Below are 230,686 nucleotides of genomic sequence, written 5' to 3' on the forward strand. Positions count from 1 at the left end.
GCAGTTCGTGGGCGGAGACGGCGGCGAAATCGCGTGCGGTCTCCAGTGCGGCGGCGGTTTCGGTCTGCGCCTGATCCACCCGTTGCAGCAGGGTGTTCACCGCCTCGGCGAGTTTTTCTGCCTCTCTGACTCCGGAGCCGTCGACCGGCGGCTGTGGATTGTCCGGATCGCGGTAGCCGCTGCGCGTGCCGACCTGTCGGGTGAGATCGACGATCGGGCGGACGGCACGGCCCGCGAGCAGCCAGCCGAGTGCGGCGGCGGTGGCGATCGCCAGTCCGGCTCCGGCGAGCACCCAGCGCTGTTGTTCGGCGGTGGTGCGTGCCGCCTCAGTCGATGGAATGCCAAGGGACACAACTCGTCCCGCCGGTTGGTTCTCGGTGGTGGTCAGCACACGGAACGGGGTGCCGTTCACGGTGACGGTATGCGATCCGATCGGCTGTTCGGGCAGGCGGATCGGTGTGCTCGCCACGATCGTGTTGTTGTCGCGGACCGTCACTGCCATGTCGTAGGTCGGACCGACCAGTCCGAGCACACCGACGGCCAAAACCGAATCGATGAGCACCAATCGCGACGCGATGGCCAACTGCTGGTCGGTCTGGGCCAGGTTGTTGCGCTCGATGGCCTGTGAGGAGATCACACCGATGATCGTGACGATGATGATCGCGCCGACCGCGGCGGCACCGGCCACCCGGGTGCGAAGGGAGAACGTGCGCCGCCGCCGTTTCCGGGAAGCCGGGAGCTGCGGCGTCATCGCCAACTCACTTGGGTGCTCGCAGCACGAATCCGACGCCGCGGACCGTGTGCAGCAGCCGCGGCGTGCCCTCGACCTCCAGCTTGCGCCGCAGGTATCCGACGAAGACATCGACCACATTGGTGTCGGCGGCGAAGTCGTAGCCCCACACCAATTCCAGTAGCCGCTCGCGGCTCAGCACCACGCCCACATTGCGGGCCAGGGTGGACAGCAGCTCGAATTCGCGCTTGGTGAGATCGATTTCGCGGCCGTTCAGCACTGCGCGGTATCCGGCGACATCGACCTCCAGCGGGCCGACCGTGATCGCGCCCGGCGTGGCGGCGGCCGGAACGTCCGAGCGGCGGCGCAGCAGTGCCTTGATCCGCGCCACCAATTCGGCGAGGACGAACGGCTTGGTCAGATAGTCGTCGGCGCCGGACTCCAGTCCAGAGATCCGGTCGTCGACGGAGGCGCGGGCGCTGAGCACACAGATCGGGACTTCATTGCCCAAGGCCCGAAGTGCCGTTACCACGCCCGCACCGTCGAGCAGCGGCATATTCATATCGAGCACCACCGCGTCGGGCACCTGCTCGGTCACGCTGCGCAGCGCTTCGGCGCCGTCGCGGGCGACCCGCACCTGGAAGCCGGACAGGCGCAGGCCGCGCTCGACCGACGCGAGCACGTCCTCGTCATCGTCGACGACAAGGACGGTCGGGTTAGAAGTCACGTCATCCATTGTGCCGCCACTCGGAAACGGAATCGGTTAGGCAACCGACTGATTTCGGAAGTGCATGGGTAACTCGTCGGGGACGGGCTGACCCATCTACCGCTTATCCGCCGGTCGCCGATGCTGCGTTCGTGGCACCTAGGTCTGGCGCCTGAATATCCGGGGAGGCGGGGGAGCGCTCAGTAGCTGTGGCAGGTTTCGGCCACGGTGCGGATGGTCTCGGCCAGCCCGGACGCACGCGGGTCGTTCTCGGCGTCCTGCGCGGCGCTCGGGTTCTCGTCGATGGCGGCCTGGAGTTCCGCGCGACGCTGTTCGACCGGCTGATCGAACTTGCGCTGCAGTTCGGCCTTCTGGGTCGGGTTCGCGTCGAGCATGGCCGCCAGCTGCGGTGCCTTGGCGTGCAGCGCCGCGTCGACCTGGGCGAAAGAGCAGTCGGAGGTCAGCAGCGGCCCGGCCAGCGTCATCGGATCCGCGGCTGCGATGGCCGGGGAGAGCAACACGGCCACACTGGCCATGCCGCCTGCGGCGAGAGCGGCGACGGCCGGGCGACTGTGGAAGAGCTTCATGGTGTGTGCCTCCAGATTTCGAGGGTCATGCTGCTTCGAGGGTGCTGTGGATCCAGCGCCCTAGACGCTATTGCCCCGCACTGGCGCATGTGTGAACTATCCCTGAGGATTCTCTAAGGAGTGAAACGCAATGCAATCGCAAAGTTATGACGGCACAATCGGATCGCCGTTGGGTGCAACGACTTCCGGGCCGGGCCCCTGCGGGCGGCTGGCCCGGATCTGGACCTCCAGTGCGGCGAGCACCGAAGCATCTTCGATGGTGGATGGCACTTCGTAATGATCGCCCGCGGTGATCTGGCGGATCGTCTTGCGCAGGATCTTGCCCGATCGGGTTTTGGGCAGCGCGGTGACGACGACAGCATCGTGCAGGGTGGCGATCGCGCCGATCTGCTCGCGCACCCGGGCGATCAGTTCGTCGCGCAGGCGGTCCGGATCGATCTCGACGCCGGACTTGAGCACCACGTAGGCGATCGGCCGCTGGCCCTTGAGTTCGTCGGGCAGGCCGATCACCGCGCATTCGGCGACGGCCTCGTGTCCGGCGATGGCGGCCTCGATGCTGCCCGCCGACAGCCGGTGTCCGGCCATATTGATCACATCGTCGCTGCGGCCGAGCACGTAGAGGTACCCGTCATCATCGAAGTATCCGGAGTCGCCGGTGAGGTAGTGGCCGGGAAACGCCGACATATAGGAGCGTTGGAAGCGGCCTTCGTCGCGCCATAGTCCGGTTAGTGTCCCTGGCGGTAGTGGCAGGCCGATGACGATATTGCCCTCGGTGCCCGGTGCGACCGGATTGCCCTCGGCATCGAGCACCCGCAGCCGGAAGCCGGGCACCGGCACCGACGCCGAACCCGCCTTGATCGGAAGTTGCTGCAGGCCGAGCAGATTCGCGCAGATCGGCCAGCCGGTCTCGGTCTGCCACCAGTGGTCGACCACCGGGCAGTCGGGCCGATCGGCGAGCAGGGTTTCGTTGGCCCACTCGTAGGTTGCCGGATCCAGGCGCTCACCGGCGCAGAACAATGCGCGCAGCGAGGACAGGTCGTGGCGGTGGGCGAGTGCGGCATCCGGATCGGCCTTGCGGATGGCGCGCAGCGCCGTCGGCGCGGTGAACAGCACCCGCACGTTGTGCTCGGCCACCACCCGCCAGAACGCGCCCGCATCCGGTGTCCCGACCGGTTTGCCTTCGTAGAGCAGCGTGGTCGCGCCGACCAACAGCGGCGCGTAGACGATGTACGAATGTCCGACGACCCAGCCGACATCCGAGGCGGCCCACATCACCTCGCCCGGACCGACGTCGTAGATATTGCGCATGGACCAGGACAGGGCGACCGCATGTCCGCCGTTGTCGCGGACCACGCCCTTGGGCTTCCCGGTGGTGCCGGAGGTGTAGAGGATATAGAGCGGATCGGTCGCGGCGACCGGAACCGGATCTGCGGGTTGCGCATCGCGCACCGCGTCTTCCCAATCGAGCCACTGCGCCGCGACGGTCTGTGTGGAACTCGGCAGTGAATCGGTGGCGGGCTGCGGCGCGGGGAAGTGGATGGTCGGAAATTGCGGCCGCTGCTTGACGATCACGTGCCGCGGCGCGCTCGTCTCGGCGAGGTCGAGGGCCTGCAACACGATCGGCGGGTAATCGATCGTTCGGCCCGGCTCCAGTCCGCCCGAGGCAGTGATGATCAACACAGGTTCGGCATCATCGATGCGGGCGGCCAACTCGGGTGCGGCGAAGCCGCCGAAGACCACCGAATGCACCGCGCCGATACGGGCGCAGGCCAGCATGGCGATTACGGCCTCGGGGATCATGGGCAGGTAGATGACCACGCGGTCACCCGCGGCGACACCCAAACGTGCCATCGCACCGGCGAACTCGGCAACCTCGGCGAGTAGTTCGGCGTAGGTGAAAACGCCTCTGGTGCCGGTCATAGCGGAGTCGTATATTAGGGCGGGCTGATCGGCCCGACTCGCTTCGTCCGGAGTGTCGCCGCCGTGCACATGCCGGTCGAGGGCGTTGAAGGAGGTATTGAGGCGAGCGTCCGGAAACCATCTGGCCATCGAGCGGGCCGTGGTGTCGACGATGTGGGTCGGCGGGGTCACCCAATCGATCGCCTCGGCCGCCTCGGCCCAGAACTCAGCGGGATCGACCAAGCTGGTCTGATAGACCGGCCGGTACGTCTGGTTCTCACTCAATCCCGTGACTCCCTAGCCTCGCCTCGATGCCCGCCTCGATAGATCAGCACGATTGTGGCAGACTTCACGCGACGCCCGGGTGGGTGCCGCGACCTCTGGTTTTGCCAATTATCGGCAGGTCAAGGCCCGTAACTACACTCAACGTCACCCAAGCTGTTATTGATCCGTTAGAATCTGATGTCACTTATTTGGGCCGTCGTAGACGCAATTTCTCGGCCAGCCGCAGTTCCTCGGCCAGCTCTGCCTGTCGAGCCAGCATGCGATTGTCTAGGTTCGCTGATGGCACGTGGTTGGGGCCAGTTTGGAAAGTGAGTGGGAGATGCGTGACGCCGCAAGGTCCGGCAGCAAACGCTGGGCGCTCGGCAACTGGGACCTGCGCTGGAAGGTTACGGCGGTCCTGGCCGTTCCGCTGGCAGTCGCGGTTGGGCTCGGCGTGTCCAGGATTACCACCGAGTTCGCCGACGCGAACCGACTGGACGCTGCCGCGAAGAACATCGAGACGATTCCCGCCGTCACCGCGCTGAGTGCGCAGACGGCGACGACCGCCGCTTCGCAGATGATTTCGATCATGCCGAACGTGTCGATCGTGTCGGACAAGAACCTGGCCGACCTCGACAAGGTCATCGCCGATGCCGAACAGTCGGGCGGCAAGCTCGACGGTGTTGCCGGTGCACGCGCGTCGCTGGACAGCATGATCACCCAGGCCAAGGCCATTCGTGCCCAGGGCAAGAACGTCACGACGCAGACACCGGCCGAAGTCATCGGGATGATCGACCAGGTCCGCAACGACAGTGTGCACATCGTCGAGACGACGGTCGGCCAGGTCAGCGACCAGGCCATCGAACAGTCGAAGCTGCGGCTGGTCGACTCGCTGAACACCCGTGCCGCACTGGTCGGTGAGGTCGCCGCATTCCCCGAGGTGCTGCGCGGTTCGGCGGCTGGCGTGCAGAACGCGATCACCGCGGCCAATACCGAGCGGGCGATGCTCAACGTGCTCGCCCACCGCTTTTCCGACGGCGACACCTCGATCGCCGATCTGCGGGCTGGTATCGATAACCGGATCTCGCTGCTGACCAGCCCGGAGGCGCAGTCCGGCAAGATCCCGGTCGGTGATCTGAAGAATTCGCTCACCGGCAGCCTCGATGTCTACGAGCGCGTGGTCAACAAGTCCACCAAGGACATCGACACGGCGATGAGTTCGCTGGTGTCCAACGCCAATACCGGCGCGTGGACCTATACCGCAGTCGTTATCGCGACCATTCTCGCCGCGCTTTTGCTCGCGGTGTTCGTCGCGCGCTCGATGATCGTGCCGCTGCACCGGCTGCGTCTGGCCGCGCTGCGTGTGGCCGAGAGCGATCTGCCACACGAGGTCGCCCAGCTGCGTAACGGCGCGTCCCCCGAGGATGTGCCGCTGGAGCCGATGCCGATCCGCAGCCACGAGGAAATCGGTCAGCTGGCCCGCGCCGTCGACGATATCCACGGCCAGGCGCTGCGTTTGGCCAGTGACCAGGCGCAGATGCGTGCCCAGGTCAACGACATGTTCGAAACCCTGGCCCGGCGCTCCAAGTCGCTCGTCGACCATCAGCTCAGTTTGATCGAGGCGATGGAGTACGACGAGAAGGATCCACGCCTGCTGGAAAACCTGTTCCGGCTGGACCATCTCGCGGCTCGTATGCGCCGTAACGGTGACAACCTGCTGATCCTCGCCGGTACCCGGCAGCGGCGCAGCAAGTCCGCGCCGGTCGAGATCGCGGACGTGCTGCGTGCGGCGATCTCCGAGGTCGAGGACTACGAGCGCGTGAAGCTCGGTGCGACACCGCGTGGTTCGCTGGTCGAGCCCGCCGCCTCGGATATGGCGCACCTGTTCGCCGAGCTATTGGACAACGCGCTACGCGCGTCGCCGCCGGAGACCGACGTGAAGTTCACCTTCGCGCAGGGACACGACCAGGGCATGCTCATCGAGGTCGCGGACCGCGGCATCGGTATGCCGCCGAGTGAAATGGCCGACATCAACCGGCGGCTCGAGCAGACCGCCGAACCGGGTCCGGACACCGCGCGGCACATGGGTCTTTTCGTGGTCGGCCGATTGGCCGAGCGCCACGGACTCACCGTGCGCCTGCGCCCGACCTTCGATACCGCACGGGACCCCGGCGTCACGGTCACCGTGCAGGTTCCGGCCAATCTGATCGTGCTCGGACAGGGCCAGACCACCGCGATGCCGCAGGCGGCACCGCAGGTCGCCGCTGGGGCTCCGCAACGGCCGTCGGCCGCGGCGTCGATGCAGACGCGTGCGATCACCAGGACGCCCGGTGGCAATGTCATGGTCACCGTCGATCCCGGTGTGAGCGGACCGATTCCGATGAGCAGTCCGGCACCGGCTGCGGGCAGCGGTCCGATTCCGTCGGCGGGCGGGCTGCCACAGCGTTCGCCCGGCTCGACCATGTCCTCGGGTGCCTCGGGGCTGCGTCAGGAACCGGCGCAACCGAATCCGACCCTGCGCCCATCGGCCGGACAGCCGCCGAGCGGTCCGCAGCGCGGCAAGCTCGCCGCGGCGAATCTGCCGAGACGCAATGTCACTCCCGGCGGTCCGCCGCCGAGTCGGCCAGGTGCCGAGCCGACGGTTTCCGGCGGTGGTCTGCCGCCTCGGAATCTGAATTCCGGTGGGCTGCCGCAGCGTCAGCCCGGCACGAATGGTGTGCCGGAGGGCGGTCAGCCGAGTGGCGGTCTGCCGCAGCGTCAGCCGGGCAGCAACGGTGCACCGCAGCGCGAGGGCGCGGGTGGTATGCCGCAGCGTGCGTCGGGGCTGAACGGTCTGCCGCAGCGCGAACCGGGTGCCGGTGGTGTGCCGCCGCGCGATACCGGGGCGAGCCTGCCGCAGCGTGATGCGTCGGGTGGACTCCCGCAGCGGGAGCCTGGTTCGACCGGACTGCCGCAACGGGATTCGGCCGCCGGTGGCCTGCCGCAGCGGGATTCGGCCGCCGGTGGCCTGCCGCAGCGGGATTCGGCCGCCGGAGGGCTGCCGCAGCGGGAGCCGGGTGCTACCGGTCTGCCGCAACGTCAGTCGCCTGCGAGCGGTCTGCCGCCGCGGGAAACGCCGAACGGTTTGCCGCAGCGTGAGAGCACGGGCGGTCTGCCACAGCGTGAGAGCGCTAGTGGTCTGCCGCAGCGTGATGCTTTGGGTGGTCTGCCGCAGCGCGAACCCACCGGTGGTCTGCCGCAGCGTGAGAGCACCGGTGGTCTGCCGCAGCGTGAGAGCGCCGGTGGTCCGCCGAAGCGTGATCCGTTGCGTGATCCGTTGAGCAGTCTGCCGCAGCGGGAAACCACGGGTGGTCTGCCACAGCGTGAGAGCACGGGCGGTTTGCCGCAGCGCGAAAGTGCCGGTGGCTTGCCGCAGCGTGAGAGCACCGGCGGTCTACCGCAACGGGATTCCGCATCGAATGGTCTGCCGCAACGTGAGTCCGGTCTGGCCGGTATCCCGCCGCGCGACACCGGTTCGGGCTTGCCGCAGCGGGATTCCGCTTCCGGTGGTCTGCCGCAGCGTGATGCGCTGGGTGGTTTGCCGCAGCGGGAAAGCACCGGTGGTTTGCCGCAGCGTGAGAGCACCGGTGGTCTGCCGAAGCGTGATCCGTTGCGTGATCCGTTGAGTAGTCTGCCGCAGCGGGAAAGCACGGGTGGTCTACCGCGGCGCGATTCGGCCTCGAACGGCCTGCCGCAGCGGGACACCGGTTCGGGCTTGCCGCAGCGGGATTCCGCTTCCGGTGGCCTCCCGCAGCGGGAGGCGGGTGCTACCGGTCTGCCGCAGCGTCAGTCGCCCGCGAACGGCCTGCCGCAGCGTCAGTCGGGTGCGCAGCCACCGAGCGGCCTGCCCCAGCGCGACGGTCTGCTACCTTCCCGCGACAGCCTGCCGCAGCGGGAGTCGGCTGCTACCGGCCTGCCCCAGCGCGATCCGGGAGCGACCGTACTGCCGCGCAAGGAAGTTCCGCCGGGTGTCGGTCTGCCGCGACGGGATCGTGGTGCGGCCCAGCCCGCGGCCAGCGGTGAGACACCCGCGATGTCCGAGAGCGGGGCGACGACCGCACCGCGCGATCCGGGCCGGCACAGCTTCAAGCCCGATCCGGAGAAGGCGGCATCGTTCTTCCAGACCAGGTTGCAGCCCGCGGCCGACTCTGATTCGGTGATGGGCGGGACACCGATCTTCGCCGAAATGATGTCGGCGTGGCTATCGGATCCCAACCAGGACCGGTCCCAAGTTGCTGCCTCCTTCGAATCACCCGGCGACGAGGGCTGGCAGGCGGCCCGCCGCGCCAGCGAGGCCCAGGCCGAAACAAAGACGGCCGCCGGGTTGCCTCAACGCAATCCGGGCGGGAGGCTGGTCCCCGGCGGTGTCACCGGCAACGCCGATCGCACGACGCGTCGCGATCCAGAAACGATCAGGTCCAGCTTGAGTCGTCACCAGCAGGGCGTCCGGGATGGCCGCGCAATGAAGGCAATGAACCTAACCGGAGATAAAGGAGACCGATGAACCCCGATCTAGGTGGTACGAATCGTCAGCTGGATTGGCTGGTTTCGAACTTCGCCAACGAGGTTCCTGGCGTAGCTCATGCCGTCCTGGTCTCGGCTGACGGCCTACTCATGGCGGCGAGCGCGCAGCTGCCGGTGGACCGTGCCGAACAGCTCTCGGCTGTTACCGCCGGACTGGCCAGCCTCTCGGTAGGCGTCTCGAATCTATTCGAAGGCGGCACCGTGCTGCAGTCGGTGGTCGAGATGGAGCACGGCTATCTGCTACTCATGGCAGTCGGCGACGGCTCGTATCTTGCGGTGCTGACGAATACTTCCTGCGATATCGGCCAGGTGGGCTACGAAATGGCCCTGTTGGTCGAGCGTGTTGGCCAGACGGTACAGGCCACGCCACGCGTCACGATGGGTTCCTGATGGTGGGATGGACATAGACGATCACCGCATGGGGAGCGCCGAGCCGAGTCTCGTTCGCCCGTACTCCTTGACTGCGGGCCGAACCAGGCCCGCGGTCGAGTTGGCGTTGGAGGCACTTGTCGCATCGCATCCGGTCGCCCTGGAGCGGCAGTTCGAACTGACCAACATCGAGACGTCCATCGTGGAGTTGTGCAGAGAATCGCCGTCCGTTGCTGAAGTAGCGGCGCGTTTGGGTATCCCCATCGGGGTGGCCCGCGTGCTCGTGGCCGACCTCATCGAGGCCGGGCATGTGCGAGTTTCGGCGACTTTGAAAGACGATTCCAGCGACGATGAACGTCGCGAGCTGATCGAAAGGGTTCTCAGTGGACTCCGGCGTATTTGATTCGACGGCACAGGTCGATACCCGCACCAGCAAACCGACTTCGGCAAAGATCGTGGTCGCTGGCGGCTTCGGTGTCGGTAAGACCACGTTGGTGGGTGCCGTCTCGGAGATTGTTCCGCTGCGCACCGAGGCGTTGGTGACCAATGCCAGTACCGGAATCGACAATCTGACCGGTATTCCGATGAAGTCGACCACCACGGTGGCGATGGACTTCGGCCGGATCAGCCTCGCCGACGATCTGGTGCTGTACCTGTTCGGTACGCCGGGCCAGTACCGCTTCTGGTTCATGTGGGACGACCTGATCCGCGGCGCCATCGGCGCCGTGGTGCTGGTCGACACCCGCAGGCTCGAGGACAGCTTCGCGGCCGTCGACTACTTCGAAGCGCGCAATCTACCGTTCCTGGTTGCGCTCAACGAATTCGACGACGCACCGAGGTATCCGATCGAGGACATCCGTCAGGCCCTCGCGGTGCCTGCGGATGTGCCGATCCTGTCCATCGACGCCCGTCGGCGCGAACCCGCCAAGCAGGCGCTGGTCTCGCTCACCGAGTACGCCCTACGCAAGGTCATGCAGGGCTACTGAGCGTTCGCGACTGTCGCGTCGGCCCCGAATCGAGTGGCTGAGCCTTACCCACCCCGCCGGCTCTGCTGGCTGCCATCCCCCTAGGCTCGCTCGGTGAGGATTTCGGCGCGGGAGTTGCTCGGGCAACTGCTCGACTCGGACTCGTTTATCAGCTGGGACCGGCCATCGGTGACGGTGGCCGTATCCCCGCGATACCGCGCGGATCTGCACAAGGCCGAGCTGGCGGCAGGTACAGATGAAGCGGTGCTGACCGGTGAAGGTCTGCTGCGTGGTCGACGCGTGGCCGTAATCGCCTGCGAATTCGGATTTCTGGCGGGTTCGATCGGGGTGGCCGCGGCCGAGCGCATCGTCTCGGCGGTCGAGCGCGCCACCGAACTCGGCCTGCCCCTGGTCGCGTCGCCGACCTCTGGCGGTACCAGAATGCAGGAGGGCACAATCGCTTTCGTGCAGATGGTGAAGATCGCGGGTGCGGTCGCGGTGCACAAGGCGGCCGGGCATCCGTATCTGGTCTATCTGCGCAATCCCACGATGGGCGGCGTCTTCGCGTCCTGGGGTTCGCTGGGGCATATCACCTTCGCCGAACCCGATGCACTCATCGGGTTTCTCGGTCCGCGCGTCTATAAGGCGTTGTACGGCAGGGATTTTCCGGAGGGTGTGCAGGTCGCGGAGAATCTGTACCGCAGCGGCGTGATCGATGGGGTGCTGCCCGTTTCGGTGTTCCGTCGGATCGCGCATCGTGCGTTGAGCGTGCTCAGCGGTGTGCCGGATCCTGTTGCGGCGGGACCTGGTTGGGCCGCGCCGGTGCGTAAGACCGCGAATGCGGCCGCGGATGTTCCGGCTTGGGAATCGGTTCAGATCTCGCGCCGCCCAGGTCGGCCCGGTATCCGTGACCTGCTACGCCATGTGACGCAACGGGTTCCGCTCAGCGGCACCGGGCAGGGCGAATCCGATCGCACCATGGTGCATGCGCTGGCCCGCTTTCGTGGACAGCCGTGCATTGTGTTCGGCCACGACCGCGCGGGTCAGCAGGGTGAACACACCATGGGCCCGGCTGCATTGCGCGAGGCCCGACGCAGTATGGCGCTGGCCCAGGAATTGCGGCTGCCGCTGGTGCTGGTGATCGACACGGTCGGTGCGGCACTGTCGAAGGAGGCCGAGGAGCGTGGGCTCGCCCCCGAAATCGCCCGCTGCATAGCCGATCTGGTAACTCTCGATACCCCGACCGTCTCGGTCCTGCTCGGTCAGGGCACCGGCGGCGGCGCATTGGCGCTGCTGCCGGCCGACCGCGTCCTGGCCGCTACCCACGGCTGGCTCGCGCCGCTGCCGCCGGAAGGGGCGAGCGCCATCGTCTACCGCGATACCGACCATGCCCCCGAGTTGGCCGACGCACAGGGCATCCGCGCCACAGACCTGCTCGCCGACGGTGTCGTCGACCGCATCGTCCCGGAATTTCCCGACGCCGCCGACGAACCGGTCGACTTCGCCCGCCGCATGGTCGCCGCCATCGCCGAAGAGCTCACCGGGCTGCGCGCCCGTCCGATCGACGAGATTCGTGCCTCCCGCCATACCCGCTATCGCCGCCTCGGCCGGCCCTGACGATCCCTGGTAACCAGTAGAAACGCGATCCCGTCCGGAAAACCGGTGGTCAACACACCAGGGGTTCTCGTTGACGACGCGGCGCGGCACTCCTACGGTCGGAATGTGACCTTCAGAAGCGAGACCAGCGCCATTCCCTCGATCGTGCTGAACGACGGGAACGTGATCCCGCAGCTCGGCTTCGGTGTGTTCCAAGTACCGCCGGAGGACGTCCAGCCGGTCGTTACCGCTGCGCTGGAGGCGGGCTATCGCAGCATCGATACCGCCGCGATCTACGGCAACGAGGAGGGCACCGGCCGCGCCATCCGGGAATCCGGGCTGCCGCGCGACGAGGTCTATCTCACCACCAAGCTGTGGAACTCCGACCAGGGCTACGACTCCACGCTGCGCGCATTCGACGCCAGCATGGCTCGGCTCGGCCTGGACTACCTCGATCTCTATCTCATCCACTGGCCGGTGGCGCAGGCCGATCGCTTCGTCGAGACCTTCAAGGCCTTGCAGACACTGAAGGCGGAGGGCCGGGTGCGTTCGATTGGTGTGTCGAACTTCACCGTCGCCGATCTGGAGCGGGTCATCGGCGAGACCGGCGAGATCCCGGCCGTGAACCAGGTCGAATTGCATCCCCGGCTCGCGCAGCGCGAGCTGCGCGCGTTCCACGATGCGAATGCCATTGCCACCGAGGCGTGGAGTCCGCTCGGGCAGGGCACTCTGCTCGATGATCACACCATCGTCTCCATCGCCGACGAGGTCGGTGGCACCCCCGCCCAGGTACTTATCCGCTGGCACCTCCAGCAGGGCATTGTCGTCATCCCGAAGTCGGTCACCCCGGCCCGCATCGCCGCCAACTTCGACGTCTTCGGTTTCGAACTCACCCGCGACCAGATGGACGCCATCAACGCACTCGACAAGGGCGCCCGCATCGGCCCCGATCCGACCACCTTCACGGCCGGGCTGCCCGCCTCCCCGAATACTTAGGCTCCCCAGCCTCCCCGATACTTCCTGTGCGCTACAGACGGCTAGATCAGATCGAGGTATCGCGTGAGCTCTTGGGCGGCGGCGCGCCCGGCTCTGTTGGCGCCGATGGTGCTCGCGGATGGGCCGTAGCCGATCAAGTGGATGCGCGGGTCGACGGCTACCTGGGTGGCGAGGCGGCCGGTCATGGTGATGCCGCCGCCCGGACCGCGCAGGCGTAGCGGGGCCAAATGGTCCAGTGCACTGCGGAATCCGGTCGCCCACAGGATCACGTCGGCGTGCTGGAACGAGCCGTCAGGCCAGCGCACCCCATCCGGTTCGATGCTCGCGAATATCGGATGCCGCTGCAGCGCACCGCGAGCTTGTGCGGCGCGCAGTCGATCGTCGAGCCGCAATCCGGTGACCGAAACCACAGAACCCGGCGGCAGACCGTGTCGCACACGATCCTCCACGATGGCGACGGCCGCGCGGCCGTGCTCCTCGGCGAACGGTGCGTCACGGAATACCGGCTCGCGTCGAGTCACCCAAGTGGTGGTGGTGACCTGCGAGATCTCGTCCAACAACTGAACGGCCGATACTCCGCCGCCGACCACCACGACATGCTTGCCCGCGAACTCGTCGGCGGTGCGGTAGTCGTGAGTGTGCAGTTGGCGTCCGGTGAAGGTCTCCGCACCCGGATAGTGCGGAATGAAGGGATGTTCCCAGGTGCCGGTGCCATTGATCAGGCCGTGCACCCGGATCGTGCCCGCGGTATCGGTCTCGACATTGAGCGTCGTGCCCCGCCCCGCCGCGAGATCCGGCCCTGCGGGACAAGGGCTTCCGTCGGTATTGCGGTCGCAGACCACGGTCACCGAGACCGGTCTGCGCACCCGCAGATCGAATCTCTTCTCGTACAACTCGTAATAGCGCGGCACCGCGGTGGCCGCGGGTACGGCGTCGGAATCGGGGGGCAATGTCTCGGCGAAGGACATGCCCGGGAGGTCGTGTACGCGATTGACGGTGGTCAGGGTGAGCGATGGCCACCGAAACTGCCAGGCCCCACCGGGTCCCGGTGCGTGATCGACGATGAGGAAGTCCCGTTCCGGGCGCAATCCGAGGCGCTGCAGGTGGTAACCGGCCGACAGCCCGGCCTGACCAGCACCGATCACCAGGATGGAGAAGTCTGTCGGCACAAACCGAGATCGTATCGGCTTGGTCGGTATGTTCCGCCACCTGTGGCAGAGTTGATGTAACCACTCGAACCGGTCAGTTGGGGAGGATGCATGCTCGACGTTAGCCGCGATGGCGATGTCGTCACTATCGAACTACAGCGCGAGGAGCGGCGTAACGCGCTGAACTTCGAACTCGTCACTGGGCTCCGCGAAGCAGTGTTGACCGCGGCCGAGGACGCCAGGGTGATTGTGCTCACCGGTCGGGGATCCTTCTTCAGCGCGGGCGCGGATCTGTCCGGGGTCTATGCGGAGGAATTCCTGACGGCCCTGCCCGACATGCTGCACACCATCGAATCCGTACCGGTCCCGGTGATCGCGGCGATCAACGGCGGTGCGCTCGGCGCCGGCGTGCAGATCGCGCTGGCCTCGGATCTGCGGGTCATGGGACCCGACGCCTATATCGCCATTCCAGCCGCCAAGCTCGGCATCACCGTCGACCGCTGGACCGTGCGGCGGCTGGCATCGCTGATCGGCGGTGGTCCGGCCCGGACCATGCTGCTCGGCGCGGAATCGGTATCGGCCGCCGATGCCTACTCCTTCGGCTTCGCCAACCGACTCGGCACGCTGGCCGACGCACAGGCCTGGGCCAAATCGATCGCCCAGCTGGCTCCGCTGTCGCTGCGGCATATGAAGTTGGAGCTCAACGATGACGGCACCCGGGATCCGGAGAGCACGCAGCAGCGTGCGGCGCTGGAGGCGGCGTGGACCAGTCAGGACGCCCAGGAGGGGCGGCTGGCCAGAGCAGAGAAGCGTGCGGCGAAATTCGTGGGGCGATAAATGAATCTGAAGAAGATAGTGGGCATTGCCGCCGGAGCACTCGGTGTCACCTGGGTGGTGCGTGCGGCCTGGGACATCCCTTCGGCTATCGGCGCCTCCATGAATGCCATTCAGCCCCACGCCACCGGCGCGGTGAGCTATCGCAATCGGCAGTTCCACAACACCGAGCCGAGCACCCAGTTCGTCTCGGGAGCCGCTCCGTCCCTGCTGATTTCGGCGCTGACCCGGCGTAATGCCGGTCGTCCGCGCAATGCCGTTCCGTTGGCGACACCCGACGTGCCGACCGAGGCCGCCGATCTCGCGGTCACCTGGTACGGGCACGCATCGGCGCTCATCGAGGTCGACGGGTACCGGATTCTCACCGATCCGGTTTGGAGCGAACGGGTTTCGCCGTCCGCGCTGGTCGGTCCGGCCCGGCTGCATCCGGTGCCGACGCCGCTGTCGGAACTGCCGCAGGTGGACGCGGTGCTGATCTCGCACGATCACTACGACCATCTGGACAAGGCGACGATCCGTCAGCTGGTGGTCGGACAGGCCGCACCCTTTCTGGTGCCGATCGGCATCGGTGCCCATCTGCGGCACTGGGGCGTGCCCGAACATCGCATCGTCGAATTGGATTGGGGTGGTTCGGTTTCCCTCGCCTCGCTGGGCCGTGAGCGCGACGGCACGGATCTGGTGCTCACCTGTACCGAGGCGCGGCACTTCTCCGGACGCGGCCTGGTGCGCAACACCACACTGTGGGCGTCCTGGTCCATCATCGGCCCGACGCGGCGGGTCTACTTCGGCGGTGATACCGGATACACCAAAGCTTTCGCGGAGGCAGGCGCCGCGCTCGGACCGTTCGATCTGACGCTTCTGCCGATCGGCGCCTACGACGAGGCCTGGCCGGACATCCACATGAACCCGGAGGAGGCGGTTCGCGCACATGCCGACCTCGGCGTCGGCGATCCGGGACACGGACTGCTGGTGCCCATCCACTGGGCGACCTTCAACCTGGCCTTCCACGGGTGGTCGGAGCCGGTACGCCGGATGGTCGCTGCGGCGCGGGCGGCCGGTACCGCGGTGGCGGTGCCGATGCCCGGCCAGCGCATCGACCCCAATGACCTGCCGAGTCGGGATTCCTGGTGGGAGGATATTGGGTGAATACCTAGGTTCGTCGACAGGAAGGAATGCAGGCATGAGTCTCGTGGACACCCTGAAAGGCCTCGTCGGCAAGGGTAAGGACGCGGCAGCCGAGAACGCCGACAAAATTCACGATGCGGTCGACAAGGCCGGTGGGTTCATCGACGAGAAGACCGGCCACAAATACTCCGACAAGATCGGCAAGGTGCAGGAGGCCGCCAAGAAGGCGGTGCCGTCGGACAAGTCGGCACCGAAGCCGCCGGCGGCCGCGCCGGAGGAGCCGCCTGTGCCACCCGCTCCCAAGCCCGGCCCCGAGCCCGAAGAGCCGGGACATCCGCAGGCTTGATCTGTGGCGGGGGCCGATATCTGTCGGTCCCCGCCCCTAAACTTCATTTATGGTGACCCGCCGGGAATTCGGTGGCAGCCCGGGCCGGCCGGGCATCGAGGTTGAGCTGAGCAACCTCGACAAGGTGCTGTATCCGGCGACCGGAACCACCAAGGGCGAGGTCATCGCGTACTACTCGGCCATCGCGCCCGCGATGCTTCCGCATATCGCCGGGCGACCGGTCACCCGGAAGCGCTGGCCCAATGGGGTCGACGAATCATCCTTCTTCGAAAAGAATCTCGCCGAGCACGCACCGTCGTGGCTGGAGCGTCACACCATCGAACATTCCGGCCGCAAGGTCGTCTATCCGGTCATCGATTCCGAGGCCGGACTGGCCTGGATCGGACAGCAGGCGGCGCTGGAAGTCCATGTGCCGCAATGGCGTTTCGACGGTGACAAGGTCGGCTACGCCACCCGGTTGGTCTTCGATCTGGATCCGGGGCCGGGTGCGGGACTGGCCGAATGCGCGCGGGTCGCGCTCGCGGTGCGCGAGATGGTCGAGGGCATCGGGCTGCATGCCTTCCCGGTTACCAGTGGTAGCAAGGGAATTCACATCTATGTGCCGCTGGATCAGGAGTTGAGTCCGGGCGGTGCGTCCACCGTGGCCAAGCAGGTGGCGACGAATCTCGAAAAGCTGCACCCGGATCTGGTCACCGCGACGATGGCGAAATCGGCGCGCGGCGGAAAGGTCTTCCTGGACTGGAGCCAGAACAATCCCTCCAAGACCACCATCGCACCGTATTCACTGCGCGGCCGCACCGAGCCGAATGCGGCCGCACCGCGCACCTGGGCCGAGCTGGAGAGCCGGAAAAAGCTGAGGCACTTGCGCTTCGACGAGGTACTCGCCCGCTGGCGCGATGACGGCGATCTGCTCGCCGAATTGGATCCGCCCAGTTCGAATAGCGATGCCCTGACGAAATATCGAGAGATGCGCGATGCCTCGGCGACCCCGGAACCGGTGCCGTCCGAAACGCCTACGCCCGGGGCGAATGATCGGTTCGTCGTCCAGGAACACCATGCGCGGCGGCTGCATTGGGACGTGCGGCTCGAACGCGACGGCGTGCTGGTGTCATGGGCCGTCCCGAAGGGGCCGCCGACCTCATCGGATCAGAACCGGCTCGCCGTGCACACCGAGGATCATCCGTTGGAGTATTTGGACTTCCACGGCGCGATACCAAAGGGGCAGTACGGCGCGGGAGAGATGACGATCTGGGATTCCGGCACATATGACACCGAGAAATGGCGCGAGGACGAGGTCATCGTCACCTTCCACGGCAAGCGACTGCGTGGTCGCTACGCGATGATCCGAACCAATGGCACCCAGTGGCTGATGCATCTCATGCGCGATCAGAATCCGGCCGAGGAAGAGGTGAACCGGGTGTCCAGTGGTCCGGTCGGCCCCGAGGCCGCGTTCATCGTGCCGAGACCGGCTGGGCCCGCGCCCTTTCCACGTGGGCTGCAACCGATGCTCGCCACCCACGGTGTGGTCGCCGATCTCGATGACGTCGAGTGGTGCTTCGAAACCAAATGGGACGGCTTCCGGCTGATCGCCGAAATAGATTCCGGGACACTGACTCTGCGCAGCCGAGCGGGCAATGTCGTGACCAAACGTTATCCGGGTATGGCGGTGCTGGCCGAGGAGTTGGCCGGACACAATGTGGTGCTCGACGGTGAGGCCGTGGTGTTCGACGATCACGGCGTCGCGAATGTCGGTCTGCTGCAGGCCGATGCGGCGCGCGCGGTCTTCGTCGCCTTCGATGTGCTGTATCTGGACGGGACCTCCCTTATCCGCAAAAGGTATTCGGATCGGCGTCGGGTACTGGAAGCGATCGCCGCCAACGCACCGTCACTGCGGGTGCCGCCGCGACTGGACGGCTCCGGCGCCGAAGCGCTGCGCTACAGCCAGGAACAGGGCCTGGAAGGTGTGGTCGCAAAGCGCAAGGATTCGGTGTATCTGCCAGGTAAGCGCGGACATTCGTGGGTCAAGCAGCGTAACTGGCGCACCCAGCGTGTCCTGATCGGCGGCTGGAGGCGCAGCGACGCTCGCAACTTCAAATCGCTGCTGGTCGGCATTCCGCACGAGGGCAGGCTGTATTACGTGGGGCGGGTAGGCACGGGGTTCAGCGAGCCGGTCATGCGGGATCTGGCCAAAAGGCTCGGCAAGTTGGAGCGGAGGACCACACCGTTCGACAACGACCTCACCGCCGAGGAACGCGAGGCCGCGGTGTGGGTGACCCCGAAACTCGGCGGCACCGTCCGCTTCATGAACTGGACCGAGACCGGGCGCCTCTGGCATCCGGCGTGGCTCGGCGAGATGTGACGGCGGTCGCTGATGGTTTGCCGGGTCATCGGGGAGTTCGCTCGGTATCGTGTGCTTGCGGTGTGTCGGCTCGAAAAATAGGAGTGCGCGGTGGATTTCAAGAACCTGGCGAACAAGGCGTTGGACCTGGCCCAGCAGAATGCGGACAAGGTGGATACGGCCATCGATAAGGTGGGCGATCTCGTCGACAAGCAGACCGACGGCAAGTTCGCGAGCCAGGTCGATGCCGCGCAGGACGCCGCCAAGAAGGCCATCAACAAGGACAGCTGAGTCGCCGACCCTTTCGAGCGACCTGCAAGCAGTCGCTACGGCGTGGCGGACCGGGCGTACCGATCCGCCATTCCCGCGGTCAGCTCTGTTCGCGGGCGAGCAGCGGAATGATGGTCGCGCTGTCGGTGACCATCGCGTGGCCCTGGAATTCGAAATCGTCGTGGGCGCGCGCCATTGCCTCCTTATCGCGGCCGCCGACGGCATCGCTGATGATCACCGGCACGAAGCCGAGATCGGTCGAATGGGTGACCGTCGGCGCGATGCCGATCTCCAGCGCGACACCCGCGATCGCGTATGCGCCGATGCCGAGATCGCGCAGCACCGCGGCCAATGGCGTGCCCTCGAATGCCGACATCGAGGTCTTGTCGAAGATCACCTCGTCCGCTGTCGGCCGCAGCTCCGGAACCAGTTCGAAGGCCGGGGTGTCGCGTTGCAGGATGAACTTCACGTCGTCGACATTGTCGACCTGCTGCCAGCTCATGGCCATTCGCAGCGCGAAGGTGCCACTCAGGCGGCGCGGCAGGAAGAAATGCCGCAGGAAGATGATCGGATAACCGCCTCGCCGTGCCGCTTCGACCACCCGCGCCACCCGCTCGATGATCTCCGGACCGTCCGGCAGTTGGGACAGCACACCGACCTGCATGTCGTAGACGATCACCGCCATGCGGTGCGGCGCACACACATCGGTGAGTCCTTCGGGAATGTCCAGTCCGTTGCCATGCCGCATGGTCAGCTCACTCCTGTTCGATTCCGATCACATTCGGGGTACGGTCCGACGGTGATTCGGTTGCGCGATAGCCACTTTCGAAGCGCGCCGCGGCGTGCTTCGCCCCAACTGTAACCATGTCGGAAATCGGACACGCACGGCGTCGCCGGTGCCCGCACATGCCCGTTGCTGGGGCTCTGATCAGGCAGTACGGTGGTGACATTCGAAGCCGGGCGAAGTCGGCGCCGACGCGTTCCCGGCGCACTGTGCGTCGCGCCGCGTCGGAACACTGGAGGCCGCGATGAAAATTTCATTTGCACCATTCGTCGGCGGGAACCGGAGATCCGGTGCGATATCGATCCTTATCGTTCTCGCGATCGTGGCGTTCGCATTCGTGCCCGTTGCCAGGGCTGTGCCGATGCCGGATCAGGACCCGTTCTACGTGGCACCGACCGATCTGGCTTCGCAGCCCGACGGTGCTGTGCTGCGGACGCGCTCGATCGCGTTGTACGGTCTTCCGCTTCCGGTTTCGGCATGGCAGGTGCAATACCGGACCAACGATACGAACGGGTCGCCGATCGCGGGTATGGCCACCGTTCTGGTGCCCAACTGGCCGTGGTTCGGTCCTGGCCAGCGGCCGCTGCTCTCATACCAGATCGCGGAGGACAGTCTCGCCACCCGGTGTGCGCCGTCGTACGCGCTGCGGGGCGGCTGGGATCTCGGCGGCGCGAATACCTATATCGATACACCGTTCATCGCCGAGGGTCTGCGCCGCGGCTGGGCGGTGGTGACAAGCGATTACGAGGGGCCGGACTCCCGATTCCTGGACGGCGTCAACTCCGGCCGTGCGGTGCTCGATGGCATCAGGGCGGCCCGCACGCTCGCACCCGACGGAGTCGGTCCGGCGAGCCCGATTGGGGCGTGGGGCTATTCGGGCGGTGCCTTCGCGACGCTGTGGGCGGCGCAGATACAACCGGAGTACGCGCCCGATATCCAGTTCGCTGGAATCACCTCGGGCGGGGTGCCCGCCGATTGGACAGCCATGGCCCATAGTGTCGATGGCACCGTGCAGGCGGGGCTGGCAATACTCACATTGATCGCGATCGCGAAGAACGAGCCGAATTCCGGTGTGCCGGACCTGCTCAACGAACGCGGTCGCATTGCCCTCGCCGAGGATGCCTCGGCCTGTGCTCCGGATCTGGTCTTCAAGTACTTCAATGCGCATGTGGACGATTTCGCGGCGGTGCCGGATGTGTTGTTCCATCCGGTATTTCGGGCCGCGACCGACCGCCAGGAGTTGGGCGGTAGCGCGCCGGTCATGCCGATGTACCTGTACCACAGCACAACCGACGATGTGATTCCGGTCGCGGGCTTCACCGATCTGGTCGGGCGATACTGCGCAGCGGGTGCCGATCTCACCTCCGTGCATTCGGCGCTGCCCGGACACAATGTGACCGCCATCGGTGAAGCGCCAGGTGCGATGGGGTTCCTTGCCGATCGCTTCGCGGGTGTCTCGATAGCCTCCGGCTGCCACGGCCGATAAACGAAAGATGCGGCGCGCTACGAGGATTCGCCGCGCGCCGCGTTCGGAGTGCTGGTTGCCGGTCCTACTTGACCGGTGCGTCCTGCCATTTGGTGGTGCCGGCCGGGGCGGTCAGGGTGCTGAACAGATCGATGCCCGCGATGATCAATGCCGGTCCGCCGACCACGAGGGTGCCGATGATGCCGCCGATACCCGCGCCCGCGAGGACGCTGGCGATGACGGTCGGCCCGCCGATGATGCCGGTGAGCCCGACCAGCGCGCCGATCACCGTGCCGAGAAAGCCGCCGATGGCGGTGGCAATCCCGAACTGGGACAGGAAGTTATCCTGCGCGCGCAGATTCTCCCGCGGCGACGCGATCGGTGTGGCCGCCTGCCGCGCCTGCGTGTAGTCCTTGACCGCGGTCAATTCCAGCACCCGGCCCGCGTCGCGGATCTCGTGCGGCATGGTGAACTCCAGACCGTCCTGCCGGAACGACAGTGGCAGCGTCACTACCGTATTGCCCGCGATGTCCTTGATATCCACGGTGTTCGCCGACATTTGGAAGGACCCGTTGGTCAGTGTGGTGACGATCTTGTCGTCCACCAGTTTTGCCTCGTACCCGATGTCGGGTACGGGCGCGGCATCCGGCTGTGCATAGGAGGTGCCCGCGCCGACCGCGACAGCGGCGACGATCGGCACGGCTGCCGCAGTGATCTTGCGGAGAATCATTCCGGTGGTCCAATCTTCATCAGGTTATGCAAGCCGTAGCAACGCTCCGCACACGAAAAATCCTCCCCCCCCGACGCTGTGCAGAGCCACGATGTGATCTAGAGAACGCACTCCGAGGACACAGTACCGTGTATAAAAGGTTTAGAGGAATGCTTTTCGGGGTATTCGATATTGCTCACATGACGAATCTTGTTATAGCTCTTCGCTATCCGATCAGGACCCCGGCTGCTGGAGGACATTGATCGCGCGGGCGATCACCAAGATCACCAGCACCAGTGAGATCGCCGACTGCAGCATCATCGTCGCCTTCGCCCACCGCGACATCGGCATCACGTCGGTCGGGCTGAACGCCGTCGCATTGGTGAACGCCAGATACAAATAGTCCAGGAACTGTGGCTCCCATTCGGGTTCGGTCAGGTCCGGACTCTGCATCTGCACGAACAGGAAGTCCGGCAACGGCTTTCGCGCATGCGCGCGGGCCGCGGGGCCGCCGCGATCGGACTCCCAGTACCAGAGTCCGAACACCACCACATTGGTCAACCAGACCGCACCGCCCGAGACGAGCAGTTGCACGGGATCGCTGAGGGTGCCGTTGATCAGTTGGAAGACCAGACGACCCGCCGAAACCGCGGTGGCCAGACTCAACAACCCGGTCAGCAGGAGGCCGCCGTTGCGCAGCCAGCGCTCTTCCCGGTTGAGTCGGAACGGATTCGCCGCCACCAGCACACCGAGCAACAAGACCTCGAGTACGGGCAGTACCAGCCAGGCGGGCTGCTGCCGGAGTTCCTTCGGCACGACCTGCAACACCACGATCACCAGCACGGCGAGCGTCGCGGCCCACCGCGATTCACCCTCCGTCTTGCGTTGCCAGGCAGGTACATCGTCGTCTTGGTCCGGCACAGGGGCCAGTATCGCCGATCAGGCGAGCAGATCGAGGACGACCGCGCCGAGGCAGACCGCGATGACAATCGTCAGGGCGATCGCGTCATTGCGTCCGGGGGCGCTCGGGCGGGCGGTGAGCTGGCCGGTGCCGCCGCGCGCGGAGATGGCCTCGCCCAGTTCGGTTGCCCGGCGGCTGGATACCGCCATCGCGGCGGTGAGGATATCGACGAGCGGATTATCGGCGGCGCGAGTGAGCAGGCCATCCTTCGGGCGCAGTCGGCGCGCCGCCCGCAGTACCCGGATTTCGTCCATCAGCAGCGGCAGTCCGCGCAAGGTCAGCGCGATGACCACGGCCCATTCGTCCACGGGCACGCGGAATCTGCGCAGTGGGGCGCCGAGTTTGGCCAGTGCGGGGGCGATATCGCCCATCGGGGTGGTCCAGGCGATCAGGAACGAGGAGGCCAGCAGGATCAGGCCGAAGACGGTGACATTGGTGTAGCGCAGCACGGATTCGCTGCCCACCGGCACATTGAGCAGAGCGCCGATGCCGATCGCCGCCCAGAACCACCACGGCAGGCGCGGCAGTGTGCTCAGCGGCAGTCGGGCCATCACCCCGATCGCGATCAGGAATACGACCATCAAGCCGAGTACCGGCCAGGACGGCAGGAACATCAGCACCACACTGATCAGGAACGCTCCGATAATCTTGGTTCCGGCCCAGAGGCTGTGCACCGGACTGGAAACCGGCACTTCGCGGAACAGCACCGTACTCATTACCGACCTCCGTTCCCGAGTCGCCAGGCCGGATCGCCTGGGCGCGTTCCCGGCATTGCCGTGCAGGAATCCAGCTGGTGTGCGGGCACATTCGCGGTATCGCGGATCGGATCGGTCTCCAGAATGCGTCCGGACTCGAGGTGTACGGTCCGGTCGCAGACCGCGGCCATATCGTGCACGTCATGTGAGATGACGATCAGGGTGAGGCCGGAATCGCGCAGGCGGGCAAGCAGTTCCACGATTTCGGCGCGACCGTGCGGATCCAATCCGGCCAGCGGTTCGTCGAGCACGACGACCGGCGCGTGGCTGGCCACAATGGCCGCGAGCACCACGCGCTTGGCTTGGCCGCCGCTGAGTTCCTCGATGGAGCGCGCGGCCAGTGCGCGATCCAGACCGACCGCATCCAGTGCGCGTCCGACCGCACCGGATCCGGTGGCACGTCCGCCCCAGTCCGCGATTTCGTCGCCGACCGTCTGCTTCTGCAGCTGTAGCCGGGAGTGCTGGAACGCCAATTCCACCCGGCCGATCTGCTTCGCGATCGGCTTACCGCCCAATTCGCAACGGCCGGAACTGGGTTCGATCAATCCGGCCATGATCCAGGCCAATGTCGATTTTCCGGATCCATTGCCGCCCACCACGAGTAGCGCCTCGCCGCGCCGCACTGTCAGGTCGACGCCGTGCAAAGCCGGTGCGGCCCACGGTGTTCCGTGGTTATAGGTGTGGCGGACCTCGCTCAGCTGCAGGATGGTTTCGCCCATCGGCCGACGCCGGATCTCGCCGGCCGGTCGCGGCCAGGCAGGCAGCCGTTCCACGGTCCGGCCACCGGCCAGATGCACCACCCGGTCGGCGGCGGCGGCATCGGCCTCGTGATGGGTTACCAGCACCACCGCCATCGGATGGCGTTTGGGCAGTTCGGCCAGGAGTGCGACGAGATCGCGGCGACCGTCCGGATCGATCATCGAGGTGGCCTCGTCGGCAATAAGCAGCGCGGGGCGGCGGGCCAATGCCGCAGCCACCGCCAGCCGCTGCTGCTGGCCGCCCGAAAGCGTCGCGGTCTCGCGATCGCCCATGCCGTCCAGGCCGACCTCGCGCAGCAGACCATCGATATCGACCGCGGCGGCGAGTTCGGTGGACAGACCCCACACCACATCGTCGGCGACGAGCACACCGAGCGTTTGACTCTCCGGCCGCTGCAGCACCAGCGCGGTGCCACCCAGATGGCCGAGGCCTGCGGCGCCCGGCCGGTCCACACTGCCGGTGGACGGCGGATGTCCCGCGAGCAGCCGGGTCAGTGTCGATTTGCCCGATCCGTTGTGGCCGACAATGGCCACGAATTCGCCGGTATCGACCGTGAGATCGATACCGGACAGCGCATCCACCGGCGCGCCCGGATAGCGGAAGCCGACCTCGCGCAGTCGCACCGGCAGCGGCGCGATCGCCCGGTCGTCGGGCTGTGCGTCGAGCCGGTCCCGACTGGGCAGCCAGGACAGCCGGTCGAGTACCGAGCCGAGTACGAACCAGGAGAACACCGCCGTCGCGACGATGCCCACCAGCACACCACCGCCGATCAGGAGCCACCACCAGCGGATCGCGGCGTCCGCGGCGTCGGCGACTCCGCGTCCGAGGGGTTCGAGCTGGGGCTGCCGCGCCGCCGTCCGCTCCAGGCCCTCCGCGGTGCTGCGGATGGTGTTGAACAGTAGATCCCGGGACCGGGACAGTACGAACAGCGATCCGACGGCGAAGGCCGCGAAGCCGAGACCGGCGATTACCGACAATCCGAGCACCGCGGGCAAGCTGCCGCGCCGACGTTTGACGATGCCGATAATGCCCGCGATGGTGGCCGAGCTGAGAATGCCGAATGCGGGCACGATGCCCGCCGCGACGAAGCAGACCAGCACGGCCGATCCGGTCGCGGTGATCAGGGCGCGCAGCCGATAGCGGTGCGCGATCATGGCCAGCGGCACCGCGGCGACCAGCTGCAGCGCCGCGGCGAACGGAATCAGCGCACCGACGGTGACCAGGCCGACGGTGGCACCGCCGAGTACCGCCCCCACCGCCAATTCGATCGGGCGCAGCGGTCCGCGCTCGGTGGGGCGGGCGGGCAGATCACTCACGGGGTCAAGTCTGCCAGGATCCTGTGGACAGTTCGTGTGGTCTTCCTGTGGAGACCGTGAGGTCATGACTGCGCCTCGCTGGCGCTCGGCTCCGTCATGACCTCGAAGAGGCTGTGTTGATTTGCTCGCTCTGCTCGCTAGACGACCCGGGTCAGCTCGTAATCGGCGGCCTTCAGCTTGCGGACCCGACGGCGATAGGCGAGCTGCGGACCCGGCCAGTTGTTCGTGATCCGGCCCGAAGCGGTGCGATACCAGCTGGAGCAGAAGTTCCACGGTGTGCGCTCGAGGCGCTGCTGAACCGCGGTATTGAATTGCGCCTCCGCCTCGGGACGCACCTCGAGCACGTGGCCGGGACGGTCGGCGAGCAGTTGGACGGCCTGGCGGATATAGCGGGCCTGCGATTCGATCATGTAGATGATCGAGCCGACGCCGAGATTGGTATTCGGTCCGTAGACCAGGAACAGATTGGGGAAGTCGGGCACGGTAATGCCGCAGTAGGCGTGCGCGCCGCCCTGCCAGGCATCGGAGAGCTTGCGGCCCGCGCGGCCGTAAATATTCATGGGCCAGAGGAATTCGGTGCCCTTGAACCCGGTGCCGTAGATGATCACCTCCGCCTCGTGCACCGTGCCGTCGGCGGTGCGCACGCCGTTCGGCACGATTTCGGTGATGGCGGTGGTCTCGACCTGCACATTCGGTTCGAGCAGAGCCGGGTAGTAGTTGTTGGAGAACAGGCCGCGCTTACAGCCGATCGGGTAGTCGGGGGTGAGCTTGGCGCGCAGTTCCGGATCCGGGACCTGTACTTCCAGATGTTTCGACGCGATTTTCGCGACCAGTCCTACGATCCACGGGAACTCGACAAGGCCGAGCGCGATGAATTCGGCGATGGCCCACCAGCCGAAGCGTTCGACGAGCAGGGCGCCGGGCAGCCGGGCGAAGAGTTTGTGCTGGACCGGGGTGTAGTCGGTATCGAATTTGGGCAGCACCCAGGCCGCTGTGCGCTGGAACAGGGTGAGGTGTTCGACCTGCGGCTGGATCTCCGGAATGTACTGGATGGCGCTGGCGCCGGTGCCGATGCAGGCGACGCGTTTACCGGCCAACTCGACGCCGTGATCCCATTCGGCGGAGTGGAACGCCTGACCGGTGAAGGTATCGATGCCAGGGATGTTCGGCAGGGCGGGCCGGGACAGTTGGCCGACCGCGGAGATGAGCACGTCGGCGGTTCGGGCCGTGCCGTCCTCGGTCCGTACGGTCCAGCGGCCGGAACTGTCGTCGAATTCGGCGTCGGTCACCTCGGCACCGAAATGGATCGCCTCCAGCAGGCGGTGCCGCTGGGCGACACCGCGCAGGTAGTCGTGGATCGCGGCCTGTCCGGAATACCGCTGCGGCCAGTCCGGCTTGGGCTCGTAGGAGAACGAGTACAGCGGCGACGGCACATCACAAGCTGCGCCGGGGTAGGTATTCTCCCGCCAGACCCCGCCGATGTCCGTGCCGCGCTCCAGGATAGCGATATCGTCGAAACCGTTGCGCCGCAATTCGATTGCCATCCCGACGCCGCCGAAACCGGCGCCGATGATGATGACCGAGGGCCGTTCGCCAGCTGTCATTTGTGGCACTCCTCACAGCACTGTAGATGAGTTCCACTCTAAGACTGCTGGTCGCGTATGGGGGCTGATCCTTTCGAGCGACCTGCAAGCAGTCGCTACGGGTGCTATCGAGATTTTCGGCCATAATGTCCGCTGTGGAGCGGGTACAGGATCCGGGCATCCGCGACTGGAACTTTCCGCGCGGCATCGCCAGCGTGGCACTTATGGTCGGCTATGCCGGTGAGCAGGGCGTGCCCGTCACGCGCATGCTCGCCGGAACCGGGCTGACCGAGGCCATGCTGCACGATCCGGACGCGCAGATCGACGCGCGCACCGAACTCGCCGTCATCCGCAATCTCGTCCGCGAACTCGCCGATATGCCCGCGCTCGGTGTCGAGATCGGTCGCCGGTATCGGATCACCACTTTCGGCATTTTCGGCTTCGCCTGCGTCAGCAGTCCGACGCTCGGTGAGGCGATCTCGTTCGCGCTGCGCTATCTGGAGCTGAGCTTCACCTTCTGCCTGCCCGTCGCGGAATGGGGGGAGGGCGAATTCATCGCGTGGGTGCACGACGAATCGATTCCGGTCGATGTGCGCCAGTTCCTGGTCGAACGCGATGTGACCGCCATGCATCAGGTCATGAGCGATCTGATCGGTAAACAGCTGCCGCTCACCAGGGCCGAATTCCGTTTTCCCGAGCCGACATACGTCGATCGGATCATGGCGGTCACCCAGGTGCAGCCCCGTTTCGGGCGGCCGCACAACCTGTTCACCATCGATCCGGCAATGCTGGAACAGCCACTGCCGCAGGCGAATGAGCACACCTGGGCCATGTGCCTCGCGCAATGCCGCGATCTGGTGGATCGACGCCGAGCCCGCACGGGTATCGCGGCCGAGGTGCGCGAACTCCTTGTGCCCGGCGGTGCGGACGGATTCGCGGCCCCGCGTGGAATCGACTCCGTCGCACGCGATCTCAATATGAGCACTCGCACCCTGCGCCGCCACCTCGATGCCGCGGGTACCAGCTACCGCGCGCTGCTGGACGAGGTGCGCCGCGCGCTCGCCGAGGAAATGCTCACCGCCACACCACTTTCGGTGAGCGATGTGGCCATCCGGCTCGGCTACGCCGAATCCTCCACCTTCATCTACGCCTTCAAGCGCTGGACCGGCGCGACACCGGCCGCCTACCGCCGCGAGCGGGCGGTGCGCCGCTAATGCGGCTGCACGCCGATCCGGCCGCCCATCGCAACGCTCCGGAAATGCGTTGTGATGCGGTGATTTTCGTCGATGACGTGCAGGGCGATGGCCGGATCCGGCGCGTAGTCCATCACGCGATGGGGGAGCTCGAGTTCCCACTCCCCGCCGAGTACAGAGGCGGTGCTCGGGGAGATCAGTAGCGGGCGGCCCGCGAAGGTGGTCGTGGCGGCGGAGTGCGCATGTCCGGTGATCACGCCGACAATGCGTTTGTCGGCGGCGACCACCTCGGCCAATTTTTCGGGCTCGGCCAGCGAGATCTCATCGATGACCGGACTGAACAGATGTGCGGGCGGATGGTGCAGCGCGAGGAGTACGGGCGCGTCGGCGGGTGCGGCGGCGAGTACGCCGCGCAGCCAGCCGTAGGTTTCCTCGGCGAGTCGGCCGCCGGATTCGCCGGGGACGCTCGAATCCAGCAGGGCCACGGTCAAATTGCCGATCCGGTGTGCGTGATTGATCGGCGCGGTCGACGCGGATTCGCCGAGCAGGATCGTGCGGAAGGCGGCGCGGTCGTCGTGATTACCGGGCAGGGCGTAGACGGGGATATCGGTGTCGAGTGCGCCGCGCGCCTCGGCATACTGCTCGGGCTTACCCGAATCGGTGATATCGCCGGTCACCAGAATGGCATCGGGCCTGCGTCGCAGATCGGCGAGATAGGCCATGACCCGCTCGACCCGTTCGGCATTGCGGGTGCCGAGATCGAAATGGGTATCGCTGACCTGAGCCACCAGGATCATCGGCGTTCGCTTTCTCTGGGGGATCGCTCCATTGCGTCAGAGGGTGTCGGCATCGTGTGCCGGCACGTCTACAGGCTAGATGACCTGCGGGTTCCGCGTCGCCATGAGGCTGGCCACCGGTAGAAGGCCGCCGGGTCGGAAGTGGTCGCACGCACACCGGGTCAGCTCGACGGGTCGACGACCGATGCCCACAGCGTCTGCAGTGACCGCAGGAACGACTTGCGATCGGCGGCTGGGAGCTGGGACAGCAGTCGGTTCTCCTGCTCCTGGATATCGCGTTGTGCCTGGTCGCGGGTGGTTCGACCGGCCGGGGTGAGCGAAATCAGGCGTGCGCGCCGGTCGGCCGGATCGAGGTCGCGCCGGATGAGGCCGCGCTGCTGGAGTTCGTCGAGTGTGCCGATGATGCGCGTCTTGTCCGCGCGGATCTTCTTGGCCAGCGCGGCCTGGGTGTAGACGGGTTCGTCGCCGAGTCCGAGCAGGACCACATAGCCCCACATGGTCAGGCCGTGCCGCTCGAGTATGGGCAGTTCCGCCATGGCGAGGGCGCGGCCGAGCGGCGCGATCATCGCGGCGAGGTCGGGACGCTTTTCCGGCATGGGTAGAAAATACCGCTTGGCTTATGATAAGCCTGAGCTTACGATAAGCAGATGCGTATAAATTTTGATATATCGAAAGGAAAGCGATGACCACCGATTCCGACACCGCCGCCGGGTTGCAGACCCTCAAATCACTGGGGACACAGGTCGATTTGATCGCCCTCAATGCCCAGGCGGTGCGCACCAGCATCGAAGTCGTTTCCCATCTGACCGCCGCCGATCTGACCAAGCCGACGCCGTGCGTGGGCTGGACGCTGCATGGGTTGCTGGCGCACATGATCACCCAGCACTACGGCTTCGCGGCCGCCTCCCGCGGCGAGGGCGATCTGTCGCTGTGGCGGCTGCGTCCGCTGGGCGATGACCCGGTCGCGGACTACCGTGCCGCCGCCGATCATGTGCTGGCTTCCTTCGCCGAGGACGGCGTGCTCGACCGGTCCTTCCCGCTGCCGGAGTTCACCCGCGCCTTCGAATTCTCCGGAGCCGAGGCGGTCAGCTTCCACTTCATCGACTACGTCGTGCACTCCTGGGATGTCGCCCGAACCCTCGGCCGCACAGTGCATTTCGACGACGACTTGCTTGCGGTCGCATTATCGGTGGCCGAGGTCGTCCCCGGCGGCCCGGCCCGGCTGGCCCCTGGCTCCGCCTTCGGGCCGGTCATCGCCTGGTCCGGTGACTCCGCGCTCGACGAGATCGTCGCCATCCTCGGGCGTTCCCCGAGTTGGCCTGCGTAGTCCTCGCCCGCTTTCGAGTGGTCACCGTGCACCAATTACTTTGCTGCGCATCGAATTCCCGGTCATTCCGGCGCGGAGGTGTGCTCGCCGGCAGCATCGCCACTGCGCCTCCGCTCCGGTGATCGCCGCTTGCAGAGGTCCCAATCGCGGCAACTGCGACACATCGGCTCCGGTGATGCCGCAGGTGATTTACCCTGTCGCGCACGGAGTTCCCGGTCACTCCGTGCGCGGCGCGCAAGGAACGTGAGCAGCGCTGGCATGGCCCGCGGAGGTTGCGGTCGGGTCGCGCCCGCGGCACATCCGGTCTGGTGATTCGCCGAGCGCGACATGGCCTGTCGCGCATGGAATAGCCGGGCTATTCGCGCGCGACGTTGGGCAGGGGCGAGGGCTATTCGGTTGATGGGGGCGGAGATTGGGCGGTGCGCAGGAGGTTGTCGGCGTGTCGGAGGAGGTCGGTGGCGTCGGGGGTGGGGTGGAGGGGGTGCCAGAAGTCGGGGGTTGGGGTTGCTCGGAGGGTGAGGGTCGGGGGTGTGCGCCAGGGGGCGGCGAGGGCGAGTTGCCAGGAGTGGAGGTAGGTGCGGTCGTATCGGGCGGATTTGTCGAATAGGGGGTCGCCGACGATGGGGTGCCCGATCCAGGCCAGGTGTACGCGGATCTGGTGGCGGCGGCCGGTGATCGGGCGCACGGCGAGCACGGCGTGGGTTTCCGTGCGAAGGACCGTTGTGAACTGGGTTGTCGACGGATAGTTCTTGGTGGCCAAGAGATCCGCGTCATCGACGAACCAGCGACCGGCCTGCTCGCGAATGGATTCGCGGGGCGCGGCGATTCGCACGCGGTTTTTGCGGCCGACGCTGAGCGGCAGTTCGATGACGCCGCGATCGGGCAGGCCGGACGACTCGACGATCGCCAGATAGGCCTTCTCGGCCGTCTGCTTATTGAACTGCCTGGTCAGCTGCCCGTGCGCGCCCAGCTCCTTGGCCAGCAGCACCAGTCCGGAGGTCACCTTGTCGATCCGGTGCACCGGATACAGCGTTTCCCCCACCGCTGCCGCCGCCTCGACGATATCGCTGTCGTGCCGCTCCCCGGTCACCGAAATCCCAGCGGGTTTGTTCAACGCCAGCACCGCCGCGTCCTCCTCGATAACGCAGCTCTCCCGCAACTCGGCCCACTCGAACTCCACCGGACGAGCTTAGAGCGCCGTTCACGCCACCCCGAACCCCAACGGAGCGAGTCTTACGAGCGAACCCGCAGCGCCGCAGGCGCTGCAATCAAACACGGCGCCGCAGGGTGTGCGGGCGCAGGCGGTTGAAGCCGCGGACGCGCACGCTGCGCAGATTGCGGATATCGAACTCCGGATTGCCGTCCAAGGCCGCGGCGGCGTCGTCATCGACGAGAACGGTGCCGGGTCGGGCGACGCCGGTGAGCCGGGAGGCGATATTGACCACCGAGCCGTACAGATCGCCGAAGCGTTGCAGCACCGGTCCGTATGCCACGGCGACCCGCAGCTCCGGCGTGCCGCCGACCATCATCGTGCTCTCCTGGATGGCGAGTGCGATGCGCGCCGCGTCCGAAGGATCCTCGGCCGCGAACATGACCTCGTCGCCGACATTCTTGATCACCCAGCCGCCGTTTTCGGTGATCGCGGCGGTGGTGGTGGATTCGAATGCCTCCAGCAGCATGGAGAGTTCGTCGGGGTGCAGATGCCTGGTGAGCCGGGTGTAGCCGACCATATCGGCGAAGCCGACCGCCAACTCGCGCACCGCCTCGCCCGCCGTGGTGCCCGGATCGAGGGAACGGGCCAGGGCCGCGGCGAGGTGGCGGCGCCACGCATAGGTATTGAGCTGTTCGAGCGTGGAGATGGCCGCCTCGGTGGCGGCGCGCGCGATTTCGGCCGGATCGGTGCCGGGCGCGGCGGCGGCCATCCGAGCGCTGATTTCGGCGAGCACCACATCGACCTGCCATTCGGCCAGTCGTGCCATGCCCTGGCCGAGGGTGCGTGCGGTCGCGGCCTGCTGACGGGAGTCCGCCGAGGCGAGCACGTTGAGTGCGCGGAAATTGCGCACCGCGGCGATATCGGCGTCGGCGTAGTCGACGGCGGCGTCGTCGAGACCGGCTGGGAAGCCGAGTGCCATCCACAGCCGCTTGGTCAGGTCGGTGGTGGTCCCGGATTGTTCGGCGACCTGGGTCCGGTTGTAGCGGCGCGGTCCGTCGAGCAGATACGACTCCACGACCGACTCGACCAGCTCGGATATCTCGGTGGGAACCATGATCGGTACCTTACGGGCCGGGCGGTCGCCCATGGCGCCAACGGACCAGGTGGCAGTCACCGCCACCGTTGCCGCGGCCCGGGACTGTGATCGGTCACAATCAGCTCAGGTGCAGCCACTGTCCGGTCGACGGCACGCCCTGGTCGTTCACGACGAACACCAGGTACCAGCCCGGCGGCGCGAGCGCCGGATTCGACGGCAGCGTGATGGTCACGGAATCCGGTGCGGCGCTGGTGAATTCGAGATCGATCAGGCGTTGCTCGTTATCGGAGAAGTGGGTGCACGCCCCAGGTCGGACGAGATTCACCTCGCGCAGGGCCGTAGTGGTAGTCGCGGTAACGGTCACGCCGTAGGCGACGGTGTCCGTCGCGAGCGCGAGTGGCGGTCGCTCGCCTTGGAAAAGGTAAGGCGGCCAATATGTTTCGATGCGCAATTCCTCGGTCTTGCGCGTCGTATGCCGAAGTTGTCCGATGATGTGGGTTACTGCTGCTGGTACGGCAGTAGGGATTCCCTGGACCAGGTGAGGGTGCCCGCGGCCAGATCGGCGATAACGGCGTCGAGCCAACGCAATTCGGCCTCGGTGACCGCGCGCTGGTACTCGTCTTCCAGCATCACCACCCTTGGCAGCTGCATCGCGGCGGCCTGTTTCGCATCGGCATCCATCTCGGCGAGCTTGGCGCGCACCGACTTTGCCCGCCGCTCCAATTCCGTGCGAGCGCCCTCGGGTCCGAGCAGCATCAGGAACGACAGCGCCGCAGGGAATTCCGGGTACTCGTTGCGTGGTTCGCCGATCATCTCGGCGAGCCAAGTCGCGCAGGTAGCGCGGCCGGCATCGGTGATCTCGTAGACGGTCCGCTCCGGATATTGCTGATCGCGGCCGGTTTCGCGGACTGTCACCAGTCCGGCCTCCTGCAGCCTGCCGATCGTCTTGTAGAGCGCGGCGCGCTGGGTGACATTGACGACCTTGTCCTTGCCCCATTCCTTGATCCGGCGCTGGATCGCATAGGGGTGCATCGGTTCCAGATGCAGGATGCCGAGCAGTGCCATCGCCAGAGGAGAGCGCTTGAACTGCGTCGATGCCGTCATACCGCCCATTCTAGTGGTGTCTCGACAACTAGAAACCTACGAACTAGTTGCAAAGAAACTAGTTCTTGTGCAACTATTGATTCATCAGCGGAAGCCGCCCGAAAGGATCGAAAAATGACCGCCAAGACCGCCGCCCGCATCCACGTCGACCACGAGACCACCAAGCGCCTCGGCAACTGGACCGACGCCGACACCTTCGACATCACCGCCCGCTACGGCAGCGTGGTGATCGACCTGCGTTCGCCGCAGATCACCGGTGAGATCGTTGTCCACGCCGATCTCGACCACGCCATGGTGAAACTGCTCGTCCCGGACGACGCCGTCATCGACCAGACCGAACTGCACTGGACCGGTCGCGGCCGGGTGAAGGATTTCGCGCGACCGCAGGAAGCCGCAGGTCGCGTCATCCGGCTCACCGGCACCAGCAACCGCAGTGAATTCCGGGTGCACCGTGCGGGTGTCGCCGTGCTGTCGGCAATGTTCTCGCGGGAGTTCTTCGAGGATGCGCGCCGCGCGCATCGCGACGGCACGCACCCGACCGTTGCCGACCCGGCCAATGCGCCGCGTTGATTCGCATCGGTTGCCGAAACCGCAGTGCCCCGACCATGAGGTTGGGGCACTTGGCATTTCAGGTTCCGTCGAGCCCGATCGTCAGATACTTCACGAAGAACTCGTTGTTCAGCGCATAGCGGGAACGCCGCCGCCGAATCAGGGCGATGGCGTCATCGACCGAATGCCCGAGATCCAGCAGCGTCTGCGCGACCACCAAACCCGAACGGTTGTATCCGTACTGGCAGCGCACCATGACGCTGCGTTCGGCACGAACCGCGGCGGCGGCGATCCCGGCCAACTCGCGCGCCGCCACCAGTTGCTCGGCGTGCAGCGCGGCGTCCGGAATGGCGAGGTGATGGTGTTCGACATCCGGTCCCGGACCGTGCCCCTCGGCCTGGAACAGACTGATCACCACATCGAATTCGGTCCCGACGATCACGGGCACCCGCACGCCCTCGACATTTCCGTAATGATGCCCACCCATCCACAGCTGTGGCACGATCTCGTTCCACGGCGCGTCCGCATCTGGTGTCTTCATCCTGGGCGGCCGGTCCCACTGCACCATCGTTGCCTCCCCGCGTTTCGGCCCAGCTTCCACGGTACCGCCGTCCTTGCCATGGCATTGGCTCGAGAAAACGCGCGGACGTTCTATTGGTATTCGTCGTGATACCGGTGATCGTTGCCATCGTGGTGTTGCGACGCAAACGTGCCGGGCAACCGTCGGACCCGGAAATGATCACCGGCAATGAAGGGCATCGCCATGTCGATGGATCCTGATCCACGGCGCACTCCCGATCTCGATCCGGGCGGCGGCGTCCCACCCGGATCGACCCCACCCGAGACGGCGCAGACCTCCGGTTTGTCCGCGCCCGAGCCGCGCACCAGCCGACACTTCCCGCCGACCGGAGTCGGCTTCATCGCCATGGCCGCGGTGCTGGCAATCCTGTTCATCGTGGTGGCGGTGTTGCTGGTGGTAACTCTGCTGATGTAGAACACGTTCTAGACAGATCTGGCATTCTGTCTTACTCTCGGATCATGACGACAGAGTTGTCTCACCGACCACATTTCGAATTGAGATCCGCGGAGACCTGGCGCGACCCGTGGCAGATGTATGCCGAACTGCGCGCGCACGACCCCGTGCATCACGTTGTGCCCCAGGATGATTCGGCGAGCGACTACTACGTCCTATCGCGCTATTCGGATGTGTACGCGGCGGCGCGGGATGTCGCGACCTTTTCGTCGGCGGGCGGCCTGACCGTCGACTACCGCGACCTCGGCGAGATCGGGCTGCCCGAACCGCGCCCGTTCGTCTTCACCGATCCGCCGGATCACACCAGCTTCCGCAAACAGGTAATGAAAGGTTTCACGCCGCGACAGGTGCGCTCGGTCGAACCGCAGGTGCGCGCGTTCGTCGTCGAGCGGTTGGAGCGGCTGCGGGCGGCGGGCGAGGGCGATATCGTCGTCGAACTTTTCAAGCCGCTGCCGAGCATGGTGGTCGCGCATTATCTCGGTGTGCCGGAACCGGATCGGCCGAAATTCGACGAGTGGACCGATCTCATCATGACTGCCTCCGCAGGCGGCAGTCCGCTCGATGCCCAGGAGGCCATCGGCGAATTGATGCAGTACTTCACCCATTTGATCGAACGCCGCCGCGCCGAACCCGCCGACGATACGATCTCGCATCTGGTGGCTTCCGGCCTCGGTGCTGATGGCGACTATGCGGGCATCATCTCGATTCTCGGCTTCGCCTTCACCATGATCACCGGCGGAAACGACACCACCACCGGCAATCTCGGCGGTGCGGTGCAATTGCTGACCGAGCGTCCGGATCAGCGGCGACTGCTGATCGAGAATCCGGCGCTCATTCCGGATGCGGTCGAGGAGTTCCTGCGGCTCACCTCGCCGGTGCAGGGTTTGGCGCGAACCATGGTGCGCGACATCGAGATTCACGACACCACCATTCCGGCCGGACGTCGCGTACTGCTGCTGTATGCCTCGGCGAACCGGGACGAACGCGAATTCGGTTCCAATGCAAGCGAACTCGATGTGCTGCGGCGGCCCAAACAGATCCTGACCTTCAGTCACGGCAACCATCACTGTCTCGGCGCGGCCGCCGCGCGCATGGTCGCGTGCGTCGCGCTGGAGGAGCTGCTTGTGCGCTGCCCGGATTTCGTCGTCGATATAGATCGTGTGCGTTATGCCCCTGGCAGTTATGTGCGCTGGCCGGATCGTGTGCCTTTCCGGGTGTCCCGATGATGGCCGTACCGGGTAGCGCGGGGGATTGGTTGCGCCCCAGGCGTGCCGATATCGCGGCCGAGCAGATCCTCGATGCGGCCGCGCAGCTGTTCGTCGAGCGCGGCGTCACGAATACCGGGATGGGTGATGTCGCGAAGGCTGCGGGCTGCTCGCGCGCCACCCTCTATCGCTATTTCCCGAACCGCCAAGTGCTGCGAATCGCGTTCGTGCACCGCGAGGCCCGTCGGGTCGGTGCCGCCGTCGCCGAGCGGACTCGCGTGATCACCGATCCGAGCGAGCGCATCGTCGCGGTCATGCTCGCATCGCTGCGCGAGGTCCGTGCCGACCCGACTCTGATCGCGTGGTTCACCGCGGGTGATGCGGGTATCGCCAATGAGATCGGTCAATCCTCCGAGGTCATCGAGGCCATTGCCACCGGGCTGCTGCCGCAGACCGCCGATCCGGACCGCTCCCGCCTGGCCCGCTGGTTGGCTCGTATCATCATGTCGCTGCTCACCGCGCCCGGTCGTGACGAGGCCGATGAGCGGGTCATGTTGGAGCAGTTCGTTGCGCCGGTAGTCATGGGTGCGTTCGCGAGTTGACGTCCCGCCTGCCCGACACGGCAGCGAACGGGGTTGGCTCGCACCCATGGCGGCCCATCGCGCCGAGGTGATCGTTCGCCGCGCAACTCAGCCCTTGACTTGGAGTGCACTCCAGATCGTAGCGTCGATGGCGAAATCGTCGACCAAGGAGGAAAGACTCGCATGATTCCGACCAGGAAGCTCGGCCAGTTGACCGTTGGTGCACAGGGGCTGGGCTGTATGGGCATGAGCCAGGCCTACGGCGTGCGCGATAACGACGACGAATCCATCGCCACCATCCACCGTGCGCTGGATCTGGGCGTGACGCTGCTCGACACCGCAAATGTCTACGGGCCGGAGACCAACGAGCGCCTGGTCGGCAAGGCCATCGCCGACCACCGCGATCGGGTTGTGCTCGCGACCAAATTCGGCATCGTGTGGGGCGAGGACGGGAGTATGGGTGCCCGTGGCGACGCCGCATACGTCAAGCAGAGCTGTGACGCTTCGCTGGCCCGGCTCGGTGTCGACCATATCGACCTCTACTACCAGCACCGCGTAGATCCGAATGTCCCGATCGAGGAGACCTGGGGCGCGCTGTCGGAGTTGGTGCAGGCGGGCAAGGTGCGCTACCTCGGCATCTCGGAGGCATCGGCGGCGACCATCCGCGGCGCGCACGCCGTCCATCCGGTGACCGCCCTGCAGAGTGAATGGTCGCTGTGGACAAGGGATATCGAGGCCGAAGTACTGCCGACCTGTCGTGAACTGGGCATCGGCATCGTGCCCTTCTCGCCGCTCGGCCGCGGCTTCCTGACCGGCGCGATCACTTCCACCGCTGATCTGCCCGCCGACGATTTGCGCCGCCGTCTACCGCGATTCGCCGAGGACAACCTCGACAGCAACCTCGCCATCGTCGCGGCGCTGCGCGAGCTGGCCGCCGAAAAGGGTATTACCGCAGGACAATTGGCGCTCGCCTGGGTGCAGAGCCGTGGCGACGATGTGGTTCCCATTCCGGGCACCAAGCGCCGCACCTACCTCGAGGAGAATGTCGCCGCCGCCGAGATCACCCTGACCGCAGACGACCTCGCCCGCATCGATGCCGCAGCACCCGCCACCGCATTCTCCGGCGCGCGCTATCCGGAACATCTCGCCAAGGCCGCCGGTCGCTGACTACTAGTCGGCCGAGCATTTCGGCGACGGTCAGTAGGGAATTGGCGAGTAGGGCAGCGTCAATACCCGCCCAGCGGGGTTCGAGCGCCAAGCCCATGCGCACCAAGGCCTCGGCGTGGTCGAGGATGATGGCGCGCGAATTGCGTAGTGCCTCACGATATTCCCTGGGCGCCCCACCCGGGTGGCGAGAATCAGCCGCCACCGGGTGGGATTCGCCGGGGCCGTACCGCCGAATGCCTCCACTGTCGCCGAGGCGGCCACAACTGGATCACTACCGCCTCACCTCCACCGGTTCATAGTGGCAGATCTTGTAACTTAAATGGAATCGGTTCGACCGCACGACTTTCGGTGTCGAGAACATACGTTCCCGTTGTATTCGGCGGGGGAAATTGCTACGGTGCGTTATATTTGCTGCGACAGTGTGCGGTGGCGGGGCGCCAACGCCGGTAGCTGCTCCTGACCTGTATGGATCGAGCATTAGAGGATCTGGCACGCGACGGAACGAGGCAAGTCGATGAGGCCGACGCCGACCGCGATCGGATACCTTCGTCAGGACGTGTCGGGCGATGCGATGGACTGGGACATTGCCCAGATCCGTAAGTTGGCAACGCGATACGGATATGACCTCGCCGAGATCGTGCGGCTGGAGGGTGCGGGCACGCATATTCTCGCGGCATTGCGCAAAGTAATCCGCGAGACGGAGGCGGAAGCGGTGATCATGCCGAATCTCGCACATTTGGACGATCGACCGGAAGAACTTGTGCGGGCGTGTGACGTTATCACCGTCAACCCGACCAATACCTATGCCCGACGGGCATATCCCGGGGAATGTGTGTGGGCTGATTAGCCTTGCGTCGGACGCGCCGTCTACGATCTTCGCGTTTGCTTGTCGTCAGCTGCTCCATCAGATCAGTTCGATCAAAGGAGAAGGTATTCGTCATGGCAATTTCCCGGAAGATCGCCACAGCTTCGGTCGCAGTCTCCGCACTCGCCGCCGCGTTGGTCGGCACCCAGCAGGCCGCGGCCGATCCGATTGCCGGCGGCTGCTCCGGCGGCCAATTCAGTTACAACACAAGCCCGCTCGGGATGTCGGTCGCGCCGACCACGGCCACATGGATCGCCAATCTCACCGGTTGCACGGGCGCACCCGCGTCCGAGGCCACGGTCAGCGGCACCTTCAGTGGAAACGGCAGCTGCAACGGTGCCGACGGTCAGATCGACGGCAAGGTCAACTGGTCCAACGGTGTGGTCAGCCGGATCAGCGGGCCGTGGCATGTGCCGGGTGGTGTCGCCAGGTCGATGTCCAACACCGTGACCATCACCGATGGCCCCGGTGCGGGTGGCCAACTGGTGGTCGAACAAGGTCCGATCGGCAATGCCGTGGCAATGGCGGGGTCGTGCATCGCGGGCAATCTCCGCAATGCCGACGTGCCGATCCTCGCGGTGCGTTTCAACTGAACCGATGAACAAATAACGGGTACCGGGCCGTGCGCCCGGTACCCGTTTCAAGCGGCTGGTCCACCGGCGCAAGTTCAGAAGCAGTAGGGGAACTTGCAGGTCGAGGGATCGTTCGGACCGAAGATAATGGCGATCAATCCATTGATGACGGTGTCAGCGACGCCCGATCCGGTGCTGATCGCCACCTCCTGTGCGGTAGCGGGCTGGTCGACGACGGCCACTTCGGCCGACGCCGTCGCGGGTGTGCTGATCAGGACACCGGCCGTAACCGCCAGCAGAACCTTCCGGATCATATTGCTACCTTTCGCTTTTCGGCTCATTGCACCATGCAGCCTAGTCAGGACGTCGAAGGCAGCAGTCCCCGCCAGTGGGTAAGAATTCTGGTCCTCACATGGCACGTCGACCGGTCGAGCGGCGAAATCTGTAGTGCCGCGTCGAGTCGCGTCGCGGACAGATGCGGGAGCGGTCGTGGTCGACGGAGCAGTTGGCCACGACGGTTTCGGCGGGTTCCGCACCGGTGCGATCGGTGGCATGGGGCAGGTGGATGACCCGCTGCCCGCAGACCTCGGCATGTGAGCGCTTGTGCCAGCCGAACGGCGTCAGATGGACCCGTTCGCCGCGTTCTTCCAGGCGTTCGGTGAGCTCGGAGAGCAAGTCCAATACATCGGCGATATGTGACAGCAGATCCAGTCCGGTTGCCGTACTGGATCGTTCGGCCGAGCTCGTCAACTGAGCGAATCCGCTGATGACGATGTATGCCGCGTCGGTTTCGGTGGCAATCCGCCGGACGATTTGCGTGGCCGCTGCTCCCAGCGCGAGATCGCCGCGTTCGACGCCGACCGTCAAGACGAGACAGTCGAAGAATAGTCTGGTCGCCCCGACCGCCGACGGCGCGAGTTCGACAGCGCACGCATTCGCCGTGGTGGGTGCGTATCGGAATGTGCGGCAGCGACTGGTGTGAATCCACATTATTGTCGGGCACCGCACAGGGTGTAACAGAACACGAACGGCTCCGTGCCGTCGTTGAACCAGCCATGAGCGGAGCCGTTCTGGATCACGCAGTCACCAGCGCGCAGCGGCACGTCGATTCCGTTGTCTGTCCGCATCCGGCCCTCGCCGGACAACACGACCACGAAATCGACCGTAGGGGTGGTATGTATTCCCGGCCGCGTCGTATCGAAGGTAGCCATCATCCCCGGCAGCTTCGCGTCCGCCTCGGCAATGGCTGCTTCCATGGCCGAGGCGGACACGTCCGCGGGCGGCTCATAGGACAGTCCAGCCGGGATGGTGATATAGCCGAAACGCAGCCCGCCAGGGCCTGGAAAGTACGTACCGGTCGCCGAGGTCGGCGCGGTGGTCACCGGCAGGGCGGGAACCGCGTCCAACTCCCACATGCGGTGCACGGTCGCCCCGGGTAGCAAGGCGATGGTGATCGGGGCGATGTTCGCGTCGGACAGGATCTGAGTTTCGCCGGAGTCGTTGTGGCCCATTACTACCCTGCGCATCGATACTCCTCACATTTCGCTCGCCGACTTGCCATGCTTCCTCCCATGGCAACACCAGACACGGTAGGAGCGGCGCGCGTGCCCCAGTTGTCGGTGGACGCAGGAAAAATGCCGCCACGCGCAGCGTTCGCCGGAGTACTTCGGTGGCCGGGTGTTCATGAACCGCCCTATCCTGTGCGCAACCACCTATGCGCTGCGTGTTCTCGGGTGCGGACAGATCAAACGTAGGAAGGTGATACGTGGATCACCGAGCCGTATTCGTCGAGTCGGCCACCACACGCACCGTCACACCTGATGAACGCGCGGACTACTGGGCCGAGCTGATCAACTCCTACCACCGGCGTTTCGGATACGCCTTCCAGCGTGGCGGTGACTTCCACGGTCGCACAACGCGGCACCGCACCGACAACTACCAGCTCGTCGGATGGGAATCCGACGCCGTGACCTACTACCGGACTGCTCGACATGTGCACCACGACTCCGACGACGACTATCGATTGCTGCTGCCCATCAGTGGCGAAATGGTCATCTTCCAGCACGACCAGCACGCATGTATCGCCCCCGGCGTCGCCGGTCTGGTGACCATCGACCAACCGCTGGCGTTCTCGCAGGGCGATGGCGCCCAAGGGCTGCTCATGACCATTCCGCGAGGACAGATCGATCATCGTCTCGGCGGCCAGACGCCACCGGCACGGCCGCTGGACCTCACCGCAGGACTTGGCCGGGTGGTCGGCGATCTCGCCACCGGGTTGTTCGCCGAGGGCGCCATCCTTACCAGCCCGCAGTTCGACGCCGTCGCCGAACGGCTGGTCGAGCTGCTGTGCATGCACATCGTCGGCGACTATCCCACCGCACCCAATCATCTCGACGACGTGGAATCGGCTATCCGCCAATACGTCCGCACCCACGTCGAGGATGCGAGCCTCACCGGCACCACCATCGCCCATGCCCTCGGCTGGTCCCTGCGCCAAATCCAGCTCGCACTCCAGCACGCCGGCACCACGCCGCGCGAACTCATCAAGGAAGAACGCCTGCGTCTCGCCTATCTGCGCCTGCGGAATCCGGCATATCGGCAGTGGAGCATCGCCGACATCGCCCTGGGACTCGGCTTCGGCTCGGCAAGCGCCTTCAGCACAGCCTTCCGTCAGCGCTTCGAAGCCAGTCCCCGCGACATCCGTCAGGGTTGATTTGCCCCCTGGGCAGCGTGGATCGGCGCCTCAGCACGTCAACGGGACATGGTCGGTCACCGCATGTGCGGCGACCGACCTCCGCTCCCGGTCGAGGACAATTCGGAGCATGCCATTGTGCCGCAACGTATTTGCTCACCTCGTCGCCATTTCACCCCTCGGTTTATTGGTCGGTGGCGCTCCCGCCTCGGCAGCACCTCCGGCTCGGGTCACCATCTCGGCCGAGTTCGCATCGCCCGAGCAGTTTTCGACTGATCCCGGTGGTGTGTCCGCAATCAGCTATGACCCGGCCGCTGTGCCTTTCGGCGGCCGGGTCACGGTCACCGAGGCACTCGACAAGTGGGGAGGCATGAGCGTGATGCTCGACCTCACCGGTGTGCGGCCACGCCAGACGTATCGCGCGTATGTGCATGTGAATTCATGCAGCGCCGATCCTTCGAGTGCAGGTGAGCGCCTGCGAAATGGTCCATCGCCCGACAGCTACGAGGCCAACGAGGTCTGGATCGACGACACCGCGCCGGCAGCGGCGTGCGTGACCATGCCGTTCCAGCGGCTCGGTGGTTGGTGAGCGGCGGCTACGTTGCGGACTGCTCGGCCGGTTCGGTGAGACCCCGGCCGAAAGCTTCGGCCGGGGTCTGCCGCGGACGGCGTCGCGATCAGCGGATCTCTCGGGTGAGTCGGGAAGACCACGGACACCAGAAGCAACCCGGTAGGAATGGGCCGCAAGCCTCGTCCAGGTGATCCTCGAGGTAGGTGATAGACGAGTCGCAGACCTCGATCGCCATGGTGAAGAAGGTGATCGTGTCGGGGTCGAGGTGGAAGCTCCAACCCGGGTTGTAGTCGACCTCTTGTTTCCTGATGCGTCCCATGACATGGATCGACATCTGCTCATCGCCGGCCAGGATCCGACGCGCTTCCTCGATGCGCTGCTCGTTATTGAGCCGGATGATGAATTCCTTGCCGGAGTAATCGGTGAATGCGAAGTCCGCCATGACATCTCCCTGCCAAAAGTAGTGGATGGGGGTCGCGCGCGGTTCTGCATCGATGCACTCAGCATCGTATCGGCGTGAGAGCGCTGTTGTATACGAAAATCTCTGTGCGACAAACAATTTCGACTGACAGCCGGTTTTCTACGTAGGTAACCTGGCCGAGGGGTCAGTTCCGACCCTGGTTAGCGGCGTTGTGGCCGTTGCTTCGAGAGGAAAGCTGGGCTCGGATCGATTTCCCGGCGAGAATCAACTCACGGATCGCGATAGCGCCCCGCGCGACGGGCGCGGCGACCCGGCCCTCAGCGTCGATCAGCACAGCCGACGGTGTACCGCGGACGCGATATCGCAGCGCTGCCTCGTTGCCCTGCTGCACCAGCGACGGGATCTCGCCCAGACCCTGTTCGGCACCCCAAACGGCCTGCTCATCGGCATCGCCGTTCCCGACGACGACCATGGTCATGGCCGTGCGCGCCCGCCACCGCGGCAGCTCACGGGCCAGCGCGGCGCACATCTCACAGCCCGGGTGCACGAACACCAGCAGCACTGCCCGGCCCCCCGAGAGCAGATCCGCGAGGTTCGTGCGGGCGCCCGCGACGTCGAGCAACTCGAACTCCGGCGCGACCGAGCCGACCGGCAAGCCCTCGGCCCCCAGCGTCGAGAGCGCCTGTTCGTCCAGCCGACGCCGCAGCGCGCCGACCTGACCGACCAGCCACCCCAGGACCCCGCACAGCAGCGCACCGAGCGCGAGCCCGGTCGCGGCATCGGCAGCCAGTTCGGCGGGCACCGAGGGACGGGCCAACGCGCCCCACAGCGCCACCGCCGCGAGCATCATCAGCACACCGTTGCGCACGATGCTGCGCGCGCCGATCGGCGTCGTACTCGCCGCGCCGAAGCATGAGCAGGAGGGACGCTTGCCCCGCCGCAACAAGCCGACCATGACCAACGTGAAGACCGTCAGCAGGAGCAGCGCGCCGACCGCCGCCGCGGCGGCAGTCCGCGACAGGACGACGCCGACCGCCAACACCGCCTCGGCGACCGGCAGCCCCCACGCCAAAGCGGGCACCCACCGCACCGGCACCTCGAACTCCCCAACCGCCTGCCGCGTACCGGCGCGATCGGCCAGTTTCCCCCAGGCCGACAACCCGAACACCACGGCGAGCGCCAACCGCGTAACCCACACCCCGTATTCGATCAGCATGGGCCGCACCCTCCCACATCAGCGGTTATTCGAATTCAGAATCGCCGGAAGAGTATTCGAGGTGTTGCGAAGGTCTACTCTTTTCCGGGCCGGTCGTGGGGTGCATCCCAGACTGTGCGGCTGGTTGCGGGCCGCCGACGATCATCGAGCCAGCTGCCGCCCGCGGCGCTGTCGGTGTTCGATCGGATGCTGCACGACGCGCCGCTGCCGCCATGGCCCGGTCGCAGCCTTGACGAGGTCGCATCGCAGCTCGACGGCGAATGCGCGTGGCTCGTCACGAACGGCGTTCTTCCCACCGACGTGGTCACGCGCAACCGCGAGATTGCCGAGGCTGCGCTCCGGCCGTGGACTCCGGTGTTCACGCACGGCGACCTGCAGGTCGCCCACGTGTTCGTCGACGGTGGCGAGATCACCGGCGTGCTCGATTGGTCCGAGGCGGGCCGGGGTGATGCCCTTTACGACCTCGCCACTACGACCTCGCCACCTTGACGCTCGGGCACGAGGAGCACCTCGGCGACGTCGTCACCGGATAAGGCACTCACGTCGACCTCGACGTGATCCGCGCGTGGTGGTCGTTGCGAAGCCTGCTGGGGGTCCGCTGGCTGGTCGAGCACGGCTTCGACCCGACCTCGCCGGGCTGCGAGGTCGACGTGCTGAGAACTCGGGCGATGCGAGACTAACGAGAACGAGACATCCGGTCATGCCGATTATGTGTTGTGAAGCTCGTATTATTTGCTTCCCCAACAGATTTCGTCACTTCTGACCTGCGTCGATTCGGCCTGATGTTTGCACCGGATGCAACAAAATTTCGCCGTTCTGCATCCTCGGATCCTCGGACTAATTCCGAGTCCCGGCACCAGCCGCGTTCACCGATTAGCGGCCAGCACTGCCGCGAAGCCTTCTTGCAGGTCCTTGACGAAATACTCGGGAACCTCCAGCGACGGGAAATGTCCCCCGGTTTCGGGCGACCTCCATCGGACGATCTGTCGGTACCGCTCCTGTGCCCAGGGGCGCGGACACTTCTCGACGTCGTGGGGATACATAGTGATTGCTGACGGGACGTCGACCCGAAGTTCGGGGTCGAGCGAGTTGTGGCTTTCGTAGTAGATGCGGGCCGCCGATGCGCCGGTCCGCGTCAGCCAGTACAGGGTGATGTTGTCAAGAATGCTGTCTCTGGAAATCGTCTCGAACGGGCTATCTTCGGTATCTGTCCACTCAGCGAACTTGTCGAGGATCCAGGCAAGCAGCCCGACCGGTGAGTCGACGAGCGAGTAGCCGATGGTCTGCGGTCGGGTCGCCTGCTGTTTCGCGTACGCCGCGCGGTGGCGCCAGAAATCGCGGGTTTCCTCGGTCCATTTGCGCTCGGCCGCCGTCAGCCCGTCCGTTGTCAACCCGGGCGGTGCCTGCGCGAAAGTTGTGTGGATGCCGAGAACGTGCGCCGGGAACCTGCCGCCGAGGACCGTGGTGATCACACCTCCCCAGTCGCCGCCGTGGGCTGCGAACTTGCTGTAGCCGAGCCTTCCCATCAGTTCCACCCATGCGGCCGCGATCTTTTCGGTTCCCCACCCGGTGGTGGCCGGCTTGTCGCTGTAACCAAAGCCCGGTAGCGATGGAACCACGACGTGGAACGCTGGCGTGTCTGCATCTTTCGGATCTGCCAGCTCGTCTACTACATCGATGAACCGAGCAATGCTGTCTGGCCAGCCGTGCGTCAAGATCAGAGGAGTGGCATCTGCACGCGCGGATCGGCGGTGCAGGAAGTGGATTCCCAGATCATCAATAGTCGTGCGGAACTGGCCGATCCGGTTGAGGCGCTCTTCGAACGACCGCCAGTTGTACCCGGCGCGCCAATAGTTCACGACATCGACGAGGTCGGCGAGAGGAACGCCCTGTTCCCATCGGCGAGGGTCGGGCGCGGCGCGATAGACCGTCTCAGCTTCCGGTAGCCGCGCCGCGGCCAGTCGCGCGCGCAGATCGTCGAGGTCAGCGTCAGGTGCGTGGGCTTCAAATGCTTGCACGTCGCTGGTTGTACGGGGCATGAGACCTCCTGGCTATCGCGGAACCGGCTACGACCTATCGTGAACCGGCTTAGACGGTTCTAACATGTCTCCATGCCAGCGTGCAACCCGCTAAGGTGGTTCCATGCGTGCTGGGTTCCCTGACTTTCGCCTCGGTAACGTGCTGGCGACCAGCTTCACGGGGACTCTGTCGGAGCGTCATGGCGACGCTGTGGAGCGCATTCCCACGCCGCAGCGACTCGTCGACTGGCTGGCAGTGAACGGCCTTGCCGTGGACTCCTGCACCACCGCCCAGCTCGAACTCGCTTGGGAACTGAGGGAATCAATTCACGCCGCCGCGACAGCGGCCGCGATCCAAGACGCTCTCCCCGCGTCTGCTGTCCAAGTCATCAATGACTGCAGCATTCGGGGTCGGGCCGCGGCTATCCTGACGCCCGACGGCAATCGCCAATGGCGACTTAGTTCGGCTTCCTGCGTGGAAGATGCCCTAGGCGTAATCGCCGCCGACGCGATCAGCATCATCGCAGGCGAACGAGACGGAAAATTGGCCTTGTGCGCATCGCCAACCTGCCGAGCCGCCTTCTTCGATACCAGTCAAAGTCGCACCCGCAAATGGTGTGACATGAACACGTGCGGGAATCGTCAGAAGAAAGCGCGCTTCAATGCCAACCAGCGCAAAAGCCCCACATCAGCAAAGTGATCGTTAACTTCGATACATCCAGTTGGGCCCCACGTCTGCGACATATCTGTCGCGTTGGGTGCCAAGGGGTACCTAGTTCGGTCCGGCTCAGGTCCGAGTGCGTGACCATTCGGCGGGCTCGGTTCGCTGGCCACCAGCCCGTGCGACCGTCGATTTCGGCACTCGCACCGGCTTGTACAGCAGTCGACGCGGATGACATCTGCGCTGACGGGACCGAGTTGGCGCGCGGATACCGATCGTGCCCGGCGGCCCAGATTGTCTCCATTGTCGGCGACTTGCGCACCTACAGTTCGAAGTACTGCTCACACCGGCGCGCGATTCCGCCAACCAATTCGACTTCGCACTCGTAGCGATGCTCGGACTGCTCGGGTTGCGGATCTTCGAGACCTGCAGTCCGACGGCGAGGAACACCGTGCTCGGACCAATCTCGACCGTCACCCGAATTACATCCTCGCCGCCTACATGGCCTCGGGCACATAACAACTCAACACGCGCACATGCCGAATACAGAGCTGTTCGCAGGGGCGTGTACAGGACCTCGGCTGCACCGATGAATTTCGGGTGGCTCCCTCGTCGTTTCCTCTGGATAGACCGAAAGACGGGAGTCCAGACGTGACCGACCTGCCGACGTGGCGAAATCGCCTGCGCCGCAGCGGCGAGGTCAGCGGCTTCGCGCCGCCGGCGACATCCACCGCATCCGCAACGTCGGCGACGAGACCGCCATCAGGCTGCACATCTACGGCACCGACACCACCCGCGTCGGGTCCTGAACACACACACGCCGCCGAACCCAGCGGCCGCCCCCGAAAGGAGATCATTATGGACGACACCGATCAGCGAGGCCCCCAACCCGGGCGCGGGACAATCCAGCGGATGGACAACATCGCCATCGTCGTCGACGACCTCGCGGCTGCTACGGCGTTCTTCGTCGCACTCGGACTGGAGCTGGAAGGCGAGGCGACAGTCGAGGGCAGCGCGGTGGATCGCCTCGTCGGGCTCGAGGGAGTCCGATCGGACATCGCGATGATGCGCACCCCGGACGGCCACGGACGGCTCGAGCTGACCAAGTACCAGACGCCGTCGACCCGAGACGGTGACCCGCGTGCTCCGGCGAACACGCTGGGCATGCATCGCATCATGTTCGCTGTCGAAGACATCGACGACATCCTCGACCGCTTGCGGCCACATGGAGCCGAACTCCTCGGCGAGCTGGTGCAGTACGAGAACAGCTACCGGCTCTGCTACCTCCGCGGCCCCGCAGGCATCCTCGTCGCGCTGGCCGAGCAGATCAAGTGACCGGTCGGTGAACGGCCCAGCGTCGGACGGGCACTGCGACTTACGCCGGACGACGGTGTACGCACATGCCGACGTTCGGAGACGCCGAACAGGCCACCGACCGAGGTCCCTGAAACGGCAAACAGCTCGTCGTGGTCGTGCTGACTTCTTGCGGCCAGCGAGGCGATCGTCTCGTCCAAGCCGTTGTAACGAGCGCATGCTATTGCCGCATACTTCGCTGACCGAAGCGGTCGGCGCGGGGCTTCGGAAGGTCAACGGACAGAGCGCCGTACGGCTGCCGAAAGTGCGCGCTCATGCCGAATATCGTGCCTTTTCGCGGGAGTAAATGGGGTCGAGCGGCGGGGTGTAGGCGATCTAGTATCGCCCGGTGGTGGATGTGGTGAACAGGCAGTGGGTGTTGGGGCGGCGGCCGGTAGGGGCGCTGCGGGACAAGGATTTCGAGTTGAGGACTGTGCCGGTGCCGGTTCCGGGGCCGGGGGAGGCCTTGATTCGGGTGCATTGGCTGGGGATCGATCCCACCCAGCGGGGCTGGCTCAATGAGGCTGACAACTATATTGACGCCGTGCCGGTCGGCGCAGTGATGCGTGGTAGTGGTGTCGGGCGGGTGGTGCGCTCGAACGATCCGGATTGTCCAGTGGGTAGCTGGGTCGCGGGAATGGTGGGGTGGCAGGACTATGTCGTCCGGTCGGCGGGCGGGTTGTTCGGGTTGAACGTGGTGCCCGACGGTGTGCCGCCTACGTCGATGCTGAGTCTGTTCGGAGCGCCGGGTTTGACCGCGTACTTCGGTATGACGGATATCGGCCGTCCCGAGCCCGGCCAGACGGTGCTGGTTTCGGCGGCGGCCGGTGTCACCGGGTCCATCGCGGGGCAGATCGCAAAGGTTTTGGGCTGCATGGTCATCGGTATCGCCGGCGGCCCGGATAAGTGCTCCTGGATCACCGAGCATGCGGGTCTGGATGCCGCCCTCGACTACAAACACGACGATATCGATGCCTGTTTGACCCGTCTTGCCCCCAACGGCGTCGACGTCTTCTTCGACGGTGTGGGCGGCCGTATCCTCGAGCATGGTTTGGCGCACCTGGCCCGTCGTGCGCGTGTCGTCCTGGCCGGGGCGATCTCTTCCGGGTACCAGGGCGCCGATCCGGCATGTGGGCCGCGGAACTATATGAGGCTGGCGCTGGACCGGGCGCGTATGGAAGGGTTCATCTTCCTCGATTACCTCGACCGTTTTCCGGAAGCCTTCATGGCATTGCGTGACTGGCAGGCCCAGGGAGCGATCGCTATTGCCGAGACCGTCAGCAGTGGACTGGAATCCGCGCCGAGCGCGTTGCGTGCCGTCTTCGAGGGTCGTAACCTCGGCAAGCAGCTGGTCAAGATCGCAGAGTCCTGACACATGACGGACACGAGATATGGATGCCTCCAGGTCTCCCGCATGTACTGATCAGCCGCATCCCGCGCTGACCGGACCGGCTGCCTGGCACCTCGGAAGATCAAGGGGCTGCGGACATCCGACTCCAGCCAGACGCACGCTGTTGCCGCTGAGCGCGTGATCGGTGGCGGTCGAGAGCACTGGAGGCAATAGAACCGAGACCGGTCCGCCCCAGCTCGTTCCGGCTGGGGCGGACCTGTGCCGGTTCCGCATCCGCGCTCAGACGGTCGCGACCGGAGCCGCAGCGGCGGTCTCGACGACCCGGCGACGCCGGCTCGGCGCCAGCAGGGTCGGGTGCTGCACGCACCAGGCCGCGATCGAGCAGATCAGCTCCTTCGCGCGGACGGCCTTCCGGCCCACGTCGACCTTCGAGGTCGGCTGATCCTCCTTGGTCACCTTCTGCACGATGGCATCGTGGCGGCCGAGGCTCATGCACTGGCCGTTGTAGCCGATCGGGGCATCGGGGACTTCACGTCCGGTCAGCCGGGCGGCAATAGCGTCGGCGCCCAGCCAGGCCATCGGGGAGGCGGTGGCGCAGCCCATGCGCAGCGTCTTGCCGCCCACTCCCGCGGCGTGCGCGGCATCGCCGACGGCGTACACGTGCGGGTGCGAGACCGAGCGCTGGGTGGCGTCGACGACGATCCGCCCGGCCTCGGAGACGGTGAGTGTGCTGGCGGCCGCGATCGGGTGCACGGCGAATCCCGCTGTCCAGACGGTCATTTGCGCGAGGATCTCCGCGCCCGACCGGGTGGCCACGCCACCTTCGGTGACCCGGGTGACGTCGGCGTGCTCGTGGACGGTGATGCCGAAGCGTTCGAACGCGCCGCGCAGGTGGCTCTGCGCCTTCTCGTCGAGCCAGTCGCCGACACCGCTGCGCGCGGCCATGGCGACCTTCAGATCCGGGCGCGCCTCCGCGATCTCGGTGGCGATCTCGATGCTGGTCAGGCCGCCACCCACGATCAGCACGGTCTCGCCCGCCCGCAGTTGGTTCAGCCGTTCCCGCAGCCGCAGCGCGGCCTGCTTGCTCGCCACCTGGTGGGCGTGCTCGACGACGCCGGGCACACCGAAATCGGCGCCGGTGCTGCCCAGGGCGTAGACGAGTGTGTCGTAGGCGAGGGTCTCGGCCCCCTGCTCGCCGATCAGTTCGACGGTCTTGCGGTCCGCATCCACCGAATCGACCCATGCGATGCGCACCTGAACGCCGGTGCCCGCGAACATCTTCCGCAGTGGGCGGACCGGCAGGTCCTGCCCGGCGGCGAGCTGGTGCAGGCGCACCCGTTCGACGAAGTCGGGATCGGCGTTGACCAGGGTGATCTCGACGTCGTCGCGGTGCAGTCGCTTGGCCAGGCGGCCAGCGGCGGTGGCTCCGGCGTACCCGGCTCCGAGGACGACGATGCGGTGCTTCATGGTGTTGCTCCTGTCTCGGTGGGCTCGGAACTTGAACCGGACAGCCTCACGAATACTGACAGGAGCTGACTATGATGTGGGTCACCATAGATCGGGCAGGGGCGCTCCCGGTGTGTACGTGGCCCACTGGCGATTGGCGTGCGCCAGCTTGTCTGGGTTGACGTGGGCGTGCACGCCGGCGATGCCGTCGGCGGTCACCTCCAGCACCACGACGCCGACGATGCGATCCTCGGCCACCAGGACCAGCGCGGGCCTGCCATTGACGATCGCGGCGAACGGCGTGGGCTTGCCGCCGAGCTTGTCCCACTTGGCGCCCGACGGTTTGATGGCGAGCCGCACGAACAGCGCGATGCGCTCGGCGCCGACGAGCGGCCTGTTCAAGGTGGCGAAGAAGGCGCCGCCGTCGCCGATGATGGCGGCGTCATCGGTGAGCAACCGCACCAGCTCGTCGGTCCGGCCGCTGACCGCCGCGGTCAGGAATTCCTCTACGATCCGGCGGGCGGCGGCCTCGTCCACTTCGATGCGCGCCCGTTCCACGGCCAAGTGCTGTTTGGCGCGGCGATAGACCTGCTGGCAATTGGATTCGGTGATGTCGAGCAGGTCGGCTATCTCGTGGTGCGGGTAGCCGAAGGCCTCGCGCAGCACGTACACCACGCGCTCCTTGGCGGTGAGCCGCTCCATGAGCGCGAGCATGGCGATCGACACCGATTCACGCTGTTCGACGGTGTCGGCCGGGCCCAACATCGGGTCGCCGGCCAGCAGAGGCTCCGGAAGCCATTGCCCCACATAGGTTTCCCGGCGCGCCCGGGCTGAGGTGAGCTGGTTGAGGCAGAGATTGGTGAGCACCTTGGTCAGCCACGCCTCGGGCGTCTCCACGTACTCACGGTCGGCGGCCTGCCAGCGCAGATACGTCTCCTGCACCGCGTCCTGGGCGTCGCCGGCCGAGCCCAGCAAGCGGTAGGCCATCGCCTCCAGGCGGCCCCTGGAGCTTTCGAACAGATCGGCCTCGCGCGTGAGCAACATGTCAGCCATGGTCGGCCATGCGCACCGGTCGCGTCCAGCCGTACCGGACCTTCGCATTCACGCGAGAATAAGGCTTGCTTGGAGTGCGCTCGAGGTCCTCTACAGCACAAGCACTGTCGGTACCGAGGTGGGTATGGGGTGCAGTGCCGAGGTAAAGAACGCTGTAATGCACCCGCGCAAGCGAATCGTGCAAATCTGATGTCGGGACCAGCAGCAACCAACACGTCGACCGGACACCACACCGTGCATGAGGCCGCCAGTTCGGGGCCTTACGCCCTGCTTCTCTCGAGTGCCGATCACTTGCTTTCGCAAGCTGTCCAGCAGCGTCTGGGGGTTCGGTGATCTGCGCCGCGAGCTGCTCGCGCAGGCGCGGCAGTTCGGTGACCTCCAGTCCTCCCATGCTCGCCAAGTGCGCTCGGAGTCTTTGGCTTTCGGCGAGCGCGTCGGCCAACTCCTGCGATTGTCGTTTCGCATAGGCACGAGTACCGAACAGCGGAACCTTCGGGGCCTGCATGACGTCCTGTCGGGTCCGCCCGGTGATAGCGACGGCAGAGAAAGACTTGCGATCGCCGGTCCAGTCCATGCCGTTCCAATATCTCAGAAGGCCTTCGTCATCAGAGTGCTTTCGGGAACGCCCGAGCGCGACCGGTAACAGGCTATCGGCCAGCGTCGATAGCCGGGTCGTATGACCCATTCGAGGCCCAAAAGGACCACTCCCGCAATGCGAACCATCCAAGTCGGCGACAAAATCCACCGCCACGACGGCACCGTGCGCCGTGCCACTGCACACCAGGTGCGCGTTGTTCCAATCGCCCGAGCGGTACTGATTGCAGTCGCTCAGCAAGAGGGGACGATCACCTACTCCCAGCTGGCCGAAGCGGTTGGCTACTACAGCCCGCAGAACATCGGCATGCTGCTCGACGGCGTGGCCGTCGACTGCCGCAAGCGTGGTGAGCCGAACTTGCCAGCCATTGCCGTGTGCGCCAGCAGCGGCAAGCCAGCCTACGAATACGCCTACGGTGACGACGAGGTCGTGCAGGCCGAGCAAGCGGAGGTGTACGCCTGGTGGACTTCGCTCCGCAATCGGCGACGTGGACGCTAAAGGAACGCCGAAGGATCGGGCTTGCGGAACAAGCCCGTGACCTGCGGCAATACAGTGCCCTCGGCAGGACACGCAAAACATGGGCCGCTGAAAAACGACTGGTCATTGTGGGTACTTATCCAATCTAAGCGTCGCGATGGCGGTGCGTTGGGTAGCCCGCCGTTACCGTTTCAATGGAGCCCTCGGCGAGGCACCCCCCCAACCCCGTCGGTACACGAACCACTTGGTGATCTCGTCACGGCTCATTGATCATCCGAGACACCGAGCCGGCCGTCTCGGACCGATCGGTCAGCGGCAATGTAGTGCGTTGGCGGGTGAGACGGCCCACGACGGTCGTGGGGTTGAGCCGGGATCTCCTGCATCCACGGCATATACCGTTCGACGTCGGTTCGAGTGAAGGTGAGTGGATCCGGCTGGTCGTCGAGCCGAGGATGGGAATGTGGCATCAGTGGGTGTTCGGTCTGGGGAGCCGAACGCCGGCGGCGCGGAGCCTGTTCTCGAAATCCGCAGCTGCCCGCGTCGTGGCCGAGGTCTGCTCTTCACCGTGCTGAGCGATCATCGTGTAGCGGGTCGCGGTATCGGTGCGGGCCTGCAGGGCAGTCACGACTTTCAAGTGTTCGGGGTGGGTGAGGAAGTGGTCGGCCAGTTCGATGGCGAGCTTGGCGACGCGGGGGTCGTCCGGTTTCCACGCCGTGGCCTCGGCGGCGCGCTTGATCAAGGCGACGTAGCCGGGGTCGTCGAGGGCATGGTCGAGATGGGTGAGGTAGTCGTCGAAGCCTTCCGGGACAAGGGCTTTGGCCAGCACCCAGCCTTCGCGGGCGGTCGCGACCTCGTCCGTGGGGAACCCGAGACCTGACATCCGCTCCAGTAGCGTCACCGCGCGGTCGCCCAGCAGCGCCCGATCCCCATCGGCGAGCCGGCGCAGGGTGTCTCGCCGTGCGGTCATCTCCTCGATCCGCTCGGTGAGCTCGCGCTCGACATCGACGAGTGCGGCGGCGAATCGGTCGGCGTCGGCGTCGAGCAAAGGCCCGATCTCGGCCAGCGGCACCCCGGCGGCGGCCAGCGTTCGGACCTGTACCAGCCGCAGGAGATCGTCGGATCCGTACCGCCGGTAGCCGGAGCTGTCGCGGTCGGGCTCGGCGACCAGGCCGAGCTTGTGATAGTGCCGCACCGTCTTCACCGTGACGCCGACGAAGGCCGCCGCCTGCCCGATCGTGACTCCATTCCGCATGGGGTTCAGCCTGCCTTGCCTCAAATCAGGCCCAGCGCAAGGGCTGCGGTGCCGAGCATTGCCACGATCGAGGTCACGCCGACGTGCATCCCAATCGACAGCCGGATGTCTTTGTGCTGCCAGACGAACCAGTACCCCGGAAAGGTGAAGATCACCCGCGATATGAAGACCCACGGCGACCACAGGTGGTACAGCGCGAACAGGACGGTACTGACCACCGGCGCCCAGGCGCGTAGGTGGGCGATACGGGGCAGTAGGAAACCGCGGAAGTACAGCTCCTCGATGAGCGGCAGCGAGATCCCGGTCAGCGGCAGGCAGATCAGCGTCGTGGTGAGCAGTATCGAGTGCGAGTATCCGTGGAGGTCGAGGTAGGTGTTGTTACCGCTGCCACTGGTATTCGCGTACGGCAGCCAGGTGAAGAAGGGCTTGAAGAAGTTGTTCAACGGCGCCAGCGCGAACCCGAGTGCCATCATCCACCCGATGAGTGCGGTGACCACCACGATGAGCTTCCCGCGCGGAACCGGTCTTTCGGTGTAGTGCAGCACTCCGAGTAGCGAGAAGCGGCCGTTGCACTTGTGCCCCAGCCACAGCAGCCCGGCTTGGATCGGTATCAGGATGAGGCACAGCGCGATCGCCCAGCCTAGGAAGGCCGGGCATCCGATGGCCTTGGCGAATGGTTCGCCGATGAGCAGGTAGGCGACGACAATCAGGACGCCGGGGACGAGATGCAAGGCGACGGACAGCGGCAAGGAGTGGCGGTCGTCGAGCAGCCGCTCGGCTATCCGGGTTGGTCGTCTGCCTTCGGCGGTGTACATGACGAGAACTCCTCGAACAGTTCATGAATGGGTATGCGGGATGTTGGGAAGTGCATGCGAGGGGGCACGGCGAGCTCGCCGTGCCCCCTCGCGGTTTGGCTGGGAGTGGTCCTCCGTCAGGGCGCGCGGGTCGCAGTTGCTCAGGGGGTCGGCTGGGCGAGATCGGCCTGCCCGCCGCAGAACACCTCGCTGACGAGGCGCTGCTGCGCCAGCTGGAACGGTGCCGCGATGGACATTGCGGAATCGTCCACGCAGGTCAGCGACGCGGTCATGGTCTTGCTGCCGTCCGGCGTGGCATACATCAGCGTCGCGTAGCCCGCGTGGCCGCCGTTGTGGGTGATAACGGTTCCACCGCAGGCCGTTTCCTGCACGAACACCCCCAGGCCGTAGCCCATGCCCGGGATGCCCGTGGGGAACGGCGTGCGCATCTCCGAAAGCAGTTCGGCAGGAAGGAGTTTCCCGCTGTTCAGAGCGGAGATGAAGGTAGCCAGGTCCCGCGTGGTCGAGATCATGTCACCCCCGCTGGGGTTCCAGGACGGGTCGTGGCGGGTGATGTCGACTGTTGTGTCCCGGCCGTCTTCTTCGTACCGGTAGTAGGCGTGGGCGTGCGGCTCGGGAACCTCCGGGCTGTCGGGCACCAGGGTGCCCGACAGCGCGAGCGGCTCCAGGATCAGCCGCCGCATCTCCTCGGCGAAGGAGCGGCCGGTGACCTTCTCGATCAGCAGCCTGGCCAGCGCGTAGTTGGTATTGGAGTAGCTCCAGCCGGTGCCCGGCTCGAATCGCGTCGGCTTGGACAACGCCAGCTCCACCAATTCCTGCGGCCGGTAGGTGTGGAACCGGTCGTCCACCCATTGCCCTCCCCAGGGAGTGCCCGGCGCGGGGATCCCTGCCACGATCGTCCCGTCCGCGTAGAGCTCGCCGGTGAAGTTGAAGATCCCGCTGGTGTGCTGCAACAGCATTCGCACCGTGATCCGCTCGTCCAGCGCGAACTCGGGCAGATAGGCCACCACGGGGATGTCCAACCCGAGCTTGCCCTCGGCCACCAACCGCAGCACCAGGGCCGCGGTGAAAGTCTTTGTGTTGCTGGCGATGCGGACGTGTCCGTCGATCGGCGGCTTCGCGGTCCCGCCCAGCTCGGCCACTCCGGCGCTACCGGCCCACTCACCGCGCTCGTCGCGCACGCGCACCGAAACCCCGACGAAACCCGAATCGATGATCTCCTCGATCGCGCGCCGCAACTCCGGGCGATCCTGCCCGGCAGCAGCCGTGGTGACCACAGCGGTCGATCCGGCGGAGTCGAGGACGGCGGTGATCTTGCGGGCCATCTCCACCATGGCGTAACCGGGCTTATCCGAATGGGTCTGAGCGGCTTCGACGGCCCGCAGGACTGTGCCGCGGAAGTTGTCGGACTCCGCTGGAGCTTGCGCACCGAGTACCCGCATGGCTGCGGTCAGGGCGGGAAATACCCGGTCGGCGAGTTCGGCGACGGTCGTGCCAATCAGTTCGATGTCCTTGGTCCTCGCCGCGAGTACGTGCCCGACCAGACCGGTCGCCGACGTCAGGGCGATGACGGCATTCGCGGCGGACTTGTGGGGCGCACCGGAGGCAGCAGCCATCAGGGACACTGTGCCGTAGGCGGCGGTCCGCAGGGTGCTCTTGTCCTGGTCGGAAAGGATGATCGACATGGTGGTCTGCTCCTCGAAGCTAGGGTGTCCCGTCGGCATCGTGCCGCTGCGCCGAGCTTCCACCTTGACCTTGGGTCAACCTCAACTGTGATCTGGCTCACGGTAATCCAGTCCAGTGCGACATCAAACCGCACAGTGCAGTTCTTCCGACTTCGGGCTCACCCGGCCGATTTTCATGCGGCTCCCACCCGGGGCGACGCACGGAAGTCGGCTAGTACAGGATGTTGAAATGTCATGTAGCTGAGGCCATGAACGCCGCCAGGATGTAGTTGGGGTGGCGGTCGAGGTTGGTGCGGGCGCGGTTGTAGCGCATGGTTGTGCGGGGGTCAGCGTGCCAGCGGCCGTTGGCGCCTGTGACACGGACTGGCCCGATCGGTCAGAGATGCGGTGGCCGCGCATTGCCGGTGCTGGGCCGCACCCGGCCCGAAACGGCAGACTCTCACCCGCGAGACGACGACGTTGCAGCGCTGGCATGCGGTGCATGAATTGCTCGATCAGGGTGTCGGACTGTTGGACTGCGCCCGACGGCTCGGGTTGTCGCTGAACACGGTGAAGCGTTATTCCCGCGTTCGGAAGCCGGACCAGTTACGCTGGCCACCGCAATACCGGGCCTGTCTGGTCGACCCCTACCGCGATCACCTACGCCGCCGCCGCACCGAACAGCCCGGCGTTCCAGTGCTGCATCTGTTCGACGAGAGCAAAGACCTCGGCTACACCGGCACTTGCTGCACAAATACCTCAACCAGGGCCGCGCCGAAAGCGATCGCATCTGCCCTCGCCGAAGCGGCTTACCTAGGGATCGAAACTGCGACGCCAAAAACTGCCCCTGAACTGCGGATATGCAGGTGTAGGTTGGTGCCCTCGGCAGGATTCGAACCTGCGACACCCGCTTTAGGAGAGCGGTGCTCTATCCCCTGAGCTACGAGGGCTGAACTGGTGGTGCCGGGGCACCGGTTGGGACGACCGGGAGTCTACCGGGTCGGGGGCGGGTGGGCCGCATCGATTTGTTCGGGGGCGCGATGGGTTGGGGGTTGAGCTCGGGCCGTTCTGTCGGGCCTGCCCTCCGTCAGGCGTCGGCCCCTGGCGTGAGGTCGGCTTCTGTCACCTGTCGGGCTCCGACCCCTCGACTGAGGCTTCGTTGTCGATATCAGAAAAACCGAGACACGGAACAGGCTGTCTCAGACAATAAGGCTGATGTCCAAGATCTGTGCTCGGGGCAATCTCAGTCGCAACGACGTGTGTGCGGGGGCTGGTCGCTCCGGTCGTATCGACCGCGCGGGCAACTCCACATGTATCGGCCGCGGTCGGCCAGGTCCGTCAGAACCCACCGTCGAACCCGCCCCCATCGAACCCGCCGCCGTCGAAACCGCCCCCATCGGACCCGCCACCCGAGTCGTACCCACCTTGATCGTCGGAGTATCCGCCCTGATCACCCGAGTCGTTCCCCTGATCCCCGCCCGCCGCATCGAGTGCGTCCTGATACCCCTCGCCGTAACCACTTTCGAAGCCCTGCGCGTCATACCCCACCCCGGACATTCCGGAGAACAATGACGAGAACAGTAGCGCCGAACCCAAACCCCAAGCGCCGCCGATCAATGCGGGCCGCCACCACGGCTCGGAGTACCAGCCCGCGGGCACCGGCCGCCCCGCGACGCGCCCGCCCGGATGGTAATTCGGCGTTTCCGCGGAGGGACTCGGCGAAGCGGCGACCTCGCGGCCCTCGTATTCGACGACCCGCTTCTCCGTGACCCGCCCGGCGGTGTCCTGGCCGTCCAGCGCCGGAATCACCGGGCCCGGATCCATCAACATCGCAGTGCGCGCCGCGCGGATGTAGTACATGCCCTCGACCGCGGTCTGCTTCGCCAGCCGCGCTTGGGCGGGCGTGCGGGCTTGCTCGATCTGTGAGCCGGCCGCGATGTGCCGCTCCGAGGCGTCGGCGAGTGCCTGCTTAGCCGCCTCGTTGCTGCCGGTGAGGTTGTAGACCTGACCCGCGAGTCGCTCGATCATCTGCCTGGCGTCGGCGGCCGCATCGTCGAACTTCCGTGCCGCGCGCTGTTTGCTCTGTTGCGTCTGATAGATGACGTAGGCCGCCGCGAGCAGGATCACAACGCCGATCAGTACCCACAGCATCGCTCACGCCCTTTCGTCATCGATCCAGGTCGCCTCGAGTTTACTGGGGGCTTGCTGAGGCTCGGCTGCGCTTCGCGGCGGGCGGGTGACCCGCCGTGTCTATTGTCCGGCGAACTGCTGGGCGATGACCAGACGTTGGATCTGGTTGGTGCCCTCGAAAATCTGCATGACCTCGGCCCCGTGCATAGGTCGCGCGCGCCGAATCCAAGGCGGCGGCCACGAGCGCGAAATCGAGGCCCTGGTGGTCGATGGTGTGGCAGCCGAAGGCCTCGCGTTCCTTGGCATAGGCGACGGCGTCGTCGAGGGCGCGCTGAGCGAGGCCCGGCGCGACCGACGCAATACCGAGGCGACGCGAGTCCAGAGCGTGGAATTCGTTCGAAAGGCCTTGTCCCACAACATCTATCATGGTCTCAGCGGGACCACAGTGGCCTCCCGGCAGTGCAGCGCGGCCGCGTCGGATCCGGCATTCGCTTCGGAAAGGCTGTAGGCGCCGATGGTTCGCCCGACCCGCGCCGTCCGGAAAGGTTCCGGTCTTCTCGGATTCGACCACGCGTGGCTCGAGCACCTTGTCGGCGATATCGCGAGTGAGCTCGATCGGGTCGCGGGGCCTCGGCGTCGGGAGCGTCGGGTCAACAGGCATATCACCTGTGCACCCGATTGGCGCGGGGGCGCGACAAGGCGGTCGGGTGTGTCCAATTGGACACAGCTTGGCCGCCCAAATCGGGCACTGCGCTCGCGCGCGAGTAAATGGCACGTCCGCAATCAGCGGCAATTGAACTCCGCTGTGCGAAACTTGGCCCCGCCACAGTTGACCATTTCGAGCGACCCGCAAGCAGTCGCTACGGTCGCACTCCTCACCCTCGGAGGACTGTCTATGAAGAATTCTGTTGCGCCACTGGAGTTACCCGAACCGCTGGTCATAACGCTCGGAAATCTCAAAGGCGGCGTCGGCAAGACGACATCAGCGTTTTTCTTGGCCTCATATTTCGCGCAGGTCCACGAATTGCGTGTGCTCGTCATCGACGCCGACCCGCTCAGTCAGACCGGATATTCCTGGTATCGGCGGCTGCTCAGGGGCGGGATCGAGGTGCCGTTCAAGCTGATCGCCTTCCCGTCTCGGCATGTCCACGACTGCATTACCGACAATGCCGGGAAATTCGATGTGATCATCGTCGATGCCGGTGGCGAGTCGGCCGAGATATTCAAGGCCGCCATACCGCAGAGCGATGAGCTGATTCTGTTGACCAGTGTCAGCCCATCGGAGGTCAAGCGGGTGCCGAGTACCTATAAGGCCGCCGAGGAGGCCGCGGCGGATAGCGGCCGCGAGATCCGGGTCCGGGTACTGATGACCAAGGTGCCGGTGACGATGAAGAACGGCGTGAACGTCTCGACCGAATACCGCACGCAGCGCGGAAATCTGGAGGATGCGGGCTACGACGTATTCGAATCCTATTTGAGCGCGTGGAAGTGGTATCGGGAGGCGGCCGACGGGGAGGTCGGTGAGGGCGCCGAGAATCCGATCATGGATCTCGGTGAATATCGGCAGGTCGGCGAGGAGTTGGTGAGCCCGTACCGGGTCGCGGTGGAGGTGCCTGCCTGATGCCTCCGCAGCGTAGGAAGGGGTCCATCGGTAAGGGCTCGATCGGCGGCGCGAACCCGTTGGCGGATAGTGCCGAGCACACGCCGCCGGTATCGCCGCTGCGGGATGCCGAGTGGCGAACGGGTCCGCTGAGCGCGGCGTCGTTGGAGGTTATCGCGCCGGCAGTCGAGGCAAATGTATTGACGATGCCGCTGCCCGCGCCGAACGAAACCGCGCTGGACGGGCAGCTCGACGATCGCGAACAGGCCCAGTTGACGGCCTGTGAATCCTCGATCGACGGCCTGCGGGTCGCCTTCTGGTCGGCTGGCCGCGCGCTGCAAATCGTGCGTGACGGTCGGCTCTACCGGGATCGGCACGCGAGCTTCGACGATTATGTGGAGCAGCGCTGGGATATGCAGCGGTCATACGCGCACAAGTTGATTCGTGCCTGGCCGCTCGCCGCCAAATTGCATCCGGTCGCCCCCACGATCAATGAGGGGCAGGTTCGCGAACTGCTGCCGGTGGCCGCCCAGCACGGCGAAGATGCGGCGGTCACCGTGTACACCACGATCGCCGGTGTCGACGATGTGAAGGTCACCGCGGGCAAGCTCCGTGAGGCCGTCGCGCTGCTGCCCGAGCGGTTCGACAAGGCCGAGGTGGTCGAATTGCTGCAGGCATGGCTGCGCGGGGAGTTGCGGGACCCATCGAATGAGCGAGCCGTCGATCTGTTCGCCGCGGTGGAATCGCGGTTCGCCGCGCTGACGCGACGAGTTGTCAAGGGCTCGAATAATGATCCGGCGGCGGCGCGCGAATTCGCCGCGAAACTGCGAACTCTCGCCGAACAGATCGAAGAGCAGATCATCGCCTGAGCCATTTTTGGTGTCGGAATGCCCCGTTGCGGAAGCGGTTCCGCTACGGGGCATTTCGGTTTAGTTATACTTTTGTTATCGTCAATGCGCGTGTCGTGTCGCATAATTGGCGCGGATTGCGCGAAATATGGCGCTCGGATCCGCTGGACTACAGATCACCGTGATGGTTTTCGAATTCATTCGAGGTCTTGGTGAAGTCCTAAACGCCAATGCAGTTCGGCGTCGAACGGCCAGCCAGGAACTTCGATAAGAGCATCGGAGGACCGGATCATGGCATCAACTACGGAGGGTCGATATTCTCGTTTCCTGCGGCGCGCGCTCCCATGGGCCGTCGGCGCGGGAATCATCGCAGGCGCGGCCATCGCCGCGACACTGCTCGCAGGAGGTCAGGCGTCAGCGCAACCGCTGACCATTCCGGATATCGGGACATTCGAAGTCCCGGACCAGATTTCGAACCCCGGCATCGAAGTTCCGACGGATGGGCCGACATTGCCCACTCCGATTCCCGAGGTAGCGGATTCCGTCGCACCTTCGGAAATCGCGCCAGCTGAAGTTCTGGGGAAGGAACTTTCGGCACCACTCGCGGTTCCCGATGCGGAACTCGATGTGCCCCTCGGCGTTCCCTCTAATGAACTTTCGATTCCACCGACGATTCCGGGTGTGAAGTACTCCGCGCCCCTCGCATTTTTGAATATCGAGCGTTCGGCACTTCCATTGATTTCCACTATTGAGGTTGCTCCTTCGGGTGACGTGTCTGTCGCGATGCAGGGCAAGGAACTTTCGGCGCCGTTGACTGCTGCGGGTTCGGCGCTTGCGGTGCCTCTGCGGGCTCTGGGTGTCGAGCGTTCGGGCCTTCCGCTGATTCCTGCGGTTGAGAATTACGTTGCTCCTTCGGGTGATGCGCCTGTCGCGGTGCAGGGCAAGGAACTTTCGGCGCCGTTGACTGCTGCGGGTTCGGCGCTTGCGGTGCCTCTGCGGGCTCTGGGTGTCGAGCGTTCGGGCCTTCCGCTGATTCCTGCGGTTGAGAATTACGTTGCTCCTTCGGGTGATGCGCCTGTCGCGGTGCAGGGCAAGGAACTTTCGGCGCCGTTGACTGCTGCGGGTTCCGCGCTCGCGGTGCCCCTGCGGGCTCTGGGTATCGAGCGTTCGGAACTCCCGCTGATTCCCGCGGTCGAGCATCCGGTCGCTGTCCCGGAGATCGCGCCGGTCGCGGTCCGTGGGAAGGAACTTTCGATTCCGCTGGCGATTCCGGGTGCGCAAATCTCGATACCCGTCGGGGTGTTCGGGTTGGAGCGGTCGGCTCCGCTCGCGATACCCGGCGCGGAACGGTCTGCGCCGGGGGCGGAGCGCGGACTGCCCTTGGTGATTCCGTGGGGCGAACGTTCATCGGCTCCGGTGCCGGCCGGGGTTCCCGGCGCTGAGCCTCCGGCGCTCGCGACGATTCCGGGGACCGGGATTACGGTGCCCGCAGACATGTTCCGCGCCGGAATCGCGTACCTCAGTGGTGTTCTCGGCATCAAGCCGCCAGCCTCACCACCCGTGCCCGCGGTGGTACCGGAACGCACGCACGGTGCAGTCGCCGTCGACGCGGCACGCGGCAAGGTCGGCACCGGATACAGCATGGGCGCGACGGGTCCGGATGCCTTCGACTGCTCCGGGTTGGTGCAGTGGTCGTATAAGCAGGCCGGGGTGAAGGTGCCGCGGACCAGCTATGAGCAGCTGTCCGCGGGCACCCCGGTCGCCCGGGACGAGCTCGAGCCCGGTGACGTGGTGGCCTTCTACGGCGGCGACCACTCGGCCCTCTATGCCGGTGACGACAAGGTCATACACGCCTCGACCTATGGGACCGGCGTGATCATGTCGCCGATGTCCTCGATGCCCTACGCGGGCGCCCGTCGGTACTGACCGCGAACGAGTCACACCGACTGCACCGATGAGCTGGAGCGGACCGGTCTGTCGGCGGCCGTGCAGGGGTATCGCCGCCGGCCGGTCCGAAGGGGCCGTTCCATCTAACGCACCATAGTTCTATTATCTGCGTATGAATGCAGATAGCGAGCCGCTGCGGCTGCCGATTGCGGAGGACCAGGTCGGGCTGGTCGTCGAGGTCTTCCGCATGCTGGCCGACTCGACCCGGGTACAGATCCTGTGGGCGTTGGTCGACCGGGAGCTCTCGGTCAATGATCTGGCCGATCACATCGGCAAACCCGGCCCCTCGGTATCGCAACACCTGGCCAAGCTGCGCATGGCTCGTCTGGTCCGGACCCGCCGCGCCGGAACCACCATCTTCTACAGCCTGGAGAACGAACACGTCCGTCAGTTGGTCGTGGACGCGGTGTACAACGCCGAACATGCGGGCCCCGGTGTACCTCCGCATCACCGCGGCGATGGGTCCGTACGCGAACTGCCTGCTCGCGATCAGGCGGTGGCGGAATGAGTCACGAGCGCAATCCTGAACGCTGGCACAGCATTTCGCACGGTCGCCATCACGGACACACGCACGATGCGGACCACGACCACGCGCACTCGCACGGTGCGCACCATGACCACGATCATCCGGGCGGATTGCGCGGTGCACTGCGCGAGATCTTCGTACCGCACAGTCACGACGCCGCCGACAGCATCGACGGTGCGCTGGAGTCCAGCGCCGTCGGGATCCGCGCGGTGAAGATCAGCCTGGCGGTGCTCGGGCTGACCGCTGGGCTGCAGGTATTGATCGTGCTTGCTTCCGGTTCGGTCGCGTTGGCGGCGGACACCATTCACAACTTCTCCGATGCACTGACCGCGGTGCCGCTGTGGATCGCATTTGCCCTCGGTCGGCGGGCGGCGACGCGGCGCTATACCTACGGGTTCGGACGGGCCGAGGATCTGGCCGGGTTGTTCGTGGTCGGGATGATCGCGTTGTCCGCGATCATCGCCGGGTACGAGGCGGTGCGCAGGCTGATCGATCCGGTCCAGATCCAGCATCTGAGTTGGGTTGCGGCAGCGGGACTCATCGGGTTTGTCGGCAACGAGACCGTCGCGCTGTATCGGATCAGGGTCGGGCGGCGGATCGGCTCGGCGGCACTGGTGGCCGACGGGTTGCACGCGCGGACGGACGGATTCACCTCATTGGCGGTGCTGATCGGTGCGGGCGGTGTCGCGCTCGGGTTCCCGCTCGCCGATCCCATTGTCGGGCTGCTGATTACGATCGCGATTCTGGCCGTACTGCGCACGGCCGCGCGAGATGTGTTCCGCCGCTTGATGGATGGCGTCGAGCCCACCCTGGTGAGTACCGCCGAGCAGGCGCTGGTCGCCGAACCCGGGGTGCTCGGCGTGCGCAGTCTTCGAATGCGTTGGATCGGCCACCGCCTGCACGCGGATGTCGAACTGGATGTCGCCCCGAGCATCACCCTGGCCGACGCCCACCGCCTGGCCCACGGCGCCGAGCACACCCTCACCCACGCCGTGCCCAAACTCGACACCGCCCTCGTCCACGCCTACCCCGCTCACTCCGCGGTCTGACAGGCCGTCGAGCGTAGTCGGATGGCGGTTCTCAGCCACCTGGGGGACCGCCGTTCGACTCGCCTCGCGAGATTGCGGCCGGGCCGGGGAACTGAGGGCACCTGCCTGCTAATGAGATCGGTGATGGGGTCCGCTGCGCGCCCTACTCTTGGGTAGCATCCCCGGTGTGATGTGGCTCATGGTCGGCAGGCCGCCGTAGCCACCGAAGAAAAGGAGTACCGATGTTGAGCACCATGCAGGACGAGCCGTTGTCGCTGGCGACGTTGCTGCGCTACGCATCGACGTTCATGGGCGATTCCACCGTCTCGACCTGGACCGGCACCGGCGTACGCACCATGACCTACCGTGAACTCGGCGCCGAATCGGCACGCCTGGCAAATGCCTTGCGCGGCTTGGGAATTGGTGAAGGCGATCGGGTCGGCACCTTCATGTGGAACAACAACGAGCATATGGTCGCCTACATCGCGGTACCTGCGATGGGCGCGGTGCTACACGCGCTCAATATCCGGCTCTTTCCGGAGCAACTCGTCTTCGTGGCCAATCACGCCGAGGACCAGGTGGTGATCGTCGACGGCACGCTGGTTCCGATGTTCGCCCAGTACCTGCCCAATCTGAAGACCGTCCGCCACGTCATCGTGGCCAATGGCGATGCCGCCGCGCTGCAGGCACCCGAGGGCGTCCAGGTGCACTCCTACACCGAACTGCTCGCCGCGCAGCCGGATACCTTCGACTTCCCGGTGATCGACGAACGCTCTGCCGCCGCAATGTGTTACACCTCCGGCACCACCGGTGATCCCAAGGGCGTGGTGTATTCGCACCGCTCCAACTGGTTGCACGCCATGCAGGTGTGCCAGCCGACCAGCATGGGCTTCTCCAACCGCGACTATGTGCTCGCCATCGTCCCGCTGTTCCATGCCAATGCCTGGGGCCTGCCGTATGCGGCGCTGATGTCGGGCGCGAATGTCCTCATGCCCGACCGCTTCCTGCAGCCCGGTCCGCTGCTGGAAATGATGGCCACCGAGCAGCCGACCTTCGCCGCGGCCGTCCCGACCATCTGGGGTGGCGTACTCGCCGGACTGGCCGCGAAGCCGCAGGACATCTCGCATCTGCGTTCGGTGGTCGTCGGCGGTTCGGCGGTGCCGCCGTCGATGATGCGCGCCTTCCAGGAAAAGCACGGCGTCCGCATCCTGCACGCCTGGGGTATGACCGAGACGTCCCCGCTCGGCAGCGTCGCGCATCCGCCCGCCGGGGTGACCGGCGAGGACGAGTGGGAGTACCGCTTCACCCAGGGCCGTTTTCCGGCGAGTGTGCAGGCCCGCCTGGTCGGCGATAACGGCAGCGTGGTTCCCAATGACGGAGAGTCGCTGGGCGAGTTGGAGGTTCGCGGTCCCTGGATCACCGGGTCGTACTACGCCCCGGACGGCGCGGTGATCGATCCCGACAAGTTCGACAATGGCTGGCTGCGTACCGGCGATGTCGGCAAGATCAGCCCGGACGGCTACCTCACCCTGGTCGACCGGTCCAAGGATGTCATCAAGTCCGGCGGCGAATGGATCTCCTCGGTCGATCTGGAGAATGCGGTCATGGGCCACCCGGCCGTCGCCGAGGCCGCGGTCATCGGTGTGCCGGACGAGAAGTGGGACGAGCGCCCCCTCGTCGCGATCGTGCTCGCCGAAGGCACCGAGGCCAAACCGGAGGAACTGCGCGACTTCCTCGCCGACAAGTTCGCCAAATGGCAACTGCCGGAACGGTGGACTTTCATCGCGGAGGTCCCCAAGACCAGCGTCGGTAAATTCGACAAGAAGCGTCTGCGCGCCCAATACGCCGACGGCGACCTCACAGTCACCACGCTGTCCTAGAGCGACAAGCCCCACCTCACCACTTCAGCATCGGCAGTGGTGAGGTGGGGTGCGTCCGGATTCGTTTGGCGGCCAGTTGGACCAACCGGCGGTGGAAGCCTTTGTCGGGGTACCGCTTCGCCAGTTCGCGGTAGGTGGAGCGAGGTATCCCGAAGCGGCCGAGCAGGCCGTATTCGACGTCGATGGCATCGGCTCGGCGGAAGATTTCGATCGGGTCGGTGTCGATGCCTGCCGGGCGAATCTTGTGGTGGTCGTTGATCATTGCGACGACCAGATCGGCCAAGTCGGCGCGGTCGATCTGATCGAGCCATTGCAGTGCGAGGTCCACAGAGGGCGCCAGGTAGTCGAAAGTGCCCGCGGTCCAGATCCCCAGATCGTGAAAGGCCGCGGCGGTGCGGAACTCCTCGCGGGTGCTCGGCAAGCTGCCGGAGCCACTGTCGAGCAGATCGCACAGCTCCAGCACGCGCAGCACATGGTTGGTGTACGCACCGCGATCCGAGCCGAGTTGCGGCAGCCAGGGATGCAGCCGCCGATCGATCTCGTCGCGAAGATCGTTGCCGCTCATGCCTGCTCACATTACGCGCGACCCCGGCGCGGCCGGAAAATCCGTGCCGCGCCGGGGTTTTGCGATGCTGATCAGCAGTTGCGGAGTTCGGGGCTCTGGTTCAGCAGTTGGGCGCGAGTCCCGATGAAGGTGGTGTAGGTGTCGCCGCCGACGGCGGCGATCGGGAAGGCCGCGACGCGGTGGCAGTTCTGGAAGGCGAGCTTCACCTTGAAATGGCGTTCCAGGCCGCCGCGGATGGCGTCGGAGGCCATGGCACGCAGCAGTTGTCCCCGGGCCACCTCATCGGGCGGCGCAACGACATTGTCGGCGAATTCGGCTGTGCCGGACTGCAGCTCACCGGCCACCCGGCTGACGACCTCCCAGGCGTACGGGAGGGAGACCCGCACGACCTCGACGAAGTCGGCGTCGTCGACCTCGCCGCGTTCGGCGCGTTCGAGTAGGGCGGTGGGAACATCGAGGGACATAGCGCTCTCCTGACCTGGATGGCTGTTGCGAGGCCCCTCGATTCTAAACGGAAACTGTTGTCAACAAGACTGGATTCGTCCCGAAAGTGCTGTGGTCAGGGCGGTTTTCGCATCTGCGGCCAAGCTGCGGACTAGTTCACCGGCCGGTAGCTCGGGTGCCAGCGTGTGGGTCTGGCCAGCCCACATGTTCACATCGTCCGGATTGCCCGCCGCTCGTGCGGCGGCCCGCAACGGCGCTGTGGCGTAATGGATTTCCGGATAGGCGGCCGGTGCTGTCGCGGAGTGTTCGTCCATGAACCGGTTGCGCAGGCCGCGCGCCCGGCGGCCGGTGAAGGCGCGGGTCAGCATGGTCGGGGTGTCGGCGCCGAGCGCGGCGCGATGCACCGGATTGGTGCCCGCTTCCGGTGAGCGTAGGAAGACGGTCCCGAGTTGCACGGCCGCCGCGCCGGCCGCGAGCGCTGCCGCGATGCCGGCCCCCGTGGTGATACCGCCGGTGGCCACGATCGGCCGGTCGACGGTCGCGTCGAGGATCTGCAGTAGTGCGAGCAAGGTGAGTGGATCGGTGGCATCGTCCGCGACACGATCGATGAAGGTGGCGCGATGCCCGCCAGCCTCCGCGCCCTGGGCGATCAGCACATCGGCACCTGCTTCGACCGCGAGGTGACCTTCGGCGGCCGAGGTGACCGTCACCCACACTTCCGAACCGGCCTCGTGCAACCGGGCGACCTCGGCAGCGCTCGGGCAGCCGAACGTGAAGGTGACCACCGCGACGGGCGCATCGATCAGCAGCTCGAGCTTGGCGTCCCATTCGTCGGTGTCGTACTTCGGCACGCCGACCTCGTGGGTGCGCCCCAGCTCGGCGAGGTAGTCGGCGAAATCCTCGGGCGCGGCGGCGGGGCCCGGGGTGAAGAGGTTGACGCCGAAAGGCGCGGTGGTCAGTTCGCGGGTGGCCGCGAGTCGTGCCGCGGTATCGGTCGCGGTCAGATATCCGGCGGCCAGCAGGCCGAGGCCGCCCGCCGCGGAGACCGCCGCCGTCAATTCGGGCGTGGACGGTCCGCCCGCCATCGGCGCCAGCACGATCGGAACGCTCAACTCGTTGAGGATCACGGGTCCCAGTGTGGCGCATCGGTCGCTGCTTGCAGGTCGCTCGAAAGGATCGGCTTCGTGATGGTGACCCGCGCGTCTGACCAGGCCCTAAACAGGGATTTTGGCCGAGAAGGTTGCGAAATGGTCACGACGAGGTAGAGTTCCCGTCACAACGGATGCCGAAACGTTACAAACTTCGGAACCTGTTCAGCCACTGTAGGTCGAGCGCAAGGACCAGCTTTGTCGCAGCATCGGGTAGGCCCCAGTTCTATAACCGTCATGAGCCTCATCGGCGACGGCGTTGCGGGTCGGCCGACGCGGCATCGCGCCGAGCCGTCGACCACCGACCGGGTGAAGGTCGCGGCCGGTGTCGCGGTCGCCACCGGTGCCCTCATCGGCACCGCAGCCCAGGTCGCGCCTGCCATTGCCGCCCCGCTCATGCCGGGTGCGCACGACGGGAACGAGGAAGCCGCCGCGCCCATCACGTTCAAGGGCACGGCGGAACTACCTGTCGAAGAGGTCAAGGCAGCGGCCCCGATAGCCGAAGCCGCACAGGCCGTCGCCACCCCGGTGGCCGCGCCGATCGCGGACCCGGTCGCCACTCCGTTCGGCATCAGCAATCTGCCGCCGGAGATCGCGGGCCCGCTGGCCCAGGTCGAACAGGTCCTCAAGGGTGCGCAGCAGCAGTTCGCCCCGGCCCCCGCGGTGCGCCCGGTCGCCGGTGCGATCAGCTCCGGATTCGGTTCCCGCTGGGGCGAATTCCACTACGGCCTCGACTTCGCCGATCAGCTCGGCGCACCGATCCACTCGGTGAGCGGCGGCACCGTCATCGAGGCGGGCCCGGCCTCCGGTTTCGGCCTGTGGGTGCGGATCCAGCAGGACGACGGCACCATCGCGGTCTACGGACACGTCAACGAGATGTTCGTGCACGCGGGGCAGCGGGTGAACGCGGGCGATGTCATCGCCACCGTCGGCAACCGCGGCAATTCGACCGGACCGCATCTGCACCTGGAGATCTGGGATCAGGGCGGCAACAAGGTCGACCCGATGCCGTACTTGGCAGCCAAGGGTGTCCCGCTGCAGTGGGGCCCGTCGGCGCACTGATTTTCTTGCCCGGCTTGATAGTCCGACGACGGTCCCGTGGGGACCGTACGGTCGTTAGGCTCAGGCGATGACTGCGCTGGGCGATATCTTCGAGCCTGGATCACCGCACGGGCGGACCTACGCCGTGCTGGTGCATCATCCGCGATCCAGCTTGGGCGAGGTCGCCGAATATCTGGGCGTCTCGAAGGAGACCGCCGCCGCATCGCTGGAGGTATTGACCCACCTGCAGGCCGCGGTTAGTCAGCTTTCCGTCGACGGTGAGGCGATCTGGGATGCGCACGCACCCGAATCGCTGTCCGAGGCCGAGGCGCGGCGCAGGCAGCACGAGATCAACCAAATGCACGCCGCGGCCGCGCGACTGAGCGAGACATTCCGATCGGTGCGCCGCTCACCGCGCTCCAATGGCGCGATCGTGCCGGTTTTCGAACGCCTCGAGATGCTCGCGGATTTCGAGGAGGTCCAGACCTCGGCCCGTAACACGGTCAAGGTGATCGAACGCGGTCCCTATCTCAGCGATCCGGAACGCGAGCGACAGCTGTTCCTGCTCAAGCGCTCTCGGATCGGTGACGGCATTCGCTACCAGACGCTATATCAGGACACTATTTATCAGGATGCGGAAAGGTTGCGGCACGCGCTGTCCACCAATGCCAGTGGGGCCCAGGCGCGCACCCTGCCCGAGCCGCCGTTCAAGCTGATCATCAGTGATGACGAGCGGGCGAGCCTGGTCTTGCACGCGGACGAGCGCCGCCCGGATCCGATGGGTCTGCGCATTTCCGGATCGCCCGGATTGCGGTTGCTGGTGAAGACTTTCGATGTGCTGTGGTCGCTGGCGGCGCCGATTTCGGTGAACCCGACCGCCGACGAACTCGACGAGCGGGATAAGGCGATTCTCACCCTGATGGGCCTGGGTGCGACCGATGACACCATCGCTCGCCGACTCGGCATGTCCCGTCGAACCGTGGTCCGGCGTACGGCGCGGCTGCTGGAGCGGCTCGGCGCGAGCACCCGGTTTCAGGCGGGCGTACAGGCGACTAGGCGAGGATGGCTGTAGCTCGGGCAAGTGAACGCTCGAGTGGACAACATGGGACGAATGCTGAACGATCAGTGTCCCGGGATGTTTGAGGGCTTGTGTCACAACGGATTCGGAGATAGCACCACGCACTCTGAATTCGCGGATAGTTAGCTCTCGCCAATACGACAAACCGATTGCGTTGCGCAGGAGCGAATGCGGCGGCGGAATTCCGTGTGCGGTTGTTCGACCCTGCCATATGCCAGATGTGAAAGGCGAATGGTTGGGAATGGATAGAGCGAGTCGATCTGTTCGGACCAATCGTCGGCGCCGAGCCGGCACCCCACTCTTCGGTCAACTGCTCACCGCCGCCGTCGAATCCGCCGCCGATGCGGTGGCGGTTCGCTTCAACCCGACCGGTGATCCGGCCGACCAACGCGAGTTGACCTATCGCGAATTCGACGAGGCGTCCTCGCGGCTGGCCTGGGAACTCATAGCACGCGGCATCGGCCCCGGTGACATTGTCGCTACCGCGCTGGCCCGATCGGTCGAGTCCGTTCTCACGGTGTGGGCGATCGCGAAGACGGGTGCGGCCTATGTCCCGGTGGATCCGGCCTACCCCGCGGAGCGGATCGCGCATATGGTGTCGGACTCCGGCGCTGCGCTCGGCGTGACCACTGCGGCGCATCGCGCGGTGCTGGGCTCATCGGTTGATTTGGGCACATCGGTCGATTGGATCGAACTCGATGATCCAGTGGTGGCCGCGCAGATCGCCGCGCAGCCGGAGCGGCCCGTCTCCTATGCCGATCGGATTCGGCGCCTCGACGAGCGGCATCCGGCCTACGTCATCTACACCTCCGGTTCCACCGGACGGCCGAAGGGCGTCGTGGTCACGCACGCCGGGTTGGCCGGGTTGGCCGCGAACGGTCAGCGGTATGCGCTGACGGGCGATTCACGGGTGACGCACCTGAGTTCGCCGAGCTTCGACTTCTCGCTGATGGAGATGCTTTTCACGTTCTCGGCGGGGGCGACACTGGTGATCGCGCCGCCGACGGTATTCGGTGGTGTCGAGCTCGCGGATCTGCTGCGCCGGGAACGGGTTACCCATCTGCTGATCACCCCGGGTGCGCTGGAATCGGTCGATCCGGCCGGGTTGGACGAACTGCGGGCCGTGGTGGCCGGTGGCGACAGGCTCGGTGTCGAACTCGTCGAGCGCTGGGCGCGGGACGGGCGGGCCGTCTTCAATGCCTATGGCCCGACCGAGGTCACGGTCATGGTCACGACCGGGCAGATGGAACCCGGCGCACCGGTCACCCTCGGCGGCACCGTCGCCGGGGTCGGGGCCTTTGTGCTCGATTCGCGCTTGCGGCCGGTGCCTTCGGGCGTTGTCGGCGAGTTGTATCTGGGCGGACCCGCGCTGGCGCAGGGCTATCTCGGACGGCCCGGACTGACCGCGGAAAGGTTCGTGGCCAGCCCGTTCGGTGCGGAAGCCGGTGCACCGGGTGCGCGACTGTACCGCACCGGAGATCTGGTGCGGCGCAACGAAACCGGCGTACTGGAATACCTGGGACGATCCGATTTCCAGGTCAAGATCCGCGGTCTGCGCATCGAACTCGGGGAGATCGACAACGCGCTCACCGCGCATCCGGATGTGGATTTCGCGGCCACGCTCGGCAAGACACTGCCTTCGGGCACAACCGCGCTCGTCTCGTATGTGCTGCCACGCACCGATGCCGTCGTGGATACCGCCGAACTCGTTGCGACACTGGAGCGATCGCTACCCAAGTACATGGTGCCCACGGCCATTGTGGTGCTCGACGAACTGCCGCTTACGCCGGTGGGCAAGCTGGATCGCGACGCGCTGCCCGATCCGGTTTTCGAGGTGCGGGAGTTCCGTGCGCCGTCCACGCGGGAAGAGCAGGTCGTCGCCGAGGTGTATGCGGCGCTATTGCTCGCCGACGGTGTGGACGTCGGTGTCGATGACGACTTCTTCGAACTCGGCGGTAACTCGCTGCTGGCCGCGCAGGCCGCCGCGCGCATCGGCACCGCGCTGGGCACACGGGTGCCGGTGCAGTTGGTATTCGAGGCCCCCGGAGTCGCCGAACTCGCTCAACGGGTGACAGTACTCGCGGCGGCCGGACATGCTTTGAGCGCGCAGCCGCGTCCGGATCGGATTCCGCTTTCGTACGCACAGCAGCGCATGTGGTTCCTGAACCGCTTCGATCCGACCAGCGGCGTCAACAACATTCCGCTGGCGGTGCGGTTGTCCGGGGTGCTCGACGTCGAGGCGCTGCGTTCGGCGGCGCGCGATCTGGTGGGGCGGCACGAGGTGCTGCGGACGGTGTATCCCGAGATCGACGGCGAAGGTATCCAGGTCGTATTGCCGATCGATGATGCCCGTGCGGTGCCGGAGCTCGAGATCGTGTCCGCGAGTGCGGACGAGTTGCCCGAGTTGGTCATCGCGGCGGCCGTCGCCGGTTTCGATGTCGCCGTCGCGCCGCCGATTCGACTACGTCTGGTGCGGCTCGGCGAATCAGAGCAGGTACTGGTGTGCGTGGTGCACCACATCGCGGCCGACGGTTTCTCCATGGGGCCGCTGGCGCGGGATCTGATGTCCGCCTATTCGATTCGGTCGGGTGGTGCGCGCCCGCAGTGGCAGCCGCTCGACGTGCAGTACGCCGATTACGCGATTTGGCAGCGGGCGGTGCTCGGCGCGGAAGACGACGCGGAATCGCTGCTGGCTCAGCAGATCGCTTTCTGGCGCACCGAATTGGCCGGACTGCCCGAGCAAATGGCGCTGCCCACCGATCGGCCGCGTCCGACGGTGCTGTCCAGCCGCGGCGCCGTCTTCGCCTTCGAGATCGATGCCGAGGTGCATACAGCGCTCGAACGGATTGCCCGCGAACATCATTCGACGCTGTTCATGGTGGTGCACGCGGCGCTCGCGGTGCTGCTGTCCCGACTGGCCGGGACCACCGATATCGCCGTCGGAACCCCTGTTGCCGGTCGTGGGGATGCCGCACTCGACAATGTGATCGGAATGTTCGTCAATACGCTGGTGCTGCGTGGCGAGGTCGACCCCGAACTATCGTTCGACGATTTGCTGCGTAACTTCCGGCGGGCCGATGTGGCGGCCTTCGGACATGCGGATGTGCCGTTCGAGCGACTGGTCGAGCTGCTCGATCCGGTGCGTTCGATGGCCCGGCATCCGCTGTTCCAGGTGATGCTGACCTTCCAGAACATGGACCGGCCTGAACTGGAGCTGCCCGGCCTCACCATTTCCGGCATCGATCTGGGCGTCGTGCAGGCGAAGTTCGATCTCGAGCTGACCGTCGTACCGCGCGAGGACCATGGTGCGGCGAACGGTCTCGCGGCGTCGTTCACCTATGCCACCGACCTTTTCGACGAGCCGACGGTGGTCGGTTTCGCGCAGCGCCTGAATCGGGTGCTGGGCGCGGTGGCCGCGGATCCACACCGCGTGGTCGGGGAGCTCGAGCTGCTCGCGCCCGCTGAACGGCAGCGGATGCTGTGGGAGTGGAACGACACCGCGCACCCGGTCGTGCCGGAACTACTGCTCGACGGATATCGCCGTGCCGTGGCGGCGAATCCGGATGCGGTCGCGGTGGCCTACGAGGGGACCGCACTTGCCCACCCGTCGCCCGACCACCACCCCTCAATGAGTCGCTCCGCGACGCTGACATATCGCGAATTCGATGAGCGGGTCAATCGGCTCGCGCGGCTGTTGATCCAGCGGGGCGTGGGTGCGGAAGCGCTGGTGGGACTGGCGGTTCGGCGTTCGCTCGACCTGGTCGTCGGCATGTATGCGATTGTGACGGCCGGTGGTGCGTATGTGCCGTTGGATCCGGATCATCCGGGGGAGCGGATCGCGCATATCCTCGATACCGCCGCACCCGTCTGTGTGCTGACCACGACGGCTGATGCTGGTTTATTGGGCGATACGCCGGCTGTGTACCTGGATACCGTTGAGCTGTCGGCATTCTCAGGGGATCCGGTGCTGCCGACGGAACTGTTGCGGCCGGTTTCGTCGGACAATCCCGCCTACGTCATCTTCACCTCGGGTTCCACCGGTCGCCCGAAAGGTGTTGCGGTCACCCACGCGGCCATCAACAACCAGATCGAGTGGATGCTCGCGCACTACCCGCTCGGTCCCGATGATGTGTATTTGCAGAAGACGGCCACCACATTCGACGTATCCCTGTGGGGGTACTTCATGCCGTTGCGTGCGGGTGCGAAGCTGCTGATCGCCACGCCCGATGGTCATCGCGATCCGGCGTATCTCGCGGAAACGATTGCCGCGCAACGGGTCACCGTCACCGACTTCGTGCCGTCGATGTTGACGGTATTCGCTGCACATCTGACGCCCGGGTCCTGCCCGACACTGCGCGATATCTTCGTGATCGGCGAGGCATTGCCGCCGGAGACGGTGACCGCGATGCGTGCGGTATCGGATGCTGCGGTGCACAACCTGTACGGGCCGACCGAGGCGGCGGTGTCGATTACCGCATGGCGTGCGGACGCCATCGAGCAGACCACCGTGCCGATTGGCCTGCCGCAGTGGAATTCGCAGGTATACGTGCTGGATTCGCGATTGCGGCCGGTGCCCGCGGGGGTGGTCGGCGAGCTGTATTTGGCTGGGACGCAGCTGGCGCGCGGGTACGTCACGCGACCGGATCTCACGGCGGATCGCTTCGTCGCCGACCCGTTCACCGCCGGGGCCCGGATGTACCGCACCGGTGATCTCGTCGTGTGGCGTGCAGAACCGCGCCGCCTGGAGTACTTGGGACGCAGCGACTTCCAGGTGAAATTCCGTGGTCAGCGCATCGAACTCGGCGAGATCGAGACCGCGCTACTCGCCCAGCCTTCGGTCAGCCAAGCCGCGGCATTGGTTGCGCAGTCGGGTGATCAGCTGGTCGGATATGTGGTGCCACAGCCGGGGCAGCAGGCCGAGCCGCAGGAATTGCGGACCGCGGTGGCCGAAGTGCTTCCGGCATATATGATTCCGGCCGCCATTGTGGTGCTGGCTGCCTTCCCGCTGAATACCAGCGGCAAGCTGGATCGCAAGGCACTGCCCGCGCCGACCTTCACCGCACGCGAATTCCGCGCTCCGATCACCCCGACGCAGGAGATGGTCGCCGCCGTCTTCGCCGAGGTGCTGGGCGTCGAGCGGGTCGGCCTCGATGACGACTACTTCGCACTTGGTGGTAATTCGTTGCTGGCTACCAGGGTCGTCGCGCGAATCAACGATGCGCTTGATACGAATGTCGCCGTGCGCGATTTGTTCGAGACTTCGGCCGTCGCCGCGCTTGCCGCCGGAATCATCCCCGGTGCGGGCCGGGCGGCCGCCGCACGCGTACCGCTGACACGGACCGAGCGCCCGGAACGGGTGCCGCTTTCACTTGCCCAGCAACGGATGTGGGTGCTCAATCGGATCGATCCGCAATCTCCGGCATACAACCTGCCGTTTGCGATCCGGCTGACCGGTGAGCTCGATGTCGCGGCGTTGCGCCTGGCCGTCGAGGACGTGTTGGGGCGGCACGAGGCGCTGCGCACGCGGTTCCCCACGGCAGATACCGGTGGGCAGGCGTATCAGGAGATTCTGCCTGCCGCCGTGGTGCTGCCCGACGGACTAGAGGTCGAGACCACCACCGATGTGCTCGGTCGGGTCGTCGAGCTGGTGTCGGCCGGATTCGATGTGACCGAAGCGGTTCCGGTGCGGGCTCGACTATTGGCAGACGGGGACGAGCATGTGCTCGTTGTCGTGGTGCACCACATTTCGGCCGACGGTGCTTCGCTCGCCCCATTGGCTCGGGATCTGGTGACCGCGTATCTCGCCCGCGCGGCCGGTGCGACCCCCGGCTGGTCGCCGCTTCCGGTTCAATACGCGGATTTTGCACTATGGCAGCGCAAGATCATCGGCACCGATGACGACGAGAACTCGGTGGCCGCAGGACAATTGGCGTTCTGGCGTGAGCAGCTCGCCGGTCTGTCGAGCGCACCGGTGCTGCCGCTGGATCGTCAACGTCCGGTGGCGGCGTCGGGGCGTGGCGCATCGGTCGGGTGGACCATGCCCGCCGAGGTGCACGAGGGTCTCGTCCGGATCGCGCGTGAGCATCGATCCTCAGTGTTCATGGTGGTGCACGCGGCGCTGGCCGTCCTGCTCGCCCGGCTGTCCGGTGGTTCGGATATCGCCATCGGCACGCCGATTGCCGGGCGCGGTCAGCGCGCGTTGGACGAGCTGGTCGGCATGTTCGTCAATACGCTGACGCTGCGCACATCGGTCGAGCGCGGCATGGCATTCGATGAACTGGTCGAGCAGACGCGTGCGACGGATCTGGCGGCATTCGCGCATGCGGATCTGCCGTTCGAGCGGGTGGTCGAGGTGATCGCGCCCGGACGCCCGTTGTTCCAGGTGATGCTCGTCTTCCAGAATCTCGAGCAGCCGAGTCTGGTGCTGCCGGGACTCACCGTCGCGGCGTTGGATGCGGGCGATGTCGTCGCGAAGTTCGATCTGCAGGTGGTCGTCGAACCGCGCCTGCAGGCGGATGGGACGCCGGATGAGCTGGTCTCGGTATTCACCTACGCCACAGACCTTTTCGAGGAATCGACAGTGCGTGGGCTCGGGCGCATGCTGGAGCGCATTCTGACCGCGGTGGTCGCCGATCCGGGCGTGCGCATCGGCGGCATCGATATTGTCGACGAGCAGGATCCGGTTCGCACCGCGACCGATGCCACGACCGCCACCGACGGCACCGAGCTGACCCATCTGCTGACTGCCGCGGTGGAGGATGATCCGGACGCGCCCGCACTGGTGTGGGGCGAGGAGGAAATGCCCTACCGGAAACTCGATGCCAAGTCGTCTCAGCTGGCCAGGGTGTTGATCGGGCGCGGTTGCGGTCCGGGGACTGGGGTGGCGATCCGGCTGGAGCGCGGTCCCGACTGGGCGGTGGCCGCGTGGGCGGTGCTCAAGACGGGTGCGGCGCTGGTACTGCTGCCTGTGGACGGGGCTCCGATACCGGATGAGCCCTCCGTGCGGATCGGGTTGACCACCGATACAAGTCCGATCGGTGACGGCATCGAATGGCTGCGCCTCGACGATGCGGCGACCAGTGCCGAAATCTCGGCGGAATCACTGCGACCGGTGAACCACGCGAATCGGACCGCGGTGCTCAGCGGGTCCGATCCGGCCCTCGTCATTGCCGCGACCGGGGTGCGGATGAGCTACGACGAGCTGGCCACCGCGGCCGATCGACTGCGTGTCCGCACCGACCTGACCTTCGAATCGCGCACCTTCCAGCACGGCCGGTTCGATTCCGCCGCAACGCTGCTGGAGGTGGTGAGTGCCGGTGCGACCGGGGCCGGTCTGATCGTGGTGCCGGGTGCTGAAGACCTGGGTGCCTCGCTCGCCGAGGAGTGGGTGACGCATCTGATCGCCGATCGGGCCGCGCTGGCCGCCATCGATACGGCCCAGCTGGCGGATCTGCGGGCGGTGGTGCTCGAGCAGGGCACATCCGCCGAGGTCGTGGTGCCCGAATCGGCCGAGATCGTGCCGTTGGATGAGCTGCTGCCGGTGGTGTCGAGCTGAGTAGATGACGGTGCATGGGGGGATCGAGATGTAACGACAAACGCTAGGAAGTAGTCCCGGAAATGCTCGGCTTGTTCGAAGGTGTGTTGGCATTCGCGCACGGTGCGCGACAGGGGTTCGGCGCATGACGCGGCCGAATCGCGAGCGGCCCAACCGGACTCGACGCCCGCGGATCAAGACCCTGCCGCAATTGCTCACCACCGCCGTCGAGGCCAATCCGGCCGGACCCGCGGTCGTCTTCGCGGATGCCACAGCGACATTGGCGCAGTCGAGTTATGCCGAACTCGATGATCGCTCGAACCGCTTGGCGCGCTTGCTGATCGAGCGTGGTATCGGGCCGGAGGATTTGGTCGCGGTCGGTATTCCGCGGTCGGTGGAATCGATTGTCGCGGTGTGGGCGATCGCCAAGGCCGGTGCCGGATTCGTGCCCGTCGACCCGAACTATCCCGCCGATCGCATCGCGCACATGCTGTCGGATTCCGGTGCGGCACTCGGCCTCACCGTCGCGGCGGTGGACCTGCCCGACGGCCCGGAATGGCTCGCCATCGATACCTCGGACATCGCGGCATATTCGGCGGAACCGATCACCTACACGGATCGAATCCGGCAATTGCGCGCCGAGCATCCGGCCTATGTCATCTACACCTCCGGATCGACCGGAACACCGAAAGGTGTGGTCGTCACCCAGGCCGGGTTGTCGAATTTCTGTGATGAGCAGCGCGAACGCTATGCGCTGACCGCCGATTCGCGCACACTGCATTTCGCTTCGCCCTCTTTCGACGCGTCGGTATTGGAATTGCTGCTTGCGCTGAGCCGGGGCGCGACCATGGTGGTCGCCGCACCGACGGTGTACGGCGGCGCGGAGCTGGCCGCGCTGCTGCGCCGGGAGCGGGTGACCCACGCCTTCATCACCCCGGCCGCGCTCGCCTCGCTGCCCGCCGACGGGCTGGACGAATTGCGCGTCGTGGTCGCGGGCGGTGAGGCCTGCCCGCCGGAGTTGGTGCAGCGCTGGGCAGTACCGATCGCGGATGGCCGCACCCGGGAATTCTTCAATGGATACGGTCCGACCGAGACCACGATCATGACGAATATCAGCGCACCGCTGGCGCCGGGCGAACCGGTGACCATTGGTGGGCCGATCCGCGGGATCACCGAATATGTGCTGGATGAGGAGCTCGCGCCGGTGCCGGGCCGGGTCGTCGGCGAACTCTATATTTCCGGTGCGCAGGTGGCTCGCGGCTATCACGAACGACCGGGACTGACCGCCGCTCGGTTCGTGGCCGATCCGTTCGGTGAGCCGGGTTCGCGGCTCTATCGCACCGGCGATCTGGTGCGCTGGACCGCGGAGCGGGAGCTGGAATACCTGGGCCGCAACGATTTCCAGGTGAAGATTCGTGGCTTCCGGATCGAACTCGGTGAGATCGATGCGGTGCTCGCCGCGCACGACGGCGTCGATTTCGTGGTCACCATCGGTCATGAACAGGACAGCGGTGCGACGATTCTGGTGTCGTATGTGCGTGCTGTCGATGGGGTCGGCATCGATACCGCGGAATTGACCGAGTTGGCCGCGCGCAAACTGCCCGCCCATATGGTGCCGAGCGCCGTTATGGTGCTCGATGAGATCCCGCTGACCCCGGTCGGCAAGTTGGATCGGCGGGCGCTGCCCGCACCGCAGTTGCGTACCAAGACTTTCCGCGCGCCGTCGGGTGCGACCGAGCCGGTAGTCGCCGAACTCTTCGCCGACGTTCTCGCGCTCGATATGCCGGTCGGTGCCGATGACGACTTCTTCGAGCTCGGCGGCAACTCGCTGATCGGCACCCAGTTGATGGCGCGCCTCGGTGCGGCGCTGGATGCCAGAATTCCGGTGCGTCTGCTTTTCGAGACGCCTACCGTGACTGGACTGGCCGCCGCGGTGGCGCACCACGCGGGTGCGGGTGACCGCAAGGCATTGGTCGCCGGTCCGCGTCCGGAGGCGATTCCGCTGTCGCTGGCGCAGCAGCGGATGTGGTTCCTGAACCGGTTCGATACCGGATCGGCGGCCTACAACATTCCGATCGCGGTGCGTTTGAGCGGTGCGTTGGATGTGGCCGCGCTGCAGGCCGCGGTCGCGGATCTGGTTGCGCGACACGAGGTCCTGCGGACGGTATATCCCGACACCGATGCCGGTCCGGTGCAGCTCATCCTGCCCGCTGACCAATCGGTGCCCGAGTTGACGGTCCGGACGGTTGCGGCCGAGCAGCTCGAATCCGCTGTGCGCGAACTACTTTCGACCACATTCGATGTGACCGCCGAGGTGCCGCTGCGGGTCGGCTTGTTCGAGGTCGATAACGCGCCTACCGAATTCGTATTGGCGCTGGTGGTGCACCATATCGCCGGTGACGGCACCTCGATGGGGCCGTTGACGCGAGATCTGATGACCGCCTATGCCGCACGGTCGGCCGGTTCCGTGCCCGGCTGGACACCGCTGCCGGTGCAATACGCGGATTACAGCATCTGGCAGCGCGAGCTGCTGGGTAGTGAGGACGATCCGGAGTCTTTGGCGGCCGGACAGATTGCCTACTGGCGGGACGCACTCGCGGAGCTGCCCGATCAGCTGAATCTGCCGACGGATCGGCCACGGCCCCCGGTGCAGTCCTTCGCGGGTGGCAAGGTTCCGGTGCACATCGATGCCGAAACCCACCGTGCGCTGGTCGAATTGGCGCGCGCCGAAGGCGCGACGCTGTTCATGGTCGTGCACGCGGCATTGGCGGTACTGCTGGCCAGGTTGTCGGGCACCGATGACATTGCCGTCGGTACACCCATGGCCGGTCGCGGTGAGGCGGCGCTGGACGAGCTGATCGGCATGTTCGTCAATACCCTGGTGTTCCGGACCCGGGTCGATGAATCCGCACCGTTCACCGAACTGCTCGCCCAGCAGCGTGAGACCGATCTCGGGGCCTTCGCCAATGCCGATATGCCGTTCGAACGACTCGTCGAGGTGTTGAATCCGGTTCGCTCGACCGCGCGGCATCCGCTGTTCCAGGTGGGATTGTCGTTCCAGAATCTGGCCGCGACGAGTCTGGAGCTGCCCGGACTGACCGTCGCGGCGGTGGACTTCGATGCCGCGGTATCGCAGTTCGATCTGCACTGGATCATCGGCGATCACTACGACGAGACGGGTCGGCCCGCCGGTATCAGCGGTGCCGTCACCTATGCGCACGATCTGTTCGACGAGCGGACGGTCCAGGGCTTCGTAGCTCGGTTCGCGCGCTTGCTCGGTGAGATCGCCGCCGCGCCACGCACCGTCGTCGGTGAGCTGGAGCTGCTCGACGCTGTGGAATGGACCGAGCTGGTCTCCGGTCGCAATGCGACCGACCATGCGGTGGATGCGTCGGCGACGCTGGTGTCGCTCCTGGATGCGACCGTGGCCGCCACACCGGGCGGGGTGGCGCTGATGGGCGCGGACGGCGAACCGGTGACCTATTCCGAGCTGGATGCCCGAGTGAACCGTCTTGCGCGGCATTTGATTTCGCGGGGTGTCGGTCCCGAGTCGCGGGTGGTGCTCGCCTTCCGCCGGTCGGTGGATCTGGTCGTCGCGATGTACGCGGTGGCCAAGGCCGGTGCCGCGTACGTGCCGGTGGATCCGGACCAGGCCGTCGCGCGCACCGACTACATTCTGGGTACCGCGGCACCGGTCTGCGTATTGACCAATGCGGCAGCGGGTTTCGATACCGAGCTGGCTCCCGTCGTGCGACTGGACCGGCTCGACCTCGGTTGGCTTGCCGAGACACCGATCACTGATGGCGAGCGGGTAAGGCCGCTGCGCGCGGCGAATACCGCGTACCTGATCTTCACGTCGGGTTCGACGGGGCGGCCGAAGGGTGTCGCGGTGTCGCATGCCGCGATCGTCAACCAATTGCTGTGGAAGACCAGTGAATTCGTGCTCGGACCAGGCGATGCGGTGCTGTTGAAGACGGCGGCCACCTTCGATCTGTCGGTGTGGGAGTTCTGGTCGGCGGCCGTCTTCGGCGGACGGTTGGTGCTGGCGCACTCGGACGGGCATCGCGATCCGGATTATCTGAACGATCTGATGGCGCGGGAGTCGGTGACCACCCTGCATGTGGTGCCGTCGATGCTGGACGCACTGTTGACCGGTCGGTTGCCGTTCACCTTGCGGCGAGTGCTGGTCATCGGTGAGGCGTTGCCCGCAGGGCTGGCACAGCGATTCCGGGACACCTATCCGCAGAAGGAACTGTTCAACCTGTACGGCCCGACCGAGGCGGCGGTGTCGATCACCAGCCATCGGGTGACCGATGCGGATACCGTCTCGGTGTCGATCGGTGCTCCGGAGTGGAACAGCCGTGTCTACGTGCTGGATTCGCGGTTGCGTCCGGTGCCGGTGGGTGTTTCGGGTGAGTTGTATCTGGCCGGTGCGCAATTGGCGCGTGGCTACTTCGGCCGGGTCGATCTGACCGCGGAGCGGTTCGTGGCCGATCCGTTCGAATCCGGCGCCCGGATGTACCGCACCGGTGACCTCGTGGCTTGGAATGCGCACGGTCAGTTGGAGTATCGCGGTCGCTCCGACTTCCAGGTGAAGATCCGTGGTTTCCGGATCGAGTTGGGTGAGATCGAGGCGGCATTGGACGCGTTGCCGGAGATCGCGCAGGCGGCGGTGATCGCGGATACAGATCAGCGGAGCGGTGAACGGATCGTCGCGTATCTGGTGGGCGTCGATATCGATGTGGCACAGGTGAAGTCGGCGCTGGCCGGCGTGCTGCCGTCCTATATGGTGCCTGCCGCCTATGTGGTCCTGGCCGCGCTGCCGCGCACGGTAAACGGCAAACTGGATCGAAAGGCATTGCCCGCGCCCGAGTTCGAGACGCAGGTCTTCCGTGCGCCGTCGACGCCGATCGAGGAGATCGTCGCCCGGGTATTCGCGGATGTTCTCGGGGTGGATCGGGTCGGGATAGATGACGACTTTTTCGCGCTCGGCGGGAATTCGCTGATCGCAACTCAGGTGGCGGCGCGCCTGGGTGCCGCGCTGGATACGCAGGTGCCGGTGCGGGTGTTGTTCGAGGCGACCACCGTCGCCGCACTGGCGGTGCGGGTAGAGCATCGGGTGGGTTCCGGTCGGCGGCCGCTACCGGCCGCGAGTACGCGACCGGATCGGGTGCCATTGTCGCTGGCACAGCAGCGAATGTGGTTCCTCAACCAGTTCGATACCGCATCGGCCGCGTACAACGTGCCGGTCGCGGTGCGACTGTCCGGTGCACTGGATATCGATGCACTGCGATCGGCGGTCGCCGATGTGGTGGCCAGGCACGAGGTGCTGCGCACCGTGTACCCGTCTCGGGACGGTGTCGCGTATCAGGTGATTCTGCCTGTGGGACAGGCGGTTCCGGATCTGGCGGTCGTCGATATCACTGTTGGTGAGCTGCGGGATCGAATCGTCGAGCTGGTCGGTGCCGGATTCGATGTCACCGCCGAAGTGCCGGTGCGTGCCGAATTGCTGCGTTGCGACGGCGACTACGTGCTGGTGCTCGTGGCCCATCACATCAGCGCCGATGGCTGGTCCATGGGTCCGCTGACCCGTGACCTGATGCTGGCCTATGTCGCACGCACCGGCGGATCCGCGCCGATGTGGACGCCATTGCCGGTGCAATACGCCGACTTCGCGCTGTGGCAGCGGGCCGCACTCGGTTCGGAATCGGATCCGGATTCGCTTGCCGGACAGCAGGTGTCGTATTGGCGACAGGCCCTGGCCGAGCTGCCGGATGAGCTGAATCTGCCGTCGGATCGGATTCGGCCCGCCGTCCCGTCGTTCGCCGGCGGTCGGTGCGATATCCCGATCGATGCGCAGTTGCACGCCGCGCTGGTGCGATTGGCCCGCGAGCACAATGCGACCTTGTTCATGGTGGTCCACGCCGCGCTCGCGGTATTGCTGGCGCGCTTGTCGGGCACCGACGATATCGCAATCGGAACGCCGGTCGCCGGGCGCGGCGAGGCCGAACTCGACGATGTCATCGGCATGTTCGTGAATACGCTCGTGCTGCGCACCGAGGTATCGGCCGGCAGCACCTTCGCCGAGCTGCTGGCCCACGCCAAGGATGTGGATCTACAGGCCTTCGCACATGCGGATATTCCGTTCGAGCGTTTGGTGGATCTGCTCGAACCGGAACGGTCGACGGCACGGCATCCGCTGTTCCAGGTAGCGCTCTCGTTCGAGAACCTGCCGGACAGCTCGTTCGAGCTGCCCGGATTGCACGTCGCCCCAGTGGATTTCGATCTCATTACCGAGAAATTCGACCTGTCGCTGGCGATTCGCGAATCCGCTTCGGGCATGTTCGCCGCGTTCACCTATGCGCGCGACCTTTTCGATGACGCGACGGTGCGCGTCTTCGCGGATCGGTTCGTGCGACTGCTCACCGCGATCGTCACGAATGCGGAAACACCGGTGGGTGATCTGCCGCTGCTGGCCGAATCCGAGGTCGAATTCCTGACCCGGGTGCAGCCGGATCATGTGATGGCGGGTGGGCTGCTGCCCGATCTGCTGTTGCGTGGGCTGCGCCACGGTGCGGACCGTGTTGCGGTCAGGTATGCGGGCCGGTCGATCAGCTACCGCGAACTCGACCGGTACTCGTCGCGGTTGGCCCGGGTTCTGATCGAGCGTGGTGTCGGGCCGGAAAGCCTTGTTGCGCTGGCCTTGCCGCGCTCCTATGAGATGGTCGCCGCGGTGCTGGCCGTCGCGAAGGCCGGTGGCGCACATGTGCCGATCGATCCGAACCATCCGCTGGAACGGGTCCGGTACCTCCTGACCGATTCGGCCGCGGTCGTCGGACTGACCGCTGCCGAATACGTCAAAGACCTCCCCGATGACGTGCAGTGGCTCGCGCTCAACGATTCCACGACGGAAGCGTTGTGCGCCAACCGATCCGCCGCGCCGATCACTGATGCGGACCGGATCGTTCCGCTGCGTCTGCACCACGTGGCCTACGTCATATACACCTCTGGCTCGACCGGTATGCCCAAGGGTGTCACCGTGACCCACGCCGGACTCGGCGGCCTGCTCGAGCATGCGATCGAGCTGTACCGGCTCGAGCCGACGCGTCGATTCCTGCATATCTGCGCGCCGAGCTTCGACCCGTCGGTGCTGGAATGGCTGTGCGCCTTCTCGGTCGGCGCGACACTGGTGATCGTGCCGTCCACCGTGCCGGGTGGGCCAGAACTCGGTGAGCTGCTGCGCGCCGAACGGGTGACGCACGCGATCATCACCCCGGCGGTCCTCGGCACGGTGGACCCGACCGGCCTCGACGACCTCGAAATGCTCTCCGTTGGTGGCGATGTCACCACGCCGGAACTGCTGGCCAAGTGGCAGCCCGGTCGCAGGTACTACAACGGCTACGGCCCGACCGAGACCACCATTATTTCGTCATATGCGGAATTGACTGCGGGACAGCATATTACGGTCGGCTCACCCGTGCACGGCATGTCCGCACTGGTGCTGGACGCGCGGCTGAATCCGGTACCGCCCGGGGTGACGGGTGAGCTATATCTGGCGGGCGGTGCGCTGGCCCGCGGTTACCGCAACCGAGCCGGGCTGTCCGCGGAGCGTTTCATCGCCAACCGGTGGGGTGAGCCGGGTGCCCGGATGTATCGCACCGGCGACCTGGTCCGCTGGTATGCGACTTCGGCAGGGGCACGGGAGCTGGATTATGTGGGCCGTAGCGACTTCCAGGTGAAGGTTCGCGGCTTCCGTGTCGAATTGGGTGAGATCGATGCGGTGCTCGGCGGCCACGAGGATGTCGAATTCGCGGTGACCCTCGGTCGCGAAACGGCCGCTGGCGCAACGGTGCTGGTGTCGTATGTGCTTGCGGTGGCGGACCGTGTTGTCGACGCGGACCGACTCACGGAATTCGCGGCGCGAGTACTGCCTTCGCATATGGTGCCCTCGGCCGTCGTAGTCCTCGACGAGGTGCCGCTGACCACCAATGGCAAGCTCGACCGCAACGCGCTGCCCGAGCCGCGGTTCACCGCCACGGTGTCGCGGGCACCCTCCGGCCCCTTGGAATCGCGGATCGCCGAACTGTTCGCGCAGGTCCTCGGCGTGCGGCTGGTGGGAGCCGATGACTCCTTCTTCGCCATCGGCGGCGACAGCATCGTCTCGATCCAGTTGGTATCGCGGGCCAAGGCGGCCGGAATCGGCTTCACCCCGCGCGATGTCTTCGAGCAGAAGACCGTCGCCGGATTGGCCAGGGTCGCGGTGCTCGGTACGGATCCCGCGCCGGTGGTGCTGGCCGAGTTGCCAGGTGGCGGTGTCGGCGATATCCCGCTCACCCCGGTGCTCGCGGGCTTCCTCGACAACGGTTCGTTCGGCCGATTCGCACAGACACTGGTGCTCGCGCTGCCGGAGGGCATCGATCGCACCGGACTTGCCGCCACGCTGACCGCCGTACTCGACCACCACGACATGTTGCGCGCGCGGGTATGGCAGGTCGACGGCCGGTGGTGGCAGCAGGTCGCCGCGCCGGGCACCCTCGACGCGTCGGCGCTGTTGTCCGAGGAGGACGTGCCCGATGCGGCCGAGCTCAACCGAATCGGCAACGCCGCCATGGCTTCCGCGCTGGCGGCACTCGACCCGGCCGCGGGTCGGATGGTCGCATTCAGTTGGCTGCGCAGGTCGAATGCGCGCGATCTGCTGGTCGTCGCGGCGCACCACTATGTGATCGATGGCGTTTCGTGGCGGATTCTGATCCCGGACCTCATCACCGCATGGGCTCAGCGTTCCGCCGGGATGGCCGTTGCGTTGCCGCCGGTCGGAACATCATTCCGGCGTTGGGCGCACGGTCTGGTGGAGGCGGCGGGCTCGCCGTCGCGGATGGCGGAGCTCGACTACTGGCGCACCGTGCTGGCCACACCGGATCCGTTGCTCGGTGCGCGTGCGCTCGATCCCGCCGTCGATACCCATGCGACGGTGCGGCAGTTGACGGTCGAGGTGCCGGTCGATGTCGCCGATGCGGTGCTGACCACGGTGCCCGCGCTGTACCGGGGTGGTGTCAACGACGGTCTGCTCGCCGCGCTGGCCATGGCGGTGCGGACCTGGCGGGCGCGCCGCGGGATCGACGCCACGGTGACCAGGATTCGACTCGAGGGCCACGGCCGCGAGGAAGCGACCGTGCCCGGCGCCGATCTGACCCGCACGATCGGCTGGTTCACCAGCGTGTACCCGGTGGCGCTCGATCTCAGCGACGTTGCCGAGGAAACCGCGGCCGTGCTGCGGTCGGTGAAGGAGCAATTGCTCGCGGTTCCGGATCGGGGCATCGGCTTCGGCGTACTGCGCCAACTGAATTCGGGTACCGCCGGTGCGCTGGCCGGTGATATCGGGCAGATCGGCTTCAACTATCTGGGTCGGGTATCTACCGGCGGTGCACCGGAGTTGACCGATCCGGCCTGGCTCCCGTCCGGCGATCTGGGTGACCTCGAGGACGGCCAGGATCCGGCGCTGCCCGCGTCGGCCGTGGTCGATATCAATGCGATCGTCGTCGATACCGATGCCGGGCCGCGGATGGATGTGGTGTTCAAGTACGCCGGTGAAATCCTCGACGCGGCGGAGGTACAGGAACTGGCCGACGACTGGCTCATCGCGCTGACGGCAGTAGCCAGGCACGTAGCGAACCCGGACGCCGGTGGTCTCACACCATCTGATGTGCCGCTCGTATCGACCACCCAGCACGAACTCGACACCTGGCGGGCGAACTACCCGGGCCTGGCCGAGGTACTGCCGCTGTCGCCGCTGCAAACCGGCCTGCTGTTCCTCATGGAAATGCTGGCGGAGTCGGTGGACCCCTACGTCATTCAGGTGGCGGTCGAACTCTCGGGCGAATTCGAACTCGAGCGTTTGCGCCGCGCCGCACAAGCGGTACTGGACCGGCACGCGAATCTTCGCAGCGCCTTCACTTTCGGCGCGAACGGCAAACCGGTGCAGCTCATTGCCGACGGCGTCCGGGTGCCGTGGCGCGTGGTCCCCGAGGTGCCCGACGCCGACCTGCCCGATCTGCTCGCCGCCGACCAGCGCACCGGATTCGATTCCGCGCTGGCACCGCTGCTGCGATTCACGGTGTACCGCACCGTATCCGGGCGCACGCACCTCGTGCTGACAGCGCATCACATCCTGCTCGACGGGTGGTCGATGCCGCTGCTGATGAAGGACCTGCTGATCCTCTACGCGACCAGGAGCGATGCCGCGCTGCTGCCTGGGTTGCGGCCGTACCGCGACTATCTGGCGTGGCTGTCGCGACAGGACCGCGAAGCCACATTGCGTGCGTGGGAAACCGCGCTGACCAAGGTCGCGCCGACGCTGCTCGCACCCGCGCTGGTGCGACCCGCGGTGCCGGAGAATGGATTCAGCAGGTCTGCATTCGAACTGTCGGCGACCGAGACAGTCGCGCTGACGTCCTTCGCCGCGGCGACCGAGGTCACCGTCAATACGGTGCTGCAGGCGGCGTGGGGCGTGGTCGTCGCCGGTATTACCGACCGCGACGATGTCGTCTTCGGCGTCACCGTTTCGGGACGTCCACCGCAGCTCGACGGCGTCGACGCGATGGTTGGCCTGTTCGTGAACACGATCCCGGTGCGCGTCCGATTCGATTCGCAGACAACGGTTTCGCAGTTGCTCACCGAACTGCAAGGCGAGCAGGCAGCGCTGCTGGAACATCACTATCTCGGGCTGGCCGATGTCCAAGCGATTGCGGGTGGCAGCGAGTTGTTCGACACGCTGTTGGCCTACGAGTCGTATCCGATCGACGCCGATGGCCTGCGGCAGGCGGGCAGCGCCGTCGACGGGTTGGTGGTCAGTGGCGTGAGCTCGGTCGACTACACCCACTATCCGGTTACCGTCCGGGCTGAACTGGGTGCTGAGCTCCGGGTGGAGGTGCTGTATCGCAGCGACACCGTCGCGGATACGGCGGCGCAGGCGCTGACCCAGCGGTTGCGCACTGTGCTCGGCGAATTCGTCACTGCGGATTCGGTTGCGGCTGTGCGCGACGGTGTGGGCCCCGATGTACTCACTCAGGTTCGATACTGGCGCACCACGCTTGCGGGCCTGCCGGATGAGTTGACGTTGCCGATGGATCGTCCGCGTTCGACCGTGCCCTCATACATCGGTGGGCAGGTCGCGCTGCAAATCGGCGTGCACCTGCACCACGAACTGCGTCGGCTCGCCGAGACCAGGAATACCTCGGTATTCGTAGTGGCGCATGCGGCCTTCGCGGTGCTGTTGGCGCGGCTTTCCGGCACGACCGATATCGCAATCGGGACGCCGGCCTCGGGGACGACCGTGGTGCTACGCACCGAATACGACCCGAACGCGACCTTCGACGAACTACTCGCCGAGGTCGGCCCGGTCGACGCCGCCGCATTCGCGCACGCCGATGTGCCGTTCGCGCAACTCGTCGAGATACTCGACCCCGTCCAGGTGACCGGCAGGCATCCGCTGTTCCAGGTCGCGATGGGCAACACGGCCGCGACGGATCCGGTCACGGTTGACCTACGGCTTTCGCTGAACGAGCGGATCGGCCCGCGCGGTGAAACCCAGGGAGTGCGGGCGGAATTCGCCTATGCGACAGACCTGTTCGACGCCGCGACCGCACAGCGCTTCGCCGATCGGTTCGCCCGCATCCTCACCGCGGTCGTCGCCGATACCGCGGTGACCGTCGGCGATATCGAGCTGCTCGGACCGGATGAACGCACCAGGGTGCTGCGCGAATGGAATTCGCGTGGTGCGTGGGTGCCCGCCGCGACACTGCCCGAACTGATCGCCGATCAGGCCCGGCGCAGGCCCGATGCGGTGGCGGTCCGTTTCGGCGATACCGCACTGAGTTTCGCGGAGCTGCGGCGGCGGGCGAACCGGGTGGCCAGGGCGCTCATTGCCGCCGGTGCCGGACCGGAATCGCTGGTGGCCGTCGCGGTTCCGCGTACCGAAGAGCTACCGGTCGCGCTGCTCGGTGTGCTCACCGCGGGTGCGGCGTACCTGCCGATCGATATCACCTATCCGGCGCAGCGGCTAGCCTTCGTGCTGTCGGATGCGGTTCCGGTCTGTGTGCTCACCACTGCGGAGCAGCGGGCCGATGTGCCGGTCGGCGAGCTGCCGGTGATATTGCTCGAAGAGACAACCGAATTCGACGATCACGCCGTCAGCGATGCCGACCGAATCGCTCCGCTGTTGCCCGATCACCTTGCCTACGTCATCTACACCTCGGGTTCGACGGGTGTGCCGAAGGGCGTGGGCGTCGCGCATCGCAATGTGGTCGAGCTGTGCGCGAATACCCAGCCGCTGTTCGGGTTCGACGAGACCGATGTGTGGACGCTGTTCCACTCCTTCGCCTTCGACTTCTCGGTGTGGGAGCTGTGGTGCGCACTGGCTACCGGCGGCTCGGTGGTCGTTGTCGACTACGCGACCTCTCGGGCACCGGAACTGTTCCGCCAGTTGCTGATTCGCGAACAGGTCACCGTGCTGAACCAGACGCCGTCAGCCTTCTACCAGCTCATCGAGGCCGATCGGGCGGCAGCCGATTCCGACGGCGAATTCGCGCTGCGACATGTCGTATTCGGTGGCGAGGCACTGGATCTGCGTCAGTTGCGGCGCTGGTATGAGCGCCATGACGCGGATGCGCCGCGCCTGGTCAATATGTACGGCATTACCGAAACCACGGTGCACGTTTCGTTCCTGGCGCTGGACAAGCAGATCGCGGACAGCCCGGAAAGCCTGATCGGACGTGCGCTGCCCGGCTTGGCGGGCTATGTGCTCGATGAGCGCTTGCACCCGGTGCCGGTCGGAACACCGGGTGAGATCTACATAGCCGGAGCCCAGCTGTCCAGGGGATACCTCGGCAGGCCGGGACTGGCCGCGATCCGGTTCGTCGCGAATCCCTTCGGAGCACCGGGATCTCGCATGTACCGCACCGGCGACCTCGGACGCTGGGGCCGGACCGGACTCGCCTACGCCGGGCGCAGTGATCAGCAAGTTCAGTTGCGCGGCTTCCGAATCGAACTCGGCGAGATCGAATCCGCGCTGCTGCGCTGCCCGGGCGTGAGCCAGGCGGTGGTGCTGGTCCGCTCGACCGAACGTCTCGGTGATCAGATCGTCGGCTATGTGGTGCCTGCGGCCGGTGCCGGCATCGATCCCGATGAGCTGCGCATCCAGGTAGCCGAATTCCTCACCGGCTATATGGTTCCGGCCGCCATCGTGGTGCTCGATGTGATGCCACTGACGCCGAACGGCAAGTTGGACCGGCGCGCGCTACCCGAACCCGCATTCGAGGCACGGCAGTACCGCGCACCGGCCACACCGATCGAGGAAACCGTCGCCGCCGCCTTCGCGGAGGTGCTCGACCTCGACCGATTCGGTATGGACGACAACTTCTTCGAGCGCGGCGGCAATTCATTGATCGCCACGAAGCTGACCGCGCGGCTGAGTTCGGTGCTCGGCGAGAAGATTCCGGTGATGCGGGTGTTCACCGCACCGACACCGTCGGACTTCCTGGCCGAGCTGGCCCGCCGGGCGGGCGGGCAGGTCGAGGGCGAGGCGGCGTTCGATGTGGTGCTGCCGCTGCGTGCGACGGGCACCGCCGAACCGCTGTTCTGCATTCATCCGGTCTCCGGTATCGCGTGGTCGTTCGCTGGGCTGGCCGCCTACCTCGATTCCGACCGGCCGATCTACGGCATCCAAGCGCCGACACTCGCCGCACCGGCGGTGCTGCCGGACACGATCGAGGAGTGGGCCGCGATCTATGTCGATGCGATCCGTTCGGTCCAGCCGAAGGGGCCGTATCACCTGATCGGCTGGTCGATGGGCGGTGTCTTCGCCCACGAGATCGCCGTGCAGCTGCAGCGGGCCGGACAGCGAGTGGCCACGCTCGCGGCGATGGACAGTTATATGGCCGATCCACCCGACGAACGCGCGCAGGGCGCGGGCTCACCCGTGCCGGTGGCCGAGCTGATCGGCGGCCTGCTCGGCGAACAGGCCGGTGACCTGGGCTTCGCTGCCGATGTGGACTTGGCACAACTCGCTGAGCGGCTGGTCGAACTGCCGGAGCCGTTCGCCTCCTTCGGCTCCGACCGATTCACCCGGGTGCTGGATACGGCCGTACATTCGGTCGTCCTGCGCAATGCCTATCAGCCCGTTCGCTTCCACGGCGACGTCATCTATTTCACTGCGGGCCTCGACGATCCGACTGGGTCGATCGGGGCGTCGATTTGGGCCGAGGTTGTCGACGGTGCGGTGGACAATCGTGCGGTGCCGACCACTCACTGGCGGATGACGGCCGCCGACGGGCTCGCCGAAATCGGCAAGGTGTTGACCTCGGTTTGGCGCGAAACCCATAGCGAGGATTGATCTTCGGGGGCGCACGCTTACTGGGTGTGCGCACCTGGTTGCGGTGGCCGCACACCCAGTAGCGGGTGTGCGGCCTGCGTGGGGTTGGGTTTGGGTTGTTGGGCTGCGGTGGGGTCCTGTTGTTCTGCACCGACTTCCGGGGTATGCCGTACCCGGATGGGGTGGTGGTCCGTGGTTTTGCTGGTGCTAGGGGCGTCGTGTGGCGTACCCGGCTTACCTTCCGCGGTCAGGTGGGCTGGCTTGCGGCTTCCAGCGTGGGCGACTGGCTGTAGTTGCGTTCGGGGGATGGGGGATCAAGATCAGGTGGCACTGGTTGCGGGGGCTTCTCGCGGTTTGCCGCCCTGGTTTCCACGTGATCATTTGTCCAGTCGAGCGCCCTGGGTGGTGAGGGCGGTGCGGACGCGGTCGAGGATTATGTGGGGGCGGTGGTGGAGGAGGGGGGCGTTGAGGCGGATTACGCGCCAGCCCAGGGCTTCGATGCGGGCTATGCGGTCGATGTCCTTGGTGCGCTGGGTGGGGTCGGTCCAGTGTTGGGCGCCGTCGTATTCGACGGCCACCTGCCACTTCCGCCAACCGAGGTCGACGCGCGCGACGAATTCGCCGTAGTGATCACGGATCACCAATTGTGTTGTGGGGCGCGGTAAGCCGTCGTCTATCAGTAGCAACCGTGTGTGGCTCTCGGGTGGGGATTCGGCGCCTGGATCTACGACGGCGAGCGTTGTCCGCAAGCGGTTGAGTGCGCGTGCGCCCGGATGTTTCGATGCCAAGATCGCGACTTCACCGGGTTCGAGTCCGGTGGCGGCGCAGAGTGCGTCCAGAATCGGTACGGCCCGCTCGCGCGGCAGGCGCCGACCGAGGTCGAATGCCGTGCGCGCCGGTGTTGTGACCGTGAACCCGTCGACCTCGCAGCACTCGCTGGGCTCGACAACGGAGCGAACGGCACGAATCCCGCAGGGCGGGCGGCAGTGTCCGCCCCTGGCGATTTCCGCGGGTTGATCGGCATCGAGCCAGCGGGTGCCGTGCATGGCGGCCGCCGAGCAGCCGATCAGAACACCGTCGCCTTTCGCCCAATGCGCCGCGGCGCGGGCTCGGCCTCGCGCGTCGAGCGAGCAACCTCGGCGCACATAGACATCCGGGAACACCCGCACAAAGTTGTGCCGCAACTCCCAGCGCGTGACCAGCCCCGCCGCCACCGCCCACGACCCCACAAACGGCTCATCCAATACCCCCATCCCCGCACTATGCCCATCCCCACCGACAACTCCACCGAGCCCAAGGTGGAACCTCTGCGAGCCCACGGCGATCAAGATCAGGTGGAACTGGTGGCGGCGGCTTCTCGCGGTTTGCCGCCCTGGTTTCCACGTGATCATTTGTCCAGGTCGGCATGTGGCTGGGACAAGGGGTGGGTGGGGGTTGTGTTCGGGGGGGCTGCGGTGGGTCCTGTTGTTCTGCACTGACTTCCGGGGGGTGCTGGACTCGGATGGTTTGGCGGTCCGTGGTTTTGGTGGTGCGGTGCCAACCATCCACTGGGGCATGGCGGCCGCCGACGGACTCGCCGAAGTCGGAAAGGTGTTGACCGAGGTGTGGTGGGAAAGCGGCAGCGCCAATTGAGTTTCGGGGGCGCGTGCTTATTTCGTGTGTGCGCTCGTTGTGGTGGCCGCACACCCCGATATGGGGCGCGCGGCCCTACATCGGGGTGTGTGGGGCGCGACTCTTGGGCTGCGGTCGATGACGGTGCCGGGCTGAGGGCGTGGGTGTCGCGATGGGTTGGTTGGCTGCGATGCGGGTGGTGATGGCGTCGGCCGAACTCGGTGCGGCGACGGACTTGTCCAACTACGATGGCAGCGCGAAGCCGCCAGGGCGGCAAGGAAATTCCGAGGGAGGGCACCTAGATGTCGGTGGCCGGGATTGTTATTGTCGCCGTTCTCATGCTCCCAGTACTCGGCCTGCTGGCACTGCCGTTTCTTCTGCGGCAGAACCGTGCCATCGCGAAACTCGAAGGCGGGGTTGCGGACGTCGCCGCCAAGGCCCGGCTCGGCGCCGAACGTGGCCGATACCGCGCCAGTGTCGTGCAGATCGTCGCGAGTCTGTGGAAGGCGGCGCTCGCCGGTGCCGCGGCGGTAGCGGTCTACGTGCTGTTCTTCGGTTTGGACGCCGGGAAGGATCTCGGGGTCATTCGCTGGGTGCTCAGCATCCCGCTGGCGTTGCTGCTCACGATTCTCAGCCTGTACGCGCTGTATGTCGCGATCACCGCAGCGGGCACCCGAATCCATCTCTTCGACAACGGGCTCGTACATCTGCATCCGACCAAGAACGCCCACGCGATCCGCTGGGAAGACGCGGAGCTTTACGGCGGGGTCGGGCGGCACGTCAAGACGTGTGGCCCTCGACTCGACCGGTCGATCCGGCTCGGCCCCGAGATCAAGGTTCGCCACCCCGACGACGGCGCGGAACTGGAAGTCACCGATGATTCGATCAACCATGGCACCGAGCTGTTTTCAACGATTCAGGACAACGTGGCCCGGGTACGAATGCCGACCATGTTGCACGATATCGCCGAAGGTCGTCGTATCGAGTTCGGGCCATACGTCGTCGACCGGCACGGAGTGACCGCCGAGGACGAGACGGTGCGTTGGCCCGACGTATTGGGTCTCGTGTACGCGAGCACGATGGGCGTGGGCGGTGTGGGGCTGGCCCACTCGGGACCCGAAGCATTGGGAGTGACGTTCGACACCGACATACCCAACCTGGCGCTGTTGGTCACCCTCGTGGAAACGTTGCGAACCAACGCTACGCCCGCTGGTTGAGCTTGCGATCGCGTAGTTAAGGCGTCCTATTCGGTGGGGTGAAGATCAGTGCAGGGCCGGTTGGGTTTTGGAGTTGCGGACCCCAAAGTGACCGGCTTCGAGCCAGGCGACTTCGACGCAGTCGTTGGCCGGACCGCTGCGCGATGACTTGAACCACTGCGCGTCGGTCAGGTTGATGGTCGCCGGGCGTATCTCCTGGCGTCAGCTTGGTGGAGGCGGCTACGCGGTGGGCCGATGGAACTCGCCGTTGTGCATGTCGGTGGTGAAGGCGTCCCACCCGCTTGGTGTGAAGATCAGTGCGGGGCCGGTTGGGTTTTGGAGTGGCGGACACCGACGTGACCGGCTTCGAGCCAGGCGACTTCGACACACTCATCGGCAGAACCGCTGCGCGACGACTTGAACCACTGCGCGTTGGTCAGGTTGATGGGCACGGGTCGTATCTTCTCTTGGGGGCTGGGCTACGCGCCTGGGTTGAACTCGCCGTTGTGCACGTCGGTGGTGAAGGCGTCCCATTCGCTTGGTGTGAAGATCAGTGCGGGGCCGGTGGGGTTTTTGGAGTCGCGGACACCGACGTGGCCGGATTCGAGCCAGGCGATTTCGATGCACTCCCTGCCTGAAGTACTGCGCGATGACTTGAACCACTGCGCGTTGGTCAGGTTGATGGTCATGGGGCGTGTCTCCTTGCGTCAGTTTGGTGGAGGCGGCTATGCGGTAGGCCGATGGAACTCGCCGTTGTGCATGTCGGTGGTGAAGGCGTCCCATTCGCGCGGTGTGAAGATCAGTGTGGGGCCGGTGGGGTTTTTGGAGTCGCGGACACCGACGTGGCCGGATTCGAGCCAGACGATTTCGACGCACTCCCTGCATGAAGTACTGCGCGATGACTTGAACCACTGCGCGTTGGTCAGGTTGATGGTCACGGGGCGTATCTCCTTGCGTCAGCTTGGTGGAGGCGGCTATGCGGTAGGCCGATGGAACTCGCCGTTGTGCATGTCGGTGGTGAAGGCGTCCCACTCGCTTGGTGTGAAGATCAGTGCGGGGCCGGTTGGGTTTTTGGAGTCGCGGACTCCGACGTGGCCGGCTTCGAGCCAGGCGACTTCGACACACTCACCGGCCGAACCGCTGCGCGACGACTTGAACCATTCTGCGTCGGTTAGGTCGATGGTCACGGGTCGTATCTCCTTGCTACCTGCCTGAGCAGGTCCCTCGATGCTTGCTCGTCCAGTGTGGCGCAACGGATGTCGTCGTCGATCTCGCGGTAGCGTTCCACATCGGCTTGGTCCTCGAAGAACATCGTTCCGATTGTGTGTTCGGTGTAGACGACCGGAGGCTCCGTCCCGAAACTTCGACTGTCTGCCGGGAAATCGAGGATGATGTACGGCAAGACCGGAGTCGCGTTGCCCGGAAGTCCGGCCGCGAACGGCAATATCCGCAAGGTGATATTCGGTCGGGTGCTCATGTCGGCCATATGCCTCAGTTGCGCGGCCATGATTTCGCGCGAGCCGATAACTGTATGCAGAACGCACTCATGCAGGATGAAGTCGGCCGCTATCGGGTTATGTTGCCGAGTCAGAATCGCGGTTCGTCGCAATCGCACTTCTACTCGGCGTTCGAGATCTGCTGGTGTGTCACCCGGTAGAAATGGTCGCTCGATGGCTCGGGCATAGTCGATCAACTGAAGCAGTCCGGGCACGATTATTGGTTGATAGACGGTCAGCCGGGATGCGCCGGATTCGAGCCCCAGATATGTGCCATATCCCGACCGCATCAAGTGGCGAAACCCCTGCCACCAAGACTTCGTAGCGGTCTCCTGCGCAAGGGATTTCAATTCCTCGAGTCGTTGCTCATCGAGGCCATAGATGCGGCCGTACCCCTCGACGTCGCGCAGTTTGATCTTGTCGTTGTGCCCCTTTTCGACTCGTATTACCGAGGTCTTGCCGATCTCCATCTCGCGCGCCGCCTGCTCTAGCGTGAACCCGGCTCCCTCGCGGGCCTCTCGCAGCGCGCGGCCGAGTTGCCGACGCGGCAGCGTCGAGTCCGGTTGATCCTCCCTCACCATTGCTCCCCTTTCCCCTGCTTGGTCCGAAACGGCCCAGGTCGCAGTCCGATTCGGACTTATCCCATATGTCGACCGGTCCGAAATCTGGGAGGATGGCCAACTTTGGGCAGACTGTCCGTTTCGGCCCTGCTGAGGCCGTGTGGCGGGAGCAACATAACCACATGGTCGAGCAACACGGAAGCCTCAACGTGCCGAAACGCCCTGGCTGCGAAGACATTCGGTCTCCAGACGTCGGGGGTGCGAAGCGATTGCGCCCCCTACTCGTCACCGTGCCGCCGCTGTGCGATGCCGTGGACGTGACGCTCGCGCACGGGCTGTGGCAACGGCACCGCGCGTGCCGTATCAACCGGTGTGTGTGGAAGGCGGCGGCGTATCAGACGCTCGTGCTCGCTGGACGGCTGGTCCCGCAGTCGATGAGCCCGCGTGAACGCGCCGCCGCCAGGGGGATCGAATACCCGAGAGCGTCCGAAAGCGACGCGCCACTGCCCGGCGGGCACTCGCCGGGGATGCTACGTGAGGTGTTGGACAGGCTCGAGGCTCTGGCTTGCGATCCGCAGGGGTAGGGCATGGGTGAGCATCGCACCGAGGTGGACGGCTGGTTGGCCGAGTGGCGGATAGACCACCACCACATTCGAATGCTGCTGGTACGCAATGGGTCCGAGCAACCCTTGTTTTCGTGCACGGCGGCTTCGGCCCCGGATCTGGCGCAGATGCGAGAGCGATTTCCGGAGCTTTCGCGGTTGTGGGATGCGATTCGACATGAGTACTGGGCGGAATTCACTCCGCCTCCGAGAAATTCACGAGGGCGGTTCGTCTAGTGGACGACGACAGGCGGCTTCGGCCGGTGCCGACCGAGCCCACGGCGGTGCGGATTCGGGGCAACTCACGGCACGAGCCGGACGTGCGGGATATCGGCTCGAACGGGCTTCCGGGGTGCCCTATGACTGGATGCTTCTCGACGCCGAAGACGGCGCGAATACCTATTCGGCCGCGGACCTCGACCAGATCGAGCGGTGGCTCAACGAATGAGATGAGGGTGGGTGCTTCAATGGGGAATCCGCGTCGGCGATGTTCATCTGCTATGTGACGTAGTTCACTGAGGCTGGGTGCGTCGCAACATCTACCGTCTGAGACCGATACACAGCTGTCGCGTCTGCGCCGTCTGAGGCGGAGGCGTATCAGTGCATGTTCAAGGCTTATATGATGACTCGGACTGGTTTGGCCCCCGGCGCACGATGCCCTTTTGCGGGGTCGGGGGCAGGTCTTAGCTCGACCCGAGAGGTGATTACACCCGAATGGAAACTGCTCGTCGTTCCGCCCGAGGTAGTCGCCGCCGCAGGTCGGGAAGCCCGCTGCTCGCTCAGCTGCTCACTGCCGCAGTGGAGTCCGCGGCCACCTCTGTCGCACTCCGCTTCAACCCGACCGAAAACCCGGCTGATCAGCGTGAACTCACCTACCGTGAACTGGATGCCGCCTCCTCGCGGGTCGCGCGCGAGCTGATCGATCGCGGGATCGGCGCGGGCGATTACGTGGCGATGGGTATTACCCGCTCGGTCGAATCGATCGTCGCGCTGTGGGCGATCGCGAAGACGGGTGCGGCCTATGTGCCGGTCGATCCGAACTATCCGGCGGACCGGATCCAGCACATCGTGACCGATTCAGGTGCCGCACACGGTTTGACCACCTCGGCGCATCGGGCCAAGCTCGGGACCTCGGCGTATTGGATCGAATTGGATGATCCGGTGGTGTCGGAGCGCATCGCCGCCCGGCCCGATCATCCGGTCTCCTACGCCGATCGGGTGCGGGCGGTCAATGAAAACCATCCGGCCTACGTCATCTATACCTCGGGTTCCACCGGTAAGCCGAAGGGCGTCGCGGTCACCCACACCGGTCTGGCCGGGCTCGCGGCGATCGGCGAGCACTATCTGATCGACGCGGATTCCTGCGTCTCACATCTCAGCTCGCCCAGTTTCGACTTCTCGATGATGGAGACGCTGTTCACCTTCTCGGTGGGTGCGACGCTGGTCATCGCGCCGCCGACGGTATTCGGCGGCGTCGAACTCGCGGATCTGCTGCGCCGCGAGCAGGTCACCCATCTGCTGATCACCCCCGGTGCGCTGGAATCGCTCGATACCGCTGATCTCGATGACCTGCAGGTCGTGGTGGCCGGTGGTGATCGGCTCCCCGCGGAATTGGTGGCGCGGTGGGCGGATAGCGGCCGCTCGGTATTCAATGCCTACGGGCCGAGCGAGGCGACCGTCATGGTCACCAGCACCGAGGCCCTTCAGTCCGGTGAGCCCGTCACCATCGGCTCCGCCATCGCGGGCGTAGGCGCCTTCATTTTCGATGCGCGGTTGCGTCCGGTGCCCGCTGGGGTCGTCGGTGAGCTCTACGTTTCGGGTGCGGTGCTCGCGCAGGGCTATCTCGGTCGACCTGCGCTGACCGCGGAGCGCTTCGTGGCCAGCCCGTTCGGCGGGGAGGTCGATGGCCCCGGTGCGCGCCTGTACCGCACCGGAGATCTGGTGCGGCGCACCGAAACCGGTGCACTGGAGTACCTGGGACGATCCGATTTCCAGGTCAAGATCCGCGGTCTGCGTATCGAACTCGGCGAGATCGATGGCGCGTTGACCGCACATCCGGATGTCGACTTCGCGGCCACGCTCGGCAAGACGCTGCCCTCGGGGACGACCGCGCTGATCGCGTATGTGCTGCCGCGTGACGGTGCCACCCTCGATACCGGTCAGCTGGCCGCGCATATCGGAGAATCATTGCCGGACTACATGATTCCGGCCGCGATCATGGTTTTGGACGAGATTCCGCTGACCCCGGTCGGCAAGCTGGACCGGGCGGCACTGCCCGAACCGGTCTTCGCCGCACGTCAGTTCCGTGCCCCTGCGACACCGGTCGAAGAGATCGTCGCCGATGTATTCGCGGCGGTGCTGCACAGGGGTAGCACGGACGCGCGCGTCGGTGTCGATGACGACTTCTTCGAACTCGGCGGCAATTCGCTGCTGGCCACCCAAGTCGCCGCGCGTATCGGGTTCGCGCTCGGTATCCGGGTGCCGGTGCAGCTGATCTTCGAGGCCTCGACGGTATCCGTACTAGCCGAACGTGTTGAGCAGCACGCGGGTTCGGCCGACGGCCGGGCGCTCACCGCGCAGACCCGTCCCGATCGGATTCCGCTGTCGTACGCGCAGCAGCGGATGTGGTTCCTGAACCGTTTCGATACGGCCAGCGCGGTCAATAATATTCCGCTGGCGGTGCGGCTGTCCGGGCGACTGGATGTCGACGCACTGCGTGCGGCGGCGCACGATCTGACCGACCGGCACGAGGTGCTGCGCACCATCTATCCGGACATCGATGGTGAGGGCTTCCAGGTAGTACTGCCCGTAGCCGATTCGCGCGCGGTACCGGAACTTCCGGTGACTGCCGCTGTGACACAAGAGCTTTCGGATCTGATCAGTGCCGAGGTGCGGGCCGGATTCGATGTGACGGTCGCGCCGCCGGTGCGGCTGCGGCTGTTCCAGCTCGGCGAATCCGAGTACGTGCTGGTGTGCGTGGTGCACCACATCGCGGGAGACGGCTTCTCGCTCGGTCCGCTGGCCCGCGATCTGGTGGCGGCGTACTCCGATCGCATGCGCGGCGGGCGGCCCGAATGGCCGCCGCTGGCGGTGCAATACGCCGACTACACCATCTGGCAGCGCGCAACCCTCGGCAGCGAGGACGACCCGGAATCGGTCTTCGCGCAGCAGATCGAATTCTGGCGCCACGAATTGGCCGCGCTGCCAGACCAATTGGATCTGCCAGCGGATCGGCCGCGGCCTGCCACGTCATCCCACGACGGCGCCGTCGTCGCCTTCGACATCGATGCCGAGATCCACGCGCGACTCGATAATCTTGCGCACGAACACAATTCGACGCTCTTCATGGTCGTGCACGCGGCGCTCGCGGTACTGCTCGCCCGGCTGTCGGGCACCCGCGATATCGCGATCGGCACCCCGGTCGCCGGTCGCGGTGAAGCGGCGCTGGACGATCTGATCGGCATGTTCGTCAACACCCTGGTGCTGCGGACCGAGATCGATCCCGGCATGACCTTCGACGATCTGTTGCGTGCGGTGCGCAAGGTCGACATAGAGGCCTTCGGACACGCCGACGTACCGTTCGAGCGGCTGGTCGAGCTGCTCGATCCGGTGCGCTCGGCCGCGCGGCATCCGCTGTTCCAGGTGATGCTGGTGTTCCAGAATCTGGCGCGCACCGAACTGGAGCTGCCGGGCCTGACCGTCGCGGGTGTGGATCACGGGGTGTCGCTGGCCAAGTTCGATCTGCAGCTCGAGATCGCGGAATCGGACAGAGCTGCGCACGGCATGACAGCTACGTTCACCTACGCAACCGATCTCTTCGACGCCGCCACCGTGCAGGACTTCGCCGATCGCTTCCAGCGGGTGCTGTCAGCGGTAGCCGCCGATTCCGACGCGGTGCTGGGCGATATCGATCTACTGGCCCCCGGCGAGCGCGATCTGGTACTGCACGAATGGAATTCGGCCGGGGCGACGGTGCCCGATGTGACGCTGCTCGATCTCATCCAGACGCAGGCACGCCGCCGTCCGGATGCGATCGCGGTCCGATTCGGTGATACCGCACTGAGTTTCGGTGAACTGCAGCGGCGCGCGAACCAGGTGGCACGGGCGCTGATGGCGCGCGGTGCGGGACCGGAAGCGCTGGTCGCCGTTGCCGTCGGGCGGTCCGAGCAGTTGCCCGTCGCACTACTGGGCGTGCTCACCGCCGGTGCCGGATATCTTCCGATCGACATCACTTACCCGCCGCAGCGACTCGAGTTCCTGCTCACCGACGCGCAGCCGACCTGTGTACTGACCACATACGATCTGCTCGGCGAGATTCCGGCGGCGGATGTTCCGGTGGTGCTGCTGGATGAGACCGCGGGCTTCGGCGAATCGCCGATCACCGATATCGAGCGCACGTCCCGGCTGCGTCCGGACAACCTGGCCTACGTCATCTACACCTCGGGCTCCACGGGTGTCCCGAAGGGCGTCGGCGTCGCGCACCGCAATGTGGTGGAGCTGTTCGCCAACACCCAGTTGATGTTCGAATTCGACGATACCGATGTGTGGACGCTGTTCCATTCCTTCGCCTTCGACTTCTCGGTGTGGGAACTGTGGTGCGCGCTGGCCAATGGCGGCACCGTGGTCGTCGTCGACCATCTGACCTCGCGTTCGCCGGAACAGTTCCGCGACTTGCTGATTCGCGAACAGGTCACGGTGCTGAATCAGACGCCGTCGGCGTTCTATCAGCTGGCCGAGGCCGATCGCGCCTCACATGCCGGAGACCAGGGCAAATTCGCGCTGCGCTATGTCGTATTCGGCGGTGAGGCACTGGATCTGCGTCAGCTACGCCGCTGGTACGAGCGGCACGCCTTCGATGCACCGTGGCTGGTCAATATGTACGGCATCACCGAAACCACGGTGCACGTGTCGTTCCTGGCATTGGATGAGCAGCTCGCCGAGAATCCGGCCAGTGCGATCGGTCGCGCACTGCCAGGCCTGGAGAGCTATGTGCTCGACGACCGGCTGCATCCGGCTCCGGTCGGGGTGGCGGGCGAAATCTATGTCACTGGTGCACAGTTGTCCCGCGGCTACCTCGGTCGGCCCGGGCTGACCGCGACCCGTTTCGTCGCGAATCCATTCGGGGTGCCGGGATCTCGCGTGTACCGCAGTGGCGACCTCGGTCGCTGGGCCGGTTTCGCGGGCCATGCGAATCTCGAATACGCCGGGCGCAGCGATCAGCAGGTGCAGCTGCGCGGCTTCCGCATCGAACTCGGTGAGATCGAATCGGCGTTACTGGCCCAGAGCGGGGTCAGCCAGTCGGTCGTACTGGTGCGCTCCGACGAGCACGCTGGTGATCGCCTGGTCGGATACGTTGTGGCCGAGGCGGATTCGCAGGTGCAGGGTGCGGAGCTGCGTGCCGCGGTCGCCGAATTCCTGACCGGCTATATGGTTCCGGATGCGATCGTCGTACTGGACGCACTGCCGCTGACCCCGAACGGCAAGTTGGACCGAAAGGCGCTGCCCGCACCGGAATTCGTCAGTAGCGCCACCTACCGCGCCCCGCATACCCCCATCGAGCAGGCCGTCGCCGGGGTGTTCGCCGGACTGCTCGGTGTGCGCGATGTCGGCCTGGACGACGATTTCTTCGGCCTCGGCGGTAATTCGCTGCTGGCCACCAGGGCCGTCAGCCGAATCAACGAGGCGTTGGACGCGAATGTCTCGGTGCGCGAACTGTTCGAGGCATCGACCGTTTCGGCGCTGGCCGCGCGGATCGTGCCCGGTTCGTCGACCGGAACCCGTGCCCCACTGGTCGCGGCGGTGCGCTCGGAGCGGGTGCCGCTGTCGCTGGCGCAGCAGCGCATGTGGGTGCTCAATCAATTCGATACCCGCTCGGCGGCCTACAACATCCCGCTCGGCATCGGCCTGACCGGTGCGCTCGATGTGCAGGCGCTGCGCGATGCGATCGCCGATGTGCTCGAGCGGCACGAGGCGCTGCGCACGCGCTATCCGTCGACGGGTCCCGGCGGGCTGCCGTACCAAGAGATCCTGCCGGTCGCCGAGGCCTGGCCGGGTGGGCTCGCGGTCGAGTCGAGCACCGATCCCATCGTCCGCATCACCGAGCTGATGTCGACCGGATTCGATGTGACCCGAGAGGTTCCGGTGCGCGGTGTGCTGCTGCGCGGTACCCCGGACCGCCATCTGCTCGCCATGGTGGTGCACCACATTTCGGCCGACGGTGCCTCGATGGCCCCGCTGGCCCGTGACCTGATGCTCGCCTATGCCGCGCGCTGTGCGGGCGATGTCCCGACCTGGACGCCGCTCGAGGTGCAGTACGCCGACTTCGCGATCTGGCAGCGCGAGGTCATCGGCACCGATGACGATGCGGACTCCGTCGCCGCACAGCAATTGGCCTACTGGCGCGAGCAACTGGCGGGGCTGTCCGGCGCGATCGAGCTGCCGCTGGACCGGCCGCGCCCCCCGGTGCCGTCCATGCGCGGTGCGTCGACGGCCTTCACGCTCTCGCCCGAGGTGCACGCTGGACTGATTCGCATTGCCCGGGAACACAATTCGTCGCTGTTCATGGTCGTGCACGCGGTGCTCGCGGTGCTGCTTGCGCGGCTGTCGGGCAGTTCCGATATCACGATCGGCACCCCCATCGCGGGCCGCGGTGAGCGCGCGCTCGACGATCTGGTCGGCATGTTCGTCAATACCTTGGCGCTGCGCACCACGACCGAATCGGGCACCACCTTCGATGCGTTCGTCGAACATGTTCGCGAGACCGACCTTTCGGCCTTCGGCAATGCCGATATCCCGTTCGAGCGGGTGGTCGAGGTGGTGCTGCCGAACCGCGCGACCTCGCACAATCCGCTGTTCCAGGTGGTGCTGTCCTTCGACAATCTCGAGCAGCCGAAGCTGGAACTGCCGGGGCTGACGGTCGCGGCACTGGATACCGGTGCGGTCGCGGCGAAGTTCGATCTGCAGCTGACCGTCGAGCCACGGCACGGCGCGGACGGCGCGCCCGGTGAGCTGGTCGCGGTATTCAATTACGCCACAGACCTTTTCGATGCGCCGACGGTGCAGGCATTTGGCCGCAGGCTGACTCGGATCTGCACCGCCGTCGTCGCGGACCCGCAGGTCAGCGTGGGCGATATCGATATCCTCGATGCCGCCGAACGCGATCGCACACTGGCCGCGCCGGAAACGGCGCCGGAGCCTGCCGCCGACGGCGTACCGGTCACCAGTGGTGCGGCCCTGACCCAGGCGCTGGCCGCCGCGGTGGAGGACGATCCGGACGGGCCCGCGGTGGTCTTCGGCGAGGACGCGGTGTCCTTCCAGGATCTCGACGCGCGGTCCTCGCGACTGGCTCGGGTGCTGATCGGCCGCGGCTGCGGTCCGCGCACCGGTGTCGCGATCCGACTGGATCGCGGGGTGGACGCGGTGGTTGCCACCTGGGCCGTGCTCAAAGCGGGCGCCGCATTGACCCCGGTGACCGCCCTCGACGGACCGCTGCCCGTTGGCCTGCAGGTCAAGGTCGGACTTACCACCGGTGCATGGCCCGCCGACAGCAGCATCGACTGGCTGGCACTGGACGATCCGGACGTGCTCGCCGAGATCGCCGCCGAATCGCCGCGACCGGTAACCTACGCCAACCGGACCCAGGCGCTGCGCGGTGAGGATCCGGCCTTCGTCGCCGCGGTTACGTTGTCCTACAACGATATTTCCGTCGCGACCAAGCGGCTGCGGGCGCGCACCGAGCTCACCTTCGAGTCCCGGCTGTTCCGGCACGGCCGCGCGGATTCGGCGGCGGCGCTGTTGGAAGTGGTCGCGGCCGGCGAGAACGGCGCGTCGGTGGTGGTGACCGCCGGTGACCTGGATAACGTAACGCTTTCGGCACTGTTGGCCGACGAATGGGTTACGCATCTGTTCATCGATCGGGCCGGACTCGGGCCGGTCGAGGTGACGGGGCTGGAGGATCTGCACGCGGTTGTGCTGGATGACGGCGCGCCCGCGCCGGAATTCGGGGCGGTCCCGGTTGTGGTCGACCTCGGTGCGCTATTGGGCATCCACGACCCGAGCTGATCTTCCACCCGGAAGACCGCGGCCTGTGCTCCCATGGGCCGCTACCGGGTAGTGACGATGAGCGAGGGGAGGAAAGTTCCTATGCCGGGATACCGGTCGGTGGGACAGGATCGGGCGCAGCCGCGCGATATCGGAGGGGGGTCGTTCGCGTGACCCGGCCAGCCCGTAGCCGTCCGGCCCGGACCCGCCAGTCGCGCGTCATCACACTGCCGCAGCTGATGGGCGCCGCGGTCGAGGCGAATCCGGACGGTATCGCCGTCGTTTTCGCCGATGCCCGCGCGACCCTGGGACAGTTCAGCTACGCCGAACTCGACGATCGGTCCACGCGGTTGGCCCGGTTGCTCATCGAACGGGGTGTCGGTCCGGAAGATCTTGTCGCCGTGGGTATTCCGCGGTCGCTGGAGTCGGTGGTCGCGGTGTGGGCGGTGGCCAAGACCGGTGCCGGATTCGTACCGGTCGACCCCAATTACCCGGCCGAGCGCGTCGCGCACATGGTGACCGATTCCGGTGCGGTGCTCGGCCTCGCGGTCGCCGAGGTGGCGGCCGAGCTGCCGGATCGGGTCGACTGGCTGGTCATCGATACGCCCGACTTCGCACCGCGCCTGGCGGAATACTCGGGCGAGGCCATCACCAATGCGGACCGGGTCCGCGCGGTGCGGGCGGAGCATCCGGCCTATGTCATCTATACCTCCGGTTCCACCGGTAAGCCGAAGGGCGTTGTCGTCACGCAGGCGGGACTCGCCAGCTTCTGCGCTGAACAGCATGAGCGGTATCGCGTCACGAACCAGTCGCGCACACTGCATTTCGCGTCGCCCTCCTTCGACGCGTCGGTGCTCGAGCTGCTGCTCGCACTCGGTGGCGCGGCGACCATGGTGGTGGTCGCGCCGGATATCTACGGTGGCGACGAGTTGGCGACGCTGCTGCGCCGGGAGCGGGTGACGCACGCGTTCATCACCCCGGCCGCGCTCGCCTCGGTCGATCCGACGGGGCTCGACGATTTCCGGGTCGTCGTCGCCGGCGGTGAGGCCTGTCCGCCGGATCTGGTGCGGCGCTGGGTATTACCGATCGCCGACGGTCGAACACGTGAGTTCTTCAACGGCTACGGGCCGACCGAGACCACGATCATGACCAATATCAGCTCGCCGATGACACCCGGAGCGGTGGTGACCATCGGCGGCCCGATCCGTGCCATTACCGAATACGTGCTCGACGACCGGCTGAATCGGGTGCCGAGCGGCGTCGTCGGCGAACTGTACATCTCGGGTTCGCAAGTTGCGCGTGGTTATCACGATCGGCCCGCGCTGACCGCATCGCGTTTCGTGGCGAATCCGTTCGATCCCAGCGGTTCTCGGCTCTACGCCACCGGTGACGTGGTGCGCTGGACCGCGGCCGGTGAGATCGAATATATGGGCCGCAACGACTTCCAGGTCAAGATCCGCGGTTTCCGCATCGAACTCGGTGAGATCGATGCGGTGCTCGGCGCGCACGACAGTGTGGACTTCGTCGTCACCATCGGACACAAACTCGACACGGGCGCGACGATACTCGCGTCCTACGTGCACGCCGCGGGCGACGCTGTGGTGGATACCGACGAGCTGACCGCCTTCGCCGAACGCTCACTGCCGGCGCATATGGTTCCGACGATCATTACGGTGCTCGATACGATTCCGCTTACCCCGGTCGGCAAGCTGGATCGCCGGGCACTACCCGCACCGGTGCTGGAGACCAAGGAGTACCGGGCGCCGGAGACCGAAATCGAACAGATCATCGCCGAGGTGCTCGGCGAGGTGCTGGGTATCGGCGAGGGGATGGGTATCGAGCGCATCGGTCTCGACGACGACTTCTTCGCACTCGGCGGCGACAGCATCACCTCGATCCAGGTGGTGTCGCGGGCCAGGGCGCGCGGGGTGATCTTCACGCCCCGAGACGTTTTCGAATCGCGCACGGTCGCGGCCCTCGCGCCGCTCGCCACGCAGGGCGCGCCGGTCGAGACCGGCGCACAGGGGCCGCTGGTCGAGCTGTCACAGGCCGATAATGACCGGCTGGCAAGGGCGTACCCGAAGCTGGCCGAGGTGTGGCCGCTGACCCCGCTGCAGTCGGGCATGCTGTTCCACGCGCAATTGGCCGAGTCGTCGGTCGATGCGTACATGACCCAGTTCATGGTCGAGCTCGGCGGCGACGTTGATGCCGAGCGACTACGCGTGGCGGCGGTCGCCGTGGTGGGTCGGCATGTGAATCTGCGGGTGGCATTCGCCGAGGATGCCGCGGGCAATCCGGTGCAGGTCGTGCTCGACGAGGTCGAAGTGCCGTGGCGTTCAGTCGATCTCACCGATCACGCGGAGGCGGCCGCCGAGTTGCAGCGGATCATGGCCGCGGAGCTGGCCGACCATTTCGATATGCGGACCGCGCCGCTCTTGCGGTTCACCTTGATCCGTTCGACCGCCCCGGCGGGAGCGACGGGCACGGAGGCAGCCCGCGTAACCACGGAGGGCCCCGCGAGCGCCACGATGTCGGGGGCCTATCACCTGTTGGTCACCAGCCATCACATCCTCATCGACGGCTGGTCGATGCCGCTGCTGACCCAGGATCTGCTGACGCTCTATGTGCTCGGTGGTGATGCGAGCCAGTTGCCGCAGCCCCGCTCCTACCGTGACTACCTGGCCTGGCTCGGTGCGCAGGACCACAGTGCCGCGCGCAAGGCCTGGCGCGAGGTGCTGGCCGGTATCACCGAGCCGACACCGTTGGCTTCGGTCGATCCGGCCCGCGAAATCGCTTCGGGTGTAGGCGAAGTCGCTTTCGAACTGTCCGAGGCCGAAACCAAAGCGCTGAGCCGGTTGGCCGCCGATGCGGGGGTCACCGTCAACACCGTCATCCAGGCGGCCTGGGGGTTGTTGATCGGCCGGAGTGTGGATCGCGACGATGTCGTCTTCGGCGCCACCGTTTCCGGGCGGCCGCCGCAGCTCGACGGCATCGAGACCATGGTCGGGTTGTTCCTCAATGCGATTCCGGTCCGGGTGCGCCTGGATGCGAACGACACCCTCGCCGGACTGCTGCGGCAGTTGCAGTCCGAACAGGCGGCGCTGCTGGACCACCACTATGTCGGCCTGAGCGAAATTCAGGAAATCGTCGGCGTGGAAGGGCTTTTCGACACCCTGGTGGTATTCGAATCGTTCCCGGTCGACGAGGAGGCGCTGACTGCAGCGGCGGGCGCACTCGATGGGATGAGCATCGAGGGCGCGGTCGCGGTGAACGGCACGCACTATCCGGTCACCGTGGTGATCGTCCCCGATGTGCGTATGCACTTCACCCTCAAATACCTCCGCGATGTCTTCGACGAGAAGGCGGCACAGGCACTGGCCCAACGCTTCTCGACACTGATCGGCCGCTTCCTTACCGATCCGTTCGCCAAGGTCGCCGAGGTCGATGCGCTCACCGATGCCGATCGGACGGTACTCGACGCCGTCAATGCCACCGAAGTGGTAGAGCTGCTGGATGATTCGACACTGCTGACGCTGTTCGACGCGCAAGTCGCCCGCACCCCGGACGCACCCGCGGTGATCTACGGCGATACCACGCTGAGCTACCGCGAGCTCGATGCGCGTTCGCGCGAACTGGCCGGGAACCTGGTAGGCCGCGGCGTCGGCTCGGAATCGCTGGTGGCGGTGGCGATGCGGCGCAGCATCGAGATGGTCATCGCGATCTACGGTGTGCTGCGAGCCGGTGCGGCGTATGTGCCGATCGATCCCGACCATCCGGCCGAGCGCAGTGAATATGTGCTGTCCAGCGCGGTTCCGATGTGTGTGTTGACCACGACCGGAACCGGCTTCGAAACCGAGACCGACACACCGCTGGTCTATGTGGACACTGATCTTTTCGAGCTGCCTGTTCGCTCTGCGGCCGACGCCTCGATCTTCGGTGACCTGCCGACCGACTCCGTCGCGACGCCGCTTCCCGACAACACCGCTTACGTCATCTACACCTCCGGCTCGACCGGTCGGCCCAAGGGCGTGGCGATCACGCATCGGCAGATGGCGAACCAATTCCGTTGGGCGCAGCGGACCTATCCGCACGGTCCCGGTGATGTGGTCCTGCACAAGACGCCGATCACCTTCGATATCTCCACGTGGGAGCTGTTCTGGACCTTGCAGACCGGTGCGGCGGTGGTGGTCGCCGAACCGGATGGGCATCGCGATCCCGCGTATCTGGCCCGTGTGATCGACGAATACTCCGTCAGCACGGTGCATTTCGTGCCATCGATGCTCGACGCATTCCTCGACGGCGCTCCCGCGGCGTACCCGTCGTTGCGCCGGGTATTCGCCGCCGGTGAGGCGCTATCGGGGGAGACCGCCGCGCGCTTCGACACCTTCCTGCCGGATGCGGAACTGTTCAACTGGTACGGCCCCGCCGAGGCGACGGTCGTCACCGCCTATCCCGCCGAAGCCGATGGGCTCGTGGCGATTCCGATCGGTACCTCGGTCGCCAACACTCGGGTGCATGTGCTCGACCGGCAGTTGCGGCCGGTTCCGGTCGGCGCGGTCGGCGAATTGTATGTGGCGGGTGTGCAATTGGCGCGTGGGTATCTGAACGCACCGGCGCTGACGGCCGAACGGTTCGTCGCGCATGCCGATGGTGCGCGGCTGTATCGCACCGGCGATGTGGTGCGCTGGGTGTCTCGTGATGGCGAACACGCCCTGGAATACCTGGGCCGCAGCGACTTCCAGATCAAGTTGCGCGGCCAGCGCGTCGAACTCGGTGAGATCGAGACGGTGCTGCTCGGTCTGGACGCTGTGCAGCGCGCGGCGGTAGCGCTGGTCAAGGGGAGCGCCGGTGATCGGCTGGTCGCCTATGTGGTGGCCACGCCCGGTGCACAGATCGATGACGATGCCCTGCTCGACCACGCACGCGCGGCGCTGCCGGCGTATATGGTCCCGTCCGCGATCGTGCATCTGGATGCCTTGCCGCTCAACTCGAGCGGCAAACTCGACCGCAAAGCCCTCCCCGCACCGGAGTTCATCGGACGGCCCTACCGGGAGCCGTCGACGCCGCTGGAACGCTCGATCGCCGCGATATTCGTCGATGTGCTGGGCATCGAACGTGTGGGCGCCGACGACGACTTCTTCGACCTCGGCGGCAATTCGCTGGTCGCGACTCGCGTGGTCGCACGGCTCGGCGCAGCCATCGGTAGCCGAGTTCCGGTGCGTGCAGTCTTCGAGGCACCGACGGTTGCCGCTCTGGCCACAACGGTCGCACCCGGCGCGGGTCAGCGTCGCGAGGTGCCGCTGGTGGCCGGGGCGCGGCCGGAACAGATTCCGCTGTCACTGGCACAGCAGCGGATGTGGTTCCTCAACCAGTTCGATACCGAATCGGCGGTGAACAATCTGCCGGTGGCGGTCCGGCTGACGGGTGCGCTCGATATCGCCGCGTTGCATCAGGCCGTCGCCGATCTGGTCGAGCGGCACGAAACCCTGCGCACCGTCTACCCGGCCGATCACGATGGCGTGGCACATCAGGTGATCGTGCCCGCCGCACAGGCGGTTCCGGATCTGACTCCGCAGCCGGTTGCGCCGGATGCGGTGCACGCGAAGGTCGTCGAGATCATCGCCGCCGGATTCGATGTCACCGATCAGGTGCCATTGCGAGGTGCACTGTTCCAGGTCGCGCCCGAGGACGAGTACGTGCTCGTTTTCGTGGCCCACCACATCAGCGCGGACGGCTGGTCGATGGGACCGATGACCCGCGACCTCATGCTCGCCTATGCATCGCGTGCTGCCGGCACACCGCCTGCCTGGCAGCCGCTGCCGGTGCAGTACGCGGATTTCAGTCTCTGGCAACGGGAAGTGCTCGGTTCCGAGGACGATCCGGAGAGCCTGATCACTGCACAGGCCGAGTTCTGGCGCACGACACTGGCCGGTCTGCCCGACGAGTTGAACCTGCCCGCTGACCGGCCGCGCCCGACATCGCAGTCGTTCGCCGGTGGCACAGTCGGTTTCACGGTCGACCCGCGGGTGCACCGCAGGCTGCAGGAGATCGGCCGCGAACAGAACGCGACGATCTTCATGGTTGTGCATACCGCGCTCACGGTCTTCCTGGCACGTCTGTCGGGTACCGAGGACATCGCCGTCGGTACGCCGATAGCCGGTCGCGGTGCGGCCGAATTGGACGATGTCATCGGAATGTTCGTCAATACGCTGGTGCTGCGGACTGCGGTGCGTGGCAGCGCGACCTTCGCGGAATTGCTTTCGGCGGTGCAGGACGCCGATCTGCGCGCATTCGCCCACGCCGATATTCCATTCGAGCGCCTGGTCGATCTGCTCAATCCGGAGCGGTCCACGGCGCGGCATCCGCTGTTCCAGGTGGCGCTGTCGTTCCAGAATCTGCCGGACAATTCGTTCGAGTTACCCGAATTGCGGGTCGGCGCCGTCGATCTCGATATCGATACCGCGAAATTCGATCTGTCGCTGGCGATTACCGAGTTGCGGGGCTCGTCCGAGGGCATGTACGCGGTGTTCTCCTTCGCGCGTGACCTGTTCGACGAGTCCACGGTTCGGGTGTTCGCGGATCGATTCGTGCGGCTGCTCGACGCGATCGCCACCCGGCCGGAGCTGCCGGTGGGCGATCTGCCGCTGCTGGCCGAAGCCGAGGCGAAATACCTGACCCGGGTGCACCCGGATCATGTGACCGCCGGTGAGCTGCTGCCCGATCTGCTGGTGCGCGGGCTGCGTCGCGGTACGGAGCGTACGGCCATCCGCTACCAGGGCCGGTCGATCAGCTATCGCGAACTCGACGATTACTCGTCGCGGTTGGCGAGGGTGCTGATCGATCGCGGCGTCGGTCCGGAAAGCCTGGTGGCGCTGGCGCTGCCGCGCTCGTATGAAATGGTGGCCGCCGTATCGGCGGTGTCGAAGGCCGGTGGTGCACATGTGCCGGTCGACCCGAATTACCCGGTGGATCGGGTGCGGCACATGCTGACCGACTCGGGTGCGCTCGTCGGTCTCACTGCTTCGAAGTACCTGGGTGAGTTGCCGGACGACGTGCAATGGCTTGCGCTCGACGATGCGGAGACGACCGCGCTGTGCGCCGACCGATCCGCCGCCCCGGTCACCGACGCCGACCGGATCACGCCGTTGCGGCCGCACCACGTGGCCTACGTGATCTACACCTCCGGCTCTACCGGTATGCCCAAGGGCGTCGCCGTGACCCACACCGGACTCGGTGGCCTGGTCGACCATTCGGTCGGCCTGTACCGGCTGGAGCCGCAGCACCGGCTGCTGCATATCTGTTCGCCGAGCTTCGATGTGTCCGTGCTGGAATGGCTTGTCGCGCTATCGGTCGGCGCGACAGTGGTGATCGTCCCCGCCGCCGTCATCGGTGGTCCGGAACTGGGTGATCTGCTGCGCAGCGAGCGGGTCACGCATTCGATCATCACCCCGGCGGTGCTGAGCTCGGTGGACCCGGTCGGGCTCGAGCAGCTCGAAATGCTCATGGTCTGCGGCGATGCCACCACACCGGAGCTGCTCGGTAAGTGGCAGCCGGGCCGCAGGTACTACAACGGCTACGGTCCGACCGAGGCCACCGTCATCGCTTCCTACGCGACGCTGCGAGCGCGTGCGCCGATCACTATCGGCACACCGGTACACGGCATGTCGGCGCTGGTGCTGGACGCTCGGCTGCACCCGGTCCCGCCGGGCGTGGCGGGGGAGCTGTATCTGTCCGGCGGCGCATTGGCGCGTGGGTACCACAACCGTCCGGGGCTTTCCGCGGAGCGTTTCGTGGCCAATCCGTGGGGCGAGCCGGGGGCACGGATGTACCGGACCGGTGACGTCGTGCGCTGGTTCGCCGAACCCGCTGTACGGATGGGCAATGCGGCGCTGCCGTCGATACCGTGGGCACTGGAATACGTCGGCCGCTCGGACTTCCAGGTGAAGATCCGCGGCTACCGCATCGAACTCGGTGAGATCGATGCCGTGCTCGGCGGGCACGCCGATGTGGAATTCGCGATCACCATGGGCAGGCAGAGCGCTGCCGGTGTCACGATCCTGGTGTCCTATGTGCTGCCGGTGTCCGGCAAGGTCATCGAGCCCAGCGTGCTCGTCGAGCATGCGGCGCGGCGCCTGCCGCCGCATATGGTGCCGTCCGCGGTCGTCGTGCTGGACGAGATCCCATTGACCCCGGTCGGCAAGTTGGATCGAAAGGCGTTGCCGGAACCGGTCTTCGAACAGGCTGCCTTCCGCGTGCCGAAGACGCATACAGAACAGATCGTGGCAAGCACGTTCGCGGCCGTACTGCGCATCGGCACCGGCGCCGACGACAGCCGCTACCTCGGCCTGGACGACGACTTCTTCGCACTCGGTGGAAATTCGCTGCTGGCAACGCAACTGGTGGCGCGCCTCGGTGCGGCACTGGACACCCGGGTACCCGTGCGGGTGCTCTTCGAGGCATCCACGGTTGCCGAACTCGCGGCCGAGCTCGAGCAGCTCGCCGGTTCCGGCGCTCGCAAGGCATTGGTGGCGGGTGAACGGCCGCAACATATTCCGCTGTCGCCGGCACAGCAGCGGATGTGGTTCCTCAACCGGTTCGACACCGAGTCCACGGCTTACAACATCCCGATCGCTGTGCGCCTCACCGGCACCCTCGATGTGGCGGCGCTGCGCCGGGCGGTCGCCGATGTAGTCGAACGGCACGAGATCCTGCGCACCATCTACCCGCAGACCGATGCGGGTCCGGTCCAGCTGATCCTGCCCTCGGATGCGGCCGTGCCTGAACTAGCGATCCGCGAGGTCGCGCCGGACGAACTCGAATCCGCCGTCGTCGAGCTGACTTCGACGATTTTCGACGTCACGAGCGAGGTGCCCGTCCGGGTCGTGCTGTTCGATGTCGCCGATGCCGATGCCGATGCCGATGCCGATGCCGATGCGGCGGGAGCGGCGGGAGCGACGGGTCTGGAGGCGGGAGCTGCGCAGGGCCCTGTGGACGCCGTCGTCGGTGCGGCGGGAGCGATGTGCCTGGAGGTCGGTGCGGGCGTGGCTGCGCAGGGCCCTGTGGACGCCGCCGTCGGCACACCGGGAGCGACGGGTCTGGAGGCGGGAGCTCGCGTGGCCGTGCAGGGCTCCGCGGCCGCCGCCATCGAACACGAATATGTGCTCGCCATGGTGGTGCACCACATCTCCGGTGACGGCTCGTCGGTCGCACCGCTGACCCGCGACCTGATGCTGGCATATGCGGCCCGCTCAGCGGATACTGCGCCGAGCTGGGCGCCGCTGACCGTGCAATACGCGGACTACAGCATCTGGCAGCGCGAACTGCTCGGCAGCGAGGACGATCCGGAATCGCTGGCGGCCGAACAGGTCGCCTACTGGCGCGCCGCACTGGCCGATCTGCCCGAACAGCTGGATCTACCGTCGGATCGGCCGCGCCCCGCGGTGCAGTCCTTCGCGGGCGGCACCGCCGCGGTGCGCATAGATCCCGAAACCCACCGTGCCCTCATCGAATTGGCCCGTGCCGAGGGTGCGACGCTGTTCATGGTCGTGCACACAGCGCTGGCGGTACTGCTGGCGCGGCTGTCAGGTACCGATGACATTGCTATCGGTACCCCGATGTCCGGTCGCGGTGAGGCCGCGTTGGACGAGCTGATCGGCATGTTCGTCAACACCCTGGTGTTCCGCACCCGGGTGGACGCGGGTGCGACCTTCACCCAGCTGACCGCGCGTCAGCGGGAGGCCGATATCCGGGCCTTCGCCCATGCGGATATCCCGTTCGAGCGGTTGGTCGAGGTGCTCAACCCGATCCGCTCGACCGCGCGACATCCGCTGTTCCAGGTCGGGCTGTCGTTCCAGAATCTGGAGCAGTCCAGCCTCGAACTGCCCGGCCTCACCGTCTCCGGAGTCGGTATCGACACCCATGTGGCGCAGTTCGATCTGAACCTCATCGTGAGCGACGCCTACGATGCGAACGGCGTGCCCGCCGGTATCGCCGGTCAATTCGTCTACGCCAAGGACCTTTTCGATCAGGCGACGGTCGAGGGGTTCGCGGAGCGCTTCACACGCCTGCTCGACCGGATTATCGCCGCACCGCGCACCCCGGTCGGCGAACTCGACCTGCTGGCACCGGCCGAGCGCCGGCGAATCCTGCTCGACTGGAACGAGACTGCCGATCCGGTCGCCCCGGAACTGCTGCTCGACAGCTATCGACGATCGGTCGCGGACCATCCAGATGCGATCGCGGTGGTCTACGAGAGCGCCGAGCCGGCCTACCCGTCGCCCGACCACCACCCCCCAACGAGTCGCTACGCGCCGCTGGCCCACCCGTCGCCCGACCACCACCCCCCAACGAGTCGCTACGCGACGCTGACATATCGCGAATTCGACCAGCAGGTCAACCGTTTGGCGCGGCTGCTGATCGAGCACGGTGTCGGCACGGAATCCCTGGTGGGCCTGGCGATTCGGCGGTCGTTGGATCTGGTTGTCGGCATGTACGCGATCGTGACGGCCGGTGGTGCGTATGTGCCGCTGGATCCGGATCATCCGGCGGAGCGGATCGCGCACATTCTGGATACCGCCCAGCCCGCAGCCGTGCTGACCACCACCGCCGATGCGGTTGCGGTGCCCGGTCATACGCCGGTGCTGCACCTGGATACTTTGGCACTGGACGGGTTCGATGCGAATCCGGTTCGCGCCGACGAACTACTGCGTCCGGTGCGTCCGGAGAACCCGGCCTACGTCATCTTCACCTCGGGTTCGACCGGACGTCCCAAGGGCGTGGCGATTTCGCATGCGGCCATCCACAACCAGATCACGTGGATGCTGGCCGAGTATCCGCTCGGTGTGGGTGATGTGTACCTGCAGAAGACGGCGACCACCTTCGACGTCTCGCTGTGGGGCTATTTCATGCCGCTGCGCGCGGGCGCGAAACTGGTGGTCGCCACGCACGATGGCCACCGCGACCCGGCCTACGTCGCGGAAACGATTGCCGCGCAGGGCGTCACCGTTACCGACTTCGTGCCGTCGATGCTGACGGCCTTCGCCGCGCACACCTCGCCGGGCTCCTGCCCGACGCTGCGGGACATCTTCGTGATCGGTGAGGCGCTGCCGCCGGAAACCGTCGCCGCCGTGCGCGCTATATCGAATGCCCGCGTGCACAACCTCTACGGTCCGACCGAGGCGGCGGTCTCGGTGACCTACTGGGAGGCGCGCGGCAATGATCGCCCCAGCGTCCCGATCGGCTTGCCGCAGTGGAACACCCAGGTATATGTGCTGGATTCGCGACTGCATCCGGTGCCTGCGGGCGTGGCCGGTGAGCTGTACCTGACCGGTGACCAGCTGGCCCGCGGCTATGTGCGCCGACCCGATCTGACCTCGGATCGGTTCGTGGCCAACCCCTTCGGCGATGGCACACGCATGTACCGCACGGGTGACCTGGTCGTCCGCCGCGCGACAGGTGTGCTCGACTACATCGGTCGCACGGACTTCCAGGTCAAATTCCGCGGCCAGCGCATCGAACTCGGCGAGATCGAAACCGCGCTGCTGGCCGAGGCTTCGGTGAGCCAGGCGGTTGCCGTTGTGCTGTCGTCGACGCTGGGCGACCGACTGGTCGCGTATGCCGTGCCGACCCCGGGGCATCGGATCGATCAGACCGAACTGCTGACCGCGATCGCGGGAACCCTTCCGGCATATATGATTCCGGCCGCCATCGTGGCGCTCGATTCGTTCCCCCTGAATACCAGTGGCAAGCTGGACCGCAAGGCGCTGCCGGAACCCACCTTCGCCAGCCGCGAATTCCGGGCCCCGGCAACACCGGTCGAGGAAATCGTGGCGGGCGTCTTCGGCGATGTGCTCGGCTTGGAACGAGTCGGCGTCGACGACGACTTCTTCGCATTCGGCGGCAATTCGCTGATCGCCACCCAGGTGGTGGCCCGGCTCGGGGCCGCCATCGGCGGCCGGGTGCCGGTGCGCACCCTGTTCGAGGCATCGACGGTCGGCGGGCTCGCGGTCAAGATCGAGCAGCATGCCGGATCCGGTGGTCGCCGCGCGCTGACGGCCGGTCCGCGTCCGGAACGGATTCCGCTGTCGATGGCGCAGCAGCGGATGTGGTTCCTCAACCAGCTCGATCCGTCGTCGGCGGTCAACAATATTCCGGCCGCCGTGCGCCTGACCGGTGCGCTGGATCTGGTCGCGCTGGAACTGGCCGTCGCGGATCTGATCGAGCGGCACGAGGCACTGCGCACCGTTTATCCACAGACCGATGACGGTCCTGTGCAATTGATCGTGCCCGCCGAACAGGCGGTACCGGATCTGACGCCAGTACCGGTGATCGCGGCCGACCTTTCCATGCAGGTCGTCGCGGCGGCCTCGGCCGGATTCGATGTGACGGCCGAGGTTCCGGTGCGGGCCAAGCTCTTCCGGGTCGAGCCCGACGAGCATGTGCTCGTGCTGGTGGCGCATCACATCAGCGCGGACGGCTGGTCCATGGGCCCGCTGACCCGCGATCTGATGATCGCCTATGCATCCCGCTCGGCCGGTGCGACACCGGCCTGGGCGCCGCTTCCGGTGCAGTACGCCGATTTCAGCATCTGGCAGCGCGAAGTGCTGGGTTCGGAAGCTGATCCGGGCAGCGTCATCACGGCCCAGGCGAACTATTGGCGCAGCACGCTCGCCGGTGTTCCGGACGAGCTGAATCTGCCTATGGATAGACCGCGTCCGACGACGCAGTCGTTCCGCGGGGGCCGGGTGGCCTTCGCGATCGGCACCGAATTGCACCGTGGCCTGCAGGAACTTGCGCGTGCCGAGAACGCGACCATGTTCATGGTTGTCCACACCGCACTCGCGGTCTTGCTCGCGCGGTTGTCCGGCACCGATGACATCGCCATCGGGACCCCGGTCGCCGGTCGCGGTGAGGCCGAACTCGACGATGTTATCGGCATGTTCGTCAATACCCTCGTGCTGCACAGCGAGGTGTCGGGCGAACTGGGTTTCGGTGCGCTGCTCGCACATACGAAGGACGCGGATCTGCAGGCATTCGCACACGCCGACATTCCGTTCGAGCGGCTGGTCGACCTGTTGAACCCGGTGCGCTCGACCGCGCGGCATCCGCTGTTCCAGGTCATGCTGTCGTTCCAGAATCTGCCGGACACCTCGTTCGAACTGCCCGGATTGCGCGTCGGTGCGGTCGATCTGGAGATTGATGCCGCGAAATTCGATCTCTCGCTGACTATTCAGGAGGCCGCGCGGAGTGCTGGCATGGTCGCCGAATTGTCTTTTGCCAGGGATCTTTTCGATGACGCCACCGTCCATGGTTTCGCGGACCGGTTCGTCGGGCTGCTCGAACAGATCGTCGCCCGCCCGGACGCGCCGGTCGGCGATATCGATCTGCTCAGCGATACCGAACGGGCCGCGGTGCTGTGGCGGTGGAACGACACCAACCGTGAGCTCGGTGCGGTGGGGACGCTTGTGGATGAATTCGCCAGGCAGGCGGCGGCGACGCCGGATGCGGTCGCGATCGTCGGTCCCGCAACCTTGTCGGCCCACTCGTCACCGGACCACCACCCCTCATCGAGTCGCTCCGCGACGCTGGCCCACCCGTCACCCGACCACCACCCCCCAACGAGTCGCTCCGCGACGCTGACATATGCCGAATTCGGTGCGCGCGTGCACCGTTTGGCGCGCCGGTTGATCGAGGCCGGTGTCGGTCCGGAAAAGCTTGTCGCCCTTGGTCTGCGGCGTTCGGTCGATTTCGTGGTCGCCGCCTATGCCGTGCAGGAGGCCGGTGGTGGTTATGTGCCGCTCGACCTCGAGCAGCCCGCGGAGCGGATCGGCTACCTGCTCGATTCGGCCGCGCCGGTGTGTGTACTGACCACCTCGCGCGACGACTTCGACGGCACCGGTCTGCCTACCGTCACGATCGATGAGGTGGACCTGTCCGGCTACTCGGAGCAGCCCGTCACCGACACGGAGCGGATTGCGCCGCTGCGGCCGAGCAACCCCGCATACGTCATCTTCACCTCCGGTTCGACCGGTCGCCCGAAGGGTGTGGCGGTGTCGCACGCGGCCGTCGTCAACCAGATCCGTTGGATCACCGACGAATACGGCATCGGCGCCGACGACATCGTGCTGTTCAAGACCCCCGCCACATTCGACGTGTCCGTGTGGGAACTGTTCGGCCCGTTGTCCACCGGCGGTCGAATCGTCGTGGCCACCCCGGACGGCCATCGCGACCCGCAGTACCTCGCGGAAGTCATTGCGGCCGAGCGCGTCACCATGACCTCGTTCGTGCCCTCGATGCTGACCGTCTTCGCGGGCGCGGTCGACCGCTCCGCACTGGCATCCCTGCGCACCCTGCTCATCGCCGGTGAGGCCTTCACCGCTGATGCGGTGCAGGCCATCCGCAAGGTCAGCTCGGCCGAGCTCTACAACCTCTACGGACCGACCGAATTCGCCGTCCACGCGACTCACCGTCCGGTGGACGCCGCTATCGAGGGTGCGGTGGCGATCGGCCTGCCGGTGTGGAATGCCCAAGCGTACGTACTGGATTCCCGGCTGCACCCGGTGCCGTCGGGCGTCGCGGGCGAGTTGTACCTGGCCGGTGCGCAATTGGCCCGCGGCTACGCCGGTCGCACCGACCTCACATCGGATCGCTTCGTCGCCAACCCATTCGGTGCGCCCGGTTCCCGGATGTACCGCACCGGCGATCTGGTCACCCGCAAGACCGACGGTTCGATCGTCTACCTCGGCCGCACCGACTTCCAGATCAAGCTGCGCGGTCTGCGCATCGAACTCGGCGAGGTCGAAACCGCACTCACCGCGCACGACTCCGTGGTACAGGCCGTGGCACTGGTGCGTTCCGATCGGCTCATCGCCTATGTCGTTCCCGCGAGCGGTGCCCCGGTCGATACCGAGGCACTGCGGACCCATGTCGCCGAACATCTGCCGTCCTATATGGTTCCGGCTGCCATGGTGGTCCTCGATGCCATGCCGTTGAACCCCAACGGCAAGCTCGATCGCCGTGCCCTGCCCGACCCCGTTTTTTCGGCGCGGGAGTTCCGCGCACCGACGACCCCGCTCGAATCGACCGTCGCCGCTGTCTTCGCCGAGGTCATCGGCATCGACCGGGTCGGCATCGACGACGACTTCTTCGGCCTGGGCGGCAATTCGCTGCTGGCCGCCCAGGTCGTCAGCCGACTGCGCAAGGTGACCGGCGCGCAGATCAAGGTCGCCTGGTTCTTCACCGAGCCGACGGTGCTCGGCATTTCGAAGCAGATCAGCGCGGTGCTGGAGCACGGCCGTGCCGAGGGAGGAGGGGATTTCGACTCCGGCTCCGCGGCCGCACTCGGCGTGATCCTCCCGATCCGCGCCGCGGGCACCAGGCCGCCGCTGTTCTGCGTGCACCCGCTGGCCGGACTGTCGTGGTCCTATGCCGGACTGGCCCGGGTCCTCCCGGCCGACCAACCGATCTACGGCATCCAGACGCCCGCGCTCACCGAAGACGACTACCACCCGGGCTCGATGGTCGAGATCGTGCGTCGCTATGTCGCCGAGATGCGGGCGGTGCAGCCCGAGGGGCCGTATCGGATAATCGGTTGGTCGCTCGGCGGCAAACTGGCCCACGCGGTGGCCACCGAGCTGCAGGCCGACGGCGCGCAAGTCGAGTTGCTCGCGATCCTGGATGCCTACCCGGGCGGCGACTTCACCGATTTCCGGAACCAGGTCCGTGCGGCCTTCACCGAATTGGGTCTGGACGCGGCGGCCCTGCCCGCGGCGGAAAATCTGCAGGAGATCGGTGACGAGGCCGTGGCAGCGCTGCACGCGATGGCAGTCGGCCAGGGCGTGGACGTGCTCACTCCCGAACGACTACGGCTGATCTACCGCACGGCCATGCGCACGATCGAACTGGAGTCGCAGTACCGGCCGGGGGTGTTCGAGGGGATGCTCGAGTTCTTCCGCGCTACGGTCGATGCCGAGGCCCGACCAGATCGCACCCCCGCCGACTGGCAGCCTTTCGTCTCCGATGAGATCATCGATCGCCCGATCGGGTCGACGCACGAGTTGATGACCTCTGCCGAAGCGTTTGCCGAGATCGGTCCACGGCTCGCTGAGCTGCTCGAACACCCCTGAGCGGTAGCAATTGGCCGGGGAACGCAGGTGGATCGTCGGCGGGAACAAGCTGCCAATGCGGTTACGATCGGCGTCTGACCATGCGATGCTTCTGAGCAAGCGCTGGGAGGGGAGCACTATTTAGGGATTACAGGGTAGGTGAGCTCCTTCATGTTTCGGGTGGTTGCACAACGTCGGCATGAGGGCGTGGTGACCAGGTGACGCGCCAGGCTCGGGTGCGGCCGGCTCGGACAAGGGCACAGCGGACGCGCGTCATCACCCTGCCGCAGCTGATGGCGGCCGCCGTCGAGGCGAATCCCGGCGGCCTCGCCGTCGTATTCGCCGATGCCGATGCCACTTCCGGCGGGCTGAGCTATGCCGAGTTGGATGAGCGTTCGACCCGGCTGGCCCGGCTGCTCATCGATCGTGGTGTCGGACCGGAGGATCTGGTCGCGGTGGCCGTGCCGCGGTCGGTGGATGCGGTGCTCGCGGTGTGGGCGGTGGCCAAGACCGGCGCCGGATTCGTGCCGGTGGACCCGCATTATCCGGCGGATCGGGTCGCGCACATGCTGACCGACTCCGGTGTGAGCGTCGGCTTGACCGTCGCCGCGGTCCGCCGCGGCCTGCCCGGCAGTGTCGTTTCGAGCGACCTGCAAGCAGTCGCAAGCGGTACCGAATGGCTGACGCTCGACGACCCGATCACCGCGCAACAGCTGCAGCGGTATCCGGTGGACCGGGTGACCAATCAGGATCGGGTGCGACCACTGCACGGCGCACATCCTGCCTACGTCATCTACACCTCGGGCTCGACCGGCGTCCCCAAGGGCGTGGTGGTCACCCACCAGGGACTATCCGGCTTCTGCGATGAACAGCGGACCCGATACCGGGTGACGAGCGCCGCCCGGACACTGCATTTCGCCTCGCCGTCCTTCGACGCGTCGGTGCTGGAACTGCTGTTGGCATTGGGCGGCGCGGCCACCATGGTGGTCGTATCGCCGACCGTCTACGGTGGCGCGGAACTGGCCGCGGTGCTGCGGCGTGAGCGGGTGACCCACGCCTTCGTGACACCCGCGGCCCTGGCCTCGGTGGAGCCCGCCGGACTCGACGAACTGCGGGTCGTGGTGACCGGTGGTGAGGTCTGCCCGCCGCAGTTGGTGCGGCGCTGGGTATTACCGATCGCGGGCGGGCTGCTGCGCGAATTCTTCGATGCCTACGGCCCGACCGAGGCCACCATCGCCACCAATATCACCGCGCCGATGGTGCCGTGGGAGCCGGTGACCCTCGGCTCGCCGATCCACGGCATCGCCGCCTATGTGCTCAACGATCGGCTGGTGCCGGTGCCGAACCGGGTGGTCGGCGAACTGTATGTCGCCGGTGCGCAACTGGCGCGCGGTTACCTCGGCCAACAGACGCTCACCGCGGCCCGATTCGTGGCCAACCCGTTCGAACCGGGCACCCGGCTCTACCGCACCGGCGATCTGGTGCGCTGGACCGCGACCGGTGAACTGGAGTACCTCGGCCGCAACGACTCCCAGGTCAAGATCCGCGGCTTCCGCATCGAACTCACCGAAATCGACGCGGTACTCGGCTCATACGACCATGTGGATTTCGCGGTCACCGTCGGGCACGAACTCGACAGCGGTACCACCGTGTTGGCCTCCTATGTGCACCCCATCGACGGGCTGACCGTCGATATGGCGGAGCTGAAGGCCCTGGTAGAGCGGAAATTGCCAGCGCATATGGTGCCCGCGTGCATCATGGTGCTCGACAAGGTGCCGCTGACGCCCATGGGCAAACTGGACCGCAAGGCGCTGCCCGCACCGGTACTCGAGGCCAAGGTGTTCCGCGCACCCGCGACGCCGGTCGAGGAGATCGTCGCGGGCACCTTCGGTGATGTGCTCGGTGTCGCGCGCGTCGGCCTGGACGACGACTTCTTCGAGCTCGGCGGCAATTCGCTGCTGGCCACCCAGGTGACCGCACGGCTGGATGCCGCGCTGGATACGCAGTTGGCGGTCCGCGATCTGTTCCATGCTTCGACGGTCGCCGCCTTCACCGCCGTGGTCGAACGCACCGCCGGATCCGGTCGGAGTCGGCCGCGGCTGGTCGCGGGGGAGCGGCCCGAACTGATTCCGTTGTCGCTGGCGCAGCAGCGGTATTGGTTCCTCAACCAGTTCGATACCGAAACCTCGGCGGTGGACAATATTCCGCTCGCCGTGCGGCTCACGGGTGAGCTGGATGCGGCGGCGCTCGGGCTGGCCATCGGCGATGTGCTGTCCCGGCACGAGGTGCTGCGGACCACTTATCCGAGCATCGGTGGGCGGCCGCATCAGGTCATCCATCCGGTGCCGGATACGCGGTTCGCCATGGTGCCGGTCGATGTGGCCGAGGACGAACTGGTGCGTCGGCTCATCGACTTCGCCGTGCTGACCTTCGATGTGACCGTCGAGGTTCCGGTCGCGGTCGCGCTGTTCCGCCTGGCGCCGCGCGAGCATGTGATCGCCCTGACCGTGCACCATGTCGCGGCCGACGGCGCATCGATGGGACCGTTGGCCCGCGATCTCATGGTCGCCTATGCCGCGCGGATGCACGGACAGGCGCCGCTGTGGCAGCCGCTGCCGGTGCAGTACGCCGACTACGCGCTGTGGGAGCGCGAGGCGCTCGGTGACGAGGACGATCCGGAATCGCCGGCCGCACAGCAGATCGCCTACTGGCGACGGACGTTGGCGCAGTTGCCGGACCAGCTGGAACTGCCGACCGATCGCCCGCGCCCGCCGGCCCAGTCGTTCCAGGGCCGGTCGGTGCGGTTCGAGATTTCGGCGGATCGGCACGCCCAACTGCATGCGCTGGCGCGGGCCAATCACGCCTCGCTGTTCATGGTCGTGCATGCGGCGCTCGCGGTGCTGTTGGCCCGGCTGTCGGGCACCGACGACATCGCGGTCGGTACGCCCATCGCGGGTCGTGGCGAGCGCGAACTCGATGATCTGATCGGCATGTTCGTCAACACCCTGGTCTTCCGGACGCGGGTGCGTCCCGGTGATAGCTTCGCCGCCCTGCTCGCCGATGTGCGCGAGCGCGATCTCGAGGCCTTCGCCAACGCCGATGTGCCCTTCGAGCGAATCGTCGAGGCGCTGAATCCGGTCCGCTCGATCGCCCGCAATCCGCTGTTCCAGGTCGGTCTTTCCTTCCAGAACCTGGCCGAGACCACTTTGGAGCTGCCCGGACTCTCGGTTGCCACCGTCGATTTCGATCTGCAGCTGGCCAAGACGGATCTGCACATCTCGCTGGCCGACCGCTATACCGACGAGGGTGCGCCCGCCGGGATCGTGGCGAACTTCGGCTATGCCACCGACCTGTTCGACGAGGCGACGGTGCAAGGATTCACCGACCGGTTCGTCCGGGTGCTCGATGCCGTGCTCACCGATGTGTCGGTGCGGGTCGGCGAGATCGAACTGCTCGCCGGTGACGAGAGTTCGCGGATACTGGCGGGCTGGAACGATACCGCGCACCCGATCGATGCGACCATGACGCTGGTGTCGCTCCTGGACGCGACGGTGGCCGCCGCGCCGGATGCGGTGGCGGTGGTATCCGATCAGCCGGGGCGCAAACTCAGCTACGGCGAACTCGACGCCAGGGTGAATCGGCTGGCGCGGTATCTGATCGAGCGCGGTGTGCGCCCGGAGGACCGGGTGGCATTGGGCATCCGCCGGTCGGTCGATCTGATCGTCGCCATGTACGCGGTGGCGAAATCCGGTGCGGCGTATGTGCCCATCGATCCGGATCAACCCGCCGAACGCGTCGAGTACATCCTGCAAACCGCACAACCGGTCTGCCTGCTGAGCTCCGTGCACGACGGTTTCCACACCGACGCCGTCGATTCCGTGACGATCGATGAGCTCGACCTGTCGCGCTACTCGGACGCCCCGCTCACGGCGCACGAACGCCGCGGTGCACTGCTGCCGGGGAATACCGCGTACGTGATCTACACGTCGGGTTCGACCGGGCAGCCGAAGGGCGTCGCGGTTCCGCACGGCGCGGTTGTCAATCAGTTGCTCTGGGAGACGGCCGAATTCGGTCTCGGAGCCGATGAGGTGCTGCTGCTCAAGACGGTCGCCACCTTCGACCTGTCGGTCTGGGAGTTCTGGACGGCGGCGGTATGCGGTGGCACGGTGGTCGTCGCCGCGCCGGACGGTCATCGGGATCCGGCCTATCTGAACGAGTTGATGGCACGCGAGTCGGTGACGACCCTGCATGTGGTGCCGTCGATGCTGGACGCGTTGTCGACCGGTCAGCTGTCGCGATCGCTGCGCCGGGTGCTGGCCATCGGTGAGACGCTGCCGGCCGCGACCGCGCAGCGATTCCGTCAAGGCAATGGCGCGGACCTGTTCAACCTGTACGGCCCTACCGAGGCCGCGGTCTCGATCACCAGCCATCGGGTGACCGACGCCGACGCGGTTACGGTGCCGATCGGTGGGCCGGAGTGGAACAGTCATGTCTACGTACTGGATTCGCGCCTGCGGCCGGTGCCGGTCGGCGTATCCGGCGAGTTGTACCTGGCCGGTGCACAATTGGCGCGTGGCTACTTCGGGCGGACCGATCTCACCGGGGAACGGTTCGTGGCCAACCCATTCGAATCCGGTGCCCGGATGTACCGCACCGGCGACCTGGTGTCCTGGAACGAGCACGGTGAGCTGGAGTACCACGGCCGCAGCGATTTCCAGGTGAAGATCCGCGGTTTCCGGATCGAACTCGGCGAGATCGAGACCGCGCTGCTCGCCCGGCCCGAGATCGCGCAGGCCGCGGTGCTCGTCAAATCCGATGCGCGGATCGGTGATTGGCTGGTGGCGTATGTCGTACCGGCCGACGAGGCGGTCGTGGTCGCCGAACTGAAGGCCGCGCTGGCCGCGGTGCTGCCGTCGTACATGATGCCCAATGCGTTCATCACGCTGACGGACTTGCCGCGCAATGCGAATGGCAAGCTCGATCGCGCCGCCCTGCCCGATCCGGAGTTCGAGACCCAGGTCTTCCGCGCGCCGGCAACACCGGTCGAGGAGATCGTGGCCGGTGTCTTCGGCGATGTGCTCGGCGCGGAGCGCGTCGGGCGCGATGACGATTTCTTTGCCATGGGCGGTAATTCGCTGCTGGCGACGCAGGTGGCGGCCCGGGTCGGCGACGCACTGGATACCAAGGTGCTGGTCCGCTCGATCTTCGAGACGCCGACCGTGGCCGGACTCGCCGCCAAGGTCGAAACCCATGCCGGTTCCGGTCGGCGACAGCCGCTGCTGGCCGGACTGCGGCCGGAGCAGATCCCGCTGTCGCTGGCGCAGTTGCGGATGTGGTTCATCAACCAGTTCGATCCGAGCTCGGCGGCCTATCACATCCCGGTGGCGATCCGGCTGTCCGGCGAGCTCGATATCGCCGCACTGGGTTCGGCGGTCGAGGATATGGTGGCGCGGCACGAGGTGCTGCGCACCGTCTACCCGCAGACCGCCGACGGTCCGGTGCAGGAGGTGCTCGCACCCAACGAAGTGCCGATCGATCTGGTCCCGATTCCGATCGCGGAATCGGATGCGGTGCAGCAGGTGCAGCAGGTCGTCGCGGCGGGCTTCGACGTCACCGTCGAGGTGCCCTTCCGCGCCACCCTGTTCCGGCTCGATACCGCCGCTAGCGACTGCTCGCAGGTCGCTCGAAACAACACTGATCACATCCTGGTATTCGTCGCCCATCACATCGGCGCCGACGGTTGGTCGATGTCGCCGCTGGTCCGCGACGTCATGCTGGCCTACTCGGCCCGCAGCGCGGGTGAGCTGCCCTCATGGTCACCGCTGCCGGTGCAGTATGCGGATTTCAGTGTCTGGCAACGCAATGTGCTCGGCTCCGAGGACGATCCGGAGAGCCTGATCTCGGTACAGGCCGGATACTGGCGGACCGCACTGGCCGATCTGCCCGACGAACTGAACCTGCCCGCGGACCGGCCGCGCCCGGCGCTGCGGACCTTCGCGGGCGGTCGCACCGAATTCGAGATCGACCCGCTGGTGCACGCCGGGCTGGTGCGCCTGGCCCGCCGACACAACGCCACCATGTTCATGGTGGTGCACGCCGCGCTGTCGGTATTTTTGGCGCGCATGTCCGGCACCGCCGATATCGCCATCGGCACCCCGGTCGCCGGTCGCGGCGCGGCCGAACTCGACGACATGATCGGCATGTTCGTCAATACGCTGGTGCTGCGGCTACAGGCGCCCGGCGACCGCACCTTCGGTGATCTGCTCGCCGATGCCAAAGACACCGACCTGCAAGCATTTTCGCATGCCGACCTCCCGTTCGAGCGACTGGTCGAACTGCTCAATCCGCCCCGTTCCACGGCTCGGCACCCACTGTTCCAGGTGTCGATGTCGTATCTGAACCTGCCGACCAGCACCTTCGAACTGCCCGGATTACGCGCGGAGACCTTCGATTTCGCCGTCGACACCGCGAAATTCGATCTCTCGCTGACCATGTGGGCATCCGGTACCGCCGAAGAGAGCCTGCGCGGTGAGTTCAACTTCGCGCGAGACCTGTTCGACGACAAGACGATCGAGATGTTCGCCGCCCGGTTCACCCGGCTGCTCACCGAGATCGTCGCGCGGCCGGATGCCCCGATCGGTGACCTGCGGCTGCTCGGCGCCGCAGAAGAGCAGGCGCTGACACCAGTGCGGCGCGGCGAGACGCCCGCCGTCCGGCTGCTGCCGGACCTGGTGACCAGCGCGGTCAGCGTCGATCCCGAACATGTCGCGGTGCGCACCGCCGGTCGCTCGATCTCCTACCGCGAACTGGACGAATACTCGTCGCGGCTGGCTCGGGTGCTGATCGATCGCGGCGTCGGCCCGGAGAGCCTTGTCGCCCTTGCCTTCCCGCGTTCGCTGGAGATGGTCGCGGCGTTCTGGGCCGTCGCCAAGACCGGTGGCGCGCACGTGCCGATCGACCCGACCTATCCGACGGACCGGATCCGGCACATGGTGACCGATTCCGGTGTCGTCCTCGGCATCACCACCTCCACCTACACCGAGCGGCTGCCCGACGAGTCGATCGAGACCAGCTGGCTACAGCTCGACGATCCCGCGATCCACGCGGCCGTGGCCGGTAAGTCGCCATCGCCGATCACCGATGCCGAGCGGCTGCGCACGCTGCTGCCGCAGCATCCGGCGTACGTGATCTACACGTCCGGGTCGACGGGCACACCCAAGGGCGTCACCGTCACCCAGGTCGGCGTCGGCGGTGCCGTCGAGAACGCCGGCGCGGTGTTCCAGCTCGGTCCGCAGCATCGGTTCCTACATCTGTGCTCGCCGAGCTTCGATCCGTCGATTCTGGAGTGGCTCTGCACCTTCCACAACGGCGCGACGCTGGTCATCGTGCCGTCCACCATCCTCGGCGGCGCGGATCTGACCGCGCTGCTGCGCACCGAGCGGGTCACGCACGCGATCTTCACCCCCGCCGTGCTCGGCACCGTCGATCCGGCCGGTCTGGACGAATTCCGATTCCTGTGCTGCGGTGGCGATTCCAGCTCGCCCGAGCTGGTCGCCAAATGGCAACCGGGACGGCATTTCATCAACGGCTATGGTCCGACCGAGGCCACGGTGGCCGCGTCCTGGAGCGAGATGATCGCCGGACAGCGCATCACGATCGGCGGCCCGGTGCCGGGAACGCCGATGGTGGTGTTGGATTCGCGGCTGCGCCCGGTGCCGCCGGGTGCGGTCGGCGAGCTGCATCTCGGTGGCACCGCGCTGGCACGCGGCTATCACGACCGTCCCACGCTGACCGCGGAACGTTTCGTCGCCGATCCATGGGGTCCGCCCGGTGCGCGGATGTATCGCACCGGCGATCTGGTGCGCTGGGTCGGCGAACCAGGGGAGTGGGAGCTCGAATACGTCGGTCGCACGGACTTCCAGCTCAAGATCCGCGGTCTGCGCATCGAACTCGGTGAAATCGATGCGGTGTTGCGGGGGCACCACGATGTCGAGTTCGCCGTCACGATCGGTCGGGAAAACTCAACGGGCGAAAAGATTCTCGTCGCCTACGTGCTTCCGGTAGCGGGGCGGACCATCGATACCGGTGCGCTCATCGAATACGCCGCGCGCAGTCTGCCTCGGCATATGGTGCCCTCGGCGGTGGTGGTCCTCGACCACGTGCCGCTGACCCCGGTCGGCAAGCTCGATCGGGCGGCGCTGCCCGCGCCCGAGCTCGCCCCGCGCCCCTATTTCGCGCCATCGACGCCGCAGGAACAGGCCGTCGCCGACGTATACGCCGAGGTACTCGGCATCGACCTCGTCGGCTCCGATGACGATTTCTTCGCACTCGGCGGCAGTTCGCTGGCCGCCATGCGCGCGGTGAACAAGCTGCGCGAGCTGACCGGTATCGCGGTCCAGGTGCAGTGGTTCTTCACCGATCCGACCGTCGCCGCGCTCACCCAGCGCATCATGGCCGCCGACGAAACCGAGACCTACGAATACGGATTGAACGCCGAGGCCGCACTCGATGTGCTGCTGCCGATCCGTCACGGCACCGGCGAAGCGCTGTTCTGCATCCATCCGATGGCCGGATTGTCCTGGTGCTACACCGGTCTCGCGCAGTATCTGTCCGCCGACCGCCCGATCTTCGGTGTACAGTCGCCCGCACTGTCCGAATCCGACTTCCGGCCGGATTCGCTGGATGCCATGGCCCGGCGCTATGTCGAGGAGATCCGCGCGGTACAGCCCGAGGGGCCGTACCGGCTGCTCGGGTGGTCGCTCGGTGGTGCGCTGGCCCATGCGGTAGCGGTCGAATTGCAGTCCGCGGGTGCGGAAGTCGCCCTGCTCGCCATGCTGGACAGCCGCACCGGCGGCAATATCGCCGACTTCTGGGCGGAGCTACGCTCGGCCTTCGCCGAACTCGGCATCGGCCCGGACCTGCTGGGCGACAGCAATATCCGCAACCTCACCGAAGAGGCGCTCGCGGTGCTGTACGCCAACATTCCGCCGGAACTGGCACTGCTGACCCCGGAACGCCTGCGTCAGAGCTACCGTGGCGCGGTGCGCTCGGTGGAGCTCGGAATCAACCATCAGCACAAGGTTTTCCACGGCACACTCGATTTCTTCAGCGCCACCGGCCACACCGCCGAATCCCGGGCCTGGCGGCCGTATGTCGACGGCACGATCAACGAGCATCCCGTCGAGGCGACCCATGAGCTGATGACGTCTCCGGCGGCCTTCGCCGAAATCGGACCCGTCCTGGCCGCCTTGCTCACCGAGCCCGAGCCCCCGGTCGAGAATGCGACGGAGCCAACCGAAGCCGAGGCATTCGCGCCGGTCGAGTACGCCGCCGCACCGGAGGGATATGAGTACGCGGCACCGCTTGCCGATCCGGCCGCGTTCGACCACGACTACCCGACATCGGTCTTGGCCCCGATACATATCGATGTCCCGGAACCGGCCGAGGACACCGCACCGACCGGCGACCGGCCCCCGACGGTCGAGGCCCCGGTACTGGAACTCGACGACGACGAACCCGAGATTGCCGTCCAACCCGAGCGCGCTCCATTCGCGGTCATCCACGACGACGATCCGATCGAGTACGCCGTCCCACACCGCCCCGACGAACCCGACGATGCCCCCATCCCGCTGTCGCTGACCCCGAATGCTGTGCGGCTCTTGGACTCCGGTGTCGAACTGCGCGTCGTCACCCTCGAGATCCCGCCCAACTACTCACCGGAAGCGGTGCAATTCGCCGTCGATACGGTGCTCGAACAGCATCCGATGCTGTGGGTCCGGCTGCACCGTGACGGTGCGGGCGCCGATCCGGTCTTCGAAATCCCGCCTGAGGCGCAGCGCCGTGACGAGGCCTTCCTCAGCCTGGAATACGGCATCGAGCAGACCCCGCCGCCGGTCGACGATGTGGTGCGTGCCGTCGCCACGGAACTCGATCCGGTCCATGGCCGCAATATCCGCTTCGTACTGGTCGGCGGCCGCGAGGTGCCCTCGACCATGGTCATCGTCGCCAATGGCCTCGTCGTGGACGACACCTCCTGGCGCACCATCATCGACAAGCTGTCGTTGGCCTGGTCGCGTGGCAGGCACCGCTCGCCCGCCGTCCCCGAGGCCGGACTGTCCGACCTGCTCCGGGTGCTGTCCGAGGGGGCGAGCGGCCCGGCAGCAATCGAGGAAGTGGCGTGGTGGCACCACACCTTGAGCGCGGTCCCCGCCGCCAAGGCCGGTGCCACGAACAAGAACCTGCGAGCGCGGCGCCGAGTCTCGCTGACCATCACGACCGAGGGCACCGCCGCCGTCGTCGCCGCGGCCGCCGCGCACGGTGCCAGCGTCGACGAAGTTCTGCTCACCGCGCTGGCGATCGCACAGATCACCTCCGCGGGCGAAACCGTCACCGAGGCCATGGGGCCGGTGGTCCGGCTGCCCGCCGACAGCCGGGCGATGGCCGAGACCGATACCCTCGTCGGCGCCTTCACCACCGACTACCCGCTCCCGCTGCAACTGGAGGGGGTGAACATCCAGGAGGCGCTGGTCGGTGGTCGGGCGGCGGGTATCGCGATCGAGCAGGTCAAACGGCTCACCGGTGCCGTGCCGTCCTATGGCGTCGGTTACGGCCTGCTGTGCTATCTGAATCCGGATACCGCCGCGGCCCTGACCGCACTCCCCGCAGGCCGGTGTGCGTTGCGCTACAGAGATTTGCGCCCGGCGCGCGTGCACACCGACGCACCGGCCACGGATCTGCTGCTCGATATCACCGCCGACGCCACCGCCGAAGGCCTGCTCGTGCGCTTCGACTACGCGGCCGAGGTATTCGGTGGTGACGAGGTCAAGACCTTCGCCGAACACTGGATCCGGGCCCTCGGCGGGCTGGCCGAATACGGTCAGCAATATCCGGGGCGAGCATGATCACATTCCGGCCGCTGAGGCATGATGGAGCAACATTGCGGTAACGATGTCCACTATCGTCACGACTAAATAGGCCGTATGGTCGGCCGCGGTGCATGCCCGCGGCCAGGGGAAGCCCTCCCGTAATCACGATACGAAGTGAAGGTGTGAAATTGATGCGTAGTCTGATCCGGCGTCGCGGCACACGTGCGGCGGCGGTGATCGCGGCAACCGCGGTATTCGCGGGAGTCATGTCCGGCTTCGGCGCATCTACCGCGACGGCTGATCCGATCATGGATTCGAAGACGCTGCTGGCGAACCCGGTCGCGCCGGACGGCTCGAAGATCACCAAGGCCGAGTACAAGGACGACCGCAGCATCCGCCTGTACGTCTACTCCGCGGCCATGGACCGGACCTTCCCGGTCGACGTGCAGCGCCCCGCCGACGCCTCGGCGCCGCGTCCGGTGCTCTACCTGCTCAACGGTGCGGGTGGCGGTGAGGACAGCGCGTCCTGGGTGGCCAAGACCGATGCGCTGAAGTTCCTCGGCGACAAGAACGTCAATGTGGTCCAGCCGATCGGCGGCAAGTGGAGCTACTACACCGACTGGATCAAGGACGATCCGGTTCTCGGCCGCAACAAGTGGAAGACCTTCTTCACCGAGGAGCTGCCGCCGCTGATCGACGGCGCGCTCGGCACCAACGGCACGAATGCCATCGCGGGCCTGTCCACCTCGGGCACCACCGTGCTCGCGCTGCCGATCGCCAAGCCGGGCTTGTACAAGGCCGCCGCGGCCTACAGCGGCTGCGCCCAGACCAGTGATCCGGTCGGCTCGGAGTTCGTCAAGCTGACCGTCGAGACCTGGGGCGGCGGCAATGTCGACAACATGTGGGGCCCCATGGGTTCGCCGGATTGGAAGGCGAACGATCCCTATGTCAATGCCGAGGGTCTGCGCGGCACCGATCTCTACATCTCGACCGGCAACGGTCTGCCGGGCCCGTACGACACCCTGGACGGTCAGTACGCCCTTCCCGGGTCCGGCGGTCTGGCCAACCAGATCCTGATCGGCGGTGTCATCGAGGCGGGCACCAACTACTGCACCAACAATATGAAGGCGAAGCTGGATTCGCTCGGCATCCCCGCCACCTTCAACTTCCGCCCCAACGGCACCCACTCCTGGGGCTATTGGAACGACGAGCTGCACGCCTCCTGGCCTACCCTCGCCAAGGGCCTCGGCCTCTGAGCTGTCTCCGCGATCTAGAACCGACCGCCTGACTGTGACCTTGCGCACAGTCGGCGGTCGGTTCTTTTTTGGTCGCGCGTTAGGTAACGACTGGTTTCTGCAGTACATGGGTAACTCGCCGGGGACGGGCTGAGTCGAACGAGGTCCAACCGGCGGCCGCCGATGTGACGGTTGTGGCAGCTGAGTCTGGCCTGAGTCCAGGGAAGCGGGAGAGTCTAAACAAAAAGTTCGGCAAGCCGTAAAATTCTGTTCTATGAGTACAACCCTGGTCGAGTCGGCGCGGAACGCGACGACCCGGGCGAGATCCGTCAGCGTCTTGCTCGGTCCGGCCTTCGTAGCGGCCATCGCCTATGTCGATCCCGGCAATGTGGCATCGAATATCAGCGCGGGCGCCCAGTTCGGCTACCTACTCGTGTGGGTCATCGTCATGGCCAATGTGATGGCCGGGCTGGTGCAGTTCCTGTCGGCGAAGCTTGGGTTGGTCACCGGTATGTCGCTACCGGAGGCGGTGCGGTCCAAGTCGAGTCGTCCGGTGCGCCTTGCCTATTGGGTGCAGGCGGAGACCGTCGCGATGGCCACCGACCTGGCCGAGGTGGTCGGCGGTGCGATCGCGCTGAAGCTGCTGTTCGATCTGCCGCTGCTGGTCGGTGGCGTGATCACCGGTGTGGTTTCGATGGCGCTGCTGCTGGTGCAGAACCAGCGCGGGCAGAAGCCGTTCGAGCGGGTCATCACCGGTCTGCTCGCCATCATTGCCATCGGCTTCCTGGCCAGCGTGGTGATTTCGCCGCCGTCGATCTCCGGCACCGTCGGTGGTCTGCTGCCGCGGTTCCAAGGCACCGAAAGTGTGCTGCTCGCGGCGGCCATGATCGGCGCGACCGTCATGCCGCATGCGGTGTACCTGCACTCCGGACTGGCCCGTGATCGGCACGGTCAGCCCGAAGTGGGGCCGATGCGGACACGGCTGCTGCGGGTCACCAGATACGACGTCGGACTGGCCATGGTGCTCGCGGGCACGGTCAATATGGCCATGCTGCTGATGGCCGCGAATACCCTGCGCGGCCGCGAGAATGTCGACACCCTCGAGGGTGCGCATGCCGCCGTCGGCGATGCGCTCGGCCCCGTCGCCGCGCTGCTGCTCGCGATCGGCCTGCTGGCCTCCGGTCTGGCATCGACGTCGGTCGGCGCATATGCCGGGGCGATGATCATGGAGGGGCTGCTGAACCGCAAGATTCCGCTCTTGGTTCGGCGGCTGGTCACCCTGATACCGGCCATCCTGATCCTGGCGGTCGGCATCGACCCCACTCGCGCACTGATCATTTCGCAGGTAGTGCTGTCCTTCGGCATCCCCTTCGCCCTGATCCCCCTGGTCCGCTTCACCAGCGACCGCATCCTGATGGGCGCCGACGTCAACCACCGCGTAACCACCAGCCTGGCCTGGCTCGTCGCCATCATCATCAGCCTGCTGAATGTGGCACTGATCTACCTGACCGTCACGGGCGACTAGGCGAACAACATGCGCAGGGCATAGCCCATATCGAAATACTCAATACGAGCGGGCGGGCTGATCACACCCAGTTTTCGATCCAGTACTTCCAGATCACCGGGGCATAGGCGGCCAAGGGCGGCACCTTGATGTCCGTGCCCGTCAGTGCGGCGGTGGCGTTGCGGCAGTCGAACCAGCAGCTGAATTCGCTGTGCTCCAACACATCCTGGGGGACGCCGACGCGGGGGAGCAGCCAGCTCGTGCCGGGGACGCGCAGCATCATCTCCAGTGTGCGCTTGGGCATCACCTCCACCAGATGCGGTGCACCGGCCTCGTCGGCGAACAGATTCAGCGCCTCGGCTGCGCTCTGTCGGCGCGGATCGGCCAGGTGGTAGGTGGTGTGGTTCGAGTCGGGTCGGTGTGCGATGTGGGCCAGTGCGCGAGCCACGAAATCGACCGGGACCATATTGGTTTCACCCAGCTTCGGCACCAGCACCGGCAGAATCCTCGGCAGCTGCGCGGCCATCCGCAGCAGCCGGAAGAAATAGTAGGGTCCTTCGATTCGATCGATCTCACCGGTGCGCGAATGCCCGATCACGATCGAGGGCCGATAGATCCGCCAGCCCAACTCGGATTCGCGCACGATCTTCTCGGCCTCGAATTTCGCCCGCTGCATGGGCGAACTCGGCATCGGCCCCTCGTCGAACATGTCCTCGGTGAACAGGCCGTCGAAACCGCCCGCCACATCAACCGTCGAGACATGGTGCAGCAGAGTGGCTTTCAGCTGCTCTGCGACATCTACGACATGCCTGGTGCCGCTGCCCCGTTCGGCGAGGTCATAACTCGACGCCAGATGGAAGACATGTTCGATCGACCCTCGATGCTCGGCGATCCACGCCGGATCGATACCGAGCCCGGGAGCGCCCATATCCCCGCGCACCGGCCGGACCCGCTCGCCACCCATCCACTCCCGAGCGCAACAGGTATACCGGTCCGCCGAATCGCCCCCCGGCCGGACCAGTACATGAATATCCCCCTCCCGTTTCAGCAACTCGGGAATGAGAAATCGACCGATAAACCCAGTTGCTCCGGTAACCAGGTAAGCCATAGCCGATCAACATAGTCGCTTGTGTGTGCGCACTTGTGTCCGGGATCACTCCGCGCCCCGTGCGTTCGTGCGATCAGTCGGCGAAGACCGGCTTGCGCTTGGTGAGCATGGCGGTCGCGCCCTCGAAGAAGTCGGGGGACTGGAGCAGTTCGCTCTGGCCGGCCTTTTCGGCGGCGAGGGCGGTGTCCAGCGCCGAGAGAGTTGCGGCGTTGAGCGCCTTCTTGGTGAGTTCGAGGGCCCGGCGCGGGCCCGCGGCGATCTTGGCTGCGGCAGCCTCGACCTTTGCGTCGAGTTCGTCCTCGGGAACCACAGCGGTGAACAGCCCGGCCGCCTTGGCCGCGGGCGCGGAGAGTCGTTCGCCGAGCAGGGCCATTTCGGCGGCCAGCGGGCGTCCGGCCGCAGCGGCGACCATGGCTGCCGCACCGCCGTCGGGCATCAGACCGATATTGATGAAGGCGAGCAGCAGGTAGGAATCCTCGGCGGCGTAAACCAGATCGGCGGCGAGCGCGATGCCGACGCCGACACCCGCGGCCGCGCCCTTGACTCGGGCGATGACCGGAATCGGGGCGTCCACAATGGCTTTCACGAGTCGGTTGGCCGCATCCATCACCATGTCCGAGGTGATGCCGCGCTGCGCCTCGGCGGCCGATGCGGAAAGATCGGCCCCCGTGCAGAAGTCGCCGCCCTCGCCGGTCAGTACGATCACCCGCACCGAGCGGTCCTCGGCGGCGGCGAGGAAGGTGTCACCGAGGGCGACCATTGTGTCGTAGTCGATGGCGTTCTTGCGCTTGGGCTTGGTGATCGTGACCCGGAGCACCTTGCCGTCGTGGACAGCACTGAAACCCGCGGGTGCGGTCGCGGAATCCGGTTGGCTCATTTGGTGCTCCTGGTCTGGAATTCGGCGGGTCCGGTTCTTTCGAGCGATCTGCAAGCAATCGCTAGTGGGAACCATGAATGACGGTTAACTTTGCGAATTGTGGTTAACTTAGGATGATTTGTCCGGCGCTGTCAACCAGCGGCGCCGTACCGGAACGGAGAGCTACATGGTCGCGGATCGCAGCGAGGTCGGTCTCGCTTCCGCGCGGCCTGACGCGGGTGGGAGCAGGACGGGCGCGGAGCAGGCGCAGTCGGTGCGGCGGCGCCCGAAGGATCGCAAGGTACAGATCATCCGGGCCGCCGCGCGCGCGTTCAGCGAACGCGGGTATTACCCGGTCGGCGTCGACGAGATCGCCGCGGAGGTCGGCATCTCGGGGCCCGCGCTGTATCGCCACTTCGCGAACAAGTACGCGCTGCTGGTCGCGGCCGCCGAAGAAGGCGCACTGCACCTGCTGCGGGTCGCGCGCGCCGCCGACGACCCGGATCTGGAGCCTGAACCCAGGCTCGACGCCCTGATCAAGGCGATCAGCGAACACACCATCGATATCCGCCGCGAGGCCGGACTGTATCGCTGGGAGCGGCGCTACCTGGAGGCCGAGGACCGCGCCCGGATCAGGAAGGTCTACGACGCGCTCAACGCGACGCTGGCCGAACCGATCGGACAACTGCGCCCCAGCGCACCGCCCGCCGATGTGGCAATGCTCGCCGCCGGGGTGCTCAGCGCCATCGCCAGCATCTCCTCGCATCGCACCACGCTCGCCACCGCCCGGCTGATGCCGCTGCTGCGCGAGATGAGCTGGTCGATCCTGCGCGCCGAACTGCCGCCCGCACCGACCGAGCCCGAGCCCGGACCGGCCACCCGCGGCCTGCCGGTCACCTCGAAACGCGAACAGCTGCTCACCGAGGCGATCCGGATCTTCGGTCGCCAGGGCTATCACGAGGCCAGCATCGAGGAAATCGGCGCGGCCGTCGGCATCAACGCCTCCAGCGTCTACCGGTACTTCACCAGCAAGGCCGACCTACTCGCCGCCGCCTTCCACCGCACCGGCGACCGGGTGGCCATCGCGATCACCGAGGCGCTCGCCGAGGCCACCAGCCGTCCGGACGCGGTCCGGCGCATCGCCTACCGCCAGGCCCGGCTCACCTTCTCGATGCCGGAGATCATGCCGGTCTACTACGCCGAATTCAGCAATTTGCCGCAGGCCGAACAGCACAAGCTGCGCGCCATCCAGCGCCAGAACGTGCTGGAGTGGGCCAACCTGCTCGACGGCGATCCGGTGGAGGCGCGCTTCCGCGTGCACGCCGCCATCGCTCAGGTGATCGACGTGGGCCGGTTGACCAAATTCGATCCCCGGCCCGAACAACTCGCCCGCGTCTGCGCCCTGATGGAAGCAGTCCTATTGGGGTGACATTTCCGTCGCCCACTTAGCTACCACGGGAGCGAGTCTCACCAGCGACCGTTCGTGGCCCGTCTCGCGTCCGGGTCGTTGAAGTGCATGCGCCGTGAGGTGCTCGAGTGGACTTCGGACAGTCACGCGAGTGCTGAGGCGCTCAGGTCCCCCGAGTGCTGAGGTGCTCAGGTCCGCACGTTCCGCGGCCCGCGCGGAGCGAGTCTTACGAGCGACTGTTCGCGGCCCGTCTCGCGTCCGAGTCGTCGAAGCGCATGCGACGAAGTCGCGAGTCTCGACGGCTCGGACGCGAGACACCAGGGGCCGCGAACACGCCGTGCCGGAGGCACGGCAATCAAACACCGCCGTGGCGCATCCGGAAGATGGCCTTGGCCGTGCGCAGGTGCCGTGGGTGCCGGTCGAAGGTGGACAGATTCACCGCCGCCCGATACCGCTTGCGCGCGATCGCCAGCGTCCGGCTGAACTCGCGCAGTCCCTGATCGCCGTGATGGTGTCCCTGCCCGTATTCGCCGACCCCGCCGAACGGCAGTGCCGGAATACCGGCGTAGGTGGTCGAAGAATTGATGGTCACAACGCCGACCCGCAGCTGCTCGGCGAAGGATTCGATGCCGTGCACATCCCGGGTGAAAACCGACACCGCGACACCATTGCCGACCGCATTGATCCGCTGCGCCGCCTCGTCCATATTCGCGACCCTGTTGACGATCAGCAGCGGTCCGATGCCTTCGCCGGTGATCGCGACGCTCTCCTCCGGCACTTCGGTCAAAACGATCGGTTCGATATAGGGATCGCGAATCGAATCCAGTCCGCCGACCACCGCGCGCCCGCCCCTGGCCAGTGCGTCGCGCACCTGTTTGCGCACCACGTCGACCTGCGATTCCAGAATCATCGGACCGTAGGACGCGCGCTTGTCCGCGCCGGGCCGCAGCCGCCGCGCCTGCTCGATCACCAGTTCCAGGAACCGGTCGTAGACGGAGTTGGCGACATAGGCCCGCTGGATGCCGGTGGAGTTCTGGCCCGCATTGGCCATCGCGCCGAATACCGCGGCCTCGGCGGCCTCGTCGAGTTTGGCGTCGACGTGAACCACCATGGTGCCTTTGCCGTTCCGCTCGACCACCACCGGTGTCAAGGTCTGCGCGCACAGCGTGATCACTTCGCGTGCGCCGGCATCCGAACCGGCATAGGCGATTTTGTCCACCTTGGCGCGACACAGCGCCGCGGTGGTGGCGTGATCGCCGGTAACGACCTGCAGCACAGGCTGATTCGGCGCGAGCTTGTTCCAGCTGTCGGCCAGCCAGACCCCGACGCCGGTGGTCAGCTCATCGGGTTTGAACACCACGGCATTACCCGCGGCCATCGCGTAGGCGATCGAGCCCATCGGGGTGAACACCGGGTTGTTCCACGGCCCGAGCACCCCGACCACGCCGAGCGGCAGATAGCCGACCGACGCGTGCTGATTGCGGGTCAGCCAGGTGGAGCCGAGCTTGCGCCGATCCAGCACGCGTGCGGCATTGCGGGCCGCCCAATCCAGATTCTCGACGGCGAGCATCACCTCGATTACCGCGTCCGCCTGCGGTTTTCCGGTTTCCTCGCACAGGATTTCCACCAATTCGCCTGCGCGCCTGGCGATACTGCGTTTCCAGTCCAGTAGCCAGCGTTTGCGGGCGTTGAATCCCAGTTCCGCCCACCATTTTTCGGCGGAGCGTGCGGCGCGCACGGTGCGGTTGATTTCGCCCGCGCTCATCACGGCATAGTTGCCGACTATTTCGCCGGTGCGCGGGTCATAGGACGTCAGCACGTTCGGTCGGCCCGATCCTCCCGTATGCGCTGCCAGCCTCGGCTGCGCGGTCTCGGCCATGGTCACCTCTCGCAGGGTCGATCCGCCGCAGGCCGCTGAACGCTTGGCGAAGCAGCGCTGCCGCAAACGAGTGAGTGCGTGTTCCCCCGTCTAGCAGACTATGGTCGCCGCGACGGCCGGACAAGGTGTCGCTACCGCCCCTACGCTGCCCCTCGAGGGCCGCCACCAGCGATGTTCTCCGGTCAGGTGGATCGGCGGAAAGAAATGTGAGTAAGGACACACTTAGGCTGCAGTCCGCTGGGTATGGCGCGGTCTGCCCTGTGAGGATGCCTCTGCCGGTAACATCACGCTTGGCAGCAGGGATCACCAACCGGGACGTATTCATGCCCACGCTCTTGGCGACCCGCGGTCGCCGCCCCGGGCCCGCGAACGCCGCCGATCAGACACAGTGGAGAGTTGATGCCGAGCTTGAACCAAGCGGATTCGCATACCAGCGAGCCACCACCCATCGATGGTGGTGACGTCGCGGTCGCGGTTGTGGATGTCCGGAAGTCATTCGGCGATGTGCACGCGCTGCAGGGCATCAGCTTCACCGCCGCACGTGCGAACGTGCTCGGCATCCTCGGGCCCAACGGCGCGGGCAAGACCACCATGGTCAAAGTGCTGTCGACCTTGCTGCGCCCGGACTCCGGCACCGCCGTGGTCGCGGGCCACGATGTGCTGAAGGATCCGGCGGGTGTGCGCCGCTCGATCATGATGACCGGCCAGTACGCCGCGCTCGACGAGAACCTCTCCGGCCGGGAGAACCTGGAATTGTTCGGCCGACTGATGGGCCTGGGCAAAACGGCCGCCCGCAAGCGCGCCGACACTCTGCTCGAGGAATTCGACCTGGTGCACGCGGGCCGTCGCGCGGTGCGCCACTATTCCGGCGGTATGCGTCGTCGGGTCGATATCGCCTGTGGACTGGTGGTGCGCCCCGAGGTGGTGTTCCTCGACGAGCCGACCACCGGCCTGGATCCGCGCAGCAGGCAGGGCGTGTGGGATCTGGTGACCGCGCTGAAGAATCAGGGCATCACGGTGCTGCTCACCACGCAGTACCTCGAGGAAGCCGACGTACTCAGCGACAACATCATCGTCATCGATAAGGGCACGGTGATCGCCGAGGGCACCGCCGACGAACTCAAGGAGAAGACCGGCGGCAGCTACTGCGAGGTAGTGCCGCTGGTTCCGGCCCAGCTCGGCAAGGCCGCCACCGCACTCGGTGATCTGGTGCCCGCTGCCGTACTCGCCGACCTCAATGGCGGCGACCGGATCTCGATTCCCGCACCCGACGGCGCGGCCACGCTGTCCGAGGCATTGCGCAGGCTCGACACTGCCGGGATCCAATTGGCCGATATCGCGCTGCGCAGGCCCTCGCTCGATGATGTCTTCCTCTCCATCACCGGCCATTCGGGCGGCCACTAGTGAGTTCCACAACCGTCGAGCGGGCCGATTCGGCACTGCTCTTCGCCGAGCTGCCCACGGCCAGGCTCTCCTACTTCGCGCAGTGGCGGGCGCTGGCCGGACGCATTGTGCGGACCATGGCCGTCAAGGGCGAACTGATCGTCGCGATGATCACTCCGCTGGTGTTCACGCTCGGCTTCTATCTGCCGCTGCGCTATGTCATGAAGTTCCAGGGCATCGATTACGCCCAGTTCGTCATGCCGATCATCGTGCTGCAGACCATGGCGTTCACGATGATGTCGAATGCGCAGCTGTCCGCATACGAGGCGCTGACCGGTCTGAGCACGCGACTACAGACGATGCCGATCGGCATGCTGGTGCCGTTGAGCGCGCGGATCGGTGCGGGCCTGGTTCGTTCGCTGACCGCGCTGACCGCGGCGGTCATCTTCGGCTACATGATCGGCTTCCGGTTCGTCGCCGGACTCGGTCAGGCCGTGCTGTTCTGTGTGTTCTCGATCGCGGTCGGCACCGTGCTCGCACTCGGCGCGGACGCACTCGGCAGCCTGACCAAGAGTCCGGAATCGCTGAGTCAGGCATTGACTTTGCCCACCTTGATCTTCGGCATGCTGTCCTGCGGATTCGTCCCGGAACACAGTTTTCCGATGTGGATTCGGCCGTTCGTGCGCAATCAGCCGATCTCCCAGTTCTCCTTCGCACTGCGCGATATGACCCAAAACGGGGTGACCTGGGATGTGCTGTGGGTGCCGCTGACCTGGCTCGGCGGTATGGCGATCGTCTTCACCCCGTTGGCGATCTGGGCGAGTGTGAGGCGGTCATGAGTTCTGTCGAGACCTTGGAGCGCACCGAGGTGGAGGTATTCGACCTGCTACCGCGGGTGGCCACGCCATCCGAACGCGCGCTGTCGACCTGGCTCACGCACAGCCTGATCCAATGCAAGCGGCTGCTGCTGGTGTGGGCGCGCGATCCCGCGACCACGATCCAGACGCTGATCTATCCAGCGCTGACGCTTTTCATGTTCCGCGTCGTACTCGGCAATTCGATCACCGCGGCCACCGGTAAACCGAGCATCTACGGACAGGTCGCGCTGATCACGTTGGTCGCAGCGATGTCGGGTGCGGTGGTCAGCGCACTCGGCTTCAAGGGTGAGAAGTTCACCGGACTGCTCGGTCGGTTCTGGACCATGCCAGTGCATCGGGCGGCCGGACTGACCGGCAGGCTGTTCGCCGAGGCGGTCCGCGTGCTGGTCACCACGCTGTTCGTGATCGCGGTCGGCTTCACCCTCGGCTTCCGCTTCGGGCAGGGTCCGCTGGCGGCCATCGCGTTGATCGGCATTCCGGTGCTGTTCGGTGTCGGCTTCGCGGTGCTGGTCACGGCGCTGGCGACCATTACCGAGGGCGTCATGCTGGTGAGCATTATCGGCATCGTCAATACCCTGCTGATGTTCTTCAATTCCGGGTTCGTGCCGGTGATCGCCTATCCGGTCTGGTTGCAGGACGTGGTCGCGAATCAGCCGATGAGCTGCGCCATCGATGCGATGAAGGGGTTGTCCTACGGCGGTGGCGTCGCCGAACCCCTGTTGAAGACCGTCGCCTGGGTTCTCGGGCTCATCGTCCTGTTCGCGTACCCCGCGATCCGCGGCTACCAGCGCGCCGCCGAAACCGGCGCCTGACCTTCGTCAGCCGATCCGTCCCTCTTCGTGTTCGGCTGCGGCGAAATCGAAACCGACCCATCGGTTTCGATTCGCCCAGCCGACCAGGTCGTAGCGCCAGCGGAACGGCCAGGTGCGGGCGACGGTGTTGAAGAGGACGGCGCCGAGAACCGTGTAGTCGTCGTGGGCGGAGAGCAGGGCGCGCTGGCCGCGGGGCGAGGCGCTGAAGAACGCGTCGAACATGGCGATGGACTGTTCGGTGGTCAGGCGGCCCATCCCCCAGAGGCCGCGCATGCGCATCCAGTACACCAGCCGGGCCTGCCACGGCCAGAGTTCGGCGATGGGGTCGCGGCCTTGTCGGAGTGCGGCGACGGCGGTGTCGACCAGGGCCAGCGAATCGGCGACGCTGTAGCCGGTGCAGGGATGCATCATGCCGCCGCGGGAGCCGAACGGAATCGCTTGGGCCGTCCCCTTTTTCGGCGGTGACTGGTCCAGTGGGTAGTGCGCGGCCTCGGTCGGCTCGGCGTCGGTGAGCCGAATGCCGTGTGCGGCAAGGCGGTTCAGGGTGCGTCTGCGCAACTCGCGCTGCGGCATGCCGCCGCGCAGGCCGAGGCTGGTCTCCTCGAAGATCACCGTGCCGTCACCGAGCGGGACGGCATAGAGGAACGACGGCGGCTCATCCGGTCCCGCGCCGTTCTCCGGACGCCAATCGAGCAGCAGACCCTCGCCCTCGGTCACCATGGGCGCGGCCGTTTCGGCGTCGACGAAGATGCCGTGTGCACTGGCCGCGCGACGCTGTCCGAGCGTCGGCAGCCCGCGGGTATCGAAAACTGTTGCGGCCCCGAGGATCGTGCCGTCCGCGAGTTCCACCTCATGGGCCTCGACACGAGTTGCCCGCCCGGCGACAACGGTGGCGTCGTCGAGCGGCAGTGCATCGCGCAGTCCGGTCTTCGACAGCACGCAGTAGGGGCGGTCGATTCGATGCTCGGCCTTCGTCCAGACCGTCGGCTTCGGAATGCGCGCGGCGATGGCGCTCGACGGCAACCACTCCGGCAACTCATCGATCCAGCAGGAGAACGTGGGCGGCCAGAGCCGCTCCGGCCGCGGATCGACGGCGGCGACGCGGAACCCGGCCCGCATCGCCCGATGCGCCAGCGCTCGGCCGGTCGGCCCGAGCCCGACCACGCAGAGGTCGAATTCCCGGACCGCCCTGTCACTCATATTCGGCATTCAATCCGCTCCCCCCGTGCGCCCGCAACAATGCTCCCCGCCGGTGCGGCCAACCGCACACCCCTCGTGTGACCTGCACACCCGCTGAAAACGGTGTGCAGGTCGCGCAGTGGTGTGTACGTCGCCTGCGCGCAGGGCACCGCCTGCCTCGGCGTTGGGACTTTGCCGCGCTCACGGTGTTGCCTACTTGGGAGTGATCCAGGTGGTGATGTCGGCGTGCACGACCTCGAGGCCGTGCTTGTCGTAAATGGCGACCGGGACGACGAGCTCTTGCCCTTCGGTGATCCGGGTGAAGTCGGGCACCTCGGCCAGCTTCGCCACCGCGCGCAGACCGGTCTCGGCCTTGGCCAGGTACTGCACATTCATGGCCTTGGGAATCCAGCGGTGCGTGTCGGGCACCGTGGCCTCGCTCAGCATGCCCATGGCCACCTCGGCCAGGTTGCAGGCCGCGATCGCGTGGTAGGTGCCCAGGTGGTTGTGGATACCGAACCACTTCGGCGAGGTCACCTCGCACAGTCCGGGCTCGAGCCGCACGACGCTCGGCAGCACCGTCCCGAAGTAGGGCACCCGGGCCACCATGCCGAGCGAGAACAGGGTGTGCCCCAGCCGGTTGTCCGGCAGCTTGTTCCAGATCCGATGGGTCGCGGTCGGTTTCGTCATGGCCTTATCTTACTCGGAAGTAAGTTTCCCAGTGGTGGGGGCGTGGCAAACTTCTGCGCCATGTGGGGGTTCTCTGTGCCTGGCGGTGGCGTGTAATGCGGAAGTGGGCCGTCAGATTCGTCATCGTCGCAGTCCTGATCGTGGTGATCATCATCGGTATCGTCTCCATCGGAGACGCGAAGGTCTACCTGACCGGTGAGAAGGTCACGGCGCACGTCGATAGCTGCGGTTCCGGCAGCCGGTCCATGGGGGCCGGGTCCAGCGGGATCATCGCGGCACCCGAGGCCCGACGCGGTGGGGGCGGTGGGAGTTCGAGATCGTCGTCGAAAACCTGCTACGGCACCTGGACATACCGCGACGGCGGCACCGGAAAAGGTAAGTTGCGTGGCGTGGACTCATACGCCGGGTCCAACGTCGTCGTGCGCGCGAAGGGCAATGTGGCTGTCGCGGATAGCCTTTGGAAGAATCTCTTCGCTCCGGTCGCCGGTCTCATCGCATTCATCGTCCTGATCGTGCTGGGTATCCGATGGTGGCGGCGACGCGATGGTATCGACGGCAGTAATTCGACAGGTGGTGGCGCGCCGCCCGCGGGGCATCCGCAGTGGGGCCAGCAGCAGCCGTCTGTCGGTTACCCATCGAATGCTGCCCCCGCGCCGTATGGCGCGCCGCAGCCTGCGCCGTATGGCGCACCGCAGGGAAACCCGCAGCAGTGGCAGCAGCCCGTCGGCGGCTACCCGCAGCCGAGTGGCGGCTATCCCGCACCGGGTATGTATCCGCAGGCCGGTGGCTATCCGCCGCCCGGCCAGTACCCGCCGCCCGGTAGTCCGGGCGCATATCAACCCCACGCCTGATCTACCGGAAACTGGTAGTCGGAAGCACTCTGAGGTTCCGGTATCGATCCGCCGTCACGATGGTGGGCGTCGGAAATTCGCGGCCATAATGGCTGACCGCCGTCGGTACCCGGACGTTCTCGCGCCCACGAATCGCCGGTGATCGTCTGCGGTCCGGTAGTCCGGGCGCGCCCGGGATTCACGCCCTGACCTGCTGGCGAAGTGTTGGTAGGGGGCGGATTTGAAGTCGCCAACGCGGTCGGGCATACTGTTCGGGTTGCCTTGCACCGGGTCATGCCGTTCGGCGGTTGTGGCGGGTGGCGAGGCGAGCAACACCCAATCGTGTACCTCGCTGGATATCCAGCGTGGGTGCGTCCGGGACAACGTTCCAGGCCAGGTGAAGTTTCGAACCGGGGCCGAGGAATGAGCGGATGGGCGACACGCCCGACCGCGTGGACCGGAGAACCATGACAGATGAACAGCGGCGAGGATCGGGCACGTCCCGGTCGCGGTCTCACTGTGTTGGATATTGCCCGAGCGGGGGTCCTGCGTGGTTACGCAGGCTGCCTCCTCCGGGCCTGACCGACTCGGGCTGGGACGTCTTCGTGTGTTCGGGCTGTGCAATTGAAGGTGGTACGGAAGCCGGCTTCCGGATCACGAACGATAAGCGGAGAAAAGGACACTTAGCGTGGCGGGACAGAAGATCCGCATCAGGCTCAAGGCCTATGACCATGAAGCGATCGACGCGTCCGCGCGCAAGATCGTGGAGACGGTGACCCGCACCGGGGCCCGTGTGGTCGGGCCGGTGCCGTTGCCGACCGAAAAGAACGTGTACTGCGTCATCCGTTCGCCGCACAAGTACAAGGACTCGCGCGAGCACTTCGAGATGCGGACGCACAAGCGGCTGATCGACATCCTCGACCCGACGCCGAAGACGGTTGATGCCCTCATGCGCATCGACCTGCCGGCCAGCGTCGACGTCAACATTCAGTGACGGGGACTCGAGATATGACTGACAACAAGAACAGGCCGGCGGCCGGCATCCTGGGCACCAAGCTCGGCATGACCCAGGTGTTCGACGACAAGAACCGCGTCGTCCCCGTGACCGTCATCAAGGCCGGACCGAACGTCGTTACCCAGATCCGCACCGTGGAGCGCGACGGCTACAGCGCCGTCCAGGTCGCTTTCGGCGCCATCGACCCGCGCAAGGTGAACAAGCCGGTTTCCGGCCAGTTCGCCAAGGCCGGTGTCACCCCGCGCCGCCACGTCGCCGAGATCCGCGTCGCGGACGCCTCCACCTTCGAGGTCGGCCAGGAGCTGACCGCCGAAGTGTTCGAAGAGGGCGCCTACGTCGATGTCACCGGCACCAGCAAGGGCAAGGGCTTTGCCGGCACCATGAAGCGTCACGGCTTCGCCGGTCAGGGCGCCTCGCACGGTGCGCAGGCCGTGCACCGCCGTCCCGGCTCCATCGGTGGCTGCGCCACTCCCGGCCGCGTGTTCAAGGGCATGCGCATGTCGGGCCGCATGGGCAACGACCGCGTCACCACGCAGAACCTCTCGGTTCACAAGGTTGACGCCGAGAACGGCCTGCTGCTCATCAAGGGAGCGATCCCCGGTCGCAGGGGCAGCGTCGTGACCGTCAAGAGCGCAGTGAAGGGTGGTGCGCACGCATGACCAGCCTCGAGAAGAAGGCAAACCTGACCCTCCCGGTCAAGGAATTCGGCGGCAAGACCAACGGCACCGTCGATCTCCCCGGGGAGATCTTCGATGCCACCGCGAACATCTCGCTGATGCACCAGGTGGTCATCGCGCAGCTGGCCGCGGCTCGCCAGGGCACGCATTCCACCAAGACTCGCGGTGAAGTCCGCGGTGGTGGCAAGAAGCCGTACCGCCAGAAGGGCACCGGTCGCGCCCGTCAGGGTTCGACCCGCGCGCCGCAGTTCACCGGTGGTGGCACCGTGCACGGTCCGCAGCCGCGTGACTACAGCCAGCGCACCCCCAAGAAGATGATCCGCGCCGCGCTGCGTGGCGCCCTCTCGGATCGTGCGCGCAACGAGCGCATCCACGTGATCACCGAACTGGTCTCGGGTCAGACCCCGTCGACCAAGACCGCGAAGTCGTTCCTGTCCGAGCTGTCGGACCGGAAGAAGTTCCTGCTCGTCCTCGGACGTGAGGACATCGCGGGCTGGAAGAGCGTGCAGAACCTGGAGTTCGTGCACCCGATCGCGCCGGATCAGCTCAACACCTACGACGTGCTGGAAAGCGACGAAGTGGTGTTCAGCGTCGAGGCCTTGAACGCCTTCGTGCACGGCCCCGCCGAATCCGCACAGGAGGAGAGCAAGTGACCACGATCGCCGACCCCCGCGACATTCTGCTGGCGCCGGTCATCTCGGAGAAGTCCTACGGACTGATCGAGGAAGGTACCTACACCTTCATCGTGCACCCGGATTCCAACAAGACGCAGATCAAGATCGCCGTCGAGAAGGTCTTCGGTGTGAAGGTGACCAGCGTCAACACCGCCAACCGTCAGGGCAAGCGCAAGCGGACCCGCTTCGGTTACGGCAAGCGCAAGGACACCAAGCGCGCGCTCGTGACCATCTCGGCCGACAGCAAGCCCATCGAGATCTTCGGAGGCCCGGTCGCGTAAGCGCCTGGGAATCCAGAAAGCAGAGAAGAACTCATGGCAATCCGTAAGTACAAGCCAACTACGCCGGGCCGTCGTGGCTCCAGCGTCTCGGACTTCGCTGAGATCACTCGGTCGACCCCCGAGAAGTCGCTGATCCGCCCGCTGCACAGCAAGGGTGGCCGCAACGCCCACGGTCGCATCACCACCCGTCATCGCGGTGGCGGCCACAAGCGTGCCTACCGTCTGATCGACTTCCGTCGCCTGGACAAGGACGGCATCCCGGCCAAGGTCGCGCACATCGAGTACGACCCGAACCGCACCGCCAACATCGCGCTGCTGCATTACGTGGACGGCGAGAAGCGCTACATCATCGCCCCCAAGGGCGTGGTGCAGGGCACCCCGATCGAGTCCGGCCCGACCGCCGACATCAAGCCGGGTAACAACCTGCCGCTGCGCAATATCCCGACCGGTACCACGATCCACAACGTGGAGCTGCGTCCGGGTGGTGGCGCCAAGCTGGCCCGTGCCGCCGGCATGAGCGTCCAGCTGCTCGGTAAGGAAGGCCCCTACGCCACGCTGCGTATGCCCTCCGGTGAGATCCGTCGCGTCGACGTGCGCTGCCGCGCCACCGTCGGCGAGGTCGGCAACGCCGAACAGTCGAACATCAACTGGGGTAAGGCCGGCCGTATGCGCTGGAAGGGTCGCCGCCCCACGGTCCGTGGTGTCGTCATGAACCCGGTCGACCACCCGCATGGTGGTGGTGAAGGCAAGACCTCCGGTGGTCGCCACCCGGTCTCGCCGTGGGGTCAGCCGGAAGGCCGTACCCGCAAGCCCAACCGTCCGAGCGACAAGCTCATCGTCCGCCGTCGCAAGACCGGCAAGAAGCGCTGAAGGAGGAGGTAAGAAATGCCACGTAGCCTCAAGAAGGGCCCGTTCGTCGACGACCACCTCCTCGCGAAGGTGGACGTTCAGAACGAAAAGGGCAGCAAGCAGGTCATCAAGACCTGGTCCCGTCGTTCGACCATCATCCCCGATTTCATCGGCCACACCTTCGCCGTCCATGACGGCCGCAAGCATGTGCCGGTGTTCGTCTCGGAGTCCATGGTCGGCCACAAGCTGGGTGAGTTCGCGCCCACCAGGACGTTCAAGAGCCACGTCAAGGAAGACCGGAAGAGCAAGCGGCGATGAGCGAAGCGAAGAGCAAATCAGCGCAGGGCAGCACTGAGATTCAGAATCCGACTGCCCACGCGACGGCGAAGCATGTTCGCGTCACCCCGATGAAGGCTCGCCGTGTCGTGGACCTGGTCCGCGGCAAGCGGGTCGAGGACGCCCTGGCGATCCTGAAGTTCGCGCCGCAGGCCGCGAGCGAGCCGGTCGCCAAGGTCGTGGCCAGCGCCGCGGCGAACGCCGAGAACAACCTCGGCCTGAACCCGTCGACCCTGGTGATCTCGACTGCCTACGTCGACGAGGGCGCGACCATGAAGCGTTTCCAGCCGCGGGCCCAGGGCCGCGCGTTCCGGATCCGCAAGCGCACCAGCCACATCACCATCGAGGTCGAGAGCGTGCCCACCGCCGGTGGATCCACTCGTAACCGCCGGAAGGGAGGGGCAAAGTAAATGGGACAGAAAATCAACCCCCATGGCTTCCGCCTCGGTATCACCACCGACTGGAAGTCGCGTTGGTACGCGGACAAGCAGTACGCGGACTACGTGAAGGAAGACGTCGCCATCCGCAAGCTCCTCGCCACCGGCATGGAGCGGGCTGGCATCTCCAAGGTGGAGATCGAGCGCACCCGTGACCGGGTTCGCGTCGACATCCACACCGCGCGTCCGGGCATCGTCATCGGTCGCCGCGGCGCCGAGGCCGATCGCATTCGCGCCGAACTGGAGAAGCTCACCAAGAAGCAGGTGCAGCTGAACATCCTCGAGGTCAAGAACCCCGAGTCGGATGCGCAGCTCGTTGCCCAGGGTGTCGCCGAGCAGCTGTCCAACCGTGTGGCGTTCCGTCGCGCGATGCGCAAGGCCATCCAGTCGGCCATGCGTTCGCCGAACGTCAAGGGCATCCGGGTGCAGTGCTCGGGCCGCCTCGGTGGCGCCGAAATGTCGCGCTCGGAGTTCTACCGCGAGGGTCGCGTCCCGCTGCACACGCTGCGCGCGGACATCGACTACGGCCTCTACGAGGCCAAGACCACCTTCGGTCGCATCGGCGTGAAGGTCTGGATCTACAAGGGCGACATCGTCGGTGGCAAGCGTGAGGTCACGGCTGCGGCCGCGCCCGCCGCTGGTGACCGCCGCGAGCGTCGGGAGCGGCCGAGCCGCCCGCGTCGGTCCGGTTCCGCAGGCACCACCGCGACCAGCACCGAGGCCGGGCGTGCAGGCGCTGCTACCGCGGTTGCCGACGCCCCGGCAGAAACACAGGAGGGCTGACGCATGTTGATGCCACGGAAGGTCAAGCACCGGAAGCAGCATCACCCGAGCCGCAGCGGCATGGCCAAGGGCGGCACGTCCGTCGCGTTCGGTGAATTCGGCATCCAGGCTCTCGAGCCCGCCTACGTCACCAACCGGCAGATCGAGTCCGCGCGTATCGCGATGACCCGCCACATCAAGCGTGGCGGCAAGATCTGGATCAACATCTACCCGGATCGCCCGCTCACCAAGAAGCCGGCCGAAACCCGCATGGGTTCCGGTAAGGGCTCGCCGGAGTGGTGGATCGCGAACGTCAAGCCCGGACGCGTGATGTTCGAAATGAGTTACCCCAACGAGGAGATCGCTCGTGAGGCCCTGCGCCGCGCGATGCACAAGCTCCCCATGAAGTGCAGGATCGTGACCAGGGAGGAGCAGTTCTGATGGCTACCGGTACACCGGCCGCAGAGCTCCGCGAGCTCAACGAAGAGGAGCTCGTCGCCCGCCTGCGCGAGTCGAAGGAAGAGCTGTTCAATCTGCGCTTCCAGATGGCGACGGGTCAGTTGGACAACAACCGTCGCCTGCGCGTCGTGCGTCACGAGATCGCGCGCATCTACACGGTCATGCGTGAGCGCGAGCTCGGCCTGGCCTCGGCACCCGCTGGCAAGGGAGATGCGGCATGAGTGAAGAGAAAGTGACCCCCGAGGTCAAGCGCGGCACCCGCAAGGTCCGCATCGGCTACGTGGTCTCGGACAAGATGAACAAGACCATCGTCGTCGAGCTGGAAGATCGCACGCGGCACAAGCTCTACGGCAAGATCATTCGCTCCACCACCAAGGTGAAGGCGCATGACGAGAACGAGATCGCCGGTGTCGGCGACCGCGTCCAGCTGATGGAGACCCGCCCGCTGTCCGCCACTAAGCACTGGCGGTTGGTCGAGGTCCTGGAGAAGGCCAAGTAACCGTAGCGACTGCTTGCAGGTCGCTCGAAACGGTCAGCCCTTTCCGGCGGTAAAAGCAAAGGCCCGCTTCCCATTTGGGAAGCGGGCCTTTTTCATATTTGCTCGGCGGTTCGCATTATTCACCCGGTCCGTGGAGCCGGTCGATCGTAACGATCGAATATCGATGCCATCGTGGTGCTGATGACGTTCGACAGTATTGGCAGTAATTGATCGCGGCACGGTGGATTGATCCAGTGCGCCCCTTCTCGGGTCCAGCGCCCGAGGCTTGTCGGTATCATCAGCGCGCTGCCGACGGCTGGCACACAAATGTTTTTGCGTGCCAGCAGTTCCAGGACTTGACTACCCGGGGAGTAGTCCACGGCCGCGACGAAGGTCCAGCGGATCTGCCGCGCCAGCACTGGGCTGGGAGTCCCCTGCTGTACCAAGGAATTTCGGACTTTTTCAGCCAATAGCTTGGGCATGTGGATAATGCCCAGATGGTTCGTCACCGGCAGCATGACGTAACCGCCGCGTTCCTCCGCGGGGAGATGAAACTGTTGGCGGTAGTAGCCCGCCCAATCGACGACGCTCTCGAGTTCCTCGGTGTCCACGGTGGCCTTTGTCCCGTTCAGCACTGATGTCGTTTGGTTTGCAAGTAGCCTGAGGCCGGATCAGATGTATGCCCGGAATATCTTTCCGGGATTGTTGCCCAGCCGAGTCGGAAGATTGTGTTGTGCGCGGAATGACCCAGAACCTCACCATCGGTGAGCGGGTGTCTTGGTACCGGCGGCGTCGCGGTATGTCCCAAGACGTGCTAGCCGGTCTTGTCGGGCGGACAGACGATTGGATGAGCAAGGTCGAGAACAATCGGATTCCGCTGGACCGCTTGTCGGTGATCCGCCTACTCGCAGACGCACTGGACGTTTCGCTGGGAGACCTGATCGGTGATCCGAGTCTGTTGGAATGGACCGCCGACAGCGGGAGTTCGACCATCCCCGCACTCCGGGCCGCGTTGATGGACTACAGCCATTTGATGCCTGCGCCGGTGCCGCCCGCTCGTGATCCGGACTCGTTTCAACTCCCCGCACTCGAACGGGAGCTGTGTGGTGTTTTCGATGCCTATCAGGGGGCCAGGTTCGGATTTGTGGCGGGTCGATTGCCCGGCCTGTTATCTGCCGCGCTGGCGGTCGCCCAGCGAGCGGGGGACGAATCCGGATACCGGCTGTTGGCGCTGTGCTATCAGGTGGCGGCCTCGGTGTTGACCAAGCTCGGCGAAACCGATTTGGCTTGGAACGCCGCAGAACGAGGTCTCGCGGCGGCTCAGCGAACCGATGATCTCGCGATTGTCGGTTCCCTGATGCGATCGGTCGCCTTCACGGTGATGTCAACGGGCCGTGTGCAACCCGCTGTCGATCTGGTCGAAGCCGGAGCGGACTACTTGCAGCCGTACCTGCATGAGGGTCGGGACGACATGTTGTCGGTGTACGGAACGCTGCTGCTCGTTGGCTCGATGGCAGCCGCGCGGAGCAATCGTCGTGACACCGTGCAGGAGTTTCTGGCCGAGGCGGATGTGGCTGCGCGGAAGCTGGGTGGTGATCGGAACTGCCTGTGGACAGCGTTCGGGCCCACCAATGTCGCGATCCATCGAGTCAACACCGCGATGGAACTCGGCGATGTGCAGATCGCGCTTCGGTTGGGTCCCGGGCTGGATACCTCCGCCCTCCCGGTGGAGCGCCGGATTCGGCACCAACTCGAGCTTGCTCGCGCGTTCAATCTGGCCGGCCGCCAGCAGGATTCGGTGTCGGCTCTGCTCGACGCCGAGCAGGCGGCTCCGGAACAGGTTCGCCATCATTACCTCAGCCGACAACTCGTACTCACCTGGATGCGCAACGCGCACGGCAGTCCTTCGTTCGTCTTGCAAGCCTTGGCCCAACGAATGCACGTCGTGAGGTGAACCAATGACCGATGCGGACAATCGGTTTGCGCGCGCACGCCTGGCGGCGGGAGCGCTCTTCGTGCTCGGCGATGAGGTGCTGTTGGTGCACAAGACTTACGGCAGCGGTTGGGATATTCCCGGCGGGTATGTCGAGCCCGGGGAGTCGCCAGGTGCGGCCTGCCGTCGCGAGGTTCGCGAAGAGCTCGGAATCGACCGTGCGCCAAAGTGTTTGCTGGTTCACGATTGGGCGCCGAGCGAGGGTGAAGGCGACAAGATTCTCTATGTTTTCGATTGTGGCGATATCGGATCCGATGAGCGGGCCATCAGCCTCCAGGAGACCGAACTCGACCGCTGGGCGTGGGTCGCGTTGTCGAAGCTCGATGACTACCTGATCCCGCGGCTCGCCCGCCGACTGCGCCAAGCCCATATCGCGCGTTCCATGAGCCGTACCGTCTACCTCGAACATGGTGATCCTGCGCCGATGTGATCCGGGCTCGACCAGGTGCTCGGTTGCACGCCGTCGGATCGAATCATGGGATTAATCGGTGGCGTCCGGGTGGGCGGGCATGGGACGCTCGGTCGAGTGCGGGCCTACAGGGAGGTGCTGGCTGACTCGGCGGTGCGGAATGTGCTGCTGCTGGGTGTGATGGTTCGCATTCCGTTCTTCGCCGGGGCGGTATTGCTCGCATTGCATGTGGTGCAGACATTGCACGGGTCGTATGGTCAGGCCGGGGCGCTGAGTTCGGTTGTCACGCTGTGTGTTGCGGCGAGTGGGCCGTGGCGCGGGCGGATGCTGGATCGCTTCGGGCTGCGACGGACGATTCTGCCGTCGATCGTGGTCGGGGCGGTGTGCTGGTCGATCGCGCCGTTCGTCGGGTATGGGGCGCTGTTGGTGCTGGCGGCGGTCGCCGGGCTTTTCGATATCCCGATCTTCACAGTGGTTCGGCAGGCCGTGATCGCCACGACCACCGAGCAGAGCCGCCAACCGGCGCTGGCATTGGAATCGGTGTCGGTAGAGATGGCGTTCATGGTCGGGCCGGTGCTCGGCGTCGCGGCCGCGACGGCTTGGTCGACGACGCTCACCCTGTTCGGGATGCAGATGGCGCTGGTGTTGGCGGGAGTCTTTGTGTGGGTCCGCAATCCGCCGCTGCGCTGCGATGACAGGGGCGGGGATGACAAGGCAGCGGACGCGACGGTGCCGCGGCGCGAATGGTTTCGGGTCGAGTTCGTCGCGCTGTGCATCGGCGCGTGTGTGGCGATCGCGGTGCTCGCGGGTTCGGAATTGACATTCGTATCCGCGATTCGCGAGTTCGGCGCGCAGCGGTGGCTCGGCGTGGTCATGGCGGTCTGGGGTTTCGGTTCGCTGGTCGGCGGGCTCGTCTACGGTGCGTTGCACCGCTCCATTTCGACGTATGTGCTGCTCGCCGGGCTCGGCGCCGTCACCATTCCGATGTGCTTCGCCGTCGGTCCGCTATCGCTGGGCGTGACCGGGTTCATCGCCGGAGCGCTTTGTGCGCCAACACTTATCGCATCCGTCGACCAGTTGAGTCGAATTGTTCCGGAGGGCGGGCGCGGCGAGGCGATCGGCTGGCATGGTGCCGCGATGACGCTCGGCAACGGCATCGGCAGTTCCCTCTGCGGCGTCGCGATCGACGCGGGCGGATTCCCGGCGGGTTTCGCGGCGGCCGCATTGCTCGGGCTCGGGCTCGGAATCGGGCTGTCGCTGCTGGTCAAGGTGGTGCGTCGGGTCGACCGGGAGGGGCAGCCTGCCGGGGCGCTCTGAAATCGCTCGGCACAAGACTTGCGTTATACGTATACATCTACTTATAGTGATTCCCGACGGGTGCCGACGAGCAGGCTCGAGGCGACCGGAAAACGGCAGATCAACTCACCGCAGCGGACCGAATCGGGTCCGCCGCCGTCGAACCCATGCTTTTTTGCATATCTATTTATGAGACGGGGAATCATGACAGCGGATTCGAACGCACCGGCCGACACCGCTTCGGACGTAGCCACGATCAATATCGATAAGAACGCATCGGATATGCGAGATGTGCTGCTCGAGGTCGGTCCCGGCGGCCTGCGCAGGCAGCGCTTCGTCGGGCGAAAGCTCGGTGAGACAAGGGAATTCACCAAGTCGGGAATCGAAGTGATCCGGGTCTACCTGAGCCGCAAGGGCAAATACGTAGTGCATCGGCGGCGGGCCGACTGGATGGACTTCGCACTGACGAACTGGACCAAGGATCTGAAGAACTGGCGCGAGATCTTCGATGCCGACGACCAGACCTGGGGTGACTACACGGTGGACATCGTCGACTCGGTCGAGGAACTCGCCGGGCGGATTCCGGCACGCAGCTACCGCGAACTCGTCGGCACCGCGATGACTCCGAAGATCGACGAACTCGACATCTGAGACCGGGCCGCTCGTTCGGACCTCGAAAGGAACTTCTCCCACATGTTCGCTCGACTGGGCGCGATCGTTGTGCACAACCCGTGGAAGGTGATCGGTCTCTGGCTGTTCATCGTGATCGCGGTGGTGGCATCGGCGCCGCAACTGAAATCGACCACCGACCAATCCGAATTCCTGCCATCGCATTACGAGTCGATTCAGGCAATGCAATTGCAGCAGAAGGCATTTCCGCAGCAGCAGGCGCCCGCGGCGCTGCTCGTCTTCGTCCGCGCGGACGGCGCACCGCTGTCCGAGGCCGATTCGGCGAGCGTGACGGCGATCGCGTCGAAGCTCGACGACCAGAGAATCAAGGACGTCATCGGCATCCAGGCCGTTCCGGCCTCGGAGAACCGGTTGGTGCAGATCGCCGCCGTGCAGATGACGAAGGTGACCAATGCGGGCGATACGACGCAGAGCGATGCGGTCAAGAAACTGCGGGACGCATTGCGTGATCAGGTGCAGGGTTCGGATCTGAAGGCGGGCGTAACCGGTCAGGCGGCGCAGATGCTGGACCAGACCGAGTCCGGTGAAAAGGGTATGGCCATTATCGGTATCGCGACAGTGGTGCTGATTCTGGTGCTGCTGCTGATCATCTTCCGCAGTCCGGTGATCGCGCTGCTGCCGATCGTCGTGATCGGTGCGGTCTCCGGCACCGTCGGCGGCCTGATCGCGATGGTCAGCAAGGCCTTCGATCTGAAGGTCGACAGTTCGGTGAATTCCATTCTGCTGGTGGTGCTGTTCGGTGTCGGCACCGACTACATCCTCTTCCTGATGTTCCGTTACCGGGAGCGACTGCGGGCCGGCGAGGATCCGAAGACCGCGATGGTCAGTGCGGTCACCAAGGTCGGCGAGGCGATCACTTCGGCGGCGGGTGCGGTGATCATCGCATTCATGGCGCTGACCCTGTCGACGCTCGGCATGTTTCGTGCGCTCGGTCCCGCGCTGGCGATCGCCGTCGCGGTGGCGCTGCTGGCAGGGCTGACGCTGGTGCCCGCCGTGGTTTCGCTGTTGGGCACCAAGGTGTTCTGGCCGTCCAAGGCGTGGCAGCAGGAGCCGAAGGGTGCGCGCTTCGGTGCGATCGGCGCGGCGATGGGGCGGCGGCCCGGTGTGTTCGCGGCGGTATCCGGTGGGCTGCTGGTGGCCCTGGGTGTGCTGGCGTTCGGCTTCCATCCGACGTTCGATCTGAGCTCGGGCTCGACCTCGGATTCCTCCGAATCGACGGTGTACAACAAGGAATTGCTCAAGGGGATGCCCGCCGGGTCGACCCAACCGTCCGAGGTGCTGTTGCATTCGGACACCGGCGCACTGCTCGACGATGACCAGCTCACCGCCTACCGTGCTGTGCTCGCCGCGGTGCCGGGCGTGAGTCAGGTCGGGGCGCCGACGGTATCGAGTGACCGACTGGCCGCCGACTTCCAGGTGACCCTCAACGGTGCGCCCGAATCGGATGCCGCGCTCGATACGGTGCGTGATCCGCTGCGGGACGCCGCGCACTCGGCGGCACCCGCAGGCACTACCGCTGTGGTGGGTGGCATCTCGTCGGTGTACGTCGACTTTCAGGACGCGATGGTCCACGACTACAAGATCGTGTTCCCGGTGGCGGCGATTCTGATCATGATCGTGCTCGCACTGCTGCTGCGCAGTCTGGTGGCGCCGTGGTACCTGATGGCCTCGGTCTTCCTCGGCTTCGCCGCGACGCTCGGTGCCGCGGTACTGGTTTTCCAGCACTTCCAGGGCAATTCCGGACTGATCTTCACCCTGCCGGTGATCATGTACCTGTTCGTGGTCGCCCTCGGCACCGACTACAATATTCTGATGGTCGCTCGCTTGCGTGAGGAGGCGCGGGCCGGAAGCGATCCGAAACAGGCTGCGGCCCTGGCAGTTCGGCACACCGGTCCAACCGTCGCCGCCGCCGGTGTGATCCTGGCGGGCACCTTCGCCTCGATGATGTTGGCGGGCAACAATGTGCTGTCACAGATGGGCTTTGCGATCTCGGTGGGCATCGCGATCGCGGCATTCGTCATGGCGATGTTCTTCACCCCGGCGGTGACCGCGCTGATCGGGCACCGGGCCTGGTGGCCGGGGCACGGGGACCGGGATTCGAAGGGTGATTCCGCGGGGAAGTCGCAGGATGCGCGCTCGGATCAGTACGCGTACTCGGACATGTACAACAACTAGGGGCAGCGTCTTCCGGGTAACGCCGGTAGTTCAGCCGCTGAGTGAACAGGGCCGTCCGACTTGGGATATCCAAGTCGGACGGCCTTTCGTCAGTCGAGCCATGACCGGATCTGCGGCCAGTCGGTGCGGCGGTCCTGAACGTCGTAGACGGATTCGGAGGCGCGGATCGTGTCGATATGTGTCGTCGCCGACACAGGACATCGCCCAGTAGGCATGGCTGACGGTCGGATATCGCAGACCGCCGACGGTATCGACTCTGCCGCAGCGCTTTCCCGGCCGTTATCGGTGATTTCGTTGACACGCGACATATCCCGCACTGTCGGCAGGATCTATGTCGCGAACGGCCGCTACCGCCGCGGGCACTGTTCACGCAGACGTACTCGAACCCGCCGCCGAGGCTGCGGCGGCGAGGTCTAGCTAGGGCCTGTGTCGAAGTGAGATGAGGGGTGGCACTGCTGTGCAGTGCCACCCCTCTCGATGATTTTCTGAAAGCTGTTGTCTGCGTTGGCAGATGGGCGAGGCGGGACGCCCGCCGGTGTGGACCAAACGGCAGCTCATCGACGGGATCCGGTGGCGGACCCGGGTCGGTTGCCCGTGGCGTGACGTGCCATCACAGTATGGGTCCTGGTCGGGCGATGTACGGGTTGTTCCGGCGCTGGCAGCGGGGCGGCGTGTGGCTGGTGATCTGGAAGTTGTTGCAGGTCTGCGCCCACCAGCACGGCCACGTCGTTTCCGGTTCGCGATCTGATCGGCCCGCTCTGGAATGACAGCGCGGATATGTTTGCGCCGCAACACGGGTGATCCCACGAGGATGTTGAGCGGGTCAACACTTCGACGTTGCGGAGCGATCGCAATCGTGCCGAAATCACTTGCAACGCAGGATATTCACGGAAATGCAGGTATGAGCAGGCCTGATGGACGGCTGCGCGCAGCTTGTCGATCGGAAGGGCTGTCGTCGTCTGTTCACCGCGTCTAAGATGAAGCGCTCATGTCAACTCGAACACGGCTGAAAGGTATTCGATGACGAAACCCGGCTTGAAATTCTGGGTCTCCACCGTCGGACTCATTGCGACACCACTGGTTATGAGCGCACCCGCCGCGGCGGAGGGTTTGCCATTGACCCCGGCGGTGACCGACTCGGCAACCGCCGTTGATGCACCACCGCCGTGCGTCAATTACCCCGGCAACATCCCCTGCAACCTGTCCACATTTTCAAGCTCCATAGGTGTAGGCCGCTAACTGGACGTCCGTGCCGATGGCTCCGCCCCTACCCCAACGAACGGCGGAGACCTGGTCGGATCCTGGCCGACAAGGCGTATTCCAGTCGCAACCGCGAATGGCTACGGCAACGCGGCATCAGGGTGACCATCCCGGTTCCGGCGGACCAGGCTGCGCACCGCCGCAACCGCGGTCGCGCTGGTGGCCGACCACCGGCGTTCGACCCGCTGACCTACCGCGACCGCAATGCTGTCGAGCGTGGCATCAACCATTGGCTGCAACACCAGTTAGGACGAGCCAGTCGGCCCGCCCCTCAGCAGTTTGATACAAAACCTAGCTGCTGATCGCGTAGGGGCGGCGGACTCGTCGGGCGAATTCCAGGACTTGGGCGATGGCGGTGCGGGAGAGGCCGACTTCTGCGCCGATGCTGGTTGGGGTCCAGGATTGGTCGGCGAGCATGAGGATTTCGGCGAGTTGCTCCACGGGGATGACCGAGAGGCCGCGGCCCGCGATTGCGCGGGCGACCGACCACACCTCGATATCATCGCTCTCGGAGCCGAGGTTCTCGGTCAGCAGGTCCTCGGCCGAAAGTGATTGCACGACTTCGCTGATCACCTCACTGGTGGTGCGGCGAGGTGCCTCATCCGGAACGAGTTGCCTGCCCTCGGTCTCGGGTGCTGCGGTCTGATCCTCGTGATCGGTTGCGGAGTTGTCGGCGCTCGAAGTGCGGTGACCCTCCACTGCTCGTGTGATTCGTTCGGCCGGGGTCGGTGTGGCGGAACCTCGGGGAGCCCGCTGGGGGTCGGTGGGTGCGCTTGTGCGTGTGGAGGTTTCGGTGTGAGTGCTGGACTTCGCAGGACGGGGAGCACCAGCTGGCGTGCCGGTGCCCGCAGCGGTTGCGGTGCGGGAAATCCTTGCGCGATCGGTGTCGGCCTGTGCGCGATCGCCGGTGTCCGCACTGGTCTGCGCGACGGATTCGACAGCCGCCGTATCGAAGATGCTCAGCTGCGACTGTGTTGCGGGGCGTGCTGCGGCCTTCTGCGGTTCCGCTTCTTCGACAACAGAAGTCGCGTTCGCATTGCGATTGGAACGTTCGTCGCGACCGGACGCCCTGGTCGTGGCATCGGGCTCAAAGCCTGCAGCCCGGGAGGCCGTGCGTTCGTTCGGAGTACTGGCGTCGGCCGCCGTTGCCGTCCGGAGGTCGATATCTGTAACAGGAACAGTTGCGTCGCCTGAGGAAGGAAAAGCCGCGCGACCGGCAGCCGTAGGTGCCATATGGGCATCGGCGCCGCTCGTCTCGAAAGCCGTGAACTCGTCGCTACCGGAGGCAGAAGTCGCAGATGCGGTACGGGGATTGATGCTGGCGGCAGCATTCGTGTGCTCGTCGCGGGTGCCGGCCGCATTCGGTACAGCTGTCCGGGGCTCGAAACCTGCAGCAGCGAAAGGCGCGCGCTCATAGGCACCGGTCTGGGGGGTGAATCCGTTCGCAGCAACGGCCGTGTGCTCTTCGCGGGTGCTGGTGGCGCTCTGCGCTGCCGTCTGTGGCGCGACGTCCGTGCCAGCGAAGGTCGCGCGCTCATCGGCAGCGGTCCCTGACACGTCCTCAGGCTCGAACCCGGTGGCGGCAACAGTCGTGTCACGAGCATTCATTGGTGCTGTCGCGGACTTGCCGCGCGCGGTGGCATGAGCTGTGCGCTCGGCGCTCGCGGTATCTGGTGTATTGCGTTGATCGAGGTCGGAGGCGTGAAATGCGTTCTCACCGAGGCGGTTCGTGCTAGTTGCTGACGTATGGGCTGGCACCGTGCCGGTGGGGTCGGTGAAGGGTTGTACGGGGTCGTGGATCGGATCCGTTGCACGTACCGCGGGACCAGGGCGGTAGTCGTCGCTCGGGATCTGTTGGGTGAGACGGCCGTTCGTCGAGCGAGTGCTCTGCGCGTGGTACACGAGGGTTTCCGTGCAATCGAGGCGCGAGACGGGAACCGCTTCGGGTTGGGCGGCGCGCATCGCCGCCTCGGTGAGGTGGGGATCCATATCGACCGGGAATCGGACTCCGGCTTGGTCGAGCAGGGGATCGAAACCCTTGGCGGCGAGCAGTTCTCGACGGTCGCTGGGTTCGTCGCGGAAAGTATCGATGGGTGCGCCGCGTTCGGTGGTGACCCGGTGCCGGGGCGGCAGGTCGGGTTCGTCCTCGACCATCGGGACACCGTCGATGAGCAAGGCGTATCGCGCGGAAACCCAGGCGTGCAACCAGATCACGACGCCGACCATGACCGGGGCGATCGCGTATTCGGCGGCCTGGCCGAAGGATCCGGCGGCCAGGTGCGGGCCCGCGTTGAGTGCGACGGTCGTGCCGAGTAGCGCGGTTTCGAAGAAGACGACCTTGCCGCGGTCGAGTTCGCGGCCCCAGCGGGCGGCCGTCGTCGCGGCCACCATGATGGTGATGATCGGGATCGAGATCATCGCCTCGATTCCATAGCTCAACCAGTACAGGGGATCTGCCATATTCCCGCTGGGTACCAGGTTGTGCTGCACATTCACCCCGGCCCACACCATGCCGAGCACCACGACGGCGATCAATGCACGCGATGACCATTCGGCCCGCCGGTACAACTGGGCAAGGCGCGCATCTTGATTCGAAACCCGCCGCCGCGCCGCCAGTGCGCGCCTATGCCAGCGCGCATCGGCGTCATCGGCGCGCTGGATGGCGGACACGGTCCGCCGGTTGCGCTTCTCCGCCGCAAGTTCGTCCTGGACGGACCGTTTCCGCTGTCCCCGTCGCTGCGCCCGAACCCATTGCGCGAGTTCGCGTTCCGCATCGATCTCGGCATCCGACAACGCCTGAACCAGCGCCGCGTCGTCCTGCAGCGGCAACCGCCCCCGCGCGTTCGCGACCCGCTCGGCCAATGCGGCGATCTCGGACCTACCGGTCGACTGTTTGTCGCGCATCGCGAGCCTTCCCAGGAGCAGGTGTCATACCGACGCAGACCTACATGCTCGAACATATGTGTGATCGCACCGAGATTAAACCGCTACCCGCCCGAGGTCAATGCTGCGCACCCCGAAAACTCGAACAAATGCGCGAATCGGACGGCCTGTGGTCCTATGGCGTCAGGCGTTCTTGTGGCAGACCGCCTCGAGCATGATGCCGTCGGGGCCGGTCCAGAAGGTGGCGTAGTACGGTGGCGGGTACTGGGGGAATTCTTGTGGGGCGTGGATGATTTCGTCGCCTCGGGTGGTGGCCCACGCGTGTACGCGGTCGACAGCAGCGCGGGTACGGACCATGAAGGCGAGGTGTTGCAGGCCGGGAGCGGTGCGCACGTAGCCGGGGACGTCGGCGGGGTAGAAGAAGATATACGTGCCGGGCTTGTTGTCGGCGGGCAAGTAGGCGAATTGGTCGGCCGCACTGAGCAGCGGCGCGTAGTCGAGCAGCGGCATCAGCTCGTCGTAATAGGACCGGGCCGCGGTGAGATCGGTGACGTTGATGCCGAGGTGTCCGACGGGGCATGCTCGGAACTTACGCTCGATCCGGGGTCAGGTGAGGGTGCTGTGCCAAACGATGGCGGCGGCCAATGCGCCTGCGCCGTTGACCGACCAATGCAGGGCGATGGGGGCCAGGAGGCTGCCGCTGCGGCGGCGCAGCCAGGTGAAGACGACGCCCGCGGCGGCGGTGGCGAAAACGGCGAGCAGGATGCCGATGATCTGACCGGCCACGCCGCCGCCGATGAAGCCGGTCAGGCCGCGGTTGCTGGCAGTCAGGCCGAGGGAGGAGGCGATATGCCAGAGGCCGAACAGCAGTGAGCCCGCCGCGAAGACGCCACGGACGCCGTAGACGCGGTCGAGTGTGCCGTGTAGGACGCCGCGGAAGGCCAGCTCCTCCGGAATCGCGGTCTGCAGCGGGATGACGATCATCGATGCGATGAGCGCGCCGGAGATGGTGGCATAACGGTCGGCGAGGAAGAACGGTCGCGTGATCGGCAGCAGCGCCCCGATCGCGACCACCGCGAGCACCAAGCCGACCGCGCCGAGCGCCCAAAGCGTGCTGCGTCGCCAGTGTCGCGGTGCGAGTCCGAGCTCGGACCAGCCGAGTCCGCGGCGGCGCATGAGCGCGAGCAGCACCATGGCGGCGATCGGAACGGTGAGGACGCTCGCCCACGCGGTGGTGAAGTGGGCGATCAGATTCGTGCCGGCCAGGACGATCACCACAACGGCCACGTCGAGATAGGCGTGCAGTTTGTGGCGGGGTGGTGCCGCTTCGTCGAGGTCCTGGTGAAGCACCCGGCCCAGTGTACGGATGCCCGCAACTGGCGCGACGGATTCGGCTTCGGGGGTTTGCGTCATCAACATGGTCATATCCTGTTTCGCGCTACGCACCGTCGGCGTTAATGCCGACCCCGCCACCCCTGCGGATCCGCCCATGCCTGCAGAGTCCGCGCACTGTCGAAACGGCGCGCTGCGCCGCTGACCGGGTCGGTGAATTCGAGTGATGTGGCCAGCAGTTGCAGGGGCCGAGTGAAGTCGTGCACAGATTTGTCGGTGAGCACCGGATAGAAGTCGTCGCCGAGGATCGGAATGCCGAGTCCGTTCATATGTAACCGCAGCTGATGGGTGCGCCCGGTCAGCGGCCGCAGCCGATAGCGGCCCAGTCCGTCGCGCTGCTCGAGCAATTCGATCCAGGTCTCCGCATTGGGCTCACCCGCCACCTCCTGCGCGGCGAGCACCTGCTTCTCCTTGATGATCCGGCTGCGCACTGTGCGCGGCAGCGTCAGCTCCGGATCGAAGGGGGCGATGGCCTCGTACACCTTGCGCACCGTTCGCTTGTGGAACATCGTCTGATAGGCCCCGCGTCGGGCCGGATTGATCACGAAGAGCACCAGCCCCGCCGTGACGCGATCGAGCCGGTGCGCCGGAATGAGGTCGGGTAGGTCTAGTTCGCGACGTAGCCGTACCAATGCTGTCTGCAGAATGTGCTGGCCGCGCGGAATCGTCGCCAGGAAATGTGGCTTGTCCACCACGAGCAGATCGTCGTCGCGGTAGACGATCGGGATATCGAACGGAACTTCGGTCTCATCGGGTAGGTCGCGATGGAACCAGACCGCGCCGCCCGGCGCATACGGCGCGTCCGGCGCGATCGGACCGGATAGATCAACGATCCCGCCCGCGTCCAGCAGCTCATCGATGCGCGCGGCGGGGACACGAGGCAGCCGATCCACCAGATGGTCGCGAATGGTCGCCCAATCGCCCTGCTCCGGTAGGCGGAGCCGGGCCGGATCCAGGCCGTGCCGCTTGGGCAACGGCGGCTGCTGCCTCCTTCTCATTACCGATGACCTTAGTCGGCGACGAATCCCCAGCTCACGGCCGGGTCGGGCTCAGAATCCGCGCAGCCGATCCGGGGTGATGCGCACCGTGACCGAATAGTCGGCGTGGAACTGTTCCTCGGTCGTCGAAAGCGAGGCGAGTCCCTCGGTGTATTTCTCGGTGAACGCTGCGACTTCCGCCGGTGTCGGCCCGGCTTCGTCGATTCGCGCGGTGCCGGTGAGAATCACCACGTCGCCGCCGGTCGCGGTGCTGTTGAGATGTAGCGACACCCGAGAATTGCCGGCGATATTGCGCAACTTCGGCTTATCGGCCTGGCTGAAGATCAGGAATTCACCGTCGCGCCATTGGAACCACACCGGATTCGGCTGTGGTGTTCCGCTGCGGCCGACGGTGGTCAGCCAGATGACATTCTCGCGTTCCAGGCGGGCAGCGACTCTGGCACCGAATGCAGTGGCGGTGTCGACGACGGGCGTGGCGGAGCGATCGGAACTCATGATTGTGCCAACGCCGACAGTGTGCAGTCGATTCCGGGGCGGCGCGGTTACGCCATGGACGACTACGGCTCGGCGCGTTCGTCGAGCACCATTCGCCGGGACTCGACCAGCGTCTGCCGGGCGCGGCGGCGGACCTTGCAGCTATCGACACTGCAATTCAGGTGCACCTGCATCGCCCGGTGCGCCTGCTGCTCGGTCAAGGTGCCGGGATCACGGCTGCAATCGCCGATATTCGAAATAATTGTCGTGACAAACATTTTCAGAACTCCAATCGCAGTCGCAGTCTGGGTAGCTGGATAAGCTAGTAATGCTCGTGCGCGAAAGTTGCTGGGATGGTATGCCGTTCATGCAAGCTTCCCCGGCACGTCGAAGATGTGTTGCCAAGTGCGGTAAGAGAACCGGTCATTCGGTATTGAGTAGGCAGGCGGTTTCCCGCAGCGCCCGATCGGTCGCTGCGGAACGTACTTCTCACCATCGCTCGTGCCTCGGCGTGGAAATCGGTGCCGGAGGCGACATCCCACTGTGCGAACTGCGTATCGAGCTCCTCGGCAAGTGTCCTACCCTGTGCGGGATTTCGGCCGCCGAGCGGCGTGCGGCGGCGCATCCCCCGTGTTGGCGGGTCTTGTGAAGTTGCCCAGATGGGATGCGTCGTCGTCTGTGTATCGACAGCCGGGATTTCGGTAACGCCGGGATGAACTCGGCGCTAACGTGATCCGCGAATCGAATCCCGGCGGGCAGCGGGATCGATGGCAGGAGGTAAAACATGTGCTTCCTCGAATTGCGTGTCAGTGGCCGGGCGAACCATTCCTAGCGGTTGGTTCGGAAAGTAGATCGCCGCGCGCTCTGCGGCGAAGATCATTGTGCGAGGGGATGTTCCAATGCCAACAAGGGTTGCGCCGTCGAGCGCACAAGAGTATGCATCCGATAGATACACGAAAGGGCTCGCGGTATTCGAAGAATGGCAACTGCACCGTTACAACCGGGAGAGCTATCTCGGGCATCCGTTGCGCACTGCACAGCTGGGAATTCGCTATCTGACGCTGCCGCATTATTTCGGCAGAGTGCCACCGATCCGGCTGTGGTTGCGGCGTTTCGGTGGGCCGCGCGTTCTCCCGGATTTCGCCTGCGTCGGCGCGCTGAAGTGCGGGACCACCGACCTGGCCAGCTATCTCATGCAGCATCCGAGCATCCTGGCGCCGCTCACCAAGGAGATCGGGCACGGCTGCCCGCACATGTGGGGTCCGTTCTTCCCGACGGAGCGGCAGAAGGCCGAGGTGATTCGATGTACCGGCCAGGCGCTCGCGGGCCATTTCGACCCACTGCTGCACGATCTTCCGTTGATCGACAACTACAGTGCGGCCCGACCGGACGCCAAGATCGTGATGATGTTGCGCGATCCGGTGGATCGCGCCTACTCGCATTACAAATGGGATCTGTTCCTCAGTAACAAGGACGGCCTGCGCGCCGTGCCGTACGGCCGGACCTTTGCCGACTACGTCGGGTACGCGCTGGAGATGTTCCCCGCGCCGCCGCCACCGACCACACTGCCCTCCATGCCGGTGCTCGGCACCGGTGTCTACGTCAATGCGGTGGTCCGCTGGCTCAAAGCGTTCGACAAGGACAACGTCTACATCGTCACCGCCGAGGACTTCTTCGCCGATATCTCGAAGACGGTGTGCGGCATCCATGAATTCCTCGGACTGCTTGCCGTCGAGCCGGTCCGTCATCACGTCTTGAACCGCAATCCGCTCGAATTCCCGGAGCCCGACGAGGATTCGGTGGCCCGGCTGCACGAGTTCTATCGCCCGTGGAACGAGAAGTTGTTCGAGGTGATCGGGCGCGACCTCGGGTGGAACGACCACTAGATAACTTAGCCTAACCTACCCTCGCGGCCCTTCTTGTGTGAAGATGGGTGCCGATTCCGGCGAGAGGCTCCACGAAGGGGCGAGAGGGGCGAGGCAGATGACGGTGGAGGAGACCGGAAACCGGCCGCCGAAGACGGTGCTGAAGGCGCGAAAGCAGCAGGAAGCCGCGGCGCGCAAGGAAATCCTTGCGCCCGTGCGCCGCACGCTGACGCTCGCCGGCATCATCGTCGCCATTGCCTCGGTCGGCACCGTCGTACCGTTCGTGCTGATCGTCGCCGCCTGCCGGGAACTGTTCGCCGACCAGGTGGATACCGATCGGGTGTGGCGACTGCTGCTGATCGCGGTGGTGGTGCTCGTCGCGCGCGGCCTGCTGCAGGCGGCGGCGCTGACCTGGTCGCATCTGGTCGATGCCGGATACCAGTTGACGTTGCGTCGGTTGTTGGCGGCCAAGCTGACCAGGGTGCCGCTCGGCTGGTTCGGTGAACGCTCCTCCGGCGAGGTGAAGAAGTATCTGCAGGACGATGTCGAGGCGCTGCACTATCTGGTCGCGCATGCGCGACTGGAGTTCGTCGGCGCGCTCACCGTCCCGCTGGTCACCCTCGGCTACCTCGTCAGCGTCGACTGGCGACTGACGCTGGCACTGCTGATTCCGCTGATCGCCTACATGGTGCTGTTCAGCCGGATGATGGATCAGGACGGCCGCGATCGGATGGCGGTCTATACCCGCTGGGAGCGCCGCACCCAGGACGCCACCATCGAATTCGTCGACGGCATCCAGGTGGTGCGCGCATTCGGTCAAGCGGGTAAGGCGCACACCGTGTTTCAGGAGGCGGTGGACGGGCAGGCGGACAGCCTGAATCGGTTGAAGATGCCGATCATTCGCATCCAGTCGGCCTCCGACATCGTGGTCACGCCGGTCTTCGTAATGCTTGTCGTCGTAGTCGCCGGGCTCGCCGCGGTGGGACTGGATTGGGTCGCGCCGCTGGATGTATTGCCGTTCTTGCTCGTCGGCCTCGGGCTCGGCAGTGCGCTGCTCGGTCTCGGATACGGAACTCAGGCGCTACGGGCCGCCGGTGCGGCCGCGCTGCGCCTGTACGAACTGCAGCAGACGCCCGAATTGACTGTGCCCGAGGCGACATCGGCTCCCGATCCGGCGGCCGCGGGTGTGGTGCGGTTCGAGGGCGTGAGCTTCGGATATCGCTCGGATCACCAAGTGCTGCGCGAGATCGCCCTCGAGCTGCGGCCGGGGACCATTACCGCGCTGGTCGGGCCGAGCGGGTCGGGTAAGTCGACGCTCGCGAAGCTGCTGCCGCGCTTCTACGATGTCGGGGCCGGGCGGATCACCATTGCGGGCCGCGATATTCGCGACTTCTCGACCGAGGAGCTCTATCGCACCGTCGGATTCGTCTTCCAGGATGTGCGCTTGATCCGCGGCACAATTCGCGAGAATCTGCGGCTGGCCCGAGCCGACGCCGATGATGCCGCGCTGGAACAGGCGGCACGGGCGGCTCAGATCCACGACCGCATCCTGGCGCTGCCGCGCGGCTACGACTCCGAGATCGGCGTCGATGCGACGCTGTCGGGTGGTGAGGCGCAACGACTTTCGATCGCCCGCGCGCTGCTCGCCGATACTCCGGTGCTGGTCCTCGACGAGGCGACCGCCTTCGCCGATCCGGAGTCCGAGGCCGCGGTGCAGGATGCGCTCGCGGTATTGGTCGCGGGTCGGACCGTGCTCGTGATCGCGCATCGGCTGCACACCATCACCGGAGTCGATCGGATTCTGGTGCTGGAGAACGGATCCTTGGTCGAGCAGGGTGATCACGCCGGTCTGCGCGAGGCGGGCGGTACCTATCAGCGGCTCTGGGAAATCAACGAGGCGGCGCTCGGCGCGCTCGCGCTGGTCGAAAATGTCGAGGTGACACGATGATTCGCAAGGTGCTCGGGCTGATTCCGGCGGAGTTCGCCCACCTGACGCCGAAACTGTTGGCGGCCATCATCGTTCAGGCGCTGAGCCAGGCGGCGGCGTATCTGCTGTTGGTGCCGGTGCTGGAGGCGTTGTTCGACAGTGAGCTCGGTCGCGCCTGGTTCTGGGCGCTGTGGATGCTGGTCGCGGTCGCCGGGGTCGTCGTGTTCGGATATCTGCAGGCCGTACTCGGTCTGCGCATCGGCGTCGGCATGCAGCGCGCGCTGCAGACCAGGCTCGGCGATCATCTGAATGCCATGCCGCTCGGCTGGTTCGAGACGCACAGTGCCGGGCCGCTGTCGCGGATCGTGGTCGAGAATGTGCGTGAGATCCAGGGCCTGATCGCGTATCTGCTGACCAAGGTGCTCACCAGCATTGTGGTTCCGCTCGGTGTCGCGGTCGGCATGCTGTTCATCGATTGGCGGATCTCGCTCGCCATGCTGCTCGCCGCGCCGGTGCTGTTTGTGGTCAACGGTCTGGCCAATCGCGCGTACACCCGCTCCGATGCGCGGATGCACGAGACGGCGGCCGAAGCCGATTCGCGGGTGGTCGAATTCGCGCAGGCGCAGCCGGTGCTGCGCGCCTTCGGTGCCGTGGGACCGGGCAACCGGGCGCTCGACACCGCCCTGGCGCGGCAGCGCTCGGCGATCACCCGGTTGATGTTCGCTTCCGTGCCCGGTCTGATCGTGTTCGCGCTGTTCGTGCAGGCCGTGTTCCTGGTGCTGGTCTACATTGCGGTGGGTCGGGTTACCGACGGCGCCGTTTCGGCGGCGGCCGCGATCGCGCTCATCGCGGTGAGCTCCCGGTTCATCGAACCGCTGAATCAGGCCGCGCAGCTGGGCAATGCGCTGCGGTCGGCTGCGGCGGCCGCCGACCGGGTCACCGGACTGCTTGCCGAACCCGTACTGCCGGAGGCGAAGTCGTCGGTGACACCAGGTGCGCCGTCGGTCGTCTTCGATGATGTCTCCTTCGGCTACCGACCGGGCGAGCCGGTGCTGTCGGAGCTGAGTTTCGAGGTGCCCGCCGGGACCACCACCGCGATCGTCGGGCCGAGCGGCGCGGGCAAGACGACATTGCTGCGGCTCGCGGCGCGTTTCTACGATGTCGAGGCGGGCCGGGTCGTGGTCGGCGAGCACGATGTGCGCGAGCAACCGTCGGAGACGCTGCTGGACCAGCTCTCGCTCGTCTTCCAGAATGTGTACTTGTTCAATCAGTCGGTGGCGGACAACATTCGGATCGGCCGCCCCGATGCCACCGACGCCGAACTGCAGCGCGCGGCCGAGGCGGCCAGGGTGGACGAAATCGTCGAACGGCTGCCCGACGGATACGACACGGCGGTCGGCGAGGGCGGTGCGACGCTGTCCGGTGGTGAGCGGCAACGGGTTTCGATTGCCCGCGCGCTGCTCAAGGATGCGCCGATCGTGCTACTCGACGAGGCGACCAGTGCGCTGGATCCACATAGCGAGGCGGTCGTGGTGCGCGGGATGCATGAACTCACCAGGGATAAGACGGTAATCGTCGTAGCGCATCGGCTGGCCACCATCGCACATGCCGATCAGATCCTGTTCCTCGATGCTGGCCGGATCGTCGAACGCGGTACGCACGCCGAACTTCTGGCGCTCGACGGCCGGTATGCCGACTTCTGGAACGAGCGTTCGCGGGCCACCGGTTGGCGGTTGGAGCCCGCACCGGTCTAAGCCTCGATCCACCGATGAGGTTTCTGGGTTGTCCGCGCCTGTGGCGTGCCGGTGAGCGGGCAGATGCGCCAGAGGCCCGTCGATCAGGTCGGCGAAGCTATCCTGCGCGATCAGCCAGCTGAGCCGGTCGGCAGTGGGAGTGGCGCTGGGTTGTCGACCAGCGCTGCCTTGTAATACGCATCGACCACGTACCCCTGGACGAGGTCGTCATGGTGCTTACGCGGGTGACGGACACGGCCATCCGAATCCTCCCCCCAGGGCCCCAGGAGTCGTCCGAACGGACACCCCACATCCATGAAGATGTGCCCGTGCGGGGGTACCCATTTACGGGTCCGAACCACTGTCCTCGGCTCATCCGTTCCGGGATTGAAACAGATTGCGTCCCACTCGATGCGGTAAGTGTCGTTGGTGTTGTTGGAACATTGGAACCCTTCGCAATCGACACCCGGTGCGAGATTCGGGGCCGACTGGGCGGCAGCCTGGGGAATGAATAGTCCAGTGGCCACCATGCCGAGGGCGGCAACACCAAAAGCTTTGGCCAGTCGTTGATTCACTACTTGTCGACTCCAATCCGAACCACACGAATCCCGCACCGCGCGAGACTGTGCCGACAGTACATACCAACTGAATGTGTCTTCCACCAGAGGGAATCATGCGTGGGAAGCCCCGGGTCGTCACCAGTTGAACCGAAACCCCTGGTTGCCTTGGTCGTTGAGGGTATACGGCCCGATTACGTCAGTGGATTCAGGCTAAGGAACGGGCCCGCCGTGGATATTCGGGTGACCGGCCGCTGCTGCCTGGATATCCCCACTCTGGAGGAATGCGACCAAAATATCGTTGGCCGCACGCTGCGTATCCACGGGTCCGCGCGCACCGCCGATGAATTGGGCGACGGCGAATCGCGCAGGCGCGGCGAGAAATAGTGGGACATCGGTGAAGCCGAAGTGGTTGGCCTCGGCGATTTCGTAGCGGAATCCGGTCGCTTGGAGATGCTGGATGAGGTCGCGGTTGCGGTCCAGGTACTGCGCGGAATGACCGGTCTCCGAGTGATCGCTCTCCACCAACAGGAACGGCTGTTTCAGGGCGGGCAGCTCTCCGTACAGGGTGCCGTCGATATTCGCCACCGCCTCGATCCGGGGCTCGTCGGCCGCGGCGGCGACCGCGCTCGCGCCGCCGAACGAATGTCCGATCGCCGCAATGTGATCGGTATCAAGGCGACCCGAGAGTGCGCCGATAGCGTCGGGCCGGTCCAGTTGATCGAGCACGAAACGCAGGTCGTCCCTACGGACCTGGAGGTGTTCGCTCATATACCGCTCGCCGTCCGCGTCGTTCTCGGGAAAGTCATCGGTCGGCGTCGCGACGCTGCCGTCCGCGAGTTCGGTGACCGCCACCTCGTACGGATGGTCGATGGCGAGTACGACGAAGCCACGGCTGGCGAGATCGGTTACGAGTCCGGTGTAGAACGCGCGGGGCGCGCCGTATCCCGGTGAGAACAGCACCACCGGCCAGCGTGCGCGTTCCGCGCTGATCGGCACGTCGGCGTAGGCGTGGGTATCGATTCGCCCGTAGCTATGCATGACGAAACCCGGAATCTGCGTCACCCGGCCGGGCAGCCGGGCCTGCCCGTCGATGTAGACCCACTGCCGCGCCGACTCGACGTCCGTCGGATACCACGCCTGCACAATGACATTGCGTCGATCAGCAGTGGAATCGGTTGACGTTTCCGGTCGCTGCTCATCGATCCAGCGAAAGATCTCCGAGCCGATGCGGTATCGGCCGGTCGGCTCGGGCAGGGTCGGGACCGGCGGAATGCTCCACGGCAGAATCGCGAGCACGGCGAGCAGGCCGACGGCCACGGGGGCGAGGACTGCGAGAACTCGACGCTTACGCGTCCGTTCGGTGACCGCAGGCTCGGCCCGGCGCAATCGGCTGGAGACGAGCAGCGTCGCGGCCACGATCGCCAGGTAGCACGGCACCATCTGCCAGTAGAAATCCTCCAGCACGAACTGGACCAGGCAGCCGAATATCAACAGCGGCAGCGCAACCGGCAGCGCATAGGCGACCCGCCTGGGAAATACCGCCGCCACCATCGCAAAAAGGATGGCGGCAGCGGACACAACTGCATCGATGACCGACATTGCCCGCTCGCTTCCGTGCCACCGACCCCCGGAGGCAATTCGAGCATCAGCATCGCGCATCGGCTGCTGCCGATGCGTCCACACAAAGTCGCAATCAGCTCATCCCCGAGGATGACCCTGCCCCCGCTTCTTGCCGAGGGGAGTCGAAAGGTGGCTGGCGCGGGGATCAGGAACGACCATTTGACTACCCTCGGCGAACCGCACGGGTCGGTGCGGGCGGGGTGTTATTTCCAGTATGCGCGGTATTTGATGGCGGTTTTCGGCAGCGCGTGGGTGGTCTTGAGCGCCTTGACGATCGACCGCGTGGTGTGGCCGTCACACGCGACCCACGCGAAAGCGTCCTTCGGGCAGTCCATTTCGTTGGCCTGCTCACGCAGCAGCCGACCGTTATCGATCCGCTGCACCCATTTCACCTGGTGGTGCGGCTTATTGCGGACCGGGAGCCCGGTATCGGATTCGTATTGCCATTCCAGCCAGACCCGGGCGGGCACATCGCCGATCGCGTCGAGCAAGGAGTTGATGGCGGGCAGCGACGCGGTATCCCCGAAGATGACGAACTCGCTCGGGAGTGGGTCGGGCAGTTGGAAATCCGAGCCGAGCACCGAGACATCGATCTGGTCCCCGACGGCGGCCTTCTGCGCCCACATCGAGGCGGGCCCGTGGTGCACCGCGAATTCGATCGAGAATTTGTTCCCGTCCGGATCGGGATCGACCAGCGTGTAGCCCCGCTGATGTTCGCGCTCACCATTCGGAATCCACAGCCGCACCCACTGCGTCGGATGCACCGGATGATCGGCGAGCAGTCCGCCCGCCTCGAATCCGAGCCGCATGTATTTGTCGCTGATGTACTCGGTCGAGGTCACCGTGAGCCGGTAATCCTCGGCGCGCCACGCCTTCAGCATCAACCCTTCGAAACCTCTACCCATGTAGATAAGGTTAGCCTAAACACACTCTGATCTCGTGGGGTGCTCGGTGAAACTACTCCGAATGGGCGTGTGGCCCCGAGGCGGTGATCCGCCTCGGGGCCAACTCGCGCGTATCGCAGGCGATTACAGGTTGCAGGGCAGCATCGCGACGCTCGCGATGGTGCATTCGGCCTCGCGGGTCAGCTTCCATTCGCCGTCGATCTGCTTCCAGGACAGGTCGAAGTACCAGGGGTCCCAGCCGTCGATGGCGGTGGTCAGCTGGGCGGTGAGCAGGTCGCCGGAGACATTGACCGGGCCCAGGACATTCCAGCGGAAGCTCGGCGGGGCCGAGGCCATGACGCTGCCGACCTGGTCGGCCAGGCTCAGGCCCGCCTCGCCCGCCTCGAGTTCGGCCGCGCGGGCGGAGCGCGAAGCGCCGGTGTTCAGCACCAGTTGCAGCTTTGCCTTCAACTCGCCGAGACCGGGAGTGGCGGTCCGCACCGGCGCGCCGATGGGCGCGGCGGTGGCCGGGGCCACGGTGGCCGCGGTGCCGAATGCGCCGATAACGGTGGCCGCGGTGAGCGAGAACGCCGCGGTGGCAAGGCGTGCCACCGGCCTATTTCTGGTGCTGAGCATCGGATCATCCAATCGTTCGTTTGCCGGGAGATGCGGGTCCAAGGACTGGCACTACAGTGCAATATAAGGTAAGCCTATGCAAAGCTAAAAGTCGGAAGTTAGGTGACCCTGGCTACCGCCCCAGATCGAACGCAGGAGAACCGTGGACACACTATTGGTGGTCGGCGCCGGGCCGAAAGCCCTGGCGGTGGCGGCAAAAGCGCACGTCCTGCGGAAATTGGGGCTCGCGGCCCCGCGCGTGATCGTCGTCGAGGCGCATGCCGTCGGGGGCAACTGGCTGCCGAGCGGCGGTTGGACCGACGGGCAACACCGGCTCGGTACCAGCCCGGAGAAGGACATCGGGTTCCCGTACCACTCGACCTGGGCGCGCGGGCACAACCGGGCCATCGACGAGGCGATGATGGCCTACAGCTGGACCTCATTCCTGGTCGAGCACGGCACCTACGCCGAATGGATCGACCGCGGCCGCCCGAGCCCGCACCACCACGTCTGGGCCAAATATCTGCAGTGGGTCGCCCGCGCGATCGATCTCGAATTGGTTTTCGGGACAGTGGATTCCGTTGCCGCGGCGGCCGACGGCTGGCTGGTTTCGGTGACCGACGCCGCCGCTAGCGACTGCTTGCAGGTCGCTCGAAACAACACTGCTGTGATCAGCCAGATCGACACGGACGCACTGATGATCACCGGTCCTGGCCGCAGCGGTCGAGCCCTGGCCGAACACCCCCGCGTGCTCAGCATCGCCGAATTCTGGGATCTGGCGGGCAAACGCGCGCTGCCGGTCTCCTCGCGCGTCGCGGTGATCGGCGGCGGCGAAACCGCTGGTTCGGCGCTGGACGAGTTGGTCCGCCACGACATGCTGACCATCTCGGTGATCACGCCCAAGGCCACCATCTACACCCGCGGCGAAAGCTATTTCGAAAACGCGCTTTTCAGCGATCCGACCAAGTGGAACGCGCTGAGCATGGACGAGCGCCGCGATGTCATCCGGCGCACCGACCGCGGCGTCTTCTCGGTTCGCGTGCAGGAGAGCGTCATCGGCGACAACCGCGTGCACCATCTGCAGGGGCGGGTCGTGCGGGTCGCCGAACAGGGCGACGGCGTGGCGGTGACCCTGCGCAACGACCGTCGCCCGGATCTGGTGCAGAACTTCGACCTGGTGGTCGACGCGACCGGCGGGCAGCCGCTGTGGTTCCTGGAGCTCTTCGATTCCGATGCCGCCGACCTGCTGGAACTCGCCGTCGGAGGTCCGCTGACCCAGGCCAGGCTGGAGGCCTCGATCGGCTACGACCTGGCGGTCTCCGGACTGGACGCGAAGCTCTATCTGCCGAATATGGCGGCCATCGCACAGGGGCCCGGCTTCCCGAATCTCAGCTGCCTCGGCGAACTTTCGGATCGGGTATTGCGTACCGCCGCGGCGCGTCAGGTCGTCGGTGCGCGGCGGGGTGCGGCCGCCCGACTGGGCTGATTCGGCCCGGATATCCCCAAGTACATCTACGTGAGGTTTTCATGCGCATCGTTTCGTTCGGCTTCCAGACCTGGGGCCGCAAAACGCTACAGGCACTGATCGATTCGGAGCACGAGGTCGTGCTCGCGGTCACCCATCCGGCCAGTGCGGACTCCTACAAGGGGATCTGGTCGGATTCGGTCGAGGACCTCGCCCGTGAGCACGCCATCCCGGTGCATCTGACTGAACGGGCCGATGCCGAAACCATCGACCTGGTGAAGCGGGCCGAGCCGGATGTCATCGTGGTGAACAGTTGGTACACCTGGATGCCCGCCGAGCTCTACAACCTGCCCCTGCACGGCACCTTGAACCTGCACGATTCGCTGCTGCCCAAGTTCACCGGCTTCTCGCCGGTGCTGTGGGCGCTGATCAGCGGCGAGTCCGAGACGGGCCTGACCGTGCATCGAATGGACGAGGGCTTGGACACCGGCGACATCCTGGTGCAGCGCTCATTGCCCATCGGACCCACCGATACCGGCACCGAATTGGTGTTGCGCGGTACGGAACTCATCCCCGGCGCGCTGCAGGAAGCGCTGCACGCCCTGGAATCCGGTACCGCGCAATGGAAGCCGCAGCGCAAATCCGAGCGGACCTACTTCCACAAGCGTTCCGAACGGGACAGCCGCATCGATTGGACCTGGTCCGCCGTCGATCTGGAGCGTTTCGTGCGTGCACTGTCCGAGCCGTATCCGCGCGCGTTCACCTACTACCGCGGTGAGCGGATCGAGGTGCTCGAGGCGGCGGTCTCGGAGGCGCGCTACGGCGGCACGCCCGGTCGGGTGATTGTGCAGGAGGGCGGCGGCGCGGTGGTGTGTGGTCCGGAGGCGCATCGCGGGCGTAACCGCGGCTTGGTGCTCACTCGGATTCGCACCGCGGACGGTACCGAACATTCGGCCGCGGAATTCTTCACGCGCGGGGGCTATCTCACCGATCAATGAGGCGGCGCCACAGGGGGGTCGGCCCGAACCCGTAGACTTGTTAGGGTAGGCTACGCTAATATCGGGCGACCGTTCAGAAGAAACGACCGTTCAGAAGTAACCAGATCAGTGCAGCGAGCCGGGGGTTGTTGTACGCCGCCGATTGAATGACGCTGCCTGGCGCGACCGTTGCGCCGGGACGTCCGGCGGAAGCGCAGGAGTCAAGAAATGCCAGCAAATCTCGGATGGATCCGGCAATTCCATAAGCCCCGCTCCGTCGAATGCCCGCCATTGTTGCTTTGCCCGCACGCGGGTAGCGGCGCGTCCACCTATCGCGCGTTCTCGAAGGTGCTCAGCGAACACTTCAATGTGCTGATCTTCCAGTACCCCGGTCGCCAGGACCGTGCCCGCGAGGCGGCACTCGCCACGCTGCCCGAACTCGCCGCCGGTGCGTTCGCGGAATTCCATACCTCCGAACACAATCGCGGCCTGCCGCTGACGGTCCTCGGCCACAGCATGGGCGCAATGGTGGCCTTCGAACTGGTTCGCAATGCCGAAGCGGCCGGACTCGAGGTGCGACTGCTCGCGCCGTCCGCCGCGGTCTCACCTGGCCGGGCGGTCGACCTGCCGCCGCATCCGACCGAGGACGAGCAGATCCTCGACCACCTCGGCGCGCTGGAGGGCACCGGCGCCGATGTACTCGGCAGCCGCGAGCTCATGCGCATGGCGCTGCCGGTAGTGAAGGCCGACTACCGGGCCTTCGATTCCTATACCTGCCCGGTGGATGTCCAGGTGCAGGCCAAGATTCACGTGCTCGGCGGTGCCGAGGACACCTTCATCACGCCGCGTGAGCTGTACGGCTGGTCCAATCACAGCGCACAGGAAATCGACGTCACCATCTTCGACGGCGGGCATTTCTATCTGAACGACAATGCCGCCGGTGTCGCGGAACTGCTCGCTCCCGAACTGGATCGCGTCGGATGAGTACCGAAATGGATCCGATCGTCATCTCCGGTATGGCCGTCGAGGCGCCGGGCGGTATCGAGACGCTGCCCGACTTCTGGTCGGCGCTGGCCGAAGCGCGCGAACTCATCGGACCGTTCCCGCGCAATCGGGAGTGGCCGATCGAGGAGTTGCTTGCGCTGCATCGCACCGAAGGCTGGAGCCGGGTCGCCGATGCCGGTGGATTCCTGTCGGACGCAACCGAATTCGATCCGATGTTCTTCGGCATCACCCCGCGTGAGGCCATTTCGATGGATCCGCAGCAGCGGGTAGCGCTGCGGGTGGCCTGGCGGGCGCTGGAGAATGCGGGCATCAATCCGGGCGCGCTGGACGGCGCCGAGGTCGGCTGCTTCATGGGCGCGTCCATCAATGAGTACGGGCCGCAGTCCGGTGTGGTCACCGAGTACTCCGGATACCGGGCCACCGGGACCGCTCTCGGCGCGGTGGCAGGTCGGATTTCGCACAGCCTCGGACTGATCGGGCCGTCACTGACCACCGATACCGCGTGCGCATCGTCGCTGACCGCATTGCACCTGGCCGCCAGCGCCGTGCGTGCCGGTGAATGCGATTGGGCGCTGGCCGGTGGGGTCTGTGTCATGGGCTCGCCCGCGGCGTTTTTCGAGTTCTCCAAGAACAACGCACTCGCCGTCGACGGACACTGTCGCTCCTATGCCGCCGACGCGACCGGCACGCTGTGGGGCGAGGGCGCAGGTGTGGTCGTCGTCGAACCCGAATCGCGCGCACGCGAACTCGGCCATCGGATCTACGGTCGCCTGCTCGCCACCCGGGTCAATCACAACGGCAAGGGCGCACCGCTCGCCGTGCCCAGCGCAACGGCACAGCAGCGACTGATCGAGAAGACCCTGGCGGCGGCCGGAATTCGACCGGACGACATCGGCCTGATCGAGGGACACGGCACCGGAACACCGGTCGGCGATCCACTCGAGCTCACCGCCCTCGCGCAGTCCTATGGCGGCGTCGACCGCGGCACCGACGGTCCGCGACTCGGCTCGGTGAAGTCGAATATGGGCCACGCGCAGGCCGCCTCGGGGGTGCTCGGCCTGATCAAGGTGCTGCTGAGCGGCGCGAACGGCCAGATCGCGCCGAGCCTCTACGCGGACAACCCGACCACCGAGATGGATTGGGATGCCACCAGCCTGCGGCTGGCCACGAAACTCGAACCCTGGGACCCGATCGACGGCGTCCGCTACGGCGCCGTCTCCTCGTTCGGTGTCGCCGGCACCAATGCGCACGCGATCTTGGCCATGCCCGTGCTGGAGGATATCGATGCCTGATTACCGACTACCGGACGGCACCGTCCCGGTACTGCTGTCCTCCGATACGGCCGACGGGCTGCGCGGCGAGGCGGCCGCCATCCTGGGATATCTGGATCGGCATCCAGGCGTAACCCCGGATCGCGTGGCGGACATGCTGTTTCGCACCCGGATGGCGCGTCGCCGTCGGGCACTGGCGATGGTCGACAACCGCGACGGCTTGCTCGATGCGTTGCGAGCGATCGTCGCCGGTGCTGAGCACCCGGCGGTCGTAGTGGCGGATGGCGTCGCCACCGCGCGCGGCATCGGATTCGTCTTCCCCGGACAGGGCAGTCAGCGGCCGGGCATGGGCAAACTCTTCTACGAGATCTCCCCGACCTTCCGTCGCGCGGTCGATAATTGCACCGCGATCTTCGAGGAGCGCTTCGGCCACCGCGAGCCGCTGCACTATCTGCTCGGCAACGAGGGACAGTGCGAGGACCACGTGCGGGTGCTCCAACCAGCGTTGATGTTCCAGATGTACGCCCTCGCCGCCATGTGGCGCGCGGCCGGTGTCGAGCCCGCCGCGACCATCGGGCACAGTCAGGGCGAGCTGGCCGCCGGTGCGGTCTCGGGAGTAATGACGCTGCGGGATTCGGTTCTCGCGGTGACGCATCGGGCGCTGGCCGTTGATCAGCTTTCACCGCGCGGCTATTCGATGGCGGTGCTCGGCATGGACCGCGACCAGTGTGAGGCGCTGCTGGCCAGGCACTCCGGCTGGGCCGAGCTCTCGGTGGTCAATTCGGCGCATATCCTGGCCATTTCGGGTGACCGCGAGACCATCGTCGATATGGTGGCGACCGCGACCGCGCGTGGTCAGTTCGCCAGGGAGATCCGCGTCGCGTATCCGGCGCACACCTCGGTGGTCAGCGAGTACCGGGAGGGACTGGAAGCGGCGCTCGGTGACGAAATGAGCGGGCCGAACTTCAGCGCGACCGAAATCCCTTGCTATGGCGCGACACTCGGCACCACTATCACGCCCGACCTGCGGCACGATCAGTACTGGTATTGGAATCTGCGCAACCGGGTCCGGTTCGATCGGGCGATCACGGCTGCCACCGCCGACGTCGACACTTTCGTCGAGATGTCGGAACATCCCATGCTGCAGTTGGCCATTCAGGAGAACCTGAGCACGGTGCGTCCGGACCCAGCCCGGCCGCAGCGGGAATTCCGGGTGATCGGCACCTCGCTGCGCACTGCGGCGGGACTCGGCGAGTTCACCCGCAATCTGGCGACCGTCGCGGTGCACGACCTCAATTATCGATGGGATGCGCTGCGGGTCGAATCCGATTCGGACACAGGGCGTTTGCCGCTGCGCAACTTCCCCAACACCGTGTTGAATCCGCAGCGACTGTGGGCTTCCTACCGGACCGAGACTTCCGCGCCGGTGGCCCCCGAGCACACCGCGACCCGGCTGGCGGAGCGCTGGGTGCGGCTCGAGCGTCGTTCGCTGGTTGCGCCGCGCACAATGCTCGTCGTCGACCACACTGGACAGTGCGCCGAACTCGCGGCGGCGCTGTGCACCGCGGCCCACAATCACGGTGGTGGCGCGACCGTTTACGATCCGGACCGGCCCGCCGACACCGCTGACTACGACTCGATCGTCGTGCTGCTGCCGCAGTTGCCGGAGCTGGACGGACCCGCCGCGGTCGCGGAACTGGCACAGTTCTATGACGCGCACTGGCTGCCTGCGCTCGACGCCACGGTCGCCGACTGCTGGCTGGTGACCGTCGGCGGTGAAGCCGCGGTCGCCGACGATCCGGCACCGCATCTGTTCCACGGCGCGGTCTCCGCCGGATTCCGCTGCATCGGCCTGGAAAATATCGGCACCGCCTTCCGGCACCTCGACCTCGACGCCGCCGATGCGGGGCAGGCCGCCAAGATCGTGCGCGCACTGCATGCCAAGGACGAACCGCAGCTGGCACTGCGCGCGAGCGGGCTCTATGCCAAGCGGCTCGAGGTGGAACTCGAACCGTCTGCTGGAGCCTCGGATGATGCGGAGCTCGAGCACGTCGTCATCGTCGGCGGGACCGGCACACTCGGGCTGAAGTTCGCCGAGTACTTCGCCGGCCGTGGTGCGCGGCGGATCACGCTGCTCAGCCGGTCCGGCGAAACCGATTCCGTCGCAGGCCGTTTGCGGGTCGTCCGACAGCTCGGCACCGCCGAGGTCGCGGTTGTCGCGTGCGATGTCAGCGACGAACCCAGTGTGCGTGAGCTCGCCACCGCACTGGCTGACACACCGGCAACCATGCTGGTGCACGCAGCGGTGAACTATGTGCGCGCCGAGCTGGCCGATGTGACCGCCGAGAAGCTGTTCGAGATGGCGGCATCGAAGATCATCGGCACCGACCATCTGCTGCGGCTGCTGCCACTGGCCGCGGGTGCGCGAATCGTCATCTGCTCGTCCGCGGCGGCCACCTTCGGCGGTCGCGGGCAGATTCTCTACGCCACCGTCAACCGTATGCTCGATGTGCTGGCCATGCGCCTGCGTGCGGCGGGCACGAATGCCGTTGCGATGCAATGGGGTATCTGGGATCTCGAAGGGCCACTGCACTCGGTCGGCGTGGATCGGATCGCGGCCGCGGGCGGCCAGTCCATGGACCCGCGCGACGCACTCGCCGTCGGTTTCACCGAGCACGCCGAAATCGGACGGCCCGGCAATCGCATTGTGATGGCGGCCGATTGGTCGCAGTTGAACGACATCATCTCGGCGGTCGGCTGGGGTCCGCTGCTCGCCGATGTGCTCGCGCGAGTGGAACCGGCCCCGCCGCAGGCCGAGCCCACCATTGTCGCTCCCGCCGTCGTGGTCGTGCCGGAGGCGGTCGTGCCGTCCGCCGGTTCACTGTCCGACCAGGTGCGCATCGAACTGGGCAAGGTGATGGGCGCCGACGGGCTCGACGCCATCGACAGCTCGGTGCCGCTGGTCGCGCTCGGCCTGGATTCGCTGCAGGCGTTGGACTTCCGCAAACGGGTGCACGCCGAACTGAACCGCGATCTTCCGGTGGCGGCCATTCTGGGCGGCGCGTCGTTGGACGACGTCGTGCGCCTCATGGCCGACAGCAACGTCTAGGCGAGGGATTCTGATGTCGAACAACGAGCCAGCCAGCGTGCTGGACCGCCGGAAGGCGCTGCTGCGCCAGCGTTTGGCCGAAAGTGGTTTGACCGCACCGGCTTCCGAAAACGCGCCGATTCGAAGATCGAAACCAGGTGAGCGTCATCCGCTTTCGGCCGGACAGCGGCGCATGTGGTTTCTGCAGACCCGCGATCCGGAGGACACCACCCTCAACATCTGTGTGGCCTATCGGCTGACAGGTGCGCTCGACGAGGCACGGCTGCGCGATGCGATCGCGGCCGTCGTGAACGGCCACGACATTCTGCGCACCACCTACGGGCTCGACGAGAACGGCGAGCCCTACCAGATCGTCCGTACCGACCTCGAACTGTCCTGGCAGGCACACGATCTGACCGACCTGCCGGAGTCCGGCCGGTCGCGCAGGCTGGAAGTGCTGGCGCGCAGGGAATTCGGCCGACCGTTCGATCTCGCGACCGAGTCGCCGTTGCGCGTCAGCCTGGTACGCACCGGTGCCGATGAATTCGCCCTGCTGTTGGTCGCACATCACATCAGCTGGGATGACGACTCGTGGGCCGTCTTCTTCACCGAACTCAATGCCGCCTACCGCGCCGAGTCCGTCCAGACCGACCGTGCGCAGTTCGTCGACGTCGCGGTATTCGGCGATATCACCGCCGTCGATGACAGCGCCGATATCGACTACTGGCGCGCAACCCTGCGCCCGCTGCCGGAGTCCCTGGAACTGCCTGGTCCGGCGACGGTCGCCACGGTTGCGGCCAAGCAGTCCGATCGGTGCACCTTGCCGCTGCCCGCGGAGCTCGCCGGTCGGGTGGAGGCCTTCGCGCGTGCGCACGGCGCCACCCCGTTCATGGTGTGGCTGGCCACCTATGACGCGGTGATCCATCGCTACACTGCGGCGACGGATTTCCTGGTATCGGTCCCGGTGACCGTGCGCCGCGATGCCGCCGCCGAATCGTTGATCGGCTATTTCGGCAATACGCTGCTGCTGCGCGCCACCATCGGCGTCGAGGACACCTTCGCTCGCTTCACCGAAACCATTCGCGACACCTGTGTCGGTGCTTTCGCGCATCAGAATGTCGGTATCGATCGCGTTGTGCGCGAGGCGAATCCGGATCGCGTCGGCGGCCGGGACGGGTTGGAGCAGCTGGTCCGACTCGGCTTCGGGGTGCGCAGGAGCGCGCAGGGCTTCGATCTCGCGGGTGTCGAGGCGACGCTGTTGGATCTCGGTAGCGCTGTGGCGCAGGTTCCGCTGGGGCTGACCGTTGTCACGGAAGCCGATGGCGCCTATCTGGAGGCCGAGTACCGGATCGCCGATCTGGACCGCGCCCTGGTGGAACAGCTGCTCGGCCATTACGTGCAGCTGCTGGACAGCGCGCTCGCGAATCCCGATCGCAGGCTCGGTGATATCGATATGCTCGGCGCGGCCGATCGTGCCGCGATCCTCGCACTGTCGCACGGCCCGATTGCCGAGGATGTACCGACCACCATGGTCGCGCTCTTCGAAAACCAGGTCGCCGCAACGCCCGACGCGCTCGCCATCGTCGCCCCCGCGGAACGCGGCACCGCCGACACCGAACTCAGCTATGCCGAACTGAATCGTCGCGCCAATCGCCTGGCGCACTGGCTGGTCGGGTGTGGACTCGGTACCGAGGACATCGTCGGGTTGCGGCTGTCGAATTCGGTGGAATTCGTCGTCGCGGTGCTGGGCGTGCTCAAATCCGGTGCGGCCTACCTACCCATCGATCCGGCCTACCCGGACGACCGCATCGACTACTTGGTCGAGGATGCCGCGCCCCGGCTGGTGCTCGGGCGGGTCGAACTGGATGCCGCCGAATCCGCGGCCATCGAGCTTCCGGAAACCGATCCTGTCGACACGGACCGGATGCGACCGCTGCTGCCCGGCCATCTGGCGTACGTCATCTACACCTCCGGGTCCACCGGAAAGCCCAAGGGCGTCCCGGTATCCCATGCCGCGATCGCCGAACATCTCGCGGGCTTCGTCGCGGAATGGAGTATGACCGCCGAAGACCGGCTGCTGCAGTCCTCCTCGGTGAGCTTCGACGCCTCCCTGCTCGATATTTTCGTGACGCTGACGCTCGGCGCCCGGCTGGTCATCCCGAAGCCCGATGCCTTCCGCGATATTCCATATGTCGCCGAGTTGATCACCCGCTGCGGGGTCACCGTGCTGCATATGGTGCCGTCGATGTTGAGCACCTTCCTGTTGCTGCCGGAGGTGAGCGAATGGCGTGCGCTGCGTCATGTTCCGGTGGGCGGTGAGGCGCTGCCCGGTGAGGTGGCCGATAAGTTCGCCGGCGTCTTCGATGCCGAACTGCGCAATCACTACGGTCCGACCGAGGCCGTGGTGTGTGCGACGCATATGAATGTGGAAGGCCCGCAGGGCACGCGGATCGTGCCGATCGGTGTGCCGAATCAGAACGTCACGGTGTATCTGCTCGACGAGGCGCTGCAGCTGGTGCCATCGGGTGTGGTCGGTGAGATCTATTTGGGCGGAGCGCAATTGGCTCGCGGCTACCTGAATCGGCGTGGGCTGACGGCAGAGCGGTTCGTCGCCGATCCATTCGCGCCGGGCGCTCGGCTGTATCGGACCGGCGATCTCGCGCGCCGCAATGTCAATGGCGAGATCGAATTCGTCGGCCGGGCCGATGAGCAGGTCAAGGTGCGAGGTTTCCGAATCGAACTCGGCGAGGTCGAGGCGGCTATCGCGTCCTATCCGGGTGTCGGCCACTGTGTCGTCATCGCGGTCGAGGATGCGGCCGTCGGTGCGATGCTGGCCGCGTATGTGGTTCCGGCCAACGGCCTTTCGGAATCGACCCTCGATATCGACGAGGTGCGCAGGCACGCCGCAGCGACGTTGCCGGAGTACATGGTGCCCAGCGCTTTCGCGGTTATCGACGAGATCCCGTTGACGGTGCACGGCAAACTCGACCGTCGCGCGCTGCCGGATCCGGAACGCACCACTGCGCACCGATACCGGGAGCCGAGCACCGCCACCGAGATCCGGCTCGCGGGCCTGTTCGCGCAGATCTTCGGCCGCGAGCAGATCGGCGCGGACGACTCCTTCTTCGAACTCGGCGGGCATTCGCTGCTGGCCACCCGCCTGGTCGTGCGGATTCGCACCGAATTCGGCGTCGAGATCGATGTGCGGGCACCGTTCGATACCCCGACCGTCGCCGGACTCGCCGCGCTCATCGAAGCCACGCCGGCACAGGCCTCCGCTGCCGTGCCCGCGTTGCTGAAACGGGAACGGCCCGAGCATATTCCGCTGTCCTACTCGCAGCTCGCGTTGTGGTTCCAGCGCAAGCTGGAGGGGCCGAGTGCGATCGGCAATATTCCATTCGCGGTGCGGGTGGACGGTCCGCTGGATCTCGATGCGCTGACTGCCGCGCTCAGCGATGTCGTTGCCCGGCACGAGGTGCTGCGCACCGTCTTCCCCGAGAACGATGGCGTGCCATATCAATTGGTGCTGCTCGCCGGGCCGATCGATGTGCCGGTAACGGAGCTGGACGATCCGGAGAGGTTGCGTGCGGAACTCGCCGCGGCCGGTGGGTATTGCTTCGCCGTTGCTACCGAGCTGCTGATTCGACCGCAAATCTTCGTGCTGGACAACAAGACCCACGTACTGTCGCTGCTCGTACACCATCTGGTGGCGGATCACTGGTCGTTCCGAACGATTCTGGACGATCTCGCCACCGCCTACCGTGCGCGCACCGCAGGCGCTGATCCGGACTGGACGCCCCTGGATGTGCAGTACGCCGACTATGCGCTATGGCAGCGCGAGGTCGTCGAAACACTCGGCACGCAGGTGGATTACTGGCGCGACACACTCGCCGGTCTGCCGGACGAGATCAATGTCGCCCTGGACCGCCTGCGTCCCGCCATTCTCGGCAAGAACGGACATGTGGTGCCGTTCGCGGTGCCCGCCGCATTGCGCGGCAAGCTGAAGGCTCTCGCCGAGGCGAGCGGGGGCAGCGAGTTCATGCTCTATCAGGCCGCGGTCGCGACATTGCTGCACAAGCTGGGTGCGGGTGTGGATATTCCGCTCGGCACGCCGATCGCGGGACGGGTCGATCCGGCCGCCGCCGAATTGGTCGGCCTGCTCGCCAATATGGTGGTGCTGCGCAATGACCTTTCCGGCGATCCGACGCTGCGGACCGTGCTGGAGCGCTCCCGCGATACCGCGCTCGGCGCGTACAGCAACCAGGACATTCCGACGGAACGCCTGGTCGACGCGCTGAATCCGGCGCGGTCCCGGTCCAGGAACCCGCTGTTCCAGGCCATGATGCACTTCCGCGAGGAGAACTGGGACGGCGCGGGGCAGGGTTTGGACGCGCACACCGCGCTCACGGTATTGCCATTGGATTTCGACACCTCGCTGCTGGACCTCAGCATAAATTTCTTCGCGGGATCCGATGGCGGCTTCGACGCCAGCGTCATCGTCAATACTGATCTGTACGAGCCTGCGACCGGAGAGTTGTTCGCGCAGCGCATGCTTCGCGTACTGGCCGCCTTCGCCGAAGCACCTGACAGCACGGTCGGTGAGCTCGACATCATGCCTGCCGCCGAGCGGCAACGGGTCCTCGGTGAATGGGCCACCGGTGTGGAGCTCTCTTGGATGCCGGGCATTGCCGAGTTGATCCGGCGTGGCCGTGGGGTGCCGGGCGATCGGATCGCCCTGCGCTGCGGTACCGAGACGCTCACCTACGGCCAGCTGTTCGAACAGCTCGATCGAGGGGGAGCGGCGCAGGTGCCCGATGGCGCTTCGGCGGCCGGGTTGGTGCGCCGGCTTGCCGCACTGGATGCGGTAGCGAATACCGGCGGGACCATTGTGGTTTCGCACGTTGTGCTCGACCGGGAGGCGCTGGCTGCCGCGGTGGCCGATCGACGTGCCATTGCCGCCGATCGCCGCGGCGAATCACTGGACCGGGCGACGGGTTCGGCGGATGTGCGACTCGTCGCCGCACCCTGGACGGGATCCGAGATCGAAGTCGAGTTACTGGCCGCGCTCGCCGATGGGGCGACGCTGATCCTCGCCACCGAACAGCAACGTGAAGATCCGGTCGCGCTCGTCGAGCTGATCGGTGCGCATTCGGTCACCCATGTGGTTGCCGAGCCGGTAACGCTGTCGCGGTTCGTGCAGACCGGCGTATCCATGCTGCCGTCGGTGCGCAGCTGGGAGGTCGTCGGAACCGATTGGCCCGCAGCGCTTCCCGATCTGCTGCCCGCGCTCGCGGCCGGTTCGGTCGTCACCTTCGACTTCCGGATTCCGGAGTACGGGGGTGCGGTGGCCCGCGGTGCGGTCGACGGCAGCGGACGTGCGCGACCCATTCCGGGTGCTCGGGTGTTGGTGCTGGATGAAGCCCTGCGACCGATCGCGCCCGGCGTTGACGGCGATGTGTACGTCGGTGGTGCCGGCCTTGCCGAGGGATACGTCGAGGATTCGGCAAGTGCGTTCATCGACGACCCGTACCTGCCAGGAGCCCGGTTGTTCCGCACGGGGCAGCGGGCGCGCTGGGATACCGCAGGGCGACTCGCGTTCCGGACCGATGGTGCCGGTGAAACCAGCACGCGCAAAGCATCTTCCGATGCCGAGCACACCGAGACCGAACAGCAGCTCATTGCGATCCTCGAGGAACTGCTCGAGATCGAGGATGTCACCGCCGATGACGGCTTCTTCGCGCTCGGCGGCGACAGCGTGATCTCCATCCAGTGGTCGGCCCGCGCCAATGAGCTCGGCCTCCCGCTGTCCCCGCAGCTCGTATTCGAGCACCTCACCATCGCCGAACTCGCGGCCGCGGTAGATGAAGCGGTAGCGGCCGGGGTGACCACGACCATCGGCGACACCTTCGGTACCGGCGGAGTGCAGGCCGAGCCCGAGGAGCCGACCGACAACCACGAGCATGCCGCGATGAGCGTATCCGGCCTCAACTCGGACGCGCTGGCCGCATTGGGTGCGGCATGGAAACAGTCGCAATGAGGGGCGACTTTTTCCGAGCGGCGGGCCCGATGAGCGGCGATGCGATGACCGTGAGTCGAAAGGCGTTGCGATGACTGTGGACCGGAGCGTCCCGGCCGAAATCGAGGATGTGCTCGCGCTCAGCCCATTACAGGAGGGGCTGTTCTCGTTGGCGCGGCTGGCCGCCGACGGGGTCGATCTGTACACGATGCAGTTCGTCATCGATATCGGCGGTCCGATCGACGTGCCGATGCTGCGCCGCAGCGCCGAGGCGATTCTGCAGCGGCACGCCAATCTCCGGGCCGCGTTCTGGGATAAGGATCTACCCAAGCCGGTGCAGATCGTGCCGACCGGGGTGGATCTGCCCTGGTTCGAAATCTCCGCGCTACCAGCGGAATTCGATGCCATCGCCGAAACCGACCGGCAGCAGCGGTTCGATCTCTCGCGCGGTCCGGCCCTGCGGATTACGCTGGTCACGCTACCCGACGAGCGGCACAGGGGGATGGCAGCCGACGGAGCTCGCGGAGTCGGCGGGGTGGGTAAACACAGGGGGATGGCAGCCGACGGAGCTTGCGGAGTCGGCGGGGTGGGTAGGCGCAGGATGATCGTGACCGCGCATCACATCCTGATGGACGGCTGGGCGGTCGCGGTGTTCTTCCGCGAGCTGATCGCGGTGTACGAGGCCGGGGGACAGGCGGATTCGCTGCCACCGGCGCGGCCGTACCGCGATTACATCGGCTGGCTCGCCGCGCAGGACACCGCCGCCATCACCCGCAGCTGGACCGAATACCTCGCGCCGCTGAGCGGTCCGCTCATGCTGGCCGCCGGTACGGCAACCGAAGTCGGCACGGCGATTCCGCGCCGCAGCCGATTCAGCTTGGACAATGCCGAAACCGGGCGGCTGGTGCAATGGGCACGGGCGAACGGTCTGACCATGAGTACGGTCGTCCAATTCGCCTGGGCCGTCGTACTCGGGCGGCTCACCGATCGACGCGATGTCGTCTTCGGCACCACCATTTCCGGCCGTCCGGATGCGCTGCCCGGTGTCGAAACGATGATCGGGCTGTTCATCAATACGGTGCCCGCGCGTGTCCTTATCGACCGAACCAGAACCGTCGCCCAGCAATGTGCACAGCTGCAGCGTGAATCGGCGGCTATGCGGGATGCGGGATATGTGAGCCTGTCGACCATTCAGCGCGCGGCCGGGCACGGTGCGCTGTTCGACGTGCTATTCGTCTTCGAGAACGCGCCCATCGGCGCGGCCACCGATCCGATCGTCACCGCGAGCGGCACCCGGTTCCTGCCGGTGGCAATGGAAAGTCTGGTGCACTACCCGCTTTCGGTGGTGTCTCATCTGAACGACGGCACGCTCGTCGTGATGCTCGAGGCGATTGCCGAAGCGCTGCCGCACTTTCCGGTCGCCGATATCGGTGAGCGGATCCTGTCCGTGCTGCGTCAGCTGCCCGATCATGGCGATTCGAGCCCCGATGCACTGGATCTGCTGCTGGCCGATGAGAAAGTCGTCGTTGCCGAGAAGCATGTCTCCGCGAATGGCACAGCTTACGAGCTCTTCCTGAACCAGGTCGCCCGCACCCCGGATGCGATCGCATTGAGCACCGGTTCGGATCGCTACACCTACCGTGAATTGCGCGCAGCCGCAGGGCAACTGGCGAATGAGCTGATCAATAACGGTATCGGTCCGGAAACCGTTGTCGCTCTTGCGCTACCGCGATCGACCCGGTCTATCATCGCCATTCTCGCCGTACTGGAAGCAGGCGGAGCCTATGTGCCGGTGGACATCTCGGCACCTGCCGCACGCATCGAATCCATACTGCGCCAGGCGGATCCGAAACTCGTGCTGACGGTTGGGGAGTCCGCAAACCTGCTCGGCGAGACCACCCACCCGGTTCTGGTACTCGACGATCCCGCGGTCGCGGAGCGAATCGCAAACCACCCCATCCAGCCCTACCGTCCGGTCCCTCCACACGTCGCCGCCTACCTCATCTTCACCTCCGGCTCGACCGGCGAACCCAAGGGCGTCATCGGCACCCACGCCGCTCTGACCAGCTACTTCACCGACCACCGCGACCGCGTCTACCGCCCGGCGGTTGCCCGACTCGGCCGCCGATTGCGCATAGCGCACGCCTGGTCGCTGAGCTTCGACGCCTCCTGGCAGCCGATGATCGGCCTGTTCGACGGCCACGCCGTCCACCTGTTCGACGAGACCGAAATGCGCGATGCGCAGGGCCTTGTCGACGGCATCGTGCGGCACCAGATCGACATGATCGATACCTCGCCGTCCATGTTCACCCAGCTCTCGGCCGCCGGTCTGGTGGACGGTGAGCGACTGACCGTGCTCGCCCTCGGCGGCGAGGCCATCGGTGCACCCATGTGGGAGCAGCTGCGCGCGCTGCCGGGCACCGCGGTCTACAACTGTTACGGCCCCACCGAGACCACGGTCGAGGCGGTGGTCGCGACGGTGAATACCGGTCGCAACGAGCCGGGGAATGTCCAGCCCACCATCGGCGGACCGGTGGATCGCATGTCCGCCTATGTCTTCGATGCCATGCTGCGGCCGGTGCCGCGCGGTGTTGTCGGTGAGCTGTACTTGTCCGGCGCTCAGGTGGCACGCGGCTATATCGGTAAGGCCGCCATCACCGCGGATCGCTTTATCGCCGACCCCTTCCGATCCGGCGTTCGCATGTATCGCACAGGTGATTTGGTGCGGCAGTTGCCGAATGGCGATCTCGCCTATCTCGGCCGAGCCGACGACCAGGTCAAGATCCGTGGCTACCGAATCGAAATCGGCGATATCGAAACGGCTTTGCTGCAGCTGCCGCAGGTTCGTGCGGGCGCTGTGTTGGTTGTGCAGCGGCCGAGCGGCCCGAGTCTGGTCGCCTTCGCGGTCAGTGCTGATTCGGCCACCTTGCGTGCCCGTCTCGCGGAGCGCCTGCCTGCGTATATGGTTCCGGCGCGGGTCATTGCGCTGCCCGAGCTGCCGGTCACCCCCAACGGCAAGCTCGATGTCCGAGCTCTGAACGCGCTGGCGTTGGCGGCCCTACAGGGCTCCGCCCAGCGCACCCTGCCGAGCACCGATACCGAGCGGATCCTCTGCCGCGCGCTTGCCGAGGCGCTGGGCGGTACCACACCCGGCATCTATGAAGACTTCATCGAACTCGGCATGGACAGCATTGTCGCCATCTCCCTGGTGAACGCGGTGCGACGCGCGGGACTCTCGGTCAGCCCCGCCATGGTCATGACCAACCCCACCGTCCGCGATCTGGCGGCCGCCATCGATTCCCGTGCGGCACAACAGGAGAACAGCCCGGCTGAGATCGGCGAGGTACTCCCGACGCCGATCATGTCCTGGATGTACGAGTACGGCGGCTTCCGCAGGCTCGCACTCTCGACGCTGGTATCGCTGCCCGCCGAGGTGGATCGGGCACAGTTGGAAGCGGTGCTACAGGCACTACTCGACGGTCACGATATGCTGCGCGGCCAGCTGTCGACGACCGAAAACAGGTTCGAAACCAGAGCGCCGGGCAGCGTGCGCGCCGCCGATATCCTGCACGAGGTTCGGGTATCCGATGACTTCGGCACCGTACTCGAGGAACATGCGCGAGCGGCGATCGATCGCATCGATCCGAAGACCGGCACCATGATTCAGGCCGTCCGCTTCGTGGGCCCCGATGTGCTGCTGCTGTCGATCCACCACCTCGCGGTGGATCCCGTTTCCTGGCACATCGTCCTCGCGGATCTAGCGGCCGCATGGTCGCACGTCACGGAAGGGCAAACTGCCACTGTCGCACCAGAATTCACTGGGTACCGCGGCTGGGCGGAACTACTCGACAAGCGCCGCACCGCACCGGAAGTATCAGCTCAACGCGACTTCTGGACCGACCAACTGACCGGCCCCGATCCGGAACTCGGCCTGCGCCGTCCGGATCCGACCCGCGACACCTGGTCCTCCTACCGTCTCACGCCGTCGTTCATGCCGACCGACACCACCCGTCGGATCCTCGACGGCCTCGGTAGTGGCCTCGGCATGCACGAATTGCTGTTCACCGCACTGACAATCGCGCTCACCACCTGGCGAGCCGAACGCAACCAGGACGGCTCCACCGGCGCGCTGGTCGCCCTCGAGGGCCACGGCCGCGAAGACGTCACCGTCGGCAACGTCGACACCTCGCGGACGGTCGGCTGGTTCACCACCGTGTACCCACTGCGTGTCGGCACGGGCTCGACACTCGACATCACCGGCGCCGAATCCGATCCGGCCGAAGCCACAAGCCTGCTGAAAGCTGTTGCGGCACAGCTCGACAGCGTCCCGAACAAAGGCTTGGACTACGGCCTGCTCCGCTACGGCGACACCGAACCGCAGGCCGATCCGCAGGTAATGCTCGACTACCTCGGCCGCATGGACCTCACCGCAGGCGCATCGGGTCCATGGACCCCGATCACCGACCTCACCCTGCACCAACGGCTTCCGGTCGCCCCCGAACCGGATATGCCGCTGCGCTACGCACTCGACCTCGTCGTCGCGGTCTACCCCGGCGCCGACGGACCCCAGCTGGCCACCCTGTTCCGCTGGAGCGACGTGCTTTTCGACACGACCGAGATCGACCGTTTCGCCACCATCTGGCAGCGCTGCATCACCGCAGTCGCCGCCGCCATACCAAGCGCAACTCCGGGAGAACGATGAACGCGATCGAAAACGCCATCGTGGTCGAGGACGTCCGCAAGTCCTTCGGCGACGTCCACGCCGTGCGCGGCCTGACCTTCTCGGCGCCGGCCGGAAGTGTGCTGGGCGTCCTCGGCCCGAACGGCGCGGGCAAGACCACCATGGTCTCCATCCTGTCCACGCTGACCAAGCCCGATGCCGGCCGCGCCCTGGTCGCGGGATACGACGTCGTACGCGAGGCCGCGGACGTGCGGGCATCCATCATGCTCACCGGCCAGTATGCGGCGCTCGACGAGGTGCTGACCGGCCGGGAGAACCTCGTCCTGTTCGGCCGCCTGATGGGTCTGCGTCCGAAACAGGCCAAGGTCCGTGCCACCGAACTGCTCGAACAGTTCGATCTCACCGAGGCGGCCGATCGCCGCGTCGGCGGCTACTCCGGTGGTATGCGCAGACGCATCGATATCGCCTGCGGACTGGTGCGCCCACCCAAGGTCGTCTTCCTCGACGAACCCACCACCGGCCTGGATCCGGTGAGCAGACAGGGCGTTTGGTCGCTGGTGCGCTCGCTCGAGGAACAGGGCGTGACGATCCTGCTCACCACGCAGTACCTCGAGGAGGCGGATGCGTTGAGCGACAACATCATCGTCATCGACAAGGGCCGGGTCATCGCCGAGGGCACCGCGGACGAACTCAAGGCCCGCTCGGGTTCGAGCTACTGCGAGGTCGTTCCGGTCGACGCGGGTGACGTGCCCGCCGTGGTCACCGCGCTGGACGGACTCGGCACGGTCACCGTCGCCGAATCCAAGGACCGGGTGTCGCTGCCCGCTCCCGACGGTGCCGCCACGCTGGCCGAGGCGCTGCGCCGCATTACCGAGGCCGGTATCGAACTCATCGACATCGCCCTGCGCAGACCGTCCCTCGACGAGGTCTTCATCAAGCTCACCACCGACGAACCGGGGTTGGTGACCGCATGACCGAATCAGTCACAATTCCCGCCGGAATGCAGTGGACCGCGCTGAGCGGTCGCACCGTGCGCGCGGCGGTCCGCGAGGGTGATCTGCCCTTCGGTTTCGTCGCGCCGATGATCTTCTTCGTCTGTTTCTATGTCCCGCTGCGCAAGTCGATGGAGCAGACCGGTGCGGACTACGCCCAGTACCTGCTGCCGGTGATCGTCCTGCAGGGCATGTTCTTCACCGCCATGTCGGCGGCCGACCGCGCCGCCCGAGACACTTTCAGCGGCATGGGAACTCGCATGCGGTCCATGCCGGTCAAATCGTGGGTACCGCTGGCCGCCCGAATGTCCGCGAATCTGGTTCGCGCGCTGGCCGGACTCGCTGGAGCGGTGGTCATCGGCACGGCCTTCGGATTCCGATTCCACAGTGGGGCAGCGGCTCTCGTCTTCATCGCATTGTCCCTGGCCTTCGCCGTTGCACTGGTCATCGGTGCCGACACACTCGGCGTCGCCACGGGTAAGCCGGAAGTCGGCGCGTCCGCACTGCTGGCACCGCAACTGCTGCTCATCATGATGTCCACGGGTTTTGTTCCGGCCGAAGGCTTTCCGGGTTGGATCCAGCCCTTTGTTCGCAATCAGCCGGTATCCCAAGCCGCTGCTGCTCTGCGCGATCTCGCCAATGGCGAATACACCTCGGCCGTCGCCGTAGCGGTGGCCTGGATTCTCGGCCTGATCGTGGCCTTCACCGCGATCTCGGTCTGGGTGGAAAGGCGACGGCCGTGAAAACACTGATCGACCAGAGCTTCGTCGAAACGGGCCGACTGTTGCGACGCTGGCCGCGCGAACAGGAGGTGCTGACCTCGACCGTGATCCTGCCGGTACTGCTGCTGTTGATGTACCAACTGGTGCTCCACAAATTCCTCAGCGCATCCTCCGGCGTGGACGCCATCTACGGTTTCGTCCCGATGATCGCGGTCACCGGCGCTATGTACGGCGCCATGGGGACCGGCCTTTCGCTCTACGCGGAACGGGAAAGCGGTCTGCTGCGGCGCATTTGGGTGTTGCCGGTGCACCGCGCGGCCGGACTGATCGGCAGACTGCTCGCCGAATGCGGACGCACGCTGATCGCGACGATCATCGTGGTCGCCCTCGGCGTCGCGCTCGGATTGCGCTTCGAGCAGGGCTGGTTGGGTGTGCTCGGTGCGCTCGCCGTTCCAGTGCTGCTGATTCCCGGCTTCGCCACCATGGTGATCACCGTCGGCGTCAGCAAGGCGGGCGACAAAGTCGTGCAATTGTTCTCGGCACTCGTACTGCTCGGGATGTTCTTCAATTCCGGATTCGTGCCCGTGGAGAACTACCCGGGTTGGTTGCAGCCGGTGGTGCGCGTCCAGCCGATGAGCTGCGCCATCGAGGCAATGCGCGGCTGCACGATCGGCGGCCCCGTCGCCACTCCGCTGCTGCAGACCATCGGCTGGTCCGTTGGGCTCGCCCTGGTCTTCGGCGCTTTCGCGGTACGCGGCTACCGCAAGGCCGCGGAGGGCTGAGCGGTCCACTGAGTGGGGCCCCGGCTTGATAGTTACATCGGCTAACTATATAGTTTCCTGAGGTAACAATCAGCAAGGGGCTGCCGTGACGATTCCATCCGCCGATCTCGATCTGGGTGATGTCCAGACCATTCGCCGCCGCCTGCGCTATGACCGGGATCACCCGCACTACAAATGGATCGTCCTGACCAACACCACCATTGGTGTGCTGCTCAGCGCGGTCAATGCCTCGATAGTGCTGATCTCGCTGCCCGCGATCTTCCGAGGTATCGGACTGAATCCACTGGAAGCGGGCAATGTCGGCTATCTGCTGTGGATGTTGATGGGCTATCTGCTCGTCACCGCGGTGCTCGTGGTGATGTTCGGCCGGCTCGGCGATATCTTCGGCCGCGTCCGGATCTACAACCTCGGCTTCGCGGTCTTCGCGGTGACCTCGGTCGCGCTGTCCTTCGATCCGTTCCAGGGTGGTTCGGGCGCGATGTGGATCATCGTCTGGCGTGTGCTGCAGGGCATCGGCGGCGCCATGCTGACGGCCAATTCGACGGCCATCCTCACCGACGCCTTCCCGGCCAAACAGCGTGGTACCGCACTCGGCATCAATATGGTGGCCGCGGTCGCGGGCTCCTTCCTCGGACTGATCATCGGCGGCGTGCTCTCGGAATGGGATTGGCGCGCGGTGTTCTGGGTCAGCGTGCCGATCGCCGTGATCGGTTCGATCTGGTCCTATCGCTCGCTGCACGAGGTCGGCATGCGCACCAAGGGCAAGGTCGACTGGGCGGGCACCATCACCTTCGGCCTCGGCCTGACCGCACTGCTCACCGGCATCACCTACGGCATCCAGCCCCATGGCGGGCACCCCACCGGCTGGTCCAACCCCTGGGTGCTCGGCGCGGTACTCGGCGGCATCGCTTTGCTCGCGGCGTTCTGCGTGGTGGAGACCAAGGTCGCCGAGCCGATGTTCCATCTGTCGCTGTTCCGCAATCGCGCGTTCGGCCTCGGCAATTTCGCCAATCTGATGGTCTCGATCGGCCGCGGCGGCATGCAGTTCATGCTGATCATCTGGCTGCAGGGCATCTGGTTGCCGCTGCACGGCTACGACTACGAATCGACGCCGCTGTGGGCCGGTATCTATCTATTGCCGCTGACCGTGGGATTCCTTGCCGCCGGACCGGTTTCGGGTTGGCTGTCGGACCGCTACGGATCGCGCGGGTTCACCACCGGCGGCGCGACACTGGCCGGGCTCACCTTCCTGCTGCTGCTCGTCATCCCGGTCGACTTCAACTACTGGGTGTTCGCCACGATCGTGCTGCTCAACGGCATCGGTTGCGGACTGTTCTTCTCACCGAACACCGCCGCCATCATGTCGAGCGTGCCCGCGTCCCAGCGCGGTGCGGCCTCCGGCATGCGCGGCACCCTGTTCAACGGCGGCAATGCGCTGTCGATGGGAATCTTCTTCTCGCTCATGGTCGTCGGCCTCGCCGCGAGCCTGCCTTCGGCACTCGACAGTGGTCTGCGCACCCAGGGCGTATCCGCGGGCGCCGCGTCCCAACTCGCCGACCTGCCACCCGTCGCGAGCATGTTCGCCGCCTTCCTCGGTTACAACCCGATCCAGGAATTGCTCGGCCCCAGTGGCGAATTGGCCAAGCCGGGCGTCAACGCGGACACCCTCACCGGTCAGGAGTTCTTCCCGCATCTGCTCACCGGACCGTTCCACTCGGGTCTGATCGTGGTGTTCGTCTCGGCCGCCCTGATGATGTTCCTGGCCGCCGCGGCCTCGTACTTCGCGGGCGATAGGTACGTCGAGGAGGAACTGGCCGAACTCGCCGAGGCCGACGAACTCGTCGCCGCACGCTGAGTCACGGTTGGTGGGTGCCGCGCTCGGACTCTACTGTCGGGGCCATGAACTCGCTGCCGGTCGCGCCCGTGGTGGTGATCGTCGGATTCGTCGCGGCGATCACCATCGGCCGGTGGTTCCTGGTCGACGAGACCCTCAGCGACCGGCTCATCAATCGCGCACTGGCCTGGGATCTGGTCGGTCTGCTCGTCTTCATCTGCGTCGGTAGGCTCGGTCGGGCTCATCTCGCGCTCGACCTGTTCACGATCTTCGGTGCGCTGGCGGTGGCGAATGTCTTCGGATTCGCACGATTGCTCGATGGCGGGGACACGCGAACCGCGATGCGGCGGCAGCGCACCTACGACCGGATCGCCGTGGTGGCCGGCGGTGTTGTGCTGGTCGGCATAGTGGTGGCCCCGCAGCGAGATTGGGGGCTGACCGTCTGGTCACTTACCTCGGTGCCGACCGCATTGTCCGGCGTGCTGATGACGCGGGCCTGCGTCCGGGAGTTGCGCACCGGGGGGATCACGGCGAAGGAACGACTGACCTACGGCGCACTGCTGATGGTCGCCGGGTATGCGGCGAGCGCGACGGTGGTCTCGCTCGTGCGGATGGCCACCGGCACTCGACCCGATGAGCAGGGGCCGATCTGGGCGATCGGAATCCCGCTGTGGAATGCGGTGCTGGCTCGGGCGGAGTTGGATCGGGCCGGGCGCTGCTGTCGCCGACTGCGTCCGTTGTGGCGGGCGCTGACCGATGCCGTACCCGAGGTGGTGTTGGCTCGGCCGAGTAGTGGCTCCACGTCAGGGCTTTATCGGATGACGATCGAAATACGCGACGCCCTGGTGCAATTGCGGCCGTACGCACCGGATGCCGAGGCGCACACCGATATCCGCGAATACGCGCGGTGTATCGCGCAGGCCGTGCAGAACAAAGCTGCTGGTGGGTCGCCCGCGACGGCCTCCGGTCGCGCCACTCCGGTCGACCTACGCGACCGGACCGATGAACTCAGGTACCTGCTGGCCCTGGCCGCGGAATGGCCGAAGGCCCGCGCGCTGGTGCGTGCGGGCCTCGAATCTCCGGCGCGCTGAACCTATTTCGCCGCGTTGGCGAAGGCGGGCTCCAGCTTGTTCAACAGGTAGGGCACCGACAGCGCGGTCGGCTGGTTCACGGCGCTGATCTCCTGCACCGTGAGGAAGACCACCGAACCCTTCTGCACCGCGGGCAGCTCGGTGTATCCGGGGAGCTGCCGGTACTTGTCGTCCATACCGGGGGAGTAGCCCGCGAGCAGCAGATCGGCGGTGAGCTCGTCGACCCGCTCCGGGGACAGCGCCAGCCGGCCCTGATTCGACGGCTGATCGGTGAGGTTCTTCGGAATGCTCAGTCCGAGCTGGGTGAAGATCTTGCTGGACCCGTCGTTCGGATCGGTCAGCACCATCAGCTGGGCCGGGCTGGCCAACCAGGTGCTCGCGAAGGTCTTGCCCTTCAGGCCCGGATTGGCCTGGCCGATGGACTCCACCTTCTTGTCCACATCGGCGATCACTCGGGTCGCGTCGTCTTCTTTGTGCAGTACCTTGCCGAGCGTGGTCACCAGATCCTGCCAGGGCTGGATCGACGCGGAGGTGAGTGCGGGCAGCGTCGGGGCGACCTTGGACAGCTCGTCATAGGTCTTCTGGTCGGCCAGGAATCCGTCCACCAGAATCAGATCCGGCTCCAGCGCCGCGACCTGCTCGGCGATATTGCCGGTGGTATTCAAGGCCTTCGCCGATTCGAGCGACTTCGGCTCCCACGCCGGGGTGCTCTTGGATACCGAGGCGACATTGTCGACATAGCCGACCGGGGTCACGCCGAGCGCCAGCGTCGAATCCAGCCACTGATTCCCCAGCGTGACAATCTTTTTCGGGGTGCCCTGCACCGTTGTCGTGCCGCGGGCGTGGTTGATGGTGACGGGTGTGCCACCGCCGGACTCCGCGTCATCGCTCGACGACCCACAGGCGGCAATACCCAGGGTCAGTGCACCGGCCAGCACGGCAACCGCCGCCCGCCTCCAGCCACGAGACGTCCGTACAGACTCCATCGACACCCTCTCCTTCATCGAGGAATTCCCCGACTCGGCTCCCTTCGAGCCCGCAACAGCAAAGGTCAGCCTAACCTACATTGATCGCCGCACCATCCCGGCTTGCCGATTGCTGTCATGTCATCTGTTGTGAACCTATTGAACGTACCGCTATCTAGCGGTACGTTAAATGACGTCAATAATGATCCTCTCGTCCGGGAGGCATCGACGTCGAACCCGTGAGCACGCGGGTCTTCGCACGACTGACGCATACCGAATTGAGGTTAGTTCCGATGAATCAAAAGAGTTCCGCCGGACGCGTCCGCCCCATGGTCGCCCGTATCGCCATCACCTCCGTACTGGCCCTGGCCCCGATCGCGGCGGTCGCGGGCCCGGCGCTCGCCGATGCGACCGACACCCAGGGGCCGGCGATCGTGCAGGTGGATCAGGTCGAGGACATCCACGGCCGGCCCGGCCACCACGGCCACGGCGGCTGGGGTGGTGGCGGCTGGGGTGGTGGCGGTTGGGGTGGCCACCACAGTCGGCCCGGTTACCCGAGTTACCCCGGCTACGGGTTCGGCTTGCCCGGCTACTTCCCCCGCCCCTCCACCGGCAGCGCCTTCTGACCCGAGTCGCCTCGGCGGCGAAACTCGTTTCACAGAAGCGGTTCCCGTATGAATGAGCCCGGCACAGCTGCCGGGCTCATTTCACACCCATCCGACGACCGGCATAAGCAGGTCGATCAGCTGTCGCGGACATGGGCTCCCGATATGGTGAGTGGGTAGGCTTCGGTCATGACGATCGGGCCGCCCGGCCATCTGCCGCATGAGATGACCGAGGAGCAGTACCGTCTCCTGCCCGAGGACACGGCACGCGAGATCGAGGTCGTGCACGGGCATGTGATCGTCTGCGAGTCGCCGGTACCCGAGCACAATCGCGTGGCGCGGAGGCTGGCCGGTGCCATGGAGCAGCTGCCGAGTACCGAACCGTGTATTCGAGTCGAGACCGATATCGACGTAGTGCTCTGGCGAGTACCCAAATTCACGTTCCGGCGGCCGGATGTCACGGTCTATCGGTGCCTTCCGGAGCGGGGTGCGAAACCGGAGGCCGGTGATGCCCTGATCGTCATCGAGGTTTCCTCGCCATCCACCGCCGCCGAGGACCTGCTCGACAAGAAGGTGCAGTATGCCCGCGCAGGCATCCCGCTCTATCTTGTCGTCGCACTCGATACCAAGTACGACATCGAAGAGGTCCGTGAGTTCCGGCTCGACGCCCACGCTGCCGAATACCGCCTGCACCGGTTGCATCGCGACGGATTCGTGCAGCTCGAACACGTCGTGCTGGGCGAGATCAGCTTCGCCGACCTGGTCCGGTAACTAAGCAGCCCGGCGTGGGCCGGGCTGCTTCGGGCAGGTTTCAGAGGGTGATGCGCTGGTTCTCCGGGAGGAAGAGTTTGTCGCCTTCCTTGACGGCGAAGGTGTTGTAGAACTGGGCGATATTGCGGACGATCTGGTTGCAGCGGAATTCGTTGGGGGCGTGGACGTCCTGGAGCAGGCTGATGGTGGATTCCTCGGTCTGCTTTTCGCGCCAGCTGCGGGCGTAGGAGAAGAACAACTGCTGGTAGTCGGGGTCGATGCCGCCACGTTTGGCGGCGATGCGGTAGGCCTCGACGGCGATTTGCAGTCCGCGCAGATCGGCGAGGTTTTCGCCGACAGTGAGTGCGCCGTCGACGTGGTATTTGGGATCGAGGCCCTCGGGGACCAGCACGTCGAATTGATCGATCAGCTGTTTGGTCTTGGCCTCGAATGCGGCCAGGTCCTCGGGTGTCCACCAGTCGCTGCGGTTACCGCTGGCGTCGTATTTACGGCCCTGATCGTCGAAGCCGTGGCCGATCTCGTGACCGATGGTCGCGCCGACCGCACCGTAATTGACCGCGGTTGTCGCGTCCTTATCGAAGAACGGCGGCTGCAGATAAGCGGCGGGGAAGGTGATCTGGTTGCTGGTGGGTGAGTAGTAGGCATTGACAGTCTGCGGCGACATACCCCATTCGGACTTGTCGACCGGAGTGCCGAGCCGGTTGAACGCCTTCTTGGATTCGAAAGCATTGACGGCACGCAGGGATTCGATCAGCTTGCCCCGGGTGATCTTCAGCGCGGAGTAGTCGTCCCACTTATCCGGATATCCGATCCTGGCCTCGATCTTGTCCAGCTTGACGATCGAGGCGTCCCTGGTCGGCTTGGACATCCAGGTCGAATTGGTGAAGTTCTCCCGATAGGCGGCCATGAGGTCGGCCACCATCTCCTTGGCTCGATCCTTGGCGGCCGGCGGAAAGTGCTTGTCCACATACAGTTTGCCGAGCTGGTCACCGAGATTATCGTTGACGACGCCGACGCCGGACTTCCAAGTCTCCGGCCGCTCCTCGAGTCCGCTGAGCACCTTGCCGACGAAATCGAACCGGGCGTCGCGGATCGCCTTGGGCAGGAATCGGGCGAACTCCGCGATCACATTGGCCCGCAGGAACTCTCGCCACAGCGCGATATCGGTATCGGCCCACAGTTGCGCGGCGGCGGTCACGAACGACGGCTGCGCCACCACGATCTTGTCGAACAGCGAGCGCGGCCGATCGGTATTGCCCGCCATCCACGGATCCCAATCGAATTGCGGTCCGAGCGCGACCAGATCGTGCCAGCCCATCACGTTGTAGGTGGCATCGGTATTGCGATTGCGCACGCTGTCCCAATGCGCCGCCGCGATCTTGGTCTCCAGATCGACCATGCGCTGCGCGATTCCCGCCGGATCGGCGAACCCAGCGCCCGCGGACATCTTCTCGAGGTAGGTCTTGTAGCCCGCGAGTTGCTTGGCGTATTCCGGCTTGCGGTAGTACTGCTCGCTCAGCGTGATACCCGACTGACTGACGGTGGGGATATAGGCATTGGAGTCCTTGCGATCGATGCCGACTCCGATACCGATCAGCCCGGCGATCGGCAGCTCCGCCATCACCTTGGCCAGATCCGGTTTGGTGGCCGCGCCATCGATCTTGGCGAAGAGATCGGTCAGCGGTGTCATGCCGAGCGTTTCGAAGGCGGCCTCATCGAGGCGCGCATCGTAGAGATCGCGAATCTGCTGCGCCTCCGAACCCGGCTTCGGATCCTTGATGCCCTCGATGATCTCGCGCAGTTGATCCAGCGTCCGATCGCTCGCATCGCTGATCGCGCCGACCGCGGCCTTGTCCGGCGGCAGCTGGTACTCCCGCAGCCATGTGCCGTTGACATGCCGGTACAGATCGTCCTGCGGCCGGATCGCCTCATCCGCACCGCCCATTTCGACCCCGGTGAGCTGCACCGAATGCTCATCCTTCGAGCAGGAGACCAGGGCGACGGCCGCGGGCACCACCCCGAGCGCGATCAGGAAGGCACGACGGTCCAGCTGACCGAGACGACCGGTTGATGTCACGAGGATTTCCTCTCCCGATGCGGTCCGGCCGCATCCTCGTCAAGCGCGATAGTGCTGGCCCGAGGCTACCTGTCTCCGGCGTTGCCAGCCCGCCGGATCAGAGCGAGACCCGCTGGTCCTTGGCCAGGTACAGCTTGTCGCTCGGTTCGACGGCGAAGGCGGTGTAGAACTCGTCGATATTGCGGACCACCTGGTTGCTGCGGAACTCGTTGGGCGCGTGTGGATCCATGGCCAGTCGCAGTTCCATGTGCTGCTTCGTCGATTTCTCCCGCCAGATCCGGGCCCAGGACAGGAACAGCGTGCGGTTGTCCGGGTCGCTCTTGCCGTCGCGTTTATCGGCGATGCCGAGGGCGGCCACGGCGATACCGAGACCGCGCAGATCCGCGAGATTCTCCCCGACCGTGAGCGCGCCGTCGACGTGCTTGCTCGGGTCGAGACCGGCCGGGACCAGCGCGTTGTACTGATCGATGAGCTGCTTGGTCTTGGTCTCGAATGCGGCCCGGTCCTCGGGCGTCCACCAGTCGCGCAGATTGCCGTCACCGTCGTAGCGCGAACCCTGATCGTCGAAGCCATGTCCGATCTCATGACCGATGACCGCCCCGATCGCACCGTAATTGACTGCGGTCGCGGCATCGGAGTCGAAGAACGGCGGCTGCAGAATGGCGGCCGGAAACGAGATCGAATTGGCATTCGGGTTGTACTGGGCATTCACCAGCTGCGGCGGCATCCGCCATTCGGACTTGTCGACCGGGGTGCCCAGGCGCGCGAAACCGCGCTGGGTCTCGAAACGCTTTGCGGCGCGAACGGATTCGATCAACTTGCCGCGTGTGATCGTCAATCCCGAGTAGTCGATCCAGTTGTCCGGATACCCGATCTTCGTGACGATCTTGTCGAGCTTCGCGATGGCGGCCTGTCTGGTCGGCGGCGACATCCAGGTCGAATCGGTGAAGTCGGCCCGGTAGGCGGATATGAGATCGGCGACCATCGCCAAGGCCCGCTCTTTGGCCGCGGGCGGAAAGTGTTTGTCCACATAGAGTTTCCCGAGCGGTTGGCTCAGGTTCGCATTGACGGTCGTAATACCGTCCTTCCACAGCTCAGGACGCTCCTGCGACCCTTGCAGCACCTTGCCGACGAAATCGAATTCGGCATCGGCAATGGCCTTGGGTAGCAGCGATGCGAACTGTTTGACCACCGCCAGGCGCAGATACTCCCGCCAGGCCGCGATATCGACCTCGGCCCAGAGCTTTCCGGCCGTCGTCACGAACGACGGCTCGCCGACCACCACGCGATCGAACAGTGCGCGCGGTCGGTCGGTACTGCCCGCCAGCCACGGCTCCCAGTCGAATTGTGGTGCGAGCGCGGTCAATTGGGCCCAGCTCATCGGGTTGTAGACGGCATCGGGATTGCGCAGCCGAACATCCTCCCAGAAACCGGCGGCGATCTTGGTCTCCAGTTCGAATACCCGCTGGGCGGTGCCGGCCGGATCGGGAAGGCCCGCGCCCGCGGCGACGCGTTGCAGATAGGTCTGATAAGCGGCGCGCTGCTCGGCGTATTCGGGCTTTCGGTAGTACTGCTCGCCCATATTCGGGTCGATACCGGACTGGGAGATGTTCGTGACGTATTCGGCCGAATTCTTCTGATCGGCCTCGACGGACAAACCGATGAGCCCGCCGATCGGCAGCCCGCCCATCACCTTGGCCAGATCCGGTTTGGTCGTCGCGCCGTCGATCGCCGCGAACAGATCCGCCAGCGGCGTCACGCCGAGCCGCTCGATTTCGGCCAGATCGACCCGGGCGTCGTAGAGATCGCGGATCTGCTGCTCGGCCGTCCCGGCCTTCGGGTCGTGGATGCCGTCGATGATCTCCCGCAGCTGCTGTTCCACTCGGTCGCCGACCTCGTCGAAGGTGGTGTAGGACGGCTTATCCGGCGGCAGCTGATAGTCGCGCAGCCAGCCGCCGTTGACGTATCGGAACAGATCGTCCTGCGGCCGAATCGTCGGGTCCTCGCCCCGCATATCGACACCGGTGAGCTGTATCGACTGCTCCCGCGTGCAGGAGACCAGTGCGGTGGCGGGAATCACCCCGAGTCCGATCAGGAAGGTACGACGAGCGAGCCGGGCGGAGCGCGCGGACGAACTCAAGAGAACCCCTCTTCCAACGGTGATGTGGAATGTGCGGTCTTCCGGTGATCTTGCTCGTCCCGAGGGTACTAAACCGGCACAACCAGCGCATTGTGCCCGCGACGCCTACTGGCTAGAGTTTGAGCGGTTCTACAGGGCTGGTTTCAACCCTGCTGGTGTTGATTGCGGAAGACCCGAGCGCTCGCCGAGCGAGTGGGCGGCATGAGCCAGGAATCTCCCACCTTCAGGCGGGAGAGGATTCAAAGCGGAAGTTCAGCCTCGGTCCCGGTCCGAACCCGATTTGGGACGGACCCGGGCATTCCCCTACACTGAACCGGTTGCCTGCGGGAGCTGTGCCCGCGATTCGGCCGCGAACCCCCAGTGGTTGATCCATCCGATCGAGAAAACCGCTGGCAGGCGCGCGTTCGGGTGGTAACACGACCATGCCCGTCGGGTCGGCAATCCGGCGTGCGTATACATCCAGGTCAAGGAGGCTGAAGTGATTCAGCAGGAGTCGCGACTGCGCGTCGCCGACAACACGGGTGCGAAGGAAATCCTCTGCATCCGCGTTCTCGGTGGTTCGTCGCGTCGCTATGCCGGCATCGGCGACATCATCGTCGCCACCGTCAAGGACGCTGTCCCCGGCGGCAATGTCAAGAAGGGCGAGGTCGTCAAGGCCGTCATCGTGCGCACCGTCAAGGAGCGTCGTCGCCCGGACGGTTCGTACATCAAGTTCGACGAGAACGCGGCCGTGCTGATCAAGGCGGACAACGACCCGCGTGGCACTCGTATCTTCGGCCCGGTCGGCCGCGAGTTGCGCGAGAAGAAGTTCATGAAGATCGTTTCGCTGGCTCCGGAGGTGCTCTGACATGAAGGTGCACAAGGGCGACACGGTGCTCGTCATCTCGGGTAAGGACAAGGGCGCCAAGGGCAAGGTCATCCAGGCCTACCCGAAGGAGAACCGGGTCCTGGTCGAGGGCGTGAACCGGATCAAGAAGCACGTTGCCAACTCCACCAACCAGCGTGGTGCCTCCTCGGGCGGCATCGTGACCCAGGAAGCTCCGATCCACGTGTCCAACGTGATGGTCGTCGATTCCGACGGCAAGCCGACCCGCGTCGGTTACCGGTCGGACGAGGAGAGCGGCAAGCGGGTCCGGATCTCCCGTAAGAACGGGAAGGACATCTGACATGACCACCTCTGAGAAGACTCAGCCGCGTCTGAAGGCGCGCTACCGTGCCGAAATCAAGGACGCGCTGAACAGCGAGTTCAACTACGCCAACGTGATGCAGATTCCGGGCGTGGTCAAGGTCGTCGTGAACATGGGTGTCGGTGACGCCGCGCGCGACGCCAAGCTCATCAACGGCGCGGTCCGGGATCTGGAACTGATCACCGGTCAGAAGCCCGAGATCCGCAAGGCCACCAAGTCGATCGCGCAGTTCAAGCTGCGTGAGGGCATGCCGATCGGCGCGAAGGTCACCCTGCGCGGCGACCGCATGTGGGAGTTCCTGGACCGCCTGGTCTCCATCGCGCTGCCCCGTATCCGCGACTTCCGCGGTCTGTCGCCGAAGCAGTTCGACGGGAACGGCAACTACACGTTCGGCCTGAGCGAGCAGTCGATGTTCCACGAGATCGACGTGGACTCCATCGACCGCCCACGCGGTATGGACATCACCGTGGTGACCACCGCGACCAACAACGAAGAAGGCCGTGCCCTGCTCAAGCACCTCGGCTTCCCGTTCAAGGAGAACTGACGATGGCCAAGAAAGCACTGCGAATCAAGGCCGAGGCCAAGCCGAAGTTCGGCGTTCGCGCCTACACCCGCTGCCAGCGCTGCGGTCGCCCGCATGCGGTGTACCGCAAGTTCGGCCTCTGCCGTGTGTGCCTGCGCGAAATGGCGCACCGCGGCGAGCTCCCGGGTGTGCACAAGAGCTCCTGGTGAGCTCGCGCTCATCGTGAGCGCCCAGCACTGAATACCAACCGAAGGCACGGACTCACCCGAGTCCGTGCCTTCGGCTGTTTGCTCATGGTGATGGGGAACGGGAATTCGATCGTGATAGCGGTGGAATCGTTTGGCGACCACTTGCCGGTCAGGATGTAGTTCGCGGGGTGCAACGCCCGGACGCCGGGTGGGAGGTTGTCGACCTCGGTTGCGAGGGCGTACGCGTGGACGTAGGCGATTTCGCTCTTGTCCCGAGCGAGTGCGATCTCCCAATACCAGGGGATGCCGGCCTGTGCGTACTTCACCTTTTTCTCCTCCATATCGGTCTGGGAATTGGAGGGTGACAGGACTTCACCGACGAGCACCACGTCTGCCGTGCGGATGTCCTGGTAGGGCTTGTCGAGGCAGCGATATGCCCCACATCGACGATTCCGTTTCGGGTGACCACGTCGATGAGCATGTCGAGAAAGTGCAGCTGGTTGGCGGTCAGGTGTTGTGAATTGGACGATCTCCCGTGGTTGTCTGTCGGGTGTGCTGTCGAAGGTGGTTCGGGTCGGTGTCCGTGTGCTCGCGTGGGTTGCGACAGTGGCGGGAGCCGCTGGGATCGCGTTGCATTTCAGTCCGTCGGGGTCTCGAATATTGGTCTTGGCGGCCTCCGGTGCGCCCTATCTGATGAGTTCCGCGCTCGTCGGGGTGGTGGCTTTTGTAGCAATGCGGCACCGGAGCGGTTCGGCGGTGGCGAGCATTGTGGTTGCCGCCGCGATGTGGACCCAAGCTCCGTTGTACATCGGTCGTTTCGGCGACGACGGGCACTCGGTGCGGGTGATGCAGGCCAATCTACTGTTCGACGGAGCCGATCCGCGGGCGCTGGTCGATGAGGTTCGCGCGCGGAATATCGCTGTGCTCACCGTCAATGAGCTCACGCCAGCGGCGGTCGAGGCTCTCAGCCGGGCCGGACTGGACCAGTTACTGCCACATCGATATCTTTCGCCCGGCAGAACCGCGACCGGGACGGGGATCTGGAGCAGCTACCCGCTGTCCGAAACCGTCGAATACGACGGGTACGTGCTGAACCAGCTCTCGGCAACGGCGAGTATCCCCGACGTCGGGCCGGTCACGGTATACGCCTTTCACCCGGTGCCACCGGTATACGGCGCACAGGTCTGGGCCGACGAATTGTCCCGCCTGCGCGAAATTCTCGACCAGTCGCCACCGAATCGGCCAGCGATCGTCGGCGGTGACTTCAACGCGACCTACGACCATTCGCAATACCGCGCAATGCTGTCCGGACGTTTCGCCGACGCCACCGAACAAGCCGGTGCCGGACATCTGGTCACCTACCCCACCGACAAGCATTGGCCACCCCTCGTCGGCATCGATCACATTCTCATCGCCGGTGGTCACGCGGTCGCAATGGAAACAGTGTCCCTGCCCGGCGCTGACCACCGCGCCATCGTGGCGGAACTCCTCTTGGACCGCGAGCGCCAGTAACCAACGCGCCGTAGAGATTCAGTGGGTCCGGGGCATGGCTGTGGCGATTTCGCGGCGGGAGCGGAGGTCGAGTTTGGCCAGGATATTCGATACGTGTGACTGAATTGTGCGGCGGGACAAGAACATTTGGGCGGCGATGTCGGTGTTCGACAGGCCTTCGGCGACTTGGGTGGCGACTTTGCGTTCGGTGTCGGTGAGGGCGGCCCAGCCGGACTTGGGACGGTTGCGGGGTCCGCGGACGCCCCGGCGGATTCCGTATGGTCGCACCCGGGCTACCGCGCGGGCGGAATCCCAGGATGCGCCGAGGCCGGAATACAGGTCGATCGCGGTGTCCAATGCGGTGCGGGATTCGGGGCCATGGCCCGCTGCGGCGAGTAGGACGGCGGCGTTTTCGTGCGCCTGGGCCTCGAACAGTGGGCGGCCGGATTGTTGGAATGCGCGGGCGGCCGTGCGGAGGGCGTCGGGGTCGGAGTCGGCGAGGCCCCGGCAGAGCAGGGCCGTTCCGGTGCGCGATGCGGTTGGCTGTCGCGTGCGGAGCAGATCGGCGCCGGCTGCTACCGACCGGGCTACGTGTGCGTCTCCGATATCCGCGGCCAAACGCGCGATGTCCGGGAAGATGTAATGCAGTGTGGCCGCGGCCAATCCGTCGGTGAGTCGCTTGTGAGTGTCGACGAGTAGTTGCAGTGCCAGGTCGGGGCGGCCGCGGGCCTCATGTGTCAGCGCCTTGACCCACGGATGGAAATGCGCGTAGCCGATATTGCCCGGTCGATTGTCCGGTGCGGGCAGTCCATCCGGATCCGGCAGAAATGTGCCGCGGCGAATTCCGATGAGCGTCGCGACGGTGTGCGCGACCGTCGCATAACCGAGCACATCGGGCGTCTGCATACTCGCCGTGCATTCTGCCAGCGCGTCGTCCCAGCGCCCGCCCACCAGATACATTCGCGCCTTGGCGACCAGGTTGGAGGACAGATAGACCCCGCGGAATCGACGGTTGCGACCGATAGCCGTTTTCAGCACCTCCTCGGCGTCGCCGAGCCGATCGAGTTCGATCAAGCAGTGGGCGTAGAGCGCGTACGGATCGAATTGATCGGGCCCGGTCCCGTCGTTGAAGAGGGCCGGGATCCGAGCGCTCAGGTGCAGCGCCGCATCGAGATGGCCCTGGGTATAGCGCACCGCCCCCACCGCCGTGAGTCCGTATCCGGTGGCCAGCGGGTTCCCGGTGCTCTCGCCCAGCGCCACAGCCTGCCGACCGGCCTGCTCGGCCGCCGCGAACCGCTCGAGGAAGAAATTGCCGAGTCCGGACATGCCCAGAAACCGGGCGGCGTTCTCGGCGTCGAGTTCCCTGGTGGACAGCACCTCCTCGGCCACCGCGACCGCATCGGCCAATCGGGCCTGGGCTTGATAGATCTGGGCGAGCAGCCAGCGCAATTCGAGGTCGTCGCCATCCTCCGGCTGGGCGAGGAGTGCCGCACGCACCACCGATTCGGCCTCGGCGGCGTTCCCGTCCCAGAGCAGGGCGTGGATTCTCAGGCGGATCAATACCGAACGCATTGCCGGATCGAGATCCGGCGCGGTGGCGACCCGGCTCAACAACCGTTTCGCCAGTTCGGGCGCGCGGACGATCAGCTTGTCGGCGACACTTATCAGCCAATCCAGGCTGGCCCTATCCAATTCGCGATCTGCGACCGACAAGTAGTAGGCAACCCGTTCGATCGGCGCATCGGTCGACTGGAGTGCCTGTCCGGCCTGCTGGAGCAGATCCGACCGCAGTGAAGCAGGCAGCCGATCGGCCAGCGCGTGCCGGATCAGGTCGTGCCGGAACACCAGCTCGGAGTCGACACGGACGAGCAGCCCGCCGTCCAGCGCCTCGGTGACGGCGCTCCAGGCATCCAGAATCGGGATCTTCAAGACCACGGCCAGATCAGCGACATCGATGGTCGGACCGAGTGCCGCGGCCATCGGCAGCACATCCCGCGACGGACGGGGCAGGAAGTCCAGCCGCTGCGTAATCGCCTCGGTAAGTGAGGCGGACGGGCTCACCACAGCAGCGCCCGCGGGGTCGGCAGTGTCGGCGATCACCCTGATCGCCCCGTCGCGCACCAAGGCGGCCACCAACTCCGTGACATGTAGCGGATTCCCACCGGCCTCGGCCACCTTTTCCAACAACCGAGGTCCCGGTTCGGCACCGACCAGATGACGCACGAGCTCCGCGGTATCCGTGTCGAGCAGAGCGCCGAGCCGCAGCACCGGAGCCTGCCGTGCCAGCAGTTCGGCCGATAGGGCGGCGAAGTCCGGATCGCGCGGCAGTGGCCGGGCCGCGAGCACCAGCAGTAGCGGCAACTCGTCGGCAAGGTTGCAGAGCCGGTGCAGCAGCCTCAGGCTCGAACGATCAGCCCAGTGCACGTCGTCCATGACCAGGGCAATCGGGCCCGCCGCGCACCAGTTATCGATCTGGTCCAGAATCGCCTCGGCGATGGCGAGTTCATGGGTTGCGGCCACATCGCCCACGCGATCTCCACTGCGTAACGCGTCGATCGGCGAGGTCGTGCCCGCGTCGTTCAGCCAGGAGCGCACGCCGGCGAACGGCACACCCTGCCGCAACTCCGCGGCTGTACCGATACGGATGTGAAGGCCCGCTGCCGCCAATGGAATTCGCGCCGCTTCCAGCAGTGCCGATTTGCCGATTCCCGGCTCGCCCTCGATCAAAACGACGCACCCGCGACCGGCGGCCGCCCGCTGACCGAGTGCCGCCAGACTCGCTAGTTCGGCATCGCGACCCACGAACGCGGTCGCGAGGGAATCCTGCACGCGGGTGAGTGTAAGGGGCCGGACCCGGATTTTGTCCTGGTAGCGACCTTGCCTACACTAGAGCGGTTGCTCGGGCACTTCTGTGTCCGCATGTCCCTGATGCGATGCTGCATCGACGTGTGGACGGCCCTCGCACCGAGAGCTCATATGAGAACTCAATCCGGTCGGCAAGTGTCGGCCGGACCGCCGAATTGCTATAGGCCCACGGCTGGCGTGCCGATGTGTACGCGGGTGTTGCATGGGAACCGTAGCGAGAAAGGTGTCAAGGTCGAACTATGACCATGACTGATCCGATCGCAGACTTCCTGACACGTCTGCGCAACGCCAACTCGGCGTACCACGATCAGGTGAAGGCTCCGCACTCGAAGCTCAAGGCGAATATCGCCGAGATTCTCAAGCGCGAGGGTTACATCGCCGACTACCGGACCGAAGACGCGCCCGTGGGTAAGACCCTGGTCGTCGACCTCAAGTACGGCCAGAGCCGTGAGCGCAGCCTGCAGGGCCTGCGTCGCGTGTCGAAGCCGGGTCTGCGTGTGTACGCGAAGTCCACCAACCTGCCCAAGGTCCTGGGCGGCCTCGGCGTGGCGATCATCTCCACGTCGACCGGTCTGCTCACCGATCGTCAGGCGGCCAAGCAGGGCGTGGGCGGCGAAGTCCTCGCCTACGTCTGGTAAGGGAGGTAGGACAAATGTCGCGTATTGGTAAGAAGCCCATCGCCATTCCTGCCGGTGTCGAGGTCGCCATCGACGGCCAGAGCGTGGCGGTGAAGGGCCCCAAGGGCACCCTGACCCACGTCGTCGCCGAGCCGATCATCGTCACCAAGGGTGAGGACGGCCAGCTCGAGGTCGCCCGACCGGACGACCAGCGCCAGAACCGCTCGCTGCACGGCCTGACCCGCACCCTGGTCTCGAACATGATCGAGGGCGTAACCAAGGGCTACGAGAAGAAGATGGAAATCTTCGGAGTCGGTTACCGTGTCGCCGCCAAGGGCTCGAACCTGGAGTTCGCCCTCGGCTACTCGCATCCGGTGCCGATCGAGGCCCCGGAGGGCATCACCTTCGCGGTGGAATCGCCCACCAAGTTCTCCGTGTCCGGAATCGACAAGCAGAAGGTCGGCCAGATCTCCGCTGTCATCCACGGACTGCGTAAGCCCGATCCCTACAAGGGCAAGGGCATCCGCTACGCCGGCGAGGTCGTTCGCCGCAAGGTCGGAAAGACGGGTAAGTGATCATGGCGCAAACCGAAAATCAGAAGGCCAAGCGCGTTCCGCGTGGCAAGGACGTGTCGACGACGCGTCGTCTGTCGAAGACCCGCCGTCACTTCCGTCTGCGCAAGAAGGTCGTCGGCACCACCGAGCGTCCGCGTCTGGTGGTCAACCGCTCCTCGCGTCACCTGCACGCACAGCTCATCGACGACTCGATCGGCAAGACCATTGCCGCCGCGTCCTCGATCGAGGTCGATGTGCGCGCACTGGACGGCGACAAGTCGGCCAAGGGCAAGAAGGTCGGCGAACTGATCGCCGAGCGTGCCAAGGCCGCCGGTATCGAGGCCGTCGTGTTCGACCGTGGTGGTCACGACTACCACGGCCGTATCGCGGCGCTGGCCGATGCCGCTCGCGAAGGTGGGTTGAAGTTCTGATGACTGCAAACAATTACGGAAGGAACGTCTGATGCCGGGACGTCAGAGGCGTGACGGCGGCAGCGGACCCGCCGGACAGCAGAATGGTGCCGCCGGTGGCGGCGACAGCCGTGACGGCCGCGGCGGTGGCCGTGATCGTCGTGGCGGTGGTGACCGTCGTGACCAGCAGGCCGACAAGAACCAGCTCGAGCGCGTCGTCGCGATCAACCGTGTCTCCAAGGTCGTGAAGGGTGGTCGTCGCTTCAGCTTCACCGCCCTGGTGATCGTCGGTGACGGCAACGGTCTGGTCGGTGTCGGCTACGGCAAGGCCAAGGAAGTTCCCGCGGCCATCCAGAAGGGTGTCGAGGAGGCTCGCAAGGGCTTCTTCCGCGTCCCGATGATCGGCTCGACCATCACCCACCCGGTGCAGGGTGAGGCGGCGGCCGGTGTGGTCATGCTGCGTCCGGCTTCGCCCGGTACCGGTGTGATCGCCGGTGGTGCGGCTCGCGCGGTGCTGGAATGCGCTGGTATCCATGACATTCTGGCGAAGTCGCTCGGTAGCGACAACGCCATCAACGTCGTGCACGCGACGGTTGCGGCGCTCAAGATGCTGCAGCGTCCGGAAGAGGTCGCGGCTCGCCGTGGCCTGCCCCTCGAGGATGTCGCCCCCGCGGGCATGCTGCGTGCGCGCGCTCAGGCAGCGGGAGGTCGGTAGATATGGCAGATCTCAAGGTGACCCAGATCAAGTCGTCGATCGGCGCCAAGGCGAATCAGCGGGAGAGCCTTCGCACGCTCGGCCTGCGCAAGATCCGCCAGACCGTGGTTCGTGAGGACAACCCGCAGAACCGTGGGCTGATCAACGTCGTGCGCCACCTCGTAACAGTTGAGGAGGTCTGACATGACCATCAAATTGCATCACCTGCGTCCGGCCCCGGGCGCCAAGACCGAGAAGACCCGCGTGGGTCGCGGTGAAGGCTCCAAGGGCAAGACCGCGGGCCGCGGTACCAAGGGCACCAAGGCTCGCAAGAACGTCCCGGCCTCCTTCGAGGGTGGGCAGATGCCGATTCACATGCGGCTGCCCAAGCTCAAGGGCTTCACGAACCGGTTCCGCACGGAATACCAGGTCGTGAACGTCGGCTCGATCGCCAAGCTGTTCCCCGAGGGCGGCGCGATCGGCAAGGCGGAGCTGGTGGCCGCCGGCGCGGTTCGCAAGAACCAGCTGGTCAAGGTTCTCGGCGATGGCGAGATCGGCGTCGCGGTCCAGGTGACCGTCGACAAGGTGACCGGCGCCGCCAAGGAGAAGATCACCGCGGCCGGTGGCACTGTCACCGAGCTGGGCTGACGGTACTCTGCAGATAGTGGCACCGGACGAGTGAAGAGCTCGTCCGGTGCCACTGTTAGAGTTCAATTGTTGTCTGCCAAGCCTCGTCATGGGTTTTCTATATCCGTGGCATGACCATGTCGTTCGCCAGGAGGATCTGTGCTTTCCGCCTTCGTATCGGCCTTCCGGACTCCGGACTTACGGCGGAAGATTCTCTTCACGCTGGGGTTGATCGCGTTGTACCGCATGGGTGCCGCGCTGCCGTCCCCCGGTGTCGATTACAAGAGCGTGCAGGAGTGCATCGACCTGGTCTCCGGCGGTGATTCCGCCGGTATCTATCAGCTGATCAACCTGTTCTCCGGTGGTGCGCTGCTGCAGTTGTCGGTCTTCGCGATCGGCATCATGCCCTACATCACCGCGAGCATCATTATCCAGCTGCTCACCGTCGTCATCCCGCGCTTCGAAGAACTGCGTAAAGAAGGCCAAGCCGGCCAGAACAAGATGACGCAGTACACCAGGTACCTCTCGATCGCGCTGGCGATCCTGCAGGCCACCGGTCTGGTCGCGCTCGCGGCCCGCGGTCAGCTGCTGCAGGGCTGCCAGAAGGACATCCTGGCCGACACCAGCATCTTCGGCATGATCATCATCGTGCTGGTGATGACCGCCGGTGCGGCGCTGGTCATGTGGTTCGGCGAGCAGATCACCGAGCGCGGCATCGGCAACGGCATGTCGCTGCTGATCTTCGCCGGTATCGCCGCTCGAATCCCGACCGAGGGCAAGGCCATTCTCGACAACCGCGGCGGCCTGGTCTTCGGCTTGGTCTGTCTCGCCGCGCTGGCCATCATCACCGCGGTCATCTTCGTCGAGCAGGGCCAGCGCCGGATTCCGGTGCAGTACGCCAAGCGCGTGGTCGGTCGCAAGATGTACGGCGGATCCTCGACCTACCTGCCGCTGAAGGTCAACCAGGCGGGCGTTATCCCGGTGATCTTCGCGTCGTCGTTGCTGTATCTGCCGAATCTGGTTGCGCAGCTGACATCTTCGAAGGGCAACCCCGACCCCAGTTGGTGGCAGGAGATCATCCAGAAATATCTGGTGAACCCGGGGAACCCGGTATACATCGCGATCTACTTCGGTCTGATCGTGTTCTTCACCTACTTCTATGTCGCGATCACCTTCAACCCGGAGGAACGCGCTGACGAGATGAAGAAGTTCGGTGGCTTCATTCCCGGATATCGCCCCGGTAGGCCGACCGCCGACTACCTCAACTTCGTATTGAGCCGCATTACCCTCCCCGGCTCGATCTACCTCGGTCTCGTGGCCGTCCTCCCGAATCTGTTCCTCGATATCGGCGCCTCCGGTGGCAACCAGAACCTTCCGTTCGGTGGCACCGCGGTACTGATCATGGTGAGCGTCGGCTTGGACACCGTGAAGCAGATCGAAAGCCAGCTGATGAATCGAAATTACGAAGGGTTCCTCAAGTGAGACTTGTACTGCTCGGACCGCCGGGAGCCGGCAAGGGCACCCAGGCCGACCTACTGTCGGACAAACTGGGCGTCCCGCACATCTCCACCGGGGACCTGTTCCGCACCAATATCTCCGCCCAGACGCCGCTGGGTCGGGAGGCGCAGAAGTACATCGACGCAGGCGATCTGGTACCGAGCGATGTGACGAACCGCATGGTCGAGGCTCGGGTCGCCGAGCCGGATGCCGCGAACGGCTTTGTGTTGGATGGCTACCCGCGCACGGTCGATCAGGCCGACGCGCTGGAGAAGATCCTCGCGGATATGGACAAGAAGCTCGACGCGGTGCTCTGCTTCGTCGTGCCCGAGGAGACCGTGGTCGCCCGGATGATGGCGCGCGGTCGCAACGACGACAACGAGGACGTGATCCGCAACCGGCTCCGGGTGTACCGCGAGGAGACCGAGCCGCTGCTGGAGCATTACGACGGTCTGGTCGTCTCGGTCGACGGTGTCGGTGAGATCGACGAGGTCAACGCACGCGCGCTGCGCGCCCTGGGACACTGAGGCCGGATGGTCTTCAACCGCAAGAAGAAGGTCGTGCCGTTCCGGACGGCAGGCGAACTGGATGCGATGGCGGCGGCCGGTGCGATTGTCGGCCGCGCACTCGTCGCGGTGCGCGCGGCGGCCAAGCCCGGTGTTTCCACCCTGGAGCTGGACGATATCGCCGAACAGGTGATCCGCGATGCGGGCGCCGTGCCGTCGTTCAAGGGATATCACGGCTTTCCGGGTTCGATCTGCGCATCGGTGAACGACCGTGTGGTGCACGGGATTCCGACCTCGTCCGAGATCCTGACCGAAGGTGATCTGGTCTCGATCGACTGTGGCGCGATTCTCGAAGGCTGGCACGGTGATTCGGCCTGGACCTTCGGTGTGGGCACGATCATCGAGGCCGATCAGCTACTCAGCGATGCCACCAAGATGTCGATGGAGGCGGGTATCGCGGCCATGCTGCCCGGCAACCGGCTGACCGACATCTCGCATGCCATCGAAATGGGTACGCGCGCGGCGGAAAACGAACACGGCCGGTCCTACGGCATCGTCGACGGTTACGGCGGGCACGCCATCGGCCGGGAGATGCATATGGATCCGTTCCTGGCCAACGAGGGTGCGCCGGGTAAGGGGCCGAAACTCGTGGTCGGATCGGTACTCGCGATCGAGCCGATGTTGACATTGGGCACTACGCAGACGAAGGTGCTCGACGACGACTGGACCGTGGTGACGTTGGACGGAAGTCGGGCCGCGCACTGGGAACATTCGGTTGCGGTTACCGAGGATGGGCCGCGGATTCTCACGGTTCGTCCGGAGTAGGTGCTCGCCGACAGCTGTCAGTGTCGCTTGCGTTGAACCTGGCTCGGTATCCAAGGCATTGGCGCGTGACGTGCAGTCGGCAGCGGATGTTGATCGGTACCGGACATTGGTCGGTACCGGGCCAATCTCGGTACCGAACACTACTGGGTACCTGACCTTGGTTGGTGCCGCACATTTCTCGGCACCGAACGTTCGTGGGTGTGCGACCAGGTTCAGCGGCCGTACGTTATCGGTGCCCGAATTCATGGTGCCGCACATTGCCGTTCGCTGACGCCGTACCCTTGTCGGCACTGAATAGTCGTCCACGTGAACGACTTTCGCACCTGCCGTGCCCCGGTCCGGTAGACATTACCTCGGTATGCGTCGTGGATCGGCCGCCGTGTCCGACTCCGAGTTCGGTGACGTCGCGCGGCGAGGAGCCGAGCCGCACCGACGCCCGCAGGTCGTAAATGTCTGGTACTGAATGGCTTCGGACACAATGCGTCCACGCCTGCCCTGACATTACCCAGCTTGCGCTGGATCGGTGACGTCGTTCCTTGCACCCGCGCTCGTGCGTCTTACCGCATCTCGGGGTCATCCAGGGGATCGACCGCTGACCACAGTGGCGATGATTTCTCCTCCGATTCGTGCTGAACTTCAACGATGGGAGAAGCGTATGGCCGGGGGAGGGGTGCTCACCCGAGTAGATAGCTACTCGAATTCCGTTGTGGGATTGCGTAGTTCTGCGGCGAACAGTGATCGTTCGATGGGCGCTTCAGGAGCGGCGGTACGGGTTTCCGTACAGCTCAGGGCCGTGCTGCGGGGTGCGTGGCGCACTGAGTAGGTAGCGACTTCCGCTAGACCGCCGCGCGTGCGCCGAATGAGGAGGCACGCTCGGCCCGGAGTCGGGCCTGATTCGTTGTTCCGTCAGCGGATTCGTTCACCATGGCCACTTATCTGGACGCGGTACTAGTTAACGGACGCGTGGACGATTGCTCGCTAGTCGTCGTAACGCCGTGCGCAACCCGCGACGTTCCGGAGTGCGGTCAGCGTCGACGGCTACGGACGAATCTATGCCCTTGAACTTATGTTCGGATGCGGTTTCGGGTGCGTCGTCGGAGGTAGCGATCAAGAGGCTGTCGGGCAGTGCCAGTTTGTGGATGGTGCGTAGCGTCAGCAGATATTGGCGCAGTAATGGACCGGTGGTGTACGGCAGGTCGTATTTGTCGCAGAGTGCCCGCACGCGTACGGCGACCTCGGCGTACCGGTTGCTCGGCAGATCGGGGAACAGGTGGTGTTCGATCTGGTAGCAGAGGTTGCCGCTGAGGAAGGCCAGCACCGGGCCCGCGTCGAAATTCGCGGTGCCGAGCATCTGGCGCAGATACCACTCCGGTTTGGTCTCGTGTTCCAGGACAGTCGGCGCGAATTTCTCTGCGCCGTCGGGGAAATGCCCGCAGAAGATCACGAGATAGGCCCATAGGCTGCGCAGGACATTGGCGCTGGTGTCCGCAGCCAAGGTATGCCGCCAGCGCCGCCCGCTGAATGCGGGAAAAAGCAGGTAGTCCTTGCCGGCTTGCCGGGCGATCTTGCCGAGGAACGCTCTGGTCTGGATCGCCTTCTGTGCCGGGGTCGCCGCGCGGAGGTGTTCGGAGTCGAGGCCGTGCAGCGCGATGCCCCACTCGAAGGTGGCCGCCAGCACCAGGTTCAGCAACGGCTGCAGCAGATTCCCTGGGCGCCAACGGTCGTCGCGGGTCACGCGGATGACACCGAATCCGATGTCCTCATCCATGCCGAGCACATTCGTGAAGACGTGATGGCGATAGTTGTGCGAATAACGCCACTGCGACGACAGACCCGCCATATCCCATTCCCAAGTGCTGGAATGGATTTCCGGGTCGTTCATCCAATCCCATTGGCCGTGGCAGACATTGTGGCCGATCTCCATGTTCTCGATGCTCTTCGCGATCGCCAATCCGGCAGTCCCGAGGATCCAACCGGTCCGCTTGCGACTGAGACCGATCATCAGCCGCGACCCGGCGTCGAGTGCCCGCTGGAAAGCGATCGTGCGGCGGATGTAGGCCGCATCCCGCGCACCGCGTTGATCGGTGATATCGCGGCGAATCGCATCGAGCTCGTCACCGAGTGCCTCGATATCGGCTGCGGTCAGATGCGCGTAGACCGCGACCTGTGTGATTGCCATTGCTCATGTCCCCGATCGGGTCAGCGTTTGAATGCGTCCCGCAGCGATTTCGAGATGCGTTCGACCACGTCGTTGGGGTGCTTGCCGCCAATGTCGGTCCGACGCCGACTGTCTTCGTCCGGTTTGGCGAGCAGCTTCCGCAAGCTTGTGCGGACTGCTCGAACCTGCTGCGCGACCTTGTCTTTGATCGTCATCGGAATATTCCTGTCTCCGGATGCGCGGCATCGGGGTGGACAGCCGAAACCGCCCGACCAGCCGCTGCACGATCCGGTATATCCACAGCTTATGCCCTATCTACGCCGCCTGTCTACGGCGTAGGCTTACATCGTTAACAGTTGTGCTGCTTCATCGAGAGGCGCTGAACCAGATGAACGGAATCAGGGAAGGACCCATCGGTTCCCCCAAGAATCCGGCAGGAAGCGCGCACCGCGCCAACGCCGGGAATACTCCATTGACCAGGGCCGCGATGCTGGCGGCCGCACTCGAGATCATCGACCGCGACAGCATCGACCGGCTATCGATGCGACGCCTCGGCGCCGCCCTCGGCCGGGACCCCATGGTGCTCTACCGGCACGCCGCGAATAAGGCGGCGCTCCTCGACGGAGTCGCCGAGATCGTGCTCGGGCAGTTGACCGTCGACACCACCGATCACGACTGGCGCCACCAGTTGCGCAGCATCGCGCGCGACTTCCGCCGTCTCGCGGTCGACCACCCGAATGTTGTTCCGCTGCTGGTCACCCACCCGCTCGCTACCCCCCTCGGGCTCCGACCGGTAGGCACGCTGCGTCCGCTGGAGGACATCCTCGCGCTGCTCACCCGTGCTGAATTCAGCGGCACCGATGCGCTGCACATCTACCGTGCGCTGTTCGGCTTTCTCTACGGCCACATCCTCAACGAACGACAGGAACTCGTCGAACGCCCCGAAGAGGCAACCGACCTGCTGCGCCTGGGCTTGCATCGCCTGCCGATCGGCGAATTCCCACTGCTACGCGGTCTCGCCACCGACCTGGCTGCCTACGACGGTGTCGTCGAACTCGAACAGGGTCTGGACATTCTGCTCACCGGCCTCACCGCCACCATGACCCGGCCGCCACGCGGCTGAGAGGGGAGCGTCGACCATGACGCACCAACTGACCCGAATCGATTCGGGTAGACACCCACCGAATTTCCGTCGGCTGCGACAGGAACTCGAATTCGCAACGGACGCCACCGGTTCGGTCGACGGCGTGTGGCGCCCGCGCGGTAATGACCTCGTGGCCGAACTGCCGGATCTGCTCACCGCGGTCGCGAACCGACTCGGCCCGATCCATCGAGTGATCTATCACCTCGGCGAATGGGCCGCAGCGCCACGGAAACTCGCCTGTGGCGGGCGAATGGTGCGGCTCGACGGCTACCGCCACAAGGACCGGCATACGCTCGCTGTTCTCGGGGTCAGCGGTGCTGAGCTCACGCTAGTGGTGGTTACCCCAGCGGACACCGAAACGATTGCGGCACAGCAACGTTGGGACTCCGAAGGTGGGGCGGGGGCCTGAGTGGCAAACGATCATCGCCCTTGGCTCGGCAGCGTTGCCGCGAGTCCGGTGAGCAGAATATCGAGACCTCGTTCGAGTTCGGCGGCGCCGTCATAGGCCGCAAGCACCGGAGCGAGCCCGCGCAGCAACGGGAACTCCGCGATGGGCAGCCGATGCAGCCCGAGGCGCAGCACCTCGTCGGTTTCCTCGGGGCGCTCCACGATCTCCTGCAATTCGTTGAGTACGTGACCGTAGAGAAAGCCGAACAGCGCACGGTAGATGTGCAGGGCATCCGCACCGGAAAACCCGGCACCGGTGAGCAGCGCGAGGATGTCTTCGAGCGGGCGGACCACTGCCTGGGGACGCAGCCCCAACGGTGTCGCCAACGGCCGGGTCACCAGCAGCGGTACCGCCTTCGGATGGGCCAGTGCCAAGCGCCGGAAATCGCGTGCGACCACTCGCAATTGATCGGCCCAGTCCGCGTCGGAGGCATCGACGGATAACTGCGCGAAGACGACCTCGGCGACGCCGTCGAGTACCGCGGCCTTATTAGCCACATGCCGGTAGACCACCATCGGATCCCGGCCCACCGCGTCGGCCAGCCGCCGCATCGAGAGTCCGTCGATCCCGTCCCGATCGACGATCTCGAGTGCCGCGTGCAGCACCGTCGCCCTGGTTACCGGACCGTCGCCCCGGCCTGCGGACCGCCCGGATCGGGAGTTCGTGTGATCGGTCGGTGGTTCGGTCATTTCGAAGCAATCTCCAGTTCCCAGCATCTCCACTGTAGGTCACTATCGTAGACCTACAGCGTTGACATTACGGCATAATCGGCGTCTACTGGAAGGACCAGTCATTGTCGTCGTATCGGATTGGTGCTCATGCTCGCGGGCACCAGCGGCCACCCCATCCGCGGTCGCCGCCACTTCTACCGACCGTCCAGACGGCACGTGGGCACCGTCGCGCATACCCGCGACGCCCATCAATCGGCGGGCACCACAGCCGAAAACAGGAGCACCATCATGGCACCGAAAAAGATCCGCTCACCGGCCGCTCGACATCGCGTCCCGCCGGAATACACGCCCCGATTGAGACTGAAGCCGAAGGCCGAACGCGATGGATATATCGATGGCGCCTGGTGGCCCCGATCCGGCGAACTCACCGCCGAACTGCCAGATCTGCTGGCAGTCCTATCGGTGGGGCTCGGTCCGGTCTGGCGCGTCGTCTATGACCCCGCGTGCTGGTCACGCGTACCCCAGCAAATGACCGTCGCCAACCGCACGGTCCGGCTCGATCCGTATCGCTTCGAGCGGTGGAACACGATGTTCGTCTTCGGCCGCGACAGCGGCTTGATCGTGCTCCGCGTAATCCCGTCGGCCACTGCCGAAGACACCGCGCATGCGGCCCTGATGGCCGCCGTCAACCCCGAACCGGCGACCCTGGCCGCCAGTGGAATCGAGCTCAGATCATGACTCACATCAGGGCGCACCGCCCGATAACCAATCACCGGGATATGACCGGGAACATCGGCCCGCCCCTACGCAACCTGCAGCCGTTCCGGACACCTACCCGCACGCCACGCCTGCTACTGCGCGGCTCCGGCTCCGGCCCGGGGCATGTCGACGGCGCATGGTGGCCGTGGACAGCCAACCTCACCGCCGAATTGCACGATCTGATCAACGTCCTCACCCCACGCCTCGGCGCGACGGTGCGAATCGGCTTCGGCTGGAACGCGGTCAGCCTCGCGCAACGCCGCATCGACCACGACGACGGCATCCGACTATACGGACCAGGCACTGCCCAACCACACGATGTCATGCATCTGGTAGGCGCCGGCGGCGCTCGTCTGGCCCTGCTGGTCATCCCCGCCGATACCCCGCCCGATCAAGCGAACAGTCGGATGCGGTGGGCGGCACGAACCGAAACACCGCACCAACTCGGCACCCGGTCTGGGACCCAATAGTGCTGGGCACCGTTGATTACAGTCCCGCGTGCGAGAACAGTCCGGGCGAGCCGATGGCCTGTTGCGCTACCGGCTCGGCCGATGCGGTGCGATGTCCGGAATCTCGTACGATCCGCTCGAATAGCGCTAGATAGGCATCGATCATGCGATCAGCGGTGAACCGTTCGAAGACATCGTCCCGGCAGGCGGCACGGTCGAGTCGCCCGAGGTCCGATACCGCCGCGACCGCACCCGCCACATCGGCGACGAGGAATCCGGTGCGACCGTGGCGGATGATCTCCGGCATCGAACCCAATGGTGTTGCGATGACCGGTGTCCCGGTGGCCATGGCTTCGACGACCGACAGGCCGAACGGCTCGGCGAAACCGATCAAATGCAGTAGTGCACGGGCACCCCCGAGTAGCGCGTCCCGCTCTGCCGGACCGACCGGACCGAGGTAGGTCACATCGGTGCCGGTGAGATGCGGTTCGACCGCCGAGCGGAAGTATTCCTCGTCTTGGATTACGCCCGCGATGATCAATGGCAGTCCGGCCTGACGCGCCACCTCGATCGCCAGGTGCGTCCCTTTATCCGGATGAATTCTGCCCAGAAAGAGCAAATATTCGCCGTGCTTGGGACGAAATGTGAACTGGGCGAGATCGATACCGTGATGAATCGTTGCGGCATAGTGCAGATTCGGGTCGCGATCGGCATCGGTGACCGCCACATAGTGGGCGATGTCACTGAATTCCCGATAAACCGGAACTATTTTCGGTGAAGAGAAGCCGTGAATCGTCGTCACCATCGGTGTGGACACCAGCCTGCTGTAGGTCAGTGGCATGAAGTCGAAATGGTTGGCGAGTACGTCGAATTCACCGGACCGCGCGAATGCCGTCGAATTATGCAGCGCTTCATAGACTTTCGCATCCGCACCGGCCGTCTCCTCGTATCCCGACGGGACGGCGGAGACCAGCCGTGCCGAGGTCGTGGAGTCCGCCGTTGCGAACAATGTGACATCGTGCCCACGCGCGACAAACCCCTCGGCCAGCGTCGAAGCGATTTGCTCCCACGGACCATAGTTTTTCGGAGGTGTACGGTGTGCGACCGACGCGATAACGCCGATTCTCATAAAATCCTCGATTACTGGCGGCAAGACCACCGAGAGCCGCCCCAGATGTGGGCGAACATGATGCGGCGATCATATCACACTAATTTTCGCAGATCCGAGTGTTATGATCGTGACCTGGTTGCCGATCCCTCTGTGCCTTTTTTCCGGAGCGGATTCTCAAGCGCTTCAGCGCAACACGATCGGCCAATTGAGTGGCTGCAGACAGCGGCACCTTCGGCGCTGCCTCGAAGCGGAAAGGCTGGCGTAGTGTCGGTTCGGTCCTATGGCGTTCTGAGTACCTATTCACCGACCCAGTGCGGGCTGGCGACCTTCACCGGCGCACTGGTCGATGCGTTGACCGCACCCGGCGAAATCGGTTTCGTGTCGGTCGATTTCGGGCGCCGCCCAACCGTCGGCGTCGTCTCCGTGGTCGACAGTCCGGATCCGACACCGCCCCCTGAGGTGGCACATCAGTGGGAGCGCAGCGACCACCGGGGTGCCACCGCCGCGGCCATCGCACTCAACGGCTTCGATATTGCGATCATCCAGCACGAATATGGCATCTATAGTGGGCGGGACGGCGTCGATGTCCTCGAAATCGTTCGCGCCCTTCGGGTTCCGGCCATCGTCGTGTTGCATACGGTGCTGGTCACCCCGACACCGCAGCAGCGGATGATCCTCGAGCAGCTCGTTCGCAATTGCGCGGCCGTCGTCACCATGACGAACACGGCTCGCCGACGACTCATCGACCACTACGCCGTCGACCCGGCCAAGGTTCGGGTGATTCCGCACGGTGCCACCGACAATCGCTCCGGACAACCCGGCGACCAACACCAGCCGATCTCCCGGACGCCGGTAATTCTGACCTGGGGACTGCTCGGCGAGGGGAAAGGCATCGAATGGGGCATCGACGCGATGGCGCACTTGGCCGACTTGCGCCCGGCCGCACAGTACCGGGTGGTGGGACAGACACATCCGAGAGTGCTTGCGCGCCACGGTGAGTCCTATCGCACCGGCCTCCTCGACCGTGCCCAGCGCCGCGGCGTCGCCAACGCCGTCCACTTCGACGCCCGCTACCTATCCAACGTCGAACTGTACCGGCTGATCAGGCAGGCGGATATCGTTCTGCTGCCTTACGATTCCCGCGAACAAGTGACATCCGGGGTGCTGATCGAGGCGGTGGCGGCGGGCAAACCGGTGATATCGACGGCCTTCCCGCATGCCGAAGAACTGCTGTCGAGCGGCGCGGGCCTGCTGGTCGATCGAGAGTCGCCGACCGATATCGCCGCGGCACTGCGCCGCGTGATCACCGAACCGGGCCTTGCGGCGAGAATGGGTGCCGAAGCGAAACGTATCGCACCCGAACTGCTTTGGACCTCGGTAAGCCGAAAGTATCGGGACCTGGCAGCGGAAACGCTGCGGGCCGATAGGAAGCTGGCCACGGCATGAATACCATCAGCATCTCCTTCGCGCACCTCTACCGACTCAGCGACGAGTGCGGCATCTTCGAGCATGCGAAGTTCACCACACCCCGCATCGAAAACGGTTACTGCGTCGACGATGTCGCGCGCGCACTCGTGGTGGCCGTTCGCGAGCCCGAGCCGACCGAACAACTAATCGACAACACCGGCGTGTATCTGGACTTCATCATCGCGGCTCTGAACGAGGACGGCAGCTGCCACAATCGTCGGGGCACGGACCGGAGTTGGCAGGACGAACCGAGCCTCGAAGATCACTGGGGCCGCGCCCTCTGGGCACTGGGCTCCGTCGTCGCCCGCAAACCCGATCTGGCGCGGGTCGCGTTGGCACACTTCACCATCGCGGCGCACCGGCGGTCCCCATTTCCCCGGGCAATGGCCTTCGCCGCACTCGGCGCCGCCGAGGTGCTGCGCGTCCAGCCGGGAAACACACAAGCGCTTGAACTACTGGCCGCCGCCGGCGGCCGGATCGGCCCGCCGACCCGCCGTCTCGACTGGCGCTGGCCCGAGCCGCGGTTGCACTATGCCAACGCGGTGCTGGCCGAAGCGCTGCTCGCGGTCGGCACGCTGCTGCCCGGACAGGGCCGCGTGTACGCCGATGGACTCGCGATGCTGCGCTGGCTGCTCGAGATCGAAACCTCGGGTGACCATTTATCGGTCACCCCGGTCGACGGCTGGGCGACGGGCGAAGCCCGGCCCGGCTTCGACCAGCAACCCATCGAGGTCGCGACCTTGGCGGACGCCTGCGCTCGCGCCTACGACGACACCGGCGACCAGCATTGGAAGGATGCGGTACTGCTGTGTGAAGCGTGGTTCCGTGGCACGAACGACGTCGACACTCCCCTGATCGACCCGGTCAGCGGCGGCTGCTGTGACGGACTCGAGCACACCGGCCGAAACGAGAACCAGGGCGCCGAGTCGACGCTCGCGCTGATCTCCACGCAGCAACAGGCGCGCCGACTCACGCTTGCCGGGTAGTGGCCGACTCCACCGATCTCGTCCGGCGCAGTACCGTGGTGCTGGTGCCGGATGCCCGCAGAGTCGTGGCCAGGCTATTTCTGCCCGGCCAAGAGATTCTCGGACAAGGGATTTCACGCGCAGAGGCCATCATCGACCGGGTGCTCGCACTCACCGATGCGGACATGCTGGCCGGCCTGGCTTCCGTGCGCCGTCGGTTCGGCGACCGCCACCGCGATATCGACGCGACATTCGCCACGCACGCGGCGCTCGTCGAACATCTGCTGCCACGGCGGGGGACACTGACGCCCGCGCGCAGACAGCTCATCGGCGCGTACTTCACCCAGGAGTATGCGGTCGAAGCCGCGGCGCTGTTCAATCCGTCGATCGTCGCGCACCCGGACCAATCCGGTCTGGCGGCGGGCGAACTGCGGTTCGTCATGAGCGTGCGCGCACTCGGCGAGGGACACCTTTCGAGCATCGAATTCCGGACCGGCACAGTCGCACAACATGATTCGGTTCGCCTCGACAAGCCTTCGTCCTTCCTGGACACCGGCCGGGTCGCCGCCTCGGCGGCAGGCAACTACACCGTGAACTTCCCCGCCGATCGTCCGCTATCGGAGCGGGTGCTCTTTCCCGAGAGCCCCGATGAGAGCCGCGGCATCGAGGACGCGAGGCTGACCCGGTTCACCGAGGCGGATGGGACGGTCACCTACTACGGCACCTACACCGCCTTCGACGGCGCCCACATCGCGCCACGGCTGTTGCGCACCAACGATTTCGGCACGTTCGTCAGCATTCGGCTGGCCGGCTCCGGCGCCGAAGACAAAGGGATGGCACTGTTTCCGCGACGTGTCGACGACCGCTACCTGATGCTCTCGCGGTGGGACCGGGAAAACATCAGTGTGGTCAGCTCTTCCGACACCCGTGTGTGGCGTGCGCCGGTCACCGTCTATCGACCGACCCAACCCTGGGAGCTGATCCAACTCGGCAACTGCGGTCCACCGATCGAGACACCCGACGGCTGGCTGGTGTTGACCCACGGCGTCGGTCCGATGCGCACGTACGGCATCGGCGCGATCCTGCTCGATCTCGACGACCCGACTCGACTCATCGGCGCACTCCGCGAGCCGCTGCTGACCCCGAACGAAGACGAACGCGACGGCTACGTTCCCAACGTCGTGTACTCCTGCGGCGCGCTCGTCCACCGGAATACCCTGGTGCTGCCCTACGGCTGCGGCGACTCCGCTATCAGGTTCGCATTCGTCGACCTGTCCGCTCTGCGCCGACAGCTCATCGCTTAGATCTGTCGGCACCGAGATCCGGGTGGCCGATCTCGACGTGTACAAGGAGTGGGGTAGTTCGTCAGCCCGCGCTCGACTTGCGGAAGAAAAGGACGTTGTCACCGTAGTCCGCGAGCGGAATAGCCAGTGCCGCTTGCCGGATGCCGCTGGCGGGCAGATGGGTGAGTTTCGCGAACATATCGGTGTTGCCGAAAGCGGCACGGACCTGGGTTTCGGACGCATAGTCCGCGCCGTAGTCGGCCAGGGCCGCGAAGTCCAGGGGTGCCAGTGGGGCATCGAGTGGGGCCTGTCCGCTCGGGCGGCCGAGTGCGGCGTATTGGGTGGCCACACCGTCCTCGTATCGGCACAGCTCGTAGGACATCTTCTCGTTCGCGGTAACGCTGATCACGGGCCAGCGCGCGGAAAGGTGATGTGCCAGTGGGTGTTTGCCGACCGGTGCGATCTCCCAGTTCAGGCTCATGACGACGACCGAACCTCCGTAGGGCTGTTCGATCAGCACTACGTCATCGCCGAGAGATTCGGCCGAGTTCAGTTCGGGATCGATGGTATGCCAGTGGGTTTCGTGTGCGCCGCGCACGGCCGAGCGATCGACCTGGCGCGCGTTGTCGGTGGCGTAGGCGGCGATGATCGCGGCGCGAACCTGGGCGACGGCGTCGCGTGCGCTGCAGCGGACACTCAATGCGCCGAAGGTCGCACCGATTTCCACCGGCCGGGACGGGGGGTCGGGTAGGGCGCCCGCGGCCAGCGGCTTCAGGCCGACCAAAGCGAGCTTCCAGTTGATCTCCTCGATCGTGGCGAGATCGCCGGAGGTTTGGTACAGGATCTGCTGCTGTGTCAGATGTCCCGCGCGCTGCAAGGTCCGGGCTTCGAGTTTGGTGAGCGCGGTGAAGGTCTTGTTGGTGAGATCGATGTCCTCGATCCGGGTTTCGCGCAGCCGTGCCGTCATCTCCGGCGAGGTCAGTGCGGCATATCGCTCGCGGTACATCGCCACGGCCTGTTTGCGCTGGCGGCCGACCATCATTGTGCGCAGCAGCATATTCAGGCTGGCGAGATATTTTCCGGACTGATCCGGATTCGCCGCGAACAGCGCGCTGCGGATGCGCACGGCGTCCTCGCTGGCGGCGACGGCGGCCTTCGGGTCCAGTCGGCACAACCAGACGCCGCATTTCGACAGCCCGTCCGCGCAGACAGCGGCCACCTGCGGATGCGTCCGCGATACTTGGCGATAGGTGTGGCAGGCATTGCGGATGGTGCTCGCCGCGAGCTCCCGATGGCCGATGTGCCGGGTCGCCTGCTCGAAGACGCGTAGCGCATCCTGGACTTCGCCCGCGAACT

General features: G+C 65.7%; 175 protein-coding genes, 1 tRNA gene and 3 pseudogenes (2 of these 179 running past the window's edge). 109 read left to right on the top strand and 70 right to left on the bottom strand.

Annotated features, from left to right (window positions below):
• The 4 genes from OIE68_RS35505 to OIE68_RS35520 all read right to left on the bottom strand — a co-directional run.
• Window positions 1–751: the 5' portion of a HAMP domain-containing sensor histidine kinase gene (locus OIE68_RS35505; RefSeq protein WP_327095306.1), read on the bottom strand. Its footprint begins 623 nt before the window's first position; the window shows 751 of its 1,374 coding nt (coding positions 1–751); its start codon is at window positions 749–751; its stop codon lies beyond the left edge, outside the window.
• Between the two features lie 7 nt (window positions 752–758).
• Window positions 759–1,466, bottom strand: a complete 708-nt coding sequence (locus OIE68_RS35510; protein WP_327095307.1) for a response regulator transcription factor — start codon at window positions 1,464–1,466, stop codon at window positions 759–761.
• A gap of 170 nt (window positions 1,467–1,636) precedes the next feature.
• Complete coding sequence (locus OIE68_RS35515; protein ID WP_327095308.1) at window positions 1,637–2,023, bottom strand: hemophore-related protein; 387 nt, start codon at window positions 2,021–2,023, stop codon at window positions 1,637–1,639.
• Window positions 2,024–2,167: 144 nt separating this feature from the next.
• The gene (locus OIE68_RS35520; protein ID WP_327095309.1) at window positions 2,168–4,207 is read right to left on the bottom strand and encodes an AMP-binding protein; all 2,040 of its coding nucleotides are present in this window, start codon (window positions 4,205–4,207) and stop codon (window positions 2,168–2,170) included.
• 319 nt (window positions 4,208–4,526) lie between these two features.
• Here OIE68_RS35520 and OIE68_RS35525 point away from each other — a divergent pair, with 319 nt between their 5' ends.
• From OIE68_RS35525 to OIE68_RS35550, 6 genes are all read left to right on the top strand, one after another.
• On the top strand, window positions 4,527–8,729 hold the full coding sequence (locus tag OIE68_RS35525; protein ID WP_327095310.1) for an ATP-binding protein: 4,203 nt from the start codon (window positions 4,527–4,529) through the stop codon (window positions 8,727–8,729).
• A complete protein-coding gene (locus OIE68_RS35530) occupies window positions 8,726–9,139 on the top strand; it encodes a roadblock/LC7 domain-containing protein (RefSeq protein ID WP_011207200.1) in 414 nt (137 codons plus the stop codon). The genes OIE68_RS35525 and OIE68_RS35530 overlap by 4 nt, the downstream gene beginning before the upstream one ends.
• Before the next feature lie 7 nt (window positions 9,140–9,146).
• Complete coding sequence (locus OIE68_RS35535; RefSeq protein WP_040686485.1) at window positions 9,147–9,521, top strand: DUF742 domain-containing protein; 375 nt, start codon at window positions 9,147–9,149, stop codon at window positions 9,519–9,521.
• Complete coding sequence (locus OIE68_RS35540) at window positions 9,502–10,104, top strand: GTP-binding protein (RefSeq protein WP_174414979.1); 603 nt, start codon at window positions 9,502–9,504, stop codon at window positions 10,102–10,104. The genes OIE68_RS35535 and OIE68_RS35540 overlap by 20 nt, the downstream gene beginning before the upstream one ends.
• 93 nt (window positions 10,105–10,197) lie before the next feature.
• Window positions 10,198–11,700, top strand: coding sequence for a carboxyl transferase domain-containing protein (locus OIE68_RS35545; protein WP_327095311.1), 1,503 nt, complete (start codon window positions 10,198–10,200; stop codon window positions 11,698–11,700).
• 105 nt (window positions 11,701–11,805) lie between these two features.
• Window positions 11,806–12,675, top strand: coding sequence for an aldo/keto reductase (locus OIE68_RS35550; RefSeq protein ID WP_327095312.1), 870 nt, complete (start codon window positions 11,806–11,808; stop codon window positions 12,673–12,675).
• Between the two features lie 41 nt (window positions 12,676–12,716).
• Here the strand turns inward: OIE68_RS35550 and OIE68_RS35555 are convergent, their stop codons facing one another.
• Entirely contained in the window at window positions 12,717–13,844 is a 1,128-nt protein-coding gene (locus OIE68_RS35555) for an NAD(P)-binding domain-containing protein (RefSeq protein ID WP_327095313.1), read from the bottom strand.
• A gap of 90 nt (window positions 13,845–13,934) precedes the next feature.
• Here OIE68_RS35555 and OIE68_RS35560 point away from each other — a divergent pair, with 90 nt between their 5' ends.
• The 5 genes from OIE68_RS35560 (at window position 13,935) to OIE68_RS35580 (ending at window position 18,757) form a co-directional block, all read left to right on the top strand.
• Entirely contained in the window at window positions 13,935–14,660 is a 726-nt protein-coding gene (locus OIE68_RS35560; RefSeq protein WP_327095314.1) for an enoyl-CoA hydratase, read from the top strand.
• Window positions 14,661–15,803, top strand: coding sequence for an MBL fold metallo-hydrolase (locus tag OIE68_RS35565; protein ID WP_327095315.1), 1,143 nt, complete (start codon window positions 14,661–14,663; stop codon window positions 15,801–15,803).
• A gap of 34 nt (window positions 15,804–15,837) precedes the next feature.
• Entirely contained in the window at window positions 15,838–16,128 is a 291-nt protein-coding gene (locus OIE68_RS35570) for an antitoxin (protein WP_327095316.1), read from the top strand.
• Window positions 16,129–16,177: 49 nt separating this feature from the next.
• A complete protein-coding gene (locus OIE68_RS35575) occupies window positions 16,178–18,487 on the top strand; it encodes an ATP-dependent DNA ligase (RefSeq protein ID WP_327095317.1) in 2,310 nt (769 codons plus the stop codon).
• A gap of 90 nt (window positions 18,488–18,577) precedes the next feature.
• Window positions 18,578–18,757, top strand: a complete 180-nt coding sequence (locus OIE68_RS35580) for an antitoxin (protein ID WP_327095318.1) — start codon at window positions 18,578–18,580, stop codon at window positions 18,755–18,757.
• A gap of 79 nt (window positions 18,758–18,836) precedes the next feature.
• Here the strand turns inward: OIE68_RS35580 and OIE68_RS35585 are convergent, their stop codons facing one another.
• Window positions 18,837–19,484: an isochorismatase family cysteine hydrolase gene (locus OIE68_RS35585; RefSeq protein WP_327095319.1), complete on the bottom strand. Its 648-nt coding sequence runs from the start codon at window positions 19,482–19,484 to the stop codon at window positions 18,837–18,839.
• A gap of 358 nt (window positions 19,485–19,842) precedes the next feature.
• On the opposite strand from OIE68_RS35585, the gene OIE68_RS35590 reads away from it, so the two are divergent.
• On the top strand, window positions 19,843–21,006 hold the full coding sequence (locus OIE68_RS35590; protein WP_327095320.1) for a lipase family protein: 1,164 nt from the start codon (window positions 19,843–19,845) through the stop codon (window positions 21,004–21,006).
• A gap of 64 nt (window positions 21,007–21,070) precedes the next feature.
• Here the strand turns inward: OIE68_RS35590 and OIE68_RS35595 are convergent, their stop codons facing one another.
• The 5 genes from OIE68_RS35595 to OIE68_RS35615 all read right to left on the bottom strand — a co-directional run bounded on the left by OIE68_RS35595 (window position 21,071) and on the right by OIE68_RS35615 (window position 27,089).
• Entirely contained in the window at window positions 21,071–21,715 is a 645-nt protein-coding gene (locus OIE68_RS35595) for an ammonium transporter (protein WP_327095321.1), read from the bottom strand.
• A 213-nt stretch (window positions 21,716–21,928) separates the two neighbouring features.
• On the bottom strand, window positions 21,929–22,615 hold the full coding sequence (locus OIE68_RS35600; RefSeq protein WP_327095322.1) for a hypothetical protein: 687 nt from the start codon (window positions 22,613–22,615) through the stop codon (window positions 21,929–21,931).
• 18 nt (window positions 22,616–22,633) lie between these two features.
• Window positions 22,634–23,371, bottom strand: a complete 738-nt coding sequence (locus OIE68_RS35605; RefSeq protein ID WP_327095323.1) for an energy-coupling factor transporter transmembrane protein EcfT — start codon at window positions 23,369–23,371, stop codon at window positions 22,634–22,636.
• Window positions 23,371–25,485: an ATP-binding cassette domain-containing protein gene (locus OIE68_RS35610; protein ID WP_327095324.1), complete on the bottom strand. Its 2,115-nt coding sequence runs from the start codon at window positions 25,483–25,485 to the stop codon at window positions 23,371–23,373. The genes OIE68_RS35605 and OIE68_RS35610 overlap by 1 nt, the downstream gene beginning before the upstream one ends.
• Window positions 25,486–25,622: 137 nt before the next feature.
• A complete protein-coding gene (locus OIE68_RS35615) occupies window positions 25,623–27,089 on the bottom strand; it encodes an NAD(P)/FAD-dependent oxidoreductase (protein ID WP_327095325.1) in 1,467 nt (488 codons plus the stop codon).
• A 125-nt stretch (window positions 27,090–27,214) separates the two neighbouring features.
• Between OIE68_RS35615 and OIE68_RS35620 the strand changes: the two genes are divergently transcribed.
• On the top strand, window positions 27,215–28,282 hold the full coding sequence (locus OIE68_RS35620; protein ID WP_327095326.1) for an AraC family transcriptional regulator: 1,068 nt from the start codon (window positions 27,215–27,217) through the stop codon (window positions 28,280–28,282).
• Here the strand turns inward: OIE68_RS35620 and OIE68_RS35625 are convergent.
• Together OIE68_RS35625 and OIE68_RS35630 are read right to left on the bottom strand one after the other, a co-directional pair.
• Window positions 28,279–29,058, bottom strand: a complete 780-nt coding sequence (locus OIE68_RS35625) for a metallophosphoesterase (RefSeq protein ID WP_327095327.1) — start codon at window positions 29,056–29,058, stop codon at window positions 28,279–28,281. The two genes, OIE68_RS35620 and OIE68_RS35625, sit on opposite strands and share 4 nt — an antisense overlap.
• A 161-nt stretch (window positions 29,059–29,219) precedes the next feature.
• Window positions 29,220–29,654 (bottom strand): MarR family winged helix-turn-helix transcriptional regulator, encoded by a 435-nt coding sequence (locus tag OIE68_RS35630; protein ID WP_327095328.1) that lies wholly within the window; start codon window positions 29,652–29,654, stop codon window positions 29,220–29,222.
• Between the two features lie 86 nt (window positions 29,655–29,740).
• Between OIE68_RS35630 and OIE68_RS35635 the strand changes: the two genes are divergently transcribed.
• A complete protein-coding gene (locus OIE68_RS35635; protein ID WP_327095329.1) occupies window positions 29,741–30,385 on the top strand; it encodes a TIGR03086 family metal-binding protein in 645 nt (214 codons plus the stop codon).
• A gap of 388 nt (window positions 30,386–30,773) precedes the next feature.
• Here OIE68_RS35635 and OIE68_RS35640 read toward each other — a convergent pair whose 3' ends face one another.
• The 4 genes from OIE68_RS35640 to OIE68_RS35655 all read right to left on the bottom strand — a co-directional run bounded on the left by OIE68_RS35640 (window position 30,774) and on the right by OIE68_RS35655 (window position 33,738).
• The gene (locus OIE68_RS35640) at window positions 30,774–31,565 is read right to left on the bottom strand and encodes an RNA pseudouridine synthase (RefSeq protein WP_327095330.1); all 792 of its coding nucleotides are present in this window, start codon (window positions 31,563–31,565) and stop codon (window positions 30,774–30,776) included.
• An 88-nt stretch (window positions 31,566–31,653) separates the two neighbouring features.
• A complete protein-coding gene (locus tag OIE68_RS35645) occupies window positions 31,654–32,652 on the bottom strand; it encodes an adenylate/guanylate cyclase domain-containing protein (RefSeq protein WP_327095331.1) in 999 nt (332 codons plus the stop codon).
• Window positions 32,653–32,752: 100 nt separating this feature from the next.
• The gene (locus OIE68_RS35650) at window positions 32,753–33,085 is read right to left on the bottom strand and encodes a galactose oxidase early set domain-containing protein (RefSeq protein ID WP_327095332.1); all 333 of its coding nucleotides are present in this window, start codon (window positions 33,083–33,085) and stop codon (window positions 32,753–32,755) included.
• Between the two features lie 47 nt (window positions 33,086–33,132).
• Window positions 33,133–33,738, bottom strand: coding sequence for a PadR family transcriptional regulator (locus OIE68_RS35655; protein WP_327095333.1), 606 nt, complete (start codon window positions 33,736–33,738; stop codon window positions 33,133–33,135).
• A gap of 114 nt (window positions 33,739–33,852) precedes the next feature.
• Here OIE68_RS35655 and OIE68_RS35660 point away from each other — a divergent pair, with 114 nt between their 5' ends.
• Complete coding sequence (locus OIE68_RS35660) at window positions 33,853–34,308, top strand: hypothetical protein (protein ID WP_327095334.1); 456 nt, start codon at window positions 33,853–33,855, stop codon at window positions 34,306–34,308.
• Window positions 34,309–34,366: 58 nt separating this feature from the next.
• Here OIE68_RS35660 and OIE68_RS35665 read toward each other — a convergent pair whose 3' ends face one another.
• Window positions 34,367–34,855 (bottom strand): hypothetical protein, encoded by a 489-nt coding sequence (locus tag OIE68_RS35665; RefSeq protein ID WP_327095335.1) that lies wholly within the window; start codon window positions 34,853–34,855, stop codon window positions 34,367–34,369.
• Between the two features lie 180 nt (window positions 34,856–35,035).
• Here OIE68_RS35665 and OIE68_RS35670 point away from each other — a divergent pair, with 180 nt between their 5' ends.
• The 6 genes from OIE68_RS35670 to OIE68_RS35695 all read left to right on the top strand — a co-directional run bounded on the left by OIE68_RS35670 (window position 35,036) and on the right by OIE68_RS35695 (window position 39,731).
• A complete protein-coding gene (locus tag OIE68_RS35670; protein WP_327095336.1) occupies window positions 35,036–35,281 on the top strand; it encodes a DUF6480 family protein in 246 nt (81 codons plus the stop codon).
• Window positions 35,282–35,325: 44 nt separating this feature from the next.
• A complete protein-coding gene (locus OIE68_RS35675; RefSeq protein ID WP_327095337.1) occupies window positions 35,326–36,546 on the top strand; it encodes a cytochrome P450 in 1,221 nt (406 codons plus the stop codon).
• The gene (locus OIE68_RS35680; protein ID WP_327095338.1) at window positions 36,543–37,127 is read left to right on the top strand and encodes a helix-turn-helix domain-containing protein; all 585 of its coding nucleotides are present in this window, start codon (window positions 36,543–36,545) and stop codon (window positions 37,125–37,127) included. Before OIE68_RS35675 ends, OIE68_RS35680 begins: the two co-directional genes overlap by 4 nt.
• Before the next feature lie 162 nt (window positions 37,128–37,289).
• Window positions 37,290–38,273, top strand: a complete 984-nt coding sequence (locus OIE68_RS35685; protein ID WP_327095339.1) for an aldo/keto reductase — start codon at window positions 37,290–37,292, stop codon at window positions 38,271–38,273.
• Between the two features lie 514 nt (window positions 38,274–38,787).
• The gene (locus tag OIE68_RS35690) at window positions 38,788–39,120 is read left to right on the top strand and encodes a hypothetical protein (RefSeq protein ID WP_327095340.1); all 333 of its coding nucleotides are present in this window, start codon (window positions 38,788–38,790) and stop codon (window positions 39,118–39,120) included.
• Window positions 39,121–39,212: 92 nt separating this feature from the next.
• On the top strand, window positions 39,213–39,731 hold the full coding sequence (locus OIE68_RS35695; protein ID WP_327095341.1) for a hypothetical protein: 519 nt from the start codon (window positions 39,213–39,215) through the stop codon (window positions 39,729–39,731).
• Window positions 39,732–39,805: 74 nt separating this feature from the next.
• Here the strand turns inward: OIE68_RS35695 and OIE68_RS35700 are convergent, their stop codons facing one another.
• The 3 genes from OIE68_RS35700 to OIE68_RS35710 form a co-directional block, all read right to left on the bottom strand.
• The gene (locus OIE68_RS35700; RefSeq protein WP_327095342.1) at window positions 39,806–40,024 is read right to left on the bottom strand and encodes a hypothetical protein; all 219 of its coding nucleotides are present in this window, start codon (window positions 40,022–40,024) and stop codon (window positions 39,806–39,808) included.
• A gap of 94 nt (window positions 40,025–40,118) precedes the next feature.
• Window positions 40,119–40,700 (bottom strand): threonyl-tRNA synthetase editing domain-containing protein, encoded by a 582-nt coding sequence (locus OIE68_RS35705; protein WP_327095343.1) that lies wholly within the window; start codon window positions 40,698–40,700, stop codon window positions 40,119–40,121.
• On the bottom strand, window positions 40,700–41,236 hold the full coding sequence (locus OIE68_RS35710) for a cupin domain-containing protein (protein ID WP_327095344.1): 537 nt from the start codon (window positions 41,234–41,236) through the stop codon (window positions 40,700–40,702). Before OIE68_RS35710 ends, OIE68_RS35705 begins: the two co-directional genes overlap by 1 nt.
• 239 nt (window positions 41,237–41,475) lie before the next feature.
• On the opposite strand from OIE68_RS35710, the gene OIE68_RS35715 reads away from it, so the two are divergent.
• Window positions 41,476–42,423 carry a helix-turn-helix domain-containing protein gene (locus OIE68_RS35715; protein ID WP_327095345.1) on the top strand — a complete coding sequence of 316 codons (948 nt, stop codon included), beginning with the start codon at window positions 41,476–41,478 and terminating at the stop codon, window positions 42,421–42,423.
• Window positions 42,424–42,688: 265 nt separating this feature from the next.
• On the top strand, window positions 42,689–42,991 hold the full coding sequence (locus OIE68_RS35720; RefSeq protein WP_327095346.1) for a hypothetical protein: 303 nt from the start codon (window positions 42,689–42,691) through the stop codon (window positions 42,989–42,991).
• A gap of 88 nt (window positions 42,992–43,079) precedes the next feature.
• On the opposite strand, the gene OIE68_RS35725 is transcribed toward OIE68_RS35720, so the two are convergent.
• Together OIE68_RS35725 and OIE68_RS35730 are read right to left on the bottom strand one after the other, a co-directional pair.
• On the bottom strand, window positions 43,080–43,415 hold the full coding sequence (locus tag OIE68_RS35725) for a calmodulin (protein ID WP_327095347.1): 336 nt from the start codon (window positions 43,413–43,415) through the stop codon (window positions 43,080–43,082).
• A 163-nt stretch (window positions 43,416–43,578) separates the two neighbouring features.
• Complete coding sequence (locus OIE68_RS35730) at window positions 43,579–44,610, bottom strand: peroxiredoxin family protein (RefSeq protein WP_327095348.1); 1,032 nt, start codon at window positions 44,608–44,610, stop codon at window positions 43,579–43,581.
• A 114-nt stretch (window positions 44,611–44,724) separates the two neighbouring features.
• Here OIE68_RS35730 and OIE68_RS35735 point away from each other — a divergent pair, with 114 nt between their 5' ends.
• Complete coding sequence (locus OIE68_RS35735) at window positions 44,725–45,099, top strand: phosphotransferase (RefSeq protein WP_327095349.1); 375 nt, start codon at window positions 44,725–44,727, stop codon at window positions 45,097–45,099.
• Window positions 45,100–45,476: 377 nt separating this feature from the next.
• Here OIE68_RS35735 and OIE68_RS35740 read toward each other — a convergent pair whose 3' ends face one another.
• On the bottom strand, window positions 45,477–46,649 hold the full coding sequence (locus tag OIE68_RS35740; RefSeq protein WP_327095350.1) for an epoxide hydrolase family protein: 1,173 nt from the start codon (window positions 46,647–46,649) through the stop codon (window positions 45,477–45,479).
• Window positions 46,650–46,752: 103 nt separating this feature from the next.
• On the opposite strand from OIE68_RS35740, the gene OIE68_RS35745 reads away from it, so the two are divergent.
• From OIE68_RS35745 to OIE68_RS35760, 4 genes are all read left to right on the top strand, one after another.
• Window positions 46,753–47,328, top strand: coding sequence for a CGNR zinc finger domain-containing protein (locus OIE68_RS35745; RefSeq protein WP_327095351.1), 576 nt, complete (start codon window positions 46,753–46,755; stop codon window positions 47,326–47,328).
• Window positions 47,329–47,957: 629 nt separating this feature from the next.
• A complete protein-coding gene (locus OIE68_RS35750; RefSeq protein WP_327095353.1) occupies window positions 47,958–48,098 on the top strand; it encodes a hypothetical protein in 141 nt (46 codons plus the stop codon).
• A gap of 49 nt (window positions 48,099–48,147) precedes the next feature.
• Complete coding sequence (locus tag OIE68_RS35755) at window positions 48,148–48,624, top strand: VOC family protein (RefSeq protein ID WP_327095354.1); 477 nt, start codon at window positions 48,148–48,150, stop codon at window positions 48,622–48,624.
• Between the two features lie 367 nt (window positions 48,625–48,991).
• Complete coding sequence (locus tag OIE68_RS35760; RefSeq protein WP_327095355.1) at window positions 48,992–50,014, top strand: NADP-dependent oxidoreductase; 1,023 nt, start codon at window positions 48,992–48,994, stop codon at window positions 50,012–50,014.
• Between the two features lie 258 nt (window positions 50,015–50,272).
• Here the strand turns inward: OIE68_RS35760 and OIE68_RS35765 are convergent, their stop codons facing one another.
• The 3 genes from OIE68_RS35765 to OIE68_RS35775 form a co-directional block, all read right to left on the bottom strand.
• Window positions 50,273–51,460: an NAD(P)/FAD-dependent oxidoreductase gene (locus tag OIE68_RS35765; protein WP_327095356.1), complete on the bottom strand. Its 1,188-nt coding sequence runs from the start codon at window positions 51,458–51,460 to the stop codon at window positions 50,273–50,275.
• A gap of 81 nt (window positions 51,461–51,541) precedes the next feature.
• Window positions 51,542–52,483 carry an RNA polymerase sigma factor SigJ gene (gene sigJ / locus OIE68_RS35770; RefSeq protein WP_327095357.1) on the bottom strand — a complete coding sequence of 314 codons (942 nt, stop codon included), beginning with the start codon at window positions 52,481–52,483 and terminating at the stop codon, window positions 51,542–51,544.
• A 1-nt stretch (window position 52,484) separates the two neighbouring features.
• Window positions 52,485–53,066, bottom strand: a complete 582-nt coding sequence (locus OIE68_RS35775) for a hypothetical protein (RefSeq protein ID WP_327095358.1) — start codon at window positions 53,064–53,066, stop codon at window positions 52,485–52,487.
• 138 nt (window positions 53,067–53,204) lie between these two features.
• Here OIE68_RS35775 and OIE68_RS35780 point away from each other — a divergent pair, with 138 nt between their 5' ends.
• Window positions 53,205–53,585, top strand: a complete 381-nt coding sequence (locus OIE68_RS35780) for a hypothetical protein (RefSeq protein WP_327095359.1) — start codon at window positions 53,205–53,207, stop codon at window positions 53,583–53,585.
• Between the two features lie 445 nt (window positions 53,586–54,030).
• Here the strand turns inward: OIE68_RS35780 and OIE68_RS35785 are convergent, their stop codons facing one another.
• The 3 genes from OIE68_RS35785 to OIE68_RS35795 form a co-directional block, all read right to left on the bottom strand.
• Entirely contained in the window at window positions 54,031–54,816 is a 786-nt protein-coding gene (locus OIE68_RS35785) for a MerR family transcriptional regulator (RefSeq protein ID WP_327095360.1), read from the bottom strand.
• A gap of 20 nt (window positions 54,817–54,836) precedes the next feature.
• Window positions 54,837–55,631, bottom strand: coding sequence for a CPBP family intramembrane glutamic endopeptidase (locus OIE68_RS35790; RefSeq protein WP_327095361.1), 795 nt, complete (start codon window positions 55,629–55,631; stop codon window positions 54,837–54,839).
• A gap of 140 nt (window positions 55,632–55,771) precedes the next feature.
• Window positions 55,772–57,316 (bottom strand): serine hydrolase domain-containing protein, encoded by a 1,545-nt coding sequence (locus tag OIE68_RS35795; protein WP_327095362.1) that lies wholly within the window; start codon window positions 57,314–57,316, stop codon window positions 55,772–55,774.
• Between the two features lie 357 nt (window positions 57,317–57,673).
• Here OIE68_RS35795 and OIE68_RS35800 point away from each other — a divergent pair.
• Window positions 57,674–58,098: pseudogene (locus tag OIE68_RS35800) on the top strand (ISL3 family transposase); the annotation flags it as partial.
• A 71-nt stretch (window positions 58,099–58,169) separates the two neighbouring features.
• Here the strand turns inward: OIE68_RS35800 and OIE68_RS35805 are convergent.
• The 3 genes and pseudogenes from OIE68_RS35805 to OIE68_RS35815 all read right to left on the bottom strand — a co-directional run bounded on the left by OIE68_RS35805 (window position 58,170) and on the right by OIE68_RS35815 (window position 60,086).
• A tRNA-Arg gene (locus tag OIE68_RS35805) sits at window positions 58,170–58,245 on the bottom strand.
• Window positions 58,246–58,633: 388 nt separating this feature from the next.
• A complete protein-coding gene (locus OIE68_RS35810) occupies window positions 58,634–59,446 on the bottom strand; it encodes a DUF1542 domain-containing protein (protein WP_419150610.1) in 813 nt (270 codons plus the stop codon).
• A gap of 99 nt (window positions 59,447–59,545) precedes the next feature.
• Window positions 59,546–60,086 (bottom strand): annotated as a pseudogene (locus OIE68_RS35815) (acyl-CoA dehydrogenase family protein).
• 234 nt (window positions 60,087–60,320) lie between these two features.
• On the opposite strand from OIE68_RS35815, the gene OIE68_RS35820 reads away from it, so the two are divergent.
• From OIE68_RS35820 to OIE68_RS35845, 6 genes are all read left to right on the top strand, one after another.
• Complete coding sequence (locus OIE68_RS35820) at window positions 60,321–61,046, top strand: ParA family protein (RefSeq protein ID WP_327095363.1); 726 nt, start codon at window positions 60,321–60,323, stop codon at window positions 61,044–61,046.
• The gene (locus tag OIE68_RS35825; RefSeq protein WP_327095364.1) at window positions 61,046–61,894 is read left to right on the top strand and encodes a hypothetical protein; all 849 of its coding nucleotides are present in this window, start codon (window positions 61,046–61,048) and stop codon (window positions 61,892–61,894) included. Before OIE68_RS35820 ends, OIE68_RS35825 begins: the two co-directional genes overlap by 1 nt.
• A 270-nt stretch (window positions 61,895–62,164) precedes the next feature.
• A complete protein-coding gene (locus OIE68_RS47235) occupies window positions 62,165–63,799 on the top strand; it encodes a C40 family peptidase (RefSeq protein WP_419150611.1) in 1,635 nt (544 codons plus the stop codon).
• Between the two features lie 133 nt (window positions 63,800–63,932).
• Entirely contained in the window at window positions 63,933–64,328 is a 396-nt protein-coding gene (locus OIE68_RS35835; protein ID WP_327095365.1) for a metalloregulator ArsR/SmtB family transcription factor, read from the top strand.
• Window positions 64,325–65,395, top strand: a complete 1,071-nt coding sequence (locus tag OIE68_RS35840) for a cation diffusion facilitator family transporter (RefSeq protein ID WP_327095366.1) — start codon at window positions 64,325–64,327, stop codon at window positions 65,393–65,395. The genes OIE68_RS35835 and OIE68_RS35840 overlap by 4 nt, the downstream gene beginning before the upstream one ends.
• Window positions 65,396–65,616: 221 nt before the next feature.
• Window positions 65,617–67,254, top strand: coding sequence for a long-chain fatty acid--CoA ligase (locus OIE68_RS35845; protein WP_327095367.1), 1,638 nt, complete (start codon window positions 65,617–65,619; stop codon window positions 67,252–67,254).
• 16 nt (window positions 67,255–67,270) lie between these two features.
• Here the strand turns inward: OIE68_RS35845 and OIE68_RS35850 are convergent, their stop codons facing one another.
• From OIE68_RS35850 to OIE68_RS35860, 3 genes are all read right to left on the bottom strand, one after another.
• On the bottom strand, window positions 67,271–67,819 hold the full coding sequence (locus OIE68_RS35850; protein ID WP_327095368.1) for a hypothetical protein: 549 nt from the start codon (window positions 67,817–67,819) through the stop codon (window positions 67,271–67,273).
• Between the two features lie 71 nt (window positions 67,820–67,890).
• Window positions 67,891–68,283, bottom strand: a complete 393-nt coding sequence (locus OIE68_RS35855; RefSeq protein ID WP_327095369.1) for an SCO5389 family protein — start codon at window positions 68,281–68,283, stop codon at window positions 67,891–67,893.
• Between the two features lie 60 nt (window positions 68,284–68,343).
• Window positions 68,344–69,348 carry a nitronate monooxygenase gene (locus tag OIE68_RS35860; protein WP_419150836.1) on the bottom strand — a complete coding sequence of 335 codons (1,005 nt, stop codon included), beginning with the start codon at window positions 69,346–69,348 and terminating at the stop codon, window positions 68,344–68,346.
• A 300-nt stretch (window positions 69,349–69,648) separates the two neighbouring features.
• On the opposite strand from OIE68_RS35860, the gene OIE68_RS35865 reads away from it, so the two are divergent.
• The 4 genes from OIE68_RS35865 to OIE68_RS35880 all read left to right on the top strand — a co-directional run bounded on the left by OIE68_RS35865 (window position 69,649) and on the right by OIE68_RS35880 (window position 93,453).
• Complete coding sequence (locus tag OIE68_RS35865) at window positions 69,649–70,473, top strand: M23 family metallopeptidase (RefSeq protein WP_327095371.1); 825 nt, start codon at window positions 69,649–69,651, stop codon at window positions 70,471–70,473.
• 67 nt (window positions 70,474–70,540) lie between these two features.
• Complete coding sequence (locus OIE68_RS35870; RefSeq protein WP_327095372.1) at window positions 70,541–71,524, top strand: LuxR C-terminal-related transcriptional regulator; 984 nt, start codon at window positions 70,541–70,543, stop codon at window positions 71,522–71,524.
• Window positions 71,525–71,771: 247 nt separating this feature from the next.
• Window positions 71,772–79,085, top strand: coding sequence for a non-ribosomal peptide synthetase (locus tag OIE68_RS35875; RefSeq protein ID WP_327095373.1), 7,314 nt, complete (start codon window positions 71,772–71,774; stop codon window positions 79,083–79,085).
• 124 nt (window positions 79,086–79,209) lie between these two features.
• Complete coding sequence (locus tag OIE68_RS35880) at window positions 79,210–93,453, top strand: non-ribosomal peptide synthetase (protein ID WP_327095374.1); 14,244 nt, start codon at window positions 79,210–79,212, stop codon at window positions 93,451–93,453.
• A 356-nt stretch (window positions 93,454–93,809) separates the two neighbouring features.
• Here the strand turns inward: OIE68_RS35880 and OIE68_RS35885 are convergent, their stop codons facing one another.
• Complete coding sequence (locus OIE68_RS35885; protein WP_327095375.1) at window positions 93,810–94,685, bottom strand: endonuclease domain-containing protein; 876 nt, start codon at window positions 94,683–94,685, stop codon at window positions 93,810–93,812.
• Window positions 94,686–95,381: 696 nt separating this feature from the next.
• Here OIE68_RS35885 and OIE68_RS35890 point away from each other — a divergent pair.
• The gene (locus OIE68_RS35890; protein WP_327095376.1) at window positions 95,382–96,260 is read left to right on the top strand and encodes a DUF6585 family protein; all 879 of its coding nucleotides are present in this window, start codon (window positions 95,382–95,384) and stop codon (window positions 96,258–96,260) included.
• 45 nt (window positions 96,261–96,305) lie between these two features.
• On the opposite strand, the gene OIE68_RS35895 is transcribed toward OIE68_RS35890, so the two are convergent.
• The 6 genes from OIE68_RS35895 to OIE68_RS35920 all read right to left on the bottom strand — a co-directional run bounded on the left by OIE68_RS35895 (window position 96,306) and on the right by OIE68_RS35920 (window position 98,313).
• Window positions 96,306–96,452 (bottom strand): DUF397 domain-containing protein, encoded by a 147-nt coding sequence (locus OIE68_RS35895; protein ID WP_327101945.1) that lies wholly within the window; start codon window positions 96,450–96,452, stop codon window positions 96,306–96,308.
• 101 nt (window positions 96,453–96,553) lie between these two features.
• Window positions 96,554–96,691, bottom strand: coding sequence for a DUF397 domain-containing protein (locus tag OIE68_RS35900; RefSeq protein WP_419150612.1), 138 nt, complete (start codon window positions 96,689–96,691; stop codon window positions 96,554–96,556).
• A 27-nt stretch (window positions 96,692–96,718) separates the two neighbouring features.
• Window positions 96,719–96,928 (bottom strand): DUF397 domain-containing protein, encoded by a 210-nt coding sequence (locus OIE68_RS35905; RefSeq protein WP_327095377.1) that lies wholly within the window; start codon window positions 96,926–96,928, stop codon window positions 96,719–96,721.
• Between the two features lie 36 nt (window positions 96,929–96,964).
• The gene (locus OIE68_RS35910) at window positions 96,965–97,177 is read right to left on the bottom strand and encodes a DUF397 domain-containing protein (protein ID WP_327095378.1); all 213 of its coding nucleotides are present in this window, start codon (window positions 97,175–97,177) and stop codon (window positions 96,965–96,967) included.
• A 36-nt stretch (window positions 97,178–97,213) separates the two neighbouring features.
• Window positions 97,214–97,426: a DUF397 domain-containing protein gene (locus tag OIE68_RS35915; RefSeq protein WP_327095379.1), complete on the bottom strand. Its 213-nt coding sequence runs from the start codon at window positions 97,424–97,426 to the stop codon at window positions 97,214–97,216.
• Entirely contained in the window at window positions 97,423–98,313 is an 891-nt protein-coding gene (locus tag OIE68_RS35920; RefSeq protein ID WP_327095380.1) for a helix-turn-helix transcriptional regulator, read from the bottom strand. The genes OIE68_RS35915 and OIE68_RS35920 overlap by 4 nt, the downstream gene beginning before the upstream one ends.
• 164 nt (window positions 98,314–98,477) lie before the next feature.
• Between OIE68_RS35920 and OIE68_RS35925 the strand changes: the two genes are divergently transcribed.
• The 7 genes from OIE68_RS35925 (at window position 98,478) to OIE68_RS35955 (ending at window position 136,665) form a co-directional block, all read left to right on the top strand.
• A complete protein-coding gene (locus tag OIE68_RS35925) occupies window positions 98,478–98,879 on the top strand; it encodes a hypothetical protein (RefSeq protein ID WP_327095381.1) in 402 nt (133 codons plus the stop codon).
• Between the two features lie 196 nt (window positions 98,880–99,075).
• Window positions 99,076–99,345 carry a hypothetical protein gene (locus OIE68_RS35930; protein WP_327095382.1) on the top strand — a complete coding sequence of 90 codons (270 nt, stop codon included), beginning with the start codon at window positions 99,076–99,078 and terminating at the stop codon, window positions 99,343–99,345.
• A 266-nt stretch (window positions 99,346–99,611) separates the two neighbouring features.
• Window positions 99,612–106,958 (top strand): non-ribosomal peptide synthetase, encoded by a 7,347-nt coding sequence (locus OIE68_RS35935; protein WP_327095383.1) that lies wholly within the window; start codon window positions 99,612–99,614, stop codon window positions 106,956–106,958.
• A gap of 149 nt (window positions 106,959–107,107) precedes the next feature.
• Window positions 107,108–123,061, top strand: coding sequence for a non-ribosomal peptide synthetase (locus OIE68_RS35940; RefSeq protein ID WP_327095384.1), 15,954 nt, complete (start codon window positions 107,108–107,110; stop codon window positions 123,059–123,061).
• A gap of 197 nt (window positions 123,062–123,258) precedes the next feature.
• Window positions 123,259–133,941 carry a non-ribosomal peptide synthetase gene (locus tag OIE68_RS35945; protein WP_327095385.1) on the top strand — a complete coding sequence of 3,561 codons (10,683 nt, stop codon included), beginning with the start codon at window positions 123,259–123,261 and terminating at the stop codon, window positions 133,939–133,941.
• 230 nt (window positions 133,942–134,171) lie between these two features.
• The gene (locus tag OIE68_RS35950) at window positions 134,172–135,161 is read left to right on the top strand and encodes an alpha/beta hydrolase family protein (RefSeq protein WP_327101946.1); all 990 of its coding nucleotides are present in this window, start codon (window positions 134,172–134,174) and stop codon (window positions 135,159–135,161) included.
• 253 nt (window positions 135,162–135,414) lie between these two features.
• Window positions 135,415–136,665 (top strand): Nramp family divalent metal transporter, encoded by a 1,251-nt coding sequence (locus OIE68_RS35955; RefSeq protein WP_327095386.1) that lies wholly within the window; start codon window positions 135,415–135,417, stop codon window positions 136,663–136,665.
• Between the two features lie 61 nt (window positions 136,666–136,726).
• Here the strand turns inward: OIE68_RS35955 and OIE68_RS35960 are convergent, their stop codons facing one another.
• Window positions 136,727–137,752, bottom strand: coding sequence for an SDR family oxidoreductase (locus tag OIE68_RS35960; protein ID WP_327095387.1), 1,026 nt, complete (start codon window positions 137,750–137,752; stop codon window positions 136,727–136,729).
• 73 nt (window positions 137,753–137,825) lie between these two features.
• A complete protein-coding gene (locus OIE68_RS35965; protein ID WP_327095388.1) occupies window positions 137,826–138,629 on the bottom strand; it encodes an enoyl-CoA hydratase-related protein in 804 nt (267 codons plus the stop codon).
• A 166-nt stretch (window positions 138,630–138,795) separates the two neighbouring features.
• Here OIE68_RS35965 and OIE68_RS35970 point away from each other — a divergent pair, with 166 nt between their 5' ends.
• On the top strand, window positions 138,796–140,037 hold the full coding sequence (locus tag OIE68_RS35970; protein ID WP_327095389.1) for a TetR/AcrR family transcriptional regulator: 1,242 nt from the start codon (window positions 138,796–138,798) through the stop codon (window positions 140,035–140,037).
• 334 nt (window positions 140,038–140,371) lie between these two features.
• On the opposite strand, the gene OIE68_RS35975 is transcribed toward OIE68_RS35970, so the two are convergent.
• Window positions 140,372–141,895, bottom strand: coding sequence for an aldehyde dehydrogenase family protein (locus OIE68_RS35975; RefSeq protein WP_327101947.1), 1,524 nt, complete (start codon window positions 141,893–141,895; stop codon window positions 140,372–140,374).
• Between the two features lie 399 nt (window positions 141,896–142,294).
• On the opposite strand from OIE68_RS35975, the gene OIE68_RS35980 reads away from it, so the two are divergent.
• Genes OIE68_RS35980 through OIE68_RS35990 form a run of 3 tightly spaced genes read left to right on the top strand, consistent with a single transcriptional unit; the run spans window position 142,295 to window position 144,968 of the window.
• Window positions 142,295–143,299 (top strand): ATP-binding cassette domain-containing protein, encoded by a 1,005-nt coding sequence (locus OIE68_RS35980; RefSeq protein ID WP_327095390.1) that lies wholly within the window; start codon window positions 142,295–142,297, stop codon window positions 143,297–143,299.
• Between the two features lie 35 nt (window positions 143,300–143,334).
• Entirely contained in the window at window positions 143,335–144,117 is a 783-nt protein-coding gene (locus tag OIE68_RS35985; RefSeq protein ID WP_419150837.1) for an ABC transporter permease, read from the top strand.
• Window positions 144,114–144,968, top strand: coding sequence for an ABC transporter permease (locus OIE68_RS35990; RefSeq protein ID WP_327095391.1), 855 nt, complete (start codon window positions 144,114–144,116; stop codon window positions 144,966–144,968). The genes OIE68_RS35985 and OIE68_RS35990 overlap by 4 nt, the downstream gene beginning before the upstream one ends.
• A 6-nt stretch (window positions 144,969–144,974) precedes the next feature.
• Here the strand turns inward: OIE68_RS35990 and OIE68_RS35995 are convergent, their stop codons facing one another.
• Together OIE68_RS35995 and OIE68_RS36000 are read right to left on the bottom strand one after the other, a co-directional pair.
• Window positions 144,975–146,168, bottom strand: a complete 1,194-nt coding sequence (locus tag OIE68_RS35995; protein ID WP_327095392.1) for a lycopene cyclase family protein — start codon at window positions 146,166–146,168, stop codon at window positions 144,975–144,977.
• A gap of 192 nt (window positions 146,169–146,360) precedes the next feature.
• Window positions 146,361–146,837: a hotdog fold domain-containing protein gene (locus tag OIE68_RS36000; protein ID WP_327095393.1), complete on the bottom strand. Its 477-nt coding sequence runs from the start codon at window positions 146,835–146,837 to the stop codon at window positions 146,361–146,363.
• A gap of 95 nt (window positions 146,838–146,932) precedes the next feature.
• Between OIE68_RS36000 and OIE68_RS36005 the strand changes: the two genes are divergently transcribed.
• From OIE68_RS36005 to rpsQ, 12 genes are all read left to right on the top strand, one after another.
• The gene (locus OIE68_RS36005; RefSeq protein ID WP_327095394.1) at window positions 146,933–147,688 is read left to right on the top strand and encodes a hypothetical protein; all 756 of its coding nucleotides are present in this window, start codon (window positions 146,933–146,935) and stop codon (window positions 147,686–147,688) included.
• A gap of 667 nt (window positions 147,689–148,355) precedes the next feature.
• A complete protein-coding gene (rpsJ, locus tag OIE68_RS36010) occupies window positions 148,356–148,661 on the top strand; it encodes a 30S ribosomal protein S10 (RefSeq protein ID WP_003938093.1) in 306 nt (101 codons plus the stop codon).
• Window positions 148,662–148,675: 14 nt separating this feature from the next.
• Entirely contained in the window at window positions 148,676–149,341 is a 666-nt protein-coding gene (gene rplC, locus OIE68_RS36015; RefSeq protein WP_327095395.1) for a 50S ribosomal protein L3, read from the top strand.
• Window positions 149,338–150,012 carry a 50S ribosomal protein L4 gene (rplD, locus tag OIE68_RS36020; RefSeq protein ID WP_327095396.1) on the top strand — a complete coding sequence of 225 codons (675 nt, stop codon included), beginning with the start codon at window positions 149,338–149,340 and terminating at the stop codon, window positions 150,010–150,012. The genes rplC and rplD overlap by 4 nt, the downstream gene beginning before the upstream one ends.
• On the top strand, window positions 150,009–150,314 hold the full coding sequence (gene rplW, locus OIE68_RS36025; RefSeq protein ID WP_040686547.1) for a 50S ribosomal protein L23: 306 nt from the start codon (window positions 150,009–150,011) through the stop codon (window positions 150,312–150,314). Before rplD ends, rplW begins: the two co-directional genes overlap by 4 nt.
• A 33-nt stretch (window positions 150,315–150,347) precedes the next feature.
• Entirely contained in the window at window positions 150,348–151,184 is an 837-nt protein-coding gene (gene rplB / locus OIE68_RS36030; RefSeq protein WP_327095397.1) for a 50S ribosomal protein L2, read from the top strand.
• 15 nt (window positions 151,185–151,199) lie between these two features.
• Complete coding sequence (gene rpsS, locus OIE68_RS36035) at window positions 151,200–151,481, top strand: 30S ribosomal protein S19 (RefSeq protein ID WP_040686549.1); 282 nt, start codon at window positions 151,200–151,202, stop codon at window positions 151,479–151,481.
• Complete coding sequence (gene rplV, locus OIE68_RS36040) at window positions 151,478–151,909, top strand: 50S ribosomal protein L22 (RefSeq protein ID WP_327095398.1); 432 nt, start codon at window positions 151,478–151,480, stop codon at window positions 151,907–151,909. The genes rpsS and rplV overlap by 4 nt, the downstream gene beginning before the upstream one ends.
• Window positions 151,910–152,719: a 30S ribosomal protein S3 gene (gene rpsC, locus OIE68_RS36045; RefSeq protein ID WP_040686551.1), complete on the top strand. Its 810-nt coding sequence runs from the start codon at window positions 151,910–151,912 to the stop codon at window positions 152,717–152,719.
• Between the two features lie 3 nt (window positions 152,720–152,722).
• The gene (rplP, locus tag OIE68_RS36050; protein WP_014981662.1) at window positions 152,723–153,139 is read left to right on the top strand and encodes a 50S ribosomal protein L16; all 417 of its coding nucleotides are present in this window, start codon (window positions 152,723–152,725) and stop codon (window positions 153,137–153,139) included.
• Window positions 153,139–153,378, top strand: a complete 240-nt coding sequence (gene rpmC / locus OIE68_RS36055) for a 50S ribosomal protein L29 (protein WP_040686552.1) — start codon at window positions 153,139–153,141, stop codon at window positions 153,376–153,378. Before rplP ends, rpmC begins: the two co-directional genes overlap by 1 nt.
• The gene (rpsQ, locus tag OIE68_RS36060; protein ID WP_040686553.1) at window positions 153,375–153,656 is read left to right on the top strand and encodes a 30S ribosomal protein S17; all 282 of its coding nucleotides are present in this window, start codon (window positions 153,375–153,377) and stop codon (window positions 153,654–153,656) included. The genes rpmC and rpsQ overlap by 4 nt, the downstream gene beginning before the upstream one ends.
• A gap of 119 nt (window positions 153,657–153,775) precedes the next feature.
• Here rpsQ and OIE68_RS36065 read toward each other — a convergent pair whose 3' ends face one another.
• The gene (locus OIE68_RS36065) at window positions 153,776–154,246 is read right to left on the bottom strand and encodes a hypothetical protein (protein ID WP_327095399.1); all 471 of its coding nucleotides are present in this window, start codon (window positions 154,244–154,246) and stop codon (window positions 153,776–153,778) included.
• A gap of 131 nt (window positions 154,247–154,377) precedes the next feature.
• Between OIE68_RS36065 and OIE68_RS36070 the strand changes: the two genes are divergently transcribed.
• The 5 genes from OIE68_RS36070 (at window position 154,378) to OIE68_RS36090 (ending at window position 160,198) form a co-directional block, all read left to right on the top strand.
• A complete protein-coding gene (locus tag OIE68_RS36070) occupies window positions 154,378–155,589 on the top strand; it encodes a helix-turn-helix transcriptional regulator (RefSeq protein ID WP_327095400.1) in 1,212 nt (403 codons plus the stop codon).
• A gap of 4 nt (window positions 155,590–155,593) precedes the next feature.
• Window positions 155,594–156,058, top strand: a complete 465-nt coding sequence (locus tag OIE68_RS36075; RefSeq protein WP_327095401.1) for an NUDIX hydrolase — start codon at window positions 155,594–155,596, stop codon at window positions 156,056–156,058.
• A 45-nt stretch (window positions 156,059–156,103) separates the two neighbouring features.
• On the top strand, window positions 156,104–157,354 hold the full coding sequence (locus tag OIE68_RS36080; RefSeq protein WP_327095402.1) for an MFS transporter: 1,251 nt from the start codon (window positions 156,104–156,106) through the stop codon (window positions 157,352–157,354).
• A gap of 183 nt (window positions 157,355–157,537) precedes the next feature.
• A complete protein-coding gene (locus tag OIE68_RS36085) occupies window positions 157,538–157,984 on the top strand; it encodes an EXLDI protein (protein WP_327095403.1) in 447 nt (148 codons plus the stop codon).
• Window positions 157,985–158,026: 42 nt separating this feature from the next.
• On the top strand, window positions 158,027–160,198 hold the full coding sequence (locus tag OIE68_RS36090) for an MMPL family transporter (RefSeq protein ID WP_327095404.1): 2,172 nt from the start codon (window positions 158,027–158,029) through the stop codon (window positions 160,196–160,198).
• 89 nt (window positions 160,199–160,287) lie between these two features.
• Here the strand turns inward: OIE68_RS36090 and OIE68_RS36095 are convergent, their stop codons facing one another.
• Window positions 160,288–160,506, bottom strand: a complete 219-nt coding sequence (locus OIE68_RS36095) for a hypothetical protein (protein WP_327095405.1) — start codon at window positions 160,504–160,506, stop codon at window positions 160,288–160,290.
• A gap of 203 nt (window positions 160,507–160,709) precedes the next feature.
• Between OIE68_RS36095 and OIE68_RS36100 the strand changes: the two are divergent.
• Window positions 160,710–160,778: pseudogene (locus OIE68_RS36100) on the top strand (hypothetical protein); the annotation flags it as partial.
• A gap of 37 nt (window positions 160,779–160,815) precedes the next feature.
• The gene (locus OIE68_RS47240; protein WP_419150862.1) at window positions 160,816–160,965 is read left to right on the top strand and encodes a hypothetical protein; all 150 of its coding nucleotides are present in this window, start codon (window positions 160,816–160,818) and stop codon (window positions 160,963–160,965) included.
• Between the two features lie 573 nt (window positions 160,966–161,538).
• Here the strand turns inward: OIE68_RS47240 and OIE68_RS47245 are convergent.
• The 7 genes from OIE68_RS47245 to OIE68_RS36140 form a co-directional block, all read right to left on the bottom strand.
• Window positions 161,539–161,688 (bottom strand): hypothetical protein, encoded by a 150-nt coding sequence (locus tag OIE68_RS47245; protein ID WP_419150613.1) that lies wholly within the window; start codon window positions 161,686–161,688, stop codon window positions 161,539–161,541.
• 61 nt (window positions 161,689–161,749) lie between these two features.
• Window positions 161,750–164,362, bottom strand: a complete 2,613-nt coding sequence (locus tag OIE68_RS36115; protein ID WP_327095406.1) for a hypothetical protein — start codon at window positions 164,360–164,362, stop codon at window positions 161,750–161,752.
• A 162-nt stretch (window positions 164,363–164,524) separates the two neighbouring features.
• A complete protein-coding gene (locus OIE68_RS36120; RefSeq protein ID WP_327101949.1) occupies window positions 164,525–164,941 on the bottom strand; it encodes a VOC family protein in 417 nt (138 codons plus the stop codon).
• 6 nt (window positions 164,942–164,947) lie between these two features.
• On the bottom strand, window positions 164,948–165,760 hold the full coding sequence (locus OIE68_RS36125; RefSeq protein WP_419150614.1) for a lysostaphin resistance A-like protein: 813 nt from the start codon (window positions 165,758–165,760) through the stop codon (window positions 164,948–164,950).
• Between the two features lie 35 nt (window positions 165,761–165,795).
• Entirely contained in the window at window positions 165,796–166,731 is a 936-nt protein-coding gene (locus tag OIE68_RS36130) for an RluA family pseudouridine synthase (protein WP_327095407.1), read from the bottom strand.
• 51 nt (window positions 166,732–166,782) lie between these two features.
• A complete protein-coding gene (locus OIE68_RS36135) occupies window positions 166,783–167,226 on the bottom strand; it encodes a TIGR03667 family PPOX class F420-dependent oxidoreductase (protein ID WP_327095408.1) in 444 nt (147 codons plus the stop codon).
• 62 nt (window positions 167,227–167,288) lie between these two features.
• A complete protein-coding gene (locus OIE68_RS36140; RefSeq protein ID WP_327095409.1) occupies window positions 167,289–167,483 on the bottom strand; it encodes a hypothetical protein in 195 nt (64 codons plus the stop codon).
• A 621-nt stretch (window positions 167,484–168,104) separates the two neighbouring features.
• On the opposite strand from OIE68_RS36140, the gene OIE68_RS36145 reads away from it, so the two are divergent.
• The 3 genes from OIE68_RS36145 (at window position 168,105) to OIE68_RS36155 (ending at window position 172,751) form a co-directional block, all read left to right on the top strand.
• Window positions 168,105–169,091 carry a sulfotransferase domain-containing protein gene (locus OIE68_RS36145; RefSeq protein ID WP_327095410.1) on the top strand — a complete coding sequence of 329 codons (987 nt, stop codon included), beginning with the start codon at window positions 168,105–168,107 and terminating at the stop codon, window positions 169,089–169,091.
• A 97-nt stretch (window positions 169,092–169,188) separates the two neighbouring features.
• Entirely contained in the window at window positions 169,189–171,018 is a 1,830-nt protein-coding gene (locus OIE68_RS36150; protein WP_327095411.1) for an ABC transporter ATP-binding protein, read from the top strand.
• Window positions 171,015–172,751, top strand: a complete 1,737-nt coding sequence (locus OIE68_RS36155) for an ABC transporter ATP-binding protein (RefSeq protein ID WP_327095412.1) — start codon at window positions 171,015–171,017, stop codon at window positions 172,749–172,751. Before OIE68_RS36150 ends, OIE68_RS36155 begins: the two co-directional genes overlap by 4 nt.
• Before the next feature lie 749 nt (window positions 172,752–173,500).
• Here the strand turns inward: OIE68_RS36155 and OIE68_RS36160 are convergent.
• The 3 genes from OIE68_RS36160 to OIE68_RS36170 form a co-directional block, all read right to left on the bottom strand.
• On the bottom strand, window positions 173,501–174,889 hold the full coding sequence (locus tag OIE68_RS36160) for a dienelactone hydrolase family protein (RefSeq protein ID WP_327095413.1): 1,389 nt from the start codon (window positions 174,887–174,889) through the stop codon (window positions 173,501–173,503).
• A 224-nt stretch (window positions 174,890–175,113) separates the two neighbouring features.
• Window positions 175,114–175,815, bottom strand: a complete 702-nt coding sequence (locus OIE68_RS36165; RefSeq protein WP_327095414.1) for a siderophore-interacting protein — start codon at window positions 175,813–175,815, stop codon at window positions 175,114–175,116.
• A 123-nt stretch (window positions 175,816–175,938) separates the two neighbouring features.
• Window positions 175,939–176,430 carry a hypothetical protein gene (locus tag OIE68_RS36170; RefSeq protein WP_327095415.1) on the bottom strand — a complete coding sequence of 164 codons (492 nt, stop codon included), beginning with the start codon at window positions 176,428–176,430 and terminating at the stop codon, window positions 175,939–175,941.
• Between the two features lie 142 nt (window positions 176,431–176,572).
• Here OIE68_RS36170 and OIE68_RS36175 point away from each other — a divergent pair, with 142 nt between their 5' ends.
• The 12 genes from OIE68_RS36175 to OIE68_RS36230 all read left to right on the top strand — a co-directional run bounded on the left by OIE68_RS36175 (window position 176,573) and on the right by OIE68_RS36230 (window position 200,333).
• Complete coding sequence (locus OIE68_RS36175; protein ID WP_327095416.1) at window positions 176,573–177,895, top strand: SidA/IucD/PvdA family monooxygenase; 1,323 nt, start codon at window positions 176,573–176,575, stop codon at window positions 177,893–177,895.
• Window positions 177,896–177,936: 41 nt separating this feature from the next.
• Complete coding sequence (locus tag OIE68_RS36180; protein WP_327095417.1) at window positions 177,937–178,872, top strand: methionyl-tRNA formyltransferase; 936 nt, start codon at window positions 177,937–177,939, stop codon at window positions 178,870–178,872.
• Between the two features lie 207 nt (window positions 178,873–179,079).
• A complete protein-coding gene (locus OIE68_RS36185; RefSeq protein ID WP_327095418.1) occupies window positions 179,080–179,835 on the top strand; it encodes a thioesterase II family protein in 756 nt (251 codons plus the stop codon).
• Window positions 179,832–181,148, top strand: coding sequence for a polyketide synthase (locus OIE68_RS36190; protein WP_327095419.1), 1,317 nt, complete (start codon window positions 179,832–179,834; stop codon window positions 181,146–181,148). The genes OIE68_RS36185 and OIE68_RS36190 overlap by 4 nt, the downstream gene beginning before the upstream one ends.
• Window positions 181,141–184,236: a nocobactin polyketide synthase NbtC gene (nbtC, locus tag OIE68_RS36195; RefSeq protein WP_327095420.1), complete on the top strand. Its 3,096-nt coding sequence runs from the start codon at window positions 181,141–181,143 to the stop codon at window positions 184,234–184,236. The genes OIE68_RS36190 and nbtC overlap by 8 nt, the downstream gene beginning before the upstream one ends.
• A gap of 13 nt (window positions 184,237–184,249) precedes the next feature.
• Window positions 184,250–190,252, top strand: a complete 6,003-nt coding sequence (locus OIE68_RS36200) for a non-ribosomal peptide synthetase (RefSeq protein ID WP_327095421.1) — start codon at window positions 184,250–184,252, stop codon at window positions 190,250–190,252.
• A gap of 70 nt (window positions 190,253–190,322) precedes the next feature.
• The gene (locus OIE68_RS36205; protein ID WP_327095422.1) at window positions 190,323–194,933 is read left to right on the top strand and encodes a non-ribosomal peptide synthetase; all 4,611 of its coding nucleotides are present in this window, start codon (window positions 190,323–190,325) and stop codon (window positions 194,931–194,933) included.
• On the top strand, window positions 194,930–195,886 hold the full coding sequence (locus OIE68_RS36210) for an ATP-binding cassette domain-containing protein (protein WP_327095423.1): 957 nt from the start codon (window positions 194,930–194,932) through the stop codon (window positions 195,884–195,886). Before OIE68_RS36205 ends, OIE68_RS36210 begins: the two co-directional genes overlap by 4 nt.
• Window positions 195,883–196,647: an ABC transporter permease gene (locus OIE68_RS36215; RefSeq protein ID WP_327095424.1), complete on the top strand. Its 765-nt coding sequence runs from the start codon at window positions 195,883–195,885 to the stop codon at window positions 196,645–196,647. Before OIE68_RS36210 ends, OIE68_RS36215 begins: the two co-directional genes overlap by 4 nt.
• Complete coding sequence (locus OIE68_RS36220; RefSeq protein WP_327095425.1) at window positions 196,644–197,408, top strand: ABC transporter permease; 765 nt, start codon at window positions 196,644–196,646, stop codon at window positions 197,406–197,408. The genes OIE68_RS36215 and OIE68_RS36220 overlap by 4 nt, the downstream gene beginning before the upstream one ends.
• A gap of 85 nt (window positions 197,409–197,493) precedes the next feature.
• A complete protein-coding gene (locus OIE68_RS36225) occupies window positions 197,494–199,263 on the top strand; it encodes an MFS transporter (protein ID WP_327095426.1) in 1,770 nt (589 codons plus the stop codon).
• 44 nt (window positions 199,264–199,307) lie between these two features.
• On the top strand, window positions 199,308–200,333 hold the full coding sequence (locus OIE68_RS36230; RefSeq protein ID WP_327095427.1) for a DUF6545 domain-containing protein: 1,026 nt from the start codon (window positions 199,308–199,310) through the stop codon (window positions 200,331–200,333).
• 2 nt (window positions 200,334–200,335) lie between these two features.
• Here OIE68_RS36230 and OIE68_RS36235 read toward each other — a convergent pair whose 3' ends face one another.
• The gene (locus OIE68_RS36235; RefSeq protein ID WP_327095428.1) at window positions 200,336–201,319 is read right to left on the bottom strand and encodes an ABC transporter substrate-binding protein; all 984 of its coding nucleotides are present in this window, start codon (window positions 201,317–201,319) and stop codon (window positions 200,336–200,338) included.
• Between the two features lie 272 nt (window positions 201,320–201,591).
• Between OIE68_RS36235 and OIE68_RS36240 the strand changes: the two genes are divergently transcribed.
• Entirely contained in the window at window positions 201,592–201,924 is a 333-nt protein-coding gene (locus OIE68_RS36240; protein WP_327095429.1) for a hypothetical protein, read from the top strand.
• Window positions 201,925–202,092: 168 nt separating this feature from the next.
• Window positions 202,093–202,674, top strand: a complete 582-nt coding sequence (locus OIE68_RS36245; RefSeq protein WP_327095430.1) for a Uma2 family endonuclease — start codon at window positions 202,093–202,095, stop codon at window positions 202,672–202,674.
• Window positions 202,675–202,714: 40 nt separating this feature from the next.
• On the opposite strand, the gene OIE68_RS36250 is transcribed toward OIE68_RS36245, so the two are convergent.
• Together OIE68_RS36250 and OIE68_RS36255 are read right to left on the bottom strand one after the other, a co-directional pair.
• The gene (locus OIE68_RS36250; protein WP_327095431.1) at window positions 202,715–204,751 is read right to left on the bottom strand and encodes a M13 family metallopeptidase; all 2,037 of its coding nucleotides are present in this window, start codon (window positions 204,749–204,751) and stop codon (window positions 202,715–202,717) included.
• Window positions 204,752–204,848: 97 nt separating this feature from the next.
• Entirely contained in the window at window positions 204,849–206,891 is a 2,043-nt protein-coding gene (locus OIE68_RS36255) for a M13 family metallopeptidase (RefSeq protein WP_327095432.1), read from the bottom strand.
• Between the two features lie 478 nt (window positions 206,892–207,369).
• Between OIE68_RS36255 and rplN the strand changes: the two genes are divergently transcribed.
• Genes rplN through OIE68_RS36275 form a run of 4 tightly spaced genes read left to right on the top strand, consistent with a single transcriptional unit; the run spans window position 207,370 to window position 208,810 of the window.
• Window positions 207,370–207,738 (top strand): 50S ribosomal protein L14, encoded by a 369-nt coding sequence (gene rplN / locus OIE68_RS36260; RefSeq protein ID WP_069161981.1) that lies wholly within the window; start codon window positions 207,370–207,372, stop codon window positions 207,736–207,738.
• A gap of 1 nt (window position 207,739) precedes the next feature.
• Window positions 207,740–208,057 carry a 50S ribosomal protein L24 gene (rplX, locus tag OIE68_RS36265; RefSeq protein WP_327095433.1) on the top strand — a complete coding sequence of 106 codons (318 nt, stop codon included), beginning with the start codon at window positions 207,740–207,742 and terminating at the stop codon, window positions 208,055–208,057.
• A gap of 1 nt (window position 208,058) precedes the next feature.
• Window positions 208,059–208,622: a 50S ribosomal protein L5 gene (gene rplE, locus OIE68_RS36270; RefSeq protein ID WP_062983164.1), complete on the top strand. Its 564-nt coding sequence runs from the start codon at window positions 208,059–208,061 to the stop codon at window positions 208,620–208,622.
• Window positions 208,623–208,624: 2 nt separating this feature from the next.
• A complete protein-coding gene (locus OIE68_RS36275) occupies window positions 208,625–208,810 on the top strand; it encodes a type Z 30S ribosomal protein S14 (protein WP_188829844.1) in 186 nt (61 codons plus the stop codon).
• Between the two features lie 8 nt (window positions 208,811–208,818).
• Here OIE68_RS36275 and OIE68_RS36280 read toward each other — a convergent pair whose 3' ends face one another.
• Window positions 208,819–209,178: a Uma2 family endonuclease gene (locus tag OIE68_RS36280; protein ID WP_327095434.1), complete on the bottom strand. Its 360-nt coding sequence runs from the start codon at window positions 209,176–209,178 to the stop codon at window positions 208,819–208,821.
• A gap of 127 nt (window positions 209,179–209,305) precedes the next feature.
• On the opposite strand from OIE68_RS36280, the gene OIE68_RS36285 reads away from it, so the two are divergent.
• Window positions 209,306–210,301, top strand: coding sequence for an endonuclease/exonuclease/phosphatase family protein (locus tag OIE68_RS36285; protein WP_327095435.1), 996 nt, complete (start codon window positions 209,306–209,308; stop codon window positions 210,299–210,301).
• 18 nt (window positions 210,302–210,319) lie between these two features.
• Here the strand turns inward: OIE68_RS36285 and OIE68_RS36290 are convergent, their stop codons facing one another.
• Window positions 210,320–213,109, bottom strand: a complete 2,790-nt coding sequence (locus OIE68_RS36290; RefSeq protein ID WP_327095436.1) for a helix-turn-helix transcriptional regulator — start codon at window positions 213,107–213,109, stop codon at window positions 210,320–210,322.
• Window positions 213,110–213,384: 275 nt separating this feature from the next.
• On the opposite strand from OIE68_RS36290, the gene rpsH reads away from it, so the two are divergent.
• The 9 genes from rpsH (at window position 213,385) to map (ending at window position 218,875) form a co-directional block, all read left to right on the top strand.
• A complete protein-coding gene (rpsH, locus tag OIE68_RS36295; protein ID WP_327095437.1) occupies window positions 213,385–213,783 on the top strand; it encodes a 30S ribosomal protein S8 in 399 nt (132 codons plus the stop codon).
• Between the two features lie 14 nt (window positions 213,784–213,797).
• Window positions 213,798–214,337: a 50S ribosomal protein L6 gene (gene rplF, locus OIE68_RS36300; protein ID WP_327095438.1), complete on the top strand. Its 540-nt coding sequence runs from the start codon at window positions 213,798–213,800 to the stop codon at window positions 214,335–214,337.
• Between the two features lie 2 nt (window positions 214,338–214,339).
• Window positions 214,340–214,747 (top strand): 50S ribosomal protein L18, encoded by a 408-nt coding sequence (rplR, locus tag OIE68_RS36305; RefSeq protein ID WP_327095439.1) that lies wholly within the window; start codon window positions 214,340–214,342, stop codon window positions 214,745–214,747.
• A gap of 31 nt (window positions 214,748–214,778) precedes the next feature.
• On the top strand, window positions 214,779–215,441 hold the full coding sequence (rpsE, locus tag OIE68_RS36310) for a 30S ribosomal protein S5 (protein ID WP_040686598.1): 663 nt from the start codon (window positions 214,779–214,781) through the stop codon (window positions 215,439–215,441).
• Between the two features lie 2 nt (window positions 215,442–215,443).
• On the top strand, window positions 215,444–215,623 hold the full coding sequence (gene rpmD / locus OIE68_RS36315; RefSeq protein ID WP_062983142.1) for a 50S ribosomal protein L30: 180 nt from the start codon (window positions 215,444–215,446) through the stop codon (window positions 215,621–215,623).
• A 1-nt stretch (window position 215,624) separates the two neighbouring features.
• Entirely contained in the window at window positions 215,625–216,068 is a 444-nt protein-coding gene (rplO, locus tag OIE68_RS36320) for a 50S ribosomal protein L15 (RefSeq protein WP_327095440.1), read from the top strand.
• A 138-nt stretch (window positions 216,069–216,206) separates the two neighbouring features.
• Window positions 216,207–217,529: a preprotein translocase subunit SecY gene (gene secY / locus OIE68_RS36325; RefSeq protein ID WP_327095441.1), complete on the top strand. Its 1,323-nt coding sequence runs from the start codon at window positions 216,207–216,209 to the stop codon at window positions 217,527–217,529.
• Window positions 217,526–218,071 (top strand): adenylate kinase, encoded by a 546-nt coding sequence (locus tag OIE68_RS36330; protein ID WP_327095442.1) that lies wholly within the window; start codon window positions 217,526–217,528, stop codon window positions 218,069–218,071. Before secY ends, OIE68_RS36330 begins: the two co-directional genes overlap by 4 nt.
• A gap of 6 nt (window positions 218,072–218,077) precedes the next feature.
• The gene (map, locus tag OIE68_RS36335; RefSeq protein WP_327095443.1) at window positions 218,078–218,875 is read left to right on the top strand and encodes a type I methionyl aminopeptidase; all 798 of its coding nucleotides are present in this window, start codon (window positions 218,078–218,080) and stop codon (window positions 218,873–218,875) included.
• Between the two features lie 952 nt (window positions 218,876–219,827).
• On the opposite strand, the gene OIE68_RS36340 is transcribed toward map, so the two are convergent.
• The gene (locus tag OIE68_RS36340) at window positions 219,828–221,054 is read right to left on the bottom strand and encodes a fatty acid desaturase (protein WP_327095444.1); all 1,227 of its coding nucleotides are present in this window, start codon (window positions 221,052–221,054) and stop codon (window positions 219,828–219,830) included.
• Between the two features lie 20 nt (window positions 221,055–221,074).
• Window positions 221,075–221,248, bottom strand: coding sequence for a hypothetical protein (locus OIE68_RS36345; RefSeq protein WP_327095445.1), 174 nt, complete (start codon window positions 221,246–221,248; stop codon window positions 221,075–221,077).
• Window positions 221,249–221,421: 173 nt separating this feature from the next.
• Between OIE68_RS36345 and OIE68_RS36350 the strand changes: the two genes are divergently transcribed.
• The gene (locus OIE68_RS36350; RefSeq protein WP_419150615.1) at window positions 221,422–222,156 is read left to right on the top strand and encodes a TetR/AcrR family transcriptional regulator C-terminal domain-containing protein; all 735 of its coding nucleotides are present in this window, start codon (window positions 221,422–221,424) and stop codon (window positions 222,154–222,156) included.
• 16 nt (window positions 222,157–222,172) lie between these two features.
• Entirely contained in the window at window positions 222,173–222,586 is a 414-nt protein-coding gene (locus OIE68_RS36355) for a DUF5994 family protein (protein WP_327095446.1), read from the top strand.
• 11 nt (window positions 222,587–222,597) lie between these two features.
• On the opposite strand, the gene OIE68_RS36360 is transcribed toward OIE68_RS36355, so the two are convergent.
• Window positions 222,598–223,314 carry a TetR/AcrR family transcriptional regulator C-terminal domain-containing protein gene (locus tag OIE68_RS36360; protein WP_327095447.1) on the bottom strand — a complete coding sequence of 239 codons (717 nt, stop codon included), beginning with the start codon at window positions 223,312–223,314 and terminating at the stop codon, window positions 222,598–222,600.
• 270 nt (window positions 223,315–223,584) lie between these two features.
• Here OIE68_RS36360 and OIE68_RS36365 point away from each other — a divergent pair, with 270 nt between their 5' ends.
• Both OIE68_RS36365 and OIE68_RS36370 read left to right on the top strand, forming a co-directional pair.
• Window positions 223,585–224,034, top strand: coding sequence for a DUF5994 family protein (locus tag OIE68_RS36365; protein ID WP_327095448.1), 450 nt, complete (start codon window positions 223,585–223,587; stop codon window positions 224,032–224,034).
• Window positions 224,035–224,075: 41 nt separating this feature from the next.
• On the top strand, window positions 224,076–224,525 hold the full coding sequence (locus tag OIE68_RS36370; RefSeq protein WP_327095449.1) for a DUF5994 family protein: 450 nt from the start codon (window positions 224,076–224,078) through the stop codon (window positions 224,523–224,525).
• A 16-nt stretch (window positions 224,526–224,541) separates the two neighbouring features.
• Here OIE68_RS36370 and OIE68_RS36375 read toward each other — a convergent pair whose 3' ends face one another.
• The gene (locus OIE68_RS36375; protein ID WP_327095450.1) at window positions 224,542–225,633 is read right to left on the bottom strand and encodes a glycosyltransferase family 4 protein; all 1,092 of its coding nucleotides are present in this window, start codon (window positions 225,631–225,633) and stop codon (window positions 224,542–224,544) included.
• Window positions 225,634–225,879: 246 nt separating this feature from the next.
• Between OIE68_RS36375 and OIE68_RS36380 the strand changes: the two genes are divergently transcribed.
• The 3 genes from OIE68_RS36380 to OIE68_RS36390 are packed head-to-tail and all read left to right on the top strand — an operon-like array spanning window position 225,880 to window position 229,351.
• Window positions 225,880–227,061: a glycosyltransferase gene (locus OIE68_RS36380; protein ID WP_327095451.1), complete on the top strand. Its 1,182-nt coding sequence runs from the start codon at window positions 225,880–225,882 to the stop codon at window positions 227,059–227,061.
• Complete coding sequence (locus tag OIE68_RS36385) at window positions 227,058–228,068, top strand: glycosyltransferase (protein ID WP_327095452.1); 1,011 nt, start codon at window positions 227,058–227,060, stop codon at window positions 228,066–228,068. Before OIE68_RS36380 ends, OIE68_RS36385 begins: the two co-directional genes overlap by 4 nt.
• A complete protein-coding gene (locus OIE68_RS36390) occupies window positions 228,068–229,351 on the top strand; it encodes a glycoside hydrolase family 130 protein (RefSeq protein WP_327095453.1) in 1,284 nt (427 codons plus the stop codon). Before OIE68_RS36385 ends, OIE68_RS36390 begins: the two co-directional genes overlap by 1 nt.
• Before the next feature lie 61 nt (window positions 229,352–229,412).
• Here OIE68_RS36390 and OIE68_RS36395 read toward each other — a convergent pair whose 3' ends face one another.
• Window positions 229,413–230,686, bottom strand: the 3' portion of a protein-coding gene (locus OIE68_RS36395; protein WP_327095454.1) for a hypothetical protein. The gene runs 229 nt beyond the window's last position; the window shows 1,274 of its 1,503 coding nt (coding positions 230–1,503); its start codon lies beyond the right edge, outside the window; its stop codon occupies window positions 229,413–229,415.

Origin of the sequence: Nocardia vinacea, assembly GCF_035920345.1 — a bacterium.
GTDB classification, from domain to species: Bacteria; Actinomycetota; Actinomycetes; order Mycobacteriales; family Mycobacteriaceae; genus Nocardia; species Nocardia vinacea_A.

What these genes read in the sequence shown, in the direction of transcription:
- OIE68_RS35740 (WP_327095350.1), bottom strand. Translation starts at nt 46,649, where the DNA reads ATGCCCCGTACAACCAGCGACGTGCAAGCATTTGAAGCCCACGCACCT.
- OIE68_RS35955 (WP_327095386.1), top strand. Translation starts at nt 135,415, where the DNA reads ATGAGTACAACCCTGGTCGAGTCGGCGCGGAACGCGACGACCCGGGCG.
- OIE68_RS35825 (WP_327095364.1), top strand. Translation starts at nt 61,046, where the DNA reads ATGCCTCCGCAGCGTAGGAAGGGGTCCATCGGTAAGGGCTCGATCGGC.
- OIE68_RS35765 (WP_327095356.1), bottom strand. Translation starts at nt 51,460, where the DNA reads ATGAAGCACCGCATCGTCGTCCTCGGAGCCGGGTACGCCGGAGCCACC.
- OIE68_RS35515 (WP_327095308.1), bottom strand. Translation starts at nt 2,023, where the DNA reads ATGAAGCTCTTCCACAGTCGCCCGGCCGTCGCCGCTCTCGCCGCAGGC.
- OIE68_RS35870 (WP_327095372.1), top strand. Translation starts at nt 70,541, where the DNA reads ATGACTGCGCTGGGCGATATCTTCGAGCCTGGATCACCGCACGGGCGG.
- OIE68_RS36355 (WP_327095446.1), top strand. Translation starts at nt 222,173, where the DNA reads ATGACGCACCAACTGACCCGAATCGATTCGGGTAGACACCCACCGAAT.
- OIE68_RS35605 (WP_327095323.1), bottom strand. Translation starts at nt 23,371, where the DNA reads ATGAGTACGGTGCTGTTCCGCGAAGTGCCGGTTTCCAGTCCGGTGCAC.
- sigJ (WP_327095357.1), bottom strand. Translation starts at nt 52,483, where the DNA reads ATGTTGCTCACGCGCGAGGCCGATCTGTTCGAAAGCTCCAGGGGCCGC.
- OIE68_RS35675 (WP_327095337.1), top strand. Translation starts at nt 35,326, where the DNA reads ATGACGACAGAGTTGTCTCACCGACCACATTTCGAATTGAGATCCGCG.
- OIE68_RS36385 (WP_327095452.1), top strand. Translation starts at nt 227,058, where the DNA reads ATGAATACCATCAGCATCTCCTTCGCGCACCTCTACCGACTCAGCGAC.
- OIE68_RS36350 (WP_419150615.1), top strand. Translation starts at nt 221,422, where the DNA reads ATGAACGGAATCAGGGAAGGACCCATCGGTTCCCCCAAGAATCCGGCA.
- OIE68_RS35995 (WP_327095392.1), bottom strand. Translation starts at nt 146,168, where the DNA reads ATGAGTGACAGGGCGGTCCGGGAATTCGACCTCTGCGTGGTCGGGCTC.
- OIE68_RS36370 (WP_327095449.1), top strand. Translation starts at nt 224,076, where the DNA reads ATGACCGGGAACATCGGCCCGCCCCTACGCAACCTGCAGCCGTTCCGG.
- OIE68_RS35725 (WP_327095347.1), bottom strand. Translation starts at nt 43,415, where the DNA reads ATGGCGGACTTCGCATTCACCGATTACTCCGGCAAGGAATTCATCATC.
- rplF (WP_327095438.1), top strand. Translation starts at nt 213,798, where the DNA reads ATGTCGCGTATTGGTAAGAAGCCCATCGCCATTCCTGCCGGTGTCGAG.
- OIE68_RS36240 (WP_327095429.1), top strand. Translation starts at nt 201,592, where the DNA reads ATGAATCAAAAGAGTTCCGCCGGACGCGTCCGCCCCATGGTCGCCCGT.
- OIE68_RS35645 (WP_327095331.1), bottom strand. Translation starts at nt 32,652, where the DNA reads ATGGTTCCCACCGAGATATCCGAGCTGGTCGAGTCGGTCGTGGAGTCG.
- OIE68_RS35510 (WP_327095307.1), bottom strand. Translation starts at nt 1,466, where the DNA reads ATGGATGACGTGACTTCTAACCCGACCGTCCTTGTCGTCGACGATGAC.
- OIE68_RS36345 (WP_327095445.1), bottom strand. Translation starts at nt 221,248, where the DNA reads ATGACGATCAAAGACAAGGTCGCGCAGCAGGTTCGAGCAGTCCGCACA.
- OIE68_RS35890 (WP_327095376.1), top strand. Translation starts at nt 95,382, where the DNA reads ATGCTCCCAGTACTCGGCCTGCTGGCACTGCCGTTTCTTCTGCGGCAG.
- OIE68_RS35845 (WP_327095367.1), top strand. Translation starts at nt 65,617, where the DNA reads ATGTTGAGCACCATGCAGGACGAGCCGTTGTCGCTGGCGACGTTGCTG.
- OIE68_RS36070 (WP_327095400.1), top strand. Translation starts at nt 154,378, where the DNA reads ATGACCCAGAACCTCACCATCGGTGAGCGGGTGTCTTGGTACCGGCGG.
- rpsS (WP_040686549.1), top strand. Translation starts at nt 151,200, where the DNA reads ATGCCACGTAGCCTCAAGAAGGGCCCGTTCGTCGACGACCACCTCCTC.
- rpsH (WP_327095437.1), top strand. Translation starts at nt 213,385, where the DNA reads ATGACCATGACTGATCCGATCGCAGACTTCCTGACACGTCTGCGCAAC.
- OIE68_RS35990 (WP_327095391.1), top strand. Translation starts at nt 144,114, where the DNA reads ATGAGTTCTGTCGAGACCTTGGAGCGCACCGAGGTGGAGGTATTCGAC.
- OIE68_RS47240 (WP_419150862.1), top strand. Translation starts at nt 160,816, where the DNA reads ATGGGTCCTGGTCGGGCGATGTACGGGTTGTTCCGGCGCTGGCAGCGG.
- OIE68_RS35695 (WP_327095341.1), top strand. Translation starts at nt 39,213, where the DNA reads ATGGCAATTTCCCGGAAGATCGCCACAGCTTCGGTCGCAGTCTCCGCA.
- OIE68_RS35680 (WP_327095338.1), top strand. Translation starts at nt 36,543, where the DNA reads ATGATGGCCGTACCGGGTAGCGCGGGGGATTGGTTGCGCCCCAGGCGT.
- OIE68_RS36005 (WP_327095394.1), top strand. Translation starts at nt 146,933, where the DNA reads ATGCGGAAGTGGGCCGTCAGATTCGTCATCGTCGCAGTCCTGATCGTG.
- OIE68_RS35980 (WP_327095390.1), top strand. Translation starts at nt 142,295, where the DNA reads ATGCCGAGCTTGAACCAAGCGGATTCGCATACCAGCGAGCCACCACCC.
- OIE68_RS35950 (WP_327101946.1), top strand. Translation starts at nt 134,172, where the DNA reads ATGTCCGGCTTCGGCGCATCTACCGCGACGGCTGATCCGATCATGGAT.
- OIE68_RS35960 (WP_327095387.1), bottom strand. Translation starts at nt 137,752, where the DNA reads ATGGCTTACCTGGTTACCGGAGCAACTGGGTTTATCGGTCGATTTCTC.
- OIE68_RS35530 (WP_011207200.1), top strand. Translation starts at nt 8,726, where the DNA reads ATGAACCCCGATCTAGGTGGTACGAATCGTCAGCTGGATTGGCTGGTT.
- OIE68_RS35930 (WP_327095382.1), top strand. Translation starts at nt 99,076, where the DNA reads ATGAGTACTGGGCGGAATTCACTCCGCCTCCGAGAAATTCACGAGGGC.
- OIE68_RS35790 (WP_327095361.1), bottom strand. Translation starts at nt 55,631, where the DNA reads ATGTACACCGCCGAAGGCAGACGACCAACCCGGATAGCCGAGCGGCTG.
- OIE68_RS36165 (WP_327095414.1), bottom strand. Translation starts at nt 175,815, where the DNA reads ATGGGTAGAGGTTTCGAAGGGTTGATGCTGAAGGCGTGGCGCGCCGAG.
- OIE68_RS35865 (WP_327095371.1), top strand. Translation starts at nt 69,649, where the DNA reads ATGAGCCTCATCGGCGACGGCGTTGCGGGTCGGCCGACGCGGCATCGC.
- rplO (WP_327095440.1), top strand. Translation starts at nt 215,625, where the DNA reads ATGACCATCAAATTGCATCACCTGCGTCCGGCCCCGGGCGCCAAGACC.
- OIE68_RS35560 (WP_327095314.1), top strand. Translation starts at nt 13,935, where the DNA reads ATGCTCGACGTTAGCCGCGATGGCGATGTCGTCACTATCGAACTACAG.
- OIE68_RS35700 (WP_327095342.1), bottom strand. Translation starts at nt 40,024, where the DNA reads ATGATCCGGAAGGTTCTGCTGGCGGTTACGGCCGGTGTCCTGATCAGC.
- OIE68_RS35795 (WP_327095362.1), bottom strand. Translation starts at nt 57,316, where the DNA reads ATGTCGATCATCCTTTCCGACCAGGACAAGAGCACCCTGCGGACCGCC.
- OIE68_RS35925 (WP_327095381.1), top strand. Translation starts at nt 98,478, where the DNA reads ATGGTCGAGCAACACGGAAGCCTCAACGTGCCGAAACGCCCTGGCTGC.
- OIE68_RS36275 (WP_188829844.1), top strand. Translation starts at nt 208,625, where the DNA reads ATGGCCAAGAAAGCACTGCGAATCAAGGCCGAGGCCAAGCCGAAGTTC.
- OIE68_RS35630 (WP_327095328.1), bottom strand. Translation starts at nt 29,654, where the DNA reads ATGCCGGAAAAGCGTCCCGACCTCGCCGCGATGATCGCGCCGCTCGGC.
- rplD (WP_327095396.1), top strand. Translation starts at nt 149,338, where the DNA reads ATGACCAGCCTCGAGAAGAAGGCAAACCTGACCCTCCCGGTCAAGGAA.
- OIE68_RS35835 (WP_327095365.1), top strand. Translation starts at nt 63,933, where the DNA reads ATGAATGCAGATAGCGAGCCGCTGCGGCTGCCGATTGCGGAGGACCAG.
- map (WP_327095443.1), top strand. Translation starts at nt 218,078, where the DNA reads ATGGTCTTCAACCGCAAGAAGAAGGTCGTGCCGTTCCGGACGGCAGGC.
- OIE68_RS36075 (WP_327095401.1), top strand. Translation starts at nt 155,594, where the DNA reads ATGACCGATGCGGACAATCGGTTTGCGCGCGCACGCCTGGCGGCGGGA.
- OIE68_RS35745 (WP_327095351.1), top strand. Translation starts at nt 46,753, where the DNA reads ATGCGTGCTGGGTTCCCTGACTTTCGCCTCGGTAACGTGCTGGCGACC.
- rplE (WP_062983164.1), top strand. Translation starts at nt 208,059, where the DNA reads ATGACCACCTCTGAGAAGACTCAGCCGCGTCTGAAGGCGCGCTACCGT.
- OIE68_RS36155 (WP_327095412.1), top strand. Translation starts at nt 171,015, where the DNA reads ATGATTCGCAAGGTGCTCGGGCTGATTCCGGCGGAGTTCGCCCACCTG.
- OIE68_RS35965 (WP_327095388.1), bottom strand. Translation starts at nt 138,629, where the DNA reads ATGAGCCAACCGGATTCCGCGACCGCACCCGCGGGTTTCAGTGCTGTC.
- OIE68_RS35565 (WP_327095315.1), top strand. Translation starts at nt 14,661, where the DNA reads ATGAATCTGAAGAAGATAGTGGGCATTGCCGCCGGAGCACTCGGTGTC.
- OIE68_RS35855 (WP_327095369.1), bottom strand. Translation starts at nt 68,283, where the DNA reads ATGTCCCTCGATGTTCCCACCGCCCTACTCGAACGCGCCGAACGCGGC.
- OIE68_RS36095 (WP_327095405.1), bottom strand. Translation starts at nt 160,506, where the DNA reads ATGTCGCGTGTCAACGAAATCACCGATAACGGCCGGGAAAGCGCTGCG.
- rplB (WP_327095397.1), top strand. Translation starts at nt 150,348, where the DNA reads ATGGCAATCCGTAAGTACAAGCCAACTACGCCGGGCCGTCGTGGCTCC.
- OIE68_RS36190 (WP_327095419.1), top strand. Translation starts at nt 179,832, where the DNA reads ATGAGTACCGAAATGGATCCGATCGTCATCTCCGGTATGGCCGTCGAG.
- rpsQ (WP_040686553.1), top strand. Translation starts at nt 153,375, where the DNA reads ATGAGTGAAGAGAAAGTGACCCCCGAGGTCAAGCGCGGCACCCGCAAG.
- rpsE (WP_040686598.1), top strand. Translation starts at nt 214,779, where the DNA reads ATGCCGGGACGTCAGAGGCGTGACGGCGGCAGCGGACCCGCCGGACAG.
- OIE68_RS36150 (WP_327095411.1), top strand. Translation starts at nt 169,189, where the DNA reads ATGACGGTGGAGGAGACCGGAAACCGGCCGCCGAAGACGGTGCTGAAG.
- OIE68_RS35840 (WP_327095366.1), top strand. Translation starts at nt 64,325, where the DNA reads ATGAGTCACGAGCGCAATCCTGAACGCTGGCACAGCATTTCGCACGGT.
- OIE68_RS36085 (WP_327095403.1), top strand. Translation starts at nt 157,538, where the DNA reads ATGACAGCGGATTCGAACGCACCGGCCGACACCGCTTCGGACGTAGCC.
- OIE68_RS47245 (WP_419150613.1), bottom strand. Translation starts at nt 161,688, where the DNA reads ATGGTTGATGCCACGCTCGACAGCATTGCGGTCGCGGTAGGTCAGCGG.
- OIE68_RS35780 (WP_327095359.1), top strand. Translation starts at nt 53,205, where the DNA reads ATGCGAACCATCCAAGTCGGCGACAAAATCCACCGCCACGACGGCACC.
- OIE68_RS35710 (WP_327095344.1), bottom strand. Translation starts at nt 41,236, where the DNA reads ATGCGCAGGGTAGTAATGGGCCACAACGACTCCGGCGAAACTCAGATC.
- OIE68_RS36125 (WP_419150614.1), bottom strand. Translation starts at nt 165,760, where the DNA reads ATGTTGATGACGCAAACCCCCGAAGCCGAATCCGTCGCGCCAGTTGCG.
- OIE68_RS35635 (WP_327095329.1), top strand. Translation starts at nt 29,741, where the DNA reads ATGACCACCGATTCCGACACCGCCGCCGGGTTGCAGACCCTCAAATCA.
- OIE68_RS36090 (WP_327095404.1), top strand. Translation starts at nt 158,027, where the DNA reads ATGTTCGCTCGACTGGGCGCGATCGTTGTGCACAACCCGTGGAAGGTG.
- OIE68_RS36180 (WP_327095417.1), top strand. Translation starts at nt 177,937, where the DNA reads ATGCGCATCGTTTCGTTCGGCTTCCAGACCTGGGGCCGCAAAACGCTA.
- OIE68_RS36245 (WP_327095430.1), top strand. Translation starts at nt 202,093, where the DNA reads ATGACGATCGGGCCGCCCGGCCATCTGCCGCATGAGATGACCGAGGAG.
- OIE68_RS35885 (WP_327095375.1), bottom strand. Translation starts at nt 94,685, where the DNA reads ATGGGGGTATTGGATGAGCCGTTTGTGGGGTCGTGGGCGGTGGCGGCG.
- OIE68_RS35730 (WP_327095348.1), bottom strand. Translation starts at nt 44,610, where the DNA reads ATGCTGATCGAATACGGGGTGTGGGTTACGCGGTTGGCGCTCGCCGTG.
- OIE68_RS35975 (WP_327101947.1), bottom strand. Translation starts at nt 141,895, where the DNA reads ATGGCCGAGACCGCGCAGCCGAGGCTGGCAGCGCATACGGGAGGATCG.
- OIE68_RS36215 (WP_327095424.1), top strand. Translation starts at nt 195,883, where the DNA reads ATGACCGAATCAGTCACAATTCCCGCCGGAATGCAGTGGACCGCGCTG.
- OIE68_RS35535 (WP_040686485.1), top strand. Translation starts at nt 9,147, where the DNA reads ATGGACATAGACGATCACCGCATGGGGAGCGCCGAGCCGAGTCTCGTT.
- OIE68_RS35655 (WP_327095333.1), bottom strand. Translation starts at nt 33,738, where the DNA reads ATGACGGCATCGACGCAGTTCAAGCGCTCTCCTCTGGCGATGGCACTG.
- OIE68_RS36200 (WP_327095421.1), top strand. Translation starts at nt 184,250, where the DNA reads ATGTCGAACAACGAGCCAGCCAGCGTGCTGGACCGCCGGAAGGCGCTG.
- OIE68_RS36145 (WP_327095410.1), top strand. Translation starts at nt 168,105, where the DNA reads ATGCCAACAAGGGTTGCGCCGTCGAGCGCACAAGAGTATGCATCCGAT.
- OIE68_RS36185 (WP_327095418.1), top strand. Translation starts at nt 179,080, where the DNA reads ATGCCAGCAAATCTCGGATGGATCCGGCAATTCCATAAGCCCCGCTCC.
- rpmC (WP_040686552.1), top strand. Translation starts at nt 153,139, where the DNA reads ATGGCTACCGGTACACCGGCCGCAGAGCTCCGCGAGCTCAACGAAGAG.
- OIE68_RS35690 (WP_327095340.1), top strand. Translation starts at nt 38,788, where the DNA reads ATGAGGCCGACGCCGACCGCGATCGGATACCTTCGTCAGGACGTGTCG.
- OIE68_RS35575 (WP_327095317.1), top strand. Translation starts at nt 16,178, where the DNA reads ATGGTGACCCGCCGGGAATTCGGTGGCAGCCCGGGCCGGCCGGGCATC.
- OIE68_RS35665 (WP_327095335.1), bottom strand. Translation starts at nt 34,855, where the DNA reads ATGGTGCAGTGGGACCGGCCGCCCAGGATGAAGACACCAGATGCGGAC.
- rplX (WP_327095433.1), top strand. Translation starts at nt 207,740, where the DNA reads ATGAAGGTGCACAAGGGCGACACGGTGCTCGTCATCTCGGGTAAGGAC.
- OIE68_RS36210 (WP_327095423.1), top strand. Translation starts at nt 194,930, where the DNA reads ATGAACGCGATCGAAAACGCCATCGTGGTCGAGGACGTCCGCAAGTCC.
- OIE68_RS35670 (WP_327095336.1), top strand. Translation starts at nt 35,036, where the DNA reads ATGAAGGGCATCGCCATGTCGATGGATCCTGATCCACGGCGCACTCCC.
- OIE68_RS36375 (WP_327095450.1), bottom strand. Translation starts at nt 225,633, where the DNA reads ATGAGAATCGGCGTTATCGCGTCGGTCGCACACCGTACACCTCCGAAA.
- rplR (WP_327095439.1), top strand. Translation starts at nt 214,340, where the DNA reads ATGGCGCAAACCGAAAATCAGAAGGCCAAGCGCGTTCCGCGTGGCAAG.
- OIE68_RS36140 (WP_327095409.1), bottom strand. Translation starts at nt 167,483, where the DNA reads ATGTTTGTCACGACAATTATTTCGAATATCGGCGATTGCAGCCGTGAT.
- OIE68_RS36080 (WP_327095402.1), top strand. Translation starts at nt 156,104, where the DNA reads ATGGGATTAATCGGTGGCGTCCGGGTGGGCGGGCATGGGACGCTCGGT.
- OIE68_RS35625 (WP_327095327.1), bottom strand. Translation starts at nt 29,058, where the DNA reads ATGATCCTGGTGGCTCAGGTCAGCGATACCCATTTCGATCTCGGCACC.
- OIE68_RS35525 (WP_327095310.1), top strand. Translation starts at nt 4,527, where the DNA reads ATGCGTGACGCCGCAAGGTCCGGCAGCAAACGCTGGGCGCTCGGCAAC.
- OIE68_RS35615 (WP_327095325.1), bottom strand. Translation starts at nt 27,089, where the DNA reads ATGACAGCTGGCGAACGGCCCTCGGTCATCATCATCGGCGCCGGTTTC.
- OIE68_RS35935 (WP_327095383.1), top strand. Translation starts at nt 99,612, where the DNA reads ATGGAAACTGCTCGTCGTTCCGCCCGAGGTAGTCGCCGCCGCAGGTCG.
- OIE68_RS36135 (WP_327095408.1), bottom strand. Translation starts at nt 167,226, where the DNA reads ATGAGTTCCGATCGCTCCGCCACGCCCGTCGTCGACACCGCCACTGCA.
- OIE68_RS35775 (WP_327095358.1), bottom strand. Translation starts at nt 53,066, where the DNA reads ATGGACTGGACCGGCGATCGCAAGTCTTTCTCTGCCGTCGCTATCACC.
- OIE68_RS35905 (WP_327095377.1), bottom strand. Translation starts at nt 96,928, where the DNA reads ATGACCATCAACCTGACCAACGCGCAGTGGTTCAAGTCATCGCGCAGT.
- OIE68_RS47235 (WP_419150611.1), top strand. Translation starts at nt 62,165, where the DNA reads ATGGCATCAACTACGGAGGGTCGATATTCTCGTTTCCTGCGGCGCGCG.
- OIE68_RS36235 (WP_327095428.1), bottom strand. Translation starts at nt 201,319, where the DNA reads ATGGAGTCTGTACGGACGTCTCGTGGCTGGAGGCGGGCGGCGGTTGCC.
- OIE68_RS36230 (WP_327095427.1), top strand. Translation starts at nt 199,308, where the DNA reads ATGAACTCGCTGCCGGTCGCGCCCGTGGTGGTGATCGTCGGATTCGTC.
- OIE68_RS36170 (WP_327095415.1), bottom strand. Translation starts at nt 176,430, where the DNA reads ATGCTCAGCACCAGAAATAGGCCGGTGGCACGCCTTGCCACCGCGGCG.
- OIE68_RS35810 (WP_419150610.1), bottom strand. Translation starts at nt 59,446, where the DNA reads ATGCTGTGGGTACTGATCGGCGTTGTGATCCTGCTCGCGGCGGCCTAC.
- OIE68_RS35875 (WP_327095373.1), top strand. Translation starts at nt 71,772, where the DNA reads ATGGATAGAGCGAGTCGATCTGTTCGGACCAATCGTCGGCGCCGAGCC.
- OIE68_RS36340 (WP_327095444.1), bottom strand. Translation starts at nt 221,054, where the DNA reads ATGGCAATCACACAGGTCGCGGTCTACGCGCATCTGACCGCAGCCGAT.
- OIE68_RS35860 (WP_419150836.1), bottom strand. Translation starts at nt 69,348, where the DNA reads ATGGCGGGCGGACCGTCCACGCCCGAATTGACGGCGGCGGTCTCCGCG.
- OIE68_RS35755 (WP_327095354.1), top strand. Translation starts at nt 48,148, where the DNA reads ATGGACGACACCGATCAGCGAGGCCCCCAACCCGGGCGCGGGACAATC.
- rpmD (WP_062983142.1), top strand. Translation starts at nt 215,444, where the DNA reads ATGGCAGATCTCAAGGTGACCCAGATCAAGTCGTCGATCGGCGCCAAG.
- OIE68_RS36360 (WP_327095447.1), bottom strand. Translation starts at nt 223,314, where the DNA reads ATGACCGAACCACCGACCGATCACACGAACTCCCGATCCGGGCGGTCC.
- rpsC (WP_040686551.1), top strand. Translation starts at nt 151,910, where the DNA reads ATGGGACAGAAAATCAACCCCCATGGCTTCCGCCTCGGTATCACCACC.
- OIE68_RS35785 (WP_327095360.1), bottom strand. Translation starts at nt 54,816, where the DNA reads ATGCGGAATGGAGTCACGATCGGGCAGGCGGCGGCCTTCGTCGGCGTC.
- OIE68_RS36130 (WP_327095407.1), bottom strand. Translation starts at nt 166,731, where the DNA reads ATGAGAAGGAGGCAGCAGCCGCCGTTGCCCAAGCGGCACGGCCTGGAT.
- OIE68_RS35705 (WP_327095343.1), bottom strand. Translation starts at nt 40,700, where the DNA reads ATGTGGATTCACACCAGTCGCTGCCGCACATTCCGATACGCACCCACC.
- OIE68_RS36160 (WP_327095413.1), bottom strand. Translation starts at nt 174,889, where the DNA reads ATGTCGGTCATCGATGCAGTTGTGTCCGCTGCCGCCATCCTTTTTGCG.
- OIE68_RS35970 (WP_327095389.1), top strand. Translation starts at nt 138,796, where the DNA reads ATGGTCGCGGATCGCAGCGAGGTCGGTCTCGCTTCCGCGCGGCCTGAC.
- OIE68_RS36000 (WP_327095393.1), bottom strand. Translation starts at nt 146,837, where the DNA reads ATGACGAAACCGACCGCGACCCATCGGATCTGGAACAAGCTGCCGGAC.
- OIE68_RS35620 (WP_327095326.1), top strand. Translation starts at nt 27,215, where the DNA reads ATGTCCGCTGTGGAGCGGGTACAGGATCCGGGCATCCGCGACTGGAAC.
- OIE68_RS36205 (WP_327095422.1), top strand. Translation starts at nt 190,323, where the DNA reads ATGACTGTGGACCGGAGCGTCCCGGCCGAAATCGAGGATGTGCTCGCG.
- OIE68_RS35685 (WP_327095339.1), top strand. Translation starts at nt 37,290, where the DNA reads ATGATTCCGACCAGGAAGCTCGGCCAGTTGACCGTTGGTGCACAGGGG.
- OIE68_RS35570 (WP_327095316.1), top strand. Translation starts at nt 15,838, where the DNA reads ATGAGTCTCGTGGACACCCTGAAAGGCCTCGTCGGCAAGGGTAAGGAC.
- rplC (WP_327095395.1), top strand. Translation starts at nt 148,676, where the DNA reads ATGACTGACAACAAGAACAGGCCGGCGGCCGGCATCCTGGGCACCAAG.
- rplP (WP_014981662.1), top strand. Translation starts at nt 152,723, where the DNA reads ATGTTGATGCCACGGAAGGTCAAGCACCGGAAGCAGCATCACCCGAGC.
- OIE68_RS35585 (WP_327095319.1), bottom strand. Translation starts at nt 19,484, where the DNA reads ATGCGGCATGGCAACGGACTGGACATTCCCGAAGGACTCACCGATGTG.
- OIE68_RS35820 (WP_327095363.1), top strand. Translation starts at nt 60,321, where the DNA reads ATGAAGAATTCTGTTGCGCCACTGGAGTTACCCGAACCGCTGGTCATA.
- OIE68_RS35850 (WP_327095368.1), bottom strand. Translation starts at nt 67,819, where the DNA reads ATGAGCGGCAACGATCTTCGCGACGAGATCGATCGGCGGCTGCATCCC.
- nbtC (WP_327095420.1), top strand. Translation starts at nt 181,141, where the DNA reads ATGCCTGATTACCGACTACCGGACGGCACCGTCCCGGTACTGCTGTCC.
- OIE68_RS35660 (WP_327095334.1), top strand. Translation starts at nt 33,853, where the DNA reads ATGACCGCCAAGACCGCCGCCCGCATCCACGTCGACCACGAGACCACC.
- OIE68_RS36115 (WP_327095406.1), bottom strand. Translation starts at nt 164,362, where the DNA reads ATGCGCGACAAACAGTCGACCGGTAGGTCCGAGATCGCCGCATTGGCC.
- rplV (WP_327095398.1), top strand. Translation starts at nt 151,478, where the DNA reads ATGAGCGAAGCGAAGAGCAAATCAGCGCAGGGCAGCACTGAGATTCAG.
- OIE68_RS35880 (WP_327095374.1), top strand. Translation starts at nt 79,210, where the DNA reads ATGACGCGGCCGAATCGCGAGCGGCCCAACCGGACTCGACGCCCGCGG.
- OIE68_RS35595 (WP_327095321.1), bottom strand. Translation starts at nt 21,715, where the DNA reads ATGATTCTCCGCAAGATCACTGCGGCAGCCGTGCCGATCGTCGCCGCT.
- OIE68_RS36365 (WP_327095448.1), top strand. Translation starts at nt 223,585, where the DNA reads ATGGCACCGAAAAAGATCCGCTCACCGGCCGCTCGACATCGCGTCCCG.